Origin of the sequence: Stenotrophomonas sp. WZN-1 (assembly GCF_002192255.1) — a bacterium.
Classification (GTDB): Bacteria; Pseudomonadota; Gammaproteobacteria; order Xanthomonadales; family Xanthomonadaceae; genus Stenotrophomonas.
Window position 1 is genome coordinate 1,573,276 of record NZ_CP021768.1, and the last position, 219,460, is coordinate 1,792,735.

The 219,460-nt window shown below is 65.5% G+C and carries 237 protein-coding genes, 14 tRNA genes and 1 riboswitch (2 of these 252 running past the window's edge); of the genes, 172 read left to right on the top strand and 79 right to left on the bottom strand.

Going from position 1 to position 219,460, the window contains the following annotated elements; genetic code table 11:
- The 10 genes from CCR98_RS07280 to CCR98_RS07325 form a co-directional block, all read left to right on the top strand.
- Positions 1-215, top strand: partial view of an SDR family NAD(P)-dependent oxidoreductase gene (locus CCR98_RS07280; RefSeq protein WP_087922069.1) — the 3' end only. It extends 562 nt beyond the left edge of the window; only the last 215 of its 777 coding nucleotides appear in the window; its start codon lies off the left edge, out of view; its stop codon occupies positions 213-215.
- Positions 216-447: 232 nt separating this feature from the next.
- Positions 448-3,669 (top strand): carboxypeptidase regulatory-like domain-containing protein, encoded by a 3,222-nt coding sequence (locus CCR98_RS07285; RefSeq protein ID WP_087922070.1) that lies wholly within the window; start codon positions 448-450, stop codon positions 3,667-3,669.
- A 252-nt stretch (positions 3,670-3,921) separates the two neighbouring features.
- Complete coding sequence (gene ppnN / locus CCR98_RS07290; RefSeq protein WP_014036604.1) at positions 3,922-5,310, top strand: nucleotide 5'-monophosphate nucleosidase PpnN; 1,389 nt, start codon at positions 3,922-3,924, stop codon at positions 5,308-5,310.
- Between the two features lie 160 nt (positions 5,311-5,470).
- Positions 5,471-5,986, top strand: a complete 516-nt coding sequence (locus CCR98_RS07295) for a Tfp pilus assembly protein FimT/FimU (RefSeq protein ID WP_087922071.1) — start codon at positions 5,471-5,473, stop codon at positions 5,984-5,986.
- Positions 5,983-6,480 (top strand): type IV pilus modification protein PilV, encoded by a 498-nt coding sequence (gene pilV / locus CCR98_RS07300; protein ID WP_014646593.1) that lies wholly within the window; start codon positions 5,983-5,985, stop codon positions 6,478-6,480. The genes CCR98_RS07295 and pilV overlap by 4 nt, the downstream gene beginning before the upstream one ends.
- A gap of 8 nt (positions 6,481-6,488) precedes the next feature.
- Positions 6,489-7,646 (top strand): PilW family protein, encoded by a 1,158-nt coding sequence (locus CCR98_RS07305; RefSeq protein ID WP_087922072.1) that lies wholly within the window; start codon positions 6,489-6,491, stop codon positions 7,644-7,646.
- Between the two features lie 5 nt (positions 7,647-7,651).
- The gene (locus CCR98_RS07310) at positions 7,652-8,173 is read left to right on the top strand and encodes a PilX N-terminal domain-containing pilus assembly protein (protein ID WP_087922073.1); all 522 of its coding nucleotides are present in this window, start codon (positions 7,652-7,654) and stop codon (positions 8,171-8,173) included.
- A 13-nt stretch (positions 8,174-8,186) separates the two neighbouring features.
- Positions 8,187-11,954, top strand: coding sequence for a PilC/PilY family type IV pilus protein (locus tag CCR98_RS07315; RefSeq protein ID WP_087922074.1), 3,768 nt, complete (start codon positions 8,187-8,189; stop codon positions 11,952-11,954).
- Between the two features lie 24 nt (positions 11,955-11,978).
- A complete protein-coding gene (locus CCR98_RS07320) occupies positions 11,979-12,386 on the top strand; it encodes a type IV pilin protein (protein ID WP_087922075.1) in 408 nt (135 codons plus the stop codon).
- A 47-nt stretch (positions 12,387-12,433) separates the two neighbouring features.
- Positions 12,434-12,510: transfer RNA gene (locus tag CCR98_RS07325), tRNA-Asn, on the top strand.
- A gap of 52 nt (positions 12,511-12,562) precedes the next feature.
- Here CCR98_RS07325 and CCR98_RS07330 read toward each other — a convergent pair.
- Positions 12,563-13,108 carry a GspH/FimT family pseudopilin gene (locus tag CCR98_RS07330; RefSeq protein ID WP_087922076.1) on the bottom strand — a complete coding sequence of 182 codons (546 nt, stop codon included), beginning with the start codon at positions 13,106-13,108 and terminating at the stop codon, positions 12,563-12,565.
- 128 nt (positions 13,109-13,236) lie between these two features.
- Here CCR98_RS07330 and uvrB point away from each other — a divergent pair, with 128 nt between their 5' ends.
- The 3 genes from uvrB to CCR98_RS07345 all read left to right on the top strand — a co-directional run bounded on the left by uvrB (position 13,237) and on the right by CCR98_RS07345 (position 15,615).
- On the top strand, positions 13,237-15,261 hold the full coding sequence (uvrB, locus tag CCR98_RS07335; protein ID WP_087922077.1) for an excinuclease ABC subunit UvrB: 2,025 nt from the start codon (positions 13,237-13,239) through the stop codon (positions 15,259-15,261).
- Between the two features lie 106 nt (positions 15,262-15,367).
- Positions 15,368-15,442 (top strand) — tRNA-Val (locus CCR98_RS07340).
- A 98-nt stretch (positions 15,443-15,540) separates the two neighbouring features.
- A tRNA-Val gene (locus CCR98_RS07345) sits at positions 15,541-15,615 on the top strand.
- 131 nt (positions 15,616-15,746) lie between these two features.
- Here the strand turns inward: CCR98_RS07345 and CCR98_RS07350 are convergent.
- A complete protein-coding gene (locus CCR98_RS07350; protein ID WP_087922078.1) occupies positions 15,747-16,049 on the bottom strand; it encodes a hypothetical protein in 303 nt (100 codons plus the stop codon).
- A gap of 182 nt (positions 16,050-16,231) precedes the next feature.
- Between CCR98_RS07350 and CCR98_RS21185 the strand changes: the two genes are divergently transcribed.
- Positions 16,232-16,372, top strand: a complete 141-nt coding sequence (locus tag CCR98_RS21185) for a hypothetical protein (RefSeq protein WP_198361067.1) — start codon at positions 16,232-16,234, stop codon at positions 16,370-16,372.
- Between the two features lie 101 nt (positions 16,373-16,473).
- Here the strand turns inward: CCR98_RS21185 and CCR98_RS07355 are convergent, their stop codons facing one another.
- Together CCR98_RS07355 and CCR98_RS07360 are read right to left on the bottom strand one after the other, a co-directional pair.
- Positions 16,474-16,758: a hypothetical protein gene (locus CCR98_RS07355; RefSeq protein WP_087922079.1), complete on the bottom strand. Its 285-nt coding sequence runs from the start codon at positions 16,756-16,758 to the stop codon at positions 16,474-16,476.
- A 29-nt stretch (positions 16,759-16,787) separates the two neighbouring features.
- A complete protein-coding gene (locus CCR98_RS07360) occupies positions 16,788-17,555 on the bottom strand; it encodes a MipA/OmpV family protein (RefSeq protein WP_087922080.1) in 768 nt (255 codons plus the stop codon).
- Positions 17,556-17,700: 145 nt separating this feature from the next.
- On the opposite strand from CCR98_RS07360, the gene CCR98_RS07365 reads away from it, so the two are divergent.
- The 19 genes from CCR98_RS07365 (at position 17,701) to CCR98_RS07455 (ending at position 37,619) form a co-directional block, all read left to right on the top strand.
- Positions 17,701-18,372, top strand: a complete 672-nt coding sequence (locus tag CCR98_RS07365; protein WP_005415973.1) for a response regulator transcription factor — start codon at positions 17,701-17,703, stop codon at positions 18,370-18,372.
- A gap of 1 nt (position 18,373) precedes the next feature.
- Complete coding sequence (locus tag CCR98_RS07370) at positions 18,374-19,717, top strand: HAMP domain-containing sensor histidine kinase (RefSeq protein ID WP_087922081.1); 1,344 nt, start codon at positions 18,374-18,376, stop codon at positions 19,715-19,717.
- Between the two features lie 59 nt (positions 19,718-19,776).
- Positions 19,777-22,176, top strand: coding sequence for a DNA internalization-related competence protein ComEC/Rec2 (locus tag CCR98_RS07375; protein WP_087922082.1), 2,400 nt, complete (start codon positions 19,777-19,779; stop codon positions 22,174-22,176).
- A 3-nt stretch (positions 22,177-22,179) separates the two neighbouring features.
- Positions 22,180-22,842, top strand: a complete 663-nt coding sequence (locus CCR98_RS07380) for a MotA/TolQ/ExbB proton channel family protein (RefSeq protein WP_014036619.1) — start codon at positions 22,180-22,182, stop codon at positions 22,840-22,842.
- A 3-nt stretch (positions 22,843-22,845) separates the two neighbouring features.
- The gene (locus tag CCR98_RS07385) at positions 22,846-23,268 is read left to right on the top strand and encodes a biopolymer transporter ExbD (RefSeq protein WP_014036620.1); all 423 of its coding nucleotides are present in this window, start codon (positions 22,846-22,848) and stop codon (positions 23,266-23,268) included.
- Positions 23,265-25,013 (top strand): lipid A export permease/ATP-binding protein MsbA, encoded by a 1,749-nt coding sequence (gene msbA / locus CCR98_RS07390; protein WP_087922083.1) that lies wholly within the window; start codon positions 23,265-23,267, stop codon positions 25,011-25,013. Before CCR98_RS07385 ends, msbA begins: the two co-directional genes overlap by 4 nt.
- On the top strand, positions 25,013-26,032 hold the full coding sequence (lpxK, locus tag CCR98_RS07395; RefSeq protein ID WP_087922084.1) for a tetraacyldisaccharide 4'-kinase: 1,020 nt from the start codon (positions 25,013-25,015) through the stop codon (positions 26,030-26,032). Before msbA ends, lpxK begins: the two co-directional genes overlap by 1 nt.
- A gap of 75 nt (positions 26,033-26,107) precedes the next feature.
- Positions 26,108-26,881, top strand: a complete 774-nt coding sequence (gene kdsB, locus CCR98_RS07400) for a 3-deoxy-manno-octulosonate cytidylyltransferase (protein WP_087922085.1) — start codon at positions 26,108-26,110, stop codon at positions 26,879-26,881.
- Entirely contained in the window at positions 26,878-27,366 is a 489-nt protein-coding gene (locus CCR98_RS07405; protein WP_087922086.1) for a low molecular weight protein-tyrosine-phosphatase, read from the top strand. Before kdsB ends, CCR98_RS07405 begins: the two co-directional genes overlap by 4 nt.
- A complete protein-coding gene (locus tag CCR98_RS07410) occupies positions 27,363-28,775 on the top strand; it encodes a hypothetical protein (RefSeq protein WP_087922087.1) in 1,413 nt (470 codons plus the stop codon). Before CCR98_RS07405 ends, CCR98_RS07410 begins: the two co-directional genes overlap by 4 nt.
- Positions 28,772-30,616: an excinuclease ABC subunit UvrC gene (gene uvrC, locus CCR98_RS07415; protein WP_087922088.1), complete on the top strand. Its 1,845-nt coding sequence runs from the start codon at positions 28,772-28,774 to the stop codon at positions 30,614-30,616. The genes CCR98_RS07410 and uvrC overlap by 4 nt, the downstream gene beginning before the upstream one ends.
- Positions 30,617-30,634: 18 nt before the next feature.
- Complete coding sequence (gene pgsA, locus CCR98_RS07420) at positions 30,635-31,261, top strand: CDP-diacylglycerol--glycerol-3-phosphate 3-phosphatidyltransferase (RefSeq protein WP_087922089.1); 627 nt, start codon at positions 30,635-30,637, stop codon at positions 31,259-31,261.
- Positions 31,262-31,497: 236 nt separating this feature from the next.
- A tRNA-Gly gene (locus CCR98_RS07425) sits at positions 31,498-31,573 on the top strand.
- Positions 31,574-31,711: 138 nt separating this feature from the next.
- On the top strand, positions 31,712-32,818 hold the full coding sequence (locus CCR98_RS07430; protein ID WP_087922090.1) for an NAD(P)/FAD-dependent oxidoreductase: 1,107 nt from the start codon (positions 31,712-31,714) through the stop codon (positions 32,816-32,818).
- 116 nt (positions 32,819-32,934) lie between these two features.
- A tRNA-Gly gene (locus CCR98_RS07435) sits at positions 32,935-33,010 on the top strand.
- 359 nt (positions 33,011-33,369) lie between these two features.
- Complete coding sequence (locus CCR98_RS07440) at positions 33,370-34,833, top strand: efflux transporter outer membrane subunit (protein ID WP_087922091.1); 1,464 nt, start codon at positions 33,370-33,372, stop codon at positions 34,831-34,833.
- Complete coding sequence (locus tag CCR98_RS07445) at positions 34,830-35,969, top strand: ABC transporter permease (protein ID WP_087922092.1); 1,140 nt, start codon at positions 34,830-34,832, stop codon at positions 35,967-35,969. Before CCR98_RS07440 ends, CCR98_RS07445 begins: the two co-directional genes overlap by 4 nt.
- Positions 35,970-35,979: 10 nt before the next feature.
- The gene (locus tag CCR98_RS07450; RefSeq protein WP_087922093.1) at positions 35,980-36,708 is read left to right on the top strand and encodes an ABC transporter ATP-binding protein; all 729 of its coding nucleotides are present in this window, start codon (positions 35,980-35,982) and stop codon (positions 36,706-36,708) included.
- Complete coding sequence (locus tag CCR98_RS07455) at positions 36,705-37,619, top strand: HlyD family efflux transporter periplasmic adaptor subunit (protein WP_087922094.1); 915 nt, start codon at positions 36,705-36,707, stop codon at positions 37,617-37,619. Before CCR98_RS07450 ends, CCR98_RS07455 begins: the two co-directional genes overlap by 4 nt.
- Before the next feature lie 6 nt (positions 37,620-37,625).
- Here CCR98_RS07455 and CCR98_RS07460 read toward each other — a convergent pair whose 3' ends face one another.
- From CCR98_RS07460 to CCR98_RS07470, 3 genes are all read right to left on the bottom strand, one after another.
- A complete protein-coding gene (locus CCR98_RS07460) occupies positions 37,626-37,982 on the bottom strand; it encodes a hypothetical protein (RefSeq protein WP_157721505.1) in 357 nt (118 codons plus the stop codon).
- Between the two features lie 201 nt (positions 37,983-38,183).
- Positions 38,184-38,621 carry a hypothetical protein gene (locus CCR98_RS07465; protein ID WP_087922096.1) on the bottom strand — a complete coding sequence of 146 codons (438 nt, stop codon included), beginning with the start codon at positions 38,619-38,621 and terminating at the stop codon, positions 38,184-38,186.
- Positions 38,614-39,015 (bottom strand): hypothetical protein, encoded by a 402-nt coding sequence (locus CCR98_RS07470; protein WP_087922097.1) that lies wholly within the window; start codon positions 39,013-39,015, stop codon positions 38,614-38,616. The genes CCR98_RS07465 and CCR98_RS07470 overlap by 8 nt, the downstream gene beginning before the upstream one ends.
- A gap of 128 nt (positions 39,016-39,143) precedes the next feature.
- On the opposite strand from CCR98_RS07470, the gene CCR98_RS07475 reads away from it, so the two are divergent.
- The 5 genes from CCR98_RS07475 to CCR98_RS07495 all read left to right on the top strand — a co-directional run bounded on the left by CCR98_RS07475 (position 39,144) and on the right by CCR98_RS07495 (position 40,487).
- Positions 39,144-39,219: transfer RNA gene (locus tag CCR98_RS07475), tRNA-Gly, on the top strand.
- Between the two features lie 142 nt (positions 39,220-39,361).
- A tRNA-Gly gene (locus tag CCR98_RS07480) sits at positions 39,362-39,437 on the top strand.
- Between the two features lie 66 nt (positions 39,438-39,503).
- A tRNA-Cys gene (locus CCR98_RS07485) sits at positions 39,504-39,577 on the top strand.
- A gap of 1 nt (position 39,578) precedes the next feature.
- Complete coding sequence (locus CCR98_RS07490; protein WP_157721506.1) at positions 39,579-39,914, top strand: hypothetical protein; 336 nt, start codon at positions 39,579-39,581, stop codon at positions 39,912-39,914.
- Positions 39,915-39,965: 51 nt separating this feature from the next.
- The gene (locus CCR98_RS07495) at positions 39,966-40,487 is read left to right on the top strand and encodes a GNAT family N-acetyltransferase (RefSeq protein WP_087922099.1); all 522 of its coding nucleotides are present in this window, start codon (positions 39,966-39,968) and stop codon (positions 40,485-40,487) included.
- Positions 40,488-40,497: 10 nt separating this feature from the next.
- Here the strand turns inward: CCR98_RS07495 and CCR98_RS07500 are convergent, their stop codons facing one another.
- On the bottom strand, positions 40,498-41,139 hold the full coding sequence (locus tag CCR98_RS07500; protein ID WP_087922100.1) for a flavin reductase: 642 nt from the start codon (positions 41,137-41,139) through the stop codon (positions 40,498-40,500).
- A gap of 105 nt (positions 41,140-41,244) precedes the next feature.
- Between CCR98_RS07500 and CCR98_RS07505 the strand changes: the two genes are divergently transcribed.
- Positions 41,245-41,949, top strand: coding sequence for a winged helix-turn-helix domain-containing protein (locus CCR98_RS07505; RefSeq protein ID WP_087922101.1), 705 nt, complete (start codon positions 41,245-41,247; stop codon positions 41,947-41,949).
- A 123-nt stretch (positions 41,950-42,072) separates the two neighbouring features.
- Positions 42,073-42,342 carry a hypothetical protein gene (locus tag CCR98_RS07510; RefSeq protein WP_042358614.1) on the top strand — a complete coding sequence of 90 codons (270 nt, stop codon included), beginning with the start codon at positions 42,073-42,075 and terminating at the stop codon, positions 42,340-42,342.
- Positions 42,343-42,357: 15 nt separating this feature from the next.
- On the opposite strand, the gene CCR98_RS07515 is transcribed toward CCR98_RS07510, so the two are convergent.
- The 3 genes from CCR98_RS07515 to CCR98_RS07525 all read right to left on the bottom strand — a co-directional run bounded on the left by CCR98_RS07515 (position 42,358) and on the right by CCR98_RS07525 (position 44,611).
- Positions 42,358-43,122, bottom strand: a complete 765-nt coding sequence (locus CCR98_RS07515) for a thioesterase family protein (RefSeq protein ID WP_087922102.1) — start codon at positions 43,120-43,122, stop codon at positions 42,358-42,360.
- Positions 43,123-43,239: 117 nt separating this feature from the next.
- Positions 43,240-43,440, bottom strand: coding sequence for a hypothetical protein (locus tag CCR98_RS07520; protein ID WP_087922103.1), 201 nt, complete (start codon positions 43,438-43,440; stop codon positions 43,240-43,242).
- Between the two features lie 88 nt (positions 43,441-43,528).
- Positions 43,529-44,611, bottom strand: a complete 1,083-nt coding sequence (locus tag CCR98_RS07525) for a hypothetical protein (RefSeq protein WP_087922104.1) — start codon at positions 44,609-44,611, stop codon at positions 43,529-43,531.
- 261 nt (positions 44,612-44,872) lie between these two features.
- Here CCR98_RS07525 and CCR98_RS07535 point away from each other — a divergent pair, with 261 nt between their 5' ends.
- Entirely contained in the window at positions 44,873-45,385 is a 513-nt protein-coding gene (locus CCR98_RS07535) for an ATP-binding protein (protein WP_087922106.1), read from the top strand.
- A 96-nt stretch (positions 45,386-45,481) separates the two neighbouring features.
- Entirely contained in the window at positions 45,482-46,315 is an 834-nt protein-coding gene (locus CCR98_RS07540; protein WP_087922107.1) for an AraC family transcriptional regulator, read from the top strand.
- A 3-nt stretch (positions 46,316-46,318) separates the two neighbouring features.
- On the opposite strand, the gene crcB is transcribed toward CCR98_RS07540, so the two are convergent.
- Together crcB and CCR98_RS07550 are read right to left on the bottom strand one after the other, a co-directional pair.
- Positions 46,319-46,711: a fluoride efflux transporter CrcB gene (gene crcB, locus CCR98_RS07545; RefSeq protein ID WP_087922108.1), complete on the bottom strand. Its 393-nt coding sequence runs from the start codon at positions 46,709-46,711 to the stop codon at positions 46,319-46,321.
- Between the two features lie 81 nt (positions 46,712-46,792).
- Positions 46,793-46,856, bottom strand: a riboswitch (Fluoride riboswitch).
- A gap of 22 nt (positions 46,857-46,878) precedes the next feature.
- A complete protein-coding gene (locus CCR98_RS07550) occupies positions 46,879-47,280 on the bottom strand; it encodes a helix-turn-helix transcriptional regulator (protein ID WP_005415999.1) in 402 nt (133 codons plus the stop codon).
- A gap of 111 nt (positions 47,281-47,391) precedes the next feature.
- Here CCR98_RS07550 and CCR98_RS07555 point away from each other — a divergent pair, with 111 nt between their 5' ends.
- Together CCR98_RS07555 and CCR98_RS07560 are read left to right on the top strand one after the other, a co-directional pair.
- Positions 47,392-47,601 (top strand): hypothetical protein, encoded by a 210-nt coding sequence (locus tag CCR98_RS07555; protein WP_087922109.1) that lies wholly within the window; start codon positions 47,392-47,394, stop codon positions 47,599-47,601.
- Positions 47,602-47,954: 353 nt separating this feature from the next.
- Positions 47,955-48,191, top strand: coding sequence for a hypothetical protein (locus CCR98_RS07560; RefSeq protein ID WP_005416001.1), 237 nt, complete (start codon positions 47,955-47,957; stop codon positions 48,189-48,191).
- Positions 48,192-48,200: 9 nt separating this feature from the next.
- Here the strand turns inward: CCR98_RS07560 and CCR98_RS07565 are convergent, their stop codons facing one another.
- Together CCR98_RS07565 and CCR98_RS07570 are read right to left on the bottom strand one after the other, a co-directional pair.
- Positions 48,201-49,250 carry a 4Fe-4S dicluster domain-containing protein gene (locus CCR98_RS07565; protein WP_087922110.1) on the bottom strand — a complete coding sequence of 350 codons (1,050 nt, stop codon included), beginning with the start codon at positions 49,248-49,250 and terminating at the stop codon, positions 48,201-48,203.
- Positions 49,247-49,534: a hypothetical protein gene (locus CCR98_RS07570; RefSeq protein ID WP_087922111.1), complete on the bottom strand. Its 288-nt coding sequence runs from the start codon at positions 49,532-49,534 to the stop codon at positions 49,247-49,249. The genes CCR98_RS07565 and CCR98_RS07570 overlap by 4 nt, the downstream gene beginning before the upstream one ends.
- A 179-nt stretch (positions 49,535-49,713) precedes the next feature.
- On the opposite strand from CCR98_RS07570, the gene CCR98_RS07575 reads away from it, so the two are divergent.
- Both CCR98_RS07575 and hemN read left to right on the top strand, forming a co-directional pair.
- The gene (locus CCR98_RS07575) at positions 49,714-50,154 is read left to right on the top strand and encodes a group III truncated hemoglobin (protein WP_014036652.1); all 441 of its coding nucleotides are present in this window, start codon (positions 49,714-49,716) and stop codon (positions 50,152-50,154) included.
- Positions 50,155-50,198: 44 nt separating this feature from the next.
- The gene (gene hemN, locus CCR98_RS07580) at positions 50,199-51,608 is read left to right on the top strand and encodes an oxygen-independent coproporphyrinogen III oxidase (protein WP_087924158.1); all 1,410 of its coding nucleotides are present in this window, start codon (positions 50,199-50,201) and stop codon (positions 51,606-51,608) included.
- 169 nt (positions 51,609-51,777) lie between these two features.
- Here the strand turns inward: hemN and CCR98_RS07585 are convergent, their stop codons facing one another.
- The 19 genes from CCR98_RS07585 to CCR98_RS07680 all read right to left on the bottom strand — a co-directional run bounded on the left by CCR98_RS07585 (position 51,778) and on the right by CCR98_RS07680 (position 61,808).
- Entirely contained in the window at positions 51,778-52,707 is a 930-nt protein-coding gene (locus CCR98_RS07585; protein WP_087922112.1) for a site-specific integrase, read from the bottom strand.
- 187 nt (positions 52,708-52,894) lie between these two features.
- Positions 52,895-53,401 carry a hypothetical protein gene (locus CCR98_RS07590; protein WP_087922113.1) on the bottom strand — a complete coding sequence of 169 codons (507 nt, stop codon included), beginning with the start codon at positions 53,399-53,401 and terminating at the stop codon, positions 52,895-52,897.
- The gene (locus tag CCR98_RS07595; protein ID WP_087922114.1) at positions 53,394-53,834 is read right to left on the bottom strand and encodes a hypothetical protein; all 441 of its coding nucleotides are present in this window, start codon (positions 53,832-53,834) and stop codon (positions 53,394-53,396) included. Before CCR98_RS07595 ends, CCR98_RS07590 begins: the two co-directional genes overlap by 8 nt.
- A gap of 195 nt (positions 53,835-54,029) precedes the next feature.
- Positions 54,030-54,242 (bottom strand): hypothetical protein, encoded by a 213-nt coding sequence (locus CCR98_RS07605; protein WP_087922116.1) that lies wholly within the window; start codon positions 54,240-54,242, stop codon positions 54,030-54,032.
- Positions 54,235-54,606, bottom strand: coding sequence for a hypothetical protein (locus CCR98_RS07610; RefSeq protein WP_087922117.1), 372 nt, complete (start codon positions 54,604-54,606; stop codon positions 54,235-54,237). Before CCR98_RS07610 ends, CCR98_RS07605 begins: the two co-directional genes overlap by 8 nt.
- Positions 54,603-55,517, bottom strand: coding sequence for a hypothetical protein (locus CCR98_RS07615; protein WP_087922118.1), 915 nt, complete (start codon positions 55,515-55,517; stop codon positions 54,603-54,605). Before CCR98_RS07615 ends, CCR98_RS07610 begins: the two co-directional genes overlap by 4 nt.
- Positions 55,514-55,834: a hypothetical protein gene (locus tag CCR98_RS07620; protein WP_087922119.1), complete on the bottom strand. Its 321-nt coding sequence runs from the start codon at positions 55,832-55,834 to the stop codon at positions 55,514-55,516. The genes CCR98_RS07615 and CCR98_RS07620 overlap by 4 nt, the downstream gene beginning before the upstream one ends.
- Before the next feature lie 8 nt (positions 55,835-55,842).
- Positions 55,843-56,247 (bottom strand): single-stranded DNA-binding protein, encoded by a 405-nt coding sequence (locus tag CCR98_RS07625; protein WP_087922120.1) that lies wholly within the window; start codon positions 56,245-56,247, stop codon positions 55,843-55,845.
- Positions 56,247-56,948 (bottom strand): hypothetical protein, encoded by a 702-nt coding sequence (locus CCR98_RS07630; protein WP_157721507.1) that lies wholly within the window; start codon positions 56,946-56,948, stop codon positions 56,247-56,249. The genes CCR98_RS07625 and CCR98_RS07630 overlap by 1 nt, the downstream gene beginning before the upstream one ends.
- A gap of 236 nt (positions 56,949-57,184) precedes the next feature.
- A complete protein-coding gene (locus tag CCR98_RS07635) occupies positions 57,185-57,406 on the bottom strand; it encodes a hypothetical protein (RefSeq protein WP_087922122.1) in 222 nt (73 codons plus the stop codon).
- Positions 57,403-57,525 (bottom strand): hypothetical protein, encoded by a 123-nt coding sequence (locus CCR98_RS21380; RefSeq protein ID WP_269767704.1) that lies wholly within the window; start codon positions 57,523-57,525, stop codon positions 57,403-57,405. Before CCR98_RS21380 ends, CCR98_RS07635 begins: the two co-directional genes overlap by 4 nt.
- A gap of 536 nt (positions 57,526-58,061) precedes the next feature.
- Positions 58,062-58,274 (bottom strand): hypothetical protein, encoded by a 213-nt coding sequence (locus CCR98_RS07640; protein ID WP_087922123.1) that lies wholly within the window; start codon positions 58,272-58,274, stop codon positions 58,062-58,064.
- Complete coding sequence (locus CCR98_RS07645; protein WP_087922124.1) at positions 58,274-58,483, bottom strand: hypothetical protein; 210 nt, start codon at positions 58,481-58,483, stop codon at positions 58,274-58,276. The genes CCR98_RS07640 and CCR98_RS07645 overlap by 1 nt, the downstream gene beginning before the upstream one ends.
- The gene (locus CCR98_RS07650; protein WP_087922125.1) at positions 58,480-58,851 is read right to left on the bottom strand and encodes a hypothetical protein; all 372 of its coding nucleotides are present in this window, start codon (positions 58,849-58,851) and stop codon (positions 58,480-58,482) included. The genes CCR98_RS07645 and CCR98_RS07650 overlap by 4 nt, the downstream gene beginning before the upstream one ends.
- Complete coding sequence (locus CCR98_RS07655) at positions 58,848-59,153, bottom strand: hypothetical protein (RefSeq protein WP_087922126.1); 306 nt, start codon at positions 59,151-59,153, stop codon at positions 58,848-58,850. The genes CCR98_RS07650 and CCR98_RS07655 overlap by 4 nt, the downstream gene beginning before the upstream one ends.
- A complete protein-coding gene (locus tag CCR98_RS21190) occupies positions 59,150-59,950 on the bottom strand; it encodes a hypothetical protein (protein WP_198361068.1) in 801 nt (266 codons plus the stop codon). The genes CCR98_RS07655 and CCR98_RS21190 overlap by 4 nt, the downstream gene beginning before the upstream one ends.
- Positions 59,951-60,101: 151 nt before the next feature.
- A complete protein-coding gene (locus CCR98_RS07665; RefSeq protein WP_087922127.1) occupies positions 60,102-60,518 on the bottom strand; it encodes a hypothetical protein in 417 nt (138 codons plus the stop codon).
- Positions 60,515-60,961: a hypothetical protein gene (locus CCR98_RS07670; RefSeq protein WP_087922128.1), complete on the bottom strand. Its 447-nt coding sequence runs from the start codon at positions 60,959-60,961 to the stop codon at positions 60,515-60,517. The genes CCR98_RS07665 and CCR98_RS07670 overlap by 4 nt, the downstream gene beginning before the upstream one ends.
- Positions 60,962-61,256: 295 nt before the next feature.
- Positions 61,257-61,808, bottom strand: a complete 552-nt coding sequence (locus CCR98_RS07680) for a helix-turn-helix transcriptional regulator (protein WP_087922130.1) — start codon at positions 61,806-61,808, stop codon at positions 61,257-61,259.
- A 410-nt stretch (positions 61,809-62,218) separates the two neighbouring features.
- Between CCR98_RS07680 and CCR98_RS07690 the strand changes: the two genes are divergently transcribed.
- The 40 genes from CCR98_RS07690 (at position 62,219) to CCR98_RS21060 (ending at position 90,205) form a co-directional block, all read left to right on the top strand.
- Complete coding sequence (locus CCR98_RS07690; protein WP_155761113.1) at positions 62,219-62,533, top strand: helix-turn-helix transcriptional regulator; 315 nt, start codon at positions 62,219-62,221, stop codon at positions 62,531-62,533.
- A 217-nt stretch (positions 62,534-62,750) separates the two neighbouring features.
- Positions 62,751-62,933, top strand: a complete 183-nt coding sequence (locus CCR98_RS07700; protein WP_087922133.1) for a hypothetical protein — start codon at positions 62,751-62,753, stop codon at positions 62,931-62,933.
- Positions 62,933-63,610: a hypothetical protein gene (locus tag CCR98_RS07705; protein ID WP_087922134.1), complete on the top strand. Its 678-nt coding sequence runs from the start codon at positions 62,933-62,935 to the stop codon at positions 63,608-63,610. The genes CCR98_RS07700 and CCR98_RS07705 overlap by 1 nt, the downstream gene beginning before the upstream one ends.
- The gene (locus CCR98_RS07710; protein WP_087922135.1) at positions 63,607-64,875 is read left to right on the top strand and encodes a DnaB-like helicase C-terminal domain-containing protein; all 1,269 of its coding nucleotides are present in this window, start codon (positions 63,607-63,609) and stop codon (positions 64,873-64,875) included. The genes CCR98_RS07705 and CCR98_RS07710 overlap by 4 nt, the downstream gene beginning before the upstream one ends.
- A 267-nt stretch (positions 64,876-65,142) precedes the next feature.
- Positions 65,143-65,409 (top strand): hypothetical protein, encoded by a 267-nt coding sequence (locus tag CCR98_RS07720; RefSeq protein WP_087922137.1) that lies wholly within the window; start codon positions 65,143-65,145, stop codon positions 65,407-65,409.
- Positions 65,406-65,858: a hypothetical protein gene (locus CCR98_RS07725; protein WP_087922138.1), complete on the top strand. Its 453-nt coding sequence runs from the start codon at positions 65,406-65,408 to the stop codon at positions 65,856-65,858. Before CCR98_RS07720 ends, CCR98_RS07725 begins: the two co-directional genes overlap by 4 nt.
- Before the next feature lie 256 nt (positions 65,859-66,114).
- Positions 66,115-66,441: a hypothetical protein gene (locus CCR98_RS07730; RefSeq protein WP_087922139.1), complete on the top strand. Its 327-nt coding sequence runs from the start codon at positions 66,115-66,117 to the stop codon at positions 66,439-66,441.
- Complete coding sequence (locus tag CCR98_RS07735; protein ID WP_087922140.1) at positions 66,441-66,731, top strand: hypothetical protein; 291 nt, start codon at positions 66,441-66,443, stop codon at positions 66,729-66,731. Before CCR98_RS07730 ends, CCR98_RS07735 begins: the two co-directional genes overlap by 1 nt.
- Complete coding sequence (locus CCR98_RS21030; protein ID WP_157721508.1) at positions 66,731-66,904, top strand: hypothetical protein; 174 nt, start codon at positions 66,731-66,733, stop codon at positions 66,902-66,904. The genes CCR98_RS07735 and CCR98_RS21030 overlap by 1 nt, the downstream gene beginning before the upstream one ends.
- Positions 66,901-67,350, top strand: a complete 450-nt coding sequence (locus tag CCR98_RS07740) for a hypothetical protein (protein ID WP_087922141.1) — start codon at positions 66,901-66,903, stop codon at positions 67,348-67,350. Before CCR98_RS21030 ends, CCR98_RS07740 begins: the two co-directional genes overlap by 4 nt.
- A gap of 211 nt (positions 67,351-67,561) precedes the next feature.
- Complete coding sequence (locus tag CCR98_RS07745; RefSeq protein WP_087922142.1) at positions 67,562-67,999, top strand: hypothetical protein; 438 nt, start codon at positions 67,562-67,564, stop codon at positions 67,997-67,999.
- Positions 67,986-68,675, top strand: coding sequence for a zinc finger-like domain-containing protein (locus CCR98_RS07750; RefSeq protein WP_087922143.1), 690 nt, complete (start codon positions 67,986-67,988; stop codon positions 68,673-68,675). Before CCR98_RS07745 ends, CCR98_RS07750 begins: the two co-directional genes overlap by 14 nt.
- The gene (locus tag CCR98_RS07755; protein ID WP_087922144.1) at positions 68,675-69,202 is read left to right on the top strand and encodes a GIY-YIG nuclease family protein; all 528 of its coding nucleotides are present in this window, start codon (positions 68,675-68,677) and stop codon (positions 69,200-69,202) included. The genes CCR98_RS07750 and CCR98_RS07755 overlap by 1 nt, the downstream gene beginning before the upstream one ends.
- A 64-nt stretch (positions 69,203-69,266) precedes the next feature.
- Positions 69,267-69,659 carry a dATP/dGTP diphosphohydrolase domain-containing protein gene (locus CCR98_RS07760; protein ID WP_157721509.1) on the top strand — a complete coding sequence of 131 codons (393 nt, stop codon included), beginning with the start codon at positions 69,267-69,269 and terminating at the stop codon, positions 69,657-69,659.
- 263 nt (positions 69,660-69,922) lie between these two features.
- Positions 69,923-70,789, top strand: coding sequence for a winged helix-turn-helix domain-containing protein (locus tag CCR98_RS07765; protein ID WP_087922146.1), 867 nt, complete (start codon positions 69,923-69,925; stop codon positions 70,787-70,789).
- Positions 70,786-71,229, top strand: a complete 444-nt coding sequence (locus tag CCR98_RS07770; protein WP_087922147.1) for a hypothetical protein — start codon at positions 70,786-70,788, stop codon at positions 71,227-71,229. Before CCR98_RS07765 ends, CCR98_RS07770 begins: the two co-directional genes overlap by 4 nt.
- Positions 71,230-71,423: 194 nt before the next feature.
- Entirely contained in the window at positions 71,424-71,900 is a 477-nt protein-coding gene (locus tag CCR98_RS07775; RefSeq protein WP_087922148.1) for a hypothetical protein, read from the top strand.
- The gene (locus CCR98_RS07780; protein ID WP_087922149.1) at positions 71,900-72,193 is read left to right on the top strand and encodes a hypothetical protein; all 294 of its coding nucleotides are present in this window, start codon (positions 71,900-71,902) and stop codon (positions 72,191-72,193) included. The genes CCR98_RS07775 and CCR98_RS07780 overlap by 1 nt, the downstream gene beginning before the upstream one ends.
- 151 nt (positions 72,194-72,344) lie before the next feature.
- Positions 72,345-72,899, top strand: a complete 555-nt coding sequence (locus CCR98_RS07785) for a trypsin-like peptidase domain-containing protein (protein ID WP_157721510.1) — start codon at positions 72,345-72,347, stop codon at positions 72,897-72,899.
- Between the two features lie 305 nt (positions 72,900-73,204).
- Positions 73,205-73,570, top strand: a complete 366-nt coding sequence (locus CCR98_RS07790; protein WP_087922151.1) for a hypothetical protein — start codon at positions 73,205-73,207, stop codon at positions 73,568-73,570.
- Positions 73,571-73,690: 120 nt separating this feature from the next.
- Positions 73,691-74,023 (top strand): DUF3307 domain-containing protein, encoded by a 333-nt coding sequence (locus CCR98_RS07795; protein ID WP_087922152.1) that lies wholly within the window; start codon positions 73,691-73,693, stop codon positions 74,021-74,023.
- Positions 74,020-74,220, top strand: a complete 201-nt coding sequence (locus CCR98_RS07800) for a hypothetical protein (RefSeq protein ID WP_157721511.1) — start codon at positions 74,020-74,022, stop codon at positions 74,218-74,220. Before CCR98_RS07795 ends, CCR98_RS07800 begins: the two co-directional genes overlap by 4 nt.
- A gap of 9 nt (positions 74,221-74,229) precedes the next feature.
- Positions 74,230-74,880: a hypothetical protein gene (locus CCR98_RS21035; protein WP_157721512.1), complete on the top strand. Its 651-nt coding sequence runs from the start codon at positions 74,230-74,232 to the stop codon at positions 74,878-74,880.
- Between the two features lie 8 nt (positions 74,881-74,888).
- On the top strand, positions 74,889-75,053 hold the full coding sequence (locus CCR98_RS21040; RefSeq protein ID WP_157721513.1) for a hypothetical protein: 165 nt from the start codon (positions 74,889-74,891) through the stop codon (positions 75,051-75,053).
- A 70-nt stretch (positions 75,054-75,123) separates the two neighbouring features.
- Complete coding sequence (locus tag CCR98_RS07805) at positions 75,124-75,393, top strand: hypothetical protein (RefSeq protein ID WP_157721514.1); 270 nt, start codon at positions 75,124-75,126, stop codon at positions 75,391-75,393.
- Entirely contained in the window at positions 75,344-76,672 is a 1,329-nt protein-coding gene (locus tag CCR98_RS07810; protein ID WP_087922155.1) for a phage terminase large subunit, read from the top strand. The genes CCR98_RS07805 and CCR98_RS07810 overlap by 50 nt, the downstream gene beginning before the upstream one ends.
- Positions 76,672-78,894, top strand: a complete 2,223-nt coding sequence (locus CCR98_RS07815; RefSeq protein ID WP_087922156.1) for a hypothetical protein — start codon at positions 76,672-76,674, stop codon at positions 78,892-78,894. Before CCR98_RS07810 ends, CCR98_RS07815 begins: the two co-directional genes overlap by 1 nt.
- Positions 78,891-79,175: a hypothetical protein gene (locus tag CCR98_RS07820; protein ID WP_157721515.1), complete on the top strand. Its 285-nt coding sequence runs from the start codon at positions 78,891-78,893 to the stop codon at positions 79,173-79,175. Before CCR98_RS07815 ends, CCR98_RS07820 begins: the two co-directional genes overlap by 4 nt.
- Positions 79,176-79,347: 172 nt before the next feature.
- Positions 79,348-80,307, top strand: a complete 960-nt coding sequence (locus CCR98_RS07825) for a hypothetical protein (RefSeq protein WP_087922158.1) — start codon at positions 79,348-79,350, stop codon at positions 80,305-80,307.
- Between the two features lie 17 nt (positions 80,308-80,324).
- Entirely contained in the window at positions 80,325-81,308 is a 984-nt protein-coding gene (locus CCR98_RS07830) for a DUF5309 family protein (RefSeq protein WP_087922159.1), read from the top strand.
- 85 nt (positions 81,309-81,393) lie between these two features.
- Entirely contained in the window at positions 81,394-81,681 is a 288-nt protein-coding gene (locus tag CCR98_RS07835; RefSeq protein ID WP_087922160.1) for a hypothetical protein, read from the top strand.
- A 9-nt stretch (positions 81,682-81,690) separates the two neighbouring features.
- Entirely contained in the window at positions 81,691-82,311 is a 621-nt protein-coding gene (locus CCR98_RS07840; RefSeq protein WP_087922161.1) for a hypothetical protein, read from the top strand.
- Positions 82,311-83,777, top strand: a complete 1,467-nt coding sequence (locus CCR98_RS07845) for a hypothetical protein (protein ID WP_087922162.1) — start codon at positions 82,311-82,313, stop codon at positions 83,775-83,777. The genes CCR98_RS07840 and CCR98_RS07845 overlap by 1 nt, the downstream gene beginning before the upstream one ends.
- A complete protein-coding gene (locus tag CCR98_RS07850) occupies positions 83,774-84,094 on the top strand; it encodes a hypothetical protein (RefSeq protein WP_157721516.1) in 321 nt (106 codons plus the stop codon). Before CCR98_RS07845 ends, CCR98_RS07850 begins: the two co-directional genes overlap by 4 nt.
- Positions 84,094-84,507 (top strand): hypothetical protein, encoded by a 414-nt coding sequence (locus tag CCR98_RS07855; protein WP_087922164.1) that lies wholly within the window; start codon positions 84,094-84,096, stop codon positions 84,505-84,507. The genes CCR98_RS07850 and CCR98_RS07855 overlap by 1 nt, the downstream gene beginning before the upstream one ends.
- On the top strand, positions 84,504-85,400 hold the full coding sequence (locus CCR98_RS07860; RefSeq protein ID WP_157721517.1) for a hypothetical protein: 897 nt from the start codon (positions 84,504-84,506) through the stop codon (positions 85,398-85,400). The genes CCR98_RS07855 and CCR98_RS07860 overlap by 4 nt, the downstream gene beginning before the upstream one ends.
- Entirely contained in the window at positions 85,400-86,659 is a 1,260-nt protein-coding gene (locus CCR98_RS21045) for a hypothetical protein (RefSeq protein WP_157721518.1), read from the top strand. Before CCR98_RS07860 ends, CCR98_RS21045 begins: the two co-directional genes overlap by 1 nt.
- Positions 86,659-88,380, top strand: coding sequence for a hypothetical protein (locus CCR98_RS21050; protein WP_157721519.1), 1,722 nt, complete (start codon positions 86,659-86,661; stop codon positions 88,378-88,380). Before CCR98_RS21045 ends, CCR98_RS21050 begins: the two co-directional genes overlap by 1 nt.
- A gap of 221 nt (positions 88,381-88,601) precedes the next feature.
- On the top strand, positions 88,602-89,696 hold the full coding sequence (locus tag CCR98_RS21055; protein WP_157721520.1) for a tail fiber domain-containing protein: 1,095 nt from the start codon (positions 88,602-88,604) through the stop codon (positions 89,694-89,696).
- Positions 89,696-90,205: a hypothetical protein gene (locus CCR98_RS21060; RefSeq protein ID WP_157721521.1), complete on the top strand. Its 510-nt coding sequence runs from the start codon at positions 89,696-89,698 to the stop codon at positions 90,203-90,205. The genes CCR98_RS21055 and CCR98_RS21060 overlap by 1 nt, the downstream gene beginning before the upstream one ends.
- A gap of 471 nt (positions 90,206-90,676) precedes the next feature.
- On the opposite strand, the gene CCR98_RS07895 is transcribed toward CCR98_RS21060, so the two are convergent.
- Positions 90,677-90,763 (bottom strand) — tRNA-Leu (locus CCR98_RS07895).
- A gap of 131 nt (positions 90,764-90,894) precedes the next feature.
- Here CCR98_RS07895 and CCR98_RS07900 point away from each other — a divergent pair.
- The 4 genes from CCR98_RS07900 (at position 90,895) to CCR98_RS07915 (ending at position 94,921) form a co-directional block, all read left to right on the top strand.
- On the top strand, positions 90,895-91,329 hold the full coding sequence (locus tag CCR98_RS07900) for a BLUF domain-containing protein (protein ID WP_014036718.1): 435 nt from the start codon (positions 90,895-90,897) through the stop codon (positions 91,327-91,329).
- 143 nt (positions 91,330-91,472) lie between these two features.
- Positions 91,473-92,759, top strand: coding sequence for a nucleotide sugar dehydrogenase (locus CCR98_RS07905; RefSeq protein ID WP_087922172.1), 1,287 nt, complete (start codon positions 91,473-91,475; stop codon positions 92,757-92,759).
- Between the two features lie 55 nt (positions 92,760-92,814).
- Entirely contained in the window at positions 92,815-94,437 is a 1,623-nt protein-coding gene (locus tag CCR98_RS07910) for an FMN-binding glutamate synthase family protein (protein WP_087922173.1), read from the top strand.
- Positions 94,438-94,459: 22 nt separating this feature from the next.
- Positions 94,460-94,921, top strand: a complete 462-nt coding sequence (locus CCR98_RS07915) for a GNAT family N-acetyltransferase (protein ID WP_087922174.1) — start codon at positions 94,460-94,462, stop codon at positions 94,919-94,921.
- 121 nt (positions 94,922-95,042) lie between these two features.
- Here the strand turns inward: CCR98_RS07915 and CCR98_RS07920 are convergent, their stop codons facing one another.
- Both CCR98_RS07920 and CCR98_RS07925 read right to left on the bottom strand, forming a co-directional pair.
- Positions 95,043-96,290: a TIGR03862 family flavoprotein gene (locus CCR98_RS07920; protein ID WP_087922175.1), complete on the bottom strand. Its 1,248-nt coding sequence runs from the start codon at positions 96,288-96,290 to the stop codon at positions 95,043-95,045.
- Positions 96,277-96,711, bottom strand: coding sequence for an FKBP-type peptidyl-prolyl cis-trans isomerase (locus CCR98_RS07925; RefSeq protein WP_087922176.1), 435 nt, complete (start codon positions 96,709-96,711; stop codon positions 96,277-96,279). Before CCR98_RS07925 ends, CCR98_RS07920 begins: the two co-directional genes overlap by 14 nt.
- A 70-nt stretch (positions 96,712-96,781) precedes the next feature.
- Here CCR98_RS07925 and CCR98_RS07930 point away from each other — a divergent pair, with 70 nt between their 5' ends.
- The 4 genes from CCR98_RS07930 (at position 96,782) to CCR98_RS07945 (ending at position 99,977) form a co-directional block, all read left to right on the top strand.
- A complete protein-coding gene (locus CCR98_RS07930) occupies positions 96,782-97,147 on the top strand; it encodes a DUF6164 family protein (RefSeq protein ID WP_087922177.1) in 366 nt (121 codons plus the stop codon).
- A 269-nt stretch (positions 97,148-97,416) separates the two neighbouring features.
- Positions 97,417-98,184, top strand: coding sequence for a sulfurtransferase (locus CCR98_RS07935; protein WP_087922178.1), 768 nt, complete (start codon positions 97,417-97,419; stop codon positions 98,182-98,184).
- Positions 98,185-98,415: 231 nt separating this feature from the next.
- A complete protein-coding gene (locus tag CCR98_RS07940) occupies positions 98,416-99,411 on the top strand; it encodes an LLM class flavin-dependent oxidoreductase (protein WP_087922179.1) in 996 nt (331 codons plus the stop codon).
- Positions 99,412-99,479: 68 nt separating this feature from the next.
- Positions 99,480-99,977 (top strand): pyridoxamine 5'-phosphate oxidase family protein, encoded by a 498-nt coding sequence (locus tag CCR98_RS07945; protein ID WP_087922180.1) that lies wholly within the window; start codon positions 99,480-99,482, stop codon positions 99,975-99,977.
- An 87-nt stretch (positions 99,978-100,064) separates the two neighbouring features.
- Here CCR98_RS07945 and CCR98_RS07950 read toward each other — a convergent pair whose 3' ends face one another.
- Complete coding sequence (locus CCR98_RS07950) at positions 100,065-100,724, bottom strand: exopolysaccharide biosynthesis protein (protein WP_087922181.1); 660 nt, start codon at positions 100,722-100,724, stop codon at positions 100,065-100,067.
- Positions 100,708-102,012, bottom strand: coding sequence for a hemolysin family protein (locus CCR98_RS07955; RefSeq protein WP_049445691.1), 1,305 nt, complete (start codon positions 102,010-102,012; stop codon positions 100,708-100,710). Before CCR98_RS07955 ends, CCR98_RS07950 begins: the two co-directional genes overlap by 17 nt.
- Positions 102,013-102,304: 292 nt before the next feature.
- Between CCR98_RS07955 and CCR98_RS07960 the strand changes: the two genes are divergently transcribed.
- Together CCR98_RS07960 and CCR98_RS07965 are read left to right on the top strand one after the other, a co-directional pair.
- Positions 102,305-102,931, top strand: coding sequence for a DUF47 family protein (locus tag CCR98_RS07960; RefSeq protein WP_004152833.1), 627 nt, complete (start codon positions 102,305-102,307; stop codon positions 102,929-102,931).
- Between the two features lie 13 nt (positions 102,932-102,944).
- Positions 102,945-104,066 (top strand): inorganic phosphate transporter, encoded by a 1,122-nt coding sequence (locus tag CCR98_RS07965; protein WP_014036730.1) that lies wholly within the window; start codon positions 102,945-102,947, stop codon positions 104,064-104,066.
- A gap of 341 nt (positions 104,067-104,407) precedes the next feature.
- Here CCR98_RS07965 and CCR98_RS07970 read toward each other — a convergent pair whose 3' ends face one another.
- The 3 genes from CCR98_RS07970 to parE form a co-directional block, all read right to left on the bottom strand.
- The gene (locus tag CCR98_RS07970; protein WP_087922182.1) at positions 104,408-105,904 is read right to left on the bottom strand and encodes a S10 family peptidase; all 1,497 of its coding nucleotides are present in this window, start codon (positions 105,902-105,904) and stop codon (positions 104,408-104,410) included.
- A gap of 110 nt (positions 105,905-106,014) precedes the next feature.
- Positions 106,015-106,593, bottom strand: a complete 579-nt coding sequence (locus CCR98_RS07975; protein WP_087922183.1) for a GNAT family protein — start codon at positions 106,591-106,593, stop codon at positions 106,015-106,017.
- A gap of 148 nt (positions 106,594-106,741) precedes the next feature.
- The gene (parE, locus tag CCR98_RS07980) at positions 106,742-108,631 is read right to left on the bottom strand and encodes a DNA topoisomerase IV subunit B (protein ID WP_087922184.1); all 1,890 of its coding nucleotides are present in this window, start codon (positions 108,629-108,631) and stop codon (positions 106,742-106,744) included.
- Between the two features lie 172 nt (positions 108,632-108,803).
- On the opposite strand from parE, the gene CCR98_RS07985 reads away from it, so the two are divergent.
- The 10 genes from CCR98_RS07985 to truD all read left to right on the top strand — a co-directional run bounded on the left by CCR98_RS07985 (position 108,804) and on the right by truD (position 116,697).
- Positions 108,804-109,037, top strand: a complete 234-nt coding sequence (locus CCR98_RS07985) for a hypothetical protein (RefSeq protein ID WP_014036734.1) — start codon at positions 108,804-108,806, stop codon at positions 109,035-109,037.
- A 400-nt stretch (positions 109,038-109,437) separates the two neighbouring features.
- Positions 109,438-111,102: a CTP synthase gene (locus CCR98_RS07990; RefSeq protein WP_014036735.1), complete on the top strand. Its 1,665-nt coding sequence runs from the start codon at positions 109,438-109,440 to the stop codon at positions 111,100-111,102.
- Positions 111,103-111,191: 89 nt separating this feature from the next.
- Positions 111,192-112,022 carry a 3-deoxy-8-phosphooctulonate synthase gene (gene kdsA / locus CCR98_RS07995; RefSeq protein WP_014036736.1) on the top strand — a complete coding sequence of 277 codons (831 nt, stop codon included), beginning with the start codon at positions 111,192-111,194 and terminating at the stop codon, positions 112,020-112,022.
- Complete coding sequence (locus tag CCR98_RS08000) at positions 112,019-112,366, top strand: hypothetical protein (RefSeq protein ID WP_087922185.1); 348 nt, start codon at positions 112,019-112,021, stop codon at positions 112,364-112,366. Before kdsA ends, CCR98_RS08000 begins: the two co-directional genes overlap by 4 nt.
- Positions 112,366-112,695 (top strand): hypothetical protein, encoded by a 330-nt coding sequence (locus CCR98_RS08005; RefSeq protein ID WP_087922186.1) that lies wholly within the window; start codon positions 112,366-112,368, stop codon positions 112,693-112,695. Before CCR98_RS08000 ends, CCR98_RS08005 begins: the two co-directional genes overlap by 1 nt.
- Positions 112,696-112,791: 96 nt before the next feature.
- On the top strand, positions 112,792-114,084 hold the full coding sequence (eno, locus tag CCR98_RS08010; RefSeq protein ID WP_014036739.1) for a phosphopyruvate hydratase: 1,293 nt from the start codon (positions 112,792-112,794) through the stop codon (positions 114,082-114,084).
- Between the two features lie 4 nt (positions 114,085-114,088).
- A complete protein-coding gene (ftsB, locus tag CCR98_RS08015) occupies positions 114,089-114,442 on the top strand; it encodes a cell division protein FtsB (RefSeq protein ID WP_032130117.1) in 354 nt (117 codons plus the stop codon).
- Positions 114,439-115,137 (top strand): 2-C-methyl-D-erythritol 4-phosphate cytidylyltransferase, encoded by a 699-nt coding sequence (gene ispD, locus CCR98_RS08020; protein WP_087922187.1) that lies wholly within the window; start codon positions 114,439-114,441, stop codon positions 115,135-115,137. Before ftsB ends, ispD begins: the two co-directional genes overlap by 4 nt.
- 34 nt (positions 115,138-115,171) lie before the next feature.
- Complete coding sequence (ispF, locus tag CCR98_RS08025; RefSeq protein WP_005409005.1) at positions 115,172-115,669, top strand: 2-C-methyl-D-erythritol 2,4-cyclodiphosphate synthase; 498 nt, start codon at positions 115,172-115,174, stop codon at positions 115,667-115,669.
- Positions 115,666-116,697 (top strand): tRNA pseudouridine(13) synthase TruD, encoded by a 1,032-nt coding sequence (gene truD / locus CCR98_RS08030; protein ID WP_087922188.1) that lies wholly within the window; start codon positions 115,666-115,668, stop codon positions 116,695-116,697. The genes ispF and truD overlap by 4 nt, the downstream gene beginning before the upstream one ends.
- 68 nt (positions 116,698-116,765) lie before the next feature.
- Here truD and CCR98_RS08035 read toward each other — a convergent pair whose 3' ends face one another.
- Complete coding sequence (locus CCR98_RS08035; protein ID WP_087922189.1) at positions 116,766-117,305, bottom strand: Smr/MutS family protein; 540 nt, start codon at positions 117,303-117,305, stop codon at positions 116,766-116,768.
- A gap of 209 nt (positions 117,306-117,514) precedes the next feature.
- On the opposite strand from CCR98_RS08035, the gene surE reads away from it, so the two are divergent.
- From surE to CCR98_RS08060, 5 genes are all read left to right on the top strand, one after another.
- The gene (gene surE / locus CCR98_RS08040; RefSeq protein ID WP_087922190.1) at positions 117,515-118,294 is read left to right on the top strand and encodes a 5'/3'-nucleotidase SurE; all 780 of its coding nucleotides are present in this window, start codon (positions 117,515-117,517) and stop codon (positions 118,292-118,294) included.
- Positions 118,291-118,968, top strand: a complete 678-nt coding sequence (locus CCR98_RS08045) for a protein-L-isoaspartate(D-aspartate) O-methyltransferase (protein ID WP_087922191.1) — start codon at positions 118,291-118,293, stop codon at positions 118,966-118,968. Before surE ends, CCR98_RS08045 begins: the two co-directional genes overlap by 4 nt.
- Before the next feature lie 18 nt (positions 118,969-118,986).
- A complete protein-coding gene (locus CCR98_RS08050) occupies positions 118,987-119,601 on the top strand; it encodes a YqaA family protein (protein ID WP_014036746.1) in 615 nt (204 codons plus the stop codon).
- The gene (locus CCR98_RS08055; protein WP_087922192.1) at positions 119,598-120,383 is read left to right on the top strand and encodes a peptidoglycan DD-metalloendopeptidase family protein; all 786 of its coding nucleotides are present in this window, start codon (positions 119,598-119,600) and stop codon (positions 120,381-120,383) included. The genes CCR98_RS08050 and CCR98_RS08055 overlap by 4 nt, the downstream gene beginning before the upstream one ends.
- 182 nt (positions 120,384-120,565) lie before the next feature.
- Complete coding sequence (locus CCR98_RS08060; protein WP_087922193.1) at positions 120,566-121,054, top strand: hypothetical protein; 489 nt, start codon at positions 120,566-120,568, stop codon at positions 121,052-121,054.
- Between the two features lie 27 nt (positions 121,055-121,081).
- Here CCR98_RS08060 and CCR98_RS08065 read toward each other — a convergent pair whose 3' ends face one another.
- Positions 121,082-121,456: an Mth938-like domain-containing protein gene (locus tag CCR98_RS08065; RefSeq protein WP_087922194.1), complete on the bottom strand. Its 375-nt coding sequence runs from the start codon at positions 121,454-121,456 to the stop codon at positions 121,082-121,084.
- Between the two features lie 13 nt (positions 121,457-121,469).
- Complete coding sequence (yhbY, locus tag CCR98_RS08070) at positions 121,470-121,775, bottom strand: ribosome assembly RNA-binding protein YhbY (RefSeq protein WP_004152868.1); 306 nt, start codon at positions 121,773-121,775, stop codon at positions 121,470-121,472.
- 65 nt (positions 121,776-121,840) lie between these two features.
- On the opposite strand from yhbY, the gene rlmE reads away from it, so the two are divergent.
- The 15 genes from rlmE (at position 121,841) to CCR98_RS08145 (ending at position 137,240) form a co-directional block, all read left to right on the top strand.
- Entirely contained in the window at positions 121,841-122,473 is a 633-nt protein-coding gene (gene rlmE, locus CCR98_RS08075) for a 23S rRNA (uridine(2552)-2'-O)-methyltransferase RlmE (RefSeq protein WP_005409014.1), read from the top strand.
- 69 nt (positions 122,474-122,542) lie between these two features.
- Entirely contained in the window at positions 122,543-124,477 is a 1,935-nt protein-coding gene (gene ftsH, locus CCR98_RS08080) for an ATP-dependent zinc metalloprotease FtsH (RefSeq protein WP_198361070.1), read from the top strand.
- Between the two features lie 102 nt (positions 124,478-124,579).
- On the top strand, positions 124,580-124,765 hold the full coding sequence (locus CCR98_RS08085) for a hypothetical protein (RefSeq protein ID WP_087922196.1): 186 nt from the start codon (positions 124,580-124,582) through the stop codon (positions 124,763-124,765).
- Positions 124,766-125,412: 647 nt separating this feature from the next.
- A complete protein-coding gene (gene folP / locus CCR98_RS08090) occupies positions 125,413-126,309 on the top strand; it encodes a dihydropteroate synthase (RefSeq protein ID WP_087922197.1) in 897 nt (298 codons plus the stop codon).
- The gene (gene miaA / locus CCR98_RS08095; RefSeq protein WP_087922198.1) at positions 126,309-127,262 is read left to right on the top strand and encodes a tRNA (adenosine(37)-N6)-dimethylallyltransferase MiaA; all 954 of its coding nucleotides are present in this window, start codon (positions 126,309-126,311) and stop codon (positions 127,260-127,262) included. Before folP ends, miaA begins: the two co-directional genes overlap by 1 nt.
- Before the next feature lie 96 nt (positions 127,263-127,358).
- The gene (hfq, locus tag CCR98_RS08100; protein ID WP_087922199.1) at positions 127,359-127,634 is read left to right on the top strand and encodes an RNA chaperone Hfq; all 276 of its coding nucleotides are present in this window, start codon (positions 127,359-127,361) and stop codon (positions 127,632-127,634) included.
- 14 nt (positions 127,635-127,648) lie between these two features.
- The gene (gene hflX / locus CCR98_RS08105) at positions 127,649-128,959 is read left to right on the top strand and encodes a ribosome rescue GTPase HflX (RefSeq protein ID WP_049445660.1); all 1,311 of its coding nucleotides are present in this window, start codon (positions 127,649-127,651) and stop codon (positions 128,957-128,959) included.
- A gap of 103 nt (positions 128,960-129,062) precedes the next feature.
- Positions 129,063-129,557, top strand: a complete 495-nt coding sequence (locus tag CCR98_RS08110; protein ID WP_087922200.1) for a nicotinamide-nucleotide amidohydrolase family protein — start codon at positions 129,063-129,065, stop codon at positions 129,555-129,557.
- Positions 129,558-129,591: 34 nt separating this feature from the next.
- Positions 129,592-131,274, top strand: a complete 1,683-nt coding sequence (gene ubiB, locus CCR98_RS08115; RefSeq protein WP_087924159.1) for a 2-polyprenylphenol 6-hydroxylase — start codon at positions 129,592-129,594, stop codon at positions 131,272-131,274.
- A gap of 206 nt (positions 131,275-131,480) precedes the next feature.
- On the top strand, positions 131,481-132,116 hold the full coding sequence (lexA, locus tag CCR98_RS08120; protein WP_005412936.1) for a transcriptional repressor LexA: 636 nt from the start codon (positions 131,481-131,483) through the stop codon (positions 132,114-132,116).
- A gap of 204 nt (positions 132,117-132,320) precedes the next feature.
- Positions 132,321-133,358, top strand: coding sequence for a recombinase RecA (gene recA / locus CCR98_RS08125; RefSeq protein WP_087922201.1), 1,038 nt, complete (start codon positions 132,321-132,323; stop codon positions 133,356-133,358).
- A gap of 110 nt (positions 133,359-133,468) precedes the next feature.
- Positions 133,469-133,960, top strand: coding sequence for a recombination regulator RecX (gene recX / locus CCR98_RS08130; RefSeq protein WP_087922202.1), 492 nt, complete (start codon positions 133,469-133,471; stop codon positions 133,958-133,960).
- A gap of 109 nt (positions 133,961-134,069) precedes the next feature.
- Positions 134,070-136,718 (top strand): alanine--tRNA ligase, encoded by a 2,649-nt coding sequence (alaS, locus tag CCR98_RS08135; protein WP_087922203.1) that lies wholly within the window; start codon positions 134,070-134,072, stop codon positions 136,716-136,718.
- Positions 136,719-136,865: 147 nt separating this feature from the next.
- Complete coding sequence (csrA, locus tag CCR98_RS08140) at positions 136,866-137,069, top strand: carbon storage regulator CsrA (protein ID WP_004152909.1); 204 nt, start codon at positions 136,866-136,868, stop codon at positions 137,067-137,069.
- A gap of 78 nt (positions 137,070-137,147) precedes the next feature.
- A tRNA-Ser gene (locus CCR98_RS08145) sits at positions 137,148-137,240 on the top strand.
- Positions 137,241-137,360: 120 nt separating this feature from the next.
- Here CCR98_RS08145 and CCR98_RS08150 read toward each other — a convergent pair.
- The gene (locus CCR98_RS08150; protein ID WP_087922204.1) at positions 137,361-139,691 is read right to left on the bottom strand and encodes a TonB-dependent receptor; all 2,331 of its coding nucleotides are present in this window, start codon (positions 139,689-139,691) and stop codon (positions 137,361-137,363) included.
- 221 nt (positions 139,692-139,912) lie between these two features.
- On the opposite strand from CCR98_RS08150, the gene CCR98_RS08155 reads away from it, so the two are divergent.
- Positions 139,913-140,395, top strand: a complete 483-nt coding sequence (locus CCR98_RS08155) for a LuxR family transcriptional regulator (RefSeq protein WP_087922205.1) — start codon at positions 139,913-139,915, stop codon at positions 140,393-140,395.
- A 51-nt stretch (positions 140,396-140,446) separates the two neighbouring features.
- Here CCR98_RS08155 and aceE read toward each other — a convergent pair whose 3' ends face one another.
- Positions 140,447-143,119 (bottom strand): pyruvate dehydrogenase (acetyl-transferring), homodimeric type, encoded by a 2,673-nt coding sequence (aceE, locus tag CCR98_RS08160; RefSeq protein WP_087922206.1) that lies wholly within the window; start codon positions 143,117-143,119, stop codon positions 140,447-140,449.
- Between the two features lie 327 nt (positions 143,120-143,446).
- Here aceE and CCR98_RS08165 point away from each other — a divergent pair, with 327 nt between their 5' ends.
- The 4 genes from CCR98_RS08165 (at position 143,447) to CCR98_RS08180 (ending at position 149,662) form a co-directional block, all read left to right on the top strand.
- Positions 143,447-143,962 (top strand): sigma-70 family RNA polymerase sigma factor, encoded by a 516-nt coding sequence (locus CCR98_RS08165; protein ID WP_087922207.1) that lies wholly within the window; start codon positions 143,447-143,449, stop codon positions 143,960-143,962.
- Positions 143,959-144,981 (top strand): FecR domain-containing protein, encoded by a 1,023-nt coding sequence (locus CCR98_RS08170; RefSeq protein WP_087922208.1) that lies wholly within the window; start codon positions 143,959-143,961, stop codon positions 144,979-144,981. The genes CCR98_RS08165 and CCR98_RS08170 overlap by 4 nt, the downstream gene beginning before the upstream one ends.
- 141 nt (positions 144,982-145,122) lie before the next feature.
- Positions 145,123-148,056, top strand: a complete 2,934-nt coding sequence (locus CCR98_RS08175) for a TonB-dependent receptor (RefSeq protein WP_087922209.1) — start codon at positions 145,123-145,125, stop codon at positions 148,054-148,056.
- Positions 148,057-148,066: 10 nt separating this feature from the next.
- Complete coding sequence (locus CCR98_RS08180) at positions 148,067-149,662, top strand: alkaline phosphatase D family protein (protein WP_087922210.1); 1,596 nt, start codon at positions 148,067-148,069, stop codon at positions 149,660-149,662.
- Positions 149,663-149,717: 55 nt separating this feature from the next.
- Here CCR98_RS08180 and CCR98_RS08185 read toward each other — a convergent pair whose 3' ends face one another.
- From CCR98_RS08185 to CCR98_RS08200, 4 genes are all read right to left on the bottom strand, one after another.
- A complete protein-coding gene (locus tag CCR98_RS08185) occupies positions 149,718-151,826 on the bottom strand; it encodes a phospholipase C, phosphocholine-specific (protein WP_087922211.1) in 2,109 nt (702 codons plus the stop codon).
- A gap of 8 nt (positions 151,827-151,834) precedes the next feature.
- Positions 151,835-154,213 carry a TonB-dependent receptor gene (locus tag CCR98_RS08190; RefSeq protein WP_087922212.1) on the bottom strand — a complete coding sequence of 793 codons (2,379 nt, stop codon included), beginning with the start codon at positions 154,211-154,213 and terminating at the stop codon, positions 151,835-151,837.
- 115 nt (positions 154,214-154,328) lie between these two features.
- Positions 154,329-155,255, bottom strand: coding sequence for a c-type cytochrome (locus CCR98_RS08195; RefSeq protein ID WP_087922213.1), 927 nt, complete (start codon positions 155,253-155,255; stop codon positions 154,329-154,331).
- Positions 155,252-156,598 carry a cytochrome c gene (locus tag CCR98_RS08200; protein ID WP_087922214.1) on the bottom strand — a complete coding sequence of 449 codons (1,347 nt, stop codon included), beginning with the start codon at positions 156,596-156,598 and terminating at the stop codon, positions 155,252-155,254. The genes CCR98_RS08195 and CCR98_RS08200 overlap by 4 nt, the downstream gene beginning before the upstream one ends.
- A 185-nt stretch (positions 156,599-156,783) precedes the next feature.
- On the opposite strand from CCR98_RS08200, the gene CCR98_RS08205 reads away from it, so the two are divergent.
- Positions 156,784-157,902 (top strand): alpha/beta fold hydrolase, encoded by a 1,119-nt coding sequence (locus CCR98_RS08205; protein WP_087922215.1) that lies wholly within the window; start codon positions 156,784-156,786, stop codon positions 157,900-157,902.
- An 81-nt stretch (positions 157,903-157,983) separates the two neighbouring features.
- Here the strand turns inward: CCR98_RS08205 and CCR98_RS08210 are convergent, their stop codons facing one another.
- Together CCR98_RS08210 and CCR98_RS08215 are read right to left on the bottom strand one after the other, a co-directional pair.
- Positions 157,984-159,123 carry an MFS transporter gene (locus CCR98_RS08210; RefSeq protein WP_087924160.1) on the bottom strand — a complete coding sequence of 380 codons (1,140 nt, stop codon included), beginning with the start codon at positions 159,121-159,123 and terminating at the stop codon, positions 157,984-157,986.
- A 288-nt stretch (positions 159,124-159,411) separates the two neighbouring features.
- Complete coding sequence (locus tag CCR98_RS08215; RefSeq protein WP_049461316.1) at positions 159,412-160,113, bottom strand: pirin family protein; 702 nt, start codon at positions 160,111-160,113, stop codon at positions 159,412-159,414.
- Positions 160,114-160,254: 141 nt separating this feature from the next.
- Between CCR98_RS08215 and CCR98_RS08220 the strand changes: the two genes are divergently transcribed.
- Positions 160,255-161,175, top strand: a complete 921-nt coding sequence (locus CCR98_RS08220) for a LysR family transcriptional regulator (protein WP_087922216.1) — start codon at positions 160,255-160,257, stop codon at positions 161,173-161,175.
- A 603-nt stretch (positions 161,176-161,778) separates the two neighbouring features.
- On the opposite strand, the gene CCR98_RS08225 is transcribed toward CCR98_RS08220, so the two are convergent.
- The 10 genes from CCR98_RS08225 to CCR98_RS08270 form a co-directional block, all read right to left on the bottom strand.
- Positions 161,779-161,855: transfer RNA gene (locus tag CCR98_RS08225), tRNA-Arg, on the bottom strand.
- 32 nt (positions 161,856-161,887) lie between these two features.
- Positions 161,888-161,964: transfer RNA gene (locus CCR98_RS08230), tRNA-Arg, on the bottom strand.
- A gap of 69 nt (positions 161,965-162,033) precedes the next feature.
- A tRNA-Arg gene (locus CCR98_RS08235) sits at positions 162,034-162,110 on the bottom strand.
- Positions 162,101-163,027 carry an alpha/beta fold hydrolase gene (locus CCR98_RS08240; RefSeq protein WP_087922217.1) on the bottom strand — a complete coding sequence of 309 codons (927 nt, stop codon included), beginning with the start codon at positions 163,025-163,027 and terminating at the stop codon, positions 162,101-162,103. The genes CCR98_RS08235 and CCR98_RS08240 overlap by 10 nt, the downstream gene beginning before the upstream one ends.
- The gene (gene thiD / locus CCR98_RS08245) at positions 163,024-163,833 is read right to left on the bottom strand and encodes a bifunctional hydroxymethylpyrimidine kinase/phosphomethylpyrimidine kinase (RefSeq protein ID WP_087922218.1); all 810 of its coding nucleotides are present in this window, start codon (positions 163,831-163,833) and stop codon (positions 163,024-163,026) included. The genes CCR98_RS08240 and thiD overlap by 4 nt, the downstream gene beginning before the upstream one ends.
- 64 nt (positions 163,834-163,897) lie before the next feature.
- Positions 163,898-164,566 carry a YoaK family protein gene (locus CCR98_RS08250; RefSeq protein ID WP_049447181.1) on the bottom strand — a complete coding sequence of 223 codons (669 nt, stop codon included), beginning with the start codon at positions 164,564-164,566 and terminating at the stop codon, positions 163,898-163,900.
- An 11-nt stretch (positions 164,567-164,577) separates the two neighbouring features.
- Positions 164,578-165,084 (bottom strand): hypothetical protein, encoded by a 507-nt coding sequence (locus tag CCR98_RS08255; protein ID WP_087922219.1) that lies wholly within the window; start codon positions 165,082-165,084, stop codon positions 164,578-164,580.
- On the bottom strand, positions 165,081-166,481 hold the full coding sequence (locus tag CCR98_RS08260) for a PhoH family protein (protein ID WP_014036782.1): 1,401 nt from the start codon (positions 166,479-166,481) through the stop codon (positions 165,081-165,083). The genes CCR98_RS08255 and CCR98_RS08260 overlap by 4 nt, the downstream gene beginning before the upstream one ends.
- Before the next feature lie 84 nt (positions 166,482-166,565).
- A complete protein-coding gene (locus CCR98_RS08265) occupies positions 166,566-167,045 on the bottom strand; it encodes a peroxiredoxin (RefSeq protein ID WP_006432429.1) in 480 nt (159 codons plus the stop codon).
- Positions 167,046-167,124: 79 nt separating this feature from the next.
- Positions 167,125-167,685 (bottom strand): glycine cleavage system protein R, encoded by a 561-nt coding sequence (locus CCR98_RS08270; RefSeq protein ID WP_087922220.1) that lies wholly within the window; start codon positions 167,683-167,685, stop codon positions 167,125-167,127.
- Between the two features lie 163 nt (positions 167,686-167,848).
- On the opposite strand from CCR98_RS08270, the gene dapA reads away from it, so the two are divergent.
- Complete coding sequence (gene dapA / locus CCR98_RS08275) at positions 167,849-168,742, top strand: 4-hydroxy-tetrahydrodipicolinate synthase (protein WP_087922221.1); 894 nt, start codon at positions 167,849-167,851, stop codon at positions 168,740-168,742.
- A gap of 32 nt (positions 168,743-168,774) precedes the next feature.
- Positions 168,775-169,290 carry a hypothetical protein gene (locus CCR98_RS08280; protein WP_014036785.1) on the top strand — a complete coding sequence of 172 codons (516 nt, stop codon included), beginning with the start codon at positions 168,775-168,777 and terminating at the stop codon, positions 169,288-169,290.
- 166 nt (positions 169,291-169,456) lie between these two features.
- Here the strand turns inward: CCR98_RS08280 and fdxA are convergent, their stop codons facing one another.
- Positions 169,457-169,780, bottom strand: a complete 324-nt coding sequence (gene fdxA, locus CCR98_RS08285; RefSeq protein WP_005409054.1) for a ferredoxin FdxA — start codon at positions 169,778-169,780, stop codon at positions 169,457-169,459.
- A 180-nt stretch (positions 169,781-169,960) separates the two neighbouring features.
- Between fdxA and CCR98_RS08290 the strand changes: the two genes are divergently transcribed.
- Positions 169,961-171,385 carry a sugar porter family MFS transporter gene (locus CCR98_RS08290; protein ID WP_087922222.1) on the top strand — a complete coding sequence of 475 codons (1,425 nt, stop codon included), beginning with the start codon at positions 169,961-169,963 and terminating at the stop codon, positions 171,383-171,385.
- A 392-nt stretch (positions 171,386-171,777) separates the two neighbouring features.
- Here the strand turns inward: CCR98_RS08290 and CCR98_RS08295 are convergent.
- A tRNA-Glu gene (locus CCR98_RS08295) sits at positions 171,778-171,852 on the bottom strand.
- A 52-nt stretch (positions 171,853-171,904) separates the two neighbouring features.
- Here CCR98_RS08295 and pcnB point away from each other — a divergent pair.
- The 7 genes from pcnB to pgi all read left to right on the top strand — a co-directional run bounded on the left by pcnB (position 171,905) and on the right by pgi (position 178,002).
- Complete coding sequence (gene pcnB, locus CCR98_RS08300; protein WP_087922223.1) at positions 171,905-173,284, top strand: polynucleotide adenylyltransferase PcnB; 1,380 nt, start codon at positions 171,905-171,907, stop codon at positions 173,282-173,284.
- Positions 173,285-173,287: 3 nt separating this feature from the next.
- Positions 173,288-173,773, top strand: a complete 486-nt coding sequence (folK, locus tag CCR98_RS08305; protein WP_087922224.1) for a 2-amino-4-hydroxy-6-hydroxymethyldihydropteridine diphosphokinase — start codon at positions 173,288-173,290, stop codon at positions 173,771-173,773.
- 34 nt (positions 173,774-173,807) lie between these two features.
- Positions 173,808-174,623, top strand: a complete 816-nt coding sequence (gene panB, locus CCR98_RS08310) for a 3-methyl-2-oxobutanoate hydroxymethyltransferase (RefSeq protein WP_004153072.1) — start codon at positions 173,808-173,810, stop codon at positions 174,621-174,623.
- Positions 174,620-175,459 (top strand): pantoate--beta-alanine ligase, encoded by an 840-nt coding sequence (gene panC, locus CCR98_RS08315; RefSeq protein WP_087922225.1) that lies wholly within the window; start codon positions 174,620-174,622, stop codon positions 175,457-175,459. Before panB ends, panC begins: the two co-directional genes overlap by 4 nt.
- 66 nt (positions 175,460-175,525) lie before the next feature.
- Positions 175,526-176,023, top strand: a complete 498-nt coding sequence (locus CCR98_RS08320; protein ID WP_087922226.1) for a hypothetical protein — start codon at positions 175,526-175,528, stop codon at positions 176,021-176,023.
- A gap of 87 nt (positions 176,024-176,110) precedes the next feature.
- Positions 176,111-176,491, top strand: coding sequence for an aspartate 1-decarboxylase (panD, locus tag CCR98_RS08325; protein ID WP_006432456.1), 381 nt, complete (start codon positions 176,111-176,113; stop codon positions 176,489-176,491).
- Positions 176,488-178,002 carry a glucose-6-phosphate isomerase gene (gene pgi, locus CCR98_RS08330; RefSeq protein WP_087922227.1) on the top strand — a complete coding sequence of 505 codons (1,515 nt, stop codon included), beginning with the start codon at positions 176,488-176,490 and terminating at the stop codon, positions 178,000-178,002. The genes panD and pgi overlap by 4 nt, the downstream gene beginning before the upstream one ends.
- Positions 178,003-178,092: 90 nt before the next feature.
- Here pgi and CCR98_RS08335 read toward each other — a convergent pair whose 3' ends face one another.
- Both CCR98_RS08335 and CCR98_RS08340 read right to left on the bottom strand, forming a co-directional pair.
- A complete protein-coding gene (locus CCR98_RS08335; protein WP_087922228.1) occupies positions 178,093-178,662 on the bottom strand; it encodes a response regulator transcription factor in 570 nt (189 codons plus the stop codon).
- Complete coding sequence (locus tag CCR98_RS08340; RefSeq protein ID WP_049447253.1) at positions 178,659-179,885, bottom strand: ATP-binding protein; 1,227 nt, start codon at positions 179,883-179,885, stop codon at positions 178,659-178,661. The genes CCR98_RS08335 and CCR98_RS08340 overlap by 4 nt, the downstream gene beginning before the upstream one ends.
- 114 nt (positions 179,886-179,999) lie before the next feature.
- On the opposite strand from CCR98_RS08340, the gene ispG reads away from it, so the two are divergent.
- From ispG to CCR98_RS08355, 3 genes are all read left to right on the top strand, one after another.
- Positions 180,000-181,265, top strand: coding sequence for a flavodoxin-dependent (E)-4-hydroxy-3-methylbut-2-enyl-diphosphate synthase (gene ispG, locus CCR98_RS08345; RefSeq protein WP_087922229.1), 1,266 nt, complete (start codon positions 180,000-180,002; stop codon positions 181,263-181,265).
- Entirely contained in the window at positions 181,246-181,995 is a 750-nt protein-coding gene (locus CCR98_RS08350) for a phosphatase PAP2 family protein (protein ID WP_087922230.1), read from the top strand. Before ispG ends, CCR98_RS08350 begins: the two co-directional genes overlap by 20 nt.
- 201 nt (positions 181,996-182,196) lie before the next feature.
- Entirely contained in the window at positions 182,197-182,844 is a 648-nt protein-coding gene (locus CCR98_RS08355) for a response regulator (RefSeq protein ID WP_005416124.1), read from the top strand.
- A 329-nt stretch (positions 182,845-183,173) separates the two neighbouring features.
- On the opposite strand, the gene eda is transcribed toward CCR98_RS08355, so the two are convergent.
- From eda to zwf, 5 genes are all read right to left on the bottom strand, one after another.
- On the bottom strand, positions 183,174-183,833 hold the full coding sequence (gene eda, locus CCR98_RS08360; protein ID WP_087922231.1) for a bifunctional 4-hydroxy-2-oxoglutarate aldolase/2-dehydro-3-deoxy-phosphogluconate aldolase: 660 nt from the start codon (positions 183,831-183,833) through the stop codon (positions 183,174-183,176).
- Between the two features lie 231 nt (positions 183,834-184,064).
- Entirely contained in the window at positions 184,065-185,981 is a 1,917-nt protein-coding gene (edd, locus tag CCR98_RS08365) for a phosphogluconate dehydratase (protein WP_087922232.1), read from the bottom strand.
- 58 nt (positions 185,982-186,039) lie between these two features.
- Positions 186,040-186,765, bottom strand: a complete 726-nt coding sequence (pgl, locus tag CCR98_RS08370) for a 6-phosphogluconolactonase (protein WP_049445490.1) — start codon at positions 186,763-186,765, stop codon at positions 186,040-186,042.
- On the bottom strand, positions 186,762-187,769 hold the full coding sequence (gene glk / locus CCR98_RS08375; RefSeq protein WP_049447609.1) for a glucokinase: 1,008 nt from the start codon (positions 187,767-187,769) through the stop codon (positions 186,762-186,764). Before glk ends, pgl begins: the two co-directional genes overlap by 4 nt.
- On the bottom strand, positions 187,766-189,202 hold the full coding sequence (gene zwf / locus CCR98_RS08380) for a glucose-6-phosphate dehydrogenase (RefSeq protein WP_087922233.1): 1,437 nt from the start codon (positions 189,200-189,202) through the stop codon (positions 187,766-187,768). The genes glk and zwf overlap by 4 nt, the downstream gene beginning before the upstream one ends.
- 352 nt (positions 189,203-189,554) lie before the next feature.
- Here zwf and ugpC point away from each other — a divergent pair, with 352 nt between their 5' ends.
- Positions 189,555-190,637 (top strand): sn-glycerol-3-phosphate ABC transporter ATP-binding protein UgpC, encoded by a 1,083-nt coding sequence (gene ugpC, locus CCR98_RS08385; protein ID WP_087922234.1) that lies wholly within the window; start codon positions 189,555-189,557, stop codon positions 190,635-190,637.
- Positions 190,638-190,731: 94 nt separating this feature from the next.
- On the opposite strand, the gene CCR98_RS08390 is transcribed toward ugpC, so the two are convergent.
- A complete protein-coding gene (locus CCR98_RS08390; RefSeq protein WP_087922235.1) occupies positions 190,732-191,607 on the bottom strand; it encodes a folate-binding protein YgfZ in 876 nt (291 codons plus the stop codon).
- Positions 191,608-191,646: 39 nt separating this feature from the next.
- Between CCR98_RS08390 and CCR98_RS08395 the strand changes: the two genes are divergently transcribed.
- The 10 genes from CCR98_RS08395 to CCR98_RS08440 all read left to right on the top strand — a co-directional run bounded on the left by CCR98_RS08395 (position 191,647) and on the right by CCR98_RS08440 (position 198,573).
- The gene (locus tag CCR98_RS08395) at positions 191,647-191,817 is read left to right on the top strand and encodes a DUF1674 domain-containing protein (protein WP_005409075.1); all 171 of its coding nucleotides are present in this window, start codon (positions 191,647-191,649) and stop codon (positions 191,815-191,817) included.
- Between the two features lie 56 nt (positions 191,818-191,873).
- Positions 191,874-192,266 carry a succinate dehydrogenase, cytochrome b556 subunit gene (sdhC, locus tag CCR98_RS08400; protein WP_024958620.1) on the top strand — a complete coding sequence of 131 codons (393 nt, stop codon included), beginning with the start codon at positions 191,874-191,876 and terminating at the stop codon, positions 192,264-192,266.
- A complete protein-coding gene (gene sdhD / locus CCR98_RS08405) occupies positions 192,263-192,649 on the top strand; it encodes a succinate dehydrogenase, hydrophobic membrane anchor protein (protein WP_087922236.1) in 387 nt (128 codons plus the stop codon). The genes sdhC and sdhD overlap by 4 nt, the downstream gene beginning before the upstream one ends.
- Before the next feature lie 31 nt (positions 192,650-192,680).
- Complete coding sequence (gene sdhA / locus CCR98_RS08410; RefSeq protein WP_087922237.1) at positions 192,681-194,471, top strand: succinate dehydrogenase flavoprotein subunit; 1,791 nt, start codon at positions 192,681-192,683, stop codon at positions 194,469-194,471.
- A gap of 66 nt (positions 194,472-194,537) precedes the next feature.
- Positions 194,538-195,323: a succinate dehydrogenase iron-sulfur subunit gene (locus tag CCR98_RS08415; RefSeq protein WP_005409079.1), complete on the top strand. Its 786-nt coding sequence runs from the start codon at positions 194,538-194,540 to the stop codon at positions 195,321-195,323.
- Between the two features lie 73 nt (positions 195,324-195,396).
- Entirely contained in the window at positions 195,397-195,645 is a 249-nt protein-coding gene (locus CCR98_RS08420; RefSeq protein ID WP_005409080.1) for a succinate dehydrogenase assembly factor 2, read from the top strand.
- A complete protein-coding gene (locus tag CCR98_RS08425; RefSeq protein ID WP_087922238.1) occupies positions 195,596-196,045 on the top strand; it encodes a hypothetical protein in 450 nt (149 codons plus the stop codon). The genes CCR98_RS08420 and CCR98_RS08425 overlap by 50 nt, the downstream gene beginning before the upstream one ends.
- A 23-nt stretch (positions 196,046-196,068) precedes the next feature.
- Positions 196,069-197,310, top strand: coding sequence for a lipoprotein-releasing ABC transporter permease subunit (locus CCR98_RS08430; protein WP_087922239.1), 1,242 nt, complete (start codon positions 196,069-196,071; stop codon positions 197,308-197,310).
- Positions 197,303-198,016 carry a lipoprotein-releasing ABC transporter ATP-binding protein LolD gene (gene lolD / locus CCR98_RS08435; protein ID WP_005409083.1) on the top strand — a complete coding sequence of 238 codons (714 nt, stop codon included), beginning with the start codon at positions 197,303-197,305 and terminating at the stop codon, positions 198,014-198,016. The genes CCR98_RS08430 and lolD overlap by 8 nt, the downstream gene beginning before the upstream one ends.
- A gap of 107 nt (positions 198,017-198,123) precedes the next feature.
- Positions 198,124-198,573, top strand: a complete 450-nt coding sequence (locus tag CCR98_RS08440) for a DUF6491 family protein (protein ID WP_087922240.1) — start codon at positions 198,124-198,126, stop codon at positions 198,571-198,573.
- A gap of 67 nt (positions 198,574-198,640) precedes the next feature.
- Here the strand turns inward: CCR98_RS08440 and CCR98_RS08445 are convergent, their stop codons facing one another.
- The 3 genes from CCR98_RS08445 to ftsY all read right to left on the bottom strand — a co-directional run bounded on the left by CCR98_RS08445 (position 198,641) and on the right by ftsY (position 201,459).
- Positions 198,641-198,910 (bottom strand): oxidative damage protection protein, encoded by a 270-nt coding sequence (locus CCR98_RS08445; RefSeq protein WP_032958626.1) that lies wholly within the window; start codon positions 198,908-198,910, stop codon positions 198,641-198,643.
- 5 nt (positions 198,911-198,915) lie between these two features.
- Positions 198,916-200,040, bottom strand: coding sequence for an A/G-specific adenine glycosylase (gene mutY, locus CCR98_RS08450; protein WP_087922241.1), 1,125 nt, complete (start codon positions 200,038-200,040; stop codon positions 198,916-198,918).
- Between the two features lie 81 nt (positions 200,041-200,121).
- Positions 200,122-201,459 carry a signal recognition particle-docking protein FtsY gene (ftsY, locus tag CCR98_RS08455; RefSeq protein ID WP_087922242.1) on the bottom strand — a complete coding sequence of 446 codons (1,338 nt, stop codon included), beginning with the start codon at positions 201,457-201,459 and terminating at the stop codon, positions 200,122-200,124.
- Positions 201,460-201,588: 129 nt separating this feature from the next.
- Here ftsY and CCR98_RS08460 point away from each other — a divergent pair, with 129 nt between their 5' ends.
- Positions 201,589-201,888, top strand: a complete 300-nt coding sequence (locus CCR98_RS08460; protein ID WP_087922243.1) for a hypothetical protein — start codon at positions 201,589-201,591, stop codon at positions 201,886-201,888.
- Between the two features lie 145 nt (positions 201,889-202,033).
- On the opposite strand, the gene htpG is transcribed toward CCR98_RS08460, so the two are convergent.
- Positions 202,034-203,926 (bottom strand): molecular chaperone HtpG, encoded by a 1,893-nt coding sequence (htpG, locus tag CCR98_RS08465; RefSeq protein ID WP_087922244.1) that lies wholly within the window; start codon positions 203,924-203,926, stop codon positions 202,034-202,036.
- Between the two features lie 639 nt (positions 203,927-204,565).
- On the opposite strand from htpG, the gene rsmD reads away from it, so the two are divergent.
- From rsmD to CCR98_RS08495, 6 genes are all read left to right on the top strand, one after another.
- On the top strand, positions 204,566-205,144 hold the full coding sequence (rsmD, locus tag CCR98_RS08470; RefSeq protein WP_087922245.1) for a 16S rRNA (guanine(966)-N(2))-methyltransferase RsmD: 579 nt from the start codon (positions 204,566-204,568) through the stop codon (positions 205,142-205,144).
- 26 nt (positions 205,145-205,170) lie between these two features.
- A complete protein-coding gene (gene coaD, locus CCR98_RS08475) occupies positions 205,171-205,680 on the top strand; it encodes a pantetheine-phosphate adenylyltransferase (protein WP_014036814.1) in 510 nt (169 codons plus the stop codon).
- A 60-nt stretch (positions 205,681-205,740) separates the two neighbouring features.
- Positions 205,741-206,232 carry a hypothetical protein gene (locus tag CCR98_RS08480; RefSeq protein WP_004153167.1) on the top strand — a complete coding sequence of 164 codons (492 nt, stop codon included), beginning with the start codon at positions 205,741-205,743 and terminating at the stop codon, positions 206,230-206,232.
- Between the two features lie 132 nt (positions 206,233-206,364).
- Positions 206,365-206,646 carry a YfhL family 4Fe-4S dicluster ferredoxin gene (locus tag CCR98_RS08485; protein WP_004153175.1) on the top strand — a complete coding sequence of 94 codons (282 nt, stop codon included), beginning with the start codon at positions 206,365-206,367 and terminating at the stop codon, positions 206,644-206,646.
- On the top strand, positions 206,643-208,373 hold the full coding sequence (gene ggt, locus CCR98_RS08490; protein ID WP_087922246.1) for a gamma-glutamyltransferase: 1,731 nt from the start codon (positions 206,643-206,645) through the stop codon (positions 208,371-208,373). Before CCR98_RS08485 ends, ggt begins: the two co-directional genes overlap by 4 nt.
- A 120-nt stretch (positions 208,374-208,493) precedes the next feature.
- Positions 208,494-209,381, top strand: a complete 888-nt coding sequence (locus CCR98_RS08495) for an MBL fold metallo-hydrolase (protein ID WP_087922247.1) — start codon at positions 208,494-208,496, stop codon at positions 209,379-209,381.
- Between the two features lie 79 nt (positions 209,382-209,460).
- Here the strand turns inward: CCR98_RS08495 and CCR98_RS08500 are convergent, their stop codons facing one another.
- Positions 209,461-209,754 (bottom strand): PsiF family protein, encoded by a 294-nt coding sequence (locus CCR98_RS08500; protein WP_087922248.1) that lies wholly within the window; start codon positions 209,752-209,754, stop codon positions 209,461-209,463.
- Between the two features lie 57 nt (positions 209,755-209,811).
- Between CCR98_RS08500 and CCR98_RS08505 the strand changes: the two genes are divergently transcribed.
- Together CCR98_RS08505 and CCR98_RS08510 are read left to right on the top strand one after the other, a co-directional pair.
- Positions 209,812-210,237, top strand: a complete 426-nt coding sequence (locus CCR98_RS08505; RefSeq protein ID WP_232463100.1) for a metalloregulator ArsR/SmtB family transcription factor — start codon at positions 209,812-209,814, stop codon at positions 210,235-210,237.
- On the top strand, positions 210,218-210,697 hold the full coding sequence (locus CCR98_RS08510; RefSeq protein WP_087922249.1) for an SRPBCC family protein: 480 nt from the start codon (positions 210,218-210,220) through the stop codon (positions 210,695-210,697). The genes CCR98_RS08505 and CCR98_RS08510 overlap by 20 nt, the downstream gene beginning before the upstream one ends.
- 63 nt (positions 210,698-210,760) lie before the next feature.
- On the opposite strand, the gene upp is transcribed toward CCR98_RS08510, so the two are convergent.
- Positions 210,761-211,393: a uracil phosphoribosyltransferase gene (gene upp, locus CCR98_RS08515; RefSeq protein WP_005409099.1), complete on the bottom strand. Its 633-nt coding sequence runs from the start codon at positions 211,391-211,393 to the stop codon at positions 210,761-210,763.
- A gap of 169 nt (positions 211,394-211,562) precedes the next feature.
- Between upp and CCR98_RS08520 the strand changes: the two genes are divergently transcribed.
- From CCR98_RS08520 to CCR98_RS08545, 6 genes are all read left to right on the top strand, one after another.
- Positions 211,563-214,124 carry a TonB-dependent receptor gene (locus tag CCR98_RS08520; protein ID WP_087922250.1) on the top strand — a complete coding sequence of 854 codons (2,562 nt, stop codon included), beginning with the start codon at positions 211,563-211,565 and terminating at the stop codon, positions 214,122-214,124.
- A complete protein-coding gene (locus CCR98_RS08525; RefSeq protein ID WP_087922251.1) occupies positions 214,124-215,239 on the top strand; it encodes a phytase in 1,116 nt (371 codons plus the stop codon). The genes CCR98_RS08520 and CCR98_RS08525 overlap by 1 nt, the downstream gene beginning before the upstream one ends.
- A 14-nt stretch (positions 215,240-215,253) precedes the next feature.
- Positions 215,254-216,603: a metallophosphoesterase family protein gene (locus tag CCR98_RS08530; RefSeq protein WP_232463116.1), complete on the top strand. Its 1,350-nt coding sequence runs from the start codon at positions 215,254-215,256 to the stop codon at positions 216,601-216,603.
- 10 nt (positions 216,604-216,613) lie between these two features.
- Positions 216,614-217,228 carry an inorganic diphosphatase gene (locus tag CCR98_RS08535; protein ID WP_087922253.1) on the top strand — a complete coding sequence of 205 codons (615 nt, stop codon included), beginning with the start codon at positions 216,614-216,616 and terminating at the stop codon, positions 217,226-217,228.
- A gap of 88 nt (positions 217,229-217,316) precedes the next feature.
- Complete coding sequence (locus CCR98_RS08540) at positions 217,317-218,732, top strand: deoxyribodipyrimidine photo-lyase (RefSeq protein WP_087922254.1); 1,416 nt, start codon at positions 217,317-217,319, stop codon at positions 218,730-218,732.
- A 140-nt stretch (positions 218,733-218,872) separates the two neighbouring features.
- Positions 218,873-219,460: the 5' portion of an OmpA family protein gene (locus CCR98_RS08545; RefSeq protein WP_087922255.1), read on the top strand. The gene runs 108 nt beyond the window's last position; the window shows 588 of its 696 coding nt (coding positions 1-588); the start codon lies at positions 218,873-218,875; its stop codon lies beyond the right edge, outside the window.

The following is a 219,460-nucleotide window of genomic DNA, read 5'->3' on the forward strand; positions in this document are numbered from 1 at the left end:
ACGACGAACTTGGCCGCAGCCCGGTGCGCGTCAGTGGCCTGTACCCCGGCCCGCTGCGCACGGCGCTGCGCGCCCGTGCCTATTCCGTCGACCAGGACCCGGCCGCCCAAGGCCCGGAGGCCGCCGCCGCTGCGGCCGTGACCTTGCTGTCCAGCGCCGGGCATGCCTGGCGGGGCCGGATTCTCGACGCTGGTGAGGCGCCCCTGTCGGGATGAGGCCGGGGGAAAGGCGGAGTGAAGAACCCGTCACGATTGCGTTGCGATCCGGTGCCGTTTGTCGCACAACCGTCACATTGATGGCGTAGCGTGTTAATCTAGTGTTAACCGTTATGGCTGCCTTCAGCCAAGCGGTAGGGAACCCCAGATAACTCTCCGACCAGCCACCCGCAGGGCTGTTTGGATGCGCTTTTTTTCCGCCATCGCCAACTCGCATCGAGGCTACCGAAAAATGACCCACCCACTCCGGATGTCCAAGCTTACCCTTGGTCTCGTGGCTGCACTTGCTGCCGCTCCCGCCTTCGCCCAGAGCAGCACCTCCGCCGGTGTCGGCGGCCAGGTGATGTCCGCTGCAGGCCAGCCTGTTGCCGGCGCTGAAGTCACCATCACGCACACCGAGTCGGGCACTGTTTCGCGTGCCACCACCGATGCGTCGGGCCGCTACAACGCGCGCGGCCTGCGCGTGGGTGGTCCGTACACCATCACCATCACCAAGTCCGGTGAGGGCACCAAGACCGAGGAAGGTGTCTACCTGAACCTGAACCAGGTCAACACCGTCAATGCCAACCTGGGCGGTGACCTTGCTGCGACCAACCTGGATGCGGTGAACGTTGTCGCCACCGCCGGCGGCCTGGACCTGTTCAGCGCCAACAAGATGGGTACCGGTACCAACGTCACCCGCGAAACGATGGATGCGCTGCCGTCGGCCAGCCGCAACATCCAGGACTACGTCCGTCTCGACCCGCGCATCTCGCAGGTCAGCAAGGCGGACGGCGCGATCTCGGCGGGCGGCCAGAACACCCGTTACAACGCCATCCGCATCGACGGCATCAGCGCCTCCGATCCGTTCGGCCTGGGCTCCAACAACCTGCCGACCGAGCGTCAGCCGGTCTCGATGGACGCCATCCAGGAAATCAACATCGACCTGGCCAACTACGACACCACCATCGCAGGTGGCACCGGTGCGGTGATCAATGCCGTGACCAAGTCGGGTACCAATGAATTCCACGGCACCGTGTACGGCTCCTACCGCGACAAGGACATGGTCCGTTCGCGCCTGGAAGGTGACCGCCAGGACTTCAACGGCTTCGAGGACGAGAAGACCTATGGCATGACCTTCGGCGGCCCGATCGTCAAGGACAAGCTGTTCTTCTTCACCAACTATGAAAAGTACGAGCGCTCGGCTGCCGGCGTCGCCCTGAGCGACACGCCGATCGGCCGTGGCACGATCACCCAGGATCAGATCACCAGCGTCCAGAACTTCCTGGGCAATCTGGGCTACGACCCGGGCAGCCTGTCGGCGCCGAACAGCAAGACCGAGATCGAAGAGTACGCGGTCAAGCTGGACTGGAACATCAACGAGAACCACCGTGCGGCCCTGCGCTACAACAAGATGGAGCAGAACGTCGTTCGCTTCCCGCAGGTCAGCAGCAGCGCCATCTCGCTGAGCAACTTCTGGTACCAGCAGCCGACCCAGTACGAAACCTGGATGGGCGAACTGTTCAGTGACTGGTCCGAGAACTTCTCGACCGAGTTCAAGGTCTCGCACAAGGACTACTCGGCCAACCGCGTTCCGCTGGTCGACATGCCGCAGATCCGCATCAAGTCGGGCAACGATTCCCTGTACGTCGGTACCGAGCAGAACACCCACGTCAACATCGTCGAGTCGAAGGAACTGAGCGCCTTTGGTGCCGGTACCTGGTACATCGGTGACCACACCGTCAAGTTCGGCTTCGATTACTCGAAGAATGACCTGATGAACTTCTACGGCCGCAACCTCAACGGCGTGTACGAATTCAACAGCGTCAACGATTTCCTGGCGGGCAAGGCTTCGCGCTACCAGCTGCGTGCGCCGCGCGCCGATGGCAGCCGCAGCGACATCCCGGCTGACTTCACCCTGAAGAACACCGGCGTGTTCGTGCAGGACACCTGGGCGATCAACTACAACCTGAACCTGATGTTCGGCGTGCGTATCGACATGCCTGACTTCAGCACCCAGCGCCTGTACAACCCGCGCATCGAGCAGCTGTACGGCTTCAACAACACCAAGCTGGTCGACAAGAACCTGGTGCAGCCGCGCGTCGGCTTCAACTACACCTTCGACAGCGAGCGTCCGACCCAGCTGCGCGGTGGCGTGGGCCTGTTCGGCGGCGCCGCCCCGAACGTGTGGCTGGCAGGTGCCTACCAGAACACCGGCCTGAACTACATCGAGTACGACGAGCGCAGCATCCCGGCCGGTGCCTTCACGCCGGACGGCAACAACCCGTACATCCCGGCCGGTGGCCCGGCCTCGGCTCGCCAGAACGTCGACATCATCGCGCCGGGCACCCGCCTGCCGTCGGTGTGGAAGGCCAACCTGGCGTTCGACCATGAGCTGCCGTGGTACGGCATCGTGGCGTCGGCTGAAGTGCTGTTCACCAAGGTCAAGGACGGCATCTACTTCGACCGTCTGGACGTGTCGGCTCCGACCGCCTTTGGTCAGGACGGCCGCGCGATCTACTGGAACGCCGCTGGCCGCAACCAGGCCAATACCCGAATCGACAAGGGTGTCGACTACGGTATGTCGACCGGTACGAAGGGGGCAGTTGATCGTGCCAACCGTCCGTCCGATATGGGCGACGTGCTGGTCCTGCGCAACACCGACAAGGGCCGCGGTACCCAGGCCACCTTCTCGCTGGCCAAGCCGCTGACCGAGAACTGGGGCTGGTCGCTGGGTTACACCTACACCAAGTCGACCGAAGTCAGCCCGCTGTCCAGCTCGCAGAACACCTCGAACTGGAACAACACGCTGATCTTCAATGCCAACGAGAACGTGGCCTACAACTCGCGTTACGCGATGAAGGACCGCATCACCGGCACCCTGGAGTGGAAGCACAACTTCTTCGGTGACAACGCCACCCGCATCGGCCTGTTCTACGAAGGCCGTTCGGGTCGTCCGTACAGCTACATCTTCTACAACGATGCCAACGGCGACGGCGCCGCCACCAACGACCTGTTCTACGTGCCGAAGGGTCCGGGTGACGTGCTGTTCACCGGCGGTGCCGCGATGGAGAAGCAGTTCTTCGACTGGCTGGCGCAGAACCCGGAACTCGATGCCTACCGTGGCAGCGTGGTCCCGGCCAACCGCCACCGTGCTTCGTGGGTCAACAGCTTCGACGTCCGCGTCAGCCAGGAATTCCCGGGCTTCATGAAGGGTCACAAGGGTGAAGTCGCCCTGGACATCATGAATGTCGGCAACCTGCTGAACAAGAAGTGGGGCCTGATCGACGACTACGGCTTCTACTCGACCCGTCGCGTTGCCAACTACGCGGGTATCGACCCGGCCACCGGCAAGTACGTGTACTCGTTCACCGGTTCGACCGACAACCCGTCGGTGCAGGAGAACAACAACGACAAGGGCAACACCGCCGTGTCGCGCTGGTCGATGCAGCTGACCCTGAAGTACAAGTTCTGATCCGTCAGAGCCTGAAGCAGTAAGTGGAAACGGCCGGGGAAACCCGGCCGCTTTCCGTTCAGGCGAAAGTCCTTGCAGGGTGTCGGGCAAGGGCGTAGCATCCAGAAATGTGCGCGGTGCCAACGCCGCCGACGCGGTCCCGGAAAGGCGAACGCGGGCAGCACACATCCAACGGTCGGGCTTCCCGGCCGTTTTGCTTTTTAAGGGGGCGGCAGTACAGTCGGAAACCTTGAAGGAAGCGAAAATTTGGACATGACCACGAACGAAAAATCGGCCCGTGCACTGCCGGTGCAGGATGCGCGGATCTACCCGCGCGGTGGGCTGGATGTGCTGTCGCGGGCCGAGGTGGCACGCCTGCGCGATGCCTCCGCCGGCGGCATGCATGAGCTGCTGCGCCGCTGCGCGCTGGCCGTGCTGACCAGCGGCAGCGCCTCGGACGATCCGCGCGCCGCGCGCGATCTCTACCCTGATTTCGACATCCAGGTGGCGCAGCAGGACCGCGGCGTGCGCATCGACCTGGTCAACGCACCGGCGATGGCCTTCGTCGACGGCGAGATCATCCGCGGTGTCGCCGAACTGCTGTTCGCCGTTGTGCGTGACCTGGCCTACATGGCCATCGAGATGGGCCCGGCCTACGCGGCCGAGCTGGAATCGTCCGAGGGCATCACCAACGCGGTGTTCGGCCTGCTGCGCAACGCGCGCATCCTCAATCCGGGTGACCCGAACCTGGTGGTGTGCTGGGGCGGGCACTCGATCTCGCGCGACGAGTATCTGTACACCAAGCAGGTCGGCTACGAGCTGGGCCTGCGCGGCCTGGACATCTGCACCGGCTGCGGCCCGGGTGCGATGAAGGGCCCGATGAAGGGCGCCACCATCGCCCATGCCAAGCAGCGCCGTACCGTGACGCGTTACATCGGCCTCACCGAGCCGGGCATCATCGCTGCCGAGTCGCCGAACCCGATCGTCAACCACCTGGTGATCATGCCGGACATCGAGAAGCGCCTTGAGGCCTTCGTCCGCATTGGCCACGGCATCATCGTGTTCGCCGGTGGCGTCGGCACCGCCGAAGAGATCCTGTACCTGCTCGGCATCCTGCTGCGCGAGGAGAACAAGGACCTGCCGTTCCCGCTGATCCTGACCGGTCCGACCGTGGCCGCGCCGTACTTCGAGCAGATCGACCGCTTCATCCGCCTGACCCTGGGCGACGAGGCTGCCGAGCGCTACGAGATCATCATCGGTGACCCGGTCGCGGTGGCCAAGAAGATGGCCAACGGCATCAAGCGCGTGCGCGAGCACCGACTGGCGCAGAAGGACTCGTTCTTCTTCAACTGGTCGATCGAGATCCCGTGGGAGTACCAGCAGCCGTTCGTGCCGACCCACGAGGCGATGGCCGCGCTGGACCTGCACCACGGGCGCGCCCCGCACGCGCTGGCGGCCGACCTGCGCCGGGCGTTCTCGGGCATCGTGGCCGGCAACGTGAAGGAAGACGGCATGCGCCGCATCGAGCAGTTCGGGCCGTTCCAGATCCACGGTGACCCGGACATGATGCAGGCGCTGGATGCGCTGCTGCGCGCCTTCGTCGAGCAGCGCCGGATGAAGATCTCCGGTGAATACCAGCCCTGCTACCAGGTGCTGGCCTGAACCCGGGCCGGCGCGATGGGGATCGCGCCGGCGCCGTCAGGGGAGGCGGGTCGTCAAGCCTTTGACGCCCGTCACCTCGGATTGACCGTTCATCCTGCCGCCGCTTGCCGGTGGCGGGGCGATGGCCCATCGTGGCCACCAACACGCTGGGGAGCGTCCAATGTCTTTGCGCCGGCAAAACGGTTTCACGCTGGTTGAACTGATGGTCACGCTGGCCGTCTTCGTGATTCTTGCATCGATCGCCTATCCGAGCTTCCGCGGCATGATCCGCTCGAACCGGCTGGCGACCGCCAACAATGAAATGATCGCGCTGGCCAACCTGGCTCGCAGTGAAGGCATCCGCAACAGCAACGGTGGCGGTGTCTGCGGCAGCGCCGATGGCAAGGCCTGTGATGGCGACTGGTCCAAGGGCGTACTGGCCTGGTCGGACCTCGATGGCGACGGCCAGATGGGCAGTAATGACGTCGCGTTGCGGTTTTCGCAAGGCAACCCGCAGCTCAGCGTGGTGGGTCCGCCGGGCGCGGTCATCGCCTTCGACGGGCGCGGCCGGCGCCGGGCGGTTGCTGACCAGACGCTGGTGCTGTCGCCGGATGCGTGCAAGGCCGGTGAATCGAAAAGCACGCTGACGATCAACCAATCCGGCCAGGTCCGGGTGACCAAGGGAACCTGCTCATGAGCCGCCGCAACCTGGCCCGCCCGCGCTCTTCGCAGGGCGGCTTCAGCCTGATCGAAGTGATGGTGGCGGTGCTGATCCTGGCATTCGGGCTGCTGGGCTTTGCCCTGCTGCAGACCACAAACGTCCGCTTCGTGCAGAGCGCGAATTACCGCACCCAGGCCACCAACCTTGCCAACGACCTAATCGAGCTGATGCGCGCCCAGCGTACCGACACCCTGGCCGGTGGCGCCTATTCCTCGGCCTCGTTCTCGGCCGGCTCGGTGAAGCCCAGCGGCGCCTGCGCCTGGCCGACCGGCGCCGCCGTGACGCCGAAGACGAACGTGGCGCGCTGGCAGTGCGAGGTCGCACGCACGCTGGGCGAGAAGGCCAGCGCACAGGTGACCTTCGTGCAGAGTACCGGCCAGGTCACCGTGGCCATCAGCTGGGGTGACCAGCGCTGGGATCCGAAGGATCCCGACAGCCTTACCACCTTCGGCCTGACGACCTTCCTGTGAGCGCGCCCATGAGTCCAATTTCGCGAGCCCGAGGCCTGTCGCTGATCGAACTGATGATCGCCATGGTCATCGGCCTGGTCCTGATGCTGGGCGTCACCCAGATCTTCATCGCCTCGCGTGCGGCTTCGCGCCTGTCCGAAGGCGCGGCCCGCACCCAGGAGAACGCGCGCTTCGCGCTGGATTTCCTGCAGCGTGACCTGCGCATGGCCGGCCATTTCGGCTGCGTCAACGACCAGGCCCACGTGGTCAAGAACACCGGCGATGTCGGTTACCACCTGGGCATCAGCTCGGGCAGCGGCGACCCCCAGGATTTCTCGGTTCCGGTGCAGGGATACGAGGCTGCAGGTACGGCGCCGGGTGCCACGCTGACGCTGGGCCGTGCGTGGAGCGCGGCGCAGTCGGTTCCAAAGAGCATCGCCAACCTCAAGCCGGCACCGTTGCCGGGCAGCGATATCCTGGTGCTGCGCCTGATGAGCCCGGAAGGTGCCGTTGTCACCGGCATCTCCGTGGCTGCGGGCGCGACCACCCTGACCGTCTCCAGTGATGGCATGGCCCGACTGAAGGCCAACGCCGCAGGCACGCCGACGGTCTTCGGCGTGGCCGACTGCACCCGTGCTGATGTATTCCCCGCCACCATCACCGGTTCGACCGTGAAGGTCGACAAGGTCGACCTGAGCAACTATTCGATCAACAACGCGATGACCATGCTGTATCGCGCCGATGGCATGGCGTACTACATCGCGAGCAATCCCAATGGCGAGCCGGCACTTTACCGGGCACGCGCCAACGGCGCCGGCGGCTATGCCGATGGCGAGGAGCTGGTGGAAGGCATCGAGAACATGCAGTTCCTGTTCGGCCTGGACGCCACCCCGGATATCGCCCTGCCCACGCCGCCGACCGGTCGCATCGTCGACCAGCGCGTGGCCAGTGCGGTCAGCACCGGCACCGATGCCGCCGCCGCAGGGCAGTGGCGCCGCGTCGGCATGGTGCAGGTGGGCCTGCTGGCGCGCAGTCCGCAGCGTGCGTCGGCCGAAGCGCCGGGCAGTGCGGCCACCTATCCGGCCATCCTCGGGGTGGGTTTTGCCCCGGCCGATCCTTACGACCAGCGCCATCGTGGCGCCTATGAAGCGTCCGTTGCGCTGCGCAACCGCTTGTTCGGGAACTGACGACCATGCGTACTCATCCTTCCTCCAGGCGCCGTCCCTTCGTTGCCCAGGCACGGCAGCAGGGTGCCGTCCTCTATGTCGCGCTGATCATGCTGGTGCTGCTGGCCCTGCTGGGCGTGATCGGCATGCAGGTGGCCGGCATGCAGGAGCGCATGGCGGCTGGCTACCGGGCGACCAACATGGCATTCCAGAACGCCGAAGGCGCGGCACGCAGCGCCGAGAACGCGGTGGAGAACATCGCCAACCGGAAGGATGCCGGCGCCAATCCGGCCGTGGCCTCCGCCGACATCAACCAGCAGTGCGATGACGGCTTCGATCCGTCGGCCTGGGTCGCGAAAACCAAGCTGGGCAGCAAGCCGGCCATCTATGTCCGTGAGATCCAGGGCTGCATCCAGGGGGAGGGTGCGCTGGACATGGGCAAGTCGGTGGAGAAGCCAACGCCGGTCTACCAGATCACGACCTATGCCGGTGATACCACCAGTGATGCGACGTCGCGTGCGGCGATCGATACCGTATTCAAGCTGTGAGGGTGGGGAGCCCATGAACACTCGCAACCGCAGGATCCTGGCAGGCGTTGGCCTTGCCGTCTTGGCCGCTGGCGGCTATCTGGCGCATACCCTGTTTGCTGCACAGGCGCAGGGCGTGCTGGCACAGGAGCCGATGAACGTGCAGACGCGCGCGACACCGGCGTTCATCATGGCAGTGGACGATTCGGGTTCGATGAACTTCGAGCGCATGTTCCCTGGTGGTGACGGCCGCATGCGCTGGAACAGCAACACCAACAGCTTCTTCAACAACGATGGAAGTTTCTTCAGCGTGGGCTCGGCGTGCGCCAACAATTCGGTGGACTGCTACCTGTACCTGTACCCGCATGCGGAGTTCAACAAGGAGTATTCGCCGGGTCGCGCCATTCCGCCGCTGGACATTTACGGTTTCGCGCGTTCGCATGTCTACAACGCCAGTTACTTCAACCCGGCAGTGACCTATCGGCCGTGGACCAACGCCGATGGCACGCTGTGGCCGAACGCGTCGATCACCCAGACCCGCGCTGATCCACGGTCCGATCAGCGCGGCTACAAAGCCGTGTACAACATGACCGTCAACCGTGCCGAGACGTCGGAGAAGTTCCAGTTCGTCAACGGTATGCGGATTCCCGACCTTTCTGGTACCGGCAATGAATACTATGTCGACAGCTGGTGGGATGGTGGGTGGAAGACCGCCGCGATCAGCAACACCGGCAGTACCACGTATTCCATCAGCTATTTCCCGGCGACCTTCTACCTGCCGGCCGCAGCGCCTGCACCGGACGGATACAAGACCGACGACGCCAGTCGCCCGGTGATCACCGGTGCCTGTGGCCCGGGCTGCAACCTGCGCCGCTACCAGATCAAGTCGGGCAACTACTCGAGCCCGGCCGCGTACAACGCCGCGATCCAGAATTTCTCCAACTGGTTCCAGTATCACCGCAACCGCGTGCTGGCCATCGTCGGTTCCTCGACCGCTGCACTGGTGAGCGTGGATACGATGCGCGTGGGCTACTTCACCATCAACAAGCTCAGCAATGCGACCATGTATGACATGGTCACCAATCGTGCCGACCTCTACAAGCAGATCTATACGCTGACCGGTAATGGCGGCACGCCGAACCGGCGTGCGGTGGAGTACCTGGTCGACCAGTTCCGCCGTACCGATGCAGATGCCCCCGTGCAGCTGGCCTGCCAGCGTAATGGCGGCATGCTGTTCACGGACGGCTACACCAACTCCGGCAATGCACCGAGCGCCTCCTTCGGTGATGCCGACTCGGTGAACTCGACCCACCTGCCGTCCATTCCGTTCTCCGACGGCTACAGCAATACCATCGCCGACATCGCTGCGGCGGCTTATGCCGGCGCCCGTACCCCCCTGCGCACCGGCACCAGCTTCCCGGCGGGGCAGGTGCCGGTCAGTGATAAGTGCAGCTCGCTGGACAAGAGCAGCCCGGACTGGAAGCGCCTGGACTGCCAGACCGACCTGCACATGAACTTCTACGGCGTGACCCTGGGCGCGCAGGGCAAGATCTACGGTGTCAACCAGGCCGCAACCGCCGATCCGTACAAGACGCCGCCGAACTGGGCCGGCAATGGCAATCCGCTGGATGTCGATGACGGTACCGTCATCGATGAGCTGTGGCATGCGGCCGTGAACAGCCGTGGCGAATTCATCAACGCGCAGACCCCGGCGGACGTCACCGAGGCCATGCGTCGGGTGCTGTCCTCGATCAGTGGTGGTGCGTCGCCTTCAGGCACGATCGGTATCAGTGGTGCGCGCATCGGCACCGGCTCACTGGCGGTCACTCCGCGCTATGACATCACCAACAGTGGCACCGACTGGTCGAGCAAGCTGAGCGCGGCCAGCGTCAAGGTCAACGCCGACCAGGTCGCGGAGCTCACCGAGGTGTGGGAAGCCTCCAGCCGCCTGACGTCGTCCGGCCGCCGGATCGTGGCCAACAAGCTGGGTTCGCCGGTGGACTTCAACAGTGCCCGTATCAGCCTGCAGGATCTGTGCAGCAAGCCTGACGGCAAGTACGCGTCGATGCTGGTCTGCTCCACCGACAAGCTGACGACGATCAAGGCCGACCTGGCCAGTGCCATCAACTATCTCAGTGCCGACAGCTCGACCGAGGTCCGCAACGGCGGCAAGTACCGTGACCGGACCACGCCGCTGGGTGACATCGTCAATTCGGCGCCGGTGGTCAGCTCGCCGCTGGACGATTACGGTTACCGCCAGCTCGGTGGCACCTATGCCAAGAGCTATACCGACTACCTGGCCACCAAGGCCAAGTCGCAGCGGTACATGGTCTATGTCGGCGCCAATGACGGCATGCTGCACGCCTTCGATGGCGGCATGAAGGCGGATGCCAAGCAGGACGGTACCGGCGGCACCGAGAGCTTTGCCTACATCCCGGCCACTGCGCTGGGCCACATGGCCAACCTGCTGTTCCCCTACAAATCCGATACGGCCGATCAGACGTTCCGCCATCGTTACTATGTCGATGGTCCAGTTGCCGTGTCCGATACCTACAACGGTACCGCCTGGCAGACCAGCCTGGTGGGTACCACTGGTGCCGGTGGCCGTTCGGTGTTCGCGCTGGATGTCACTGCACCTGGCAGCTTCGGCACTGGCAACGTGCTGTGGGAAATCAGCGACATCAACTCGTCGCTGAGGGACGAGGTGCGCAACAACATCGGTTTCGTGCTCGGCAAGCCGGTGATCGTGCCGGTGAAGAGTGGTACCGGCGTGGCCTGGAAGGCGATCTTCGGCAATGGCTACGGCAGCGCCAACGGCAAGGCAGTGCTGTTCGTGGTCGACATGGCCAACGGCGACATCCGGATGATCGAAGCGGTCGAGGGCACTTCGGGTGCCGGTATCTCCGGGGATAATGGCTTGGGCAATGTGGTCGTCGTCGATCGCTGGACCGGCACCAACCAGGATGCGCGCGGCCGTGATGGGCTGGCCGACACCGTCTATGCCGCCGATCAGCGGGGTGCCGTGTGGAAGTTCGACCTGACCAGCAGTGCGAATACCACGCTGACCGTGCCGATGTTCACCAGCCAGGCGGCCCAGGACTCCTCCAACAAGACCTATCGCCAGCCGATCACCGGTGGCATGACCGCTGCCACCGGTCCTTCGGGCGGCGTGATGCTCTATTTCGGCACTGGCAGCTTCTCCTTCACCAGCGACAAGGATGACAAGGCGCAGCAGGCGCTGTACGCCGTGAACGATCTGTCCGGCAAGACGGTGACCTCGACGGTGACCGCTGCCAACCTCGTTCCGTACACGGCAGCAGCCGCCACTGCGGGCGTCGATGAACGCAAGATCACGGCGGGAACGGCCCCGGCCAACGCCCGCGGCTGGATGATCCGGCTGCCTGCCGGCAACGGCGAGCGCGCCGTTGGCAATCCGATCCTGGTCAGTGGCATCGTCTTCATGCCGACCTACGTGCCCAACATGCAGTCGGTGGGGTGCTCGACCAGCGGGTCGAACTGGTTGTTCGGGTTGTCGTCGATCAGCGGCCTGCCGATGCTGGAGAACGTGCGTTATGGCTCGCCCACCGGTAGCCGGCCCGGCTCCAGCACAGCGGCCATTGCGTTGAAGACTGGAGGAACCGCGCCGGTGCGTGACGTCTCGTTGTCGGTGCTGCCACGTCCGACGGACAACAAGGCGCCGCCCGGAGGCAGCACCTGCTGGATGGCCGTCGGCGCGGCGGGCAGCCAGGCGCTGTATCTGCCTTACCCGTGCGGTCGCCAGTCCTGGCGCCAGCTCCAGTAAACCCAAGTGCGAGGATTCACGCTCATGTTGCACACTCCCATGCCTCGCCGCGCGGCTGGCTTCACGCTGATCGAATTGATGATCGTGGTGATCGTCATCGGCATCCTGGCGGCGATCGCCATTCCGTCCTATCAGGAGTACGTGCGTCGATCGCATCGTGCCGTGGTGAAGGCGGACCTGGCCGAGTACGCACAGCGTGCCGAGCGCTACCACACCAGCAACAACTCCTACACCGGCTACGCATTGCCGACCAAGGTGTCGCCGCGCGATGGCGGTACCGCGCGCTACAACCTGGACTACAAGGGCGATGGCACGAGCTTCACCATCACCGCCACCCCGCAGGGCACGCAGGCCAAGGACAGCTGCGGCACGATGAGCGTGGACCAGGCCAACCGCAAGACGGCCGACGGTGGCGTCGCCAGCTGCTGGTGAAACAGGTGTTGATCTTCCTGTAATCGGCCAGTACAATGCGCCTCCCCGCCCGAATAGCTCAGCCGGTTAGAGCACTTGACTGTTAATCAGGGGGTCGTTGGTTCGAGTCCAACTTCGGGCGCCAGATACTGCAAAAGCCGCGAGAAATCGCGGCTTTTGCTTTTCTGCGCAAGCATTCAGCAGGGTGTGTCGTGGTCCACGCGCTCACTGCGGGCGCGGCCGCCATTGTTGACGATCAGCGCACCGTGCAGCCGGTTGCCCGCGCAGATGCGCAGGGTCAGGTTGGCCCCCGGGCTGCGTCCATCTGCCTGGAAGAACAGCTGCGGGCGCCCACTGCTGGCCTGGGCATGGATCGAGACGTCCGAGCGCCCGGTGTGATGGCTCAGGATCGCCTCCGGCGATGCCGGCTCCCTGCGCTGGTCGCCACTGCGGTAGATGATCCAGCCTGCGCTCCAGTCGTCGCTGCAGCGCAGGCCGTCGACACTGGCGCAGAGGCCGATCAGCTCGCGCCTGCGCACTGCCTCGCTGCGCGCGCCGGACAGGCTGGCGTGCAGGGTCAGCTGCAGCGCGTCGGCGCGGTGCCGCAGCAGCAGGGGCTGCATCGCCGGCCAGGTCGCGGCCAGCAGCACCGCCAGCACGGCGATGACCACCAGCAGTTCGGTCAGGTGCACGCCCCGCGCAGAGCGGGGGCCGAGGGGACAGGGGGCATGGGTCGGGTACATGCATCCAGCCTCCGCGCCGGGCTGGGCGACCGCCATCGGGAATCCCCGTGGCGGGCTGCCCGGCGACCCCTCAGCCGGCCGTCACCCCTCGCCCCGTATACTCATCCTTCCCGGGAACTGGCAACACCATGAGCGACAGTTTTGAACTTGTCTCGCCGTACTCGCCGGCGGGCGACCAGCCCGATGCCATCGCGAAGCTGACCAGCAACTTCGAGGCCGGCATCGCCAAGCAGACCCTGCTCGGCGTGACCGGCTCGGGCAAGACCTACACCATCGCCAACGTCATCCAGAACGTGCAGAAGCCGACGCTGATCATGGCGCCGAACAAGACGCTGGCGGCGCAGCTGTATGGCGAGTTCAAGGCGTTCTTCCCGCACAACGCGGTGGAGTATTTCGTCAGCTACTACGACTACTACCAGCCGGAAGCCTACGTGCCGTCGTCGGACACCTTCATCGAGAAGGACAGTTCGATCAACGAGCACATCGAGCAGATGCGCCTGGCCGCGACCAAGACCCTGCTGTCGCGCCCGGATGCGATCGTCGTGGCGACGGTGTCGGCGATCTATGGCCTGGGTGCACCGGAAGACTACCTGTCGCTGCGCCTGATCCTGTCCAGGGGCGAGCGCATCGACCAGCGCGACCTGATCAACCACCTGACCCAGCTTCAGTACACGCGCAACGAGTACGAACTGCAGCGCGGTACTTTCCGCGTGCGCGGCGAAGTGATCGACGTGTTCCCGGCCGAGTCGGACAGCGAGGCGCTGCGCCTTGAACTGTTTGATGGCGAGGTCGAGAAGATCACCCTGTTCGATCCGCTCACCGGCGAGACGCTGCGCAACATGCAACGCTTCACCGTGTATCCGAAGACCCACTATGCGACCACGCGCGAACGCGTGCTGGCGGCGATCGAGACGATCAAGGTGGAGCTGAAGGAGCGGCTGGAGCAGCTGTACGCGCAGAACAAGCTGGTGGAGGCGCAGCGCCTGGCGCAGCGCACCCAGTTCGACCTGGAGATGATGGCCGAGGTCGGCTACTGCAATGGCATCGAGAACTACTCACGGCACCTGACCGGCAAGAACGCCGGCGAGCCGCCGCCGACCCTGTTCGACTACCTGCCGGCCGATGCGCTGCTGGTGATCGACGAATCGCATGTGACCATTCCGCAGATCGGCGCCATGTTCAAGGGTGACCGGTCACGCAAGGAAACCCTGGTCGAGTTCGGCTTCCGCCTGCCGTCGGCGCTGGACAATCGTCCGCTGCGTTTCGAGGAATGGGAAGAGCGCTGCCCGCGCAGCATCTACGTGTCGGCCACGCCGGGCCCGTATGAGTACCGCGAGGCCGGTGACGAGATCACCGAGCTGGTGGTGCGCCCGACCGGCCTGATCGACCCGGTGGTGGAGATCCGCCCGGTGGGGACCCAGGTCGACGACCTGATGAGCGAGGCCAACGAGCGCATCAAGGCGGGTGATCGCGTGCTGGTCACCACGCTGACCAAGCGCATGGCCGAGAACCTCACCGAATACCTGACCGAGCATGGCATCCGCGTGCGCTACCTGCACTCGGACGTGGACACCGTCGAGCGCGTGGAGATCATCCGTGACCTGCGCCTGGGCAAGTTCGATGTGCTGGTCGGCATCAACCTGCTGCGCGAAGGCCTGGACATGCCCGAGGTGTCGCTGGTGGCGATCCTCGACGCCGACAAGGAGGGCTTCCTGCGTTCCACCGGCTCACTGATCCAGACCATCGGCCGCGCTGCCCGCAACGTGCGTGGCAAGGCGATCCTGTATGCCGACAGGATCACCCGTTCGATGCAGGCGGCGATCGATGAAACTGACCGTCGCCGCGCCAAGCAGGTCGAGTACAACGCGGAACATGGCATCGTGCCACGCTCGGTGGCGCGCCCGATCGTCGATGTCCTCGAGGGCGCGCGTTCGGATGCTGCGGAGAAGGAGGCGAAGAAGGGCAAGGGCAAGGGCCGGGCGGGCGTGGCCGAAGAGGCGGCCGACTATCGTTCGCTGTCGCCAGCGCAACTGGGCGTTCGTCTCAAGGCGCTGGAACAGCAGATGTACCAGCACGCCAAGGACCTGGAATTCGAGGATGCCGCGCGCGTGCGTGACCAGATCCGGCAGCTGAAGGAAGCCAGCCTGGGCTGAACGCGGCAGCGCAGCATCATCTTCACAAAAGTGTTGCGCTTCCCTGCCGGCATCCGTAATATACGCGGCCTGCACCGACGTAATCGCGGAAATGCAGAAGCAAAACGGGCGGTTAGCTCAGCGGTAGAGCACTACCTTGACATGGTAGGGGTCACAGGTTCGAACCCTGTACCGCCCACCACGAAGTCCTCGCAAAAGGGCTGTCGTGAACTGCAAAGCCCGGCCCTGGCGCCGGGTTTTTACGTAACAAGGCCAGCCTTCGGGCGGCAAGAACAAGATGGGCGGTTAGCTCAGCGGTAGAGCACTACCTTGACATGGTAGGGGTCACAGGTTCGAACCCTGTACCGCCCACCACCTGCTCCCGGCGTTGCCGGTGTAGCGGTGGACACGATGAAAGCCGGCCCCGTGGCCGGCTTTTTTCGTTCCGGGGACAGTGCCCCGGCATTCCCGCGAAGCCGCATCCCTACCGGTTCAGTGGCGTGAAATCAGCGGGTGATGGTGATCGAACGCTGGATCCGCCAATCGCCGTCGACGCGCTCCCAGAGCTGCGCCACGCGTACCCGGGGCAGCGCAGCGTGAGGGCTGCCGCCATGGTCGCCTGCCGGTTGCTGGCTGCCCAGGCGCAGTACGCGGTCCTGGCGCAGGTGATAGAGCTGCAGGGGCAGCGCTTCATGCGTGTCCTGCGGCCCCTCGGTGTGCAGGATCTGGCTGCGCAGCGCATCCTCGGTGGGCCCGCTGCCGTCGCCGAACAGGCTGGAGAACAGCAGGATCAGGGCAAGCATCGGCATGGCACGGTGCTCCAGCGGGAAAGTGCATGCAGGCTGGCATGGCCGGCCGGGCACCGCAGCCGGCCTGCGACGAAGGCGGGGATTGCGTCGCCAAAGGCGGGCAGGCGCCGATGAATCCGGGCCGCGCAGGCGTAGACTCGGGGCTACTGCGCAACTGCGCCATTACTGCAAGGAGCTGCCGCATGAGTGATCACGTCCCGGTGTCCAGGCCCAATCCGTTACTGGAGCGCCTGTTCGGCGGCAACATGCTGGAAGGCACGTTCAAGGCAGTGATCTGGGTGGCGGTCCTGTGCGCGCTGCTGGCGTGGACCACGCTGCGCTGAGCGACGCTGCCGCGCCGGACCTGCCTGGTCGCGGGCCCTGCTGACGCGATGAATCCCGCTGCCACCGCAAGGGCGCGGCAGCAGTGTCCGTGCGTGTGCCGTCAGGCGCTGAAGGCCTGGCGCAGGCTGCGCAGGGTTGCCTGGCGATGTTCCCGGGCCGTCGGCTCGCCCATCTCCAGTTCCTGCAGGCGCAGTCCAACCAGGGTCATCGACAACGCATAGCCGCGTGCCGCATCCGCAACGCGTGACAGGCCCACTGCACGGCGGGCCAGTGCGTTCACATGTTCAAGGTCGGGCATCAGTCCCAGATAGGCGCGCTCTGCGCTGTCCAGGTCCGGTGCACGCAGGATCGCGTGGGCTTCTGCGGTGGGGGAGGCGGAGGCCATGGGGGTCCTTGTCCGTAGAGGGCGCTCGCTCAGAACGAGCGCATCAGGGAAATGAAGGCCGACGTCTGCGTGCCACGTCGTGCCATTGGGCTGTCCTTCACTGCATTGCCGAACCACTGGTTGGCCACCACGCCGGTGGCGCGCCATTTCGTGCCCAGCGGCGTGCTGACCGCGATCTGCAGGCTTGGTGACGTGGTACTGCCCGGGCGGTAGGCGGCAAGGCCCGAGCGCAGTGCCTCTTCGTCACTTATGCCGTAGTAGTAATCGAGCAGCCGTGCACTGGAGTGCACCACACCCGCCCGCGGCACCCAGGTGAAGCGACCCGCCTGGATCGGATAGCTGTAATGCAGGCGCGACTCGAAGCCACCGCCATGGCCGGTCACTTCCCGCATCACGCTGGCCTCGACCATGCCCCAGTCGGCACTGTACTCACCGTTGATGCCCGCCATGGCTGACATCTGCCGGCTGTGCAGGCGGCGCAGCTGAGCATCGTTCACGTCGTCGGTCTTGAAGCGCAGCGTGTAGGGCGTGACCGCCGCCGACAGGCGCAACCCCTGGCCCTTGTAGAGGTACATGCCCAGCGAGCCGGGGCTGGCGAAGAAGCGGTCGCCCTGCCAGGCAATGGCCGGTACCACCAGCGGTTTGACGTCATAGTGCGCGTACGCACCGGAGGTCGCGCCAGCGCTGATGCCGGCCTGCACGCCCGGGTTGTTCTCGGCAGCGTGGGCGAGCAACGGCACGCCGAGGGTAGCGGTGAACAGCAGCGGGCGCAGCAGGGTCGGGGACAACGACGGCATCGATCAGCCACTTTGCGGGGGATGGCTGCGCATGGTGACGGGGCAACATTGTCAGAACATTGCGCCCGCGCGATCGGCACGCATGGACGCAAAACCATGGTGCCAGGCACTATGATCGGCAGCGTTTCCGGTAGACGAGTTCCTGATGCGCATCCTCCTGGTCGAAGACGATCCTGATCTGTCCCGCGCCCTGCAATCGGGCCTGGAGCGGCAGGGCGTGGTCGCCGACGTGGTCGGCAGTCTTGCCGAGGCCGCGCTCGCATTGCGCGAACCGGTGCACCAGCTGCTGCTGCTCGACCGTCAGCTGCCCGATGGCGATGGCGCCGGATTCGTCGCGACGGCGCGTGCGCTGCGGCCGAACCTGGCGGTGATCATGCTGACCGCCAAGGGCACGCTGTCGGACAAGGTCGAAGGCCTGGACGTCGGCGCCGATGACTATCTGGTCAAGCCGGTGGCGATCGAGGAACTGATGGCACGCATCCGCGCCGTATCGCGCAGGCCTTCGGCGATGGTGACGCCAAGCCTGCGGCTGGGGCGGCTCGAGTTCGATTTTGAATCGCTGCAGGCACAGGTGGAGGGCCAGCCACTGGCATTGCCACGGCGGCAGGTGCTGGTGCTGCAGGCGTTGGCGATGCGGCAGGGGCGCACGGTCACCCGCAGTGCGCTGGAGGCTGCGGTGTACGGGTTCGACGATGAGATCCAGTCCAATGCGCTCGACGCGCACATCTCCAAGCTGCGCAAGGCGCTGCAGCAGGCCGGGGCCGGCGTGGAGATCCACGTGATCCGGGGCGTCGGCTACCTGCTGGCGGAGGCCTGAGATGGCCCGTCCAATCCGTTCGATCACCCTTGGCCTGGCCTGGCGCCTGTTCCTGGCGCAGGCCTTTACCGTGCTGTTCGCGGTGGTTGCGCTGATCCTGACATGGGGGGACAAGGACTCCTGGGGCATGGACATGTTCGTTGCCGAGGCCGTGGCCAAGGCGGTGCACAGCGAAGGCGGCCGCCTGGTGCTGGACCAGGCGCGCTGGGACAAGCTCGATGCCAACGCCGGCGGCAATCTCTGGTTCGCCGCTGTGGACGACAAGGGCATGTGGCTGGAGCGCGGCACCATTCCGGCAATCCACGCGCCGCTGCTTGCGCGACTGCCGACTGTGGGCGCCACCGAACTGGGTTCGCTGGTACCGCCCTATCTGGACGTGGCACGGGTGATGATCCGCAACGAGGATGGGCGCCGCATCACGGTGATGGTCGGTGGTGCACCGAAGGGCGGGCTGCTGGATGGCGCGCTGATGGTGTTGCGCCTGATCGGCCTATGGTTCTTCCTGCCACTGATCGTCGTCACCCTGCTGGTGATGCCGACCGTGATCCACCGTGCGATGCGAGGCGTGCGCCGTTCCGCGCAGCAAGCCAAGGAACTGGACATCGGCCAGCCCGGTGCACGCCTGGATGCGCAGCTGGTCTCCACGGAAGTGGCACCGCTGGTGGAAGCGTTCAACGACGCCATCGACAAGGTGCAGCAGGGCTATGCTGCGCGCGACAAGTTCCTCGCCGACGCCGCGCACGAGCTGCGCGTGCCGATCGCCGTGGTGCAGGCGCGCCTGTCGCAGCTGCCGCAGGGCGAGCTGAAATCGCAGCTGCTGACCGACGTGGCGCGGCTGGGCAATGTTGCCGAGCACCTGCTCGACCTGCAGCGTCTCGACCGCAACGTGGGTGCATTGCAGCGGCTGGACCTGGCCCTGCTGGTGCGTGAAGCAGCAGCGGACCTGGCGCCGTTGGTGGTTGGCGCCGGTTATGGCTTCGAAGTGGATGCGCCGGAAGCGCCGGTGTGGATCCACGGTGACAGCCTGGCGCTGGGGCGGGTGATCGCCAACCTGGTACACAACGCGATCGTGCATGGCGGTGGCCGTGGCACCATCTGCGTGCGGTTGGATACGCGCGGGTTGCTGGAAGTCAGCGACCAGGGCGCTGGCATCCCGGTGGGCGACCGTGAGGCGATCTTCGAGCCGTTCCATCGCCTGCGCGCGGCGGGCAGTGGCAGTGGCCTCGGCCTGCACCTGGTGAAGGAAATCGTGCAGCACCACGGTGGCTCGGTCGGTGTCGGCGAGGCCTCGGGTGGTGGCGCGAGCTTCCGGGTCAACTTCCATCGCGGCAGCGTTCGACGCTGACGCAGCTGCGGGGCAAGTCCCGATAGGCAACCTGCTGCCGGCGGCGGCAGGCTGGCGGCATGGCCGATGAGCGCTCCCCGTCTCCCTTGCTGGGCAGTGGCGCCGCTGCAGCGCTGACGCTGGGAGCGCTGGCCTGCGTGCAGCTGCCGCTGCTGCCGCCGCTGTGGGCCTGCACGCTGATGATCGTGCTCGGCAGCGCAGGGTGGGGGCTGCGCTGGCGCGGGCGTCTGCCTGCGGTCGTGCTGTTCGGTGTTGGCTGGACGGCGGTGCACGGGCATTGGGGGCTACAGGAGCAGCTTCCACCGGGCCAGCCGCCACGGAATGTGGTGGTCAGTGGCCGGGTCATCGATCTGCCGGATCACGGCGCCGCGCACACCCGCTTCCTGCTGCAGGTCAATGAGAGCACCGACCTGCCATCACTGCGTGGCAAACGCCTGCAGGTCACCTGGAACGATGCTTGGCATGCCCGCGCTGCCACCGACTCCGGACCTGGGCGGCACCAGGTCCGGGCCGGTGCGCAGTGGCATCTGGCCCTGCGCGTGCGGGCACCCCGTTCGCGGATCAATCCCGGTGGTTTCGACGGTGAGCGCCATGCGTTGCTGCGGGGCGTGTCCGGCAGTGGGACAGTACGGGCGCCAGCCAGCGCGCGTGAGTTGCAGGCCGCACATGGCCTGCCCGCATGGCGTGAGCGCACCAGTGCCGCCATCGCCGCGCAGGTGGCCCATCCGGCCGCGCGCTTCGTGCAGGCGTTGGCATTGGGCGATACGCGTGGCCTGTCCGACAGTGACTGGGATCAGTTGCGGGCGCTGGGACTGACCCATCTGGTGGCCATTTCCGGGTTCCATGTCGGGGTGGTGGCGGGGCTGGGGGCGCTGCTGTGCCGGGGGCTGTGGTGGCTGTGCCCCCTGCTGGCCTGCCGTTGGCCACGTCCGCAGGCGGCGGCCTGCGCCGCGGCCCTGGCCGCAGCAGGCTATGCGGTGCTGGCCGGCGGCGAGTTGCCGACCGTGCGCACGGCGATGATGATCGGATTGATCGCACTGGCGCGCAGCGGGCGGCGCCCGCTCGGTGCCGTGCAGGGGCTTGCGTTGGCGGCACTGGCGCTGCTGTTGCCGGCTCCCCTGTCGGTGCTGTCAGCGGGTTTCTGGCTCAGCTTCGGTGGCGTGCTGTGGCTGGTGTGGTGCCTGCCGCAGGGGCGTCCGCGCGGCATCGTCGCCAGCCTGCGCGGGTTCCTGGCTGCACAGGGCGTAGCCAGCGTCGGCCTGTTGCCGCTGGGCATCGCGCTGTTTGGTGGCACCGCCTGGCTGGGGCCGCTGGTGAACCTGCCGGTCATTCCCTGGTGGACCCTGCTGGTGGTGCCACTGTCGCTGCTGGGCACGGCGCTGCAGGTGCTGCATGAGGGGGCTGGGCGCTGGGCGTGGTGTGCGGCGGCGTGGTTGTTCGAGATCAGCTGGCAGGCGCTGCAGCCGTTGGCGGCGCATCCTCGGGCGATGTGGTGGTTGGCCGAGGCGCCGGCCTGGGCCGTGCCGGCGGCGCTGCTGGGCGTGTTCTGGTGGCTGCTGCCGCGTGGTGCCGGGGGCGGGCTGGCCGGCCTGCTGCTGTGCCTGCCGCTGCTGTGGCCGCAACGTGAGCGACCGGCGGAGGGGGAGCTGGAGCTGCTGGTGCATGACGTCGGCCAGGGTACGGCGGTGTTGTTGCGTACCGCGCGGCATGCGCTCTGGTATGACGTGGGGCCGCCGAGCGGGGGCGAGGGCAGTGAGCGGATCCTGGTTCCGTCACTGCGGGCGTTGGGCCAGGCTCCGCCCGAGCGGGTGCTGCTAAGCCACGATGATCTCGATCATGCGGGCAACCTGCCGAGCCTGCGTCTTCAGTTGCCGGGGCTGCCGCTGCTGGCGCCGCCGGGCAGTACGATCGCCGGGGCCGGGCGTTGCCAGCGCGGCCTGCGCTGGCACTGGGACGGCGTCGATTTCCTGGTGCTACACCCCGATGCCGGCAGCCAGCGGGCCGAAAACGAGGACAGCTGCGTGTTGCGCGTGGCCAGCGCCCATGGCGTGGTCCTGCTGCCGGGGGACATCGGCCGTCCGGCCGAACAGGCGCTGTTGCGGGCGTCTCCGGCGGCGCTGAAGGCGGATGTGGTGCTGGTGCCGCACCATGGCAGCGGCGGCAGCTCCAGCGCGCTCTGGGTGGCGGCGGTGTCACCCCGGCTGGCCCTGGTCTCGGCCGGGCACCAGAACCGTTTCGGCCACCCGCGCCAGGAGGTGGTCCAGCGCTGGCAGGCGCAGGGGGCCGAGGTGGTGTCCACCGTGGAGTCTGGTGCGATCCGCGTATGGCTTGGCGCACAAGGGCTGCAGCTGCGTGAACAGCGTATCCATGCATCCCGGTGGTGGGATGCCGCTGGGCGGGCGCGGTCGGCTGCTATCCTATCGCCGATCGAACAAGCGGCCGTTGGGCCGGAGGGTTGAAACGTGTGGGAACTGGTCAAGGCCGGTGGCTGGCCGATGGTGCCGCTGCTGCTGTTGGGCGTACTGGCTTTGGCGATCATCCTGGAGCGTTTCTGGTCCCTCCGGCGAACGGAGGTGCTGCCGCCCGGCCTCGGCCAGGAAGTGCGGAACTGGGCCGCCCGCGGCAAGCTTGACCCGGCGCACCTGCAGACCCTGCGTGCCAACTCGCCATTGGGCGCGCTGCTGGCGGCCGCGCTGGAAGCCCGCAACCGCCCGCGCGACCAGATCCGCGAGCGCATCGAGGATACCGGCCGCCATCTGGTGCACCGCATGGAGCGTTTCCTCAACGCGCTGGGCACCATTGCATCGGCCGGCCCGCTGCTGGGCCTGCTGGGTACCGTGATCGGCATGATCCAGATGTTCCTGGGCATCCTCGACCATGGCGTGGGTGATGTGAACCAGCTGGCCGGCGGTATCGGCAAGGCCCTGGTGTGCACCGCCACCGGCATGATCGTGGCCATCCCGGCACTGATGTTCCACCGCTACTTCAAAGGCCGCATCCACGGCTACGTGGTGGAGATGGAGCAGGAAGCCAGCGCCCTGCTGGACACGCTCGACGGCCGCCCGGGGGTGATGAACCCGTCCCCGTCGGCTCGCCCGGCCAACGCCGCCACGGCGAAGGCCTGATCGATGCGTATCGGCAATGACCGATCCCAGGATGAGCCGCATATCGATCTGGTTCCGTTGATCGACGTCATCCTGGTGCTGATCATCTTTTTCGTGGTCACCACCACCTTCGATGCGCGCTCGACGCTGCAGGTACAGTTGCCTACCGCCAGCCAGCAGCCCAACAACGAGCCGCCGCGTTCGCTCAGCGTGCTGATCAACGCCGAAGGTCGCTATTTCATCAATGACCAGGAAGTGCTGCGCAGCGACGTCGAGTCGGTCAAGCAGACCATCGCCGCCGTCGCCGGCAGTGATCGCAGCCAGCCCGTGCTGCTGCGCGCCGACGCGCGTACTCCCTACCAGGCCGTGGTGACTGCGCAGGACGCGCTCGGTCAGCTCGGTTTCCGTCGTATCGCCATTGCAACTGCGCCAGAGGTGCGTCCATGAGTTCCCATCACGCGCCGGTGTGGCCGATCTACAAACGTCTGCTGGGCTACACCCGCACCTACTGGGTGTTCATGGTAGGCGCGGTCATCGCCATGGTGGTCGAGGCTCTGGCCGGCTACCACTTCACCAAGCTGATGGAGCCGCTGGTCAACGAAGGTTTCGTCGACCCGCAGCCGCGCGCGGCCGTGGTGCTGCCGCTGACCATCCTCGGCCTGTTCCTGATGCGCAGCGTGGCCACCTGGGTCAGCGACTACACGCTGGCCAAGACCGGCCGCAGCGTGGTCCGCGACCTGCGTGAGCAGGTGCTGCAGAAGTACCTGCACCTGCCGTCGTCGCACTTCGATACCGAAGCGACGCCGGTGATGGTCAGCCGCCTCAACTTCGATACGGAACAGGTCACCCAGGCCAGCGCCGACGCGCTGAAGACCGTGGTGGCCGATACCCTCACCATCATCGCGATGCTGGCGGTGATGCTGCAGATGAGTGTCAAGGTCACCCTGGCGATGCTGCTGGTGGTGCCGCTGATCGGTGGCATCGTGTCCTACGTGGGCAAGCGCTACCGGCGCATCAGCCGCGGCATCCAGGACGGCATGGGCACGATGGCGCAGACTGCCGAGCAGTCGCTGGCCGCGCAGCAGGAAGTGAAGGTGCACGGCACCCAGCAACATGAGATCTCGCGCTACTCGCGCCTGGCCAACCGCATGCTGGCGCTGAACATGAAGGTCGAGGTCACCCGCGCCGCCGCCTCCAGCGTGGTGCAGTTCCTGGCCGCACTGGCGCTGGCGGTGATCGTCTGGGTGTCGACCCGCGAAGCGCTGGCGGGCCGACTCAATGCCGGCCAGTTCATGGGCCTGATGACCTCGATGATGGCCATCATCCCCTCACTGCGTCGCCTGACCAGCGTACAGACCTCTATTTCGCGCGGTGTTTCCGCCGCCGAGCGCCTGTTCGGCATCCTGGACATGCCGGTGGAGCGTGATGAGGGCCAGCACCGCGTGCAGCGCGTGCGCGGCGAACTGGCGTTCGACCACGTCATGCTGCGCTACCGCGAAGACAGCGGCATTGCCCTGGACGACATCAGTTTCGTTGCCAGGCCGGGTACGGTGACGGCCATCGTCGGCCGCTCCGGCAGTGGCAAGACCAGCCTGATCCGGCTGGTGCCGCGCTTCTACGAGCCCAGCGGCGGTGTCATCACCCTCGATGGCGTGGCCCTGGACGACTACCCGCTGGCCGACCTGCGCCGGCAGGTGGCGATGGTCGGTCAGAAGGTGATGCTGTTCGACGACACCATCGCCGCCAACATCGCCTATGGCATGGAAGCAACCGACGAGCAGATCCGTGCGGCTGCCGAAGCCGCCAACGCCTGGGAGTTCATCGCGCGCATGCCGCAGCAGCTGCAGACCCCGGTGGGCGAGAACGGTGCGCTGCTGTCCGGTGGCCAGCGCCAGCGCCTGGCGATTGCCCGCGCGATCCTGCGCGACGCTCCGATCCTGATCCTCGACGAAGCCACTGCGGCGCTGGACAACGAATCCGAGCGCCTGGTGCAGGATGCGCTGCAGCGCCTGATGCCGGAACGCACCACGCTGGTCATCGCGCACCGCCTGTCGACCATCGAGCATGCCGACCAGGTGCTGGTGATGGACCATGGCCGCATCGTTGAACGCGGCACCCACAAGGAGCTGCTCGAGCTGGGCGGCCTGTACCAGCATCTGCATAGCATGCAGTTCCGCGAAAGGCAGGACTGATGGCCGGCAAGGGCACCCAGACCCCGCCGTACTGGTACGACGGCAGCCCGGTTCCGTGGGCGATGCGCCTGCTGGCGCCGCTGTACGCAGGTGTCACCGCGCTGCGCCGGCGCGCCTATCGGCGTGGCTGGCGCAAGCGCCATTCGCTGCCGGTGCCGGTCATCGTGGTCGGCAACATCACGGCCGGCGGTACCGGCAAGACGCCACTGACCATTGCCCTGGTCGAGCGCCTGCGCGCGGCCGGCTGGAAGCCGGGCGTGGCCAGCCGCGGCTATGGTCGCGAAGACGCCGACAAGCCGCTGTGGGTGCAGGCCGATACGCCAACCGCCAAGGGTGGTGACGAACCGGTGCTGATTGCCTGGAAGACCGGCGTACCAGTGCGCGTGGACCGCGACCGCGTTGCCGCCGGCAAGGCGCTGATCGAGGCCGGCTGCGATGTGATCGTCTGCGACGACGGCCTGCAGCACTACCGCCTGGCGCGGGACATCGAGATCGAAGTGGTCGATGCGCAGCGTCGCTACGGCAATGGCCGGATGATTCCGGCCGGGCCGTTGCGCGAGCCTGTCAGCCGCGCCAGCGAATGCGATTTCCGTGTGGTCAACCTTGGTCAGGCGGATGAGGAAACCGCGGCCCAGGCCTGTGGCTTCGGCCAGTGGCCGATGGCGCTGCACATCGACAGTGCGCAGCCGCTGGCCGGTGGCCGCTCGCGTCCGCTGGCGTATTTCAAGGGGCAGCGCGTGCATGCGGTGGCCGGCATTGCCCATCCTCAGCGCTTCTTCGACATGTTGCGCGCGCGCGGGATCGGCGTGGTGCCGCATGCGTTCGCCGACCATCAGGCCTACCAGCCGCAGGACCTGTCCTTCGGCAGCCAGCTGCCGGTGCTGATGACCGAAAAGGATGCGGTGAAATGCCGTGCGTTCGGCAACGACTGGCACTACGCGGTTCCGCTGCGCGCCGAGCTGCCCGCGGCGTTCTGGGTGGCGCTGACCGATCGCCTGGACAAGCTGCGACCGAACTGAGTGGCGCGGCGGCGCTTGCATTCACGCGCCGCTGGCCGCATTCCCGTTGTAACGAGCCTGCCGAGTACCGCCCGCATGACTGAATTCGTCGTCGCCATCCCGGCCCGCTATGCCGCCTCGCGGCTGCCGGGCAAGCCGTTGCGCCCGCTGGGCGGCGAGCCGCTGGTACTGCATGTGGCGCGCCGCGCGCTGCAGGCCGGTGCCCGTGAAGTATGGGTGGCGACCGACAATCAGCGCATTGCCGATGCGTTGTCCGGGTTGGCTGAAGTGAAGGTGGCGATGACCGCGACCACGCACGCCTCGGGCACCGATCGCCTGGCCGAGTGCGCACGCACTGCCGGCTGGGCCGATGACACGGTGGTGGTCAACCTGCAGGGCGACGAACCGTTCGCGCCGGCGGCCGGCATCCGCGCGGTAGCCGATGCGCTGGTCGCTGGCAATGCGCCGATGTCGACCCTCGCCACGACCGTCGAGGACGCGCACACCCTGTTCGACCCGAACGTGGTGAAGCTGGTGCGCAATGTGCGCAACGAGGCGATGTACTTCAGCCGCGCGCCGATCGCCTGGCACCGCGACGGCTTCGCACGCAGCCGCGACACGCTGCCGGACGGCCACCACTGGTTGCGCCATATCGGCATCTACGGCTATCGCGCCGGCTTCCTGCAGCAGTTCGCAGCGATGCCGCCGGGCCAGCTGGAGCAGGTCGAATCGCTGGAGCAGCTGCGCGTGCTGGAAGCGGGCTACCCGATCAGCGTGGCGATCTCGCCCGAGCCGTTCCCGCCGGGCATCGACACGCCCGAGGACCTGGAACGCGCCGAGGGGCTGCTGCAGGCGATGGCGGCGCGATGAGGCTGCTGGTCGTCTGCCTCGGCAACATCTGCCGTTCGCCGATGGCCGAAGGGGCGCTGCGCGCGCGCCTGGACGCCTCGCCGCTGGCCGGGCGGGTGCAGGTTGATTCGGCTGGCACCGGCGACTGGCATGTGGGCGAGCCGCCGGACCGCCGCGCGATCGCCTGCGCGGCCGGGCATGGCGTGGACATCGGCAGCCTGCGCGCACGCCAACTGCAGGGCGTGGATTTCGACCGTTTCGACTGGATACTGTGTGCCGACGAGGCCAACTTGCGTGATGCCGGGCGTCTGGCGTCCGCGGCCCAGCGTGAACGGCTGGCGTTGTACCTGCCCTGGTCGGGCGGGCAGGGGCGGGCAGCCATCCCTGATCCCTACACTGGCGGCAGCGACCATTTCGAACAGGTCTGGTCGCTGGTCGACGATGCTGCAAAACGTGCGGTGGCACGACTGTTGCATGACGCCGACTCCGGCATAATCGGGTCATGAACGTCCAGCCCGTCCCGGACCTGCCCGAGTTCGCCACTTGGCTCAATGCCACCCCTTGCACCCTGACCGAACTGCGCGGCCGGCCGGTCGCACTGCTGTTCGTCAATGCGGCCTCCGCCTGGAGTGCGCAACGCCTGGCCGAGTTCGGCCAATGGCTGTCGCGCCACCCCGGCAAGCTGCAGCCACTGGTGCTGCAGGTGCCGCGTTTCGATTTCGAGCGCGATGCCAATGCCGCACTGAAGCTGCTGCGCCGCCAGGGCCTGACCATGCCCGTGCTGCTCGATGCTGACTGGGATGGCTGGCGCCGCTTCGGCGTTACCGCCTGGCCGACCATGGTGCTGCTGGACGCGCAGGGCCGCGAGCAGCAGCGGCTGATCGGGCAGGGAGCGCCCGGTGAACTGGAGCGCGCCTTGAACGCGCTGTGCCAGGGCGCGCCTTCGGCGCCGCCGCGCGGCGGCAGCGAACTGCATCCGGAACCGCGCCAGGCGCTGCGCTTCCCGCTGGGGCTCGCGGTCAGCACCGAACGCCTGTACATCGCCGACAGTGGCCATCACCGCATTCTCGAATGCAGCCATGGTGGCCGCATCCTGCGCCAGTTCGGCCTCGGCACCGCCGATTTCATGGACGGCAACCTCGCCGAAGCAGCGTTCCACCGCCCACAGGCGCTGGTGCTGGAGCGCGATTCGCTGTACGTCGCCGACACCGGCAACCATGCGGTGCGCCGTATCAACCTGCTGACTGGCATCGTCGACACGCTGTGTGGCAACGGGCGCCCCGGTGCGCCGGTGGAAGGTCCGGTGGCGCAGGCGCGGCAAGTCTCGCTGGACCATCCGGTTGGCCTGGCCATCGCCGACAACCAGCTGCACATCGCGATGGCCGGCGACAACCGTATCTGGAGCTACCACCTGGGCCAGCGCAGCCTGCAATGGCGCGCCGGCAGTGGTTCCATCGACGAGCGTGATGGCAGCGGCCATCTGGCTGCCTTTGCCCAGCCGACTGCGCTGGCCGTGGTGCAGCAGGTGTTGTACGTCGCCGATGCGTTGGGCTCCTCGATCCGTGCACTGCAGCTGCGCGGCGACCTGGTGCAGACGCTGGTCGGGCAGGGGCCCTGGCGCTTCGGCAGTGAAGACGGCCCGCGTGCGCAGGCCAGCCTGCAGTATCCGCAGGCAATCGCATTGAGCGCGGACGCTCCGCTGTTGTGGATTGCCGACACCGGCAACGGCCGCCTGCGCACGCTGCGCCTGGGTGGTGGCGAACTGACCACCCAGCCGCTGCCGCGCCGCCTGCATGGCCCGGCCGGGCTGGCAGTGGGCGCCGGTGCGGTGTGGATTGCCGAGACCGACGCCCATGCCGTGCTGCGATTCGATCCCGACAGCGGCGTGCTCAGCGAAGTCCCGATCAGCGAATGACCGACGTTCCCGCCCCGGCCTTTGACGGCAAGGCCTTCGCGGCCCAGCTCAGTACCGCCCCTGGCGTGTACCGCATGTACGCCGCCGACGACACCCTGCTGTACGTGGGCAAGGCCCGCGCGCTGCGCAACCGCGTCGGCAGCTATTTCAACGGCAGCCCGAAGAACGCGCGGATCATGTCGATGATCTCGCAGATCACGCGCATGGACGTTACCGTGACGCGCTCGGAAGCCGAGGCGTTGCTGCTGGAAAACCAGCTGATCAAGTCGCTGTCGCCGCGCTACAACGTCTCGCTGCGCGACGACAAGACCTACCCGCATGTGCTGCTGACCCGCGAGGACTGGCCGCGCATCGCGCTGCATCGCGGCCCGCGCGCCATTCCCGGCCGCTACTTCGGGCCGTATCCCGGCGTCACTGCGGTGCGCGAAACGCTGAACCTGATGCATAAGCTGTTCAAGCTGCGCAGCTGCGAGGACAGCGTGTTCCGAAACCGCTCGCGGCCGTGCCTGCAGTACCAGATCGGCCGTTGCAGCGCGCCCTGCGTGGAGCTGGTGCCGGCGCCGGACTACGCCGAGTCGGTGCGCCGCGCTGCATTGTTCCTGGAAGGCAAGAGCGACGAGCTGACCCGCGAACTGGGCGAGCAGATGCAGGCCGCCAGCGAGGCACTGGAGTTCGAGCAGGCCGCGCGCCTGCGCGACCTGATCTCCTCGCTGCGCAGCATGCAGACCCGCCAGTACGTGGATGGCCGTGCCGCGGATCTGGACGTGCTGGCGGTGGCCATGCAGGGCTCGCAGGCCTGCGTGCTGCTGCTGGCCTTCCGCGATGGCCGCAACCTCGGCACCCGCCCGTTCTTCCCGCGCACCAATGGCGAGGAGAGCCCGGAGGAAGTGCTGGCCGCCTTCGTCTCGCAGTACTACATCGAATTCGAGCCGCCGCGCGAGATCCTGCTGGACCGCGAGATTCCCGATGCCGATCTGCTGGTTGCCGCGCTGTCGGCCTCGGCCGAGCGCAAGGTGCAGCTGAAGTGGAACGTGCGCGGCGAGCGCGCCGGCTATGTGGAACTGGCCAGCCGCAACGCGCAGCTGACCCTGGCCACTGAACTCAACAGCCGCAACGCACAGCACGCGCGTAGCGATGCCTTGCGCGACATGCTGGGCCTGGCCGAGCCGGTCAAGCGAGTGGAGTGCTTCGACATCAGCCACACCCTCGGCGAGGCGACCGTGGCCTCGTGCGTGGTGTTCGACGCCGCTGGCCCGGTGCGCGCGCAGTACCGCCGCTTCAACATCAGCGGCATCGAGCCGGGCGACGACTACGCTGCCATGCGCCAGGCCATCGATCGCCGCTTCCGCCGTGCAGTGGAAGAGCAGGGCGTGCTGCCGGACGTGCTGCTGATCGATGGTGGCGCCGGCCAGCTGGCGCAGGCGCAGGCTGCGCTGGCCGACCTGGGCGTGGAAGGCGTGCTGCTGGTGGGCGTGGCCAAGGGCGTGGAGCGCCGCGCCGGCCACGAAGCACTGGTGATGCCCGATGGCCGCGAGCTGCGCCCGGGCGCGGCCAATCCGGCGCTGCAGTTCATCCAGCAGGTGCGCGACGAGGCGCACCGCTTCGCCATCACCGGCCACCGCGGCCGCCGCCAGAAAGCACGGATGACCAGCAGGCTGGAGGACATTCCCGGTATCGGCCCGCGCCGCCGCGCCAGCCTACTCAAGCATTTCGGTGGTCTTGTAGGCCTGAAAGCCGCTGGTGAAGCGGAAATCGCCGAGGTGGAAGGCATCAATGACGCCCTCGCGGCACGTATCTACGCTAACCTGCACGGGTTGGCCACGCCTGATCCGGCCGAGTAGAGAGAGAAGCACGCAAGCATGAAGTTGACCCTGCCCACCTGGCTGACCTTGTTGCGGATCGTGATGATCCCGGTGCTGGTGCTGGTGTTCTACCTGCCCTTCACCTGGACCAACTTCGCTTCGGCGGCGATCTTCGGCCTGGCCGCGATCACCGACTGGCTCGATGGCTGGATCGCACGCCGTTACCAACTGGAGTCGGCCTTCGGTGCCTTCCTCGACCCGGTCGCGGACAAGCTGATGGTGGCGGTAGCACTGTTCCTGATCGTGCAGGGTCATCCGACGCCGTGGATGGCGTTCTGGGCAGCGGTCATCGTTGGTCGTGAGATCGCGGTGTCGGCGCTGCGCGAGTGGATGGCCGAGCTGGGCCAGCGCGCCAAGGTGCGCGTGGCGATGATCGGCAAGATCAAGACCACTGCGCAGATGGTCGCGCTCTTGTGCCTGCTGTATTCGGTGGCCCCGAACGTGCCGGTGCAGGACATCTGGATGGGCTGGCCTGTGTTCCACATCGGCGACTGGACCCTGGCGATCGCCGCGGTGCTGACCCTGTGGTCGGGCTTGCAGTACCTGCACGCCGCCTGGCCGAGCCTGCGCGACGACGAGCGCGCTGCGCGCGAGCGGGCGCGGCAGAAGAAGCTGGGCAACTGAGCCCCGGGGTCGGATCCTTTTCCGCAGGAAAGGGCTCTGACCCCATCGGTGCACCCATCCACGCATGGCGTGGATCTACTGGAAATGGTGCATCCGCGGATGATGCAGATCCATCGGTCTGCAGGGATGCTGTAGTAGATCCACGCCATGCGTGGATACGCGGCGCTGGGCGCCTAGCAGATCGGGAAAAAAGCGCTTGACGCCATCCTTGGAATAGGTAGAATTTCGCCTCCCAAGCGGGAATAGCTCAGTTGGTAGAGCGCAACCTTGCCAAGGTTGAGGTCGCGAGTTCGAGTCTCGTTTCCCGCTCCAGATTCAAGAAGAACGCTCCCGCAAGGGGGCGTTTTTCGTTTGCGTCCAGGGCACTTCATCCCTGCTTCACCGCCACCCCATCGCCTCACCACGCGCGCTCGCGAAGCTGCATCTTCGTTCCAGACCGGCGATGTCGCGATGCCTCATCAATCCTCCGCCTACGACCACGATGTGGTCATCGTTGGCGCCAGTTTCGCCGGTGCCGCCTGCGCATTGGCCGCGGCCCAATACGGCCTGCGGGTCTGCGTGCTTGAACGTAAGTCCGACCCCGGCGAGCGCCTGCACACCACCGGCATCGTGGTGAAGGAGGCGATGGAGCAGACCTGGTTGGCGCGCATGCCCGAACACCTGGTGCAACGCGTCGCGGATGTGCGCCTGTATGCACCGAACCTGCGCAGCGTGTTGCTGGCAGCACCGGGCTATTACTTCCTCACCACCGATACGCCGAACCTGATGCGCTGGCTGGCCAGCGAGCTGCGCGCGAATGGCGTAGACCTTCGCCTGCAGCAGTCCTTCACCGACGCCCACCGCAGTGGCGATGGCTGGCAGGTGGAAGGGGCGGGGCGCTGCGCCTACCTGGTTGGCGCCGATGGTGCACGTTCGCGTGTGGCCCGGCGCACCGGCCTCGGCCAGGTGCGTGACAACCTCTACGGCGTGGAACGTGAGTTCGCCGGCCTGCAACTACCGCGGGGCGACGCACTCCATTGCTTCGTCAGCAAGCGCTATGCGCCGGGCTACATCGGCTGGGTCGCGCAGAATCCAACCGGCCTGCAGGTCGGGGTGGCAGTGCGCCATGACCCGGACCGGGTGCGGCCGCCAGATATCGATGGCTTCCTTGAGCATGTGCGCGATGTGGTCGGCATTCCGCCCTCGGCGCGTCCTTCGGCCACCCGCGCCGGTCTGGTGCCGTGCGGCCGGCCGGACGGCCCGATCAGCGGCCCTCGCCTGATCCTGACCGGTGACGCCGCGGGCATCGTCTCGCCGCTCTCGGCCGGCGGCATCCATTCCTCGTGGCGGCACGGCTGGGCGGTCGGCGAGGCGATTGCCCGCCATCTGCGTGGCCAAGGGCCGGGCGCCGAACGGGTAGCGCAGCAGGTCGTCCCGGCTTTCCGTGGCAAGCGCCTGCTGCGCTGGGGGATGGACCACCTGCAGGCCGATTGGCCACTCAATGCTTTGCTGCACACGGCCGCCACGCGGCGCATCGCCGAGCAGATCTACTTCCATCGCCGCGGCCTGCGCACGTGAAGGGAGCGGGCAGCGGCGCCTGAACGCCGCCGCTGACGTCACGTGAAAATTCCTGTTGACGCCGTGCAGCAATATCGACACAATAGCGCTCCTTCGACGCAGGTCGAACGAAATCTGCGGGAATAGCTCAGTTGGTAGAGCGCAACCTTGCCAAGGTTGAGGTCGCGAGTTCGAGTCTCGTTTCCCGCTCCAGATTCAAGAAAAACGCTCCCGCAAGGGGGCGTTTTTCGTTTGTCATGAAGTTGGCCGGCAGGGCCGCTACAGTCGCGCCACGGCATCTTCATGGCGGGCGTGGCCCGGCGTGACGAATCCGACGTCAGTGTCGCAATCGGAATGGCGGGTCGTATCGGTCGTGGGGACGACCGGAGGCGCAGGGCTCGGCAAAGGCGGGAACAGGACGCAATGGCCTGGATGTTGCCTCAGCGTTCCGTGCGCAGCATGCAGTGAAAGGCTGGCGAAAGGCCAAGCCAGCGTTGCCTGAACCGCACGCGTGCTGTGACCATTTTCGGACCAATTCTCCATGTTTGCTCCACAATCGCACGGTAGCCTTCATGCTCCTTCTACACGTTGGCGGGCTGGTGGTCAGGCGAATCACTCCAGTGGCAGTGCCCAGGAACGGGCGCGGATTCTCCCTGCAAACAGTGCTGCGCCCCGGTGCGCTGCTGGCCAGCCTGGCCTTGGCGGGCTGCATGTCGGTGCCAATGCCGGACCTGCCTGACCGCACGCCCAGCACCTGGACCCAGGTGCCGCAGGGCCAGGGCGCGGCAGTGGACGCCAAACAGTGGTGGAAAGTGTTGTCCGACCCGGCGTTGGATGGACTGGTCGATCAGGCCATTGCCGGCAACCTCGACCTGCAGCAGGCCACGCTGCGCCTGCAGGCTGTGCGGATTGTCGCCGGCACCTCGGACTCGCGCTTCCTGCCGGAAATCTCGGCCAGCGCCAAGCAGGTGCAGGATGCGGCCGCGGTCGACACCTATTTCCACGCCGGTATCGAAGCGATCTGGGACCTGGGCCTGTTCGGCGCCGCAGAGAGCGCGCAGCTCAGCGCGCAGGCCTCAGCCGGCAATGCCGAGGCGCTGCGCAATGCCGCCCAAGTGGCGGTGATCGCCGACGTGGTGCGCAGCTATCTGGACCTGACGGTGGCGCAGGCCCAGCAGGACCTGCTGGCCCGCCAGCAGGCGGTGGACGATCGCGGCGAACAGTTGGCCTTGGTACGCCAGCGCCTGCGCCTTGATGAGCCCGGCGAACTTGATCGTCTGCGTGCACGCCAGGCGGCCACTCGCGCGGCCACGGCGCAGGCCCGCGAGAATGCGGACAACGCTGCCCGTGCGTTGGCCCTGCTGCTGGGACGCGATGGCCCGGACCCGGCCTGGCGCGCCTATCGCACGCCGCCGAAGCTGGGCGCGTTCTCGCTGCAGCAGGTGCCGGCCGATCTGCTGCGTCACCGTCCGCAGATTCTGCTGGCCGAATCAGAAGTGATGCAGGCTGCTGCCAGCAAGGGCTCGGCGCGCGCAGCGATGTATCCGCGTGTCAGCCTCGGTGGCTCCATCCTGTACGCGTACAACCTCACCCAGAACGCCCGTTCCAATTCCGACTCCAGTCCGTCGATCGGCCCATACATCGACATTCCGTTGTGGGACTGGGGCCAGCGCCGCGCGCGTTTCCATGCCGATGAAAAGCAGCTGGATGCCGCGCTGCTCGGCTACCGCAAGGCGGTGCTGGAAGGTGTGAGCGAAGTGGAAGGCGCACTGGGCAGCCTGGCGCGCCAGGACAGCAGCATCCAGTCACTGCGCGCAGCCGATGATGCCGCCGGCCGGCAGGTCAGGCGCCAGGCACGGCAGGTGCAGTTGGGCCTGTCCAGCGAATTCGATGGGCTCGACACGCAGCGTGCCGCACTGGCCTCGCAGGCCGATCTGATCAGTGCGCAGGGCGCGCGCGTGCTCGCGTTCGCCTCGCTGTACCGCGCCCTGGGCGGCGCACCGCTGCCGGTCGAGTCCGAGGGCGAGGCGCAATGATCGCACTGGCCCGCAAGACCCTGGCCTACGAGTGGCGCCGGTTCCTGCCGGTGGTGCTGGCGATGTGTTTTGCCGGCGTGCTGTTGATCGTGCAGGCCGCACTGGTGCTGGGCATCTTCGGTACGGCCGCGATCTACGTGAAGGCATCCTCCGCCGATATCTGGGCCGGTTTCCCCGGTACCCAGAGCGTCAACTACGGCCATGCAATCAGCGCGGACGTGGAAAGCCATCTGCGCATGGACCCGGACGTCACCCGTGTCGAACCCTACGAGTGGGTCGATGGCGAATGGCGGTCCAGCGCGCAGGGCACCGGCAATGTGTCGGTGTACCTGTCCGGCATCTCCACCCGGGACGACGCGATGATGTTCGCGCGCATTCTCCCTGCCGGCCTGCGCGCGCAGCTGCGTGAGCCGGGTGCGGTGATCGTCGACAGCGCCGATCTGGATACGCTTGGCGTGGACCTGCAGAACAACCGTGCGTGGATCAACGGCAAGGCGGTGCGCGTGGTCGCTGCACAACCCGGCCTGCGTGGCCTCGGTGGCGTCAACGTGCTGGCCTCGCTGGATACCGCGCGCGCCATCGCGGGTACCGACCCGCATGAGGGCAGTACCTATTTCGTGGCCGGCCTGCGCTCGCCGGACCTGGCCGATCGCGTGCGCGACCGCCTGGCCGCGTCGATGGGGCAGGCCACGCCAGTCGAGTTCTGGACCGCACCGGAGTTCGCCAGCCGTTCGCAGCAATACTGGCTGTTCGATACCGGCGCCGGCATCGCGGTGCTGTTCATGGCCGTCATCGTCTGCTTCGTCGGCGCGGTGATCACCAACCAGTCGTTTGCTTCCGTGGTGGCCGGCTCGGTGCGCGAGTACGCCACGCTCAACGCACTCGGTGCCGGCCGCTATGCGCTGGCGCGGGTGGTGTTCGAGCAGGCATTGCTGATCGGCGGCGTGGGCATGTTGCTGGCGGCGGCGTTCAGCACCGTCGTGCTGTTGATCGCACAGACCCAGCGCGTGCCGGTGCAGCTGACGCCGATGGTCATCATCGGCTGCGTGGCGCTGGTCGCGGTGATGGCCATGCTGTCGAGCATCATGGCGGTACGCAGTGTCGTCCGCTCCGATCCATCGTTGCTGCTGCGTTGAGGACCGGCCGATGACTTCCATACGCGCCGTCGCCCCGACCCTGCAGGCCGACGCACTTGAAAAGGGCTTCATGTCCGGCGATGTGCAGGTGCCGGTGCTGCGGGGCCTGTCGCTGGACATTTATCCCGGTGAACTGACCCTGGTATCGGGCCCTTCCGGCTGCGGCAAGAGCACGCTGCTGTCGCTGCTGTCCGGCCTGTCGTCGCCCGACGGCGGTCGCGTGCACGCGCTCGGCCAGGACGTGGGCCACATGAGCCGCAGTGAAGTGGAGCGCTTCCGCCTGCACCATGTCGGCTTCGTGTTCCAGGGTTTCAATCTGTTCCCGGCGCTGACCGCGCTGGAACAAGTGCAGCTGCCGCTGGGCTACCGCGGCATGAGCAATCGCGAAAGCGAACCGCTGGCCCGCAAGGCGCTGGAAGAGGTGGGCCTCAGCCACCGCAGCCACATGCGCCCGGCGCAGTTGTCCGGCGGTGAGAAGCAGCGTGTGGCCGTTGCCCGCGCCTTCGCCAAGTCGCCGACGCTGATCTTCGCCGACGAACCCACCAGCGCGCTGGACGCCGAGAACGGCCAGCGTGTGATCGACATCCTGCACCGCTACGCACGTGCGCATGGCGCCACCGTGCTGTGCGTGAGCCACGATCCGCGCCTGATCCGGCATGCCGATCGGGTGATCGCCATGGAAGACGGCATGGTCCGTGATGACCGCCGCCAGAACGAAACTGTAGAGTCCGCCCCATGACCAAGACGTCGTACCTGTTCCCCCTCAGCCTGGCCCTGTCCGTGGCACTGCTGCTCGGCGCCTGTTCCAAGGGCGCGCCTGCGCAGGCACCTGCAGGTAAAGCCAGCACTGCCACCGCCGGCAAGGTCGCGGTGGCGCGCGGCATCATCGACGTCGAGGGTGGCCTGATCGCGCTGGCGCCGCCGGTGGATGGTTCGATCACCGCCGCGCCGGTGAAGGAGGGCGCCACTGTGAAGAAGGGACAGTTGCTGCTGTCGCTGGATGGTGCCCTGCTGCAGCAGGAGGTGGCGATGGCCACCGCCGATCTCGCCCTGGCCAATGACCGCCTGAAGGGCAGCCAGGCGCAGCTGCGCGAACTGGAGCGCAACGCCACCCGCCTGTCCACCGGCGCCAGCGAAGGCGTGTCGTCCAACCAGCAGGCCGATGCGGCCAAGCAGCAGCTGGCCGCTGTGCGCGCCGATGTCGACGTGGCCGGTGCGCAGGTCGACATGGCCCAGCACAAGCTGGAACACGCCAGGCTGAAACTGCAGCAGATGTCGCTGAGTGCACCGGAAGCCGGCACCGTGGTCGGCCAGGTGCCGGGGCTCGGCGCCTTCGTGCAGGCCGGCAAGCCGGCCATCTCGCTTCTGCCAGCGCGTCCGCTGCAGGTGCGTGCAGAACTGAGTGCCGCCTACGCCGATGCCGTGCAGGTGGGTATGAAGGCCACCGTGGTGCCGGACAGCGATGGTGCCGAGAACACCAGCACGCTGCCGTCTGCACGCGTGGTGCGCATCAGCCCGGTGTTCGCGCAGGCACGCCTGCCTGAAGATGCCGGACGAGGCGTGGCCAAGGTGGTGGAGTGCGTGCTGGAGTTCGAAGGCGAGGCCAGGGCCCGCTTCGGCCAGCACGTGCGGGTGGAGTTCCTGAAGTAGATCCGGTCAACCGTCGAGCTGGCGGCCTGGGCGTCGCCAGTACTGAACGAGGGCGATGATGGCAAGTGCCAGCAGCATCCCTGCACTGAGCAGCTGCAGCCATTGGGAGTGCAGGCCACGCACGGGGGGGTGATGGATGGCGGATACGCTCCACAGCAATGTCCAGGCGAGCAGCGGTACCAGCACGATCATCAGCCGCAACCACAGGCGGGAGAAGGACCAGGGCCGAAGCATCGACGCGATGACGATGAGCTCGCCCAGGCAAAGCAACGAGAATCCGATGACTGCTTGCAGCGGATAGGTTGGAGTCGTGCTTCTTCCCAGGCGTATCTGCCAGTGATCGGGTTGGAAACCAGCGTGCACGAATCCGGCGACAAGCAGGAGCCAAAGCAGGATCAGACAGCAGCAGAACATACGCGGGGGGCGAGGGGGAGACATTGGACGCGGGCCCGTTCGAAGGGGGGCGATAAACATCCCGCCGCTACCGGGTTTGCGTACATGCAATTGATACGAAATCCTGTAGGTGAGAGCCTTCGGGGGGCGCGTAACGGCAGTGCTTCCTGTCTAGGTTCGCGTTCCGTGCCGCGCCCTGGCCACTGCCTTCGCTGCACTCACCGCCGATACCACGCACAGTGCCAGCAGCAGCCCCACGTCCAGTAGCAGCAACCACAGCAGATGCGTGCCGTGCACGGGTGGCTGGTGCATCGCGGACAGCATCCACGGCACCGACCACACCACCAGCAACGCGAACGCGATCAGCAGGCGCAGCCACAGGCGTCTCAGTTTCCAGGGCTGCACGATCAGGGCGGCCACCACCAGCTCGACGGTTCCCAGCAGCGCGAACATGATGACGCTGCTGGTCGGGTAGGGCAGCTCGGCGCCTTCCAGGTGGTGCAGCAGCCAGTAGTCCGGAGTGAAGCCGGCATTGACCAGCGCAGCGATCAGCGCAAGCCAGGTCAGCGCGACCAGCAGCCAGAACAGGCGGATGTAACGTCTAGGCATCGGCGGTGTCCGTGGTGGGGCGGGAGGTTCCGCGCGACGAATGGCGCAGGCATGCCACGATTGCGGCCAGTGCCAGCAGGCCGGGTCCAACGGTGAAGTACACCAAGCGCAACGGATGGTTGTGCATCAGCGTCCAGGTCGCGAACGCCAACGGGATCGCCAGCACCAGCAACTTGGCGAACAGTGGCCGCAGTACCGCGATCAACGGCTGGGCACCGAGGAACATCCAGAAAAGATGGAACTGGGCGATGCCCAAGCCGATGTCGCGATGCGAGGTGAAGCCGACATGGTCGCGATACCAGTTCATTCCCAGCGGAATCAGTGCCCAATACAGCAGCGCCACCACCAGGTGCAGCAGCAGGGCGATCAACAGGGGCGTGCCGCGAAGGAACATGGGCGCACGGGGCTGGGCGGGGCAGCGTATCCCAGTACGGACGCCAGTGGCCGCATGATGTGAAGACTGTTGACGGCGTGAAGGAATTTGGACACAATAGCGCTCCTTCGACGCAGGTCGAAGAATCTGCGGGAATAGCTCAGTTGGTAGAGCGCAACCTTGCCAAGGTTGAGGTCGCGAGTTCGAGTCTCGTTTCCCGCTCCAGATTCTACAGGGCCCCGGTAGGGGCCTTGTTTTTCTCCCGCCACGGCAAGGCGGGGCACGTTGGGCCACAAGGCTTTACGCGCAGTCAGAAAGGTGAAATCGCTGGTGTGTGTCCCGGATTTCCGGTATCATGTCGGCTTACGCGGGAATAGCTCAGTTGGTAGAGCGCAACCTTGCCAAGGTTGAGGTCGCGAGTTCGAGTCTCGTTTCCCGCTCCATGTTCCGACAGGCCCCATCATGGGGTTTTGTCTTGTCAGGGCCCTGTTCCTGGCGCGCAGTACGTTGGCCTCATGGCAGAGTGGCTATGCACCGGATTGCAAATCCGTTTACAGCGGTTCGATTCCGCTTGAGGCCTCCAATTGAAAAGCCCTGACTCCGGTCAGGGCTTTTTTGTTTTTCCGCACGGCAGCCGCGCTATGCAAAGTGTGGCTTGTGGGCGCCGATTCGCGTTGACCGCAGTGATCTCCGTGTTGTTCGGCGTCGCCAGGTTCAGCAATGGCGCCTTTGCGCCCCCGCGCATGGCCTGGCTGGCGCCGGCGACGTCGCTGGCAGGGATGGCCTACCTGTGGCTGATGATGTCCGGCTTCGATCCACCGGCGTACCGCGGTCTGGCCCGGCGCATCGCGCTGCTGCCGGCGTTCGGCTGGTACACCTTTGCCGTACTGGCGTTGCGTCGGATGCGTGAACGTCGCTGAGGCGGGACTGTTACGCTGGCTCCAGCACTGAAATGGCGGCAGGCACGCGACATGATCATCCGGCCACTGAGCGAAGGCGATGCGGACATGCTCTGGGACGCTCGCCTGCAGGCGCTGCGCGAGTCGCCCGCTGCATTCCTGTCCACGCTGGCCGAGGCGGCCGGCGATTCCTCGCAGGTGATGCGGGTGCAGCTGACCGATCCGCATACCCGTTACTTCGGTGCGTTTGACCAGGCACAACTGGCGGGCTTCCTGCGCTACGTGCGTCCGGTGCGGTTGGCGCGGCGGCACACGGCGGAGATCCACAGCGTCCATGTTGGCGCAGCCCATCGTGGACACGGCATCGCACGTAAACTGTTCCTCGCGGCATTCGCGGCGGCACGCACGGACGGCATCGAGTCGCTCACGCTTACGGTGCTGGCAGACAACGCTGCCGCGCAGGGACTGTACGAGTCGCTGGGATTCACCGAATCCGGCGTCGAGCCGCGCGCGGTGAAGCGCGACGGCCGCTATGTGGACATGGTGTCGTACTGGATTTCAGTGACCGGCCACCCATCATCGCCGGCACCTTGAATCACCAGCTCTACGCCGGATCGAGGGCCGGCGCCTGCGCGCGGAAGTTGCGTCCGACCGGTTCACCCACGCCCAGGTAGTGGCGGAACAGATAGATCAACGGTTTCCAGCGGGCGACATCGATGTGCTGGCTGCCTGCATGGGTGATCGCCTCATGCGCATGCACGCAGCGGATGCGGCCTTCGACGATCACGAAGTGCTGGCCATCGTCATCACTGGGCGCGTGCATGGCTGTCACTGTGACTTCCACCTGCAGCGGGCATTCGGCAATCGTAGCGGGTGCCACCTGTGCTGACGGTACGGCGTTGAAGCCGCCCAGCGCGAACTTGTCACGCACATGCACGTAGCCCATCGCCTGCTTGGTGTCGGGAACCGGATCGCGGCCGGTCGCACGCGCGATGGCCTCGACCTGGGCCGCCTGCGCAGAGGACGGAAAGTTCAGCACGCACTCGCTGCGCAACTGCAGGTTGCAATAGCCCTGGCCCTGCGTGCCGAGCCCCAGTACCACCCGGTTGCCCAGCGCCCAGAACGAAGAGAGCGGGCTGATGTTGCTGCTGCCGTCGGGATTGAGCGTGGTCATCAGCAGTACCGGCGTGCCCGGGTACAGGACCGAAGGCGTGATGCGCCGACGCTGGATCGAAGGGTTCGTCATTGCGGTTCTCGAAAGAGCGGGGCGGTGACTGTGCGCCGAGGCGGGCCGGCAATGCTTCGGCCTGCGTCGAACTGTCGGCCGGGGCCTGCATGCCACAATGCCGGCATGGTCCACACCTCCGGTTCCCTTGTCAGTGTCGGTGCCCTGGTCGGTGACCAGGCACGCGCCGCCATGTTGCTGCAGCTGATGGACGGCCGCGCGTACACCGCGATGGAACTGGCGCGGGTGGCGGGGGTGACGCCACAGACGGCGAGTACGCATCTGCGGCGCCTGATCGAAGGCGATCTGCTGGTGGTCATCCCGCAGGGGCGCCATCGCTACCATCGGCTGGCGTCGACCGAGGTCGCGGACATGCTGGAGGGCATCCTGCGTGTGGCCGACCGCACGCCCTCATGCACCGCCGCCGCGTCACGCAGCCTGCCGGCGTTGCGCGAGGCGCGCTCGTGCTACCGCCACCTGGCCGGCGTGCATGCGGTGGCCATCACCGATCGCCTGCTGCAGGCCGGGCACTTGCTGCCGGGCGACGGCTATTGGCAGGTGAGCGCAGAGGGGGCGGCGTTCCTGCGGGAGCTCGGCCAGCCGCTGGCCGAGGTGCTGCAGCAGCCGGTTACGACCAGGCCCGCGCGCTATTGCCGGGGATGCCTGGACTGCACCGAGAGGCGCCCGCATCTGGCCGGGCTGGTCGGCGAGGCGATGCTGGACAGCTTCGTGAACAACGATTGGCTGCGGCGTGTTGAAGGCCGTCGCGAGCTGCGGCTGACCCCGCCGGGGCGCGAGGCGTTGTGGAAGCGGTTCGGCCTGGCGACCTGAGCGCCCGGTCAGTCTCATTCACCCGCGACATGCGGAGGCGTTATGGTCAGGTTCCAAGTCTTAGGGAGCTGCAATGGCGAGCAAGGACATGATGGACCGCAGTACGCAGCCGGAATGCCGCCGATGAGCAAATCCGCTGCGGAAGTACGCTGGTTGACGTTCCGGCTGATGAACGGCCAATCGATCGGACCGGACCGGTTGAAGGATGGCTGGGTGGTCGCCTCGGAGACCCGCCACTGTGGCGTGCGGCGCGAGTCAATCGAAGGCGCCGGCGTGGTCTACGCGCTGTATGCACCGGCCAATCTGGCCTCACCGCGCCGTGCGGAAATGCGCATGCGCGAGTTCCTGATGAGTTCCGGCTACACCTTCACCATGGGCACGCTGGGCGGCTGACGCCGCCCGTTGCGTTTACGGGCGCACCGTCAGCGCCTGGCCGAGTGTTCCGATCGGGCCGCGCGCATCGTGCAGCACGGTGCTGGTCAGGCCGATGCCCTCGCGGCCGAACGATACCGATGTGTCGAAGCCCAGCCACTCGCCTTCGGGCATGCCGAACAGGTGAGCGGTGAGGTCCAGGTTCGGGAACGCGACCTCCTTCGGATCGGCGCGTACCGCCATGCCGTTGGACAGGTCGAACAGCGTGGCGGCACGGGCCAATGGGCTGACCGCCTCACCGTCCAGCAGCGGCTGCGTTGCGCGGGCCCAGTACGTTGCGCGGCCGGGTCCCCGGTCGTGGCGACGGATCTCGATGCTCTGGATGAAACCGCCGGGCCAGACCGTGCCCGGGTCCCACGCCGGCATCGATTCCGGCGGCGCAATGCCGCTGATCGGCGTGCCGGCGATGGCCCCGGTATCGTTCGGGCGCATCAGCCACGCGCGTACACGAACTGCCGGTCGATCGTCATGGCGCAGCGTGGCTTCGACCAGTTCGATGGTGCGTCCACCGCGCAGCACCTGCACATCGGCCTCCATCGCTTCGATCCGGATGGTGCCGAGGATGTCGTAGGACAGGCGCGCGATCAGGAAGCCATGACCGCGTGCCGCGGCGTCGCGTTCGAGATGGTGGGCCAGCAGTCCGATCGCCGGCGCGATGTGCTGTTCGCGGATGTTCCAGGCGCCGCCGGTATGCTCGGTCGGCAGGTAGCGGGTGTCGCTCAGTCGTTCGAAGAAGGCCATCGGATGCGTTGCTTCAACAGGGAGGGAGGCGGCAGGTGCTGCGCCGGTCCCTGCATCGTAAGCGCTTGGCAACGTGACAGGCTGAGCCGGCTCCCGCAGGAGCCGGCTGGATGCCGGTCAGGGCGACGGGCAGTCCGTTTCCCGGCACAGCTTGTACTCGGCCAGACACTGCTCGGAGGTCTTGCCCAGCGGTCCATGTGATGTACGCAGGCACTGCTCGTACTTCAGCGTGCAGAACTCGCAGGATCCTGCGGCGAAGGCCAGGCCGGTCACGGCCATGCCAAGGAGCATCACGGTCTTCAAGGTCGTCTTGATCATCACGTCAGTCCTTTGTGTGCCCGTCACTGGGCGCGGCCACCATAGCAGCTCTGCCGGCACGCACTTGATGCGCCGCGGCACGCTGGGCTCAACGCTGGATCGCCTTCAAGGCGTCGACAACCTGTGCTTCAGAGAAGCCACAATGCCCTTCGCCCACTGGCGGCAGCACGCGTGGCAGCGGGTGTGCGCCCGCACGTGCTGCCAGCTGCGGATACACCGTCCGCATATGCGCCACGATGGTGGGGTCGTTGTTGTTGAACTGGATCACCAGCGGACGCTTCAACGCGCCGCTCAATGCCAGCTTGGCGCGGACATCGGCCTGTGCCGCGGGCACGGCGTCGACACGCTGCACGCCGGCATTGAACGCCCTGTCGTCACCGAAGCCGCTATAGACCACACCCCTGTTGCCCACCGGCATGCCGCCACTGCGCGCGGCCAGTTCGTGCAGAACCAATGCATGCAGGCTGATCGTACCGGCCAGTGCATCCGGTGCGACCTGCAGCTTCCTGGCCAGCACGTCCGCGTGCTGGGGATTCCGCTGCAGCGCGCCGGCGATGCCTTGATAGAGCGCTGCTTGCGGCAGCACGGCTGCTTCATGCGAGGCCAGTCCGGTGGCGGGCAGGCCTTCCGTGTTGGGGAAGAAGTAATCGAAGGCGACCAGCGTGGTCAGCAGGTCGGTGGCGATCTGTTCGCCACTGAGGTTGGCGCCGCACAGCGAGACGCCACCGGCGTAGTGCTGCGGGTAGCGCTCGAGGCTTGCCAGCGTCACCGCGCCCCCCATCGAGAATCCGAGCAGCCAGGTGTGGCGCACGCGCTTGATTTCGCCCAGCGCGTGCTGGCGCAGGCGCTCCATGTCGGTGATCGCATCGGCCACGGCCCAGCCCTGGCTGGCATACGCGCTCTGCGCGACGGCGTATCCTGCGGCCAGCAGTGCTGCGGTGCTGTCATTGGCGGCCATCGGCGTAGTGCGTGACACGCCCACTGGTTCATAGCCATGCGCCAGCATCACCAGGTCGCCGTTCCAGCCAGCCGGTACGTCCAGGCGCCAGGGGGCGCCCTGCAGCTCACCGCTGAGCATGCGTGGTGCAGTGGGTGGCGCAGCCAGCAGCGATGCCGCAGGCAGCAGAAGGCCGAGGGCGAGGGCGAGGGCGCATCGAAGCATGGGGCGCATCGTGGTCATTCCATCCGGGAATGGCGCCGAGCATAGATGCCCGCGAATTGTTGCGCGCGCTGCACTGCCGCAGGGGATTGCCGGTCGGCCGTGCCGCGCTCTACGCTGGCGGCATGGCCCAGCACACTGCCGCGTCGATTATCCGCATTCCCCACGGGAAGGCGGGGTAGCGCGCGGTCGTCACGGCCATGCAACCCGCCCGGGAAGGCGGGTTGCATGCGGCGCTCTCCCGGGTACTGGAATCCACCGAGGAGAACGCAGATGCACCCTCTTTCATCAACCGGCAATGCCCCGACCCTGCACCTGGTGTGCGGCAAGATCGGCGCCGGAAAATCCACGCTGTCGCAGCAGTTGGTGGCGCAGCCGTGCCACGTGCTGATCAGCGAAGACACCTGGCTGGCCGCCCTGTATCCCGGCCAGATCCATTCCGTCGCCGACTACCTGCAGCGCGCGGCTGCGCTGCGCGGTGCGCTAACGCAGCATGTCCGCGCGATCCTGCAGGCCGGCGTCTCCGTCGTGCTCGACGTTCCGTTCAACACGCCCGCCGCCCGCGCCTGGGGCCGCGAACTGTTCGAGTCGGCCGGCGTTGCCCATCAGCTGCATTTTCTCGATGTTCCCGACGCCATCTGCAAGGCGCGTCTGCGTGCCCGCAACGCACGCGGTGAACACCCGTTCCAGGCCAGCGATGACGCCTTCGAGCAGATCACCCGCCACTTCGTGGCACCTGCGCAGGAAGAGGGCTTCATGGTGATCCGTCATTCACTGGAGGCTTGAGGGCGCAGAGAGTGCAGCGTTCAGTCGACCATTTCGGTGGCGATTCCGATACGATCTGACGCATTGAACCCTATTCGCTTGATCTGGAGTCCCGTCGTGGTCGACCGTCTCGCCATCCTGCTCGAACGCTTCGCGGTCACCGCCTCGGTGTTCCATGCCGGCGCGCTGTGCGGCATCAACACGCTGGAGGGCGAAGACGAGGCGGGTCAGCTGCACCTGGTGCGGCGGGGCCCGCTGCAGGTCAGTCATGGCAAGCAGACTGTGCAGGTCGAGGTGCCCAGCCTGCTGCTGTACCCACGGCCGATGCCGCACCGGTTCAGTACCGATCCGCAGCAGGGCGCCGACATGGCCTGCGCCAACCTGCATTTCGAGGGCGGCCGGCTGAACCCGATCAGCGCCGCGTTGCCCGATTTCATCTGCATGCCGCTGGCGGATCTCTATGGCGGTGACGCGGCGCTGGAGCTGCTGTTCGAAGAGGCCTTCGAGCAGCGCTGCGGGCGTGCGGCGATGGTCAACCGGCTGTTCGAGGTGGTGATGATCCAGGTGCTGCGCCAGCTGATGGAAGGCGGCGAGATGCGTGGCGGCCTGTTCGCCGGGCTCGGCCATCCGCGGCTGCGGCTGGCGTTGGTGGCGATGCATGAAGCGCCGGCGCAGGCGTGGACGCTGGAAGACCTGGCCGACGTCGCCGGCATGTCGCGCAGTGTGTTCGCCGCCAGTTTCCGTGAGGCGATGGGCACCACGCCGGGCCAGTATCTGCAGGGCTGGCGGGTGGGCCTGGCGCAGCAGGCGCTGCGGCAGGGCAGACCGCTCAAGCGGATTGCCGACGATGTGGGGTACGGCAGCGAAGCGGCGCTGTCGCGCGCGTTCAAGGCGCACACCGGGCAGTCGCCGCGGGAGTGGCGCGGACAGGCACGCGCGGGCGCGGTCTGAGCCTCAGCCCAGCACCAGCCGCGCCAGTTTCATGCCGCCGAACAGGCCGGCCAGGCCCAGTGCCACCGAACCGCCGGCGTACAGTGCCGCCAGGCCATGCTGGCCGCGCTGCAGCAGCAGGCCGATTTCCAGCGCATAGGTGGAGAACGTGGTGTATCCGCCGAGGACGCCGGTGGCCAGCAGCAGGCGCAGCTGCGGCGAGGCACCATTGCGCAGGGCGAAGGCTTCGACCAGCACGCCCATCAGCAGTGCACCGCTGATGTTGATCAGGAAGGTCGACCAGGGCCACGGACTACCGACCGCTGCGCGCGCACCGATCAGGTTGCAGGCGTGGCGCAGGCAGGCACCGAGTCCGCCGCCGATGAAGACCAGCAAATAGTTGTTCAATGCGTGCATCACGTGCCTCGGGCAGGGGTTCGCTGATTCGATGGCGAACGCCGAGGGCGGGCACGGCCTGCCGTCGACGAACACCGGTTCGTCCTGGCAGGAGCCATCAGCCCTTTCAGGCGGTTATCGGGGGAGCCCCATCCCCATCGACGACCATGCTACCAGCGGCAGTGCATTCACGTCATCGAGGTCGTCAGTACCCGGATGACCTTGCTGCGGCTGAAGCCGTCCATCAGCAGTTCGAAGGCCAGCAGGTCCAATGCCGCGTGGCGGCGATGATCGATCTCCAGCCCTTTCTCCTCCACCAGGTGGCTGACCAGTTCGTAGGCGTCCTGCCAGACGTCCAGGTGGGCCTGGCTGGGGATATAGGTATTGCCCCGTTCACCGACGCCAAGCCCGCTCACGCCGTACAGCAGTTCGCGCGCGTCCAGCTTGGCCGCATCGGCGATGCGGAACAGCTGTTCGGCCTTCACATGGGCGGGGCTGACATGGTCGTTGAGCCAGTTGCTGATGGTTGCCGTCGTCGAATCGGCGGCGCGGGCCAGATCGGCCGGGCGAGGGTGCCCGGCTTTCTTCATGGCAATGGCGAGTCGTTGGCCGAGAGTATTCATCTATGCAAGCCAGCTTAACGCGTGGATCGCAAAGATCCCTTGTTCCAAGAATAAGTCTGGTTAACAGAAGGACCGACCGTGACCGATTTCTGGAGCAAGGGGCAAGTGCGCGCCCGGCTGGGCTTCCGGACCGATGCCGAACTGGCGCGCTTCTTTGGCATAAGCCGATCTGCAGTGTCGCAATGGCCCAAGGACTTCCCGATTCCTGCGCTGCGCCAATACATCCTGCATCAGCGCTACCCCAATCTGTTCCCGGCGACAGAGGCCGCAGAGGCCCAAGAGGCCTGAACTGCGCCGCATTTTGTCGCATATAGCACTCTAAGCGTGGTTTGCTAAGTATGCTTAGCAATATAGGAAACTTCGATGGAACGGAGCTTGGCCATCGGTAGTGCCTACTGGAACAGGGGTTGGCGGCATCGGGTAGTGTGTCGGGTCCGCCCCATCCGGGGACCCTGTCATCCCGTATGTGGTTTCGTGAACGATTAATAATTTCGATCACGAAAGTCGCTGCATGTAATTGACCTGTCGTGAAATCTATGACTAATTGGCATCAACCGGGCGTGAAGTCCGGGAGTCTTTCAGTAGCTCGCAAGTGAGTCGGTAGACCGTCAACGATGCAGAACAAGTCCAACGGAGGTCGTATGGAATACGGCATGCATGGCTTGGCTGAACGGGTACGCCGCGAACTGGAAGCCAGTTATCACAAACACGGATGCGGTCCGGCGTTCTGGGATACCTACCAGCAGGTGCTGGATCGCCTGGTCCCGCAGGGGACCGAGCGTACCGAGGTCACCAATGAAATGGCGCTGATCATCGAGCAGCTCGGCATTGTCCGACGTGCGCAGCTGGTACCGCCGCACGCCAACGGGCCGCGTTGATCCGTTGATTCAAAGCAGGCGCCAGGCGCCACAGGCCAACAGCGCCAGCAGCATCGAAAGTAGTGCCAGGGTCCGCGGTCGCCACCATTGCCGCGGTTGCCCGGCCAAGGCCTGCGGACTGCAGTAGCGCACCAGCCCCGAGCCGAAACCGGCCTGGTGCTGCTGCCGCGAGCAGGCGTCCAGACAGGCGCCGCAGGCCAGGCAATCGGCCTGCGGTCCCTGGCGGATGTCCAGCTGCATCGGGCAGGCGCTGACACAGGCGGCGCAATCGGTGCAGTCGCCCAAGCGGTCGGCGCTGAAAGTGGGCATCGGTCCGGCCAGCAGCGGATGCGCCGCACGGAATACGTAGTCCTGCGCGGTGGTCGGGTCGAGCAGGCCGCGGCCGCGGCCAAGCACGCCACCCAGGCCCGACGGGCGCATGCCGCGCGGTTCGCCGCGGCGCGCGTCGTACAACATGCGGGGCGTGTACGGATCGGTCAGCAGTGGCTGCATGCGTGCGAATGGGCACAGCGAACGGCACACCTGTTCGCGCAGGAAGCCAGCATTACCCCAGGTAGCTGCGGCATAGAAGAACACCCAGAACGTTTCCCAGCCACTCCAGCCGGCGTGTGGTGCAGCGTCCACCAGTTCTCCGATCGGGCTGAACAGGCCGACGAAGGTGATGCCGGTCCACAGCGACAGCAACCCCCAGGCCACCTGGGTGGCAGGGCGCACGGCCGGTACGGGCAAGACCTTGGCCATGCCGTGCGCAATCCAGTCGAAGGCACGACGCCACAGCGTCTGCGGGCAGGCGTGGCCGCACCAGATGCGGCCGGCGAGGTGGGTGAGCAGCGCAAGGCCGACCGCCAGCACCGCCAGCAACCCGATCAGCACGTCGACATCGCCGGGCCACAGCGTCCAGCCAAACAGGTCGAAGCGCCGTGTATTGATGTCCAGCAGCAGGGCCTGGCGCCCATTCCAGCGCAGCCATGGCAGCGCATAGAACAGGGCCAGCAGGAGCACGCTGAGCGCGCCGCGCCAACGCCAAGGGCGTGGAATTCCAGTGCAGGGCATGCTCATCCCAGCGGCAGCTCGTCGTCGTCGTCGCTGGGCATCGGGCGCTGCAGGTACCAAGTGACCGCGCTGGACAGTGCCGTCACCGACCAGAACATGAAAAACCCTGCCGTATAGCCCAGTTCACGGCTGATCGGCGTGCCCGGGAAACTGATCGCCTGCAATCGCAACGGGTCGACGAAGGCGAAGAACACCACGCTGGCCAGGCCCGCGGCGATGAAGCTGGGCCAGAGGATGGCGCCCCAGTGCTGGATCAGCTGCTGGCGGCGGCTGGGAGAGGGTCTGTTCATGCTGTCCCGGATCGGAATGAGGGCGGCGCGTATACTCCGCCGAGGACGGCGCAGCATCCGCAGGGCATGCTTCCTGCAAGCGTGCCAGCCTAGGTGCAGCGGACTGCGCCGACATTGATCTGGATCAACGGCGGTGCGGCCCGGCTGGGGCACACTGCCGGCACGCTTTGGGTACCCCGATGAACGCAACACCACCGCCTGTTCTTCCCGTCGCCTCGCCCGAGTTGTGCACCGAGCAGGAAGTGACCCGCCTGGTGCACGACTTCTATGCGCGCGTGCGCGAGGAAGAGCGGTTGGGGCCGGTATTCGAGGCGCACGTCCACGACTGGCCGGAGCATCTGGCGCAGCTGGTCGATTTCTGGTCGGCGATGCTGCGCGGTACCCGCCGCTTCAAGGGCTCGCCGATGTCCAAGCACATGGCCATCGAGCTGGACAAGGATCTGTTCGATCGCTGGCTGGTGCTGTTCCGGATCACCACCGCCGAGTGCAACAACCCGCCGATGCAGGAGCTGGCCAACGACGTGGCCGCGCGCATCGGTGACACCTTCTGGAAGCGCTACCAGATGCTGCGCTGGCCGCAGGTGGGCCTGCCGGTGCTGGGCATCCCTGCCAAGGATTGATCTGGGTCAAGGCGGCGCAGGCCGCCCGGCGCGATGCTGGCGGCATGGACACGTTCTCTCCCGCCGCCGGTGGCCTAGCCTGGACCTTCGACCCCGACCTGCTGCGCCGGCACGACCGGCCGGGCCCGCGCTACACCTCGTACCCGACCGCGCCGCATTTCCATGATGGCTTCGACGCGCCGGCACTGCGCCAGGCGATCGCCGACAGCAACCAACTGGCCCGCGCGCTGTCGTTGTACGTGCACGTGCCGTTCTGTTCCAGTCCCTGTTTCTACTGCGGCTGCAACCGGGTGATCACCCGCGATCGCGGCCGTGGCCACAGCTACGTCTCGCGTGTGCTGGCCGAGGCCGACCTGCTGGCGCCACAGTTCGAGGACGGCCGCGAGGTCATCCAGCTGCATCTGGGTGGCGGCACGCCGAACTTCCTTGATGCCGAGGCGATGACCACGCTGGTGGAGGGGCTGCGCCGGCGCTTCGATTTCAGCGATTCGCCGCAGCGCGATTTCTCGATAGAGCTCGATCCGCGCTTCATCGATACCCGCGACGTGGCCATGCTGGCGCGGCTGGGCTTCAATCGGGCCAGCCTGGGCGTGCAGGATTTCGATCCGCACGTACAGGAATCGATCAACCGCATACAGGGCGTGCAGCAGACGCTGGACATCCTGCGCGCGTGCCGCGACAGCGGCATGCGCTCGGTCAACGTCGACCTGATCTATGGGTTGCCGGGGCAGAGCCTTGAAGGATTCGGCCGCACCCTGGAACGAGTGCTGGCATTGCGACCGGATCGCCTGGCGGTGTATGGCTACGCACACCTGCCGCATCTGTTCCGTGCGCAGAAGCAGATCGACGAGAGCCGGCTGCCTTCGCCGGAAGACAAGCTGGCGCTGCTGGGCCTGGCGGTGGAGAGGCTCTCGTCGGCCGGCTACCAGTACATCGGCATGGATCACTTTGCGTTGCCGGAAGAGGATCTGTCGCGTGCGCAGCGTGCCGGCCAGCTGCATCGCAATTTCATGGGCTATACCACCCACGCCGATACCGATCTGCTCGGCCTGGGCGTGAGTGCAATCAGCCACATCGGTGCGACCTACAGCCAGAATCCGCGCGACCTGCCGTCGTGGGAGGACGCGGTGGACCAGGGCCAGCTGCCGGTCTGGCGCGGAGTGGCGCTGAGCGCCGACGACCAGTTGCGCGCCGAACTCATCCAGCAGCTGATGTGCCAGGGCGAGGTGGACGGTGCCGTGCTGGGCCAACGCCATGGCGTCGATTTCGAACAGTACTTCGCCGAAGACCTGCGTTCGGTGCAGCGACTGCAGGACGACGGCTTGGCTGAATACCGCGACGGTGTGGTGCGCGCCAGCGAGCCGGGGCGGCCGCTGCTGCGGCTGCTGGCGATGTGCTTCGACCCGTACCTGCGTGCCGCCCACGAGCAGCCGCGTTACTCGCGTGCGATCTGAGGTTTCGTCGCAAAAGCCTTGGTGCCCGGAGCCGGAATCGAACCGGCATGGGGTTGCCCCCGGCGGATTTTAAGTCACACGATCCATCGTAAGATACTGATTCGCAAGCGACAGCTACTGAACAATTTCCATGATTCTGAGGTATAGGCTGCACAACAACTGCACAGTATCAGGCCATCTTTTTGATGGCGTCTGACAGGTGTTCCGGCGACAAGTGGGCGTAGCGCCTAGTCATCGCCATAGAGCTATGCCCAAGCACCTCAGATACCGTGTGCAGTGGAACTCCAGCCTGGACGAGCCATGAGGCGCACGTGTGCCTCAAATCATGCCAGCGGACGTGCTGCAGGCCACACGCCTCGCGCGCCTTGGCCCACGAATCCCGAACCTGATCGTCTGATGCGCCCAGCGGGAGCCGGGCCGCGATACCTGCAACCTTGGGATGCAGCGGGACCATCTGGAGCGTCCGAGTCTTGCTGGTGCGGTCCAGGTGGATGAACCCACCGCGCACGTCATGGGCTGTCAGGCGGAGTAGATGCCCGCGCCGGATGCCTGTGTATGCTGCCAGACGTACGTAGTCGCCCGCTGAAGCGTTGGGGCATGCCCTTGCCAGCGCCTCGACCTGATCGAGCGTCAGGAACGTTTCGCGGGGCTTCTCCGGCAGCAGGCCAATCGCAGCAGGCCGTTCCAGCCACCCCCATTCGCGCCACGCCATCCGGCTGATCTGCCGCAGGATGCGCCCCTTGTGGTTTACCGTGGCGGGGGCCTTCCCAATCTCCGCCGCCTTGATCTCAGCCCATACCTGGGCAATCTCCTTCATCTTTCGACCAGCCACGTATGGCATGAGTGCCCTGATATGGGCCTTGGTCTTGGCCTGTGAGCCAAGGCGGGGAACATGATCCGTTAGGAACTTCTCCACGCCCTCAGGGATCATCCGTTCCGGCTCTCGACCAGCCGCAACGTCCTTGATTGCGGCGAGGTACTTGCGTTCGTACTCTTTCGCGTCTTTGAACGACCAGTGTCGAGAAGTCTTGCGATGCGTTCTTCCGCCGTATCCGACGGTAACTTGATAGTGGCCATTGGCACGCTTGGTGACTGGCATTGGGTCTTTACCTTGCACTTGCCCAGCCATACGGCTAGGTCTACTGGATGGATGCGATCCGACTTCTTCCCCTGACCTAGCCGACACGCAGCCAGCTCGCCTATGTCGATGGCGCGCCGAAGTGTCCGAGGATGGCAGGCACAGTGCTCTGCAGCCTGCGCGAGGGTCATCAGCTTCTCAGCGGCGCTCACGGATATGCGCTCCATTTCTGCCCAGGCTCATTACTGCCCGAACATTCATTGCGGTGATCGTTGGCCTTGGGACAGCGCTTATTCCTGCATGTAGGGCAAAGGACCATACGAATTTCATTCAGATTGAGTGGACGCTTGTCTCTGCATGTATGGCACCAGCAATGATCGCGCTCAGCGTCATCCGCGCAACCGTCTACCTCAAGGGCCACGGTCGACTTGATCGCCCCAGTCGCAATGTTGAGGCGCCTACCCAGATCAAGCAACATGGTCAGTTGCTGGGCGTTTTCCGCAACAAGCTCATCCCGCTGGCACTCCAGGTCGCCGATGCGTGCGGCCATCTCATAGCCCACCTCCGTCAGCATCTCGATGCCGTTCCCTGCCGCTGCGTCGATGAACTTCTCGTAGAATGAGCGGCCTTCGCTGCGCCTCTGGAAGGACAGCTCTTCCTCCAGTGCCTCGATGCGCTGTTCAAGGTCGCCGTAAGCTGGTTTTGAGTTAGTCATTGTTTACCTCCGGCCTTGCAGCGAGCATGGCATCCCATGCGCGTGCGCCAAGAACCTTCAATGTGCCAGGGCCGCATCTCTTGGCTAGCTCGACGCGGATCATAGATGCCTCAATCATCGCCTCAGTAGGCTCTGCCGGAACCAGCACGTAGCCCTCGGGTGCCTCAAACTCTGCGATCACCGACAGAACTCGGCCCTCGTCGTCCTGGCGGGTGACTGCCACGGCTTGGCCTGCCTCGTTGCGGGTCACGACCACATGGCCCTCGGGCGGCGTGAGAGCGGCGATGATGGCGCGCATATCGGGGCTGTTGTCCATTCCGCCATTCTCGATAACTTCAACCATGTAGGTCGCGAAGCTATCGGGAGCGCCGAAATCGATCCTTTTTCTCCACTCCGCAGCCAGCATCTCCCGCGCCCTCTGTTCAACGTCCATCGTCGGTCTCCTTCGGCGGCTCGGGGAGGGGCATCCAGTGGGTGGGGCTATGCTCATACTCGCCGTCACCCCAATGCCCGTCCCAATATCTGGGCGTATCCGTCCAATAGCTGCTTACCTCGTACGATCCAGTCCTAGCGTCATAGATCAGAATCTCTGTCCCATCCCTCGGCGCGCTGCTGATCGGCTTCCAGGTCATGCGGTCCTCCGATACTCGCTGAGGGCGTGCCGAAGCATTTCCTGTGTCCCGATCAAATTGGAAACCGCTCCGTGGACATTGACCCCGTCCTGGCTAGCCGCGTCCATCAGCGACAGGGCGTCGAGATGGGCCTGAACTGCATTCGCGAGTGAATCTGATGCAGAAATCGTGCGGTCCTCCATTGCAGCGGTGAGCAGCTGGTCAGCCATGGGTCGGCTCCGGCTCGCTTTCTCCGTGGGCGTCAGCCTCACGCAAAAGGCGCAGAAGCTCATCCATATCCACCTTGTCGGGCTTCATACCAAGGTGGGCAGCAATCTGGCTACGCATTACCTCGGCCCTCTCCAGATGGGCTAGGCGAGCGCGTAGGTCCTTTAGCCGTTGTAGCCAACGCCGCATTTCATAGTGCCCATTTGTGCCGTTCTGTCGGTCACGCATGCCGTCTCTGAACTCGGTGACATGCTCAACAACATCTACCGGCAGAGAGTGCAGGTGCGTGCTAATAGCGACCTTCGCATCTGTGATCGCATCCTCCAGTGAGGCCTGACCTTTGGTCCACCGACTGAACCAGCTCATTTGCCCACCGCCTTGTCGATCAGGGCCTTCACGTCATCGAAGCGAACCCAATTGCCTTCGACAGCATCTTCCATCCCGCTATAAGGCCAAGGGTTCTCAAACAATTGATGGTCGAACCGCTGCAACTGCCCCAGGTCCACGGCCTGCGCGGGCGAGCGGAACAGCGGCACCGGCTGTTCGTCATCCTCGCAGTAGGCGGCAGCCTCAGCGGCGGTCGGGAACAGCATCGGCTCGTCGTGGTGGGTCATCCACGCAACCGGCTCCCCCACCGGCTGGCGGGCGTCTATGGCCTGCGCGGGCTTCTCGGCGAGCTGATAGCTAACCATCTGCAAGACAGTGGTCGCCCCGGTCTCGCCATCAGACTCATGTCCGAACACTTGGGTGTGTATACCTTCGGCAAGTTCTTCGATCTGGTTGACGTATGCAATGGCATCTGCGAAACCGCCGGGGAAGCGGTCGTCCACCAGCTGGCGGGCGGCGAGTGCGGCTTCCAGCGCGTCGCGTGCCTCATGTACCCAACGGCTGCCGTCGTCGTGGCCTGCCCACCTGGCGAGCACACTGGCAGCGGCATCGACCATGGCCGGGGTGATTGCATCCCCCTGACCACCCGGGGAGGGCTGGGCGGAGAGGGCGGCATTCTCCAGGTGCAGTCGTTCGGCCTCGGCCCAGCCCTCACGCGCCCACGTTTCCCACGTCACCGGCCACAGCGGGCCGCAGCCATTCGGGCACGGCTCCGTCTTGCTGTCGCCAGCAGTCACGGTGCCGCTGTGCATGTTGAGGTTCGACCGCGCAAGCTGGAACTGGCACTTCGCACAGCGCACGATGCCCGGAACCAGGTCGGAACGCTGATCCCCCAGCCTCACCCTCCCACCGGGCTGCACGTCCGCCAGGGTCTTGTTGTCGGTGGTCATGCGGATGCTCCCATTGCGGCGTCGATGGCCTTTCGGGCCTCGCGGATCATGCCGAAGGTGATCGGGCAATCTTCTTCCGGATAGCTAACCTTGGAGTTATCCGGCTCAGATGCCTCTGTCAATTCGCTGCAGAACTCTTCCTCCACGGCGCTGACCAAAACCTTCATTGCTGGCAACCAAGAGCGGATCCATTCCACCTCAGCGCGCAGGCGGGCTACCTCTGCCTCGTGCTCGGAGTGGAGGACGTAGTCGCCGTCAGAATCACGCTCCATCCCCCAATCGGTCACGTGGTTGAACCTAGTGATCTCGTTGCTCATGGCTCACCTCAGAATGGGATCGAGTCGTCGTCGAAGTCGCTGACCGGCGCCTGCTGCTGCGGCCGCTCGCTCTGCTCCTGACCGCCTCGGCGGGAGCTGGTGCCGCCTGACTGGCCTTCCTGCTTGCCGCCGAGTAGCGTCACGTCCTTCACGTCTAGCGTCACGTAGGTCTTGCCGTCGTGTTCGCGGGTGCCGATCTCGCCGACCACGCCCAGGCGATCACCCTTGCGGATGTGTTCGGCCAGCTTCTGACCACGATCACCCCACAAGGTGCAGTCCAGCCAGACGGTCTGCTTGTTGTCACCGAATCCACGATCCACGGCCAGAGCCCAGCCGGTGACGGCCTTGCCTGCCTGAGTGAAGCGGGTAACGGCATCACGGCCAATGCGGCCTACAGCGGAGAAGTTGTTCATCAGGCGGCTTCCTGTTCGGCAGTGGGGCGGTACTTGGTGAATTCGGCGGACTTCATGATTTCGCGCTGCTTGGTCGTGAACGGGCCGCCCTTGGAGGGAGCAACCCACAGGCCGCGCATGGTGTCCTGGTCAAGCTCGTACCAAGCTTCAGCAGCTTTCACGTAGTCGCCTGAGTCGAGTCCGTCGCGAATTGCCTCGATGCTTTCGGCATTCGCCTCGCACAGTTCCTCGCACTTAATGCGGCGGATTTCCTCGGCTGTCGGCTGGTCGTCTGCCTGTTCCGGCTCTGCCTGATACCCCGACTCCAGAGCCACCTTCGCCCACAGTTCGTAGGCAAGGCCGAAGGTCAGTGCGGCAGCGAGGCAGACGCCGCGACGGTGCGTGTCGGTGATATCGCGGGCAGTGATCTTCTGCATCGGGATCGCCGCGTTCCGGCTGTCCATCACTGCCTGCGGGACTTCCGGCGTCACCGTTCCATCCACATGGCGGAATCGGATCAGCAGGTATGCCCCGACGGGGGCCTCATGCAGGATGGCGCCACTATGGTTCGGCACCGATTCCGGCAACCAGCCCGGAGCATGCTCGCGCAGCAGGTTCAAGGTCCGGGACCAGTTGATGTAGGAAGCCTGGAACGAGCCGCCGACGATCTTCTCGACCAGTTCAGCGGTAGCCACGCCAGCAAGGTTAGGAATGTCTGCCATGTCGTTACCTGTCGTCAGTCTCGTAGTGGCCGTCCAGGGCTTCCTGTCGGGCGTATTCCTCGCCGTCCTCGTCAGTCATGGGCGGCATCGCTATCGGGGTTTTCTGCCACTCGTCCATCGGTGCCTCTATGTAGGTGCCAGCGCTTGTGAGCGACAGGGCAGGGGATTGGGTGGAGGGGCCGGATTCGAACCGGCTCCAGGTTGCGTGTGACCCACCACGCCGCCCTCCGTAGAACTCAGCCCCGCTCGGTGGTGAGCGGCGACTGCTTGAATCGGTCGTTTCGCTTCTTGCGGATGATGTGCAGCTCGTCGTAGATGAAGAACGCATCGATCAGGGCGACAAGTAGTGCGCAGGCCGTGATGTAATACGCCTCGTACTTGTAGGTGAACCACGCTGCCCAGCAGAGGAAGACGATCAGGCCGATGCACGAAGCCAGTACCATGTAGTGCGCCTTCATTCCTCATCCCCCTGTGCGCAAATACCGTGGTTCGTCTCGTCGGCGTCTACCTCGTCGCCCAGCGGATCGGGCTTCGGGATGGCGGGGAAGAGGCGGTCAAGTTCGGAGTTCGGCGTCATGCTCCCTCCGGATCTGCAGGAAGTGACTGCCAATGGGTCGGGCGGCTTCCGCGAAGTGCAAACGGGCCAAGCTTGTTATCAGTTACACACCACATCCCATTGAGGTCGGAATTTCCATCGTCCTCATCCCGCTCTTCGTCGGATGCGTCGTCCTGCAACCACGCAACGAACTGCTGCCCTCCTGCGTAGATGAGTACGGGGGTGTTCTTTGGCGCAGTAGAAATCGGATTCCAGGTAGTCACGACACAACTCCATTAACGATGAGTGCCAGCTTCGTCAGCACGTAGGCCGCGATCAGCGCCATTGCTGCCAGCGGGGCGTAGGGGGAGCGGAGGAAGCGGCTCATGGGCGCGGCTCCAAGCTTTGATGCGGGCGTATCTCAGCCGGCCCTGCTACATCGACAAACCCAAGAAGCGAATCCGTCCACATATTCTTGTGCCAGTACCATGTCGGCATGTTCTGGAACCAAGTCCACCGGCCGTCGCTATCAAGAACAAGCCATTGGGCCCACTCCGGTGCATCCTTCCAATCCGGCTTCATTTCAAATTCTCCAGCGCATCCAGCAGCGCGTCGGCTTGATCTGCTGCAAACCTGGCGACCTCTTGATTGCTCCAGCCGCAGATATCAGGATCAGAGTTGCCAAGAATTCCTTGCATCGCCATCGCCGCAAAAAGCTCGCGCTTGGTCAGGCCAATACCCCCGTTAATCGAGTATTTGCACGGATAAGCACTGCTATCTCCGCGTTTCATCACGCTGCCCCCTTCGGCCCGTGGCCCAGGTTCATGCGCTGGCGGCGGGCGCGTTCGTACAGTTCGCCCTGCTTCTCGTAGCTGCATCCGGCCTCCATGAACTCGCGCACCACAGCGCGCTCATCCATGTGGTTCGTGTTGGCAAGCCAGCGGATGTTGCCAAGGCGACGCAGCGCGTCACCGTCCTGCGGGAACGTCAAGGTACTCATGCCGCGCTCCTTACTTCGGATTGGCTTGCCTCGTTCTGCGCCACTTCCTCGCGGGCCTTGTCTTCGGCCCACTCGCGCAGGATCGGGTTGATGTAGGACTGCAGGTCGGACGCCAGCGCGTTGGCTGCGTCGGCGATGCCACGGTCGGTCTCGGTGTTGCGGTAGGCGCAGAGGAAGACCCAGGTAGCCCGGACGTGATCCTCACCGTCGCCGTAGGCCATGAACTCCTTCACCGCCTCAACGATCTTTTCGTCGTCGCGCTGGTACTCGGCCAGAAGCTCGGCGGCTCGCTCGGCGATATGCACCTCGCGCGGATCACGGAAATCCTCTTCCGAGTCGCGCCGGGAAATGTGCCAGTCGGCGTTCATGCGGCACCGCCTTTGACGCGGGCGAGGGCGTTCGGGGTGATCCGCCAGTGCAGCTCAGCATCAGCAGCTGCGCCGCACTCGCGCCAGGACGGCGCCACGGCTACTCGCTCAACTTCGCCGGCACGCTCCGCCTTTTTCAGTGCCGCACGGACCTGGGCTGTGGTTGCAGGGCGGAGGTGGGATCGGATGACGCTCGTAGAACGCGGGATGTTGAACTCCGCGACAACGCGCCGGGCCTCAAAGCCGCCGCCGAACGAGCACAGCGTCACCATGGCGGCCAGCACATCGACAGGGGCGCTCATACCTCACCCGCCTTACCAGCAGCGATCAGCTCACCTTCCAGCGGAAGACCGAAAGCGCCACGAACCATCTTGTTAAAGCGCTCGCGCTGGGCGTCCCATGCGGCGTCCCATGCGGCGTCCCGTGCGGCGGCCCATGCGGCGTCCCATGCGGCGTCCCGTGCGGCGGCCCATGCGGCGGCCCGTGCGGCGTCCCATGCGGCGTCCCATGCGGCGTCCCGTGCGGCGGCCCATGCGGCGGCCCGTGCGGCGTCCCATGCGGCGTCCCGTGCGGCGGCCCATGCGGCGGCCCATGCGGCGGCCCGTGCGGCGGCCCGTGCGGCGGCCCGTGCGGCGGCCCATGCGGCGGCCCGTGCGGCGGCCCGTGCGGCGGCCCGTGCGGCGGCCCATGCGGCGGCCCGTGCGGCGGCCCATGCGGCGGCCCGGAGCGACTCATCACCCGTGGTCAGATACTGCCGAACCACTTCTGGCGCATCCCACAACTCGATGGCCTGCAGAGCAGACCAGCGTGCGAACTCGCGCATCAGCGGCTCGGCGTCAATGCGCTTGATGATCCGGCGCTCGCTGGCAGCCACCTTGTCATCACCGCGAACGATGGCTCCGCTCAGCTCGACCAAGCACAGGGTGTTGCCCGGCGCGTACTGCAGGGCGTCGAATGCGTCGATGCTTGCATGCAGGCCCTGGGCGCACAGTTCAACGTCGCCGTCGTGTACCAGCAGCTCGCCGTCAGCCGGGACCGGCCGACCGTCGCGGAGGGTGTCGGCGACGAAGTGGAATGCGGTGAGGACTTCCTGGCTCATCTCGATCTCCAAGCCCCGGCCCGGGATGGGCTGTGGTGTGGCGTTGGGAGAACAATAGGCGCACCTATGGAGATGCGCAATAGGCCAGCCTATATTTCAGGGCATAAAATTCTGAACAGATAACTTTTTGTTCAGAATCAAAGAGCGGTGGTCACCACGTGTGGCATGTTGTCATGCCTTCGAAGCTATTGCAGGTCGTGGTCGTTGGGACCGGCCTGGTTTGGCGCTGTAGCTGCTGCTGCCGTTGAAGCTCGAGATATGCGTCAGCCGCTTGACCAATCCTCTGGCGCATCGATGGCTTAGGCTCCGGCGCAGGAGGTTGGGGTGTTGCTGCTTTCGCCTGCATAAAGCCGATGCGGGCCTCGGCAATCTTGATGTACATGTCTGCCGGAGCGCATGTCTCCGAGCGGCGCTCCAGCTCAGGCCTAACGCTATCCTTCACTTCCTGGCTACCAGTGATCATGCCGACAGCCATCGCGATGCAAAGTTCATCGCTAGGAACAGCCTGAATGCCATCTGCCGCATTTGCGCTAGCGGCAGAGAGCAGGGCCAGCGCGATCAGTTTCACTTTGTGTCCTCCGCCAGCCTAGCGAGGACTCCGTCAGTGTCCTCAACCTGGAAAGGACCTGAGCTAACAAGAGGCTGTGCATCAGACTCAAACGCAAGCGTTTTGCTGAGCGGAATCAGCTGCATGACCTGGTCGAAGTTGCTGATTGCAAAGAACGCGGGATCCTCGCCTTCTCTGGGGAAGCACTGGACCTTGGAGGGAATGGGGACTCCGTCCGTAATGATCTTGATATCAAACTGTCCCGCCGCGCGGCACTCCTTCTTGGTCTTGATGACCCACACGCAAGCGCCGCCAGATTCCTTACAGGTCACACCAAACTGGTTTCCATGCTTATCCATGGTCGAGGCCGCCCTGAATCCGGAAGCCGAGTCAGGCTTCCAGTTCCCGGCCTGCGCAGTTGCAGATGCAAGCACAGCAATGGCAAACAAGCTCAAGCGCATCATGACGCACACTCCCTGTTAGTCGAACGTTGATGAAATAAGACCGGCATCCTCAAACGAGATGCCCTCTCGAATGCAGTCCTCTGCCCGCTCCATGTTCCTGTGCAACGCAACTAGGTGGTCATCATCAAGTTGTTCAATACCCGCCAAGCCAAAGCATGCTTGATCGATGATGACTTGGGTGGCTCGGCCTCTCCTCCACCGGATGTGGCGGATCATCTTGCAATGCGACTCCCTCGTAATGGCATCAAGCCCCAGCGGGGGAGGGTGACACTCGACCAGTCGCAGTCCGGGGCGCCTACGCGACCCCAACCTTTCGGACAACTTGCTTTCCAGCAGATCCACGATCCTGCTTACCCGATCCTCGTCCATCGCCCCTCTCCAATCTCTTAGCTACCAGGTCAATGACCGTGGCCGTGAACGCCACGTTCGCCTCTTGGCTTGGATTGACAGGCATCTGATCGAGCAGGGCATAGACCTCGGCAAACACGTCCGCGTCTTCCACCGGGTCAAAAGCTACCCCGCGCCGCTCGAAGACAGTCCTTAGAATCTTCGCCGTCTCAGCAATCTTAGAGACGTCCATTCGCACAGGCTGAGAAGCTTCCGCGTCCCGGTTGAACCAGTCAGATCCGGTCATGATCCACTCGGGGGTAACGCCAAGGTAGCGGGCTGCTGCGATGAGGTTGTCCGCCATGATCATCTGGGTGGCGGGCTTGGACTCGTTGTCGTTGAACCATTGGGAAATGGACGGCTGCGCCTTCCCACAGGCCTTTGCGAGCCCAGTCTTTGTAAGGCCTCGCGCCCTCCCTTCACGGAGGACCGCCTCGATTCGTTCTGCCCAAGGTTCCATTAGGCAAGCCTACTGAAAAGAAAAATAGGCGAGCCTATTGACACGGCCATAGGTGAGCCTATACTCGCGTCATGGACAGCCAAAAGCTCATCGCCGCACTGGGTGGAACGGCAGCAGTTGCTCGCCTTTTCGATATCAAGCCGCCGTCTGTTAGCGAGTGGAAGCAGGAGGGCCGGGGAATTCCTAAGGCCCGCCTGCAAACGCTCCGCCTGCTGCGTCCTGACCTGTTCCAGTCCCTGGAAGGGGAGCAAGACCGTGCTGCGTAACTGATCCATCTCTCTCTCGGCTCGTTCCCTCGTGGGACGGGCCTTCTTTTTCGCCTTAGCCCTCGTGTTAACGGAAGTGAACGGATGAAAACGGACGTAATCCAGCGTGAAATCCCAGTGCTATCAAGCCTCCCGCAGCCTCGGATGGCTGACGAGAAGACGGTGCGTATGTGTGAGTCCGAGGAAGACGCCATCGCGGTTGGCATCGTCCTCAGCGGCCTGACGCAGGCCGAGATTGCCGCCCGCATGGGCATCAGCAAGGTCTACCTGACCCTGATGAAGCAGGGCCAGCGAACCATGACCGTGAAGATGCTCTCCCGCTTTTGCTCGGCTACTGGCTGGAACGTCGTTCGCCAGTACCGGGATCTCCAGATGGCGCTGCGCGTCGCTACCGGCACCCCGCGTGAGGTGGACCGGATTGCGCAGATCGCCTCCCACACCATGAGGAAAGTCGCGTGAGTGCTGATGAATTCGACCGCGCCAGCGAGCGCGAAACCGAGGAGCGTGAGCTGGCAATTCTGGCCCACGTTAACCGTCCTGTATCCGCGCCTCCGGTCTGCTCCGAGTGCGAGGAACACCCCTGCCACGTGGCAAGCAATGGCGTCGTGTTCCGGTTCTGCTCTGGCTGCAGCGAGGAGTACCTGTGCAACGAGGAGCATCAGCGGAGCCGTCACTAATGAAGCACATCGCCAGGGCCATGGACGGCCTGCCCATTCCTGACATTGAGGAACTGCTGGCTGCCCCTCCGCTCACCGAGGTGGAACTGGCGCAATTCAACTCTCTGCGTGCTGCCGAAATGGCGCGAGCAGAAAAGCGGCGCATGCCTTCGCCGCAGCTTGACCTTGGGGAGGTCGCGTAATGGCCCGCATTCGGACTATCAAGCCGGAATTTTTCACCAGCGAGGACATTTGCGCACTGTCCCCTATGGCTCGCCTGCTGTACGTCGCGCTGTGGTGCGAGGCGGACAGGGAGGGGCGCCTCACCTGGAAGCCGCGCACGTTCAAGCTGCGCTATTTCCCGGCTGATGACTGCGACATTGACGCGTTGGCACGCGAGCTTGTCGCGTCGGGACTCGTCATTCCTTACGGCGATGGCTTCGCATTCATCCCCAAGTTTGCCGCCCATCAGCACATCAATCCGCGTGAAACGGCATCTTCACTGCCAGAACCTGACGCGTCAGAACGCGTCAGTGACGCGTCTCTACGTGTCAGTGACACGCAGGGAGGAAGGGAAGGGAAAGGAAGGGAAGGGAAGGAACACGCGTCAGGTGACGCGACACGCAAGCGGGCACCCTCGAAAAGCGTTCTTCCCGCTGACTTCGGAATCTCGGCACGTGTCCGGTCATGGGCATCCGAGAAGGGGCACGACCGACTGGAGCAACACCTGGAATCCTTCCGGGCCAAAGCCACGGCGAAGGGGTACACCTACGCCGACTGGGACGCTGCGTTCATGGAGGCCATCCGGGAGAACTGGGCGAAGCTGCCGACCAAGGTCGTACAGCTGCACCAGGCTGGCGGCGGGAGGCGTGAGCTGTGAGCGACGTGACCCCCGCCTTCGCAGAAGAGGCAGTGCTGGGTGGCCTGCTGCTGGAGAACCTGCGATTCCACGACATTGCCCCGCTGATTGGCGCCGACCATTTCACCTCGCGGCAGCGGTCGGAGCTGTTCGGCCTGATTCGCGACCGTGTGCTGGCTGGCGAGGATGCGGACGCGGTGACCATCGGCGAGTTGTCGCCGGATCACTTCGACATGGCCCTAAGTCTGGCGGCGAACGTGCCCAGCGCGTCGTCGGTGGTCCTGTACGCCCGGATCGTCCGCGAGAACTGGCGCCGTCGTGAGGCGGTGCAGGCTGGCCTGCAGCTGGTGTCCAGCGCCAAGGCTGGCGAGGAGGACGCGGTGGACGTGGCGGTGGCGAAGCTGCTCTCGCTGAACGCGACCGTGGCCGACTGCGAGTTCACCGGCAAGCAGGCGATGCAGCAGGCGTGGAAGGAAGTTGTACGCACTCACGAGAACGGGGGGAACCTCCCGGGCATCACTACCGGCCTGAAGGCCCTGGATGAGATTCTTGGCGGCTGGCACGACTCCGACCTTACGGTGGTAGGGGGTCGTCCTGCGATGGGCAAGACGGCGTTCCTAGGCGGTTTGGTGGAGGCTGCCGCTTCGGTCGGAAAGCGACCCGGCGTTATCAGCGCAGAACAGCCCGCCGTGCAGTTGGCACTACGTCGCCTGTCGATGGTTTCCTCGGTGTCGGCAAGCAGTCTGCGCTCGGGCCAGTTCAACGACGAGGACTGGGGCCTGATGCAGGCGGGCATGGCAAAGGCTCTGCCGCGTGACATGTGGATCTATGACCGGTCCGCCGTGACGTTGGACGAACTGATTGGCGTTGCCCGGAAGTGGAAGCACGCCAATGACATTGGGATCTTGTTCATCGACTACGCCCAGCGCATCCGCGTTCCGCGAGCCGACCGCATCACCGAGGTGTCGCTGGTCGCGCAGGGCATGAAGGATCTGGCCCGCTCGCTGAACATTCCGGTGGTGTCTCTGGCCCAGGTCGTGAAGGGTGTCGAGACGCGCAACGACAAGCGCCCGAACGCTGGCGACCTTGCCAACAGTGACGAGCTGACCCGCGAGGCGGATCAGATCCTGATGCTGTACCGCGATGAAGTTTACAACCGCGACTCGCCGGACAAGGGCGTGGCTGAGGTTCTGATCGAAAAGAACCGCCACGGGCCGACCGGGTTCAAGAAGGTCGCTTTCCTGAGCGAAACGATGCGGTTCGCCGACCTTGGGAGGGACTTCTGATGCCCTCCGCAATCGAACTAGAGCGCGCCAGCCAGACCGGCCGGTGGATGCGCGACGCACACAAGGACCGCAACTCGGTCCCGCTCTACGCCATGGGCGAGGACGGACTGGAGCTTCGCCGGGCTTGGCTGTCTGGCTGGGACGAACGAGACGAGCAGATCAGGAGGAACAGGAAATGAGCAAGTTCTTTGCGTTCGTGAGGATTTCTGCGTCTACACCAGCTCCCGCAGTGAAATTCCACTCGGCGGCATGGATTGGGGGTGAGAAATGAGCAAGTTCTTCGTGGGGCAGAGGGTGCGCATCAAGTTGTCGGGCGAGTTCCCGCATCTGGCCGGCACTGAGGCAAGGATCATCGGCGATGGAATCGTGGGAAGTGACCCTGTTTGGGAAATCAGCGCTGCTGGCGAGGACGACTGGTACGTCGAGAAATACCAGGCTCCATTCGTGCTCGACCCCATCCTCCCCGAAGGGTCAGCCCCGAGCGAGTTCACCTTCCAGCAGCTGATGGACAATCTGCAGGAGGTGATGGCGTGAAGCTCATCATCAACTCCGAGACCGCCCTGCAGTCGGCAGTCGGTCAGCTCCGCGAGCAGTTCAAAGAGCGCAAGTACCTGACGGTGAGCATCACGCACGGGAAGGCGCGGAGCCTGGACCAGAATGCGATCAGCCATGCGTGGTACGAGCAGGTTGCCCGCGAGCTTCGCGAGGACACGCCCCTAGGCGTCAAGGCCTTCTGCAAGCTGACCATGGGCGTGCCGATCCTCCGCGCCGAGGACGACGAGTTCCGCGCCAAGTACGACAAGGCGGTGAAGCCGATGGCCTACGAGGACAAGTTGATCCTGATGGAGTGGTTCCCGGTTACGTCGCTGATGACCACTCCGCAGCTTTCGCAGTACCTGGAATCAGTCCAGCGCCATTACCAGAGGCTTGGCGTGTGGTTGGAGTTCCCCGAGCCGCAGAACAAGCAGAGGGTAGCAGCATGAGGATGTGGAATGTGGAGCTTACTTACGTAGCTGTTGTCTGCGCCGAGGACGAGGATATTGCTACCGATATTGCGAGTGATCTCGCCAGAGATATCGTTCGCGACTCGTCGGGCCCACTCCTTGGTGCGACACACGAAATCAAAGAGAAGTCCGATTTCAGGGATGGGTGGGATGGTCGATGCATTGCCTATGGCGGGGATGGAAATACCAGGATCGAACAGATGCGGCCTGAGTTAGGGTCAAGCGGAGACGCAGCATGAACCTCGAACAGATCGACACCAGCACTACGGCGGGGAAGGCCGAGGTTATGCGGCTTGCGGCTGAGGGGCGGAGGGTCGCGCTGCGTGGCATATGGAGCACTGAGCCCTTCTATGAGATGGGGGATGGTTACGAGATTTGCTGGAATTGGGAATCGACTATCTACGCCATCATCTCCGAGCCGGTTGGGCCAGAGGAGGTGTGGTTGGTGATCGATCACAGTATGGATGCCCTGACAGAAGCGTCTGCGAAGTCGTATGCCGAGGCGCATGGCTTGCAGGTAGTGCGTTACCGCCGCGCCGACCTCGCCGGGGAGAAGCAGTGATGACTGAGCCGAATGTAACAGGCCTTTCCTGGGCCGATTACTGGATGGGGCGCGGACAACCCGACGTTTCCCACGACTTCGACGCATTCGCTCGCGCCGAAGCTTGGGCGCTCCAGAGATTCACGCCGCCCGAGGGCTACGTGCTGGTGCCGGTGGAGCCGACTGAGGCGATGTTAAGAGCGGGTGGCTGGGTTGAGCCGCCAGACGCGAACGGGCAGCAGTGCATCGAGAAGCAAGGCGCCGCTCAGTGCTGGAAGCTGATGATGAACGCCCGCCCGGAGGTGCCGTAATGGACTTCTCCGACTACAAGACCAAGGCCGAGTACGCCTATCCGTTCAATCAGGGCTATTCGGCACGACTGTCTGGCAAGCCGATCTCCGACAATCCATTCATCGGCAAGCCTGGGATTGCGTGGACGGCTGGATGGGATCAGGCCAACGAGGACGACCGGAGGGTGTCATGAGGCGCGCTATCGGAAAGCCGAACAAGCTGGAACAGGCGTATCAGGATGCGGCCCGCTCGCTGGGCTGCGTGGTGTGCCGGTGGCGGATCAAGCATGGGATGCAGCGGGAGGGAGTGGGACAGTGCGGCCATACCCGTGTCCATCATCGTAACGTCGGGGACCTCCACGGCCAGCGGCAGATCGGACAGTGGGCGGTCGTGTCGCTGGGCGACTGGCACCACGACGGCATTCCGGTGATGTTCTGGGGCGACGACGAAATGCGGGAAGTGTTCGGCCCGTCGTTCAAGTTCGCAAAGGACTTCCGTTGCTGGACCGCCGATGTGCTGCCTGATGTTCCGTTCCGTGGGACCGAGGCATGGCAGGAGGTGCAGGACCAATACCTGCGGGAGGTTGGCTACGGCGAGCTGGTGGATGCAATCAGGGCCGAGTGCCGGGAGGCTGCGTGAAGATCGAAGGAACTACGATTGAGTGCACATGGCTCCCGGAGACAGAGTTTTGTGTCATGTGGGATGGCAAGCCAATCGATGACAAGGAGCGAGCGCAGAAGACTTGGTGGGTCCGTTTCAATGAGGACGGGAGTTGGGAGTCTATGCGAGGGTTCTGGAAGGATATGCCATATCAGACTAGAGGTAAGAGAACTTTGCGCTGGATGCATCCATGACTGGCGCCTACTCAAGATCAAAGGGCGCCCGAGCCGAGCGGGAGCTGTGCGCCCTCCTGCGCGAATACCTAGGCGTCGAGGCCACCCGCCAGTACAAGCAATACGCACAGGCACAGCACGGAGACATTGAGGAACTTATTGGCCCGTACCTGATCGAGTGCAAGAACCAGGCGCGGATCACGCTGGGTCCGTGGTGGGAGCAAGCGCGGGCGGCAGCACAGGCGCGCAGGGCAATCCCTTGCGTCGCCTACCGCCTCCCCAATCGCGGCCTGTACGACCGTTGGAGGTTTGTGGTCCCGCTGAACGAGGCATGGAGTGCCGGGCAAGACTGGAAAGATTCTTTCCGATACACGGCAGACGTTGGCCTTGAGGGCTTCGCGCTGCTGGTCCGTGAATTCCTATCTCAGGGGGTAAAGTGCGATGGACGTTCGTGAGAAGCTGGCAAGGTTGAACCCGACCACCGTCAAGTTCGATACGGGCCACGGTGGCGTTGCGGAGCTTACCAATCAGGACATTGCGGCGGCGCTGGCGTTTGTGCCGCAGGGATTGGGACGAGAGGTTCTTGAGGCTTGCTGGTGGCCCTGGGGCGCGGCGATCCGTGCCAACGGGCTGCGCAACTCTGTCATGGCAGTAGTAGGCCCGGAGCTTACTCGTCAGTCGCGCCGGGTGTCGCAGGCGAGCCTTGACCTCCAGCTGGCCGAGGCAGCCATTCTTTGGGGTGGTAACTCAGTGAGCGCAGAGGCGCGGGCAGAAGTTGACCGCTGCCGTTCCAGGCTGGCCGTCGTGCGTGGCGAGTGCTGGCCGAACAATACAGCTGAGCGCTTGCCGCTGATTGCCAAGGCCATCGTTAGTGAAATCCATGGGCACCGCTGCACCAACTGCAATGGAACCGGCAAGGATCGTGGAGAGAACTCGGTATGCAGGTCCTGTGAGGGCAGCGGCAATGCCAAGATCCTTGACGCATGGCGTGCCGCCGCGATCAAGGTGGATCCGTCCGACTTCCCTAAGCGCTGGAAGCGGGTCTATGAGTGGCTTTTCGTAAAGATGCGAGATGCCGAGGCCGAGGCCGGCAGAGCCCTTGAGGCGGCACTGAGGAGGGAGGCTGCCTAATGTTCATTTTCAGTGAGAGCCGCCTTGAACGGGTGGAGGCCGCAAGGATCATGCGGGAGCTTGATCCAAAAGAGTGCTGCCTCTATGTGATGTTTGCCAAGGATGGCGAAGGACCCATGTACATAAAGGTTGGAATCAGTGAGTGCCCAGGTAAGCGGGCGAGGCATGTCCAAACCGGTTGCCCCATCCCAATTCGCAGGGTGATTGCGTTCCGTTGCAGTAGTCGCCGGACCGCCAGGAGTGCCGAGATGGCAATGCATGAGGCAATGAAGGAGCACTCAGCCACCGGGGAATGGTTCCGGTTGGAGTGGGGGCAAGAGGCAAAGGACTCTCTGCACGCGTTGATCGAAAAGGTCATGGATGCAATTGGCGGAGTCGACCTAAAGGATGTGACCGACGAAGACACCCGTGTTGCTGTCAGGAAGAAGCAAGAGACCTGGGAGTCTGCGCAGAAGAAGGCAAAGGTGGCTGCCTACAACAAGTACCGTCTAACAGTGGAGTTGCGCGCTCCACTTCGAGTCGCATAATTTCATATCATCGCGCACGACCCACGCCCCGGCACCCGCTGGGGCGTTTTTGTTGGAGCAGACCGTGGCCTATCCCGACAACAACCCCAAGACGGCGGTTGGGGCGGCCAAGGTTCCGCTGCACCTCGTCCCGCCCAGCGCCAAGCACTATCTGGCCCTTGCGCTAGCTGATGGTGCCAAGAAGTACGGCCCCTACAACTGGCGGGATTCGGCTATCAGCGTTTCGGTCTACGTGGCAGCAGCCCAGCGGCACCTAGACGCGTTCTGGGATGGAGAGGACTGCGCCGACGACTCGGGTGTGCACCACCTGGCGCATGCCATGGCCTGCTTTGCGCTCCTGCTGGACGCCAAGGAGGTCGGGATGCTTCACGACGACAGGCCCAAACCTGGGGCAACCCATAAGTTGCAGATGAAATATGCAACTCTTAATTTGCCACGAACCGACACGGGTGACTAATGAAATGCCCTCGTTGCGGAGCAGATGGAGCTACGAAGAACGGCACAGGCCGGTGCTTCTGTAAGACCTGCGGGAAGTTCGGTGTTATTCGCCCGCAGGATCGGGAAGACCAGCTGCTTGCCGCCAAGGGTGGTTGGGCACCTGACTGCCAGCTAGTGCACCCAGCGGCGCCGGGGTTTGAGGTTCGTGGAACCTCGACCCTGTACCGAGACGATGGCACGGTTGCCGCCCAATGGGTCAAGACGCGGCAGGATGACGCTGCAATGGCTGCGGCGATGGAGTCAGCCATTGTTGCGCTGGCGGAGAAGATCCCGCGAGAGAAGGCGCGGCCAGCCCCGAAGCGGACGTTGGATGACCTGGCGAACGTCTACGTCCTGACCGACTACCACCTGGGCATGCTGGCCTGGGGCGAGGAGACCGGCGCAGATTGGGATATCAAGATTGCCGAGGATATGCTGGTTGACTGGTTCGCGGCGGCTATTGCTGCTGGACCGGCCGCCAAGGTCGGCGTTCTGGCTCAGCTTGGCGACCTGTTGCATTGGGACGGGCTGGAATCGGTGACCCCGACTTCCGGACATGTTCTGGACGCTGATAGCCGGTTCCAGAAGCTGATCCGCGTGGCGATTCGTGTCATCCGTCGCGTGATCGGAATGCTGCTGGATCGGCACGAAGTGGTTCACGTCGTGATGGCTGAGGGCAACCACGACCTGGCTGGTTCGGCGTGGATGCGCGAGTGGCTGTCGGCCATGTACGAGAACGAGCCGCGTGTATCGGTGGATACCTCGCCAGACCCGTACTACTGCTACGAGCATGGGCAGACTGCTCTGTTCTTCCACCACGGTCACAAGAAGCTCATGGCGCAGATCGACACCGTGTTTGCCGCGAAGTTCCGCGAGGTGTTTGGTCGAACGAAGCACGCCTACGCCCACATGGGGCACCTTCACCATATCGACGTGAAGGAAACGAACCTGATGGTGATCGAGCAGCACCGGACCCTTGCGGCACCGGATGCTCACGCCAGCCGGGGCGGATGGATGAGCGGGCGGGATGCCTGCGTTATCACGTACTCGAAGAAGCATGGCGAAGTTGGCCGGGTCCGGATCAACTCGCAGATGCTGGAGGCAGCATGACCACTATCGCCGTAAAGGATGGGGTCATGGCTGCGGATACGCAGCTTACGGGCGATTCCATCCATAGAGTGCCAAAAATCTTTGAACTGCCTGACGGCGGCCTCATCGGTGGATGTGGTGAGTCGTGGTCCCGAACCTATGCAGTAATCAATTGGTTCTTATCGGGACAAGAGGGTGATGCGCCAGAGTTTGAGGATGGTTGCATACTGATATTGCAGCCTGACGGACAGATCCTAATGGCTTATGACCGCCTTCCCGCATTTCCCATCATAGGCGCGACGGCAGCGATTGGCAGTGGCGGCCCTATCGCGATGAACCATATGAGCAGTGGCGCTAGTGCCGAGAAGGCGGTTAGGGCTGCATGCATGACTGAGCCGTACTCAAGCGAGCCGGTGCAAGTGTTCAAGCTGCCAAAGCGGCGGAAGAAGAATTCCTCTTAGCTCCGGCAGGGAGCGGAGGCTATTCCGGGGTAGCTACCCGGACGTAAGGGGGCGCTCTGGACTGTCATCCATCGCCACTGGATCCCAACCAGGCCGCCACGCAGTTGCGGCACCACTTTCCATGCCCAGCCCCGGACCATTGAGCCGTGGATGCCTGCCTTGCGCAGCGCTGGGCACCTATTTGAGGAGTCCGCATGGCGGATCTTGACCACATTCTTTCTCGCGTGGTCGGTCCCGGCCTTGCACTGCTTCCGTCAACGATGGATACCGCCAAGGCACGGGTGTTGCTTCTGGCGATTGGCCTGCAGGAATCTCGATTCGAGACGCGGCGCCAGATCGGTGGCCCGGCTCGGGGCTACTGGCAGTTCGAGAAGGGCGGTGGCGTGGTCGGCGTCCTGACTCACCCGTCCACCCGCAAGTATGCGGCTGATGTTTGCAGGGATCGAGGCATTGAGCCGACAGCTGCGGCGGTCTATCCGGCGTTGGAGCGAGATGACCTATTGGCCTGCGCCTTCGCACGGCTGCTGCTGTTTACCGATCCGAAGCCAATCCCTGATATCGGCTACCCAGCCGCATCGTGGGACTACTACGTCCGCAACTGGCGTCCTGGCAAGCCCCATCAAGGCACTTGGGACGCCCTCTACGCAAAGGCCGTGGAGGCGGTGCGCTGATGGATGACGTGACTGTTTGGGGTGTAGGTAGCGGCGTCGGCGTGCTGCTGTTGCTGGGCAAGCTGGCATGGGACCGTTTCCTTTCCCCCGAGGCGAAAGCCAATGACGCGCTGGTGCAGCAGCTGTCTGAGCGCATCACCGCCCAAGAGAACCGGCTTGTCCTGCTGGAATCTGGCTTGGACGAGGAACGGAAGGCTCGCCGTGCCGCAGAGACGAAGGTCTATGACCTGACGATGCGGATTATGCGGCTGGAGTTCGAGTTGAAGAAGCACAACATTGAGGTGCCGCAGTGAAGATCGAACAAAGAACGGTCATTCAAGACCTGTGGGTGGCCGTGTACCTGCATTATGTTCATGTAGGTTCACCCCATGAGGTGGCATCCAGAAATGCGGACGATGCGGTCGCGGCGTTCATTGCCACCTTCTCTAAGATCTAGGTATTGCCATGCGCATCCTAGCCGTCCTACTGCTGGCCTCACTGGCTGGTTGCGCTGGAGCGCGCCCGTCAGTTGAGCGGTACACCTACCGAATTGGCATGCAGGACGGCGGCCTATGTAGTGCTACGGCAGTGGGGCGTGAGGTCCTACTGACAGCAAAGCACTGCATCACTGAGAAAGACTCGGTCGTCTACTTCGGCGACAAGCGCGTGACCATCCGCCATATCGAGGTGGACGGCCATGACCATGCGCTGCTGTGGGTCGATCAGCGGTTTCCGGTATGGGCGCAGCGCGGTCCGACCACGCACAAGGGCGACGGGCTGTCGTTCGTCGGCAATGTTGATGGATTCGATCAGTTCTACCGGTCGGGCCAGATGGCGGGTTGGTACAGCTCGGCGATGCTGCTGGACATGACCTGCGGCAAGGGCGACTCGGACGCCGGAGTATTCAACGAGTCCGGCCAGCTGGTCGGCATGGTCAGTGCGGTGTACGTGGGGCCGATCGTTCGGTTCTGCGTGTCCTACCCGCTGGCGTTCAGCCCCAAGCAGTGGGCGCGAATCTGACAGGAGTTTGATATGGGCACCAACTTTTCTGATAGTTGTTCGCAGTCTGAGCCTGAATTTGAACGTAACAGTCTCCGAGACAGACTTCAGATTACTGATTCGCAAATCGAGCAGCTCATCCATCAAATCGAGCGACTTGAGGCACGACTAGAGCCGGTCCTTACTCCATGGCTTTGTGGTGAGGCGTACAAGTCCGATCCTGAGCCATCACGCAGCCCCGTGGCACAGATTGCTCACGATCAGGGCGTCCGCGTCTATCAGGCACATTTGCGGCTTGCGGAGCTACTCAACCGAGTGGCGATCTAATGTCATGGCTCCTGAACCGGCAACTGTGGCTATTTGTCGTCCTTGCGACCATTGCCGGGCTCTTGTTCTGGCGCGGTGGATCGCATGCCAGGGAGGAGGCGAGGGAACTGCGTCAGGAGGCCAAGCAGACGGCCAGGTCCAACGAGATCAGCCGTGGCACGCAGCAACGGATCGGGATTGAGGGCTATGAAGTCCAGAAGCGAGCCAAGGCCGATGATCGGGCGCTGCGCCAAGGTGCTTACCCTGCTGCTACTCCTGCCGATGATGGCGGGATGCGGGTTGCTGAGCAGGCACACAAAGCAGCCCTACGTGCCGCCTGCAGGGTGCGGGGAGAGAAGTCCTGCGATGGAACCACCGGCCCCTGAGAACACCACGGATTGGCGCATCTGGCGCGCCCTGTATGTGGGGTCGGTATGGGCATATGTGGACTCGGAGAACAAGCGAGCGGCTACCGCCGACTGCCTGGACAAGCACAGGGGAGCAAAATGAGCCTGATAGAAATGTTTGCTGCGCTGTGCGTAGGCCATGCGCTAGCCGATTACCCGTTACAGGGCGACTTTCTCGCCCGTGCTAAGAATCGATCCAATCCTTTGACGGGTACGCCATGGTTTCAGGCGCTCGGCGCTCATTCGCTGATTCATGCTGGATTTGTTGGTCTGATTACCGGGAGTCTATGGCTTGCGGCGGCGGAGTTCTTGGCGCACGCGGCAATCGATGACCTGAAGTGCACAGGAAAGATCGACTTCAACGCCGATCAAGTGCTGCACATCATCTGCAAGTTGGTCTGGACAGTCATTGCGCTCGCGGGCGTGCCATGAACGAGATGGACGCCAAGGGCGCCGAGTTCGTGGACGCCTGCCAAGACGCTGGAACGTATGGCGTGGCCCTGCGACTGCTGGACAGCGCAAACATCCGAATCATCAGCCTCAAGGTTCCGATGAAGGCATTGGCCGCATTGCTGAGGCAGGCGGCAGACATTTGCGAACAACAGGCCGACACAGACCGGCTGAACTGAGGGATTGAGATGGCTGATAAGCCGGGCGCGTTTCGAAACTTCTTTGGCAGGTTTGTCCAGGCTGCCTTGCCGGGAGATAACTACAACCGTCAGACCGGCCAGTTCAGCAACATCGGCACTGGCTTGGCGGGACTTGGTGCACGGCTGATTGCCACTTCACTTGCAGGCCCTGCCGCTGGTGCACTGGTTGGCCGCGCAGCCAACTATCTGATCGACCGCAACGGCAATCAGATCGGCCCTGTGCAGCGCGAAGGTGTTCCGGTAACGGGCGCCCCCGCATCAGTCCAGAACGCAATTACCGCACCCAGTCCGCTGGCAGTTAACAACCTGGGCCTAGGTGCCCAGCGTCCGGGCGGCAACTGGTACGGCTACACGGGCGGAGCTGGCTCTATGGGGAGCTTCGGCAACACCCAGTTCGGCAATGGGATGGCAAGCATCGGCCAGTGGAACCCACAGAGCGTATGGGGCCAGCAGGTAGCGGCTCCGACTGGGTCGAACCTTGGGCTGGGCAACAACGTGGGCGGCTTCATTGGGGGTGGCTCAGGCGGCGGTAGCGGCCAAGCAACTGGAGGCGGCATGCCAGGCATCGTGGGTGGCCGATTCGCAGGCAGTAACCCCGTGGACTACAAGCGCGGTTTCATCACAACGAAGAAAGCATAGGAGAGCAAATGCCGACTTGGCTGAGCAACAAAGAGATCGTGATCATCAAGACCTTCAACGGCTGGGCCGTGGGTTCGGACAAGGGTGCAGACGCTCGGGACTGTGTGGCCTTCGAGACATGGGATGCGCTGGTGTATTGGCTGAACGCCCATTGGGTTGCACCGGCCCCGTAACTGAATGAATTAAATCAAGGATTCATCTATGGCACGCGGAGGCAAGCGCCCCGGCGCCGGCCGACCACCGTTGGCCAAGAACAAGATCCCCATGGCGGCCAAGGCAATGATCGAACAGGTCGCCATGGGGCTGGGCGGTGCAGAACGGATGTTGACCTGGGTTCAAGAGGACCCGGCCAACGAGAAGGCGTTCTGGACCGCGATCTATCCGAAACTGCTTCCCTTGCAAGTGCAGGGGGACAAAGAGAGCCCGTTGAGGGTTGTGACTAGCATCAGGCTGGAGGCGATGCATGACGACAGCATCCGTCCTGCTGCCGAGGAAGCTGATCCCAGTATTTGACGGCCCGGCCGACGTTCGAGGCGCATACGGTGGTCGAGGCTCGGCCAAGACCCGTAGCTTTGCAAAGATGCTCGCTGTCCGTGGATACATCTACGGGATGGCGGGCATTCGCGGCCAGTTGGTTTGTGGCCGCCAGTTCATGAACTCCCTGGAGGACTCATCTCTAGAGGAGGTTAAGCGGGCCATCGAGGATGAGCCATGGTTGCTTGACTACTACGAGATCGGCGAGAAGTACATCAAGTCAAGAGACGGGAACATTTGGTTCACGTTCGTCGGCTTGGATCGCAATCTTGGCTCGATCAAGTCCAAGGGCCGAATCCTGATCTTCTGGATCGATGAGGCTGAGCCTGTAACTGAAGAAGCATTTACCGTTGTCGGCCCGACCCTGCGCGAAGAGGGCACCGGCTGGAACGCAGAGCTTTGGCTGACCTGGAATCCAAAGAGGGAAAAAGCGCCGGTTGAGCGCTACAGACACTCGAAAGACCCACTCATCAAGGTTGTAGAGCTCAACCACACCGATAACCCGAAGTTCCCTGCGAAGCTTGAGCGAGAGCGACGCAGAGACCTTGATGAGCGACCGGAGCTATACGGGCACATTTGGGGCGGCGAGTATCTGCGCGCCGTGGATGGGGCGATCTACCTGCAGGAAATGACCGCAGCCGAGCAAGAGGGACGCATCAGTGCTGTCCCATACGACCCTCGGCTCAAGGTGCATCTTGTCTTCGACCTTGGCCACAACGACGCCATGTGCGTGGTGCTAGTGCAGCGTCAGCATGGTCAGCTTAGGGTTATTCGTGGGCTTACTTGGCGTGGCAAGACGCTTGAGTACGTAAACGCCGAGCTACAACCCCTAAAGCTCAACTGGGGAAAGATGTTCCTGCCCCATGACGGCGAGAACGGGTCCTACCTGGTTGGTCAGAACGCCCGCCAGATCATGCAGGGCTACGGGTGGAACGTGTCGATCATTCCTAAGTACACGGGATGCGTGGAGATCGGCATCCGTAAGGCCAAGTCAATGTTCCCGAGAGTCGTTTTCGATAAGGACGGCTGCGCTGACGTAAAGACGGAGACGGGCAGCGAGCTTCCTGGCCTCCTCACTGCACTGGGCCAGTACAAGCGGCACATTCCGACGACAACTGGCGAGCCCGGAGCCCCAGTCCACGACAAGCACTCTCATTTCGCTGACACGTTCCGCTACGTGGCCGAAGCCGAGCCGCAAATGACTAACGACACCTGGGGAGAAGCCCCCGTGCATCGACCCAACATGAGGTACGTTTGATGGCAGACGACTACGAGTCGCTAGATGTCGCCGAGGTGGATAGCCCGGAGATGACAAACGATGAGCTTGCCGCGCTGATTGACCATGAGAATGCAGTCGCGATTGGCGTGAACGATCAGTTCGCGTCTGACCGCGAGGAGATGCGCTACTTCTACATGGGCGAGGCGCGGGGCAAGCTCCTGCCGCCAGAGGGCGACGGCCATTCGCAGGTGGTCGATAAGACCATGATGGACACGGTCGAGTGGCTGCTGCCGTCGCTGATGAAGATGTTCAGCCAAGACGGTGTTGTTATCTTCGAGCCTGACTCGCGTCAGGACGAGAAGGCAACCAGGGAAGCGTCGAACTACTGTAATTACCTCTTCTTCAAGGAGAACGAGGACGGCTTTACCACGCTGCACGACGCGATCAAGTCGTGCCTGATGTTCCGCATGGGCGTCACCAAGACGTGGTGCGAGAAGGCTTGGGAAGAGCGGCGGGAGGTCTATCGCGGCCTCTCACTGGCCGAGGTTGAGGCCATGTCCCAGGAGGAGAACGTCGAGATTGCCTCCATTGATGAGGCAGGGCAGCTAGACCCTACGCTGGTTCCAGAGGGTGCGCCTCCGGAAGCTGCGCTGCTCTATGACGTGGTTCTGAGCATCAAGGAACAGAAGAACCGGATTAAGGTGGCAGGTGTGCCCCCGGAAGAGATCCGGATTGCCCGCGACACGCGCACCATGAGCGACGTTCGCTACATCGCCCACGTGGTCGAGCGGACTCGGTCAGACCTCCTGTCCGAGGGCTGGCCCGAAAGCGAGGTGGACACTTACTGCGGGTCCAATGAGGCCGATGAGGGGCAGTGGGAGAAGGACGAGCGGCACGAGTACGACGGGTCTGAGGACTATGGAGACGCCCAGGGCGACGAGAGCCAGAAGAAGGGCATCGTCACTGAGTGCTACATCAAGGTGGACTTCGACGGCGATGGCATTGCCGAGTATCGTCGGATTGTGAAGCTGGGCCGGTACATCCACATCAACGAGATCACGGACGACCATCCGTTCTCGCTGGCGACGCCGATCTTGATGCCGCACAAGCTGATTGGCTTGGGCATGTGGGATCTGGTTGAGGATCTGCAGCGCATCCGCACCGCGCTAACCCGACAGATGCTGGACAACGCTTACCTGGTTAACAACCCGCAGACGACGATTGTCACCAACCAGGTCAATCTGGACGACCTGGCAAATCCGCGCCCGGGTGGCTGGCGCCGTGTGGAGAGTCTTGACGCCTTGCGCGTTGACGTGACGCCGTTCGTTGGCCCGCACGTGCTGACTCTGCTGGATCACTTCGGGCAGGTGCAGAACACTCGCACTGGCGTTACCGAGATGAACTCGGCTCTGAATGCGGACTCGCTCGCAAAGGGCAACATCGGCTCGGAGGGCATCTCTGAGCTGATCGGGCAGGGCGCCCAGCGCATTGAGCTGATTGCCCGAGTCATCGCCGAGACGTTCATGAAGCGTCAGTGGCGGCTTCTGCTGAAGATGGCAAAGCAGTACACCGACCGAGAGAAAGAGATCAAGGTCAACGGTGACTGGCTGGTCATCGATCCGCGCCAGTGGAAGAACCAGTATCGGATGACGGTATCGGTTGGTGTTGGCAATCAGGGCGAGGCGAAGAAGATGCTGGGCCTGCAGACGATTGCGGGCGTGCAGCAGCGTGCGTTTGAGCTGGGGATTGTCACTCCTGAGAACGCCATGAATCTTGCGCTGGATATTGCCCGTGCGTCAGGTGAGAAGCAGCCTGAACGGTACTTCAGTCCGCCTCCGCCGCCAAACCCAAACCCGGGACCGCCGCCCGAGGTTCAAGTGGAAATGGCAAAGGCCCAGACGCAGATGCAGCTGGCTCAGATGAAGGGACAAGTTGAGATTCAAGTGGAGCAGCTGCGGCAGGAAGCCCAGGCGCAGCAGAATGCACTGGAGACGCGCCTTGAGGCTGAGCGTAATGAGCTTGATCGGCAGAACCAGGCGCAGATTCAGCGGCTGAAGATCCAGCAGGAGGCCGAGTTGGCTGCTCTGAAGCTTCAGTACGAGGATGCCGACCGCCAGCGGGAGCGAGATTTCCAGCGGTGGAAGGCCGAGCTAGACGCGTCTGTAAAGATCGAGACGGCCAATATCAGCTCGAAGGCCAAGGTAAATAACCCGGCTACGCAAACGGCAACCGACGAGATCGCACGGGAGGTGCAGCCGTGACGCCTGAAGAAGAAGTGCAACGCGGTCTAGACGCAGAACGGCTCCTTAGGGAGCCGTTGCTCGTTGAGGCTTTTGAAAAGCTCGAGAAGGAGTACACGAGAGCATGGCAGACCAGCCCGGCAAGAGACGCGGAAGGCCGCGAAAAGTTGTTCCAGATGCAGAAGTGCCTGTCGAGCGTGCAACTGCACCTCAAGACAGTCATGCAGAACGGCCAGTTCGTGCAGAAGCGGACGGTCGCCGAGAAGGTCCGCGAGGCTGGGCGCAGGTTCTTGCCCGGTTGAGTGAGATTGAAGGGGTGGTGACCGGGATCGAGGTCCCGTTTGACGAGTTTCCCGCCCTGTTTGAGACGCCTCACTACGGCGCGCCAGTGCGTCGAGGCGAAACCTTCGTAGTCACCCTGGCCGATGGAACCCGAAAGGGTTAACCGGGCGCCGAACCCAAGGAAAACACGCTATGACGAGTCAACCCTCCGGGGAACTCGGCCAGACTGAGCCGAGCCTGATGGATATTGCCCTTGAAATGGATGCCCAGCCGGGCGAGGCCGTTGAGGAAGAGGATGTAGAGCCGACTGACGAGGCCGACGAGGTCGAGGAAGAGGCGGATATCGAGGATCCGGACGCAGATCCGGAAGAGGAAGAGGATACCCAGCCCGAGGACCCCGAATTTGAGGTTGAAGGCGCCAAAGTGAAGCTGTCCGAGCTTCGCGCCGGGTATATGAAGGACGCAGATTATCGACGCAAGACGACTGAGGTAGCCGAAACCAAGCGAGCTATTGAGGGAGAGCGTCAGGAGATCCAGCAGCAGCGGGAATACCTCGCCAAGCAGGCTGGTCCCTTGATGCACCTTCTGCGCGAGCAGTTGATCGGTAGCCAGGAGCGGCTTGCACAGCTGGCTCAGGACGATCCCGCAGCGTGGGTCGCTGAGAACCAGCAGTTCCAGCAGCGTGCGCAGATGTTCGACGCACTGCTTGCTGAGAGCGGGCGCTTCGATGCTCAGCGGAAGGCTGATCAGGAGCGCGCAGAGGCAGAGATGGTCGAGCGTGAGAAGGCGATCCTGCATGAAAAGCTGAAGGAGTGGAGCGATCCGAAGGTTGCTGCTCAGGAGCAGCAGCAAATCGCGCAGTACCTGATCGATCTGGGCTACTCGCAGGAAGAGCTGTCCATGCTGTCCGATCACCGTGCGCTGCTGGCAGTGCGCGATGCCGCCAAGTGGCGCGAACACCAGAAGAAGGTTTCCTCGGCCAAGGCGAAGCAGGGCCAGCCGAGCATTCCTGAGCGTGTTCAGAAGCCTGGCGTATCGAAGCCCCAGCCCACTCAGCAACAGAAACGCGTCGTTGAGGCCCGTAAGCGCCTTAACAGCAACCCCAATGATCTCCGCTCCCTGTCAGGCTTCCTGAAGGAAAGCGGCTTCTAACTCTCTAAGGAGCAGAAATGCCCGCAAATACTCTCATCACCAACAACGTCGTGCGCATTGCCGAGGACGTTGAAGACAAGGTCTATAACTTCCGTCCGTCGGACACCCCGTTGGTTTCGTCCATTAGCCGCGTGCCGGTTGAGAACCGCTTCCATGAGTGGACCGCCGACACCTACCGCTCCCCGAACCCGGCCAACGCCGCGATTGAAGGTGCGGACGCGACCTATGCGGCCATCACCCAGCCTGGTCAGTACAACAACCGCACCCAGATCATCCAGGACACTATGTCCATCTCGGGTACGACTGAGGCGGTACGCAAGTATGGCCGTAGCTCTGAAGTGTCCTACCAGGGCACCAAGAAGATGGTTGAGCTGAAGAAGGACGTTGAGGCGGCTGCAATTTCCAATGCAACCGCTGTAACTGGAACCTCGGGCGTGGCCGGGCAGATGCGCGGTATGTATGGCTTCATCGCCACCAATAACAGCCTTGGCGCTTCCGGTGTTGCCCCGAACCCGCAGACCAACACTGCACCGACCGCTGGCACTCTGCGTACCTTCACCGAGCCGTTCCTAAAGTCTGTGATCGCCTCGGTTTACACCAACGGCGGCAACTGCGATGCCCTGCTGGTTTCGCCGAGTCACAAGCAGGTTGTGTCGAGCTTCACGGGCAACGTGCAGCGTACCAACGAGGTAGCCGAGCAGTTCGGCAGCGTCAAGGGTCCGTCCCCGGCTGTTCTGCAGACTGCGTTCACCTTCTACGGCCACGACTTCGGCGTCACCAAGGTGATTCCGAATCGCGTCATGACCGGCTCGGGTGCTGGTCTGATCAACACCGCCTACGTGGTGGACTTCGACAAGATCAAGCTGGGCCAGCTGCGCCCGTTCCAGCGCAAGGAGCTGGCGCAGGTGGGTGACGCCACCAACTACCAGATCCTGACCGAAGTCACCCTGGTGGTCCCGCAGGAAAGCGTGCTGGGTGCGGTCCGCGACCTCATCCCGTAAGGCAGTTCCACGTGACAGCAAAGGGGCGTCCTTCGGGGCGCCCTTTTTGCTTGGAGGGCAAATGCAAGACGGGATTCGACGGGTAATGACCCGGGACGGCGACAACACCGTGGATCTGGTGTTCGCAAACATGGATGACCTCCGCGAGGTGGAGCGCCATTGCGAGCTAATCAGCAGGGACACGGACAAGGTGCGGGGCGACATTGTGACTCTCGCCGAGGTGCCCGGCGTGGTTCTTGAGAAGTACTGCAACGAGCGCGGGGTTCGCTGGGACGAGTTCATGAAGTCCACCGACCTCCAAACCGAATTCATTAACAGCGAGTACGCCAAGCCGTTCCGGATCTGGGGTCGTACTGGCAACAAGAAATTCTAAGGGGCTGCTATGGCTACCGTAGTTGACTACGCGACCCTAAAGGCAGCAGTGGCAGATGAACTTGCCCGCGCAGACCTGACTAACGCCATTCCGGGCTTTATCCAGATGGCAGAGGCTGACTTGAACCGTCAGCTGCGTGTCCGCCAGATGCAGGCTACCGCGACCGGCACCAGTGTTGGCAATACGATCACACTGCCAACCGACTACCGTGAAATGCAGGCTGTCTATGTGACGTTCGGCGGAATCAAGTTGAGTCTGAGCGCAATGAGTCCGGATGCTCTTGCTACCAACGCGAATTACTTTGGCGGCCCTCCTATCGGTTATGTAGAGCAGGGCGACGGCCTGATCCTTGTGAACGGTCCTGGCGATCTTGACTACGTAATCACCTATTTCGCATCGATCCCCGCATTGTCTGACTCGAACCAGCAGAACTGGTTGATCCTTCGAGAGCCGGGACTCTACCTCTACTCCTCGCTGGTGCATTCGGCACCGTTCATCAATGACGATGCGCGCATCCAGACGTGGGCGGGGATTGCCAAGGCGATCCGAAACGGAATGAAGGCCGAGGATGACGGGGCACGCTATGGCCCTGGGTCGATGATCCGGCCCGTTAACAGGATGCTTCCCTAATGCGCGCACAGTTGATCGGTTTTGCCCCGGACCTTGACCCGGAAACCCCGGGCATCCTGACCGACTGCAACGCGATCATCCCGACCACTACGGGGCTGGCTGCGGCGAACTCGCTTGTTAACACCAACTACCCGGCACTGGCTGCACCGGCTACAAGCGCCTTCATTGCGCAGCTGCTGGACGGCACCAAGCGCGTTCTTGTGGCAGACGGCCCTCGTATTGAGGAGGCATCGGGCGGCTCCTGGGTGGATCGCTCCCGTGCTGGCGGCTATAGCGGCACCAACCGCATGCGCTGGGCCGTGTTCGGCAACAACGTCCTGGCTGCAAACCGCACCGAGGTGATCGGCCAGTCGGTTCCGGGGTCTGGGTTCACGGACATTGCCGGTTCCCCCGCTGCGTCAATCATCGTCACGGCTGCGGGCTTCGTGATGGCCCTGAACGTCAATCAGGCCCAGTACGGTGATGCGCCCGACGGTTGGCACTGCTCGGGTATCCGCAATCAGGCCACGTGGACGGCCTCAGCAGCCACGCAGTGCGCATACGGACGCCTCCTTGACTCTCCTGGCGCGATCAAGGCTGGCGCAGCGCTGGGTAGCGATGTGGTGGCCTACAAGGACACGTCGATGTACCTGGGCCGATACGTTGGCCCTCCGCTAGTGTGGCAGTGGGATCGAGTGCCGGGCGACATTGGCTGCTCCGGCAATGAATCGGTCGTGGTAGTGGGTACGCAGCACTTCTTCATTGGCCCGTCCGATTTCTACGTCTACGACGGCACGGTGCCCCGGCCCATAGGTGGCGCCACGTTCAATAGCACGGCTACTCCGGTTCGGGAATGGTTCTTCGCCAACCTCAACCAGCAGTACAAGGAGCGGATCTTCGGCGTCGCCGATATTCCCCGTGACCTCGTGTATTGGTACTACCCCAGTACGGCCAGCAGCGGGGAGCTGGACAGCTGCCTGATCTACAACTTCCGCACGAACCAGTGGGGCAAGCAGGCGATCAGCGTTCAGGCAGCGCTGCTGTATTCCAGCGGTCAGATTACCTACGACGGTCTCGGCACGCTGTACGCGACCTACGACGACCTGCCGAACATCGCCTACGACTCCAGCTTCTGGCTGGCAGACACAATGGCACCGGCAGTGATCCAGGGCAACGTGTTGAAGACAATCACGGGCGAGCCGGGGCCGTCCTGGCTCATCACTGGAGATGTGGGCGATATGGATGATTACGTGTTCGCCGACCGGCTCAAGCCTCGGTTTAGGGTCAAGCCTGCTACCGCGCAGATGACCAACTTCTACCGCGAGGACTTGGGCGATCCAAGGATTCAGGACGCCACAGCACAGATGCAGAAAGCGAGGTTCGATTTCCGCCGCGCATCGCACTGGCACAGCTTCCGCATGGACTTCCCGGGTCGCATGGCGATCAACGGGTTCTCGCTGGCAATTAACGGAGGGTCGCCAGAATGAGGGTCAACCCTGAGCTTCGTTTGCCGGGATCGGACAACCAAGAAACGCCGATGGTGCGTCAGCTGACCACCGAGTGGCGAAAGATGACGACCCAGCTAAACCAGCTCTCTGAGGGGCAGGTCGTCGCAGTGACGAATGCTACGACGGCCGCCCCGACGGGCAGCGCGGTTAACTACAACCTCGGCGACTTCATCTTGAACAGCACCCCGTCCGAGCTTGGGACGGCGGGCAGCAAATACATCATCCATGGCTGGCGCTGCGTAGCTGCAGGCGCTCCAGGCACATGGGTGCAATGCCGTTTCCTCACGGGGGGCTGATGGAACTTGTAATTGTGAAACCGGCTGAGCTTCGCGCTCACTGGCCGGTGGTTTCGGCTGCCTTGGATTCGGTGATTGAGGCCACGTCGCCGGACTGGATCAAGGAAGACGTGTATCACCAGCTAGCGAACGCATCGGCTATCTGCCACCTGGTCTACGAGCTGGGCCAGTATCGATCCTTGTTCATCCTGACGCAGCCGGCCGAGGAATTCAGCGGCCAGCGCTGCCTGCATATCTGGATCGCTGAGAACGCTCTGTCGGGCACGGATGAGTCGTTCGATTTCGGCCTATCCGCCATCAAGCAGATCGCGCTCCAGCTGGGCGCCCCAAAGCTAACTCTTGAATCCCCCCGCAAAGGCTGGGGCAAGCGATTCAAGCTCGTTTCCGCCACCTACGAGGTGCCGCTGGCATGAGTTCCGGTAAGAAGAAGACCACCAACACTACTGTCAGCACGAACGACCCGCCCGCATGGTCGGTTCCGTACTTCCAGCAAGCACTAGGGCGCGCAAGCCAGCTTTCATCCCAGCCATACGTTGGCTACGGCGGCCCGACTGTCGCGGGGTTCACGCCTGATCAGGAAAACGCGTTCACGATGAACCGCGCCATGGCCGATCAGAACGCGCAGTGGCAGGCCAATGCAGGCGACTACGTTAACCGTGCCATCGGTGGCGAGTTTGCCAACCCGTACATCGATCAGAAGAATCAGTATGCGGGGGAGAACCCGTATCTGGGCAACATGATCGACGCGGCAAACCGCGACATTACCAAGCGCTACACAGACTCGACGCTGCCCACCCAGCTTGCGCAGTTCAACTCAGGTGGTGCCTATGGTGGCTCGGCCATGCAGCAGGCGCTGTCTCAGGGCCAGCAGAACCTTGCCCAGCAGCTGAGCGATACGAACTTCCAGTACCGAAACGCCGACTATGACCGTCAGTCGCAGCTGGCGGAGAGCGCACTTAACCGTAATTCGGCGCTGTACAACCAGGATCAGCAGTTCCGCCAGAATGCGCTCGGCTTCCTGCCACAGTTGCAGCAGATGGGCTACAACGATACCAACCAGATCCTCAAGCAGGGCACGCTGCAGCAGTTGTTGAACCAGCAGGCGATCAACGATGACCGCCAGCAGTTCAACGAGTGGCGGGATTGGGATGCCAACCGTCTCGGCTTGCTGACCAATGCGCTTGGCGCGATTCGTGGCGGAAGCAGCAGCAATACGACCACTGGCGACAATCCGAACTACACCAGCGCAGGCCAGAATGCTGCCGGTTACGCGGCAATACTGGCCTCTCTGTGGGGGAACAGCTGATGGCACTTAACTTTGGTGGATTGCTGGGGGGCTTCATCCCCGAATCAACCGGTCTTAGTGAAAAAGACAGGCAGGCACTCGGCCGGCAGGGACTCCTGTCTCTCGGTCTTGGCTTGCTCAAGCCATCTGGTGGCAGCTTTGGCGGTGCACTGGCGAATGGCATCCAGAGCGGCCTGCTTGCAGTTAACCAAGGGGCGGAGAACCTCGGCAACATGCGCTATAAGAACGCCATGCTTGCCAACCAGGCGGGTGGTGGGTCTGAGTTCAAGGCGCTAGACGCTAAGGCGCGTGCTGCTGGATATGAGCCCGGCACCGACGAGTACAAGCGGGCCGTACAAATCGACCTTGGCGTGCTGCCTCGAGCCGTGACTGGCGCCGCTAAGCCGCAGATGGTGACTGGGGCTGATGGCCGTCAGCGAATCGGGACCTTTGACCCCACCACGCGGCAGTGGAGCGTATTCGATGGTCAGAACTGGGTCATTGCGGGCCCGGGGCAGGCTCCCGCATCTGCGCCAACGCCTTCTGTCTACATTGATCCCTCGCTGCCGCCCGAAGTCCAGGCAGCCATTCGTGCAAATCCAGAAAACCCGCAGTTGGGGACGCCACAGGCTCCCATAATGGCTGCGGATCCTGCGCTGTTCATTGGCCGTCCAAAGGAGGCGGAGGCAGGTGCCGTGGCTTCTGCGCAAGCAGCATCGACGTTCCCATATACGCTTTCAGAAATTGACGCTCGCAAGAATGCTGCGATCCAGCAGGCCGATGTTTCTGGTCGCCTTGGAGTTCGTGACGCGCTGGAAGAGGCGCAGGGTAAGAGGCTCGTTGATGAGCAGGCAGAGGCCCAGAAGCGCCAGGTTGCCAATTCCAACTCCCTTGCACAGTACGAGGCTGCAATTGCGGGGCTCAAGCAGGGGCTTTCCGGTGCAGTCACGAACCCGTTTGTCGGCAGCCTCCCCGCAGTTACGGCAGATCAACAGATTGCCCAGGGCGGCGTAGCGGCGATTGCTCCGGTTTTGAAACAGCTGTTCCGTGCATCTGGTGAAGGCACGTTCACTGACGCAGATCAGAAGCTGTTGATGGATATGGTCCCGAATCGCATGGATCTTCCTGCGGCGCGGCAGGCTAAGTTGGCGAACATTGACGCAATCGTTCGGGCGAAGCTGGGCCAGCAAGGTTCTGTCGCACCTGCAAGGCAATCAAGTCGCCCCTCGTCTACTCCTCGTCGCCTTAAATACAACCCCGCAACCGGGAAGATCGAATAATGCCTATTGAGGTCGAACTGCCTGACGGGAATGTTGTTGAGTTCCCGGATGGCACTGACAACGCAACGATGGAGCGGGCTCTTTCTCAGTACCGTTCCGGGTCGCCACGTGCAGACTTCTCGGGCGTCTCTACCTCCGTAGATACGACGGCCCGCAATCCGCTGGCTTTGCTGAGCATGGGCGGCCCAGCGACCTCGGGAGTGACTGCAGAACAGCTGGCTCAGGAAAATGCCGCTAGGCGCGCCTCTTTCGATCCAGCCGCAGCCCGCGCTGCGGAGCTGTCAAACCGGCAACAGGCTTTCAGCCAGGCGCCGCTGATTGGTCAGTTTGCGTCCGGTGCTGGCTCGCGCGTTGCATCCGGGGCAATGGCTATTGGGCAGATCCTGGGGCTCACTGATGAGCAGGACGCTCAGCGCCAGGCCGATCAGATGGCCTTCATGGACGGCAATGGCGCGGCGTCTGTTGGCAAGGTGGCTGGAGATATCGGTCTCCTTGCAGCCCCAGGTGGCGCCATCGGCAGGATCCCATCCATTGGTGGCAGGATTGCGGGAAATGCTGCGCTCGGCGCGGGATACGGCGCCCTGGATCCGGTCACGGGTGATGAGAGTCGCCTTGAGAATGCCGCGATTGGCGGTGCGGCTGGTGGCATCGGTGGCGCCGCACAGTCTGCGCTGGGAGCGCTGGCTGGCCGCGCCCGAGCTGCGGTAGATCCGATCCGTCAGCGAGCCATCGAGGTGGCGCGGGAGCAGGGCATCCCTCTGCATATTTCCCAGCTTTCGCAGTCGATCCCGCTCAAGACAATGGCAAGCGTTGCAAAGTACCTCCCGTTCTCAGGGGCTGGAGAAGCCGCGTCTCGGCAGCAAGGTGCATTCAACCGGGCAGTGGGCCGCACATTCGGGGCTGATACGCCTCAATTCACGGATGATGTGATGACTGGCGCTCGTCGCAATCTGTCGAGCCAGTTTGAGGATATATACAACCGGAATGATGTACCTGTCGGGCGAGGTGCGCTTGAACGGCTTGCCGCAATCAACAATGCGGCAAGCAGGCGCCTCACCCAAGACGACGCACGGGTAGTTGCGAACCAGCTTGATGACATTGTCGGAGAGCTTAACGATGCGGGCGTGCTGACAGGTCAGAAATACCAAGCGCTTCGCACTCAGATTATGAAGGCTGAGGGTCCGGACAAGGTTGGTCAGGCGGTGTCTTCGCTCCGTAAGGAACTGGACAACATAGCAGCAGATGCAGTTGGTCCGGATGACGCTGTTGCCCTGCGCAAACTCCGGGGGCAATGGTCTAATTTTCGGACGACTGAGAACGTCCTGAAGCAGGTGGCGGGTGCAGGCGGTGATGTTCGTCCCGCAGCGCTCTGGCCCGCGATCCGCAATGGCAGTACCAAGGAGATGCGGGAGCTTGCTAGGACAGGGCAGGTTCTTCTGAAGGATCCAATTCCCGACAGTGGCACCTCCGGACGCTTGCTGGCCGGTGGCCTGCTTGGCGGTGGCGGCCTGGTGGGCGGTACGGAATCAATTTTGCCGCTCGCCGGGCTACTCGCAAGCGGAGCTACTGCCGGTCGGGTGCTTAACAGCGGCCTTCTGGCGGGTGCCGTCGCAAATCCAGGCCAGGGCGCCTTGGCGCTATCGAGAGCTGCTCCCGCTGGAACCATCCTCGTCGCACCGGCTGTCGTGCCCAAGACGAAGCGGCGCCGAGCTGACGACTGAGTAATGGTCGCCTCTCTCCCTCTCAATCCTGTCTCGCCTGCGGGCCAGATAGGCCTTCAGGGAGTCAAGGCCCCACAGAACGAAGGGCAGTAGGGCTACCGCGATAACTCGTTCCTTGTCCATTCCTAATGCCAGCTGGCTAGGGAAGCCCGATTTTACCACCCTCTAGGCCCCTTCACGGGGCCTTTTTTGTTGGAGGCGAAATGCCCGTACCTAACAGCATGGCCGACCTGGCCCAGCTGGCTAGTGCCAACTTCCCGACTGGCACCGAGTCTATCGGCAACAACCTGGACAACTACCTCCGGGCCATCCAGTCGATCCTGCGATCCACCAACGCGGTTGCGTCGGCAACCATTGCTGCAGCGTCTACCACCGATATTTCTCTGGCTGATGGCGAGTCTGTCCAAGTCACCGGCTCCGCAACCATCAACAGTTTCGGAACTGGATATGTGGGCTGCCGTAGAGAGCTGCGATTCAACGGTGCCTGCACCCTTGTTAACGGCTCCAACATCCAGCTTGGCGGTGCCAATCTTGTGACTGTGAGCGGTGACTGTCTCACCTTCCGTTGTACTGCATCTGGCGTGTGGACGATTGCCTCTGTTGGCGGATCTCTGCGCCGTACAGGTGATCGGATGTACGGCGCCCTACAGGTTGGCACGGCGGGAAATCCGTTCTTCTCTATCTCGAACTCCGGCGCCAATGACATCTACCTCACGGGCAATTCCTCTACCGGCGCGCTGCCAAACGCCAATCTTTACTATCGCGGCGGTAGCCATACTTGGACAGAGGGAGCGGGCGTAACTATCGGCCAAATGTCTGGAGCCGGTCGCCTCCAGCTCAACCATACCGGCAATGACTATCTTGTCAGCGTGCGTGGCTCTTATACCTTCTCTTGGTTCAACTTCGGCAACGGGCAGACTGGCCTATTCGACAATACCGCTGGTGCCAACGCGCTTCTGTACAACACTGCCGGGTCTGGTGCATGGGCGCTTCGCGGGGACGTAACCGCTTCGGGTAACGTAACTGGTGGGTCTGACGAGAGAGTAAAAGAGAACTGGCGTCCCCTGTCCAGCGATCTCGTTGAACAGCTTGCAGGTCTGGAAAAGGTGGGTACGTACGACCGCACCGATATTGGCACTACTCAGACCGGCGTTGGCGCTCAGTCCCTGCGCAAGGTCCTGCCGCACACGGTTCACGAGGACGGAGAGGGACTCTTGAGTGTGGCCTATGGAAACGCAGCCTTGGTTGGCGTGGTCGCAACGGCTCGCCGCCTTCTGGCCCTGGAGGCTCGCGTGGCCGAGCTTGGAGGTGGCTGATGCCGCTTCCCTCCAGTGGTCCCATCTCCCTAGCAATGATCCGGCAGTTCTACGGTGGCGCAGCTCCGGACTCCATCTTTGAGTATTATCGTGGCGGCGCTTATGTTCCGAATACCGCTGCAAATTCGGCCATCCCCACCTCTGGCGCCATTTCACTGTTCAATTTCTACGGGCAGGGAGGTTCGGGTGGCGGTGGCTCTCTTGCTGCCTCTTCCAGCTCCGCAAACAAGACCGATACTCTGCCAGAGCCGGCCCCTGCCTCAAGAACAGTGACTGCAACTGGCAGCGTATCCGCTTCTGGCGGCAGTGGTTCCTATACGTGCACCTGGGCGCATCTCTCTGGCTCAACGGCGATACCAACTCCGGGCGCCAATGTGTTCAGCCCGTCATTCTCTGCAACCGTCGCCAAAAACGACACATTGACAGCGGTCAAGAGGTGCACGGTGTCGGATGGCATAAGTTCCGTTACCACTGACATGTCGGTCAATCTGGCCTACTTCACCACTTGATGACTCGGGTATCGCAGGTCATGAGACGGGGAGGCGTATCCTCCCCGGCATGGAACCGTCTCAGATTCCCACCTATCGCCAAAGCGCCTCAGCCCTTCACGGCTGGGTGGCGCGCTATGGCCGGTGGGAGCTGTGGTGGGGCGACCGTTCGATTGCCCATGTCCAGCCAGATTCCCAGGGCGCGTCTGTCACCCTAGACTGCAGGAAGATGTGGCAGCTCAAGCGGGTGAGGGCGGCCAGTGCAGATCAGGGAATGAGGTATGCCGAGCGGTGGTGTGCCGCTCGGCTGTTCCCTGGCATGCCCCTGCGGGAAGCTGTGGCGAAGATCACGGCCAAGCCGAAACTGACCAAGGAGCAGCGACAGCAGGCGGCTAGGCTGGATGCGATTCCCAAGCTGCGCATCTAGCGACCTATGCACAAAAACTGCACAGCGGTGTTTTGATGTGGGTGACGGAATAGGCTCGAAAGCCTTGGTGCCCGGAGCCGGAATCGAACCGGCATGGGGTTGCCCCCGGCGGATTTTAAGTCCGATGCGTCTACCAGTTTCGCCATCCGGGCCTGCAGCGCGGCGCCGATTGTAGCCCACCCGGCGCACGGCGGCTGGATTGCATCGGTGCAGTGACGTGCTTAACTGTCGTTCCTATTCATGTCATAGTCCCAGCCATCGTTCCCAGGGGGGGAGCCACCTGATGTCGCTGCACGCGATTGCCTATGCCAGTGAGGCCCGCGCCGATCTGCAGACAACCGATCTTGACCGCCTGCTGGCCGATGCCACGGCATTCAACCGTGTAGCCGGCGTCACCGGTGTGCTGATGTTCGATGGCTCGCGCTTTCTGCAGTATCTGGAGGGTCCCGAAGATGGCATCGATTCGGTGTACCAGCGCATCGTCAATGCGCGCAGCCATGGCCAGCTGAAGGTGCTGTGCCGAGCGCCGGTGGCGCAGCGGGCGTTTCCGCGCTGGTCGATGGGAACCCGGCGCATCGATGCGGAGCTGCTGGCACAGATCGTCGAATCGGCGTGGCCGGGCTTCCTGCTTGGCAGCGGTGGCTTCGAGCGCCTGCTGCAGGCTTGGACCGGCGCCGATGGCGAGCTGGAACCGGCCGCGGTCGCGCTGGGCTCCTGATCCCACCTTGGCGGCCAGGCACCCGGGCCGTTAGGCTGTAGCCTTTCTGGCGTGGAGTTACCCGGAGTGGTGCAGCGAATGAGCAGGTCGGCCGAAGCCATGGCGGCACGCATGGGATTTCATCCATTGCGCAGGACATGCCAGTGAGCGCCACCCTTGCAGCAGCGGAGACCCCGCGTTTTGCGGTGATCGGCCTGGGCTACGTCGGCCTGCCGTTGGCGGTGGCCTTCGGCCGGCACTGGCCGACGCTGGGCTTCGACATCGATGCCGATCGCATTGCCGAGCTGCGCGAGGGTCAGGACCACACGCTGGAAATGGAGGCCGATGAGCTGGCCAGTGCACAGCAGCTGCAGTACGGCAGCGATCCGGCCCTGCTTGATGCCTGCAATGTCTACATCGTCACCGTGCCGACCCCGATCGATGCCTATGAGCAGCCCGATCTGGAGCCGTTGCGTTCGGCCACGCGGCTGATCGCCAGCCATCTTCGCGCGGGTGACCTGGTGATCTACGAATCCACGGTGTACCCGGGCACCACCGAAGAAGTCTGCGTGCCGCTGCTGGAAGAAGGCTCGGGCCTGCGCTTCAACGAAGACTTCTTCTGCGGCTACAGCCCGGAGCGTGTCAGTCCCGGTGACCGCCAGCGGCGCCTGGCCGACATCCGCAAGATCACCTCGGGGTCGACAGAGGAAGTGGCTGTGGTGATCGACGGCCTGTATCAGCGCATCATTGCCGCCGGTACCTTCCCGGCGCCGTCGATGCGCGTGGCCGAAGCGGCCAAGGTGGTCGAGAACATCCAGCGTGACGTCAACATCGCGCTGGTCAATGAGCTGGCGCTGATCTTCGACCGGCTCGGCATCGATACCCAGGATGTGCTCGACGCGGCCGGCAGCAAGTGGAACTTCCTGCCCTTCCGGCCGGGCCTGGTCGGCGGCCACTGCATCGGCGTGGACCCGTACTACCTGCTGCACAAGTCCGAGAGCGTGGGCTACCACCCGGACCTGATCCATACCGCGCGGCAGGTCAACAACCGCGTCGGAGAACATGTGGCGTTGCGGGTGCTGGCGATGCTGGCCGAACGCGGCCGCGAACCTGCGCAGTCGCGCATCCTGGTGCTCGGCGTGACCTTCAAGGAGGATTGCCCGGACCTGCGCAACAGCCGTGCGCTGGAGCTGGCGCAGCGCCTGCGTGATGCCGGTGCACAGGTCGAGGTCAGTGATCCCTGGGTCGGCCCGGCGGCATTGGCCGATGAGGGCGTGCAGTGGCTGGCCGAACCCGTGGCAGGGACCTATGACGCGGTGGTGCTTGCGGTAGCCCATGCCCGCTTCAAGGCGATGGACGAGGCCGGTATCCGGTCGCTGCTGGCACCGGGCGGTTTGGTCTACGACGTGAAATCGGCCTGGCCACGCAACGTGGTTGACGATCGCCTGTAAACCCGGGCGGCGGGCAGCGCGGTAGACTCGCAGGCAGTTGCAACCAAGGAACGCCATGCACCGGTATATCGTCTACCTGCTCGCCATCCTGATGTTCCCCATCTGCCTGTGGTTGGCCACGATCTGGCCGGCCTGGTACTGGGGCGTCGGCCTGACCGCCGCGATGGTGGCGCTGGGGACCTGGGACCTGCTGCAGAAGCGCAGCACGCTGCGCCGCAACTATCCGGTGATGGCGCACTTCCGCTACGGCCTGGAGTCGATCGGCCCGGAGATCCGCCAGTATTTCGTGCAGAGCGACCTGGAGGACGTGCCGTTCTCGCGCCAGCAGCGTGCGCTGATCTACCAGCGCGCCAAGAACGAGATGGACACGGTGCCGTTCGGCACCCTGCGTAGTACCTATGCGGTGGATTACGAGTGGATCAACCATTCGCTGGCGCCGACCGCCATCGCCAAGCATGACTTCCGCGTGCTGATCGGCGCCAACTGTGCCAAGCCGTACTCGGCGAGTGTGTTCAATATCTCGGCGATGAGCTTCGGTTCACTGTCGGCCAATGCGATCCGCGCGCTGAACGAAGGCGCGCGCCAGGGGGGCTTCTATCACGATACCGGCGAAGGTTCGATTTCACCCTACCACCGCGAGATGGGCGGCGATCTGGTCTGGGAGATCGGCTCGGGCTACTTCGGTTGCCGTGACGAGAAGGGCGGTTTCAGCGAGGAACGCTTCGTTGCCAATGCCAGCCATGATCAGGTCAAGATGATCGAGATCAAGCTGTCGCAGGGCGCCAAGCCCGGCCACGGTGGCGTGCTGCCGGCGCCGAAGGTGACCGCCGAGATCTCGGTGACGCGTGGCGTGCCGATGGGTGTGGACTGCGTGTCGCCGTCGCGTCACTCGGCGTTCTCGACGCCGGTCGAGCTGCTGCAGTTCGTTGCACGCCTGCGCGAGCTGTCCGGTGGCAAGCCGGTCGGTTTCAAGCTGGCCATCGGCCACCCGTGGGAGTGGTTCGGCATTGCCAAGGCGATGCAGGAAACCGGGCTGCTGCCAGACTTCATCGTGGTCGACGGCGCCGAGGGTGGCACGGGTGCGGCACCGGCGGAGTTCGTCGACCATGTCGGCGTGCCGATGCACGAAGCGCTGCTGTTGGTGCACAACACCCTGGTCGGCCTGGATCTGCGCGATCGCATCCGCATCGGTGCGGCCGGCAAGATCACCAGCGCGTTCGACATCGCGCGGACCATCGCGCTGGGGGCTGACTGGTGCAATGCCGGCCGAGGCTTCATGTTCGCGCTGGGCTGCATCCAATCACTGAGCTGCCATACCGACAAGTGCCCGACCGGCATCGCGACCCAGGACCCGGCACGCTGGAAGCATCTGGATGCACCGGACAAGGCCACCCGTGTGTACAGCTACCACGAGCACACGCTGCACGCCCTGAAGGAGCTGCTGTGTGCGGCGGGCCTGAACGATCCGGCCGAGCTGGGGCCGGAGCACATCCTGCGCCGCGTCTCACCGGTGGAAATCCGTTCGCTGGCCTCGCTGTACCGCTACCTGGAACCAGGCGAGCTGCTGCACAAGGTGCCCGACCATGCGGTGTTCCATGCGTTCTGGGCCGATGCACGCAGTGACTCGTTCCAGCCGCCGCCGAAGATCCAGGCGCTGCGCGCCAGCAAGTCGCGATAACCGTTGTTGTAGAGGGGAAGCCATGCAGTTCAGGACCGGCACCATCGACGACGTGGCCACGCTGTGGGCCCTGCGCACGCGCTGCGTGCGCGAGACCTGCAGCAGCCACTATCCGGCGGAGGTGATCGCACCGTGGTCGGCTTCGCCGCCACCGTCGCAGTACGCACGGCTGCTGGGGCAGGGCGGTTGCGTGGTGGCCGAGGACGATCAGGGGCACCTGCTCGGTTTCGGCGTGTTCGATGCCAGCGCCAATGAAGTCGATGCGCTGTTTGTCGATCCGGATCGTGGCGGCAAGGGAATCGGCCAGGCGCTGATGCAGCGGTTGCTGGCGATGGCCGATCGTGAGCGTGAGGTGGTGCTGTCGGCCTCGCTCAATGCGGTGCCGTTCTATCAACGGCAGGGCTTTGTCAGTGTGCGCGAGGAAGCCTATGCGCATCCCAGTGGTGTGGCATTGGCTTCGGTGAGCATGCGTAGGCCGTGGTGAGCGCCCGGCGATTGTAGAGTCGAGCCATGCTCGAACGTTCTTGTAGAGTCGAGCCATGCTCGACTGCTTTTGATTCAGGCGATAAAGCAGTCGAGCATGGCTCGACTCTACAATGCAGGCATCACCGCCCGGCCAGCCAGGCGATCACGCCCTCGGCAGCACGCAGGCCGCTGGCGTAGCACGCGGTCAGCAGGTAGCCGCCGGTAGGTGCCTCCCAGTCCAGCATCTCGCCGGCACAGAACACGCCGGGCACTGCCCGCAGCATCAGGCCATCATCCAGCGCATCCAGACGCACGCCGCCAGCCGTGCTGATCACCTCGGCCATCGGTCGTGGACGCAGAAGGCGCAACGGCAGGCGCTTGAGCGTAGCGGCCACGGCAGGCAGGTCGTGGCCCGCGTCCTTGCCAAGGATCTCGAACACCAGCGCGGCCTTCACCGCATCCAGGCCGGCCTGGCGGCGCAGATGCTCACCGAAACTGCGACCCTTGCGCGGGCGCGACAGATCGGCCAACAGGCGTGCTTCATCGCGTCCCGGCACCAGGTCCAGCCACAGCATGGCGTGGCCATCGTGGTTGATGGTCTCGCGCAGGTCTGCGGCCAACGCGTAGATCAGGCTGCCTTCGATGCCGTACTCGCTGGCCACGCATTCGCCCTGCAGCGACTGCGGTTGTCCAGCCAGGTCGAGCCAGTGTGCGACCACCGGCTTCAACGGCGCGCCTGCATTGCGTTGGGCGAAGAACGGCGTCCAGTCGATGTCGAAGCCGCAGTTGGCCGATTGCAGCGGCGCAATGTCCACGCCTCGTGCCTGCAAGGGGGCGACCCAGGCGCCATCACTGCCCAGCTGCGGCCAGCTGCCGCCACCCATCGCCAACACGCTGGCATCGGCGTGGACCTCGATCTCGCCGGCCTCGGTGGCGAAGCGCAGCGCGCCGTCGTCGCTCCAGCCGATCCAGCGGTGGTTGGCATGCAGGCGCACGCCCTGTTCCTTCAGCCGGCGCACCCAGCCGCGCAGCAGCGGCGCAGCCTTGCGGTCGACCGGGAACACGCGGCCGGAGCTGCCGACATAGGTCTCCACGCCAAAGCCGGCGGCCCAGTCGCGCAGCGCCTGCGCGTCGAAGCCGTCCAGCCAGCGGCCGACGGCAGCGGACTGCTCGCGGTAGCGGCTGTCGAACAGCGGGCGCGGATCGGAATGGGTGAGGTTGAGGCCACCCTTGCCGGCGATCAGGAACTTGCGGCCGGGTGAGCCCTTGGCCTCGTACAGGTCCACGTCCAGCCCAGCGGCGCGCAGGCGCTCTGCGGCGAACAGGCCGGCCGGGCCACCGCCGACGACGGCGACCCGATGGGGCGTTGCGGTATTACGGTTTGACATCGAGCAGCTCGACATCGAACACCAGCGACGAGCCAGCCGGGATCGGGCCGACCCGGCGGTCGCCGTAGCCGTAGTCCGGTGGGATCATCAGCGTGCGCTTGCCGCCGACCTTCATGCCGGCCACGCCTTCATCCCAGCCGCGGATGACCTGGCCGGCGCCGAGCGCGAAGGTGAACGGTTCGCTACGGCTGAGCGAGCTGTCGAAGGTCTTGCCGTGCTTGCTCTCGGTGCGGTTGTCGTAGATCCAGCCGGTGTAGTGCACGGTGACCTTGCTGCCGGAGACGGCTTCGGCGCCGGTGCCGGGCACGGTATCGATGCGTTCGAAGGTGGTGAGGGTGCCGCCCGGCGGCGGGCCGGAGGGCTCGCTCGAGCAGCCAACGGCGGCGAGGGACAGCAGCAGGGGGAGCAGCAGGCGGCGCATCGGGCGTCTCCGGTAGGGCGCAGGGCGAGGGCGGCAAGGGTAGCGCATCGGCGCCGGGTATCATGGGGACATGGCAAAACTCCTGCTCAATCTGCGCAATGTCGGCGACGACGAATATGCCGATGTCTGCACGCTGCTCGACCAGCACGGCATCGCCTGGTATCGCACCGAACCCAGCCCCTGGGGCATTTCCAATGGCGGCCTGTGGCTGCGCGAGGATGCTGATCATCCGCGTGCGAAGGCGCTGATGGCCGGGTACCAGGCCGAACGCGGGCCGCGCATCCGCGCCGAGCGCGAACAGGCGTTGCGCGACGGCACGGCGGAGACGTTCGGCAGCCTGTTCCGGCGGCGGCCGCTGTTCGTGGTGCTGGTACTGCTGGGAATGGCCGTTGCGGCGGCGCTGGTGCTGCTGCCGTTCATGCTATTGCGGGGGTAGGGGGCTTCTGGCCGGGTTGCACCCGGCACCCGCAGAGGCAACGGCAACGGCAAAAGCTGGTTTCCGTGGGATGGCGTGGCGGTGTGGGCAGGCGGGGGACGGCAAAAACTGCTCCTGCGTGCCTCGTAGAGCGCCATCCATGGCGCTCTGCGCCCCCGCCTGCCCACACCGCCACGCCTCGGACAGGTTCATGAGCTCTGTAGATGCACGCCATGCGTGGATGAACGTGAAAATCTGACCCTGGGGTGGTCTGGCGCTAAAATGGCGGGATGATCGCCAATACCGCTGCCTACCATTTCGCCGTCATTGACGCCCCCCAGGCCCTGTGCGACCAGTTGCTGGCGCGCGCCGAGGCGGCGGAGCTGCGCGGCACGATCCTGGTGGCGGGCGAGGGGCTGAACCTGTTCCTGGCCGGTGCGCCGGAGGCGGTCGAGGGCTTCTACGCTGCGCTGCATGCCGATGCGCGTTTTGCCGATATGCGGGTCAAGACCAGCCTGAGCGAGCACCAGCCGTTCGCGCGGCTGAAGGCCAAGGTGAAGGACGAGATCATCAGCTTCCGCCGCGATGACGGCCAGCCGCTGGACTATCCGCGCGCCCCGGCGGTCGATCCGGCTACCGTGCAGCGTTGGCTGCGGCAGGGGCATGACGACGCTGGCAAGCCGGTGGTGATGCTCGATACCCGCAACCTGCAGGAAGTGGAGTACGGCACCTTCAAGGATGCGCTGGTGCTGCCCATCCACAAGTTCACCGACCTGCCGGAGGCATTGGCGCCGCACCGCGAAGCGCTGAAGGACAGCACCGTGGTCAGTTTCTGCACCGGCGGCATCCGCTGCGAGAAGGCCGCACTGTGGATGGCCAACGATGGCATGGACAACGTGCTGCAGCTCGATGGCGGCATCCTCGGCTACTTCGAGGAGGTGGGCGGCGAAGGTTACGAAGGCCGCTGCTTCGTGTTCGACGAGCGCGTGGCGCTGGATGCCGAACTGAAGCCGATGGTCGACCAGCCACTGCCGGAGCCGCGCCCCAGCGCGTTCTGACCGGTTCCGCGGTCGCGCCGGGCCATGCCTGGCGGAAATGCCGATTCCCGGGTAGAGCCGGTCGCTGGCCGGCTGCCAGGGCACTTTGCCTGCCGGCCAGCGGCCGGCACTACCTGATCAAGCGCGGCCAGCCATGAACCGGCCCAACGGGAATCAGCATCCCGCCACCGTCACTGGCCGCCGCGCCTGGCCGACCCCATGCATGGGGGATCCTGAGACGGAAAACCGCTGATGATCCCGTTGTCGATTCTTGACCTGGCCCCGGTCTGCGAGGGCAGTGACACCACCGCTGCCTTCGCCAACATGCTGGAACTGGCCCAGCACGCCGATGCGCTGGGCTACCGCCGCTACTGGCTGGCCGAACACCACAACATGCCTGGTATCGCCAGCGCTGCCACGGCCGTGCTGATCGGGCATGTTGCCGGTGGTACCAAGCGCATCCGCGTCGGGGCCGGCGGCATCATGCTGCCCAACCATGCGCCGCTGCAGGTGGCCGAGCAGTTCGGCACGCTGGCCTCGCTGTACCCGGACCGCATCGACCTCGGCCTGGGCCGTGCCCCGGGCACCGATCAGCCGACCGCACGCGCACTGCGCCGCTACTTCGACAGCGCCGACCAGTTCCCGCAGGACGTGCGCGAGCTGCTGCACTATTTCGAGCCGGTGCAGCCTGGCCAGGCGGTGCAGGCCGTCCCAGGGGGCGGCCTGCGGGTGCCGACCTGGATCCTCGGTTCGAGCCTGTTCGGCGCGCGCATGGCCGCCTCGATGGGCCTGCCGTATGCGTTCGCCTCGCACTTCGCGCCCGACGTGATGGACGAAGCGCTGGCGGTCTATCGCCGCGAGTTCCGCCCCTCGGCCACGCTGAAGCAGCCGCACGCGATGCTGGCGCTGAACGTCGTGGCCAGCGACAGCGAAGCCGAATCGCGCCGCCTGTTCACCAGCCAGCAGCAGAGTTTCGTCAACCTGCGCCGTGGTCGACCGGGCAAGATCCCGGCACCGATCGACGATATCGAAACTTTCTGGGAACCGCATGAAAAGCTGGGTGTAGAGCGGGCACTGGCCTGCACCGTGCTGGGGGATCCGCAGCAGGTGGCCGACGGCATCGCCGCGTTTGTCGAGCGCCACACGCCCGACGAGTTGATGCTCACCGCCAACCTGTATGACCACCGCGCGCGACTGCGTTCGTTCGAACTGGCCATGCACGCCTGGCACGCCCGCCACGCGGGCTGAACAATTGCGTCACGGCCCATTGCGGCCAGACCGCGTCTGATGGGGGCTCACACCGATGGAGCCCCCACATGGCTGATACCCGCGCTGAACACATCGCCCAGCTGGCCGAACTGATCAAGGACGTCGAGGTGGCGATGTTCACCACGACCGGCGTCGATGGACGACTCTACAGCCGGCCGCTGGCCACCCAGCAGGTTACCTTCGACGGTGATCTGTGGTTCGTCATCACTGCCGACAGCCCGAAGGTCGCCGAGATTGCGCTCGACCCGCGCGTCAACGTGGCCTATGCCTCGCCATCGAAGAATACCTATGTGTCTGTAGCGGGGCGCGCGCGGGTTGTCGATGATCGCGCGAAGATCGAGGAGCTGTGGTCGCCGGCAATGAAGCTGTTCTTCCCGGGCGGCAAGGACGACCGGAACCTGCGCCTGATCCAGGTGCGCGCCGACTCGGCCGAGTACTGGGATGGCCCGGGCACGCTGCTGGGGACGGCGCTGAGTTTCGTGCTGTCGGCCGTGCAGGACGAACCGGCGGCGTTGGCCGACAACGGATTCATCGACCTGCGCTGAGCAATTCCGCCGGGCATGGCCCGGCGCTACCGGTCGGGGTGTGTGGGGTAGCGCCGGGCCATGCCCGGCGAGCGCAGTGGCCGGCACTCAGAACCAGCGCTGGAACAGCTCCACCGTATAGCCCACCAGTTGCCCCGAACTGAAGCCGAAGAAGGCGATCGCCGCCAATGCCGCGATCCAGTTGAACAGCATCAGCGCGCCGTCGCGTTCCAGCAGCGCCAGCGAGAACAGCAGCAGCTGGAAGCCGAACAGGAAGTTGGTGAAGGGAATCGGCAACGACAGCAGCAGTCCCAGCAACACCAGCAGCAGGCCGCTGAAGGCGTGGGCCGGCAACGGTGTCAGCAGCTGCGGCAAGCGCGGTTTCAGCATCCTGTCCAGCCGCCGCAGCGGGCGATCAATGCGGTCCAGGAAGCGGTGCATGGTGCCGCGCTTGGGGCCGCGGCGGGCAATGAAGCCAGGCAGCCACGGACGACGCAGGCAGAACAGCATCTGCAGGCCAATCAGGATCACCAGTGGGCCGCTGACCGCACCGCCCATGCCCGGAATCGGAATGAACGAGGGCAGGATCGCCACGAACAGGAACACGCCGAACGCGCTCTGCTGCAGGTTGCACAGGATCTGGCCAAGCGGCATGTGCTCGGCCGGGTCGCCGGAGGCGAACATCTCCAGCAGGGTGCGGATGCCCTCGTTGCGGTACGCCGGGCGCTCAGGACCCGGACCCTGGCCGGCCTCAGGCGGTGAGCTCATCGGCCTGCTCGTCGGAAAGCGTGCGCAGCAGCAGCTTGTCCACCCGCGCACCGTCCAGGTCGACCACCTCGAAGCGCCAGCCGGCCCAGTCGAAGTACTCGCCTGCGTGCGGGATGCGGCCGAAGTAATGGATGCACATGCCGGCCAGCGTGTAGTAATCGCCATCCTCGGCATCGGGCAGATCGTTGCTGCCGATCAGCTCGCGCAGGTCCTCGATCGGCAGCGAGCCGTCCACCAGCAGCGAACCGTCTTCGCGGGTCACCACCAGCGCATCTTCGTCGGCGTTCTCCACCGCCTGCAGGCGGCCGACCACGGCGCCCATCAGGTCGCTGATGGTCACCAGGCCCTGGATTTCGCCGTACTCGTCCACCACCAGCGCCATCGACTGCTGTTCCTCGCGGAAGATCTCCAGCAGCTTCATCGCGTGGGTTGATTCGGAGACGTAAAGCGGTTCGCGCAGGGTCTGGAACAGCGCGTTGTCACCGCGCGCCATGCGCGTGGCCAGCGATTTCAGTTCAAGCACGCCGACCACGTCCATGTCGTTGTCGCGGTATACCGGGTACCGCGAGAACTCGTGCTCGGCCATGATTTCCAGGTTGCGCTCCAGCCCGGCCTGGGTATCCAGCCAGGCGATGCGGTTGCGTGGGGTCATCAGGCTGTCGGCAGTGCGGTCGCCCAGGCGCATGACGCGGTTCATCATGTCGCGCTCGTGGGCGTCGATCACGCCGGCCTCGTGGCTCTCGGCCACCAGCATGCGGATCTCCTCTTCCGTCACCGAGGCGACTTCATCCTTGCCCAGGCCGAACAGGCGCAGCACCAGCTGGGTGGTCTTGGACAGCAGCCAGACGAAGGGCAGGGCCAGCTTGGCCAGCCAGCTCATCGGCATCGCGACCAGGCCGGCAATGGCCTCCGAGCGGGTCAGCGCCAGGCGCTTGGGCACCAGTTCGCCGAAGATCAGCGTGATGAAGGTGATCAGGCTGACCGCCAGCGCGGTACCGATGTTGCCGGCGTAGGCAAAGCCGGGCATCAGGCCCTGGATCCAGCCGGCGAAGGCTTCGCCCAGCGCTTCACCACCGAGGTAGCCGGTCAGCACGCCGATCACGGTGATGCCGATCTGCACGGTGGACAGGAAGCTCTCCGGCTTCTCCGACAGCTCCAGCGCCTTGGCGGCACGCTTGGAGGTGGCGGCCATCTGCTTCAGGCGGCTCTTGCGCGAGGTCATGACCGACATCTCGGACATGGCGAAGAAGCCGTTCAGCAGAACAAGTGCGAAGACAATCAGGATCATTTCAAACACGGGCGTCGTCCCCGGTTGGTGGCAGGGAGGGCGGGTGCTTGCGATGGCGGCAGGCGCTCAGGAGCAGGGTCCGGCGCGGCACAGGGGGATAAGGGTCGTCGTCCATAAGGTGCGCCCGGAGGCGCGCTGGCATCTTAGCAAAGGGGCGTGGCAGGGTGGTAACCGCCTGTTCAGGTTTGGGGTCCCAGAGCCCCGTAAGGGCGCGGGGATACCCGTGATGGTCATCTAGCCGTCATAATTCCGTCTGGTGCCGTCCTTCCCGCGACGGCTGACAGGTTTCTCAATGTTCTCTCTGCAGACCATTTTCGGTTCCGGCAAACAGTTCTACACCCTGCTCGATGAGGCTGCCGTCGCGGCTTCCGACGCCGCCAAGGCGCTGCATTCCATGCTGCGCGAGGCCGACCGCCAGCCCGCGCTGGACGCCTTCAAGCTGGCCCGCCTGCGCGAACGCGCGGCCTCGGACAAGATCAGCCAGGCGCTGGTGGACAGCTTCATGACCCCGATCGAGCGCGAAGACATCGAAGCGCTGGGCTCGGCGCTGTACAAGATTCCCAAGCAGATCGAGAAGTTCGCCGATCGCTATTCGCTGGCCACGACCCACCTGGAGCACATCGACTTCGCGCCGCGCGCGGCGATGCTGGAACAGGCTGCCGGCGTGGTGGTGGAGATGGTGGCCGACCTGCGCCACATGAACCTGGACCGGATGACCGCGCTCAACGAGAAGCTGCGCTCGCTGGAGAACGAGGCCGACCGCCTGATGCTCGAGCTGTACCGTGACATCTATTCTGGCCGCCTGGACAACCTGCAGATGTTCCTGCTGAAGGAATTCTTCGAGATCCTGGAAAAGGCCATCGACCGTTGCCGCGAGGCCGGCGTGGTGGCGTACCAGATCGTGTTGAAGAACAGCTGACGGACGCCGCCGCATGTTGACCCTTGTCCTGGTGGTGATCCTGGCCGCGCTCGTTTTCGAGTTCATCAACGGCTTCCACGACACCGCCAATTCCATTGCCACCGTGGTGGCGACCAAGGTGCTCTCGCCCGGCTGGGCGGTGATGCTGGCCGCCTTCATGAACCTCATCGGTGCACTGACCGGTACCGCGGTGGCGCTGACCATCGCCTCGGGCCTGCTCAACACCAACGTGGTCGACGTCACCCCGCAGGTGATCCTGTGCGCCTTGCTGGGCGGCATCATCTGGAACTTGATCACCTGGTGGAAGGGGCTGCCGTCCTCGTCCTCGCACGCGCTGATCGGTGGCCTCTGCGGCGCCGGCCTGGCCGCCGCCCACAACAACTGGGACGCGTTGATCTGGTCCGAGCGCCTGGGCAGCTGGGCGCAGAACAAGGGCCTGCTGTGGAAGGTGTTCGTGCCGATGATCACCTCGCCGATCGCCGGCTTCCTGCTCGGCATCGTGGTGATGGTGCTGCTGTGGGCGCTGATCGCCGGCCTGGCCAAGATCGGTGGAGCCATCGGTCGCCTGGCCCGCCCGCGCATCGTCAATGCCTTCTTCGGCAAGGCGCAGATCGCCTCGGCGGCCTACATGGGCTTTGCCCACGGCCACAACGACGCGCAGAAGACCATGGGCATCATCGCCATGACCCTGATCGGTGCCGAAGCCACCGGTGCATTGAACGACCTGCCGTCGTGGCTGGCCTTCATGCACCCGGACGCGCATGCCGGCGACGGCATCGCCATGTGGATCGTGCTGACCTGTGCGGTGGTGATGGCCGCCGGTACCGCTTCGGGCGGCTGGAAGATCATCAAGACCCTGGGCCACAAGATGGTCAAGCTGCACCCGATCCACGGCTTCGCTGCGGAGACCAGCTCGGCCACCATCCTGACCCTGGCCGCCCACTTCGGCATGCCGGTCTCGACCACGCACAGCATCTCCACCGCGATCATGGGCGTCGGCTTCGCCAAGAACCCGCGCTCGCTGAAGTTCGGCGTGATCGAGCGCATCGTCTGGGCGTGGATCCTGACCATCCCGGCCGCGGGTGGCTGCGCGTACCTGATCCTGAAGCTGTTCGAGCTGTTCGGCTGGACCTGAGTACGGCCTTCAACGCAGCAGACAAAAAGCCCGCCGGATTCCGGCGGGCTTTTTTCATGGGCAGATCGTTTTTCCATATCCATCGTGTCGACCAAGGTCGACACCTACCAAAGCGGACGCTCGCAACCCACCAGCCGCAGGAAACCGTCGAAGGCGGGGTGGGGTGGGTATGCAGGACCGTTGGCGCCATGGATGGCGCCATCGAGCCCCCATGGATGGGTTTACGGCGTGTCCTGCATACCCATCCCACCTCGCCAGCCCACGGAAACCCGGCTTTTGACGTTGCGGTTGCAGTTGCAGTTGATCCGGCGGGTGCCGGGCCGCAGGCCCGGGCGAACCCCTCAATTACGCTGGAACAACGCCTGCACATCCTTGCGGAACGCCGCCTGGCTGTCAGCCCGGCTGTAGAACATGTGCCCACCCGGATAGCTGCGTACCTGCACCCGGTCCGGATTGCTGCCCATCGTCGGCATCTGGTCCACCGTCAGGATCGATCCCATGAACGGGCACGACAGATCATTCCAGCCATGCACGATCAGCACCTGCAGATGCGGATCGATCGCCACCGCCTGGCGCAGCTGGGTCACCGCGCCCTGGCGCAGCTCGCCATTGCGGTCCCACAACCGGTTCACGTCGTAGTTCAGCGCCTGGTAGCGCGCATCCACCTTCCAGCCGACCACGCGCGTCACGAAGTCGACCATCGCCGTGGTGGTCGGCGCGATGATGCTGTCCAGCAGCGGATCGTTGGCGCGCTGCTCCGGATCGTTCGGGAACGGATCGAATGCGGTCACGTTGGAGTCGTAACGGCTGCCCAGCGTGCCCTTGTCGCGGAATACTTCACGCAGGTAGGCCTGGGTTTCCAGGCGCCCGCCAGCGCGGCGCACGAACTGCGGGTCCAGTCCGGTCAGCTCGGTCACCCGGCGCAGCATGGCTTCCGTAGCCTGCGGATCGCTGCGGCCCTTCATCAACGCGGTGGCGTAATCACCACGGGTGTATTCCACCACCTCGCGCATCGCCGCATCGGTCAGCTTGCCCTGGCGCTCAAGGTGCGCCGCGGCGATCGACGGCAGCGTCTGCATCCACGCCATCGGCGAGACGTCGGCGTTGTCTTCCAGGGTCGGGCTCAGGTAGGGCGAAACCAGTACCAGGCCGTTCATCGCCACGCCCAGCCGGGTCTGCAGGAAGTGGGTGATGCGCGGGCCACGGTAGCCACCGTAGCTCTCGCCGGCCAGGTACTTGCGCGAGGCCATGCGCTGGTTGCGCAGCAGCCAGTCGTAGATCGAGCGCGACAGGTATTCGACGTCGGCGCTGGGGTTGTAGAGCGCTTTCTTGGCCTCATCGTCGCCGATGCGCGCGCGGCTGAAGCCGGTACCCACCGGATCGATGAACACCAGGTCGGTGAAGTCCAGCCAGGTGCCCGGGTTGTCGTGCAGGGTGGCCGGCGCCGATGCGCTGTCACCTTCGGAGCCGAAGGCCACCACCTTGGGCCCGATCGCGCCCATGTTGAGGTACACCGACGAGGCACCCGGGCCGCCATTGAGCGCGAAGGTCACCGGCCGGTCCTTGCCCGGCATCGTGTAGGCGGTGAACACCACGTCGGCGATCACCTTGCCCTTGGCATCGCGTACCGGCAGGGTGCCGACAGTGGCGGTGTAGTCGAGGGTGCGGCCGGCCAGGCGCATGCTCTGGCGGGCGGAGGCGTCTGCGGGCAGCGCAGGTGCCTCCGTCTTGTCGTCTTTCGGATCGGGCTTGGCCTCGGCGTCGGGCGCGGCCAGCGCGCTGGCGGGGGCGATGAGCAGGCCGACGCAGAGCGCGGCAGTGTGCAGCAGGGACTTCATGGCACCGGATCGGCAGCGGAAGGGGGTTCCGATGCTAGGTCGGTTGCGGCCCATGCCGTATGTGTCCAAAGGCATGGCCGCGCGTCGAGGCTGCTACTGGCCAGATTGGGTCAAGTAGACAGGGTGGCTGCCACGTCGTCATCAGCCAGCAGGCCGTAGACGACCGAGTCGGCCAGTTGCCCCTGGATGCGCCAGCGTTGGCGCAGCACGCCCTCGCGGTGGAAGCCCAGGCGTTCGAGCACGTGCGCAGAGGGTGCATTGCGCGGGTCGATCTCGGCTTCCACGCGATGCAGGTGCAGGGTGCCGAACAGGTAGGCCAGTACCTGTTGCAGGGCCTCGTGCATGTAGCCCTGGCCCTGGTGATCGGGTGCCAGCAGGTAGCCGATCTCGGCGCGCGCCGCATCGCGGTCGAGCGCGAATACCACGCAGATGCCCAGCAGCGGACCTTCCAGCGATTCGCGCACCGCCAGCTTCAGCTGGGAGCCGATGGCATGGGCGGCGAGGTCATCGTCGATCTGTTCGCGTGCCTCGGCCTGCCGCGTCCAGGCTGGATGGTTCCACCAGCGCATCACGTCCGGGTCGGACTGCAGCGTGAACAGCGCGGCGGCGTCGTCACGGCGGATCGGGCTCAGGACCAGCCGCGCACTGTGCAGCGGCAGGCCGGGGAACAGCAGCGAGTGGCTGGCCAATACGGTGGTCCACGCGGATGGACGCGCATTATGCCGCCGCTGGGTTTGCCGATGGGGGCGAATGCCCCGAGGGGGCATGAACCGCTGTGCCGGGCAAAGGGGTCGGCGCCGTTTCCAGGCAGGAAACGGATCCGACCCCGCGCCGGGATCAGACCTCCAGCGAAGCCAGATCGCCCTTCGACTCCAGCCAGCCCTTGCGGTCGGACGCGCGCTTCTTGGCCAGCAGCATGTCCATCAGTGAACGGGTCTGCTCGCCATCGTCCACGGTCAGCTGCACCAGGCGGCGGGTGTCGGGGTGGATGGTCGATTCACGCAGCTGTGGCGGATTCATCTCGCCCAGGCCCTTGAAGCGGGTGACGTTGATCGCGCCCTTGATCTTCTCGCGCTCGATCTTGTCCAGCATCGAGCGCTTTTCTTCCTCGTCCAGGGCGTAGAACACCTGCTTGCCCACGTCGATGCGGAACAGCGGCGGCATTGCCACGAACACGTGGCCGGCATCGACCAGCGCCGGGAAGTGCTTCAGGAACAGTGCGGTCAGCAGGGTCGCGATGTGCAGGCCGTCGGAGTCCGCGTCGGCCAGGATGATGACCTTGCCGTAGCGCAGGCCGGTGATGTCGTCCTTGCCGGGATCGCAACCGATGGCGATGGCCAGGTTGTGCACTTCTTCCGAGGCCAGCACGCTGTTGGACGAGACTTCCCAGGTGTTCAGGATCTTGCCGCGCAACGGCATGATTGCCTGGAAATCCTTGTCCCGTGCCTGCTTGGCGCTGCCACCTGCCGAGTCACCTTCCACCAGGAACAGCTCAGTGCGTGACAGGTCCTGGCTGATGCAGTCGGCCAGCTTGCCGGGCAGGGCCGGGCCCTGCGTGACCTTCTTGCGGACGACCAGCTTCTCGGTCTTCAGGCGCGCACTGGCACGCTCGATGGCGATCTGCGCGATCTTCTCGCCCAGTTCCACGTTCTGGTTCAACAGCAGGCTGAAGGCATCGTGCGCGGCACCCTCGACAAAGCCGGCGGCCTGGCGCGAGGAGAGGCGCTCCTTGGTCTGGCCGCTGAACTGTGGGTCGGTCATCTTCAGCGACAGCACGAACGACACACGGTCCCACACGTCTTCCGGGGCCAGCTTGACGCCGCGCGGCAGCAGGTTGCGGAAATCGCAGAACTCGCGCAGCGCCTCGGTCAGGCCGGTACGCAGGCCGTTGACGTGGGTGCCATGCTGGGCGGTTGGAATCAGGTTGACATAGCTTTCCTGGACCAGCTCACCCTCCGGCAGCCAGGCCACGGCCCAGTCCACCACTTCAGTGTCCTTCTTCAGGTTGCCGACGAACAGGTCGGCCGGCAGCGATTCGCGCTCGCCCAGTTCCAGCTTCAGGTAATCGCGCAGGCCGTCTTCGTAGTACCAGGTATCGACTTCACCGGTGGCTTCGTCGGTCAGCTTGACGGTCAGGCCCGGGCACAGCACGGCCTTGGCGCGCAGCAGGTGCTTCAACGCGCGCACCGCGAACTTCGGCGTATCGAAGTACTTCGGGTCCGGCCAGAAGCGCACGCGGGTACCGGTGTTCTTCTTGCCGACGGTGCCGACCACTTCCAGTGGCGTGGCGCGGTCGCCATTGCGGAAGGTGATGCGGTGTTCGGCACCTTCGCGCTTGATGTGCACTTCCACCAGGGTCGACAGCGCGTTGACCACGCTGACGCCGACGCCGTGCAGGCCGCCGGAGAAGGTGTAGTTGTTGTTGCTGAACTTGCCGCCTGCATGCAGGCGGGTGAGGATCAGTTCGACGCCCGGGATCTTCTCTTCCGGATGGATGTCCACCGGCATGCCGCGGCCGTCATCGCTGACCTCCACGCTGCCGTCCTTGTACAGGGTGATCTCGATCGAGCGGGCGTGGCCGGCGAGGGCCTCGTCCACCGAGTTGTCGATCACTTCCTGCGCCAGGTGGTTCGGGCGCGCGGTGTCGGTATACATGCCGGGACGGCGCTTGACCGGGTCAAGGCCGGACAGGACTTCAATATCGGCGGCGTTATAGCGGGCGTTCATCTATCTTCTAAAGCGCGGAGCGACGCGCAAGTGTGCGGTCTGGACGGCGAATTTGCACGCCTGCGGTTCAGCCTCGGCGCCGGGGAGGGGGTAAAATGGCAGTCGCTGGAATCTGAACGCCGGCGACCCCCGTTGGATTGAAACGTCCAAGCCATACCGCGAGGAGGACTCCATGAAGAAGTTGCTGACCATTGCAATCCTGGCCGCTGCCGCCGTTGCAGTGCCGCTGGTGGTGGCGCAGAACGCCGGCCAGCCGGCCCCGCAGCAGGGTGACCAGGCCGACAAGGCGCAGGCCGAGGCCGATGCCAAGGCCAAGCGTCGTGCCCAGGCCAATGCCGAAATGAAGGCGCAGGGCCAGCCGGCCCCGCAGAAGGAAGAAGAGGAAGAGGCGCGGAAGAAGCGCTGATCCCGCAACCTGCCAAGCGCCCTTGCGACAAGGGTTGCGCACCGGAACGCCCCGCCCAGCGGGGCGTTTTTTGTTGGATCGGCCGCACAAGCCCCTTGGGTTGGCGGCCATCAATCTGTAAACTATGGCTTTCCGGGAGTAAGTGCGTGTCCACCATTTGCGAATGGGCTGGAGCGGCCAAGCGTGGCTTCCAGCATGGCGGGTCGCAGGTGACGGTCGATTTGACCGGCACGGCCGCCCCGACCTCGCACGATGGTCCCCGTCCGGCGCCTGCCGCCGCACGGATCGGCACCTCCCTCGCTGTCCCAGCGAACCGGAAAACCCCCTCCGAGCACCATGCCCGCCCTCCGGGTGCGCGTGGTGCTGCCGTTTTCCATTTCCAGACAGGATGCTTGCAGCCATGACTCCCTTGATTTTCGTAACCGGCGGCGTGGTGTCCTCGCTCGGCAAAGGCATTGCCGCCGCGTCGCTGGCCGCCATTCTCGAAGCCCGTGGCCTGAAGGTCACGATGATGAAGCTCGACCCGTACATCAACGTCGACCCGGGCACCATGAGCCCGTTCCAGCACGGTGAGGTCTATGTCACCGACGACGGCGCCGAGACCGACCTCGACCTTGGCCACTACGAGCGCTTCGTGCGCACCCGCCTGAGCCGCAAGAACTCGGTCACCACCGGCCGCATCTACGAGAACGTGATCCGCAAGGAGCGCCGCGGTGACTACCTGGGCGCGACCGTGCAGGTCATCCCGCACATCACCGACGAGATCCGCCGCTGCATCGACGAAGCCACCGAAGGCTACGACGTGGCACTGGTCGAGATCGGCGGTACCGTCGGCGATATCGAATCGCTGCCGTTCCTGGAAGCGATCCGCCAGGTGCGCACCGAGCGTGGCCCGGAGAAGGCGCTGTTCATGCACCTCACCCTGGTGCCGTACATCGGCGCCGCCGGTGAGCTGAAGACCAAGCCGACCCAGCACTCGGTGAAGGAACTGCGCTCGATCGGCATCCAGCCGGACGTGCTGCTGTGCCGTTCCGAGCAGGCGGTGCCGGATTCGGAGCGCCGCAAGATCGCCCAGTTCACCAACGTTTCCGAGCGCGCGGTGATCAGCGTGCCGGACGTGGACGTGCTGTACCGCATTCCGTCGGGCCTGCATGCGCAGGGCCTGGACGAGATCGTGGTCAATCAGCTGAAGCTGGCCGACAAGGCCGGCCCGGTCGATCTGTCGATGTGGGAGGACGCGGTCGATGCGACCCTGCACCCGCTGGACGAAGTGACCATCGCCGTGGTCGGCAAGTACGTCGATCACCAGGATGCCTACAAGTCGGTGGGCGAAGCGCTCAAGCACGGCGGCCTGCGCCAGCGCACCAAGGTCAACCTGAAGTGGCTGGAAGCACAGGACCTGGAAGGCACCGACATGGCCGCGCTGGCCGATGTCGACGGCATCCTGGTGCCGGGCGGCTTCGGTGACCGTGGTTTCGAAGGCAAGGTGCTGACCTCGAAGTTCGCCCGCGAGCAGCACGTGCCGTACTTCGGTATCTGCTATGGCATGCAGGCGGCCGTCGTCGATTACGCACGCAACGTGGTCGGCCTGGAAGGCGCCAACAGCACCGAGAACGATCGCCAGTCGCCGAACCCGGTGATCGGCCTGATCACCGAATGGCGCACCGCTACCGGCGACGTCGAAAAGCGTGACGACAAGAGCGACCTGGGTGGCACCATGCGCCTGGGCCTGCAGGAGCAGCGCCTGAAGCCGGGCACGCTGGCCCGTGAGCTGTACGGCAAGGACGTGGTGGCCGAGCGCCATCGCCACCGTTACGAGTTCAACAACCGCTACCGTACCCAACTGGAAGATGCGGGCCTGGTGATTGCCGGCAAGTCGATGGACGACACCCTGGTGGAAGTGGTCGAGCTGCCGCGCGATGCGCATCCGTGGTTCCTGGCCTGCCAGGCGCATCCGGAATTCCTGTCCACGCCGCGTGACGGCCACCCGCTGTTCATCGGTTTCATCCGTGCCGCGCGCGAGCGCAAGGCCGGTGGCAAGCTGCTGCAGGAAGCCCGCGCCTGACTTGTGATGGGGGCCGCCGGCCCCCATCTTGCACGCTTCAACCCCCAGCGCACCGGCCCGGCCGGTGCCGCGGACAACAAGGAAACGCCATGAAACTGTGTGGATTCGAGGTCGGGCTGGACCAGCCCCTGTTCCTGATCGCCGGCCCCTGCGTGATCGAGTCGATGCAGCTGCAGCTCGATACCGCCGGCAAGCTGAAGGAGGTCACCGACAAGCTCGGCGTCAACTTCATCTTCAAGTCCAGCTTCGACAAGGCCAACCGCACCTCCGGCACCGCGTTCCGCGGCCCGGGCATGGAAGAGGGCCTGAAGGTCCTGGCCGAGGTCAAGAAGCAGATCGGCGTGCCGGTGCTGACCGACGTCCACGAATACACCCCGATGGACGAAGTGGCCTCGGTGGTGGATGTGCTGCAGACCCCGGCGTTCCTGGTCCGCCAGACCGACTTCATCCGCAAGGTGTGCTCGGCCGGCAAGCCGGTCAACATCAAGAAGGGCCAGTTCCTGGCGCCGTGGGACATGAAGCCGGTCGTGGAGAAGGCCAAGGCCACCGGCAACGAGCAGATCATGGTCTGCGAGCGCGGTGCCAGTTTTGGCTACAACAACCTGGTCAGCGACATGCGTTCGCTGGCGGTGATGCGCGATACCGGTTGCCCGGTGGTGTTCGATGCCACCCATTCGGTGCAGCTGCCGGGCGGGCAGGGCACCAGTTCCGGTGGCCAGCGTGAGCACGTGCCGGTGCTGGCCCGTGCCGCGGTGGCGGTCGGCATCTCCGGCCTGTTTGCCGAGACCCATCCGGATCCGTCCAAGGCCCTGTCCGACGGCCCCAATGCGTGGCCGCTGGACCAGATGGAAGCACTGCTCGAGACCTTGATGGAGCTTGATGCGGTGACCAAGAAGCACGGCTTCTCGCGCTTCGCGTGAGTCGTGACCCGTGGGTGGCGCTGGAGGCCCAGCGTCATCGCCGGCACTGGAAACAGTGGCCGTGGGGCCTGATCGCACTGGGCCTGGCCGTGCTGTTCACTGTGGGCATGTTCGGCCTGGTCCTGATCGGCGCTGCGTCGGTGCGGCCCCCGGGTGATGGCAGCAGCGCACTCGATCTGCGGGCTTACTTCATTGCGCTGCTGGTGGCGGAGCTGGTCGGTGCTGCGGGATGCATCGCTGCCGCTGTGCTGGCCTGGCGGCTGAATCGCGGCAAGGTGGCGGCTGGCCTGGGGATCATCCTGCTCTCGCTGTGGCTGGGCGCCCTGTTCTACGGGATGATTTGATGAATACGAGCGCGGTGGCGCGCGGATGGCCCTGGGGCCTGATCGCGCTGGGGCTGTCCGTGTTGACCTGGATGGCCCTGGTGGTGGGCGTGCTGGCCTTCACTTCCGGTTTCCGGCCGCCGGGGGACGGGAACAACGGTGTGCAGGCCACGCAGTGGTGGTTGCTGGGTGCGCTGGTCACGATGGTGCTGTCCTTCCTGGGCAGCCCGGTAGCGATGGTGTTGGCCTGGCGGCGGCGCCGTGGCCCCATCCTGGCGGTGATTGCCGGTGCGTTGCTGGTGACGCTGGTATCGATGGTCCTGATCGTGATCGGGTCCAGCTGGGGCTGAGGCCGCCCACGCCATTTGGCAAGTGGCGGGCAGCCGGGGATAATCACGCGGCATTCGTTTTGTCGCCCCCTCTCCATACAGGTAACCGGCCCGACCATGAGTACGATCCGCAGCATCCACGCCCGTGAAATCCTCGACAGCCGTGGCAACCCCACGCTGGAAGCCGAAGTCATCCTGGAGGACGGTTCGTTCGGTCGTGCCGCGGTTCCCTCGGGTGCCTCGACCGGCACCAAGGAAGCGGTCGAGCTGCGTGACGGCGACAAGACCCGTTACCTGGGCAAGGGCGTGCGCAAGGCCGTCGACAACGTCAACACCACCATCGCCAATGCGCTGAAGGGCTTTGAAGCCACCGACCAGGCCGGCCTCGACCGCCGCCTGATCGATCTCGACGGCACCGAGAACAAGGGTCGCCTGGGCGCCAACGCGCTGCTGGGTGTTTCGATGGCCGCCGCGCACGCCGCCGCTGCATCGAACAAGCAGGCGCTGTGGCAGTACCTGGCTGCCAAGACCGGCGTGACCCCGTCGCTGCCGGTGCCGATGATGAACATCATCAATGGCGGCGCGCATGCCGACAACAACGTCGACTTCCAGGAGTTCATGGTGCTGCCGGTCGGCTTCACCTCGTTCTCCGAAGCGCTGCGTGCCGGTACCGAGATCTTCCATTCGCTGAAGTCGGTGCTGAAGGGCCACGGCCTGAGCACGGCGGTCGGCGACGAAGGTGGCTTCGCGCCGGACTTCCGCAGCAACGTCGAAGCACTCGACACCATCCTCGAAGCGATCGGCAAGGCCGGCTACACCGCGGGTGAAGACGTGCTGCTGGGCCTGGACGTGGCCTCCAGCGAATTCTTCGAGAACGGCAAGTACAACCTGGTCGGCGAGAACAAGCGCCTGACCTCCGAGCAGTTCGTCGACTTCCTCGCCGACTGGGCCGCGCAGTACCCGATCATCACGATTGAAGATGGCCTGGCCGAGAACGACTGGGCCGGCTGGAAGCTGCTGACCGACCGCATCGGCAAGAAGGTGCAGCTGGTCGGCGACGACCTGTTCGTGACCAACCCGAAGATCTTCCAGGAAGGCATCGACTCGGGCACTGCCAACGCGATCCTGATCAAGGTCAACCAGATCGGCACCCTCAGCGAAACCCTGGAAGCGATCGCCATGGCCGACCGCGCCGGCTACGCCGCCGTGGTCTCGCACCGTTCGGGCGAAACCGAAGACACCACCATCGCCGACATCGCGGTGGCCACCACCGCCACCCAGATCAAGACTGGCTCGCTGTGCCGCAGCGATCGCGTGGCCAAGTACAACCAGCTGCTGCGCATCGAGGAAGCCCTCGGCGCCGGCGCGCGTTACGCTGGTCGTGACGCGTTCGTTTCGCTGAAGCGCTGAGCCGATGCGCGACTGGCGCTGGATGCTGCTGGTGCTGGCCCTGTTGCTGGGCTGGCTGCAGTACCGCTTCTGGTTCGGTCCCGGCAATTCGGGCGAAGTGATGATGCTCGAAGCCCAGGTCGCCAACCAGGAGCGGGACAATGAGGGTCTGCAGCAGCGCAACGACGCGCTGGCTGCCGAAGTGAAGGACCTCAAGGAAGGCCAGTCCGCCATCGAGGAACGCGCGCGCAGCGAGCTGGGCATGATCAAGCCTGGCGAGAAGTTCTACCGCGTGGTCGAGGATGCGCCGGTCCACCCGGCGCAGCCTGCTGCCGGCGTCACTGCCCAGGCGGGCGAACACCCGGCAGACGTGCCATGAGCGCGGCGATCTGGGTGGTGGTTCCGGCCGCCGGCCGTGGCACCCGCTTCGGTGCGCCGCTGCCCAAGCAGTACCTGCAGGCGGGCGGGCAGATCCTGCTCGCCCACACGCTGGACGCGCTGCTGGCGCACCCCGCCGTGGCCGGAGCGATGGTGGTGATCGGCCAGGACGACGCCGACTGGCCGGGCTGGAATGAGTGGGCGGGCAAGCCGGTGCTGACCTGCATCGGCGGCGCGACCCGTGCCGCCTCGGTGCTGGCCGGGTTGCAGGCGCTGCCGGAGTCGGTGCGCGCCGACGAGTTCGTGCTGGTCCACGACGCTGCGCGGCCGAACCTGTCCCTGGTCGATCTTGGTCGCCTGCTTGAAGTCGGCCGTGCCGATCCGGTCGGCGCGATCCTGGCCGCACCGGTGCGCGACACCCTCAAGCGTGCCGGCGACGACGGCGGCATCGATGGCACCGAGCCGCGCGAGCGCCTGTGGCGTGCATTGACGCCGCAGCTGTTCCGCCGCCACCAGCTCAGCCGCGCGCTGTCCGAAGCCGCCGCCGCCGGTGTTGAAGTCACCGATGAGGCCATGGCCATGGAGCGCCAGGGCCAGCGCCCGCTGCTGGTCGAAGGCAGCGAGGACAACTTCAAGGTCACCACCCCGGCCGATCTGGACCGGTTCGAATTCGTACTTTCCCGCCGCGCCGGCTGATTGCCCGCGCGGCCCTGTAGCAAGGGTTGCATCCATGAGCACCGCACCGTTCCCGCCCGTCCGCATCGGCCAGGGCTACGACGTCCATGCCTTCGGTGAAGGCGACCACATCATGCTCGGCGGAGTGAATGTGCCGCACAGCTGCGGCGTGCTCGCACACAGCGATGGCGACGTGATCCTGCATGCCCTGTGCGATGCCATGCTCGGCGCGCTGGCGCTGGGTGACATCGGCCAGCACTTCCCGCCGAGTGACGATCGCTGGAAGGGTGCCGACAGCAGCGATTTCGTGCGCCACTGCGACAGCCTGCTGCGTGAGCGCGGCTGGCGCGTCGGCAACACCGACATCACCGTGATCTGCGAGCGGCCGAAGGTCGGCCCGCATGCGCTGGCGATGCGCGAGCGCATCGGTGGTCTGCTGCAGCTGCCGCTGGACGCGGTCAGCGTTAAGGCCACCACCTCCGAGAAGCTGGGCTTTACCGGCCGTGGTGAAGGCATTGCCGCACAGGCCGTTGTGCTGCTGGTGGCGGCATGATTCCGTTGCCGCTGGCGTTTGGTGCACCGTTGTTGACGGCGCGCATCCGCACCACGCCGGAAGATTTCCAGGTGGATGAGCTGCCGGCCTTCGAGGCCACCGGTGAAGGCGAGCACCTGCTGCTGCACATCCGCAAGCGCGGCGCCAACACCGTGCATGTGGCCAAGCTGCTGGCCACGTGGGCGGGCCTGCCGGAAATGGCGGTGAGCTACGCCGGCATGAAGGATCGCCACGCGGTCACCACCCAGCGTTTCAGCGTGCACCTGCCCAAGCGCGTGGCACCTGACCTGGCCACGCTGGCCAGTGATGAAATCGAAGTGCTCGAAGCAACCTGGCACAACCGCAAGCTGCAGCGTGGCGCACTGGCCGGCAACCGTTTCAAGCTGGTACTGCGCGAAGTACAGGGTGATGCCGCAGCGATCAGCGAACGCCTGCAGCAGATTGCCGCGCGCGGTCTGCCGAACTGGTTTGGTGAGCAGCGCTTTGGCCGCGACGGTGGCAACGTGCCGGCCGCGCTGGCGATGTTCGGGGGCCGCCGCATGCGCAAGGACCAGCGTTCGCTGCTGCTCTCTGCAGCCCGTTCGGCGCTGTTCAACCGCGTGCTGGCCGCGCGCGTGGAGCAGGGCAGCTGGGACCAGCCGCTGGATGGCGAAGTGTGGATGCTCGATGGCAGCCGCAGCGTGTTCGGTCCCGAGCCGTACACCGACGTGCTGGCCGAGCGCCTGGCGCGTTTCGACATCCATCCCAGTGCGCCGCTGTGGGGCGAGGGCGAACTGCGCAGCACCGGCGCGGCACGTGGGCTGGAACTGGCCACGCTGGACGACGACGAGTCGAAGGCCCTGCGGGCCGGCCTGGAAGACGCGCGCCTGAAGCAGGAGCGCCGCGCGTTGCGCCTGCGTCCGGCGCTGCTGCAGCACCAGTGGCTGGCCGGTGACGTGCTGGAACTGTCGTTCGCGCTGCCGCCAGGCTGCTACGCCACCGCCGTGCTGCACGAACTCGGCCCGGTCGAAGACGCCTCGCAGGCCTGACAAAAAAGGGGACGGAGGGAATCAAGTCGTTTGCGGCACAAACGACTTGATTCCCTCCGTCCCCTTTTTCAACGCCGCGCCAGCAGCACCAGTACCGCGCCGGTGCCACCTTGTCCGGCCGGTGCCGAATGGAATGCCAGTACGTCGTTGCGCAGCCGCAGCAGGCGATCGACCAGGTTCTTCAGCACCGGCGCACCGCCATCGGACTGCAGACCCTTGCCGTGGATGATGCGCACGCAGCCATACTCGTGTGCATGCGCTTCCAACAGGAACTGGCGCAGCAGGGCTTCGGCCTGCGCGGCGGTGGCGCCGTGCAGGTCCAGTTCGTCCTGCACCGAGTACTGGCCGCGCTTGAGGCGCTGGAACAGGCGTGGTGGCAGGTTGTCGCGGCGATAGCTGGCCACGTCGCCGGCTTCCAGGGGCGTGCTGTCACGCAGCAGCCGGGCAAACTCGCCGGCCGCTTCGGCCTCGTCACGTTCGGCCATGCGCGCGCGCGGCTTCGGCCGGGGCGCGGCCGGGGCCGGCTCGGCATCCTTGCGCAGCGGCGTCACTTCGCCGATGGCCGCGCGGAACAACGCGGCCGGATCTTCGTCTTCAGGGTGCGACATGCGCACAGGGTAAACCGCCGGCGCAGGTCTGCCTATGACGGTTCGATGTCGGCCGTGACCGCCGGCAGGGTAGGACCGGCGGCTCGCATGCGGCACAATAGACGATGCCCTTGCAGGGTCGACGGCTTCCGCAGGGGAGCGCGACGGTCCCGCCCACACTGCACGGTGATGGAATCGAATTCTTGGAAAATCAAGCGGTTAAATCGAAGATGCGAATCCTGGTCAGTAATGACGATGGTGTCGACGCTGCAGGCATCCGGATGCTTGCCTCGGTCCTGCGCGAGGCCGGACACGAAGTCACGGTGGTCGCACCCGACCGCGATCGCTCCGGCGCCAGCAATTCGCTGACCCTGGATCTGCCGATCCGGCTCAAGCGCATCGACCATTACACCGTCTCGGTGGCCGGCACACCGACCGACTGCGTGCACCTGGCGCTGACCGGCCTGCTTGAATTCGAGCCCGACATTGTCGTGTCCGGCATCAACAACGCCGCCAATCTCGGCGATGACGTGATCTACTCCGGCACCGTCTCGGCGGCGATGGAAGGTCGCTTCCTCGGCCTGCCAGCCGTGGCGGTCTCGCTGGTCAGCCGCAACCACGATCCGAAGCACTTCGAGACCGCTGCGCGTGCCGCGGTGGAGATCGTCGCCCGGCTCAAGGCCGATCCGCTGCCGGCCGACACCATCCTCAACGTCAACGTGCCGGACCTGCCGTGGGGCGAGGTCAAGGGCTTCGAGGTCACCCGCCTCGGCAACCGCCATCGTGCCGAAGGCTGCATCGCGCAGAAGGACCCGCGCGGCAACGAGGTGTACTGGATCGGCCCGGCCGGCCGTGAGCAGGACTCCGGCCCCGGCACCGACTTCCACGCGGTGCGCACCGGCCATATCTCGATCTCCCCGATCCAGGTCGACCTCACCCGCTACCAGGCGCTGGAGAAGGTCGCCAGCTGGGTGGGCGGCCTCAGCGCCGCGCTGGACCGGCCGGCATGAGCCCACGCCTGCGATTGCAGCCGGAAGCCGTCGGCATCGGCATGACCTCGCAGCGCGTGCGTGATCGTCTGGTCGACCGCCTGCGTGAAGTCGGCATCGTCGACGAGTCGACCTTGAACGCGATCCGGGTGGTGCCGCGCCATCTCTTCATCGATGAAGCGTTGGCCTCGCGTGCCTATGAAGACACCGCGCTGCCGATCGGCCACGGGCAGACCATCTCGCAGCCCTGGGTGGTTGCGCGGATGACCGAGGCGGTGCTCCAGGTCGCGCCGAAGCGGGTGCTGGAAGTCGGCACCGGCTCCGGCTACCAGGCCGCCATCCTCGGCGCGCTCGGCCTGGAGGTCTACACCGTGGAACGGATCGGCGACCTGCTGCGCCAGGCGCGCAAGCGCTTCCGTGCGTTGGGCATGAACATCCGCACCAAGCATGACGACGGCCGCGCTGGCTGGGCCGAGCACGGTCCGTTCGATGCCATCGTGGTCACTGCCGCAGCGCCGGCGCTGGTCGACGAACTGGTCGGGCAGCTGGCCGAAGGCGGGCGTCTGGTCGCACCGGTCGGTGGCCCAGGCGGGCAGTCACTGGTGCAGCTGGACCGCAAGCCCGACGGCAGCATCGAACAACACGTGCTGGCGCCGGTCACGTTCGTGCCGCTGCTGTCTGGCATGCTCGACTAATCCACGGAGCAGGGTTGCATGAAGATTTTCGGGCCGCTGTACGAGCGGGCGATGAAGTGGGCGGCGCACGAACGCGCGCCGACCTACCTGACGGTGTTGAGCTTCTTCGAGGCGATCATCTTCCCGGTGATGCCGGAGGTGATGCTGGCGCCGATGTGCGTGGCCCAGCCCAAGCGCGGTTGGTGGTTCGCCACCCTCAGCCTGGCCGGCTCGATGGTCGGCGCACTGGTTGGCTACGCGCTGGGTCATTACGCCTTCGAGGCGATCAAGCCGCTGTTCGAAGCGCTGGGCATGCTGCCGGCCATCGAGCAGGGCATCACCACCGTGCAGGCGAAGATGGCCGAGTCGCCGTGGGCAGTGTTCACCTTCCTGGTGCTGGGCGGATTCATGCCCATCCCGATGAAGGTCTTCACGTGGGCATCGGGTATCGTCGGTGTACCGATGCCGCAGTACCTGTTGAGCATGCTGATCGGTCGTGGCAAGCGCGTGTTCGTGCTGGCTGCGGTCATCCGTATCGGTGGTGCGCGTGCTGAAGCGGCACTGCGTCGCTGGATTGAACCGCTGGGCTGGATCGCCACCGCGCTGGTGGTGGTGCTGATCGCCTGGCTTGTATGGAGGTCGAAGTTCGCATGAGTCCTGATCGTCTGAGCAAGGGAGTGCGCATCGGCGCGCTGGCGTTGCTGGTTTCCACCCTGGCCGCCTGCGGCACCGCCACCGTGGTTCGTCCTGGCGGCGGCAGTGCCGGTGGTGGCGTCACCACGCCGAAGACTTCGGTGCCCAAGCCCGGGCAGACCGTGGTGGTGCGCAAGGGCGACACCATCTATGCGCTGGCCCGCATCCATGACATCACCCCGGCCGACCTGATTGCCTGGAACAGCCTGGACAACCCCTCGACGATCTATCCGGGGCAGGTGATCCGGCTGTATCCGGCCGGTGCCAGCGGCGGCCGCGCGCCCACCACGGTGGTCACCCCGCCGCGCTCGGGTGGCAGCAGCACCGGCAGCACCGCACCAGCCCCGGCGCCGGTCGGTCCGGTGAAGAGCAACATCGCCTGGCGCTGGCCGGCCGATGGCGCCATCGTTGGCCGCTACGTGGCTGGTGATGCGACCAAGCAGGGCGTCGACATCGCAGGCACCAGCGGCCAGGCAGTCAAGGCCACCGCCAATGGCGTGGTGGTGTATTCCGGCGCCGGCCTGGTCGGCTACGGCGAGCTGATCATCATCAAGCACAGCGACCAGTGGCTGTCGGCCTATGGCCACAACCGCAAGCGCCTGGTGAATGAAGGGCAGAGCGTGAAGGCCGGTGAGCAGATCGCCGAAATGGGTCGCACCGGTGCGAACCGCGACATGGTCCACTTCGAGATTCGCTACAACGGCAAGCCGGTCGACCCGCAGCAGTACCTGCCGGCGCGTTGACGCCGTTGGGGATCAGGCAGCGCCGGGCCATGCCCGGCGTTGCTGACCTGTAGCGTCGAGCCATGCTCGACTCGGGTTCCTTGGAGATGCGGTCAACTGCGATCTCGTCTGTCGCTGGCTCACCTTCACGATGGATGGAGTACCCGGCATTCTTGAGCGGATCCATCCGTCCCGGTGCCCCCATGTTCCGCCTTGCTTCCGCTCTCGCGCTACTCATCGTCGCGCCGCTGGCCATCGCAGCCAGCGATCCGCGTGGCGTGGTTACCCGCTTCTACGACGCAATCCAGGCGCCAGCGCCGAAGGAAACGGCCATTCCGTCGCTGCTGGGCGATGCCCTGCGCTCAGCTGTCGCTGCGCAGCGCGCTTACGAGCGCGCCTGCGCCGCGCTGGCTGCGCACGACGAGAAGCCGCACATGCTCGACCAGAGTCCATATCTGCAGGCGCCGGACCGGCCGGAGACGATAACGGTGGGAACGCCCGGATCGAGCGGTGACGCCACCTGGATCCGCGTCGACATGGCGGTGGGCGACTACCGCTGGACCGACCGGATCCTGCTGCAGCGGCAGGGCCCGGACTGGAAGATCATGGATATCCGCTGGGGGCAGGGCGGCAGCCTGATCGGACGGCTGCAGCAGTTTTCGGCCTTCCGCTGCACACCTTCGGGCGGCTAGCGCCGGGACGCGTCCGGCGATCCGAACTCAGCCTTCCAGGATGAAGGCGGCCGCGACCTTGCGGCCTTCGCCGGCCAGGATGTTGAAGGTGCGTGCGGCGGCTGGGTTGTTCATCACTTCCAGGCCGATCCCGCGTGACAGGCAGGCGGCCATCACCACCGCCGGCGGGAACACCTGGCGGTCACCGGTGCCGAGCACGACCAGCGCCGGATTCAGCGCCAGGATCGGCTCCAGGTCCGACAACTGCAGCGCAGTGGCACTCGCCACCGGCCAGTGCGTGACCAGCTGGTCCGGGGTCAGGAAAAAGCTGCTGCCCAGCACCTGGTCGTTGACCTTGGCCGAGCGGCCATCGGCGGCGCGTAGGCTGTAGGCGTAGTCAGGCGGTTCGTGGTTCAGCTGCATGGGGTCAGGGCGCTCAGCCGCGCGGCAGCACGATCTGGCGCTGTTCCTTGCTCGGGCGGTACAGCACGGCAACGTGGCCGATGCGCTGCACCAGCGCGCTTTCGGTGGCTTCGACGATCTCGCCGATCATCACGTCACGGGCGTCGCGATCCTCGGCAGCGACCTTCACCTTGACCAGTTCGTGGCGCTCCAGCACTTCGTTCAGCTCAGCGATGAAGGCCGGGGTCACGCCCTTGCCGCCGGTCTGCAGCAGGGCCTTCAGGTCGTGGGCTTGGCCGCGCAGGAAACGGGTCTGGGAGGCGGTCAGGGCGATGGACATGCAGGAAAACACGGTTGAATGGGGCGATCAGGGTATCATGAGGACCCCATCAGCCCCTATTTTCAATGGCTACCCGCAGCAAAAGCAGCCAGCGCTGGCTCAAGGAACACTTCTCCGACCCCTTCGTGAAGAAGGCGCAGGCCGAAGGCATGCGCTCGCGCGCCGCCTACAAGCTCGAGGAGCTGCTCGAACGTGACCGGTTGCTGAAGCCGCACATGGTGGTGGTCGACCTCGGCGCGGCGCCGGGTGGTTGGTCTCAGCAGGTTCGGAGACAGATTGGCGACACCGGCCGCGTGCTGGCCCTGGACATCCTGGACATGCCGCCCCTGGCCGGCGTGGAGTTCCTTCATGGTGACTTCAGGGAAGAAGCCGTCCTATCGCAGTTTGAAGCCATGCTCGGGGATCAGCCGGTAGACCTTGTGCTGTCGGACATGGCCCCCAATAAGAGTGGTGTGGGCGCGGTCGACCAGCCGCGGATGATGCACCTGGCGGAGCTGGCCCTGGATTTTGCCGACAACCACCTGAAGACCGGTGGGGCGTTCCTGATCAAGCTGTTCCAGGGCGAAGGCTTTGACGACTACGTGCGCGACATGCGCCGCCGGTACGACAAGGTCTCCATCCGCAAGCCGGAAGCCTCGCGCAAGCGCTCTCCCGAGGTGTATGCCTTGGGTCAGGGAAAACGCGCCCACATGAAGTAAGCTCGCAATGTACGCAAGTTCGACCCCAACGCAACGCCAGCACTGAGAGGAACACCGGAGCCAATGAGGATGAACGACTTGACCAAGAACCTCCTGCTATGGGTGGTCGTCGCCGTCGTGCTGATGGTGGTCTTCCAGAGCTTCTCGCCCAAGACCTCCGGGGCCGGGGTGCAGGGTGCGTCGTACTCGCAGTTCCTGGACCAGGTGGACAGCGGCAACGTGCAGAAGGTCGCCTTCGGCGGCGACATGCGCGGCGGCACCAGCCAGCTAACCTACACCACCCGGGGTGGGCAGTCGTCCACCATCACCGCACCGTTCGATCGTGACCTGATCAACGTGCTGCGCACCAAGAACGTGGAGATCGTGCAGGAGGAGCCGTCCAGCGGCATCTCCCTGGGCGCGATCCTGATGAATTTCCTGCCGGTCATCCTGATCATCGGCTTCTGGTTGTTCATCATGCGCCAGATGCAGGGCGGTGGCGGCGGCGCCAAGGGCGCGATGTCCTTCGGCAAGTCGCGCGCCAAGTTGCAGGGCGAAGACCAGATCAAGGTCACCTTCGCCGACGTCGCCGGCTGCGACGAGGCCAAGGAAGAAGTGGGCGAGCTGGTCGATTTCCTGCGCGACCCGTCCAAGTTCACCAAGCTGGGCGGCAAGATTCCGCGCGGCGTGCTGATGGTGGGCCCGCCGGGTACCGGCAAGACGCTGCTGGCCAAGGCCATCGCTGGCGAAGCCAAGGTGCCGTTCTTCTCGATCTCCGGTTCGGACTTCGTGGAAATGTTCGTCGGCGTCGGCGCCAGCCGCGTGCGCGACATGTTCGAGCAGGCCAAGAAGCACGCGCCGTGCATCATCTTCATCGACGAAATCGACGCCGTCGGCCGTCACCGTGGCGCTGGCTTGGGCGGCGGTCATGACGAGCGCGAGCAGACCCTGAACCAGCTGCTGGTCGAGATGGACGGTTTCGAGGGTGGCGAAGGCGTGATCGTGATCGCCGCGACCAACCGTCCGGACGTGCTGGATCCGGCACTGCTGCGTCCGGGCCGTTTCGATCGCCAGGTCGTGGTCGGCCTGCCGGACGTGAAGGGCCGCGAGCACATCCTGAAGGTGCACATGCGCAAGCTGCCGCTGGCCGACGACGTCGAGCCGATGGTGATCGCGCGCGGTACGCCGGGCTTCTCCGGTGCGGATCTGGCCAACCTCTGCAACGAGGCCGCCCTGTTCGCCGCGCGTGGCAACGAGAAGGAGGTCCGCATGGACCACTTCGACCGTGCCCGCGACAAGATCCTGATGGGTGCCGAGCGCCGCTCGATGGCCATGAGCGAGGACGAGAAGACCCTGACCGCTTACCACGAAGCCGGCCACGCCATCGTCGGTCGCCTGGTGCCCGAGCATGACCCGGTCTACAAGGTCACCATCATTCCGCGCGGCCGTGCGCTGGGCGTGACCATGTACCTGCCGGAGGGCGACAAGTACTCGATGAACCGCGTGGCGATCCAGTCGCAGCTGTGCTCGCTGTACGGTGGCCGCGTCGCTGAAGAGCTGATCTTCGGCGAGGACAAGGTCACCACCGGTGCCTCCAACGACATCGAGCGTGCCACCAAGATGGCCCGCAACATGGTCACCAAGTGGGGCCTGTCCGAGCAGCTCGGCCCGATTGCCTATGGCGAAGAGGATGACGAAGTGTTCCTGGGTCGCTCCGTCACCCAGCACAAGAGTGTGTCCAACGACACGGCGCGCCGCATCGACGAGGAAGTACGCAACATCCTCGACAAGGCCTACGCCCGCACCACGCAGCTGCTGACTGACAACATCGACAAGCTGCATGCGATGTCGCAGCTGCTGCTGCAGTACGAGACCATCGACGCGCCGCAGATCGACGCCATCATGGAAGGCCGCGATCCGCCGCCGCCGGCCGGCTGGAACAAGTCGAACAAGGATGGTGGCAACGACAAGGGCGGCGATGCCCGTCCGCTGCCGCCGATCGCAGGCCCGGCCGAGTCGCACTGACGGCCCGCTGCACGCGACACCAGACGAGGCCGGGGCGACCCGGCTTCGTCGTTTCCGGGCCACTGGCCCATTCCGAAAAACCGAACTGACGCTGGAGCCCGCATGTCCGCCCCGAAGCCCGAACCGATTTCCCACAAGGCCGAAATGGTCATCGCCACCGTGGTCGGCGTGGGTGTGGGCCTGGGAGCCGACAACCTGCTGCTGGGCTGCGTGGTGGGTATCGGTGTCGGCATCGTGCTGAGCATTGCCAAGACCCTGTACGTGGACCACAAGCGCCGCCGCCGTTGAGGGGTATCGGCAGGGCTGCGCCCTGCTCCGAGCCAGAGCAACAGCAACAGCAACAGCGGGTTTCTGGGGATGGCGGGGCGGTGTGGGTTGGCAGGACACGCCGTAAACCCGTCCATGGGGGCTCGATGGCGCCATCCATGGCGCCAACGGTCCTGCCAACCCACACCGCCCCACCCCTGACAATTTCCTGCTGCTGTTGGTAGGTGTCGACCTTGGTCGACACGATAGATCCACGTCATGCGTGGATGAATCTTCATCGAAATTGATTATCTCGATATCTGTGAGATCTGAGCCGAGCATGGCTCGGCTCTACAGAAATGCCGACAGATCGCAGAAATCTGTCGAAGGCGGGGTGGGTCCGGTTGCGGGAGTGTCCGCGGCATGGGCCCGAGGCATGCCTCGGGCGGGTTGGGCAGGACGCCAAACCCCGGTCTTGCCGTGTGCGCAGGACAGCGCACACGAGCAAGCCGCGGCCAAGCCCCCATGGATGGGTTCACGGCGTCTCCCGCAACCGGACCCACCCCGGCTACCCTCAGGAAACCAGCTTCTGCTGTTGCTTGGGCTCTTGCTGTGGCCGTTGCCTCTGCGGGTGCAGGGCGCCGCCCTGCCGAACTAAACTACCCGCCGTTGTCCCTGCAGGATTGCCCATGTTCGATACCTCGCCCCAGCTCGATTGCGCCGGCCGCATCCTGCGCCTCGACCGCGCCCGGGTCATGGGCATCGTGAACGTCACCCCGGACTCGTTCTCCGACGGCGGCGCGCACGACACCACCGAGTCGGCGGTCGCCCATGGCCTGAAGCTGGTCGAGGAGGGGGCGGACCTGCTCGATGTTGGCGGCGAATCGACCCGCCCGGGCGCCGCACCGGTATCGGTCGAGGAAGAGCTGCGCCGGGTGATTCCGGTGATCAAGCAACTGGCCGCCCGTACCCAGGTTCCGATCAGCATCGACACCTTCAAGCCGGAAGTGATGCGTGCGGCCGTGGCCGCCGGCGCGGGCATGATCAATGACATCCATGGCCTGCGCCAGGAGGGCGCGCTGGACGCCGCCGCTGAAGCCGGCGTGCCGGTGGTGCTGATGCACATGCAGGGCGAACCCGGTCACATGCAGGCCGATCCGCACTACGACGACGTGGTTGCGGAGGTACACGGTTTCCTGGTGCAGCGCCTGTTCGCTGCGGAAATGGCCGGTATCGCCAAGAAGAACCTGCTGGTCGATCTCGGTTTCGGCTTCGGCAAGACCACTGCCCACAACATGACCCTGCTGGCGCGCTCGGAACGCTTCCTGGAACTGGGCGTGCCGATGCTGGCCGGCCTCTCGCGCAAGCGCAGCCTCGGTGAACTGACTGGACGCGACCTGCCGTCCGAACGGGTAGCGGCCTCGGTGGCCGCGCATCTGATCGCGGTACAGCGCGGCGCCCGCATCGTTCGCGTGCATGACGTGGCGGCCACCGTCGATGCGTTGAAGGTCTGGCAGGCGGTCGACGCGGTGCCCGTGCCGCGCGCCGACGCCACGCCGACGATCCGTTGGCCGGGCGAAGACTGATGGGCATCGACCGGCGGCCGCTGGCGATCGCCGTGATGGGGCCGACCGCCAGTGGCAAGACCGCGACCGCGATTGCCCTGGCACAGCAGCTGGACGGCGAAATCGTCAGCGTCGATTCGGCGCTGGTGTACCGCCACCTGGATATCGGCTCGGCCAAGCCCGATGCGGCCGAGCGCGCGCAGGCACGGCACCATCTGCTGGATCTGCGCGATCCCTGGCAGACCTACTCGGCGGCCGAATTCGCCGCTGATGCCGGCCGGGTCGTGGCCGACATCGTGGCGCGCGGCAGGACACCGATCCTGGCCGGTGGCACCGGCCTGTACTTCCGCGCACTGCTGCAGGGCCTGTCGCCGATGCCGGAGGCCGACCCGGGGATGCGTGCGACGTTGGCCGCCGAAGCCGCCGAACGCGGCTGGGCGGCACTGCATGCCGAACTGGCCAGGGTCGATCCGGCGGCGGCCGCACGCATCCATGCCACCGACCCGCAGCGCATCCAGCGGGCACTGGAGGTCTATCGCCTGACCGGTACCCCCATCACTGAATGGCAGCGCCGGCCGGGTGTGGCGCCATTGCCGGTGCGCACGCTGAAGCTGATCCTGGCCCCGCGTGACCGCGCGCTACTGCACCAGCGCATCGAGGCGCGCTTCGACGCCATGCTGGCGCAGGGCTTTCTGGACGAGGTACGGGCGCTGAGGGCGATGCCCGAAATGGCCGCCGTGGAGGCGCCGTTGGACCTGCCAGCGGTGCGGGCGGTCGGCTATCGCCAGGCCTGGGAGCACCTGGACGGGGAGGGCGATGCCGCCCGTTTCCGTGACAAGGCGATCTTCGCCACCCGCCAGCTGGCCAAGCGTCAGCTGACCTGGCTGCGCGGCGAGCTTGATGCGCGCTGGTTCGACCCCCATATCGACCAGGAGCGCTTGGCCGGCGCGGTGTCGGCCTTCGTCGCACGCTGAACCCCCGCCAGCCGTGTAACATCATCGGTCGGCGGGCGGCTCGGGGGCCGTGGCAACCGTCGGCAACCCAATAAGAACAATAATCAGGAGTGTGCAATGTCCAAGGGGCAATCGCTGCAGGATCCTTTCTTGAACGCACTGCGGCGCGAACGCGTGCCGGTTTCGGTGTACCTGGTGAACGGCATCAAGCTGCAGGGCACGATCGAGTCGTTCGACCAGTTCGTGGTCCTGCTGCGCAACACGGTCAGTCAGATGGTCTACAAGCACGCCATTTCCACGGTGGTTCCGGCACGCAATGTGAAGGTCGGTCCGGGCGGTGGTTATGTGCAGTCGGGTGAAGGTGGTCAGGCAGGTGATGAAACAGACGAGTAATACCGGAGCGGTGAATGTTTGACCGCTCGAAAAAGGGCGAACACGCCCTGCTGATCCAGCCCCATTTCGGCAAGCTGGAAGACGATGTGCTTGAAGAGTTCGGTGATCTGGCCCGCTCGGCCGGGGCCAGCATCGCCGCGACGATCACCGCGCGGCTGGATCGTCCGAATCCGTCGACCCTGATCGGCAGCGGCAAGCTGGACGAGATCAAGGCCGCGGCCGATGCCAGCGGTGCCGACCTGATCCTGGTCAACCATGCGTTGAGCCCGGGCCAGGAGCGCAACCTGGAACGCTTCCTCGAGCGCCGGGTGATCGACCGTACCGGCCTGATCCTGGACATCTTCGCCCAGCGTGCGCACAGCCATGAAGGCAAGCTGCAGGTCGAGCTGGCGCAGCTGCGTCACCTGGCCACGCGGCTGGTGCGTGGCTGGACCCACCTGGAGCGCCAGCGCGGCGGTTCGATCGGGCTGCGCGGCCCGGGTGAAACCCAGCTGGAAACCGACCGCCGCCTGCTGCAGAAGCGGGTCGAGCAGCTGCAGAAGCGCCTGGAAAAGGTGGAAGTGCAGCGCACCCAGATGCGCCGTGCGCGCGTGCGCAGCGAACTGCCGCGTGTCGCCCTGGTGGGCTATACCAATGCCGGCAAATCGACCCTGTTCAACGCCATGACCGGCGCTGAGGCCTACGCCGCCGACCAGCTGTTCGCAACGCTGGATCCAACCGTGCGCCGCATCGCGGTGCCGGGCGGCAACGTGGTGCTGGCCGACACCGTCGGCTTCGTCCGTGATCTGCCGCATGATCTGGTCGCCGCGTTCCGCTCGACCCTGTCCGAGGCGCGCGAGGCCGATTTCCTGCTGCACGTGGTCGATGCTGCCGATCCGCACCGCGAGGAGCGCATCGCCCAGGTGGACGAGGTGCTGACCGCAGTCGGTGCCGGTGACCTGCCGCAGCTGCTGGTGTTCAACAAGATCGACCGCATCGACGGTGCCGACGTCCGCCACGATGGCCAGGATGGCGTGCCCGACGAGTCGCGTCGTGAGCGCGTCTGGATTTCCGCGCGTGACGGGCAGGGCCTTGAGCTTCTGCAGGCAGTGCTGGGCAAGCGCCTGGGCCTGCAGCACGTGACCGGTGAACTGCGCCTGCCGCCGGATGCCGGCCGCCTGCGTGCGCGCCTGCACCAGCTGGAAGTGATCCGCAGCGAACAGGCCGATGAAGAGGGCTGGCTGCTGCAGGTGGACCTGCCGATCGCCGAAGCCGAGAAGCTGGCCGCCAGTGCCGATGGCGCGCCGATCCGGGCGCTGCTGCCGGAGAAACTGCCGGAGTGGTGAGGTAGCGCCGGGCCACGCCCGGCCGCTGCCATCGCGGCGGCCCGCGACATCAACCAGTCATCTGCGGTACAACGGGCAGATTCTTCACCCCACCATCATGCCGATGTCCATTCCCACCGACGCCGATCTCAATGCCCAGTCCACGGTGCTCGGGCTGCGCCTGCAACAGGCCTCGCTGCAGCTGGTCACCGCCGAAAGCTGCAGTGGCGGCTGGATCGCCAAGTGCATGACCGACATCGCCGGTTCCTCGGCGTTCTTCGACTGCGGCATGGTGGTCTACAGCTACGAGGCCAAGCAGCGCCTGCTGGGCGTACGTGCGCAGACCCTGGAGCAGTTCGGTGCGGTCAGCCGCGAAACCGTGCTGGAGATGGTGTCCGGTGCACTGGTCAATTCCGGTGCCGGCATCGCCGTTGCAGTGACTGGCATCGCCGGTCCCGGCGGAGGCAGCCCGGACAAGCCGGTCGGCAGCGTCTGGATTGGCTGGAAGCGCCGGGGCGGCTATGCGCGCGCCGAGCTGTTCCGGTTCGAAGGCGACCGCGAAGCCGTCCGCCGGCAAACCGTGGCGGCGGCATTGCGCGGTATCGACGCCCAGCTGTGACATGCTGCTCCGGTAATCGTCCGGAGCACGCATGATGTGGGAAACGCTGGGCACGGTCCGTGACCTGGGCCGACTGCAGGAAATCGCCGTCGTCCTGATCCGCTATGGCTTCGGCGATGTGGTGCGGCGCATCGGCCTGGCCAGCACGCTGGAGCGGGCAGGGCGCCTGCTGCACTGGAACGAGGAGCGGCAGGAACTGCTGCGGATGACTGCGCCGGTGCGTGTGCGCAGCGCGATGCAGGATCTCGGTCCGACCTTCGTCAAGCTCGGCCAGGTACTGGCGACGCGCGTCGACCTGCTGCCGCCGGAATGGATCGCCGAGCTCTCCGAGCTGCAGAACGCGGTGCCGGCGCTGCCGTATGCGGATATCCGTGAGCAGCTCGAAGCCGACATTGGCGCATCGCCTGCAGAGGTGTTCGCCTTCCTCGATGAAACCCCGATGGCTGCCGCCTCTCTGGCGCAGGCCCATCGTGCGCGCCTGCATGATGGTCGCGAGGTGGTACTGAAGGTGCGGCGCCCCGGCATCCGCGATGTGGTCGAGGCCGACCTGCGGCTACTGGCCCGTCTGGCCGAGATCGTCGAGGCGCGCTTGCCGGACCTGCGCCGCTATCGCCCGGCCGAGGTCGTGCAGCAGTTCACCGTATCGCTGCGCCGTGAACTGGATTTCGCCGCCGAATGCCGCAATGCCGAGCGCATCGCGCGCAACTTCAAGGGCCGCGACGACATCCTGATTCCCGACGTGCATTGGCAGTGGACCTGCGAAAGCCTGAACGTGCAGGCTTTCGTCGACGGCATTCCGGCGCGCGATCTTGCCGGCGTCGACGCGGCAGGCCTGGACCGGCGCGAGCTGGCACGGCGTGGTGCCGACATCGTGCTGAAGATGGTGCTGGAGGACGGCAGCTTCCATGCCGACCCGCACCCCGGCAACATCATCTACCTGCGTGACGGCCGCATCGGCGTGATCGATTTCGGCATGGTCGGCGCGCTGTCTGAAGTGCGCCGCTTCCAGGTCGCGCAGCTTCTGCACGGGCTGGTCGAACAGGATCCGCAGGGCGTGGCCGACGTGCTGCTGGACTGGGCCGGCGGTGTGGAAGTGGACGAGAACCGGCTTCAGCACGACATCAGCCAGTTCGTCGACCAGTACCGTGGCGTGCCGCTGAAGGACCTGCGCATCGGCCTGATGCTGGGCGACATCACCCAGTTGCTGCGCAGTTACAGCCTGACCCTGCCGGCCGACCTGGCGTTGATGATCAAGGCGTTCCTGACCCTGGAGGGCATGGGCCGCCAGTTGGACCCGGATTTCGACATGGCCAGTGCTGCGCGCCCGTTCCTGGAGCGGGTAGTGCTGCAGCGCTATGCGCCCAAGGCGCTGCTCAAGCGCGGCCGGCGCAGCCTGCTGGGCCTGGTCGACTTCGCCGGTGAGTTGCCCCGCGACCTGCGCAAGCTGGTCCAGGCGGCGCGCCGGGGACGCCTGCAGTTGAAGGTGGAAACCAGTGCATTGGAGGGCTTCGGCGAGCAGGTCAACCGCGCCGCGAACCGGCTGGTGATGGGCATCGTCACCGCCGCATTGATCATCGGCTCGTCGATCGTGATGCACAGCGTTGGTGGGGTTTCCAGCCGCTGGTTGCTGGCGCTGGGCGTGTGCGGTTTCATCGGCGCCGGCTTCTGCGGCGTGTGGATCCTGTTTTCGATATGGAGAAGCGGTAAGCACACGTAGGCAGGTGCACGAAGTGCGCCTGTCGCGGTTCCACAGGAACCGCAGAATCGCGCAGCGATTCCTGTAGAGCCGAGCCATGCTCGGCTGCTCTTGCCCAGGTCAGCCCAGCCGTTCGCGCGATTGCCTAGCACGGCTCGGCACGACAGATGTCGCCGTGTCGCTCCCAGCACTTGCACACCGGTCAGTTAGTAGTAATACTACTAACCATGGACCTGACCGACACCCAGCAGGCGATCCTGCAGTTGATCGCCGAGCGTATCGAGAGCGAAGGCGCGCCGCCGTCGCAGACTGAAATCGCACGTGCGTTCGGCTTCAAGGGCGTACGCGCGGCCCAGTACCACCTGGAAGCCCTGGAGCAGGCCGGTGCGATCCGTCGCATCCCAGGCCAGGCCCGCGGCATCCGCCTGGTGCAGGCACCGCCGGTCGAAAAGCTGGCCGAGCCGGGCCTGCCCGACAGCGTCCTGCGCCTGCCGGTGCTGGGCCGGGTCGCGGCCGGCCTGCCGATCGGCGCCGACATCGGCTCGGACGATTTCGTGGTGCTGGACCGGGTGTTCTTCTCACCGGCGCCGGATTACCTGCTGAAGGTGCAGGGCGATTCGATGATCGACGAGGGCATCTTCGACGGTGACCTGATCGGTGTGCACCGCACCCGCGATGCTCATTCCGGACAGATCGTGGTGGCCCGCATCGATGATGAGATCACCGTCAAGCTGCTGAAGATCGCCAAGGACCGCATCCGCCTGCTGCCGCGCAACCCCGACTACAAGCCGATCGAGGTGCTGCCCGATCAGGACTTCGCGATCGAAGGCCTCTATTGCGGCCTGCTGCGGCCCAACCGTTGACCCGTTCCATAGCGCATTACCCCGCGGTCTTTTGTGGCGATTCTCTGGTTCCACTGAGGTTGGTACGGATGTCCGATAATTCTTTTCAGAGCGCCGGGCAGAATCTCAGCCTGTGCGATACGTCCGACTTAAAGTGAACCCATGGCAAAGAAGACCCCCAAAGACAGCACCTCCAACGACACGACCTCTGCAAGGACCAATCCGATGGACGAGAACAAGAAGCGCGCCCTCGCTGCAGCTCTGGGCCAGATCGAAAAGCAGTTCGGCAAGGGCTCGGTGATGCGCATGGGCGACCGCGTGGTCGAACCCGTCGAAGCCATCCCGACCGGTTCGCTGATGCTCGACATCGCGCTGGGCATTGGCGGTCTGCCGAAGGGCCGTGTCGTTGAAATCTACGGGCCGGAATCCTCGGGCAAGACCACCCTGACCCTGCAGGCCATCGCCGAATGCCAGAAGTTGGGCGGCACCGCGGCCTTCATCGACGCCGAGCACGCGCTGGACCCGATCTACGCCGCCAAGCTGGGCGTGAACGTGGACGACCTGCTGCTGTCGCAGCCGGATACCGGTGAGCAGGCGCTGGAAATCGCCGACATGCTGGTCCGTTCGGGTTCGGTGGACATCCTGGTGATCGACTCGGTCGCCGCGCTGACCCCGAAGGCCGAAATCGAAGGCGAGATGGGTGACCAGCTGCCAGGCCTGCAGGCCCGCCTGATGAGCCAGGCGCTGCGCAAGCTGACCGGCAACATCAAGCGCTCCAACACCCTGGTGATCTTCATCAATCAGCTGCGCATGAAGATCGGTGTGATGATGCCGGGCCAGAGCCCGGAAACCACCACCGGCGGCAACGCGCTGAAGTTCTACGCCTCGGTCCGCCTGGACATCCGCCGCATCGGCGCGATCAAGAAGGGCGACGAGATCATCGGCAACCAGACCAAGATCAAGGTCGTCAAGAACAAGCTGGCGCCTCCGTTCAAGCAGGTCATCACCGAGATCCTGTACGGCGAGGGCATCAGCCGCGAAGGCGAACTGATCGATATGGGCGTGGATGCGAAGCTGGTCGAAAAGGCCGGTGCCTGGTACAGCTACGGCGAAGAACGCATCGGCCAGGGCAAGGACAATGCCCGAGGCTATCTGCGCGACAACCCGACGGTCGCCGCCAAGCTCGAAGCCGAGCTGCGCGAGAAGTTCCAGCCGACCGAAGCCAGCCGTGAGGAAGGCGACGACGAAGGCGACGACGAATAAGGCTTGCTGTGGGGCAGGGCGGCGCCGTCAGTGACGTCGCCCTGTCCCGCAGGTTCGAATGGCCCAGGGATGGGCAGGGCGCCAGGGATGGCGCCACCCTTGGAGCACCGATGTCCGACGCTGACGACATTCCCACCGGCCGCAAACGCCGGCCGCGCGAGCAGACGCCCGTGCAACGGGCACTGGGCCTGCTGGTCCGCCGTGAGCATTCGCGCAAGGAACTCACCCGTAAGCTGACCGCCCGTGGCATCGAAGACGAAGCCGCGCAGGCCGCTGTCGCCAAGCTGACCGAAGCCGGCTGGCAGGACGACACCCGATTTGCCGAGAACCTGGTGCGGATGCGCGCCAACACCGGCTATGGCCCGATCCATGTCCGTGCCGAGCTGGGTACCCATGGCCTGGACAGTGCAGCGATTGCGGCGGCGATGGACGGCTATGAGGGCGACTGGCAGGAAAATGCCCGTGACCTGGTCCGCCGACGCTTCGGCGAGGCGGGTCCGCAGGACCTGGCGCAGCGCCGCAAGGCCGCCGATCTGCTGGCACGGCGGGGCTTCGACGGCGACAGTATCCGCCGTGCGACCCGCTACGACCCGGATGACTGAGACTGGCGGCGCCGGGCCTGATACCCTTTAGGTTTTCGGCGATCCCTCGTGACCCTGGCCAACGCGGCCGGTGGTCCGGGTCCGCCGGCCCGCAGACTGCCAGCCCCCAATGAACGCATCCGCCAAATTCACGACTTCCCAGATCCGCAGCGACTTCCTTGAATTCTTCAAGGGCAAAGGCCACACCATCGTGCCGTCGGCGCCGCTGGTGCCGGGCAATGATCCGACCCTGCTGTTCACCAACTCCGGCATGGTGCAGTTCAAGGACGTGTTCCTTGGCGCGGAGAAGCGCAGCTACGTGCGCGCGGCCGACGTGCAGCGCTGCCTGCGCGCGGGCGGCAAGCACAATGACCTCGACCAGGTCGGCTACACCGCACGCCACCACACCTTCTTCGAAATGCTGGGCAACTGGTCGTTCGGTGATTACTTCAAGAAGGATGCGATCGCCTGGGCCTGGGAGCTGCTGACCCAGGTCTGGAAGCTGCCGGCCGAGCGCCTGCTGGTCACCGTCTACCAGACTGACGACGAGGCCTACGCGCTGTGGCGCGACATGGTCGGCGTGCCGGAAGAGCGCATCGTGCGCATCGGCGACAACAAGGGCGCGCCGTTCGCCTCGGACAACTTCTGGCAGATGGCCGACACCGGTCCGTGCGGCCCGTGCACCGAGATCTTCTACGACCACGGCGACCATATCGCCGGCGGCCCCCCGGGCTCCCCGGATGAAGACGGCGACCGCTTCATCGAGATATGGAACCTGGTGTTCATGCAGTTTGACCGCCAGCCCGACGGCACCCTGGTGCCGCTGCCGGCGCCGTGCGTGGATACCGGCATGGGCCTGGAGCGCCTGGCGGCGATCCTGCAGCACGTGCACACCAACTACGAGATCGACCTGTTCCAGGCCCTGATCCGCAAGGCGTCCGAGCTGACCGGCACCGCCGACCTGGAAAACAAGTCGCTGCGCGTGATCGCTGATCACATCCGCGCCTGTTCGTTCCTGATCGTCGACGGCGTGCTGCCGTCCAACGAAGGCCGCGGCTACGTGCTGCGCCGTATCATCCGCCGCGCCCTGCGCCATGGCTGGATGCTGGGCGTGCGCCAGCCGTTCTTCAGCAAGCTGGTGCCGACCCTGGTCGAGCAGATGGGCGAGGCTTACCCGGAGCTGCCGGCGGCGGCGGATACCGTCACCCGTGCGCTGCAGGCCGAGGAAGAGCGCTTTGCTGAAACCCTTGACGCCGGCATGAAGATCTTCGAGGACGTGGCCGGCAAGGCCAGCAATGGCGTGATCCCGGGCGTTGACGCCTTCCGCCTGTACGACACCTATGGCTTCCCGCTCGACCTGACCCAGGACATCGCCCGCGAGCGCGACCTGACGGTCGACATCGCCGGCTTCGATGCCGCGATGGAACAGCAGCGCGAGACCGCACGCGCCGCCGGCAAGTTCGGCGGCGGCGTGACCCTGCCGGCGGAGCTGGTGGCCACCCTCAGCCCGACCGTGTTCCTGGGCTATGACCGCCTGCAGGCCGACGGCCTGAGCGTGCTGGCCCTGCTCAAGGGCGGTCGTCCGGTGCAGTCGGCCGATGCGGGTGATTCGGTCATCGTCATCACCAACCAGACCCCGTTCTACGCCGAATCCGGCGGCCAGGTCGGCGACACCGGCGTGCTGGCCGGCAACGGCGTGCGCCTGGCGGTGGAGGACACCCAGAAGTTCGCCGGCCAGTTCCATGGCCACGTCGGCACCCTGTCCGAAGGCGGCCTGAAGGTCGGCGATGTGCTGTCCGGCGAGGTCGATGGCGAGCGCCGTGGCGCCACCATCCTCAACCACTCGGCCACCCACCTGCTGCACGCCGCCTTGCGCGAAGTGCTGGGCACCCATGTGCAGCAGAAGGGCTCGCTGGTCGCTCCGGACCGCCTGCGTTTCGACTTCTCGCACTTCCAGCCGATCAGCGCGGAAGAGCTGGCGGTGATCGAGCGCAAGGTCAACCAGCAGGTGCGTGCCAACAACGCTGCCGAAGTGCACACCATGGCCATGCAGGAAGCGCTGGACTTCGGCGCCATGGCCCTGTTCGGCGAGAAGTACGGTGAGCACGTGCGCGTGCTGAAGATGGGTGACTACTCCACCGAGCTGTGCGGGGGTACCCACGTCAACCGTACCGGCGACATCGGCTTGTTCAAGATCACCTCCGAGGGCGGTGTTTCCGCCGGCGTGCGCCGCATCGAGGCGGTCACCGGCCAGGGCGCCCTGGATTACGTGGACGCCGAAGAGGCCCGCCTGGCCGAGGCCGCTGACCTGCTCGGCGGCAGCGCTGCCGACGTGGTCGAGAAGATCCGTGCGCTCGGCCAGCGCCAGAAGCAGCTGGAACGCGAACTGGAAGCCGTGAAGGCCAAGGTCGCCGCCGGTGCCACGGCCGACCTGTCCGGCCAGGCCGTTGAGGTTGCCGGCGTGAAGGTGCTGGCCGCCCGCCTGGAGGGCTTCGACGCCAAGGCCCTGCGTGATGCCATGGACCGCCTGAAGCAGCAGCTCGGCGACGCGGTGATCGTGCTGGCCGGCACCCAGGACGGCAAGGCGGCCCTGGTCGCGGGTGTGAACGGCAGCGCAATGGGCAAGGTCAAGGCCGGGGAACTGTTGTCCCATATCGCCAGTCAGATCGGGGGCAAGGGCGGCGGACGCCCGGACCTCGCCCAGGGTGGTGGCGAGGACGGGCCCGCCCTTGCCACCGCGCTGGCTGCAGTCGTCGAATGGGTCAGCCCCCGCCTGTGATGAACCCTGCCGTCCCCCTCCTTGTAGGAGCGGGACGGCTGACGGTACCATTGCGAATCTTTTCCCTTTGTCGTGGTAGCGCTTCTTGACGGAGCGTCAAGCCGGTGGGGGATACCCTTCCACACGGTTCCATGGAGACTTACAAAAATGTTGATCCTGACTCGCCGCGTCGGCGAAACCCTGATGATCGGAGACTCGGTGAGCGTCACCGTGCTTGGCGTCAAGGGTAACCAGGTGCGTATCGGCATCACTGCGCCGAAGGACGTCGCTGTGCATCGCGAAGAGATCTACCAGCGCATCCAGCGTGGTGATGAAGCCGGCGGCACCGGTAGCGAAAATTCTGCCGAATAACGCTTTACCTTCGCACTCGATTAACGTTATGATTCACGCCCCGCTGAGGTGCAACGCACCAGACGCGGTGAAAACCCCGGAGTGATGCCCGAGCGGCTGAAGGGGCTCCCCTGCTAAGGGAGTATAGGGTCAAAAGCTCTATCGAGGGTTCGAATCCCTCTCACTCCGCCAGATACAAAGAAGCGCCTGCAGATCCTCGATCTGCAGGCGTTTTTCTTTGCTCCGGTACTCATCTCTGAATCACCATCCACCGATCATCGATCCGTGGATGGCGGCGGATCCACTGTCCGCTCAGAGCTTCACCGTCACACCCACCTGGAAACCACGCCCCGGCAGCGGCGCGATGTATTTCAGCGGGGAGTTGTGCGGTCGCGCTTCCTCATTGAGCAGGTTGCTGCCGTTGACGAAGATTTCCATGCTGGCGATGTAGCTGTTGCGCACCGGCAGTTCGCGGCTGACCTGCAGGTCGACCAGGTTGAATGCATCCAGCGGCACTTCCTCGCTGACGTTGCGACCAAGGTACTTCTGGGTGTCGTAGTAGGTGCTGGACAGTTGTGCCTTCCAGCCTTCGCGCTGCCACTGCAGGTTGGCGCCGTAGCGGTTGGTCGGCATGTTCGGCAGGTACTCGCCGTCGTTGTGGGCGCGCAGCGAATCCGGGTGGTCGGCCTTGTTCTTCACCAGGTCGGCGAAGGCGGAGACGTTCAACGTGCCATAGCGGCCCAGGTCCAGTGCCTGCGACGCGTCGATCTCGAAGCCCTTCACCGTGGTGTCGGTCTGCTTCCAGTACTTCAGTGGCAGGCGGTTGGCGGTCTGCAGGCCGGAGTAGCCGAGGTAGAGGTAGTTCTCGTACCGCATCCGGTACGCGGTGGCGGACAGCTCGAAACCACCGAGGTGGAACAGGCCGGTCAGTTCCAGGGTCTTCGCGCGTTCCGGTTCCAGGTTCTGGTTGCCTTCTTCCTGTGTCATTACCGAATAGTGTGCGTTGCTGGCATACAGCTCGTTGATCTCCGGGGCGCGCTGTGAGGATGAGTAACGGACCTTGGCCGCGAACAAGGGGCCGAGCTCGACGTACGAGCCGAGGCTGTAGCTGTTGAGCCGGTAGTCGCGGTCCTGCAGTTTCGTGTTGGCAGCATTACGCGCGGTCTTGAAGCGGCTGGGCTGCAGCTCGTGATCCACGCGTTCGTGGCGCGCGCCGGCATCGAAGGTGGCCCAGCCGAAGTCCAGCGTATCCTTCAGGAATACCGCATTGCTGAGGGTGTCCACGTCCGGCAGGTAGCGCTGCGGGCCGCTGCCGGTGACATCACGCGACTGATGGCTGAAACCGAGCAGGCCGCTGAGCGGGCCGACCCGCTGGTGGCTCAGCAGCAGCTCGGCCTGGGTGCTCTCGAAGTCGTAGTCGTTGGCTTTCTTTGCGCCCAGCCGCTCACCGGAGGTGTTGTCCAGCTTCGAGACCCGCAGCTCAGCGCGTTCAACGTAGGGCAGTGGATCGCGCAGCAGGGCTTCCAGCGCGTAGCGCTGCTGCTTGATCACCACGCCCACCGGCAGGCCGTCGGCGTAGTTCGAACCGAACGACAGGTTCTGCATCGAAAAGCCCGGTACGCCGTACTCGCTGTCCTTGGCATCGATGCTGACACCGACGTAGCCGCGATCGAAGAACAGGGTCGAGCCGAAGGCCACCTGCGAGTTGCGCGCATGGCTGTTGCCCAGACGGTGATGGTAGTCGGGCGTGACATCGCTGTTGATCTGCTTCTGCACGTACGACGGCGTGCCGGGCACGTAGGCTGGGTTGACCGGATTGATGTAGGTGCTGCGCTGCCAGATCGAGGTCGGGCTGTTGGTGTAGAACGAGAAATCGCCGTCGGCCCAGTCCGGGTTCTCGGTCATGAACTGGTCGATGTACGGCTGCGAGGCCTTGTTGTAGATCTGCTGGACGCGTGCTTCCTTCTGGCAGCTGTCGGCCAGCGCCGAATTGACGCCGCCGCCGACCGGGAACAGCCCGGTGTTGCAGACACTGGCCTTGCTGTTGCCGGGGATGTCGTAGTGCGAGATGCGCTGGCGCGAGACCTGCAGGTTGGTGGAGAGATTGCGCTGGTTGTTGAAGTTCATGCGGAAGCCCTGCGCGTCGGCGGCGTTGAAGCCCTTGCGCAGGACCAGCTCCATCGACTGGTCCTTGTCTTCCATGCTGTGCGAGATCAGGCCCGAATCGATCTCTACGCTGCCACCGATCGCATTGCCGCCGTAGCGCACGGTGTCCGAGGACTTGTTGACGGTGACGCTGCGCACGAACAGGGGATCGAACGGAATGTTGATGTCGCCGCTGATCGCGTTCATGCCCAGAATCGACTGGCCGTCCTGCAGGATCTGCACGCGGTTGCCGCTGAGGCTGCGAATGACCGGGGCGCCCGCGTTCGGCCCGAAGGCGGTGCTCTGCACACCGGAGACGTGTTCGAGCAGGCCGCCAAGGGTGCGGTTCTGCGCCTGTGGGTTGTCGACGGTGACCCGGCTGTCGATGCGCGAGGGCTGGGAGGCCTGGACCTGGAGGGTGGGGAGGGTGGGTTCGTCTGCGGCCTCGGCGGTGTGGACGGCGAACAGAATGGCTGCAGCAAGGAGATGGCGGCGCATGACACGATCCGTGAAGTTGAAGTGAAATGTTATAACGTAACTATTTGTATCGACAAGGGTGGATTGGGCCTTGCCGGCGGGCCAGAAACGCGGAAGGCGCAGATGCGGTTGCCTTGCGTTCAGTGCACTGCTTGTGCGGGTCGCCGATGCTGTGCACGATCCGAGGCGCTGCCCCCCACCGCGCCACACGCAGCGCCTTCTTCACTGGAACGGAGCAACCCATGAAGCTGTTGTCCGCTGTGTTGTTGTCTGCGCTTTCACTTCCCGCCGTTCCGGCGCTGGCAGTGGAGGCTTCATCCTCGCCGTTGCTGGGACGCTGGTCGCTGGATATCACCACATCAGCGCTGCCCGAGGCGCAACGCCCGAAGCAGGTGGTGCTGGAGTTCAAGGACGCCGGTGCCGGGCGCTGGAGTTCACACGTGGACATCGTCCTGCACGACGGCAAGACCATGAAATCCGATGGCACGCTGGCCCTGGATGGCACGCCGGGCGCCCTGTCCGGCACCTATGGCGCGGACAAGGCCAACCTGAAACTGCCTGCACCGAACACGCTGGTGATGCAGCTGGTGGACCACGGCACGCCGGCCTCCACCCGCATCTACACGGTGGCGGATGACCAGGCGACGATGACCGAGACCAAGGCGTTCTACGGTCACGACGGTACACCGATCCTGCAGACCAACCTGTTCAAGCGCATGCCGTAGCGATGCTGTGTTCACCGCGCCCGCCGAACGGGCGTGGTGAACGCAGCGGCCTTATACGGCGGCCGGATCGCGCTTGCCGGTGTCGATGCCGTACATGTCGATGGCGTGCTGCATCCGCGAGCGCTCGATGCGACCTTCATCGGCCAGCGACTTCAGGGCGGCCAGCACGATGAAGTGGCGATCCACCTCGAAGAAGGTCCGCAGCGATTCACGCGTGTCGGAGCGGCCGAAGCCATCGGTGCCCAACGCGGTGAAGCGGCGGTCGTTGATGAAGGGGCGGATCTGGTCGCCGACGATCTTCATGTAGTCGGTGGCCACCACCACTGGGCCTTCATGGCCCTGCAGGCACTGCTGCACGTAGGGCACGCGCGGTTCCCCGGCCGGATGCAGCAGGTTCCAGCGCTCAGCAGCCAGCCCATCGCGGCGCAGTTCGGTCAGGCTGGTCGCGCTCCACACATCGCTGGCGACGCCGAAGTCCTGCTGCAGCAGGTCTGCCGCGGCTTCCACTTCGCGCAGGATCGAACCGCTGCCCATCAGCTGCACGCGTGGCTGCGAGGTGCTGTCGGAGGCTGCAGGGCGCAGCAGGTACAGGCCCTTCAGGATGCCGGCCTCGGCGCCTTCGGGCAGTGCCGGCTGCGGATAGTTCTCGTTGAGTACGGTGATGTAGTAGTAGATGTCTTCCTGCTCGACGTACATGCGGCGCAGGCCGTCGTGGATGATCACCGCCAGCTCGTAGTTGTAGGTCGGGTCGTAGGAGACGCAGCTTGGAATCACCGACGACAGCACGTGGCTGTGGCCGTCATCGTGCTGCAGGCCTTCGCCCATCAGCGTGGTGCGGCCCGACGTGGCACCGAGCAGGAAGCCGCGGGTGCGCGCGTCGGCAGCGGCCCAGGCAAGGTCACCCACGCGCTGCAGGCCGAACATCGAGTAGAAGATATAAAACGGAATCGTCGCCAGGCCGTGGTTGCTGTAGGCGGTGCCGGCGGCGATCCACGAACAGATCGCTCCGGATTCGTTGATGCCTTCCTGCAGGATCTGGCCGTCCTTGGCTTCCTTGTAGTAGCTCAGCTGGCCGGCATCCTGCGGGGTGTACAGCTGGCCCAGGTGCGAATGGATGCCGATCTGGCGGAACAGGCCTTCCATGCCGAAGGTGCGCGATTCATCGGGCACGATCGGAATGACCAGCCCGCCCAGTTCCGGGTCCTTCAGCAGGCGGGTGAGGATACGCACGAAGCCCATGGTGGTGGACTGGCCGCGATCGCCGCTGCCCTGCAGCTGTGTGTTGAAAATCGACAGCGGCGGCAGCGGCAGCGGATCCACCTTCGCCAGCCGCGCCGGCAGCTGGCCGCCCTGGATGCGGCGGCGCTCGGTGAAGTAGGTCGCCTCGGCGCTGCCCGGCTCCGGACGCAGGTACGGCATTTCCTCCAGCTGCCCATCGCTGACCGGCAGGTCGAAGCGGTCGCGGAAGGCGCGTACCGCATCGGCGCTCATCTTCTTCAGCTGGTGGTTGATGTTCTGGCCCTCGCCGGCCTCACCCATGCCGAAACCCTTGACCGTCTTGGCCAGGATCACCGTCGGCCGGCCGCTGGTGTTCACTGCCTGCTGGTAGGCGGCGAAGACCTTCTGCGGATCATGGCCACCACGCGCCAGCGCCCAGATGTCGTCGTCGCTCATGTGCGCGACCAGCTCCAGCAGCTCGGGGTAGCGGCCGAAGAAGTGCTCGCGCACGTAGGCGCCATTCTGCGACTTGAAGGTCTGGTAGTCGCCGTCCACGCATTCCATCATGCGCTGGCGCAGCAGCCCGCTGTGATCGCGGGCCAGCAGGTCGTCCCAGCCGCTGCCCCAGATCAGCTTGATCACGTTCCAGCCGGCCGCGCGGAAGGTACCTTCCAGTTCCTGGATGACCTTGGCGTTGCCGCGTACTGGTCCGTCCAGGCGCTGCAGGTTGCAGTTGACCACGAACACGATGTTGTCCAGCCGCTCGCGGCCGGCCAGCGAGATCGCCGCCAGCGATTCGGGCTGGTCCATCTCGCCGTCGCCGAGGAAGGCCCAGACCTTGCGGCCCTGGTGTTCCTTCAGGCCGCGGTACTCCAGGTAGCGCATGTAGCGGGCCTGGTAGGCGGCGGTCAGCGGGCCCAGCCCCATCGACACGGTGGGGAACTGCCAGAACTCCGGCATCAATCGCGGGTGCGGATACGAGGACAGGCCTTCGCGGCCCGCTTCGCGGCGGAAGTTGTCCATCCGGGCCGGATCGATGCGGCCTTCCACGTACGCGCGACCGTAGATGCCTGGCGCGGAGTGGCCCTGGATGTAGACCATGTCGCCGTCGAAGGTATCGGTGCGGCCGCGGAAGAAGTGGTCGAAGCCCACGTCGTACAGCACCGCCGCCGACTGGTAGGTGGCGATGTGACCACCGACGTTGGAGTGCTTGCCCGCGCGCAGCACCATCACCATCGCATTCCAGCGGATCATCGCGTTCAGGCGGCGCTCGATGGCCAGGTCACCCGGATAGGCCGGCTGGCGCTCGGGCGGGATGGTGTTGACGTAGGCGGTCCATGCGCGCGCATGCAGGTCGCCGTGCTGCTGCGCATCCAGCTCGCTGAGCTGGTCGATCAGGTAGTGCGCGCGTGGCCGTCCACCGGCCTGCATCACCGCCTCCAGAGATTCACGCCACTCCTGCGTTTCCAGTGGGTCGGTATCGAAGGGGATGAGGGCTTGGTTCATGACTGTCTCCAGAGGGCCGCGGTCGGACTCCTGCCTGGGCGACAACACCGGCAGGGCGCACAGCACTGGAGCGGAGTCGCAACGGCGGGGCCGTGACGCGAAGGGCGACCATCGCGGTCACCGGGGAGGCAAGCGTAGGCCTGGCCCCGTGCCTTCGATAGGCGGGCCCGGCTTGGGTCTCTGGCAAGCAAGGGTTGGCGCGGTGCGCCGTATCATGGGCGGATGTGCTGGGCGTGGAGTGCCTGGCATGGCCGCCTGCTGCAACGCCACTGTCATCGATGGCCGTCACCCTGCTGGCCTTTCCAGCCTCGGGGTGGTTGGCCGGCCGTGAACAGCGTGAGGATATGGGAGAAGAGCTACGCGCTGCGCAGACGGCTGCTGCGTGGCTTCTTCCTGCGCCGCGGTTCTGCCAGCGAAGACGCCGAGGACCTGGCGCAGGAGGTGTACCTGCGGCTGCTGCGGACCACCGGCGAGAATGCCGCAGCGATCGAGAATCCGGAGGCCTACCTGTTCACGGTCGCGGCCAACCTCGCGCGCGAGCATGCGCGCTCGCGTTCGTCGCTGCCGCCGCTGGAAGACGTTGGTCTGCTGGCGGAAGTGCTGAAAAGCGAAGAAGACATCGAAGGCGAGTTCGAGCGCGCGCAGCGCTGGAACGATATCCGCACCACCATCGCACGGCTGCCGGCGACCACGCGGCGGGTGATGGAGCTGCATTACCGCGACGGGCTGGACTGCCCGGCAGTCAGCCAGCAGCTGCAGGTGTCGGTGCACATGGTGCGCAAGCACATCGGCAAGGGGCTGGAAGCCTGCAGGAAGGCGCTGGGCGCCCGGGAGCACACATGAACCGGAACGCATCGCCTGTGGCCGACGCCACGATCGCCTGCGAGGCCATGGACTGGTTCCTGCGCAATCGCGAGGGCGTGCTGGGCGAGGCCGAGCAGGATGCGTTCCTGCACTGGATGAAGCGCTCGCCCGAACATGTGCGCGCCTATATGCACGCCCTCGCGCTGCACCGGCAGGTTGGTGAGGCACTGCAATCGCCGTTGCCTGAAGAGGCGCCGGCGCCGTCACGGCAGGCGGCCGCCAAGGTGGTGCCGCTGTTCGGTGGCGCACCCGCCGCGCCGCCCGCTGCACCGCGTCGCAGCCGCGCGCGCCGGTGGGCGCTGGCTGCCGCAGCCTGTATCGCCCTGCTCGGCGTGGGCCTGGTTCCGCAGCTGATGCCCGCCGAACAGGTGTACAGCGCTGGCCACGGTGAACTGCGTGACCTGGTGCTGCCCGACCGGACACAGGTACGGCTCAATGCGGACAGCCGACTGCGGGTACGCATGGGCTGGTTCAGCCGCAAGGCGGAACTGTTGCAGGGCGAGGCGACGTTCGACATCGCACGCGATCGGCGACCATTTGAAGTGCAGGTGAACGGCCTGGAGATCCGAGACATCGGCACCGTGTTCGATGTATCACGGCGGCTGCAGAGCACGCGCATCGGCGTGGTCTCCGGCGAGGTCGAGGTCTGGAGCCACGGTGCGGACGCCCGGCGTCTTGCGCAACTGGGCGAAGGCCGGGTGGTGCAGGTCGACGCGCGCAGCCATGCGGTGGAGTTGTTGGATGTGCCGCTGTCGATGCTGTTGGACTGGCAGCAACGCAAGGTCTCTTTCCTGGACGAGCGACTGGATGAGGTGGCCGCTGCCTTCAATCGCCACAACCAGGTGCAGGTTAGGGTGCTGGATGAAAGTGCGGCGTCGGCGCGGTTGTCCGGCAGCCTGGATGCGCATCGCATCGGTGCGCTGCAGGCCTTCCTCGAACGCGACCCGCGCTTCGTGGTGAGGCGCGAAGGCGACACCGTGCGGGTTGGCAGTCGCTGAGGTCGACGTGGCCGTGGGCTGTCAGAAAAAATTCATCGAATCCGCGTTCTCCACTTCGGTGGTTACGGGCTCTTACTTGGGAGAAGCCGCTGCCGAGTCACGCAGCGGCGCCTGCTGCCTTCTCTCTCTCAAGGACCCGTGATGCGCAACACGCTCTACCTGTCGATCATCCTCGCCCTGTCCCCCTGCAGCATGCCGCTGGCCTTCGCCGCCGGTGCCGATGGCCTTGAGGCGCGTGTGTCCACGCCGATCGCGGCGCAGCCGCTGGCGCGCGCGCTGGAGCAGCTGTCGCGCAGTTCTGGGGTGCAGTTCCTGTACTCGGCCGATGGCAATGCCCGCATGGCCGGTGCGGTGCCGCGCGGTGCCACCGTCAAGCAGGCGCTGGATGCACTGCTGGCAGGGACCGGCCTGGGCTACACCGTGGTCGATGGCAACGTGATCGCCATCGATCCGGCGCCCGCACGCAACGAACCGAAGCCGGTCGCGCCGAAGCCGCGCGAGGCCGAGGCGGTGGTGGCACCGACCCTGGACACGGTGAAGGTGATTGCCGCGCATGAGGTGATCGACCAGAAGAAGACCTCGCCGGTGATCAAGGATTCGGTGGTCTACGACGAGATGGACAGCTACGGCGACGAAACCCTGGCCGAGAGCCTGATGGCCGCGCCGGGGCTGAGCGCGGTGGAAGACGCTGGCGAACCGCGTTATGTCACGGTACGTGGCGTGCAGGCCAACCTCAACTACACCACCATCGATGGCATCGCGATTGCCAGTGTGGGTGGAAGTGGCTCGGGTGAGCGCATGAACAACCTGCAGCTGATTCCCAGCGATATCGGCACCCGCACCGACATCTACAAGAGCTTCAGTGCCGAACAGGCGCCGGATGCGATCGGCGGCGTGATCGACATCATCAGCCGCAGCGCCTTCGACCGTTCCGGAAAGTACGTGTTCGCCGATGTGGCCGGTATCTATTCCACGGCCGAGACCAATGTCGAGCGCAGCGCCGGTGGCAACCACGAGACCCTGGGCCACTTCGGCAAGAGCGCCAAGATGGTGTTCTCCAACCAGTTCGGTGCCGACCAGGAATTCGGCATCGTCGCGGTGGCGCGCTATGAGCAGCGTTCGCGCAACAGCGTCAAGCGCTGGGTGGAGTCGAACTACTACTACAACGACGCCGGCAAGTACCTCACCGACGGCACTACCGGGCCGGACCAGGCCAAGGGCTGGAACGGGCTGCGTGCGCCCGGCAATTTCAGCACCGGTACCTACACCAACTTCATCACCAACTTCGGTGGCTCGGCCAAGCTGGAATGGAAGCCGTCGGACGATCCGTTCTACGCGTCGCTGCTGCTGTACTCGTACCGGTTCTACGAGAACTCGACGATGAACAAGACCGATCTGTACGGCAATGCCAAGTTTCCGATCCGCAACCAGACCGAAGACAGCGGCACCACCCAGATCAACAGCATCTACATCAAGAACCGCCACGACCGCTGGGACCGCAGCAACCGCGGCGCCATCGCCAGCTTCAACTGGGATATCGGTGATCGCTCGCGGCTGACCCTGCGTGGTGGCCACACCGAAGAGACCTTCCACAACAGCCAGGTCTACTGGGGGGTACGCGCCTACCCGAGCAACCTGTTCGTCGACTACGAGAACGACAGCCATGGCTTTCCCAATGCGGTGGCGGTATCCGATACCAGCCTGCTGACCAGCTCGGCGTTCAAGCTCAACCCGGCACAGGCCTATGTCTCGCCGCGGGATGCCAAGGAGAGCATCGACAACCTGCGTGCCGACTTCGGCTACAACATCGACGCCGATGCCCGTGGCTTTGGCCTGGCCGCCGGTGCCGAGTACCGCCACCTGAAGATCTGGCAGGACATCGACTTCGACTACTACAAGAGCAGTGCCACGCTGAACGATTACCTGTACCCGGGTTCGACGCTGCTGGGCAGCGTGCCGGGCTTCCCGTTGATCGACAACCGCAAGTGGAACGAGGAGCTGGCGCCGACGCTGGGCAGCAACAACGCGGCCTATCCGAATGCCAACTTCACCAGTGACTACAAGTACGTGGAGGACATCACCAACGCCTACGTGTCCGCACACTACGCCTGGGACCGGCTGCTGCTGATCGGCGGCCTGCGCTACGACCACACCCGCTTCGATGCCTACAGCCCATCCAGCGATGATGGCGGCGCTACGTATACCTCCGCCTTCCGCAACACGAGCGGTGGCTACAACAACCTGCTGCCCTCATTGAATGCGACGTTCAAACTGAGCGAGGACCAGCGCCTGCGCTTCTCCGCCAGCCGCACGCTGGGCCGGCCGACGCCGAGCAACATCGCCCAGGCCAGCAGCACCAGCTGTGGCGATGACGAGGAGGGCAGGGGCTTCTGCACCATCAAGCAGGGCAATGCCAACCTGCAGCCGCGGCGCTCCACCAACATCGACTTGGCGTGGGACCTGTACTTCAACGGCAACAACGGCCTGGTCTCGATCGCGCTGTTCGACAAGGTGATCAAGGACGACATCTACACCCTGACCACCTTCGAGAACGTGGGCGACACCCGCTACCGGGTCACCCAGCCGATGAACACCGACGAGTCCAGGCTGCGCGGCGTCGAGTTCGCGGTGGCCAACCGTAACCTGCAGTGGGGCCGCCAGCGCTTCGACATGTACTTCAACGCCACGCGGCTGGACGGCCAGACCAACTACCGCATCAGCGATGGCACCGAGCGCCGCCTGGATCGCCTGCTGTACCAGCCGGACTGGTCGCTCAATGGTTCGGTGATCTGGCGCATGCCGTGGAAGAGCGCGCAGCTGCGCCTGTCCGGAACCTACCGCAGCCGGATGCTGGTCGACTTCGGCGATACCCAGTGGCTGGATTCGTACTACGACCCGTACATGACCTTCAACATGGCCTTCAGCCACAAGGTCAGCAGGCACGTGACGCTGAAGTACGAGGCCAAGAACCTGTTCAACACCCAGCCGACCTACAGCACCGGTCCGAACGGGCGCTTCCGTACCGAGATCGACGACTACGGCCGCTTCTTCTACTTCCACATCATCTACAACTGAGGGCGCAGCCGTGGATACGATCAATCGCAGGCGATTCCTGGCCCTGGCCGGCCTGTCCGCCGCCGGCGCCTGGATGGGCACGGCGCACGCGCTGGACGCACAGACCGATGCCACCGCGCTGAACCCGCGCAACCTGCTGGCCTCGCCGCGGTTCGCCAGCACGCCGTTCGCCCTGGGCGTGGCCTCGGGTGATCCTTCGGCCGATGGCATGGTGTTGTGGACGCGCTTGGCGACCGAGCCACTGGAGTTCGGCGGTGGCATGCCGACACGGCCGATGGTGGTCGAGTGGCAGCTGGCCGCGGACGAGGGCATGCGCAGGGTGGTACGCCAGGGCTCGGCAATGGCGCATCCCGAACTCGGCCACGCCGTGCACGTGGAGCTGGAAGGATTGGCACCGGGCCGGCCCTACTGGTACCGCTTCACCATAGGCGGTCACGCCAGTGCGGTCGGTTGCACCCGCACGCTGCCCGCAGCCACTGCCGCAGTGGATCGCGTGCGCTTTGCGGTGGCCGGTTGCCAGCACTACGAAGAAGGCCACTACACCGCGTGGCGGCGCATCGCCGAGGAACCGCTGGATTTCGTCTTCCACTACGGCGATTACATCTACGAAGGCGAAAGCCAGCCGGGCCTGCGGAAGATGAACGGCCAGCCGTTCACCAACCTGCGCAATCATGTCGGGCCGCAGACCTACACGCTGGACGACTACCGCCGCCGCTACGCCCAGTACAGGAGCGATGCCGACCTGCAGGCCGCACATGCGTCTGCACCGTGGTTCGTCACTTTCGATGACCATGAAGTGGACAACAACTGGGCAGGTGCCGAAGACCAGGACGATACCCCCGGCGAGGTGTTCCTGCTGCGCCGCGCACAGGCCTTCCAGGCCTACTACGAGAACATGCCGCTGCGTCGCTCGGCATTTCCGCGGGATGGCCACATGCAGCTGTACCGGCGCGCACGCTACGGCGCGCTGATGGACCTGCACCTGCTCGACACACGCCAGTACCGCAGCAAGCAGGTGAACATGGCGCTGCGTGAGGAGGTGGAATCACCGGAGCGCAGCATTGTGGGTGCGAAGCAGGAGCGCTGGCTGTTCGACGGCCTGGCCGATGCCGCGCCGCGTTGGCACACCATTGCCCACCAGGTGGCACTGGGCAACTACATGCGCGAGAAGGGCGGGGTAGTGCAGTCGTCCGACGACCAGTGGTCGGGCTATCTGGACAGCCGTCGGCGCCTGCTCGACCACATCCAGAAAGTCGGCTTCGGCAACGTGGTGACGGCGTGTGGCGACGCGCACCGGCATTACGCCAGCGACCTGGTGCAGGATCATCGCGATTCGGGCGTGGTCTCCAGCGAGTTCCTTGCCACTTCGATCACTTCGGGAGCCGATGGCCAGGGCGTGGACGTGTATGCGCAGAATCAGCTGCGGCACAGCCCGCACCTGAAGGCGACCATCGACAAGCGCGGCTATGTGCTGTGCGATGTCACACGTGATGCATGGATCGGCGACATGAAGACGCTGGATACCGTGATGCAGCCGAGTGGCGCGCTGCAGAGCTGGAAGCGCTACGCGGTGGAGCACGGCCGGCCGGGGTTGCAGGAGGCCTGATCGGGCCACCGGCTTGTAGAGTCGAGCACGGCTCGACTCTACAACGGCGGAGGGCTCAATCGTGCTCGAACCGCAGTGGTTCGCTGCCCATCGCAGGGTCACTGGTGCCGGCGCGACCATCCTCGGCGCGCCCCGCCAGGCGCAGCACACTCTCACCTGCGCTGACGCGCAGGTCATACCAGCCGGCGGTAGGCGTTGCATCCCACGCCAACGAAGTCTCTGCATGTGCGGGCAGTGCCAGCGTCTGCTCGGGCATGTGCCCGGCATAGGCACCGGCATGCACGCGCAATTGCTGCGTGATGTCACCCATATTGCGCAGGTGCAGCCGCAGCTGACCGTCGGCAGGCTCGATCGCCGCCTGTACGGCGGGCGCCTTTGCCGCCCCCTGGAAATGGCGGTGGAAGCCGTTCGGGCCCAGCAGCCACAGGTCGTAACGACCGTGTGCATCCAGCCGCCAGCGCTCCCGCAGTGGCATGCCCGGCACCAGCGTATAGCGGCGTGGCACCGCATCCAGCCTCAGCCGGTCGTAGATATGCAGCACCGCCGCCGCACCTTCGCAGGACAGCGCCAGATCCACGCCCGAGCCGTCGACCGCAGCAATCGATGCCTGCGGCCGGTAGGGCAGGGCACGCGCCGGGCGTACGCCGCTTTCCTGTTTCGCCGGCTTCAGTCCGTCAGGCAACGCCGGCACCGTGCGTCCCGGCAGGGCGGCGGCACGTGCGGCCACCGCGCTCACGTCGGGCAGGCCGCGTACGAACGGACGGGTATCGCGCTGGGCGAAGTCGAAGGCATTGCTCAGGTCTCCGCAGACCGCGCGGCGCCAGGGCGAGATGTCCGGTGCAGCCACGCCAAAGCGGCGTTCGATCAGCCGTATGACCGAGGTGTGGTCGTACACCTGCGAATCGACCCAGCCACCGCGGCTCCAGGGCGAAATCACGTACAGCGGCACGCGTGGGCCCAGCCCATACGGGCGGCCGCGCAGGTCGGCCGCGTCGTACTTTTCGTCACCCGTTGCCGGATGGCGGTGGTACTCGCCCTCGGTACTGACCGAAGACGCACCCGCCCAGCCGCCGTCCACCGGCGAAGGCGGTGCCGGTGGCGGCATGTGGTCGAAGAAGCCGTCGTTCTCGTCGAACATCAGCAGCAGGGCGGTGCGGCTCCACACCTCTGGATCGGCAGTCAGCGCATCCAGCACGCGCGCGGTATAGGCCGCGCCCTGGGCCGGGCTGGAGGGGCCGGGATGCTCGCTCCCGGCTGCGTCGGCGATGATGAAGCTGACCTGTGGCAGACGCCCATCGATCACGTCCTGGCGCAGCTGCGCCAGTCCACGAGTGCTGACGCCGCGTGCACGCAGCTGCGGGTCATGCCCTGGCGCAGTGCGGTAAGCCTGGCGGAACGCCTCGAAACCGGCCAGCGGGTTGTCGGTGAAGTTGTCGGCCATGTCCTGGTAGATCTGCCAGGAAACGCCTGCCTTCTGCAGGCGTTCGACATAGCTGGTCCAGCGATACGACGCCGGATGCCCGCCGTGCTCGGGGAAGTTATCGTGCGAGTTGGCGATCACCGGGCCGCCAGCACGCGCGTGTGCATCATTGTGACCGGTCCACAGGAAGACCCGGTTCGGGTTGGTTCCGGCCTGCATCGCGCAGTGGTAGGCGTCGCAGATGGTGAAGGCATCGGCCAGGGCGAACTGGAACGGCAGGTCGCTGCGCTGGAAGTAGCCCATCGAGTGGTTCTGCTTGGCCGTCGGCCATTGCCCCATGCGTCCGTGGTCCCAGGCCCGTTGTGCATCCGGCCAGGTGTGCGGTGTGCCCTCCACCCGCATGTAGCCGAAGTGCGCGGCGGTATCCAGCGGGAATGGCGCGATCGCGCGCTGGCCGCTGGCATCGGGTTGCAGCCACAGGCTGCGCGCGCGGCCGCCGGCCTGCAGTGCCGGCGCCGGAGCGACGAAGCGATCGCCGAAACCACGCACGCCCGGCAGCGTGCCGAAGTAGTGGTCGAACGAGCGGTTCTCCTGCATGAACACCACGATGTGCTGCAGGTCTTCGAGGCTGCGCGTCTGCGCGGCGGGAGCGATCGCTGCAGCCCGGGCGATGCTGGGCAGCAGCGGGGAAAGGCCGGCGGCAACGCCGGCCTGCAACAACCGGCGTCGGCCGATATCGGTCACGGGCTCACTCACAGGTCCACACGGAAGGAGATGCCGACGGTGCGCGGTGCGCCGATGAAGGCGTTGTCGCGGCCGTCCACCCCTGCAAGATACCGCTTGTCTGTCAGATTGCTCACCACCAGGTTGGCGCCCATGCCCTTCAGGCGCGGCGACAGGCCCTGCAGGTCGAAGCCGATGTTGGCGTTGAACACGGTGGCCGAAGGCAGCTTGTTGACGTTGGCGGCATCGAGGTAGCGCGTGCCCAGGTAGCGACCGGACAGGCCGAAGTTCCAGTTCTCACCCTGCCAGTCCGCCGACAGCACCAGGGTCTGTTCGGGCTGGCCGATCACCTTGGCGCCGTCGACGATGCCCAACTGGGTATCACGTGCGGCATCGCCACTGCCCAGGTACTTGGAGCGGTTGTAGGTATAGGCGGCGTTGAGGCGCCAGCCATTGTCCCAGCCATAGCCGAACGCCGCCTCCAGGCCGTTGCTTTCCACGCCGCCGAAGTTCTCGTAGACGCCGTCGGTCTCGCCGAGATAGTCGATGCCGCTGACGAAACCGGCCGGCAGGTAGACGATGCGGTTGTCGAACTTGATGTTGTACAGGGTGACCGAGGCGGTCAGCGGCCAGCGGCTGATGCGCATGCCCACTTCGATGTTGTCGGCGGTCTCCGGCTCGACGTTGCGGAAGCGCTGCGGGTCGGTCTCGCCGAGCACGCCGGAGGGGATGGCGGCGAAGTTCTGCGAGAAGCCAGCGAACAGCTCCATGCCTTCCACGCCGGGCGCCCAGGTGAAGCCGGTGGACAGCAGCGGATCGGACTTGGAATCGGATGTGACGTGCTCGCTGGCACCGATCACGCGGCGGCGCGACTGGTCCACGAAGAACTGCTTCACGCCCAGGCGTGCACTGAACGGGCCGAAGCGGGCCACGTCCTCGACGTAGTACATCTGCTCGTCGACCTTGTACTTGTCCTCGAACTGCACCCAGTAGGGCTGGTGGTCGAAGGCGATGTCCTGGCCGACGTTGAGCAGGCGGTGCCAGTCGCGGCGCGCCGAGCGGTCCAGCTTCTCCACCCACAGGCCGCCGCGGATCGTGTTGTCGACCGCACCGAAGGTCTGGCGCCACTCGACGTCGGCGGTCACGCCCATGCGGTCATTGTCGTAGTGGGTGTGGCGATACGACTGCGCGCCCAGCACGTTGCCGGCATAGCAGTTCGGATCGTATTCGGCAGTGAAGCCCAGCCGCGGCGTGCAGCTGGCCAGGCGCTGCGCGGCGCTGCCATCGGGATTGACGAAGAAGATCTGGCCGCGGTTGCTGCCGCCATACACGGTCTTTCCACCGATGTACTCCGACTCGGGGCGGCCGGCACCCTCATCGCTGACCTGTGCCAGGTACGGTGGCAGCCAGTCGCCACGACCTTGCATGCGGTGCCCGTAGGCCGCCACCGAGGCCTTGAAGCCGTTGCCGCCGTCGAAGGCCGCGCGCAGGTAGCCGAAGGTGTTCTCGCGCAGCGCACGCGAACCGGAACGGTAGTTCTGGTCCAGGTAGGGGATGCCGGTGAGAGTGCCGACCAGGTTGTCGCGGTCCGGATTGGTGGCGAAGCCCTTCGGCGAGACGCTGGTGTACTCGGGCTCGTCGGCATCGTTGTAGGACAGGTAGCCGGTCAGCGTCCAACGGTCCAGCTCGGTGATGAACTTGCCGGCGATGTGGTCGTTGCTGGTCTTGCCGCTGCCATCGATCCAGTCATGCATGCGCGCCGACGAGGCACTCACCCAGGCGCGGGTATGGCCGCCGAGCAGGCCGGTGTCGTAGCGCACGTAGTACTTGCGTGCTTCGTTGTCACCGGCACCCACCACGAAGCGCAGGCGGCTGTCCTGCAGCGGATCGCTGGTGAGGAAGTTGAGCGTGCCACCCAGCGCTTCGTTCGAGCGCGAGGAGATGTCGGCGGTGCCCTGGCTGACTTCCACCGTTTCCAGATCGAGGGTGTCGATGTAGCGGTTGGCCAGCGAACCACCGCCGTAGCCGGAGCCTCCGTTGGGCAGGCCGTCGATGGTGGTGCCGATCTGCTGGGTATCACGGTTGGTGACGAAGCCACGCATGCTGATCTGCGTGCCCCACACCGACGAGCCGGTGGCGTCGGCTTCGCTGACCACCACGCCGGGCACTTCGTTGAGCGCGTCGTTGACGCTGCTCATCACGGTCTGCCGGTTCAGCGTTTCCGCACGCACCGAGGTCTTGGCGTAGCTGGTAGCCTGGCCGATCACCTGCACCTGGTCGAGGGTTCGCGCATCGCTGCTGCGCGCTTCGGCCGCGTCGCCCTGCGGTGCTTCGGCCAGGGCGTCCAGTGCGGGGGCGATCAGCAGGGCAAGCAGCGGGACACGGGGAAAGCGCGCAGACGTTCGCATCGAGACCGGACCTTCAGAGGAGGGAAGCCCCGGAGTGTCGGCAACGCCAATGACATCGGCATGACGTGACGATGCAGGAATCGTGTTGTGCGACGGCCGGCACCCGCCGCTTGCTTCAGTACCGTGCGTCCTTGGGTTTCGGATCGCGCGGCCAGTCCTTGCTCTTGTTGGCGAAGTCCGGCCGCGGCTGGTTGATGAAATAGCCGGCGATGTCCACTGCATCCTGGTCGGGCATCACCTGCTGCCCCAGCGGCGGTTCGCGGGTCACCGCCGGCGGCATGTTGTGCTTGATGAAGCCGGCCGCCTTGTACAGGCGCGCCATGCCAGCGCCGATGTTGAAGCTGTGGTCGCCCCACAGCGGCGGGAAGGCGATGTCACCGCTGGCGTCGCGCCGGCCTTCGCCGTTGTCGCCATGACAGGCGGCGCACTGCACGGCGTACAGCGCCTGGCCGCGGATCGGGTCCGGGGTCAGCGTGCTGTCGATCGGCCCCTCGCTGGGGGCGGCCACCTTTGCACCGCCTGGCACGGGACTGCTCAGCCACGCCATGTAATCGAGCATCGCGCGCATCTGCGGCGCGTCCTTCGGCAGCGGCTTGCCGTTCATCGAACGCTGCAGGCAACCATTGATACGCTCGGTCAGCCCGATCACCTTGCCTGGGCGCGGCATGTAGCGCGGATAGGCGCCGCCACCCGTGTTGAAGTAGTGGTTGCCGAACGGCCGCTTGCCCTCGGCCATGTGGCACGAATTGCAGTTCAGATCGTTGCCGACGTTGTCCGGCAGCAGGCGCGCGGTCTCGTTGAGGATGCGCCGGCCGAGCATCACCGATTCGGCATTGCCCAGCCCGGCGATCTCTTCGGCGCTGGGTGCGTGGTAGTGGCCGACCACTTTGCCCTGCGCATCGAGGATATCGATCGTGCTGGCTACGGCGGCATCCAGGTCCGGGTACAGATGGCGATAGGCGAGGGTGCCGGCGCCGGCCAGCAGCACGAGGGTGACCACGCTGCCGACCAGCAGGCGGGAGCGTCTGCGCGAACGTTTCATGGTGCGGCCTCCTGCGGAACGTAGTGCACCGGCTTGTCACGCACCACCCGGCGCATGCGCGCCACGTCGACCTCGCTCACTGCGCTGGCCTGGTTGCCCCAGCTGCTGCGGATGAAGGTCAGGATCTGTGCCAGCTGCGCATTCGGCAGCTGCTCGAAGCCAGGCATGGTGAACGCCATGCGGTCGTGCGGGGTATGCGGCGTGCGTCCGCCGATCAGGGTCACCTGTACCAGCGAACTGGGATCATCGGCGAACACGATCGAGTTGCCGGCCAGGGCCGGATAGACGCGGGGCATGCCACGGCCATCAGCACGGTGGCAGGCCTGGCAGTGCTCTGCATAGGCCAGCGAGCCGGCCACGCGGTAGTCGCCGCTGCGCAGTGCGGCGGTGGTGGTGTCGGTACCGGGTGACCACTGTGCGCTGCGGCCCTCACGCGCCGGCAGCTGCTTCAGATAGCGCGCCATCGCCAGCAGGTCAGCGTCGGACAGGTACTGCGTGCTGTGCTCGACTACGTCGGCCATGCCGCCGAAGGCTGCCGAGCGATCGGTGCGTCCGGTGCGCAGGAAGTCGACGATCTCGCCCTCGCTCCAGCTGGCCAGGCCGGTCGACTCGTTGCGCAGGTTCTTCGCGTACCAGCCTTCGAGCACCGAGCCGGACAGGAACTGGCGGCTGCCATCATCGGCCATCGCCTTTTCCTGGAATGCCAGGCCACGTGGCGTGTGGCAGGCACCGCAGTGGGCCAGGCCCTCCACCAGTTCGGCGCCACGCTGCTGGCCGGCATCCAGCGACGGATCGGGGCTGAAGCTGCGTGGTCGTGCGAACAGCAGCTGCCACCAGGCCAAAGGCCAGCGCATGTTGGCCGGCCACGGAATCGTGCTGTCGGCGTTGTCCTGCTTCACCGGCTGCACCGAACCCATGAAATAGGCATACAGCGCCTTGATCTCGGCATCGCTGGCGATCACGTACGAGGCATACGGCATCGCCGGATACAGCGGCTGGCCATCGTGGCGGAAGCCGCGGCGCACCGCGCGCTCGAAGTCGGCGTAGTCGTAGGCACCAATGCCGGTGTCCGGATCCGGCGTGATGTTGGTCGAGTAGATCGTGCCCATCGGCGTCTGCATGCCCAGGCCACCGGCGAACGGCTTGCCGCCCGGCGCGGTGTGGCAGGCCGCGCAGTCGGCGGCGCGCGACAGGTACTGCCCCCGCGCGATCAGTGCCGCGTCGTGGATGTCGACCTTCGCCACCTGTCGTGGGGCAAACCAGTAGGGCGTGGTGCGGGCGATGCCATAGGCGACGGCCACCGTGGCGGCCAGGGCAATGGCGAGCTTGAACGAGGTGCGCATGACGGCACTGTGGGCACTCCCGCGCGCGGGTTCATTGATCCGGATCAATGACTGAACGGATACAGCTTGTACACCAAACTGAATCGTTCCCGCCTTGTCATCAAGCCGTCATCCAGGCGCGATAGATGGCCGGTCTATTGGGGCGTTAACGTCTCGATCTGTCTGATTCGCCCCTATGACGTGATATGAAGCGCCTGCTGCTGTTGTTGCTGGCGTGCGCCGGCCTGTGGCTGGCTGCATGCTCCTCCTCGATCAATGCCGCATCCACCTCGCTCGCTGATCGGCTGATTGCGCCAGGTGGCGTGTCGACCCTGCTCGATCGCCCGCGCATTGCTGCAGCCATCGCCGAGCTGCCCAACCGCCATGGCTTCGCGCCGGGCCGCGATGGCGTGCCTATCTTCTGGCGTGTGTTCGATCCCGGCGATTACGGCGCGCGTTACCACTACCTGCCGCAGCACCACGAGAACGGTCTGCCGCTGGATACCGGCCTGAGCCTGGCAGTACCACAACCGTTCCGTGCGCAGGCACCGCGCGGCACCGTGGTGGTGCTGCACGGCTGGATGATGAACGGTGATTCGATGCTGCCGTGGTCGCTGCAGCTGGCCGAATCCGGTTATCGCGTGATCACCCTCGACCTGCGCAACCATGGCCAGTCCGGCGCCGGTCCGTCCGGATATGGCACCTATGAATCCGATGACGTGGTCGATGTGATCGGTGAGCTGCGTGCACGTGGCGAAGTGACCGGGCCGCTGTACCTGTTCGGTGTGTCCTACGGCGCGGCCACGGCGGTGTTCACCGCCGACAAGCTGGGCGACCAGGTGGAAGGCGTGGTGGCGATGGAATCGTTCGCCAATGCCGGCGTGGCAATCCGCACCATGATCCCGCACCTGATGGGGCTGCAGCCGGAAGGCCTGAAGGCGCAGGCGGTGGCCTCGTTTGCACGCTGGCGCTATGGCGGCCAGGACATCAACCAGGTGATCGCCGCCGCCAGCCGCCGCATCGACGTCGATCTGGACCGCGTGGACGTGGCGCGCGCGCTGGCCGATACCCGCGCCTGCGTACTGCTGCTGCACGGGCAGGGCGACCAGCACATTCCGGTCAGCCAGGGTCGCGAACTGGCGTTGGCCAACCCGCGCGCGCACTACATCGAAATGCGCGGCGAGGATCACATCACCCTGCCGTTGCGGCTTGACCTGCTGGCCGGGGTGGTCGATGACTGGATGGCGCGCGACGAGCACCATCCGCAGAGCGCTTGCCCGGCACCGCAGCTGCCGGCGCAGGCCGAGTGGCTGACGCGCAGCTGAGAAAAGGGGACGGAGGGGATTAAGTCGTTTCCAGCCCAGGTGTGCGGGAAACGACTTAATCCCCTCCGTCCCCTTTTTCTGTCAGGGCAGGCGGCGTGCCAGTGATCGCGCGGATGCGGCGACGCCGAGCAGCAACGCGGCCACGCACAGGAAGGCGAAGCCGAGGCTGGTGGCGTGTGCCAGTGCGCCGATCGCTGCCGGGCCGGCGAGGATGCCGGCGTAGCCCAGCGTGGTGACCGCAGTGATGGCGATGCTCTCCGGCATCACCCGCTGCTGGCCCGCCATCGAGAACAGCGCCGGCACGATGTTGGCGCAGCCCAGCCCGACCAATACATAGCCGGCCAACGCCACCGGGAACGAGGGCACCAGCGTGGCCAAGGTGAAGCCAGCTGCCGCGGTGATGCCGCCGATGACCAGGGTGCGGGTCCGGCCGAGGCGCTCGACGATGCCGTCGCCGAACAGGCGCATCGCGGTCATCGCCAGGGTGAACAACGCAAAGCCGGCGCCGGCCTGGTCGCGCGGCACCTGGCGTACGTCGGCCAGGAACACCGCGCTCCAGTCCAGCATCGAGCCCTCGGCGAGGAACACTACGAAGGCCAGCACGCCGATGAACAGCACCACGCCATGCGGCAGCGCCAGCAGTGGCCCTTCATGCAGGATCCGTTGCGGGCGCCAGTGCGGTGCCGACAGCACCGCGACCAGCAGCAGTGCCGCCACCGACACCAGCGCGGCCAGCCAGAGTGGTGTGCCGAGGATCAGCAGGCCGGTCATGCAACCGGCACCGACGAAACCACCGATGCTGTAGAAAGCGTGGAACCCGGACATCATCGCGCGCCCGGCATCACGCTCGATCGCTACGGCCTGCATGTTCATCGCGCAGTCCAGCGCGCCGACGCCTGCACCGAATATGAAAAGCGCCGCACCCAGTGCCACGGGTGAGGGCGCCAGCACCAGCAAGGGCAGGGCACACAGCACCATCGCGCAGGTGATCACCATCACCCGGCGGCAGCCCAGCCGGCCGGTCAGCGCGCCGGCCAAAGGCATCGCCAGCAACGAACCCAGCCCAAGGCACAGCAGCACCGCGCCAAGGCTGGCATCGGTCAGCCCGGCCTTGGCCTTGGCATAGGGCACCATCGGCGCCCACGCGGCAGTGGCGAATCCGGGAATGAAGAAGGCGGCACGGGTGGCGTGCTGCTGGGCACGTGGGGATGAAGGCGTCATGCGCGATGCGAAGCTCCAAGGAACACCCATGAAAACGATTTCAGGCTGGGTCGGCAAGTGCCTTGCGTGACATTGGGTGACGCATACGATTGCAGTGACCCGATTGCGTCACCAGCGATTAACGCCACGCACGGACAGTGGGTGCACGGTCGGCATTCCGCCGGCCGCTGTCGCAGGCCTGTACATGAGCACGACTGTGGTGATCTGGAAGGCGCCGCTAGCCAGTACCTCCGGTGATGTTCTGTACAGAATCGCCCGCGGTGCGTCATGGCATCGCGGGCGCTACGGTTACAGCGGCAGGTCGAACACCAGCACTTCGGCGTCGTTGCCGTTTTCCAGGGTCAGCTGCGCCTCGTCGCTGACCTGCAGCGCATCACCGGCTTCCAGGGTGATGCCATTGACCTGCAGCTGGCCGCGGGCCACCTGCACATAGGCGCCACGGCCATTGCCGAGCGCGTGGTGCAGCTTCTGGCCACCATCGAGGATGGTGGCGAAGATGCGGGCATCCTGGTGGATGCGCAGCGAACCGTCGGCACCGTCCGGCGAGGCGATCAGGCGCAGCTGGCCGCGCTTGGTTTCCGGAGCAAAGTGGGTCTCCTCGTAGGACGGCGTGATGTTCTCGGTGTCCGGGAAGATCCAGATCTGCAGGAAGTGCACGGTTTCGTCGGCCGAGTGGTTGAACTCGCTGTGGCTGACACCGCTGCCGGCGCTCATGCGCTGCACGTCGCCGTAGCGCAGCACCGAGCCGGTGCCCATCGAGTCCTTGTGCTCCAGCGCGCCGCCCAGCACATAGGAAACGATCTCCATGTTGCTGTGGCTGTGGGTGCCGAAGCCCTGGCCGCCGATCACCTTGTCCTCGTTGATCACCCGCAGCGGGCCGAAGCTGACGTAGCGGGGGTCGTAGTAGTTGGCGAAGGAGAAGGTATGGCGCGAGGACAGCCAGCCATGCTCGGCCAGGCCACGGGTAGCGCTCTTGCGGATCTGCAGCATGATGGAATCTCCTTGTTCGATGGTTTCGATGGGGCGGGGTGGGGCGGTAGTAGCCATGTTTCCCCCGTTGGAGAGAAGTATCCGCTTGCGCCGGGGATTTGAAAAACGGATAGTTTTGACAGCCATCATCGAAAAATTCGAATGCTCAAGCTCAGCCTCGATGCCCTGCAGATCCTGGACGCCATCGACCGCCGCGGCTCGTTCGCCGGCGCCGGCAAGGCCCTGCACAAGGTGCCCTCGACCATTTCCTACACCGTGGCCAAGCTGGAGGAGGACCTCGGCGTCCAGCTGTTCGACCGGGTCGGCCCGCGTGCCGAACCGACCGAGGCCGGCCGCGCCCTGCTGGACGAGGGGCGGCATCTGCTGCGCGCGGCGCGCGAGCTGGAGCTGCGGGTGCGCCGGGTGGCGTCGGGCTGGGAGACCGAGCTGACGCTGGCGGTGGACTCGGTATTTCCGACCTGGCTGCTGGGTCCGGACATCGCCGCGTTTCGTGAGGCGGAGGCGCCGACCCGGCTGCGGCTGATCGGCGAGGCCCTGTCCGGCACCTGGGAGGCCCTGCTGGACCGCCGCGCCGACCTGCTGGTCGGTGCACCGGGCGAGGGGCCCAGTGGCGGTGGTTACGTGGTCGAACCGCTGGGCACGGTGGAGTTCGTGTTCGCGGTCGCGCCGGATCATCCGTTGGCCAGCGTGCCGGGCGTGCTCGGTCGCGAGCAGCTGGTCGAGCACTGCGCGATCGCCGTTTCCGATTCGGCGCGGCGGCTGCTGCCGCGCACGGTGGGCCTGTTGATGGGGCAGGAGATGCTGACCGTGCCGGACATGGCCAGCAAGCTGAAGCTGCAATGCGAAGGCGTGGGCTTCGGTTTCCTGCCCGAGCCGTGCGCGCGCGCGGCGGTGGCGCGTGGCCAGCTGGTGATCCGCGAGGTGGAGGAACACAAGCCGGAAGAGACCTTCTGGCTGGCTTGGCGCACCGGTGAGGATGGTGCCGCACTGCGCTGGTGGCGCGAGCGCCTGCGCAGGCCGGAGCTGCTGTCGCAGTGGTGGCAGGCAATGGCCAGGGGGTAGGGGTACGGCAGGGCTGCGCCCTGCGCCCGCTACGAGCTGGAGCAACAGCAACAGCAACAGCAACAGCAACAGCAGAAGCTGGTTTCCTGAGGGATGGCGGGGTGGGTCCGGTTGCGGGGGACGCTGCAAGTACGTCCATGTAAGCTCGGTCGCCGCATCCATGCGGCTCACGCCCCCGCAACCGGACCCACCCCGCCTTCGACAGATTTCCGCGATCTGTCGGAACGGCATGGACCGCTGTTGGTAGGTGTCGACCTTGGTCGACACAGTAGATTCACGCCATGCGTGGATGCTTTTCGATCTCGATTCGAAATATTCGATTCCGATGAAGATTCATCCACGCATGGCGTGGATCCATCAGATCGCGGAAATCTGTCAGAGGTGGGGCGGTGTCGGAGTGCGGGGTGTCCGCGGCATGGATGCCGCGGCCAAGCCCCCATGGACGGGTTCACGGCGTCCCCGCACTCCGACACCGCCCCGCCACCCCACGGAATGCGTGCTGTTGCTATTGCTCCGGCCGTTGCTTCGGCGGGTGCAGGGCGCAGCCCTGCCGAAAAACACACATAAAAAAACAGCAGGCCGGGGCCTGCTGTTTCGGTGTAATGGTGCGCCCGGAGAGATTCGAACTCCCGACCGCCTGGTTCGTAGCCAGGTACTCTATCCAACTGAGCTACGGGCGCCAATTACATAAACTTGTTGTGCTGACTGTGTATGGTGCGCCCGGAGAGATTCGAACTCCCGACCGCCTGGTTCGTAGCCAGGTACTCTATCCAACTGAGCTACGGGCGCGCGGTACACAATCAACTTACTACTTAATTTTACTGCATTTCCAGCGGCGGATGCTGGAAACCTGTCGAGTGGTGCGCCCGGAGAGATTCGAACTCCCGACCGCCTGGTTCGTAGCCAGGTACTCTATCCAACTGAGCTACGGGCGCCCTGCGACAGGAGCGGAATTATGCGGATGTCGGCGCGCACCGTCAACAGTTTTGTGAAAATTTTCATCCAACTGAATGAAAAAGCTGTCAGCCACGGCGTCCGGGGCCTTCAGCCAGGCGAAATGATCGGCGCGCGTGCCCAGTTCCTGCGCGGACAGCACGCGCAGCTGCGCGTCCACATTCGGCAGCTTCGCCAGCAACGTCTGCATCGATCCGGTCGGTGCCAACCAGTCGTGCTCCATCAGCACCGCCTGCGCGCTGCCATGCACGCGCGCCATCTGCGCATCAAGATCTTCGTCCATGCCGGCCGCGGCATAGTGGTTGTTCAGGCCGACGCGTGCCCAGTCGGCGATCAGTCCGTGCGCTTCGGTGCCACCGAAGCCGAGGCGCCGACCATGCAGCACGCCCTGGCGGTGCGCGATCCACGGCAGGAAGCGGTAGACCAGCGGCAGCAGCCAGCCGCGCGGTGGCGGGAAGCCGCGCCAGAACGGTGAGCCGCTGGCCGCCAACCACAAGCGATTGAAGCGCTGCGGATTGCGGCCGGCATGCACGCAGGCCAGCTGGCCGCCGAGGCTGTGGCCACCGATGATCCAGGGCAGGGCGCCGGCCTCATCATCCGCCGCGACAAGCACCGCCTGGCTGGTAGGTAGATCCTGCTCCAGTACTTCGCGATAGCCCCAGTCCTGCGTGCGCGACGGGCGCAGCGAGCTGCTGCCGTTGCCGCGCCACTCATGCAGGTACACCGCCACGCCCTTCGCCGCCAGCGCCTGCGCAAGCGGCAGGTAGTGGCGCGCGGCCACGCCCAGCGCCGGCAACCACAGCAGGCGCGCGATGGGCCTTGCGGGCACGCAGGCAATCACTTCATAGCGATGGCCATCAGTGCACTGCACGGCAATGACATCCGGTGCGAGGCTCATGCGTGCGGTGCCGCGCCGAAGTGATCCAGCACCAGCACCTCGCTGCGGCCGGGGGCATAGCCCTGCTGCAGGCCGCGTGCAACGTAGTCGATGCCGGCTTCGCAGGCGTTGGCCAGGCTCAGGCCGTTGCACAGCTGCGCGGCGATGGCCGAGGCCAGCGTGCAGCCGGTGCCATGTGCATCCAGTGGCAGGCGGGCGTGGATGAATTCTTCGCTGCTGACGCCGTCGAAGTAGCGGTCGATCACGCGGTTGCCTTCCTGCAGATGGCCACCTTTCAGCAGCACCGCACCGGCGCCCAGGTCGAGCAGGGCGGAAGCGGCGCGCTCCGCGTCATCGCCGTTGCCGATCTTTCGTCCGACCAGCAGCTCTGCTTCCGGCGTGTTCGGGGTGATCAGCGTGGCCAGCGGGATCAGGCGCTCGCGCATCGCCTGCAGGGCGCTGTCTTCCAGCAGGCGTGCGCCGCTGGTGGCGACCATCACCGGGTCCAGCACCACGTGCGGCGGGCGATGGCGCTCCAGTGCGTCGGCGACGGTGTTGATCACCTCGGCGTTGGCCAGCATGCCGAGCTTCACCGCGTGGATGTCGAAGTCGTCGAAGCAGGCGTCCAGTTGTGCGCGCAGGAAATCGATCGGCGGCACATGCACGGCGATGACGCCTCGGGTGTTCTGTGCGGTCAGCGCGGCGATCGCGGAGAGACCGTGCACGCGATGCGCTGCAAAGGCCTTCAGGTCGGCCTGGATGCCTGCGCCGCCGCCGGAGTCGGAGCCGGCGATGGTGAGGGCGGATACGGGAGTGGTCGGGCTCATCCAGCGATTGTGCCGTGGTCCCGCTGGGGAAGGTAGATCCACGCCATGCGTGGATGTCCTTGATTCAATGCCTCCAACGCGCCCATTGCTGGTACAGCACATAGCCCAGCCCGGTCAGGCCGGTCAGCAGGGCCGGGGCGAGCAGGGCGTCGTACTGCCAGCGCATGAACAGCCAGGCGCCGATCATGCCGCCGGCGAGGAAGCCGCTGATGATCAGTCCGCTGAGGGTCAGCCGCCGTACCTGCAGCGGCAGTCCGCGCAGCAGGTGGCCCAGGCCGATGCCGAGATCGGTGAACATGCCGCTGAGGTGGGTGGTGCGCACCACCGCGCCGCTGAAGGTGGTGGCCATTGCATTCTGCAGGCCGCAGGCCATGGCGGCGGCCAGTGCGCCCCAGATCTGGTGCCGCTCGAACAGCGGAATGGCCACCAGCAACAATGCCGATTCCAGCGCCAGCGCCACGCCGTAGCGGCGGCCCAGCTGCAGGGTGCTGTCCTGGATCAGCAGGCCGCTGAGCATCGCGCCCAGCGAGAAGGCGATCAGCAGGCCCCACAGGTGGCCAACCGCGCGCCAGTCACCCTGGGCCAGTGCCATGCCGAGCTGGCTGGTACTGCCGGTCATGTGGCTGACCGCCTGGTGTTCGAAACCCAGGAAGCCGACCACATTGACCATGCCGGCCACGCACGACAGCGCGACCGCGCCGATCCAGACCCAGGTGGGCAGGCGTATTCCCATCGGCGGGCCCCTCAGGGCCCGCCTAAGCCGCCGTTGAACTGCAGCTCGCTGAAGGTGTTGCTGGCCGGGTCGAACACCGCGCCCCAGAACTGCGCGCCGCCATCGCAGACGCGGATCGCTTCGCGGGCTGGATTGATGCCGCTGTCGTCGGGCAGGTGGAAGGCGTTGATGTAGATCAGCCGTTGGCCTGCGCTTTCGATGCCGACGTACTGACGGTCAAAGTCGAGCACCTTCGGCACCTGGGCTTCCAGCGAAGACAGTTTCGCTTCCAGCTGGTCGACCTGCTGCCGGCTGGGCGCCCAGTAGCCGCTGACCCGCCCGGCCTCGCGGCCGGGGCTGGGCCGCGAGCAAGTGTCGAGCACCTGCGCGGCAATGATCGGGCGGGTGACCACCCAGGATTGGCCGGTACGCTCGGCGGTCGGCACGCTGGCCGGGCCGCGCGTGGTGGTGCAGGCACCCAGAACGGCTGCGAGCGCGATCGCAGCCGTGGGCAGCAGCAGGCGGGTGCAGCGGTTCACAACACCTCCGAAGCGTAATCGGCCAGGCGCGAGCGTTCGCCACGGCGCAGGGTGATGTGCGCACTATGCGGCCAGTTCTTGAAGCGATCCACCGCGTAGGTCAGGCCCGAGGTGGTCTCGGTCAGGTAAGGCGTGTCGATCTGCTCGACGTTGCCCAGGCAGACGATCTTGGTGCCGGGGCCGGCACGGGTGATCAGCGTCTTCATCTGCTTCGGGGTGAGGTTCTGTGCCTCGTCCAGGATCAGGTAGCGCGACAGGAACGTGCGGCCGCGCATGAAGTTCATCGAGCGGATCTTGATGCGGCTGGCGAGCAGGTCGTTGGTGGCCTGGCGCCCCCACGTGCCGCCTTCCTGGTTGTGCGTGAGCACCTCCAGGTTGTCGGTCAGTGCGCCCATCCACGGCGTCATCTTCTCTTCTTCGGTGCCGGGCAGGAAACCGATGTCCTCGCCGACGCTGACCGTGGCGCGGGTCATGATGATCTCGCGGTAGCGCTGCTGGTCCATGGTCTGCGCCAGGCCGGCGGCCAGTGCCAGCAGGGTCTTGCCGGTGCCGGCGGTACCCAGCAGCGTGACGAAGTCGATCTCCGGGTCCATCAGTGCGTTGAGGGCGAAGTTCTGCTCGCGGTTGCGTGCGCTGATGCCCCACACGGCGTGGCTGCCGTGACGGAAATCATCGACCAGCGACAGCACCACCTTGCCATCGCCGACCACGCGGCTGACGCGCAGCTCGACTTCATCTTCGCCGGGCAGGTAGACGTACTGGTTCGGGTACCACTCCTCGCCATCCTGCGCCAGGATTTCGTAATGCGTGCGGCCCTTGTCGCTCCAGCTGCGCAGGTCGTCGCCGTGGCGCTTCCAGAAGTCTTCCGGCAGTTCGGTGGCGCCGGTGTAGAGCAGGCTGAAATCGTCCAGCGCGCGGTCGTTCTCGTAGTCCTCGGACACGATGCCGGCGATGGCGGCCTTGATCCGCAGGTTGATGTCCTTGGAAACGAACACCACCGGCAGGTCCGGGGTTTCTTCCTTCAGGGCCAGGATCGCGCCGAGGATGGCGTTGTCCGGGATCACCTTGCCGAAGCTCTTGCCGGCGTCGAAATGGCTGGTCTGGAAGCGCAGCTTGCCGGCGCTCTGCTTGCCGCGCAGCTGCAGCCCATTGGGGCGCTGCAGCGGAATGCCGTCGGCCAGGTTGTCCAGGCCGGAGGCCTGCACCAGCTCATTGAGGAAGCGGCTCACCTGGCGGGCGTTGCGGCTCGCCTCGGAAGTGCCCTTCTTGCCGTTGTCCAGCTCCTCGATCACCTGCATGGGCAGGTAGACGTCGTGCTCCTCGAATTTGAACAGCGCGGTGGGATCGTGCATCAGCACGTTGGTATCCAGCACGTAGATGCGCTTGCCTCGGGTCATCGTCGATTCCTGGTTACGGACAGGGAAAAACCACCACGGCCTGCTGCAGGGCAGGGTGATGGCAGGCACAGTAGGCAGTGGGACTCACTTGGACTGGGAGGCCTTCAGTTCGGCGAGAACGGCATCGGCATGGCCGGCAACCTTTACCTTGCGCCAGGACTGCACGATGCGGCTGTCGGGGGAAATCAGGAAGGTGCTGCGCTCGATGCCACGTACCTGCTTGCCGTACATGTTCTTCATCTTGATCACGTCGAAGGCGCTGCACAGCGCTTCATCGCCATCGCTGACCAGCGGGAAGCTGAAGCCCTGCTTGGCACAGAAATTGTCGTGCGACTTCACCGAATCGCGCGAGACGCCCAGCACGACCGCGCCGGCCTTCCTGAACTTCGGCAGCAGCGCGTTGAAGTCGATGCCTTCGGTGGTGCAGCCGGGGGTGCTGTCCTTGGGGTAGAAGTACAGCACCAGCCAGTGGCCGGCATAGTCGCCGAGGGTGGCCTGGTCGCCACCGGACAGCGCCAGTGGCAGGGAGAGGGTGGTGCTGTCCAGGGTATCGCCGTTGTTCATGAGGTCCTTCTGTCGAGCCTGGGTTCTTTCCAAGACAATTGCATGAAACGCCACGCGCCCGTGAGAGGCGCGCGAAAAATCAGAATTTCATCGGGTCCATGATCGCGTCCAGGTTCAGGTGGTCGCAGAACTCAAGGAAATCGTCGCGCAGCGCGGCGATGTGCATGTTGGCCGGCACGCCGATGGTGACCTGTGCACTGAACATTTCCGCACCGGTCTGCATGGCGCGGTAGCGCGTGCTCTGCAGGTTCTCGATGGTGATGCCCTGGCGGTCGAAGAAGTCGGCCAGCTGGAACAGGATGCCCGGCTTGTCGGCGGCGATCACTTCGACGATGTACGGCAGCAGGTTGGACTGCGCCTGCTTGGCAGCGGTGCGGTACCAGACCAGCTTCAGGCCCTCTTCGCGCTCCAGCCGGGTCAGCATCGCCTCGAGCTTGGCCACCGAGTCCCAGGAGCCGGTGGCCAGCGCGGTGACCGAGACATCGCGGCCGACCGTGGCCAGGCGTGCGTCCACCAGGTTGCAACCGCTGTCGGCGATGCGGCGGGTGACGGACAGCAGGGGGGACTCCGGATGCGTCGTATAGGCGTTGATCAGGAGGTGGTTTTCGCTCGGCGCGGGGCGCGTGGTGGTGTCGGTCAAGGCGATTCCGGGTAATGCATGCGTTAGTCTGAATGCCCGCCAGAGGCGGGGATCCACCGGTGTCCAGCATACTTGCCCGTGCTTTCGCGCCGCAAGTAACATTCAGGTCGCCCCCAGCCTTTCGTGGCGGGCGTTTCCCTTCCCAGCCAAGAGCAGCACGTCCTTGTCCCTTTCCGGCCTCATCACCGCGCTGGCGACCCCGTTCCGGGCCGACGGCGCCCTCGATCCCGACGGTTGGCAGCGCCTGCTGCACCTGCAACTGGAAGGTGGCGTCCATGGCGTTGTCGTAGCCGGCTCGACCGGTGAAGCGGCGACCCTCACCGATGCCGAGTACGACCTGCTGCTGGCCAGCGCGGTCGAGCGCATCGGCGGCCGCATCCCGGTCATGGCCGGTACCGGCCTTTCGGGCACCGCCAAGACCATCGAACAGACCCGCCGTGCCGCCGCGCTCGGCGCCAGCCATGCGCTGGTGGTCACCCCGCCTTACGTGCGGCCGACCCAGGCCGGCCTGATCGCGCACTACCGTGCAGTTGCCGACCAGGGCGGGCTGCCGGTCGTGCTGTACAACGTGCCCGGCCGCACCGGTTGCGATATGCAGCCGGAGACCGTCGCCGAGCTGGCCAGCCACCCCAACATCGTCGGCATCAAGGAGGCGGTGGGCGACACCGGCCGGGTGCAGGCGTTGCTGGCCCTGCGCAGCCCGCAGTTCGCCGTGCTCAGCGGCGACGACGGTACGGCGGCGCGTTCGATCCAGGCCGGTATCGATGGCCTGATCTCGGTGGGTTCCAACGTTCTGCCGGGCGCCTACCGCCGGATGTGCGAACTGGCAGCCGCGCACGATCACGAAGCCACCGGGTCGTGGGATGCGCGCCTGCATCCGTTCCATGATTTCTGTGGCGTCGAACCCAACCCGATCCCGGTCAAGGCGCTGCTGCGCCGCATCGGCATCGGTCATGACCTGCGCCTGCCGCTGCTGCCGCTGTCGGCATCGCACCATGCGGCGGCCGACCATCTCGCCGGCGACATCGCCGCCCTCGAAGCCCTTTCCAGCCACTGACCTTCCGTCTTGGTCTGATCCAGGAGATTCACATGCGTCAATCCGTTTCCACCGTCCGCGTGCTGTCCTATGCCCTGCTTGCAGTGGCCGTCGCCGCCGGCACCACCGGCTGCTTCAAGCGTGGCGTCAAGGGCGACTACGCCCTGGCCCCGGAAATGCGTCCGCTGGAAGTGCCGCCGGACCTGAACCTGCCCAACGCCACCACCGACACCAAGGTGCCGACACTGGCCTCGGCCACCAAGCCGGCCGCGCCGGTCGCCGCAGCGCCGGCGGTGGGCAACACAGGTTTCACCATTGCCGGTGGCAAGGATGAAGCCTTCGCCAAGGTCGGTACCGCACTGGAAGGCGTGGAAGGCGTGACCATCGCCAGCCGCGCACAGCTGCTGGGCTCGTACGACGTGGCCTACGAAGGCAGCAACTTCCTGGTCCGCGTGGTGGCGGTCGATGCCGGCGCCTACATCTCCGCGGTCGACCCGCGTGGCCTGCCGGCCACCGCCGAAGCGCCGGTGAAGCTGATCGCCGCACTGAAGGCGAAGCTGGCCCAGTAAGGGCCGGTAGGGTGGGTGTGGGCCTTGGTCCGCACCCTCTGGTAGCGCCGGGCCATGCCCGGCGAGCATATAGCGCGATCACGGTTCCGCCGGGCATGGCCCGGCGCTACCGGAAACGAAAAAGGGCGCCATGGGCGCCCTTTTTCGTTGCCGCAGCGGGCGCTTCTCAGCGCTCCAGCAGCTTCAGCTTGTCCGGCTTGCCGTCCCATTCGCCGGCGTCGGCGGGTGGGTCCTTGCGCACGGTCAGCACCGGCCACTCCTTCGCCAGCTCGGCGTTGAGGGCAACGAAGCCCTCCTGGCCCGCAGGAACGTCGTCCTCCGGGAAGATCGCATTGACCGGGCACTCCGGCTCGCAGAGGGTGCAGTCGATGCACTCATCCGGGTCGATCACCAGGAAGTTCGGGCCTTCGTGGAAGCAATCCACGGGGCACACTTCCACGCAATCGGTGTGTTTGCACTTGATGCAGTTTTCGGTGACGACAAAGGGCATGGGCTTGGGGGTGGATCGATTCCTGAACCCGCCAATTCTAGAACAGGTTGGCCCCCGGTGTCGGCGCGGGACGGAAAACGGGCGTCTGGCAGGCGCGGCCATTGGCGGCACGGCAGGCCTGTGCGACGCTGCGCGGCACCCGGTCCTGGTGGCCGGGCTCCCTTCCCAGCAGGATCATCCATGTCCCAAGCCCAGTCCGGCACCGCCTCCCACGGTGGTGAAAACACAGCGTTCATCGTCCTGATCAGTTGCGTGGCCACGCTTGGTGGGTTCCTGTTCGGCTTCGACAGTGGTGTCATCAACGGCACGGTTGATGGCCTGCGCCAGGCCTTCAACTCCAGCGAGGCGGCGCTGGGCTTCGAAGTCGCCTCGATGCTGCTGGGCTGCGCGATCGGTGCATTCCTGGCCGGTTGGTTGGGCGACCGCCTGGGGCGCCGTGGTGTCCTGATCGTGTCCGCGCTGATGTTCCTGGTTTCGGCGCTGGGCGCCGGTGCCGCCCATGCTTCCTGGCTGTTCATCGCGGCCCGCGTGCTGGGCGGCTTCGCGGTGGGGGCGGCCAGCGTGATGTCGCCGGCCTACATCGCCGAAGTCGCCTCGGCGCGCTATCGCGGCCGACTGGCCACGGTGCAGCAGATGGCGATCATCTGCGGCCTGTTCGCGGCCTTCCTCAGCAATTACCTGCTGGCCCGCGCCGCCGGCGCCTCGACCGAGCCCTTGTGGCTGGGCCATGAGGCCTGGCGCTGGATGTTCTGGATGCAGGCGCTGCCGTCGGGGGTGTTCCTGCTGCTGTTGCTGCTGATCCCGGAAAGCCCGCGTTTCCTGGTGCTGAAGGGCCGCCAGGCGCAGGCGAGGGCGGTGCTGACGCGGCTGTACGGTGAGGTCGCCGCCACGGCCAAGCAGGCTGAGATCGAGGCCAGCCTGGCCCAGGACCAGCACAAGCCGCGTTTCGGCGACCTGCGCGACAAGGTCACCGGCAAGCTGCGCCCGATCCTCTGGGTGGGCATCGGCCTGGCCATGTTCCAGCAGCTGGTCGGCATCAATGTGGTGTTCTACTACGGTGCGGTGCTCTGGCAGGCAGTGGGCTTCTCGGAAAGCGATGCGCTGCTGATCAATGTGTTGTCCGGTGCACTGAGCATCGGTGCCTGCCTGCTGACGGTACTGCTGATCGACCGCATCGGGCGCAAGCCGCTGCTGTGGGTCGGCTCGGTCGGCATGTCGGTGGCGCTGGTGCTGATGGTGGTGGCGTTTGCCAGTGGCAGCCTGGTCGACGGGCGCCTGCAGCTGTCCGATGGCATGGGGCGGCTGGCGCTGGTCGCGGCCAACGTCTACGTGGTGTTCTTCAACATGTCCTGGGGCCCGGTGATGTGGGTGATGCTGGGCGAGATGTTCCCCAACCAGATCCGCGGCCCGGCGCTGGCCGTGGCGGGGGCCGCGCAATGGACCTCGAACTTCGCGATCACCGTGACCTTCCCGATGCTGCTGGCCGGCATCGGCCTGGCTGGCGCCTATGGCATCTATGCGGTCGCGGCGATCCTCTCGATCTTCTTCGTGGTCCGCTACGTGCGCGAGACCAAGGGCAAGGAGCTGGAGCAGATGGAAGGCTGACGTCGTCTGGCTTCGGTTGCATTCCGTTGGCGCCTCGGCGTCATCGAGGGCGAAGGCGGGCAGCCCAAGCCGGGGCACGCCGTGAACCCATCCATGGGGGCTCGATGGCGCCATCCATGGCGCCAACGGTCCCGGCTTGAGCTGCCCCGCCTTCGCGTCAGGCATTGCGGTTCTGGCGGACGCAGGTCTGCGCGTCGGGATTGAATTGGCTGCGGAGGAGCGAGGCTGTTCGTGCCGCCGTCGCGGCAAATCGTCTGGAGGGGGTGGCCCGCCCCCTCCCACGCAGGAACAGGGGGGCGCTACTGCGACCAGGCCGACCGATGCCAATGCAAACCCCGGAAAACAGAAAAGCCCGCACAATGGCGGGCTCTTTCGGTTCCTGCTGCGGCGACTGGCGCTCCCTAGGGGACTCGAACCCCTGTTTTAGCCTTGAGAGGGCCACGTCCTAACCACTAGACGAAGGGAGCGTAACTGTGTCGCTGCCGAGGCAGGAGCGCTAGTATATGCACCTCGATGCCATTGGGCAATCCCGAAACTTCAACCGGAAGCGCCAACATCATTTCCTCTGCTACATCACCGTTCAGCCTGCGCGTCATCCCGCGCGACCAGCACACGATCTCCCGCAAGGACATCAGCCCGAACGCCCTGCGCGTGCTTTATCGCCTGCGCGATGCCGGCTTCGGCGCCTACCTTGTCGGCGGCGCGGTGCGCGATCTGCTGGTCAATGGCCAACCCAAGGATTTCGACGTGGCCACCGACGCCACGCCCGAGCAGGTCAAGCAGTTGTTCCGCAACTGCCGCCTGATCGGCCGCCGGTTCCGCCTCGCCCATGTGGTGTTCGGCCGCGAGATCATCGAAGTCGCCACCTTCCGTGCCAACAGCGATGACGGCAGCGGCGACCGCGAGATGGAAAACGGCATGCTCGTGCGCGACAACGTGTACGGCACCATCGAAGACGACGCCATCCGCCGCGACTTCACCTGCAACGCCCTGTACTACGCCATTGAGGACTTCTCGGTGCGCGACTACACCGGGGGCTTCGAGGACGTGCAGGCGCGCCTGATGAAGCTGATCGGCGACCCGGAGCAGCGTTACCGCGAAGATCCGGTGCGCATGCTGCGTGCGGTGCGCCTGGCGGCCAAGCTCGGCTTCCAGATCGAAGAGGGCACTGCCACGCCGATCCCGCACCTGGCCGGCCTGCTCAACGAAGCCGCGCCGGCGCGCCTGTTCGAGGAAGTGCTCAAGCTGTTCCTGTCCGGGCATGGCGTGGCCAGCTTCGAAGGCCTTGAGCGGTACGGCCTGCTCGACGTGCTGTTCCCGGAAAGCGCCAAGGCGCTGAAGGCCAACCGCACCGGCGCGCTGCGCCGCATGCTGGTCGAGGGCCTGGCCAACACCGATGCGCGCGTGGCCAACGACGAACCGGTGTCGCCGGCGTTCCTGTTCGCGCTGCTGCTGTGGCCGGCGTTCTGCCGTGCACAGGCGACCCTGCTCAAGCAGGGCGTCGCACCTGAAGAGGCGCAGCGCCGCGCCGCCGACCGCGTCACCGTGCAGCAGCTCAGCACCATCGCGCTGCCGCGCCGCTTCTCGCTGCCGATGCAGGAAATCTGGCTGCTGCAGTCGCGCTTCAGCTCGCGCCAGCGCAAGCGCGTGTTCCGTACCCTGACCCATCCGCGCTTCCGCGCCGCGTTCGATTTCCTCAGCCTGCGCCAGGTGGCTTCGTCCGAGCACGCTGCCGATGTCGAATTCTGGCGCGAAGCGCAGGCGCAATCCGGTCGTGAACTGGAGTCGTCGCTGGATGCGATGCACAGCGAAGACGGCGATGATGAAAGCGGGGCACCGCGCAAGCGCCGCCGTCGCCGCCGCCGTCCGGGCGCCCCGGCCGGTGCAACGGGCGAGTAAGCAATGACCCTTGCCTGGATCGGCCTCGGCGCCAACCTCGGCGACGCGGCCGCCACCGTCGACGCGGCGATCGCCGCGCTCGACGGCCTGCCTGCGACCCGGCTGCGCCAGGCCTCGCGCCTGTATGCCACGCCGGCCTGGGGCAATGAAGACCAGCCACCGTTCGTCAATGCGGTGGCTGCGGTCGAAACCACATTGCCGGCCGATGAGTTGTTGCAGGCGATGCTGGCGCTGGAGCAGCGCTTCGGTCGCGTGCGCGATCCGGCAGTGCACTGGGGCCCGCGCGCGCTGGACCTGGACCTGCTGCTGTACGGCGCGCAGGAGTTCGATCAGCCCGGGCTGAAGGTACCGCACCCATGTATGCACGAGCGTGCCTTCGTGTTGGTGCCGCTGGCCGAAATCGCGCCGGATCTGGCCATTCCCGGCCACGGTCGCGTGCAGGATGCAGTGGTGCGGGTCGATACCTGCGGGATCGCGCCGATAGGGTGATAATGACCGGGTTATCTCCCCCGGTTATCAGCACATGAGCACCCACGCAGACAGCAAGCCCTGGACCGTTCCCGCCCTGGCCGAGGCCAAGCGCAATGGCCAGAAGCTGGTCATGTTGACCGCCTACGACGCCGGCTTTGCCCGCACTTTCGACGCCAACGGCGTTGACCTGATCCTGATCGGCGACTCGCTGGGCATGGTCGTGCAGGGCCATGATTCGACCCTGCCGGTGACCGTGGCCGACATGGTCTACCACACCCGCGCCGTAGCCCGCGTGCTGCAGCGTGCGCTGCTGGTGGCCGACCTGCCGTTCGGCGCCGACGCTACGCCCGAACGCGCGCTGGATGCCTCGCTGCAGCTGCTGCAGGCCGGTGCCGAGATGGTCAAGATCGAAGGTGCAGGCTTCAAGGTCGACATCATCCGCTACCTGGTGGAGCGCGAGATCCCGGTCTGCGCGCATCTGGGCCTGACCCCGCAGTCGGTGCTGCGACTGGGCGGCTTCAAGATCCAGGGCCGTGGCGATGCCGCGCGCCAGCTGGTGGAAGATGCCAGGGCCGTGGCCGCTGCCGGCGCCAGCATCATGGTGCTCGAATGCGTGCCGACTCCGGTCGCCGCCGAAGTGACCGCTGCAGTGGATGTGCCGACCATCGGCATTGGCGCGGGCCCGCAGTGCGATGGCCAGGTGCTGGTGCTGCACGATTTCCTCGGCCTGGACAGTGGCCATCGCCGTCCCAAGTTCGTCAAGGATTTCCTTGCCGAAGGCGGTTCGGTGGCCGGTGCCACCCGCGCCTATGCCGACGCCGTGCGCGACGGCAGCTTCCCCGACGAACAGCACGCCTACGCCCAATGATCCAGACCTTCAACGAGCTCGGCGCACTGCGCGAGCAGATCGCCCAGTGGAAGCGCGAGGGGCTGCGCGTGGCGCTGGTGCCGACCATGGGCAACCTGCATGGGGGCCACCATTCGCTGGTGACCCTGGCCCGCCAGTACGCCGACAAGGTGGTGGCGAGCATCTTCGTCAACCCCACCCAGTTTGGCCCCAACGAGGACTTCAGCCGTTACCCGCGCACACCCGAGGCCGACGTGGCCGGGCTGGAGCAGGTCGGCTGCGATGCCGTGTGGCTGCCCAGCGTGGAGGCGATGTATCCGCTGGGCGTGGACAGGACCACGCGCATGCACGCGCCGGGTGTCAGTGAAGTGCTGGAAGGCGCCAGCCGTCCGGGTCACTTCGATGGCGTGTGCACGGTGGTGGCGCGGCTGTTCCTGCAGGTGCAGCCGGACGTGGCCGTGTTCGGCCGCAAGGACTACCAGCAGCTTGCCGTGATCAAGCAGATGGTGGCCGAGCTGTCGTTCCCGATCCAGATCGTCGGTGCGGAGATCGTGCGGGACGAGGATGGCCTGGCCAAGAGTTCGCGCAACCAGTACCTGAGCGCCGAACAGCGCCCGGTCGCGACCACCATCCACCGCACCCTGCTGGGCATGCGCGAGGGCTACGTCGCCGGGCAGGCACGCGAGCGCATCGAGGCCGATGCCACCGCTGCGCTGCAGGCCGCCGGTTTCCAGGTGGACTACGCCGTGCTGCGCACTCCGGAACTGGCCGAGCCGACCTTCGACGGCGGTGGCCGCGTGGCGCTGATTGCCGCGCGGCTGGGCACCACCCGCCTGATCGACAACCTGGAGTTCTGAGCCGCATGCGGCTCCGGGGCGCCCGCATCGGGCGCCTCTGACCATCCCAAGGACGGGAGACTGGACATGACACCCCGCACCAACGACGCCGGCCGCCTTGCCCAGGCCTCGATCCTCGCTGTGCTGGCTGCCGGAATGCTGCCGGCGCAGCTGTTCGGCGGCCTGCTGTTTGCATTGGACCTCGGGCGTACGCCGGTGCCGGCCCTGATCGGTGGCGGGCTGATGTTCGTACTGGCGGTCTGCAATGCCATTGCCGTGCTGTTGCCGATGGCGCTGATCCTGCAGTCTCAGCAGCGCCTGCGCCGGGTCGGTTTCGTCCTTGTGGGGTTCGGCCTGGGCGCGCTGGCCATGGCCACCTGTGCCTGGCCGGGCGATGACAGTGGCCCGCTGCTGCAGCGCCTGCGCTACGTCGACACCTTCGATGTGATCCGCTATGGCCTGTCAGTGCTGGCTGCCGGGGGCTTCGGTGCGGTGGCGGGCTGGGCGTTCCATGCGGTATTCCGCCTGTCGCTGGCAGGTAGCGTTGGCCCCATGCCGCCAGCGCTGCCGGGCGAGCGCGCCTGAACGGCCTTCAGCGTCCTGCTGCAGCCCCCTGATGACGGCCAAGCGGGTGCTAGAATCCGCTCTTTCCTTTGCCGTTGCAGCGCCCCCATGCACCTGTCCCTGCTCAAGACCAAGATCCACCGCGCCACCGTCACCCATTCCGAGCTGAACTACGAAGGCTCGATCGCCATCGATGACAACCTGCTGGCTGCCACCGGCATCCGCGAGTTCGAGCAGGTGCACATCTGGGACGTGACCAACGGTGCGCGTTTCTCGACCTACGCCATCCGCGCCGAAGCCGGCAGCGGCGTTGTCTCGCTCAACGGTGGCGCCGCGCGCCACGTGCAGGTCGGTGACATCATCATCATCGCCGCGTTCGCCAGCATGACCGAGCAGGAAGCTGACAGCTTCAAGCCGAAGCTGGTGTACGTTGATGGCAACAACCAGATCACCCACACCAACGACACGATCCCGACCCAGGCCGCATGACAACGAACAACGGATTCGACTCGCTGCATTCCCACGCCCAGCGCCTGAAGGGCGCAAGCATTCCCAGCCTGCTCGCCGCCGAACCCGGTCGTGTACAGGAGCTGGCGCTGCGGGTCGGTCCGTTGTATGTCAATTTCGCCCGGCAGAAATACGATGCCGCGGCGTTGCAGGCGCTGTTGGCGCTGGCTGCCGAGCGTGATGTCGGCGGCGCGATCGCGCGCCTGTTCCGCGGCGAGCAGGTCAACCTGACCGAAGGCCGCGCCGCGCTGCACACCGCGCTGCGTGGCGATGTGGTCGATGCGCCGGTGGCGGCCGAGGCCTATGCCACCGCGCGCGCGATCCGCCAGCGCATGGGCGTGCTGGTGCGTGCGCTGGAAGACAGTGGCGTGACCGATGTGGTCAGTGTCGGCATCGGTGGTTCCGACCTTGGCCCGCGCCTGGTCGCCGACGCGCTGCGCCCGGTCTCCGGTGCACGCCTGCGCGTGCATTTCGTGTCGAACGTGGACGGCGCCGCCATGCAGCGCACGCTGGCCATGCTGGATCCGGCGAAGACCGCCGGCATCCTCATCTCCAAGACCTTCGGTACGCAGGAAACGCTGCTCAACGGCCAGATCCTGCACGATTGGCTGGGCGGCAGCGAGCGCCTGTACGCGGTCAGCGCCAATCCGGAACGTGCCGCCAAGGCCTTCGCGATCGCCGCCGATCGCGTACTGCCGATGTGGGACTGGGTCGGTGGCCGTTATTCGCTGTGGTCGGCGGTCGGTTTCCCGATCGCGCTGGCGATCGGCTTCGAGCGCTTCGAGCAGCTGCTGGAAGGCGCGGCGCAGATGGATGCGCATGCGCTGGATGCACCGCTGGAGCGCAACCTGCCGGTGCTGCACGGCCTGACCGACATCTGGAACCGCAACGTGCTGGGCCATGCCACGCATGCGGTGATGACCTACGACCAGCGCCTGGCGCTGCTGCCGGCCTACCTGCAGCAGCTGGTGATGGAAAGCCTGGGCAAGCGCGTGCAGCGTGATGGTGCGCCGGTCACCACCGACACCGTGCCGGTGTGGTGGGGTGGGGCAGGCACCGATGTGCAGCACAGCTTCTTCCAGGCGCTGCACCAGGGCACCAGCATCGTTCCGGCCGATTTCATCGGCTGTGTGCACAACGATGATCCCTACACGATCAATCACCAGGCCCTGCTGGCCAACCTGCTCGCACAGACCGAGGCGCTGGCCAACGGCCAGAGCAGCGATGATCCGCACCGTGACTACCCGGGCGGTCGCCCGAGCACGCTGATCCTGCTCGACGCGCTGACCCCGCAGGCGCTGGGTGCGCTGATCGCCATGTACGAACACGCCGTGTACGTGCAGTCGGTGATCTGGAACATCAACGCGTTCGACCAGTTCGGTGTCGAGCTCGGCAAGCAGCTGGCCAGTGGCCTGCTGCCGGCGCTGCAGGGCGAGGATGTGGCGATTGCCGATCCGATGACCCGCGAGATCCTGGCGCAGCTGAAGGGCTGATCCGGGTTGGGAATGCCGCCGGGCATGGCCCGGCGCTACCCTTCGTTGCGCTGGTAGCGCCGGGCCATGCCCGGCGGACACGACGCCGCGTCACCGGCTCGGGTCGCGCTCCGGGCTCGGCCGCTTGGCCAGCTTGCGCTGCAGCGAGCGCCGGTGCATGCCGAGCAGGCGTGCCGCCGCTGACACGTTGCCGCCGGTCTCGTGCATCGCCTGCTGGATGTGTTCCCACTGCAGGCGGCTGATCGGCGTCATCGCATCGGGCACTTCCATTTCGCCATCGTCGGCCGGGCCGTCGTCTTCCTCGCCGAGGGCGCGCAGGATCATCGGCACCGTGGCCGGCTTCGGCAGGTAGTCATCCGCACCCAGCTTGATCGCCTCCACCGCGGTGGCGATGCTGGCGTAGCCGGTCACCAGCAGGATCCGCATGTCCGCGCGCAGCGCGCGCAGCGGCTGGATCAGTGCCAGGCCGGAATCGCTGCCCAGCTTCAGGTCGATCAGCGCGAACGCCGGTGGATGCTGGCGGGCCAGCGCCAGCGCACTGGCGGCATCCTGTGCGGTCTGCGTTTCAAGTCCCTTGCGGGCCAGGCTGCGTTGCAGGGTGCGCAGGTACAGCTCGTCGTCGTCGACCAGCAGGCCCAGGGGGGAATGGTGAAGGCTCATGGGGTGTCCTCGCGTGGGGCCAGCGGCAGGCGGAAGCCGACGCGGCTGCCGGCCCCCTGGGCCGGGCGCATCCACATCTCGCCGTCGAGGCGTTCGATGGTGGCATGGGACAGGGCAAGGCCGACGCCCATGCCCTCGCTCTTGCTGCTGCCGAACAGCTTGCCCGGCAGCACGGCGGCACGGGCGTCGAAGCCATGGCCGTAGTCGCGGACTTCGCCGATCAGGTCGTCGCCTTCGATGCGCAGGTCCAGGTCCACGCGCGGCCGGCCGGCCTTTTCGCCGGCATCGGCGGCATTGTTGAGCAGGACCATCAGCAGATGGCCCACGCCCGGATCGAGTGGCAGCCGTAGCGGCGCATCGTCGTTGCGGTGCAGGTCGATGGTCGGCCGCACCAGGCGCCATTGTTCCAGCACCTGCTGGGCGCTGGAGTGGCTGCGGCCCGGTGCGTCGGCCGAGGCCGGCGCAGCCAGTGCCAGCACGCGCTCCCGGCACTGCACCAGCAGCTCGCGCAGCGTTTCCATGTCCTCGCGCACTTCCGGCTCTTCGCTGCGCTCGGCCACGTCGTCGGCGAGCAGGGTCATGGTCGCCAGCGGCGTGTTCAGTTCATGCGCCACCGAGGCGGCATGGGTGGCCAGCGCGACGATGCCCTCGTTGCGGGCGAAGCGCTCGCGCAGTGCCGACAGTTCCAGTTCGCGCTCCCGCAGGGCCAGCGCCAGCCGGGTGGAGAAGGCCAGTACCACCGCGGCGGAAATCAGGAAGTTGGCGACCACGCCCCAGCGATTGAGGTCCTGCGCGCGGAAATAACCATCCGGCAATGGCTGGCCGAAGATGCCGCTGGCGGCGTAGCCGAGCAGGCAGGCCAGCGCCACCGCCAGTGCCCAGCGCAGGGGCAGGGCGAACGCGGCCAGCGCGATCAGGATCAGGAACAGCGAGCTGAACGGGTTGGCCATGCCGCCGCTCCAGCCGACCATCCAGGTCAGGATGATCACGTCCACCAGGATGTGGCCGAACGCGGTCAGCGGTGCGGTGTCGGCCGCTTCCGGACGCAACTGGGTATAGATGTTGAACAGGGCCAGCACCGCCACGCCGGCCCATAGCGGCAGCTGCGGCAACGGCAGGCCCAGCACCCAGGTGGCAACCAGGATGGTGGCGGCCTGGCCGCCTACGGCAAGCCAGCGCAGGCTGCACAGGGTACGGAGAAACGGGGCGTCGGGACCGGTCATTCACGCTCATCGTATGCGTTCACGGGCGACCGTGCCTGCGACAATAGGCCGCAGCCGTGCCACCGGCTGAATGCGAGTCACCCGGAATGCGGGGGCGGGCGGTAGAATGCGCCCATGCACGACGCCGTCACCCGCCCGACTCCTCCCTCCGATGCCACCTCCTGGCCCCGCCGCCAGACCCATGCCGTGCAGATCGGCGGGGTCACCGTAGGCGGAGGCAAGCCGGTCGTGGTGCAGTCGATGACCAACACCGACACGTCCGACGTGGCCTCCAGCGTGAAGCAGGTGGCCGAGCTGTGGCGGGCCGGTTCGGAAATGGTGCGTTTGACCGTCAATACCGTGGAAGCCGCTGCGGCGATCCCGCGCATCGTCGACAAGCTGGCGATGATGGGCATCGACGTGCCGCTGATCGGCGACTTCCATTACAACGGCCACCAGCTGCTGACCGCCGAGCCGGCGTGTGCCGAAGCGCTGGCCAAGTACCGTATCAACCCGGGCAACGTCGGTTTCGGCAAGAAGAAGGACCTGCAGTTCGCCCAGTTGATCGAGTTCGCGATCCGCTACAACAAGCCGGTGCGCATCGGTGCCAACTGGGGCTCGCTGGACCAGGCCCTGGCGGCGAAGCTGATGGACGAGAACAACCTGCGCGAGCAGCCTTGGGACGCCGGTCGCGTGCTGCGCGAGGCGCTGATCCGCTCGGCGCTGGATTCGGCCGAGCAGGCGGTGGAGCTCGGCCTGCCGCGCGACCGCATCGTGCTGTCGGCCAAGGTCAGTGGCGTGCAGGAGCTGATCGCGGTGTACCGCGACCTGGCCCAGCGCTCCGACTTTGCCCTGCACCTGGGCCTGACCGAGGCCGGTATCGGCAGCAAGGGCATCGTCGCCTCGTCGGCGGCGCTGAGCGTGCTGCTGCAGGAAGGCATCGGTGACACCATCCGCATCTCGCTGACCCCGGAGCCGGGCCAGTCGCGCACGCAGGAAGTGATCGTCGCCCAGGAACTGTTGCAGACCACCGGCCAGCGTGCCTTCACGCCGCTGGTCACGGCCTGCCCGGGTTGCGGCCGCACCACCTCCGAGTTCTTCCAGGAACTGGCCAAGGTGGTGCAGAACCACGTGCGTGAGAAGATGCCGCTGTGGAAGATCCACCATCCGGGTGCGGAGAACATGACCCTGGCGGTGATGGGCTGCATCGTCAATGGGCCGGGTGAATCGCGGCACGCCAACATCGGTATTTCGTTGCCGGGCACCGGTGAAACCCCCGCTGCGCCCGTGTTCGTCGATGGCGAGAAGAAGGTGACCCTGCGTGGCGAGAACATCGCCCAGGAGTTCGTCGCCCTGATCGACGATTACGTCGAACACAAATATGTCCGAAGCGCCGGATAAGCCTGCGATCCTCGCTGCGCCGGAGTCCGCCTCCGGTTTCCGCCACTGGATGGCGCGCAATGCCTGGCGCCTGGTGCTGCTGTTCGGTGGCGTGCTGCTGCCGTTGGCCGGTTTCGTCGCCCTGGCTGACGAAGTGCACGAGTTTGAATCGTTCCATTTCGATGCGCCGCTGCTGTGGCAGATGCATGGCCTGCATTCACCGCTGCTGGACCGCTTCTTCGTGCTCATTTCCAGGCTGGGCTACGAATGGTTCCTGATTCCGGCCGACGTGCTGATCATCGGCGTGCTGCTGGGCTGCCGGCGTTGGCGCGAGGCCACGTTCGTGGGGGTCAGCTTCGTCGGCTCGGCGCTGCTGAACATGGGCAGCAAGCATTTCTTCCAGCGCCAGCGCCCCAGCCTGTGGGAATCGATCGCGCCGGAATCGACGTTCAGCTTTCCCAGCGGACACGCAATGGGCTCGATGACCCTGGCCGTGACGCTGGTGCTGCTGGCCTGGAACACCCGCTGGCGCTGGCCGGTGCTGCTGCTGGCGCCCTCGTTCAGCCTGCTGGTCAGCGTCTCCCGGGTCTATCTGGGCGTGCATTACCCCTCCGACATCCTGGCCGGATGGTGTGCCGCGCTGGTTTGGGTGGTAGGGTGCTATCTGGTCATGTTCAGTCGCCGGCATCCTTGGCGACGTCAGGATTCGCCGCCAGCGACGGCCAGCGAAGCATCATCACAGGGGGATTGACGTGGATGGCCCCTCCGGGGCGTCTACGTAATAGATCAGTTGTTTCGTTGCAGCAGGTTCTGCAAGACAGGGGGCAAGCACAACGCGCGGTACTGTGATGCGCAAGGCAGAATGCCTGGGTCGCATCTCGAACGCGCTTGCAGGGGTATCGGCGCCCTGCCTAGCTTGACCTGCAATGGCCGCATTCGAAGAGGTACGTGAATGACGATTCGAGTCTACCTGGTGGATGACCACGCGCTGGTCCGCACCGGGATGAAGATGATCCTGTCGGGGGAGACCGACATCGAGGTGGTGGGCGAAGCCGAGACCGGTGAAGACGCGCTGCGCGATGTTCGCCAGCTGCTGCCGGACGTGGTGCTGTGCGACCTGCACCTGCCCGGCGTGAGTGGCATGGAAGTGACCGAGCGCATCGTCCGCAGTCACCGCAACACCCGCGTGGTGATCGTGTCGGTGCTGGAAGACGGGCCGCTGCCGAAGCGGTTGCTGGAAGCGGGGGCTGCGGGCTACATCGGCAAGGGCTGCGATGCGCAGGAGCTGTTGCGTGCGGTGCGCGACGTGGCCATGGGCCGGCGCTACCTGGGCACCAGCATCGCGCAGAACCTGGCCTTGTCGACCGTGGAAGGCAACGGTTCGCCGTTCGACAGCCTGTCGCCGCGCGAGCTGGAAGTGGCGTTGCTGCTGACCCAGGGCCTGCGCCAGGAAGACATCGCGCGGCGCCTGAGCCTGAGCGCGAAGACGGTGAACACGCACAAGGCGCGGCTGTTCGAGAAGATGGGGATCCACGACAACATCGCGCTGGCACGCATGGCCAGCCAGTACGGACTGGTGGATCCGGCGCGGCCGCTGTAAGGGTTTCGGCCAACGGCTGAGCCCCTCGCGGTGTGCGGCAGGATTCGTGGGGTTGGCCCTGCGCAGGGATTGCGCAGGGGACGCCGTGAATCCATCCCTGGAGGCTCGGGCGCGCCATCCATGGCGCTTACGCCCCTGTGCAATCCCTCCGCAGGGCCACGGACAGGTTCCGTGCGCATCCACCGCGGAATGAAGAAGGAAGAGCAGGAGCGGGTCGCGCGCTGTGCGCGCTCATCGCCCGGGATCGGATCCCTTTCCCTGCTGCTGGAAAGGGCTCTGACCCCGTGTCGCGGAGCCGAGCATGGGCTCGGCTCTACACCTGCATCGGCTCAGTGGCCGCGCACGCGCTTGATGATCTTGGCGGCGTCGGCGGCGCTGGCGCGCACCTTGTTCCATTCGCCGTTGGCGATCCAGTTGCCCGGCACCATCCACGAACCGCCGATGCAGACCACGTTCTTCTGCTCAAGGTACTCGGCGGCGGTGTTTTCGGTGATGCCGCCGGTCGGGCACAGCTTGAGGTCGGCGATCGGGCCGGCCACACCCTTGATCATCGCCAACCCGCCCACGGCCGTGGCCGGGAACAGCTTGCACACGCGGAAGCCGCGCGCGTACAGCGACAGCAGCTCGGTCGGCGTGGCCGCGCCCGGCACTACCGGCAGCGGCGCGGCGGCCAGTGCATCGGCCAGCGCCGGCGGCGTACCCGGGGTTACCAGGAAGTCCGCACCCGCATCGATGGACTGCTGCATCTGCTCCACGGTCAGCACCGTACCGGCACCCACCACCACGTCCGGCAGATCGCGCTTGAGCATTGCCAGCGCTTCCATGGCCACCGGCGTGCGCAGCGTCAGCTCGATCGCCGGCAAACCACCTTCCAGCAGCGCCGCACTGACCGCACGCGCCTGGTCCAGCGTATGAATCGTCACCACCGGCAGGATGCCCGCCGCATGCAACAGCTCCGCCGCCTTCACCTGATGTTGTTCGATACCCATAGCTCTGCTTCTGCCTTTGCTTTCGAATTTGATTTTCAATGATCACTTCGCGGCGCGAGGGCGCCGGGCCCCTGTCCTGAGGCGGTGGGTAGCCCCCACCAGGACCGTGAGCGGCATGGATGCCGCGACCGAGCTCCCATGGATGGGTTTACGGCGTGTCCTGGTGGGGGCTACCCGCCGCCTCAACCAGGACACTCACCGCCAACGCATACCCGCAACGCTCTTCAACCCTCAGGCGTCCTTCGCCTCATGCGGCGCGGCCGCCGCCGCGGCATCGTGCCCCAGCTCGTATTCCGCGTCGTACTCCCACGGCCCGCCATCGGCCGCCGCCGGCCCGCACGAAATCGAAATCGCACCCTGGTCGGCCGGGCCCACCACGCGGCGGTTGATTGCGAACAGGTTGCGGCCCAGGTCATGCGCGGCAGGCGCGGTGTTCGGTGCGAGCGCACGCGCCGCCCATTCGGCCGCGTCCACCAGCACTTCCAGCGTGCCGGCCTCGCCATCGAGGCGGATCATGTCGCCCTCGCGTACCTTGGCCAGCGGGCCACCGCGCGCCGCTTCCGGCGTCACGTGGATCGCCGCCGGGATCTTGCCCGAGGCGCCGGACAGGCGGCCGTCGGTGACCAGCGCCACGCGCCGGCCCTGGTTCTGCAGCAGGCCCAGCAGCGGCGCCAGCGAATGCAGTTCCGGCATGCCGTTCGCACGCGGGCCCTGGTAACGCACCACCGCCACGAAATGCTCGGGCAGCAGGCCACCGGCGTGCAGCTTGTTCAGCACCTGCGGTGCATCGACGACCACCGCCGGTGCCTCGATCGTGCGGTACTGCGGCTTCACCGCCGACAGCTTGATCAGCGACTTGCCGAGGTTGCCGCGCAGCAGGCGCAGGCCGCCCTGGTGCTCGAACGGATTGTCGACGCCACGCACCACTTCGTCATCGGCGCTGTGTTCCAGGCCCGGCAGGTAGACCAGCCGGCCGTCGCGCAGCTGCGGCTCGCGCGCGTAGTCGGCCATGCCGCCGCGCGCCACGCTGACCAGGTCGCCGTGCATCAAGCCCGCCTTGATCAGCTCGCCGAACACGAACGCCGGGCCGCCGGCGGCTGCGAAGCGGTTCACGTCGGCGTCGCCGTTCGGATAGACGCGGGCCAGCAGCGGAATCAGCTGCGACAGTTCGTCGAAGTCGTCCCAGGTCAGCACGATGCCGGCTGCGCGCGCCACCGCGATCCAGTGGATGGTGTGGTTGGTCGAACCGCCGGTGGCCATCAGCGCGATGACGGCGTTGATGATCGCGCGCTCGTCGATGATCCGGCCGAGCGGACGGAAGTCGTCGCCCAGTGCGGTGATGTCGAGCGCGCGCTCGGTGGCTTCCCGCGTCAGCGCGTCGCGCAGCGGCGTGCCCGGATTGACGAACGACGCGCCCGGCAGCTGCACGCCCATTGCTTCCAGCAGCACCTGGTTGGAATTGGCGGTGCCGTAGAAAGTGCAGGTGCCGGCGCCGTGGTACGACGCGGACTCCGCTTCCAGCAGTTCTTCGCGGGTGGCTTCGCCGGCAGCGTAGCGCTCGCGCACTTCGGCCTTCTGCTTGTTCGGGATGCCCGGGGTCATCGGGCCGGCCGGCACGAACACGGCCGGCAGATGGCCGAAGGCCAGCGCACCGATCAGCAGGCCCGGCACGATCTTGTCGCACACACCGAGGTAGACGGTGGTGTCGAACATGTCGTGGCTGAGCCCGATCGCGGTGGCCTGGGCGATCACATCGCGCGAGAACAACGACAGTTCCATGCCGCCACGGCCTTGGGTGACGCCGTCGCACATCGCCGGCACGCCGCCGGCCACCTGGGCGGTGGCGCCCAGCTCGCGGGCAATCTCGCGGATCTGCTCGGGATAGGTCTCGAATGGCTGGTGCGCAGACAACATGTCGTTGTAGGCGGTGATGATGCCGAGGTTCGGCGTCACGCCGCCGCGCAGGCGGCTCTTGTCGGTACCGCCACAGGCGGCGAACCCGTGGGCGAGGTTGCCGCAGCTCAGGCGGCTGCGGAACGGGCCCTCACGCAGGGAGGCGTCGATCGCGGCCAGGTAAGCGGCGCGCGAGGCGGCGCTGCGGCGGATGACGCGCTCAGTGATGGCTTGCAGTTGCGGATGGAGGCTCATTGGCTACCGGCGTTCGAGGTGGCGAGAGGCAAGCGGCGGCACGGCGCCGCCGCCGACATCAATCAGCCCAGTGGACGCGCAGGCGCGCGCCTTCCAGGTTGATCGCATTGAGGATCGGGTACTGCTGGGCGTCGTTGCTGTCCAGCGCCTGGCGCAGTACCTGCAGCTTCTGCTTGCCACGCAGCAGCAGCAGGCGCTGGCGGCACTGGCGTAGGCCATGCGGGGTCAGGGTGATGCGCAGCGGCCACTGGTTCGCGCCCGGGCAGCCGGTGGCATCCAGCGCCGCGTAGGGCAGGGTGCTTTCCAGTGCGCGGGCCAGGTCCTTCGAGCCCGGGAACAGCGAGGCAGTGTGGCCGTCGTTGCCCATGCCCAGTGCCACCAGGCTCGGCGGCTGGCTGTGCTGCGCCTGCAGGTTGGCGGTGTACACGCATTCCGGCAGTGGCTTGCCGATCCGCACCAGCGGATCGAAATGGGCCCCCTCGGCGCGCTTGAGCAGGTGTTCGCGCACCAGCCAGGCATTGCTGTCGCGATCCTGCGGCGACAGCCAGCGCTCGTCGGCCAGGCTCACTTCCACCCGGTCCCAGTGCACGTCCAGTTCGGCCAGGGCCTGGTAGACCGGTGCCGGCGTGGTGCCACCGGACAGCAGGATGCGGGCACGGCCCACTTCGTTGATGTCGTGGTTGAGGGTCTGCGCCATCTCGGCGGCTACCGCTTCGATCCAGCCATCGGCATCGCCATGGTTGATGAACTCGATGCGGTCGTCGTGGAAGGTGGTGGGACTCATGCGGCAACTCCAGGTGCGTCACGTTCAGCATCGGCGGCATAGGCGGCGGCGCCCAGCAATCCGGCGTGGGGATGCATCACCGCCAACGAGGGCACGCGTGCCATGATCGAGGAGAAGCGGCCCTTGTGTTCGAAGCGCTGGCGGAAACCGGAGTGCTGCAGCGAATCGAGCATCTTCGGGGTCAGCCCGCCGGTCAGGAACACGCCGTCCCACGCGCCCTGGGTCAGCACCAGGTCACCGGCGATGGCGCCGAACACGGCGCAGAACACATCGACGGTACGCATCGCCTGCGGATCACCGTGCAGGGCGCGGGCAGTCACGTCCACCGGCTGCAGCTGGCCCGGATCGATGCCGGCCATCTCGCATACGGCGCGATGGATGTTGACCAGCCCGGGGCCACAGATCAGGCGCTCGTTGGAGACGCGGCCGAACTGCTCGGACAGGATCTCCAGGATGCGGATCTCCTCCGGCGTTCCCGGCGGGAAGCTGACATGGCCGCCTTCGGTTTCCAGCGGGTAGCAGCGGCCATGGCGCAGGATCAGGCCACCGACACCCAGGCCGGTCCCCGGTCCGATCACCGCGTAGTTGCGTGGCTGGCCCGGCTTGCCCGGGACCCAGGCGGCGCCGCCGACCTGGACCACGTCATCGGGCTGCAGCAGTGAAATCGCCATCGCCTGTGCGGCGAAGTCGTTGATCAGGTGCAGCTCGTCGAACCCGAGCATGGCGGCGGTGCGGCTGCGCGAGATCACCCACGGATGGTTGGTGATGCGTGCTTCGTCACCATCCACGCGACCGGCCACGGCGAACACGCCGCGGCTTGCCGTGGCGCCGATCTGTTCCAGATGGTGGCGCGCGGCATCACCGAGCGACGGGAACTCCGCCACCGCGTACTCGCGGATGCTGTCCTTCTGCAGCGGTGCGTCCAGCGAGGTGTCGGCCAGGGCGAAGCGGGCGTTGGTGCCGCCGATGTCGGCGACCAGCACCGGCTGCGAGCTGGCACTCATGCCGACGCTCCGCTGTCCGGCGCATCCACGCCCTGCGGCAGGAACTCGCCCGCGTTGGCCGGGCCCCACTGGCCGGCCGGGTAGGGTTCCAGCGGCAGTTTGGCGTCCTTCCATGCATCGGCCACGCTGTCGATCCAGGCCCAGGCAGCACGCACTTCGTCGTCGCGCACGAACAGCGTGTGGTTGCCGTTGAACGCATCGAGGAACAGGCGTTCGTAGGCGATGCGGCGGTGCAGGCCGGTTGGTACCGACAGTTCCAGTTCCAGCGGATGCAGTTCCAGCGCACCCCATTCCGGGCCGGCCAGGCTGCTCATCAGGCCCAGTTCGATGTTTTCCTGCGGCTGCAGCTGGAATACCAGGCGGTTCGGTGCCGCCTGCGCGCGCTGCGGGCGCTCGAACAACCAGTGGGTGACCGGCTTCAGCGTGACCACCACGCGGGTGGTGCGTTCGGGCAGGCGCTTGCCGGTGACCAGGTGGAACGGCACGCCGCTCCAGCGCCAGTTGTCGATATGCGCGGTGACGCCGGCGAAGGTTTCCACGTCGCTGCCTTCCGGCGGCTGGTAGGCCTGCGCCGGCTGGCCGTTGATGGTGCCGGCGGTGTAGCGGCCACGGACGCTGTCACGCGCGGCGTGCCTGGCATCGAGCGGGCGCAGGGCGCGCAGCACCTTGACCTTCTCGTCGCGGATGCGGTCGGCTTCCAGCGACGCAGGCGGTTCCATCGCCACCATGCACAGCAGCTGCAGGATGTGGCTCTGCACCATGTCGCGCAGCGCGCCGGAGCGGGCGTAATAGGCATCGCGGCCATCCACGCCTTCGCTCTCGGCCACCAGGATGTGCACCGATTCGATGTAGTTGCGGTTCCACACCGCTTCCAGCAGCGTGTTGCCGAAGCGCAGTGCGATCAGGTTCTGCACCGCCGCCTTGCCCAGGTAATGGTCGAGGCGGAACACGCGGTCCTCGTCGATCCACTGGCCGATGGTGCTGATGATTTCCTCGGCGCTCTCGCTGTCGCTGCCGATCGGCTTCTCCAGCATCAGGCGTGCCGGTGCGGCGAGGGCGCCGCCCTTGGCCAGGCCTTCGCAGGTGGAGATGTACAGGCCCGGCGGGATGGCCAGGTAGCTGACGCACTTGCGGTGAACCAGGTCGGCGACCGCGGCGGCGACCGAGTCGACGTCGCGCAGGTCCACCGAGCGGTAGTCGATGCGGCGCAGCAGGGCGCTGATGTCGTCCTGCGTGGCCATCGGCATGGCCTGCTGCAGGCGCGGCCGCAGGATGTCATGGAAGGCTTCGGTGTCATGCCCGGACAGGGCCAGTGCACGGATGCGGAAGTCCTCCGGCAGCAGGCCGTCGCCAAGCAGGCGAAGCAGCGAAGGGAACAGGTAGCGCTGGGCCAGATCACCTGTGGCACCGAACAGGAAGAGGGTGTCGTGCATCGCTCGAGTTTCAGATCCGGGTGACATCGTTGTCAATCGCTTCATGGCTGGGTTCGGGGGACATCCGCGCAACTGCCTGTCCGAGGCTCGTCAGGGGCGTTCTCCGGGGTACCGGAAGACCGTTCCATTCGAAACCACTACCTCGGCGGAACCTTCGTTCAACCGCCGACGCAGATCGGTGCGCACCGATCATCGGATAGTGCCACGTGAAAACGTTTACATGGCAGAATGGGCAACTGTATTCGATTGCAGTGCTCGCCGTCATGCGGCAGGCGCGCAATCATCACTGCCATCGGGAGGGCCGAGGCAGTCCCAAAAGACAGCCCGGCTTCGGGCGGACCGGATAGGTGATATGGCAAAAGTGCAGTTGCAGGGTGTGCGCAAGGTCTATGACAACGGCCAGGTCGCGGTGAAGGACGCCAGCTTCGAGGTCGCCGATGGCGAGCTGATGGTGCTGGTCGGCCCATCCGGCTGTGGCAAGTCGACCCTGCTGCGGATGGTGGCCGGCCTGGAAGAGATCAGCGGCGGCACGTTGACCATCGGTGATCGCGTGGTCAACGACGTGGCGCCGAAGGACCGCGACATCGCGATGGTGTTCCAGAGCTATGCGCTGTACCCGCACATGACCGTGGCCGAGAACCTGGCCTTCGGGCTGAAGCTGCGCGGTCATGACAAGGCGACCATCGACAAGCGCATCGCCGAGGCGGCGCAGACGCTGGGCCTGACCGAGATGATGGACAAGCTACCCAAGGCGATGTCCGGTGGCCAGCGCCAGCGTGTTGCGCTGGGGCGCGCACTGGTGCGCGAGCCGGCGGTGTTCCTGCTGGACGAGCCGCTGTCCAACCTCGACGCCAAGCTGCGTCACAGCGTGCGAACCGAAATCGCGCAGCTGCACCGCAAGCTGGGCACCACCATGATCTACGTGACGCACGACCAGGTCGAAGCGATGACCCTTGGCCAGCGCATCGTGGTGCTGAAGGACGGCATCATCCAGCAGATCGATACGCCGATGGCGCTGTATGACCGCCCGGCCAACCTGTTCGTGGCCGGTTTCCTCGGCAGCCCGGCGATGAACGTGCTGCGTGGCACGCTGCAGGGTGATGCCGGCGGCGTAACCGTGGTCGACGGCGAATGGCGTGCACCGCTGGGCCAGGCCACGATCGATCCGGCATGGTTGCAGAAGCCGATCGCGGTGGGCGTGCGCCCGGAGCACCTGCAGCCGGCGGCTGCCGATGATGCGCATGCGTTCGTCGCACGCATTGAAGGCATCGAACCGGTCGGTAACGAGATCTTCGTCAACCTGAGCAGCGGCCAGCACGCGCTGACCATGCGCGTGGCACCGCAGTCGCTGCCGGCGGTGGGCGAGCAGATCCGCGTGGCGATCCACCCGCAGGGCCTGCATTTCTTCAACCCGGAAACCGGCGAGCGCCTGTAACGGGTAGTGCCGGCCAGCGGCCGGCACTACCATTCCTTCACCCAAGGCGTGCGGACCAAGGTCCGCACCCGCCAGATGCGGTTTCCCGCCGGATTCAGCGTGCCAGTCCGTCCAGCAACGGCACGCGCTGCGCGTTGGCATCGCCCACCTGCAGATCAGCATCGCTGGCCTCCAGCGGCAGCACCGCCAGCGCCAGGTCGCCGGCCACGCAGGCGATCGTGCCCAGCGCCGCGCCATCCTGCTGCACGCCATCGCCGGCCTGTGCCGGTGCTGCGGTATGCAGCAACTGCACCGCACGCTTGGCCTTGCCGAGGAAGTGGGTGCGGGCGACGATTTCCTGGCCGGGATAGCAGCCCTTCTTGACGCTGTAGCCGTTCAGGCGGTCCAGGCCCAGCTGCTGCGGGGTCCACACTTCGCGCTGGCTTTCGTCCAGCCGCGGCAGGCCGTAGCGCAGGTCGGCCTGGCGCCAGGCCAGGGTGAAGGCGGCCTCATCGGCTTCGCTGCCGACGGCGAAGGCAGCGGCGCTGCCGATACGCAGGGTGCGCGGCAGGGCATCGCTGCCCAGGTCCAGTTCCCAACCGTCACCTGCGGTCTGCGCAATCGCGGCGCCGCTGGCGGCCTCGGGTGCGGTGAACGCGCCGGCCACCGCCAGGTCGCCGCGCACCTGCACCTTCACCTTGCGGCGGAACACGAAGCGCTGCAGTTGCGACGCAATCGCATCGGCATCGCCGTCGGCCAGCACCAGCATCACATGGTCTTCCGCCAGCCGAAGCAGCTGGAACACCACCAGAGTGCGGCCCTTGGCGCTCAGCCAGGCACTCCACTGCCAGTGCTGCAGGGGCAGGGCGGTGACATCGCTGCTGAACTGGGCGTGGGCAAAGGCAGCCGCATCCGGGCCTTGCAGGCTCAGCAGCTGGTGGCCGGGCAGGCGCGGATATCCGACGAAAGCAGGGGGCAGGTTGTCAGGCACGTGAACGAGGTCTAAAATTTGTGCGTTGCGAGACCGAACATGATAGGCCAAACAACCCCCACTCCCGACGACGAATCTGAAGCCCCGCTGGTCCCCGCGGCACCCGTGCCCGTGGAACAGGAAAAAGCAGAGGAATTCGGCGGCCGCGGCGGACTTGATCCGGTGCGGTATGGCGATTGGGAGAAAAACGGACGCTGCATCGATTTCTGATCAGCATTGAGCCAACGCGGCCGCGTGCCGCCCAGCCGAGACAACGAGCCCAGCGAATGGCGACCAGACAACGCCCACTTTCCCCGCACCTTCAGGTGTATCGCTGGCAGATTCAGATGGCCACCTCGATCCTGCATCGAGCCACTGGCGTCTTTCTGTCTGTTGGTGCCCTCATCATCGCCGCCGGCCTGCTGGCCCTGATGATGGGGCCCGAATCCTGGAACTGCTTCACCGGCCATGCCGGGGCCTGGTATGGCCGCGTGTTCCTGTTCGCGTGGACATGGTCGTTCGCCTATCACCTGTGCAATGGCATCCGCCACGTCGTGCAGGACTTCGCTATTGGTTTCAGCATCCCCGCCTTCATCCGCAGCAGCTGGCTGTCGGTCATCGGCAGCCTGGTGATCACCCTGCTGGTGTGGGCCTATGTGATGTTCGGAGGTGCCGCGTGAGCAAGTTCCGTACCCCGTTGAAGAACGTGCGCGGCCTTGGCTCGGCCAAGACCGGCACCGAGCACTTCGTGCACCAGCGCCTGACCGCCGCCGCCCTGGTGGCACTGGGCATCTGGTTCCTGGTCTTCGTGCTGGGCCTGCTGGGCTCGGACTACGCGACCGCCGCCGCCACCGTGGCCAAGCCGTGGAACGCCGTGCCGCTGATCGGCCTGCTGATCGCCATGTTCTGGCACGCGCAGCTCGGCATGCAGGTCGTGCTGGAAGACTACATCCACGAATCGCTGCTGGCCCTGGTGCTGCAGACCGCGGTGAAGTTCGTCGCCGTGCTCGGCATGATCGTCAGTGTGTTTGCGGTGGGCCGCATCGCCCTCGGCGTTGCCTGAGCCCAGGCACCAACACAGGAATCCAGATTAGATGTCCGCTTACAAGATCACCGAACACAAGTACGACATGGTCGTGGTCGGCGCCGGCGGTGCCGGCCTGCGCGCCACGTTCGGCCTGGCCGCCAAGGGCCTGCAGACCGTGTGCCTGACCAAGGTCTTCCCGACCCGTTCGCACACCGTTGCCGCCCAGGGCGGTATCTCGGCCGCACTCGCCAACATGGGCGAGGACGACTGGCGCTACCACTTCTTCGACACCATCAAGGGGTCGGACTGGCTGGGCGACCAGGACGCCATCGAATACATGTGCCGTGAGGCCATCCCGGCCATCATCGAGCTCGAGCACTACGGCGTGCCGTTCTCGCGCACCGCCGAAGGCAAGATCTACCAGCGTCCGTTCGGTGGCATGACCACCAAGTACGGCGAAGGCCCGGCGGCGCAGCGTACCTGCGCGGCGGCCGACCGTACCGGCCACGCGATGCTGCACACCCTGTACCAGCAGTCGCTGAAGCACGATGCGCGCTTCATGATCGAGTACTTCGCACTCGACCTGATCTTCGATGAAGAAGGCGCCTGCCGCGGTGTGCTGGCCCTGGACATGTCCGACGGCACCCTTCACCTGTTCCGTGCCCAGGGCGTGGTGCTGGCCACCGGCGGCTACGGCCGTGCCTACTTCAGCGCCACCTCGGCGCACACCTGCACCGGCGACGGTGGCGGCCTGGCCATGCGTGCCGGCATCGCCATGCAGGACATGGAGTTCGTGCAGTTCCACCCGACCGGCATCTACGGCGCCGGCTGCCTGATCACCGAGGGTGTCCGCGGTGAAGGCGGCATCCTGCGCAACAGCAGTGGCGAGCGCTTCATGGAGCGTTACGCACCGCACTACAAGGACCTGGCCTCGCGCGACGTGGTCAGCCGTTCGATGACCATCGAGATCCGCGAAGGCCGCGGCGTCGGCGAGCACAAGGACCACATCCTGCTCGACCTGACCCACCTCGGCCCGGGCGTGATCGACGAGAAGCTGCCGGGTATCGCTGAAAGCGCCCGCATCTTCGCCGGCGTCGACGTGCACAAGCAGCCGATTCCGGTCATCCCGACCGTGCACTACAACATGGGCGGCATTCCGACCAACTACCACGGCGAAGTGGTGCAGAAGGTCGGTGACAACGACAATGCCGTGGTGCCGGGCCTGTACGCCATCGGTGAAGCGGCCTGCGTGTCCGTGCACGGCGCCAACCGCCTGGGCTCGAACTCGCTGCTGGACCTGGTGGTGTTCGGTCGTGCGGTGGCTAACCGCTGCGCCGAGACCATCAAGCCGGGCGCGTCGCACAAGCCGCTGCCGGCCGATGCCTGCGACAAGGCGCTGGGCCTGCTGGACAAGCTGCGCCACGCCAACGGCGATACCCCGACCTCGGTCATCCGCGATCGCATGCAGCGCACCATGCAGGCCGACGCGGCGGTCTTCCGCACCAGCCAGACGCTGAAGGAAGGCTGCGAGAAGATGGACAAGATCTTCGACTCGTTCCAGGACGTGAAGGTCTCCGACCGTTCGCTGGTCTGGAACTCGGACCTGATCGAGACCTACGAGCTGAACAACCTGCTGCTCAACGCGGTGGCGACGATCAACTCGGCCGAACAGCGCAAGGAAAGCCGCGGCGCGCATGCGCACGAGGATTTCCCGGACCGCGACGACGTCAACTGGCAGAAGCACACCCTGGTCAGCGTCGACGAGAAGGGCAAGTGCAGCTTCGACTACCGTCCGGTGCACATGTACACGTTGACCGACGACGTGTCCGTGGTGCCGCCGAAGCCGCGCGTGTACTGATCCGACCCCGCCTACCATGCAATCCGCGCCCACGGGCGCGGGCCGCCTGAGCCAACGAGAGCAGCCATGGCCGAGTTTTCACTCCCCAAGAATTCCAAGATCACGAAGGGCAAGCACTTCCCCGTCAAGAACGGCGGCAAGAACGTGCGCACCTTCAAGATCTACCGCTGGAGTCCGGACGACGACAGCAACCCGCGCACCGACACCTATGAAGTCGATCTGGACGCCTGTGGCCCGATGGTCCTGGACGCCCTGATCAAGATCAAGAACGAGATCGACCCGACCCTGACCTTCCGCCGCTCGTGCCGCGAAGGTATCTGTGGTTCGTGCGCGATGAACATCGACGGCACCAACACCCTGGCCTGCACCCGGGCCATCTCGGACTGCGGCAAGAAGGAAGTGCCGATCTACCCGCTGCCGCACATGAACGTGGTCAAGGATCTGGTTCCGGACCTGACCCACTTCTACGCGCAGTACGCGTCGATCAAGCCGTGGATCCGCACCCAGACCCCGGCCCCGCCGGACCGTGAGCGCCTGCAGTCGCCGGAAGACCGCAAGAAGCTGGACGGCCTGTACGAGTGCATCCTGTGCGCCTGCTGCTCGACCAGCTGCCCGAGCTACTGGTGGAACGGCGAGCGTTACCTGGGCCCGGCGATCCTGCTGCAGGCCTACCGCTGGATCATCGACTCGCGCGATGAGGACACCGGTGCGCGCCTGGACGATCTGGAAGATCCGTTCAAGCTGTACCGCTGCCACACCATCATGAACTGCGCCCGGACCTGCCCGAAGGGCCTGAACCCGGCGCTGGCGATCGCCGAGATCAAGAAGCTGATGATGGAACGCCGCGCCTGATACGGTGCCGGGTAGTTGCATGACCCCAGCAGAGCCACGCCATGCGTGGCTTTGCTGTATCTGGAGAAACACGATGGAAGAAGATGTTCTGCTGAAGAAGCTGCGCTGGCGCTGCCGCCGCGGCATGCGTGAGCTGGACCAGCTGTTCGGCCGTTACCTGGACCACGAATGGAGCACTGCGCCGACCGAAGAGCGCGAGGTTTTCCTGTTTCTGCTCGACTGCGAGGACGATAAGTTGTGGCGCTGGTTCATGGGCTACGAGGCCTGCCCGCATGCGCACGCGATCCCCCTCATGCAGAAGATCCTCGCCCTCAAGCCTTGAGTGGCGCCCCTCGCGGCTGCAGGCCGCCGCCCAGTTGGCGGTGCTGCTGGCCGCGCCGTGGCTGCTGCGCGCATCGGACCTGCCTTCACGGCTGCTGATGCCCGCAGTGGTGCTGGCCTGGGTCATCGGGTTGGCCGAACTGGCCTGGCGCCAGCACAGGCCACGCGTGCAGGTGCTTCTGCCGGTACCGCCCGAGCCGCTGCAGGTGGCCGGGCAGGACGCCGATGCACCACAACTGGTCGTGCGTGGCCCATGGCTGTTGTTGCTCTGGCGTGCGGATCGGCGCCGCCGGCGCCTGTTGTTCTGGCCGGATGTGCTCGATTCCGGGCAGCGACGTGAACTGCGACTGGCCGTGGCCGCACGCGGCGTTTCCCGTCGGCCCCGGTCGATGGCACCATAAGCTGAATTGACCGGCGTGCCTGCATGTTCAAACCCATTCCCGTGGCCATTGGCCTGCGCTACCTGCGCGCCAAGCGCCGCAACGGCTTCATCTCCTTCATCTCGATGGCATCGATCCTGGGCATCGCGCTCGGCGTTACGGTGCTGATCACCACCCTGGCGGTGATGAGCGGTTTCCAGAAGGAAATCCGCAGCCGCCTGCTGCAGATGACCGCGCACACTACCATCAGCCGCGACGGCGAGCCGATGCCGGACTGGATGCGCGTGGTCGACATCGCCGGCAAGGACCCGCGCGTGGCCGGTGCCGCGCCGTACATCGAGATCCAGTCGATGATCAGCGGCCCGCGCGTGCAGGGCGCGATCATCCAGGGCATCGATCCGGCGCTGGAACCGAAAGTCTCGGTGATCGACAAGAAGGTCACCAAGGGCAGCTATGACAGCCTCAAGCCAGGCAGCTTCAACCTGCTGCTGGGCAAGGAGCTGGCGATCTGGCTCGGCGTGGACGTGGGAGACCAGGTACTGGTCACGTTCGCCGAAGTGCAGGGCACGCCTGCCGGCGCGGTGCCACGAATGAAACGCTTCACCGTCAGCGGCATCTTCGAGGCCGGCTACAACGAGGTCGACCGCGGCGTCGGCTTTGCCAACATGCAGGACCTGGAGCGCGTGCTGCGCAGCGATGGTGCCACCGGCGTGCGGCTGAAACTGCACGACATGGACCGCTCGCTGGAAGTTGGCGTGGACCTGGCGCAGAGCCTTGGCGGCGCGTACCGCGTGAGTGACTGGACCCAGCAGAACGCCAACCTCTACCACTCGCTGCGCATGGAGAAGGTGGTGATGGGCATCCTGCTGTCGCTGATCATCGCCATGGGCGCCTTCAACCTGGTGTCGTCGCAGGTGATGCTGGTGACCGACAAGCAGGCCGACATCGCCATCCTGCGCACGCTGGGCCTGACCCCGGGCGGGGTGATGCAGGTGTTCATGGTGCAGGGCTCGCTGATCGGCATCTTCGGCACACTGGCCGGCCTGATCGGCGGCATCACCCTGACCCTCAACCTGGAACGCATCCTCGGCGCGATCGAGAGCGTGTTCAACGTCAAGCTGCTGCCGGAGGACGTCTACTACATCACCGGCCTGCCGACCGACATGCAGACCGGCGACGTGGTGGCGATCACCGTGGTCGCGCTGCTGATGAGCTTCCTGGCCACCCTGTATCCCGCCTGGCGGGCAGCACGCACCCAGCCGGCGGAGGCCCTGCGTTATGAATAAGGTCTTCAACCGCGGCGATGAAGTGATCCGCGCCGAAGCACTGGGCAAGACCTACGCCGAAGGGCGCATGCAGACCCCGGTGTTCGATGGCCTGGACCTGACCGTGACCGCCGGCGAAACGGTGGCGATCATTGGTGCTTCCGGTGCCGGCAAGAGCACGCTGCTGCACCTGCTGGGCGGGCTGGATATTCCGACCGCGGGCGAGGTCTACGTGACCGGCCAGCGCATGTCGGCGCTGTCGGACACCGCGCGTGGCCTGCTGCGCAATCAGGCGCTGGGTTTCGTCTACCAGTTCCACCACCTGCTGCCTGAGTTCACCGCACTGGAAAACGTGATGATGCCGGTGCTGCTGGCTGGCACCGCGGTGGCCGAAGCGAGCAGCCGGGCCACGACGCTGCTGGAAGCGGTCGGCCTCGGCCATCGCCTGGACCACAAGCCGGGCGAGCTGTCCGGCGGCGAGCGCCAGCGTGCTGCGGTGGCACGAGCACTGGTCAATCATCCGGCCTGCGTGCTCGGCGACGAGCCGACCGGCAACCTGGATGACCGCACGGCTGCCACGGTGTTCGAGCTGATGCTGGAACTGAACCGCGCGCGACATACCAGCCTGGTGCTGGTCACCCACGACCGCAGCCTGGCGCGCCGCCTCGATCGCGTGCTGGAACTGCGCGAAGGTCGCCTGCACGCACTGGCCCACGCCGACGTCTGAGCGGCCGGCAACGGCCGCCTCCCGGCGCCTGAACGGGTTTACCTGCCATCGCGCCGGCCGCACGTCGGTCGGCGCATGATCGCAGCAGGTTCCCCGAGGAGATCGCCATGAAGACCCCGCTCCTGATCGCCGGACTGTGCCTGGCGCTGGCCGCCTGCGCGACCACCGGCCGGCTCAGCAGTACCGAGAAACTGGATCTGTACCGTGCCCACGCCGGCGCGCCGCAGAACGACATGCAGTTCTTCGGCCGCCTCAATGGCTGGACCGAGCTGGGTGACAGCGCACTGGCGGTCTGGACGCGCCCAAGCGAGGCTTACCTGCTTGAGTTGAACGGCCCCTGCCAGGACCTGCCATATGCCACCGCCATCGGCCTGACCAGCAGCATGGGCCGGGTGTCGTCGCGCTTTGACAAGGTGCTGGTGCGCGATCCGACCGGTGGCCCGCGCATGCCGTGCTTCATCAACAGCATCCGCAAGCTGGACGTGAAGGCGTTGCGCACTTCCGAGCAGGAGCTGCGCCAGGCGCAGGTGCAGGAGCGCGAGGAATCCGGGAAATAAACTGGTAGCGCCGGGCCATGCCCGGCGGATGCCTGGACGCCGGGCATGGCCCGGCGCTACCGGCAGGTCAGGTTTCCGGAGTGAAACCCGCCGGCTTTTCCGCATCCTTCTCGAACAGGAACTTGACCAGTTCGCCTTCAAGGAACGCGCGATGTTCAGGGGTGCGCGGCGACAGGCGGTTTTCGTTGATCAGCATGGTCTGGTGCGCGAGCCACGCGGCCCAGGCCTGCTTGCCGATGTTGCTGAAGATGCGCTGGCCCAGTTCGCCGGGGTAGGGCACGAAGTCCAGGCCCTCGGCATCGCGTTGTTCGTACTGGCAGAAGACGGTTCGGGACATGGCACTCACTCGTGGTTGCGGGGTTTCTTGGAATTTCGTTTCGGCGCCTTGATCGTGGCGCCGTCGAGCAGCTTGCGGATGGGGGCTGGCAGGCCCAGCACGGGCAACTCGTCGGTGGCGACCCAGCGCAGCGTGGGTTCTTCCACGCGCAGGCCGTGTACCTGCCGCGACAGTACCTGCAGGTGCAGTTTGTAGTGGCTGAAGGTGTGCTGCAGCACCGGCAGCGCTTCGGCGTCTTCCAGAGAGCCTTCAACGTGCGCGTCGAACCAGTCCTGCAGCTCGCTGCCGGCGTCGGCCTGCGGCAGCGTCCACAACTGTGCCCAGATGCCGGTGTCCGGCCGCTTCTGCAGCAGCACGCGCTGCTGGGCGTCGCGCAGCAGCAGGGCAACGGCCTCGCGCTCGGGCAGGGTCTTGCTGGGCTTGGGTGTCGGCAGTTCGGCAGTGCGGCCTTCGCGGCGCGCCACGCAGTCATCCTGCAGCGGGCAGATGACGCAGGTGGGTTTGGCGCGGCTGCACACCGTTGCGCCCAGGTCCATCTGCGCCTGCGTGTAGTCGGCCATGCGCCCGGCCGGCACCCGCGCCACGTGCGCCTCGGCGATCACCCACAATTGCTTCTCGACGACCGGCAGGCCGGGGAAGCCATCGATGCCGTGGTAACGGCTGAGCACGCGCTTGACGTTGCCATCGAGGATCGCGAACGGGTCGTTCCAGGCCTGGCTGAGGATCGCGCCGGCGGTGCTGCGGCCGATGCCGGGCAGCGCATGCAATGCATCGAAATCGCGCGGCAGATCGCCGTCGTGCAGTTCCACGCAGCGCTTTGCAGCGGCATGCAGGTTGCGTGCGCGGGCGTAGTAGCCGAGCCCGGCCCACTGTGCCATCACCGCGTCATTGCTGGCGGCGGCGAGGTCGGACAGGGTCGGGAAGTGTTGCAGGAACCGCTGGAAGTACGGGATGACCGTGGTCACCTGGGTCTGCTGCAGCATGATTTCCGACAGCCAGACCCGGTAGGGGCTGCGCGGGTGCTGCCAGGGCAGGTCGTGGCGGCCGTGGTCGTCGAACCAGTGCAGCAGGCGGTCGACGAAACCGTCTTCCCGGGCAGTCTTGGCGCTGGCGTGCGGCTGGCGGGGCATCGGGGTTCCAGAGAGGCAGCCACCCGTGGGGTGGCTCTACCGGTTTCAGTAGAGCCACGCCATGCGTGGCTGCACGGTGTATCAGGCGCCCAGCGCTTCGGGCAGCAGGGCGTCGACGAAGGCTTCCGGATCGAACACGCGCAGGTCTTCCGGGCGCTCGCCGATGCCTGCGAAACGGATCGGAATGCCGAACTCGCGGGCCAGCGCGAACACCACGCCGCCCTTGGCAGTGCCGTCCAGCTTGGTCACTACCAGGCCGGTCACGTTCACCGCAGCATTGAACTGGCGCAGCTGCGACAGCGCGTTCTGGCCGGTGGTGCCGTCGATCACCATCAGCACCTCATGCGGGGCGGTGGGATCGATCTTGCCGAGCACGCGGCGGATCTTGCCCAGCTCGTTCATCAGGCCGGACTGGGTGTGCAGGCGACCGGCGGTATCGGCGATCAGCACCGAGGTGCCGCGGGCCTTGCCGGCCTGCAGCGCGTCGAATGCCACCGACGCGGCATCGGCGTTCTGCCCCTGCGCGACCACGGCCACGCCGTTGCGCTCGCCCCAGGCCTGCAGCTGGGCCACGGCGGCGGCGCGGAAGGTATCGCCAGCGGCCAGCATCAGGCTGTGGCCGTCATCCTTGAAGCGCTTGGCCAGCTTGCCGATGGTGGTGGTCTTGCCGACGCCGTTGACGCCGACGGTGAGCACCACGAAGGGCTTGGCGTTGCGATCGATCACCAGCGGCTTGGCGACCGGCTGCAGGATCGCGATCAGCTCGGCGCGCAGCGCGGCCAGCAGCGCATTGGCGTCGGCGAACTCGCGCGACTTCATGCGCTTGCGCAGGCCCTCGACCAGATCGGTGGTGGCGCCTACGCCGACATCGGCGGTGATCAGCGCGGTTTCCAGCTCGTCCAGCAGATCGTCGTCGAGCTTGGGGTTGCGCGAGAACAGGCCGCCGAAGCTGCGTGCGATGACGCTGTTTCGCAGGCGTTCGCGCCAGCCGGGTTTGCCGGCAGGCGCCGGAACGGCGTCGACCGAGGCGGCGGCAGGCAGGTCGTCGGAGACCGCTGCTGGGGTCGGCGCAGGCGCAGGTTCCGGCAGTGGCGCAGGCACCGGCTCGATGGCTGGGGCAGCGACAGGGGCGACGTCGATCTGCGCGATCGGGGCCGGGGCAATGGGTGCCGGGACGGCCGGGACCACCGGAGCGGGAGCCGCCGGGGTGGGCTCGACCGTTACCGGGGCGACCGCTGCCGGGGGCGGCTCAACGGGGGCAGGTGCGGCCGGCGCAGCTACCGGCGCGGGTTCCTTGTCCTCGACCGGCGCGGCCGACGGGAATGCCGCCGCCAGCTCTTCAGCCGAGTAGTGCTGGGTCTTGGGTGCCTCCGCTGCGGGGGCATCCTGGGGCTTCTTGCGGCGGAAAAAACTGAGCATTGGCAAAAGGCGCTGAAATCAGGGGGATATGCTACCACTCGGGCCTGTCCGGCCGATGTGGACTCAAGGTCGCGGCCCGCCGGCCGTTAACCGGTCCGGAGGGCTGCGTCGTGCGGCCCGGAGACCGCCATGGACAACGTGATGGGAATTGCCCTCAGCGGGATGCGTGCGGCCCAGCAGGGCGTGCAGGTGGCCGCGCACAACGTGGCCAACCTGGCGACCCCAGATGCCCAGCGCCTGCAGTTGCAGCGCAATACCACCGAGCAGGGTGGGGTGCAGGCTTCGGTGACGTCCACCGGCGCCGATGCCGCCGCGCCGCTGGGTGATCTGCTGGCCGCGAAAGCCGAGGTGGTGGCCTTCGCTGCCAATGCTGCGGTGATCCGCCGCCAGGACCAGATGCTGGGCTCGCTGCTGGATCGGAAAGCCTGAGCAACACCGCTTTGGCAGGTGCCAACCTTGGTTGGCACGCTTTTGGGGCGCCAACCAAGGTTCGCCTCTACCAGGGCAGCAGTGCCAACCAAGGTTGGCACCTACCAGAGCCTCGCCAAGCGCTGCCCAGCACCCGATCTGTCGATCAGGCCGACAGTTCCAGCAGCAGCTTGTTCAGGCGCGCCACGTAGGCACCCGGGTCCTTCAGGCTGTCACCTGCGGCCAGTGCGGCCTGGTCGAACAGCACCCGGCCCAGATCGTCAAAGCGTGCGCCATCGGCTTCGGCATCGAGCTTGGCAATCAGCGGGTGGCCCGGGTTGATCTCCAGCACCGGCTTGCTGTCCGGCACCTTCTGCCCGCTGGCTTCCAGGATCTGGCGCATCTGCAGGCCCAGGTCCTGTTCGCCGATGGCCAGCACCGCCGGTGAATCGGTCAGGCGGTGCGACACGCGCACTTCGGCCACGTCATCGCCCAGCACCGTCTTCAGGCGCTCGACCAGGCCCTGCTTGTCCTTGGCCGCGGCTTCCTGTTCCTGCTTGTCCGCTTCGGTTTCCAAGGCACCCAGGTCGAGGTCGCCACGAGCGATGTCGACGAAGCCCTTGCCGTCGAAATCGGTCAGGTAGCCCATCAGCCACTCGTCGATGCGGTCGGTCAGCAGCAGCACTTCCACGCCCTTCTTGCGGAACACTTCCAGGTGCGGGCTGTTGCGGACCTGGCTGTAGCTCTCGCCGGTCAGGTAATAGATCTTGTCCTGGCCTTCGGTCATGCGGCCGAGGTAGTCGGCCAGCGACACGCTCTGCGCATCGCCGTCACCACGGGTGGAGGCGAAGCGCAGCAGGCCGGCCACCTTCTCGCGGTTGTTGTAGTCCTCGGCCGGGCCTTCCTTCAGCACCTGGCCGAATTCCTTCCAGAACGTGGCGTACTGCTCCGGCTTGTCGGCGGCCAGCTTCTCCAGCATGTCCAGCGAGCGCTTGGTCAGCGCGGCCTTCATCGAATCGATGACCGGGCCGGACTGCAGGATCTCGCGCGAGACATTCAGCGACAGGTCGTTGGAATCGACCACACCCTTGATGAAGCGCAGGTACAGCGGCAGGAACTGCTCGGCCTGGTCCATCACGAACACGCGCTGCACGTACAGCTTCAGGCCCTTGGGCGCATCGCGGTGGTACAGGTCGAACGGCGCACGGCCGGGCACGTACAGCAGCGAGGTGTACTCCAGCTTGCCCTCGACCTTGTTGTGGCTCCACGCCAGCGGGTCGCTGTGGTCGTGCGCCACGTGCTTGTAGAACTCGGTGTATTCGGCATCGCTGATTTCGGTGCGCGGGCGGGTCCACAGTGCGCTGGCGCGGTTGACAGTTTCCCACTCGACCGCTGCGCCTTCTTCACCGCCCTCCTTGGGCATCTGGATCGGCAGGCCGATGTGGTCCGAGTACTTCTTGAGGATGCTGCGCAGGCGCCAGCCGTCGGCGAAATCGTGTTCGCCATCCTTCAAGTGCAGCACGATGCGGGTGCCGCGCTCGGCCTTGTCGACAGTGGCCACTTCGAAATCGCCTTCGCCGCGCGAGGTCCAGCGCACGCCGTCGCCTGCAGCCAGGCCGGCGCGGCGCGAGGTCACTTCCACTTCGTCAGCGACGATGAAGGCGCTGTAGAAGCCGACGCCGAACTGGCCGATCAGCTGCGAATCCTTCTTCTGGTCGCCGGACAGCTGGCGCAGGAAGTCGCCTGTGCCGGACTTTGCAATCGTGCCGAGGTGGGCGATGGCTTCGGCGCGGCTCATGCCGATGCCGTTGTCTTCGATGGTGATGGTGTGGGCGGCGGGGTCGAAGCTGACGCGCACGCGCAGCTCGCTGTCGCCCTCCAGCAGAGCGGGCTGGGTCAGGGCCTCGAAGCGCAGCTTGTCGGCGGCGTCGGCGGCGTTGGAGACCAGCTCGCGCAGGAAGATCTCCTTGTTGGAGTACAGCGAGTGGATCATCAGCTGCAGCAGCTGCTTGACTTCGGTCTGGAAGCCAAGGGTTTCGGTCTGGGTGGTCTCGGTCATCGATAAGGCTCCGTGTGCAATGCCGCGCCAGCGCGTGCGGCCTCGCCAAGGGGTATGGCTGATTGTCCCGAAATCAAGGGGTTGGTCGGGCAGGGTTGCACCCTGCACCCGCAGAGGCCGAAGCAACAGCAACAGCGGGCATTCCGTGAGATGGCGGGGCGGTGTGGGTTGGCAGGACACGCCGTAAACCCGTCCCTGGGGGCTCGATGGCGCCATCCATGGCGCCAACGGTCCTGCCAACCCACACCGCCCCGCCTCTGACAGGTTCACTCGGCTGTTGGTAGGTGTCGACCTTGGTCGACACCTCTGTCAGAAATCGATACATCAAATGGAGTCAGATCCGTTTTCCGCAGGAAAACGGATCTGACTCCAAGAGAGTTCCGACAGATCGCAGCAAACTGTCGAAGGCGGGGTGGGTCCGGTTGAGGGGGCGTGAGCCGCATGGATGCGGCGACCGAGCTTACATGGACGTACTTGCAGCGTCCCCCTCGACCGGACCCACCCCGCCATCCCAAGGAATGCCCGCTGTTGCTGTTGCTTCGGCCGTTGCTGTGGCTTCTGCGGGTGCCGGGCAAAGCCCGGCCGAACTACAATCCCGCTCATGCTGAATTTCTCGAACAACTCCCGCCGGGGGCGCCGGTGAGCGGCCGTGGGGGCAATGACGGCCAGGTCCGCATCATCGGTGGACGCTGGCGCAATACCCGCCTGCCGGTGCCGACGCTGCCGGGCCTGCGGCCCAGCAGCGACCGTGTGCGCGAAACCCTGTTCAACTGGCTGATGCCCAAGCTCGGCGGGGCCCGCGTGCTGGACCTGTTCGCCGGCAGCGGCGCGCTGGGCCTGGAGGCGGTCTCACGCGGTGCCGCCCATGCCACCCTGGTCGAGCGCGATGCGCAGTTGGGGCGCAACCTGACCGCCGCCGTAGCCAAGCTGCAGGCCAGCGACCAGATCAGCGTCGTGCAGGCCGATGCCCTGCGCTGGCTGCAGGGCGCACCCGCGCAGCAGGCCGACCTGGTCTTCATCGACCCGCCGTTTGCCGATGGCCTGTGGCAGGACGTGCTGGCCCAGCTGCCGCGCCACCTGGCTGCCGATGCCTGGCTGTACCTGGAATCGCCGGCCGGCCACGTGCCGGTGCTGCCGCCGGACTGGCTGCTGCACCGCGAGGGCGGCACCCGAGAGGTGCGCTTTGCCCTGTACCGCCGTGCCACTGCTACACTTTGACCTCATCTGAACATCTGCATCCGCCCATGACCGTGGCCAACCGCCGCATCGCCGTCTATCCCGGCACGTTCGACCCGATCACCAACGGTCACATCGACCTGGTGAGCCGCGCCGCGCCGTTGTTTGAAAAGGTCGTGGTCGGCGTGGCGCAGAGCCCGTCCAAGGGCCCGGCGCTGCCGCTGGAGCAGCGCGTGCAGCTGGCGCGTGGCGCGCTGGCCCACCACGGCAATGTCGAAGTCATCGGCTTCGATACCCTGCTGGCCCATTTCGTACGCTCGGTCCAGGGCGGGGTGCTGCTGCGCGGCCTGCGCGCGGTGTCCGATTTCGAGTACGAGTTCCAGATGGCCAGCATGAACCGTCACCTGATCCCCGAGGTCGAGACCCTGTTCCTGACCCCGGCCGAGCAGCACAGTTTCATTTCGTCCTCGCTGGTCCGCGAGATCGCACGCCTGGGCGGCGACGTGTCCGGTTTCGTGCCGGCCGCGGTGCTTGAAGCCCTGCGCAAGGTCCGTGAAGCGAAGTCGGCACAGTCGTAAGCCCCGCTGTACCCGCACCCCATTACGTACAACACCACGCACCATTCCGGGAGGAAACCCATGAACACCACCATGCGCGCGATGCTGATCGCTTCGTTGGCCCTGGCCTTCACCGCCTGCAAGAAGGAAGAGGCCGCTCCGGTCGACGAGGCCAAGCAGGCCCTGGTCGCTCCGTCCAAGGACGACGATGCAGGCTGGAAGAAGTACCTGCAGGAAGTGGCGATCCAGAACATGGGCAACATCACCAACAGCCCGTTCCTGTACTACCTCTCGCCGGAATCGGACCCGGACTTCCAGGCCAAGTACGAGCGCCAGACCGAGAGCGCGACCCAGGCCGTGGCCCGTGGCGTGCAGCCGGGCAACATGCTGGCCTTCGGTTCGTCGGCCTCGGGCAAGATGGCTGACATGATCCAGGCCGTGTTCAAGGACGTGTCGCCGGATTCGATGAAGGGCGTGCGCGTCGTCTTCATCGGCCAGTCGGCCGACAACGCCCGCGTGCAGGCTGCGATCCAGCCGACCGGTGCCGAGTACATTTTCGTCGAAGCCAAGTAATACCGAGCCATGGCGGCCATGCTCCGGCATGGCCCGGGCGGCGCCCTGCAAGGACGCCGCTGATGACCTGACCGGCCCGCGCGCCCGCGCTGGCCGGTCCTTTGTCCCAGGGCGCGGGCGAGGAGTATCGCCGTGTCGCTGAAAATCAACGAGCTCTGCGTCAACTGCGACGTATGCGAGCCGGCCTGCCCGAACCAGGCCATTGCGATGGGTGAAACCATCTACGTGATCGACCCTGCGCGCTGCACCGAATGCGTGGGTCATTTCGACGAGCCACAGTGCGTGGTCGTCTGCCCGGTCGAGTGCATCGACCCGGACCCGGAGATCGTGGAAACGGAAGACCAGCTGCTGGCCAAGCTGCGCCAGCTGCAGCACGATCACCCTGAACTCTATGCGGAGCCCCCATCCGAATGAAGACGCTGATCGTCCGTCCGCTGTTGCTGCTCGGCCTGTTGCTGAGCCCGATCGCCTGGGCCGACAGCCCGGCCCGTGCCGAACGCCCCGACGGCGCGGCCATTGCCAGCGGCCACGCGCTGGCCACCCAGGCCGGCATCGATATCCTGGCGCAGGGCGGCAACGCCTTCGACGCTGCAGTGGCGGTATCGTCCACGCTGGCGGTGGTCGAGCCGATCAGTTCCGGGTTGGGCGGCGGCGGATTCTTCCTGCTGCACGACGCTGCCACCGGCAAGGACCTGATGCTGGATGCGCGCGAGACCGCACCGGCCGCAGCGACCCCGCAGGCCTTCCTCGACAAGCAGGGCAACCTCGACCGTGATCGTTCGGTCAATGGTGCCTGGTCGGCGGGTATTCCCGGCCTGCCCGCAGCGCTGGTCGAGCTGTCGGCCAAGCATGGCAAGCTGCCGTTGTCGGCTTCGCTGCAGCCGGCGATCCGCATCGCCCGCGAAGGCTTCCCGGTGTACGACCGCATGGCCAAGGGCTATGCCTCGCGCCGCGAAGTGATGGAGCGTTACCCCGGCACGCGCGAGGTCTACCTGCGCAATGGCAAGCCGATCGCCACCGGTGACCTGTTCAAGCAGCCGGAGCTGGCACAGACGCTGGAGCGCCTGGCCGCCGGTGGCTTCGATGGCTTCTACAAGGGCCAGACCGGAAAGCTGCTGCTGGCCGGCGTGAAGCAGGCCGGCGGCAAGTGGACCGCCGAAGAGCTGGCCGGATACCGCGTGAAGCAGCGCGAGCCGATCGTATTCAACTACAACGGCTGGAAGATCACCACCGCGCCGCCGCCGTCGTCCGGTGGCATTGCGCTGGCCAGCATGCTGCAGATCCTGGAAGGCTGGGATATCAGGAAGATGGACCCGGCACACCGCACCCACCTGGTGGTGGAGTCGATGCGCCGCGCCTACCGCGACCGCACCTTCTTCCTTGGTGATCCGGACTTCGTGCAGATCCCGCAGAAAGTGCTGACCAGCAAGGACTACGCGCAGGGCCTGCGGGCGACCATCCATCCGGAGAAGGCCACGCCCAGCGACCTGCTGTCGGGCAACCCGACGCCGCTGGAAGACGACGAGACCACGCACTTCTCGATCATCGACCGCGACGGCAACCGCGTCGGCGCCACCCAGACCGTCAACCTGCTGTATGGCTCGGGGCTGATTCCCAAGGGCACCGGCGTGCTGCTGAACAACGAGATGGACGACTTCGCGCTGAAGCCGGGCACGCCCAACGCGTTCGGCGTGATGGGCTACGAAGCCAATGCGCCGAAGGCGGGCAAGCGCATGCTCAGCTCGATGACGCCGACCTTCATGGAGAACGGCGACAAGGTGGTGGTGCTGGGCACCCCGGGTGGCAGCCGCATCATCACCATGGTGCTGCTGGGCATCCTCGGCTACGACGACGGCCTTGACGCGCAGCAGGTCGCAGCGCTGCCGCGCTACCACCACCAGTGGCTGCCGGACCTGATCGAAGCCGAGGACGATGCGTTCGACGCGGCGACGGTGAAGCAGCTGCAGGCAATGGGCCACAAGATCGACCTGCCGGGTGACGTCGCCGCCGGTGGCCGCGGTTCCAGCCACGTGTGGGGCAACCTGCAGACCGTGGAATGGGACCGCAAGGCGAACAAACTGTTCGGCGGCAGCGACCCGCGCAACCCGGTGGGCAGTGCCCAGGTCGTGCCGGCACGCTGATCCTGTAATGCCGGCCGCTGGCCGGCAATCTGGATCAATACCGAAACCCCGCCTTTGCCGGCGGGGTTTTCAGTTTCCTTTCTAGCGATTATTTAACGCGTTGGCGCCGATAATTGACGCATGAAACTCTGGTCTATTCGTGGAAACTCGCAGCGCCTCGATGGCGGCGCGATGTTTGGTAACGCACCGCGTGCGTTGTGGGAAAAATGGGCGGCACCGGACGAGCTCAATCGCATCGAGCTGGCCTGCCGTGCGCTGCTTGCCAGCCCGCTGGAAGGCAAGACGGTGTTGTTTGAAACCGGTATCGGCGCGTTCTTCGATCCGCGCATGCGTGAGCGTTACGGCGTGCAGGAAAGCCAGCACGTGCTGATCGATTCGCTGCGCGAAGCCGGCTTCGAGCACGAAGATATCGATGTCGTGGTGCTCAGCCACCTGCACTTCGATCATGCCGGCGGACTGCTGGCGGCATGGAGCGAAGGGCGTGAGCCCGAGTTGCTGTTCCCCAACGCGACCTACGTGGTCGGCGCGCAGCATTGGCAGCGCGCCGTGCAACCGCACCCGCGTGACCGGGCCAGCTTCATTCCGGAACTGCCCGGCCTGCTGCAGGCCAGTGGTCGCCTGGAAGTGGTGGACGGGGAGTACTCGCAGGTACTCGGCCGCAGCGTGCGCTTCAGCTACAGCGACGGGCATACGCCGGGGCTGATGCTGGCCGAGATCGTCGGTCACGCGCATGCAGGCGAGGGTGCGCACGGTGGCGTGGTGTTCTGTGCCGACCTGATCCCGGGGCGCTCATGGGTGCACGTGCCGATCACCATGGGCTACGACCGCAACGCCGAGCTCCTGATCGACGAAAAGCGGCAGTTCCTTGAAGACAAGCTGGCGCGCAACGTTCGGCTGTTCTTCACCCATGACCCGCAGGTGGCGCTGGCGCAGCTGGGGCGCGATGACAAGGGGCGTTTCGTGACGCTGCATGAGCAGGGCGAGCTGAAGGCGCGCGCGCTCGGTTAAAAGGCCGGGCGATGCCCGGCCTTCCAGTCACGCAGTAGATCCACGCCATGCGTGGATGGCACCCTGCCAGATATAGGCGTCAAGACGCCTTCAGGCAGCTGCTCATGAAGGTCTTGCGCGCATCACCGGCCAGCTTCCTGGCGCCCGCGTCAGCGTTGCACTTGCGCATGCGTTCCTGCTGCGCATTGGCCGGCTTGGAGTCGGCGGCGTGGCCACTGAGGCAGGAACTCTGCGCGGTCTTGTAGGCATCGCCCTTCAAGCCCTTGTTCTTGGCCGAGCATTCGGCCATGCGCTGCTGCTGCGGGGTGGTAGCGTTGGCAGCCAGGGGCAGGCCGACCAGCAGGACGGCGGCCAGCAGGAAAGAAGCTTTCATCGGGAGCTCCAAGGGTGGCGGGTGCGCGGAGCATTCGCTTCCAGCCGGCAAGGACACGTGAAGAGTCACGCCATTGCCGCGCCTGCTTGCGGCGACGTTCAGATCGGCGTATTACTTAGCCATATGGGTAAGTATGATCCCGCCATTCAAGAGGTCTTCCAGGCACTGGCCGACCCGACCCGGTGCGCGATCGTGGCCGCGCTGGGGCAGGGGCCGCGCACGGTGTCGGTGCTGGCCGAGCCTTTCCAGATGGCCTTGCCCTCGCTGATGAAACATCTGGCCGTGCTGGAACGCAGCGGCGTGGTGCGCAGCCACAAGCAGGGGCGCATACGTACCTGCGAACTGGTGCCGGCGCGGCTGGGCCAGGCCGAGCAGTGGCTCGCAGAACAGCGTGCCGCATGGGAAGCGCGTGCCGACCGCATGGTCGATTTCGTCGAAACCCTTCATCGACAGGAGCAGGCCCATGGCCGTAGACGCAGATAACAACCCCGACACCGATCTGGTCATCAGCCGTGTGCTGAACGCCCCGCGCGCGGCCTTGTGGCGGGCGTGGACCGACCCGGAACTGCTGCGCCAGTGGTGGTGCCCGAAGCCGTGGACCACCGAGGTGCGCGCATTCGACCTGCGTCCCGGCGGGGCCTTCCACACCTTCATGCAGGGCCCGGATGGCGGTAGCAGTGACAATCCGGGCAGCTTCCTGGAGATCGTGCCGCAGCAGCGCCTGGTGTTCACCTCGATGCTGGGCGAAGGCTGGCGACCGCAGTCCCCCTGGCTGGGCTTCACCGCCATCATCACCATGGAAGACGAGGGGCAGGGTTGCCGCTACACCGCGCGGGTTATGCACCCGGACAAGGCCATGCGCGACCAGCATGAGCAGCTGGGCTTCTTCGACGGCTGGAACACCGTCATCGGACAGCTGGAAATCTTCGCGGCCGGGCTGTAGGCCGGAATACGGGGTGGGGTCAGATCCCTTTCGCAGAAAGGGCTCTGACCCCGGTTCGCCGGTTCAGCCGACGCGGGTACCGAAGATGCGGTCACCGGCGTCGCCCAGGCCCGGCAGGATGTAACCCTTGTCGTTGAGCTGGGCGTCGATGGCCGCGGTGTAGATCTCCACGTCCGGGTGCACGGCCTTGACCGCTTCGATGCCTTCCGGCGCGGCGACCAGGAAGATGCCCTTGATGCGGCGGGCGCCGGCACGCTTGAGCATGTCGATGGTGGCGATCAGGGTGCCGCCGGTGGCCAGCATCGGGTCCAGGATCAGCGCGTCGCGCTCTTCCAGGCGGCCGGTCAGGCGCTCGAAGTAGGGCACCGGCTGCAGGGTTTCCTCATCGCGCTGCAGGCCGACCACGCTGACGCGGGCCGCCGGGATCAGCGACAGCACGCCGCTGAGCATGCCCAGGCCGGCACGCAGGATCGGCACCACGGTGATCTTGGCGCCGGCAATGCGCTGCACCGTGACCGGGCCGGCCCAGCCGGGCAGGGTGTGCGGCTCGGTGTCCAGGTCGGCGGTGGCCTCGTAGGCCAGCAGCGTACCCAGTTCGTTGGCCAGTTCGCGGAAATCCTTGGTGCTGAGCGCGGCATTGCGCATCAGGCCGATCTTGTGCTGCACCAGCGGGTGGCGCACTTCGACGATCTTCATGGTCGGGAAGGGGGAAAAGGAGAGAGGACGCCATTTTGCCGGATTGGCGTGTCGAACCCCAAACCGGGCCCCGACCCGCCGTACATGAAATGTGCAGATGCATGTCACGGCCATGCAACCTTGCGGACATACCGTGCAGACCCATTCTTAACAGGAATGGGGATTCCCAGTGCACATCAAGACTCCGTTGGCCGTTGCCATCACCCTGACCCTGGCGATGGGGGCCGCAGCTCCGCTGCAGGCAGCCGGGCAACAGGCGGTAGCCGCCACCGGCGCCGTCGCGGCCGAAGCGGTCGACCTGGATCGCATTGAAGTGCGCGCCCAGCTCGAATCGCAGATCCGTGCAGTCGACCTCAAGCGCAGCAGCGATGCCATCGAGGATGCGGTGTCCTCCGATGCCCTGGGCCAGTACCCGGACAAGAACGTGGCCGAATCACTGCAGCGCCTGCCGGGCGTCAGCGTCACCCGCGACCAGGGCGAGGGCCGCTTCGTGGTCATTCGCGGCCTGGATGCCAATCTCAACAGCGTCAGCGTGGACGGCATTGCGGTCGGTACGCCGGAAGATTCCAGCCGTGCCGCGCCGCTGGACGTGATTCCCTCCGATTCCACCGAGCGCCTGCGCGTGGTCAAGTCGCCGACCCCGGACATGCCGGGTGATGCCATCGGTGGCGCCGTGCTGGTGGAGTCGGCGTCGGCCTTCGACCGTGACGGTCGCAGCCTGCGCGGCAAGATCGAGGGCAGCCACCAGCAGCTGTCCGGCGAGACCAGTCCCAAGGCCGCCTTCAACTACAGCGAGGTGTTCAACGATACCTTCGGCGTGGCGCTGGGCGTGAATTACCAGAAGCGGAAGTTCGAGTCGGACAACACCGAAGTGGAGTACGACGGCGAAGACGATGCCGCCCCCGGTGACGTGACTGCGATCAACCTGCAGCACCGCAAGTATGAGATCGAACGCAAGCGCATCGGTGCCAACCTCAACCTCGACTGGCGCCCCAACGAAGACAGCAAGTACTACCTGCGCACGCTGTACAGCCAGTTCGATGATGCGGAGACCCGCCAGCGCGTGATCTTCAACTTCGACGATGCGAAGATGGTCAAGACCGGCACCGACCAGTACCGCCTGGACGGCATGCCGAAGGATTCGATCGACAAGCGCATGCGCTACCGCACCAAGAAGGAGAACACCTTCGCGGCCAGCCTCGGTGGCGAGAACAAGCTGACCAGTGCCGTGGTCGATTACCGGATCGGCTACACGCGTACCGAGGAGCGCGTGAACGACGAGATGGAGGCGCGCTTCAAGCTCAACGGCAAGGCCTTCAATGGCACCCTGGACCAAAGCAGCCGCCTGCCCAGCTACAGCTTCGACAACCCGCAGTGGCTGGACAACGGCAATTACGCGTTCGACCGCTTCGTGCTCTCACCCAAGCAGGTGAACGACAAGGAACACAGCGCACAGGTCAACGTGCGCTTCGACGGCGACAGCAGCAGCATCAAGTTCGGTCTGCTCGGCCGCTGGCGCGACCGCGACGTGAATGTGGATGAGCGCGAACTGCGTGTCGGCCCGAAGGTGGCGCTGTCGAGCTGGACCACTTCCTCGCCTGAGCATCGCCACGGCAACCTGGGCGATGGCATGGACTCGGCCGCGATGCGCGCGTTCTGGGCCGCCAGCGGCAGCCAGTACAGTGCCCGCCCGCAGGACGTCGGCGGCAATGCGATGACGTCGCTGGAAGAGGATTACGTGGCCAGCGAGGACATCTTCGCCAGTTATGCGATGGGTACCTGGGACGTGGGCGCGCTGCGCATCATCGGCGGCGTGCGCGTGGAGAACACCCGCTTCAAGGCGGTCGGCAACCAGGTGGACGTGGCCGCCAACGGCCGCAGCTTCACCGTCACCCCGCGCGTGGCCAACAGCAGCTACACCAACGTGCTGCCGGGCCTGCACCTGCGCTACGACGCGGCCGATGACTGGGTGCTGCGCGCTTCGGCCAACAAGACCGTATCGCGCCCGTCCTTCGGCGACGTCTCGCCGCGCGTGGGTTACAGCCGGGGTGACGAGGAAGTGCGCCTGGGCAATCCGGAACTCGATCCGTACGAGTCGAAGAACATCGACCTGTCGGTGGAGAAGTACATCGGCAGCAGCGGTATCGTTTCGCTGGGCCTGTTCCACAAGTCGATCGATAGCTACATCGTGGAAACCGTGCGTACCAATGATCCGGCCTACGGTGGTTTCGACGTGACCCAGCCGATCAATGGCCGCAAGGCCACCGTGCGTGGTGCGGAATTCAACTGGCAGCAGCAGCTGGCCTTCCTGCCGGACGGTCTGGATGGCCTGCTGGTCGGTGCCAGCGGTACCTGGCTGGATACCACGTTCGACGCCGGTATCAAGGACCGTGCGGGCGAGGACTTCACGCTGCCGCGCGCCTCCAAGCATGTCTACAGCGCACACATCGGCTATGAAAAGTACGGTGTAAGCACGCGTCTGGCGGCGGTGTACCGCAGCGAGTACCTGGACAGCATCGGCAAGGGACGCGCCTTCGACATCTACGTGGCACCCAACACCCAGCTCGATTTCTCGCTGGACTACAAGTTCACCCCGCACGTGAGCGTGTACTTTGAAGCGCAGAACCTGCTGGACAAGCCATTGGAGCTGTACCAGGGCACCCGTTCGCGCACCCTGCAGATGGAAGAGTACGGCCGCACCTATGCGCTGGGCCTGAAGGTGGCGCTGTGATGGGGCGTGGCGTCACTGTCCTGGCCGCCGCACTGGCGGCTACGCTGGTTGCCGGCTGCACGCCGGCCACCGGCACCGATCCGGTTGCGGGAGCGGTCGCGCCGGCCGCCGGTGGCGAGCGCGTGGTGACCACCATCGCCGAAGCCTTCCTGTCACCGATGACCCCGGCCGACAACATCGACTCGCCGGCGGCCTGGCGCGCGCCGGACGGCGCGCTGTGGCTGATCGCCACCGCCAAGGCCACCGACAAGCTGGTGGTCTACGACGGCAGCACCGGCCAGCACCTGCGTGACGTCGGCAGCAGCGGCACCGCACCGGGGCAGTTCGACCGCCCAAACGGCATCGCGGTGACCGACGACCTGCTGTGGATCGTGGAGCGCGACAATCACCGCGTGCAGGTACTGAGCCTGCCGGACTTCGCGCCGCTGGCGACGTTCGCTGCGGACGACCTGCGCAAGCCGTACGGGCTGTGGGTCGACCGCCGTGCCGATGGCTACAGCGTCTACGTCACCGACTCCTGGGACAACGGCGAGGATGCGCAGGGGCGAGACATCCTGCCGCCGCTGGCCGAGCTGGACAAGCGCGTGCGCCAGTACCACGTGACCCGCGATGGCGCCAAGGTCGAGGCGAAGCTGGTGGCCAGCATCGGCGATACCACCGAAGCCGGTGCGCTGCGCGTGGTCGAGTCGATCTGGGGCGACCCCGAGAACGACCGGCTGCTGATTGCCGAAGAGGACGAGAGCTACGCCAGCGAGTTCAAGGTCTACACCTTGGCGGGCCGTTTCACCGGCACCACCTTCGGCCGCGATGTGTTCAAGGCGCAGGCCGAAGGCGTGACCCTGCGCACCTGCGGCAAGGATGGCTGGTGGATCACCACCGAGCAGGGCAAGCAACGCAGCGTGTTCCACCTGTTCGACCGGAACACGCTGAAGCCGGTCGGCGCGTTCCAGGGCAACGCCGTGGCCAACACCGATGGCATCTGGATGATGCAGCAGCCCAGCGCGCGCTTCCCGCACGGTGCGTTGTATGCGGTGCATGACGACCAGGGCGTGGTGGCCTTCGACTGGGAGAGCATCGCCAAGCAGCTCGCGCTGCCGCTGGAGTGTGGCGCATGAGCGGGCAGCGTGTGATGCGTACGTTGGCGCTGGGCCTGCTGCTGGCGCTGCCGTCGCTGTCGTTCGCGGCGGCCGAACCGAATACCCAGGTGCCGGCGGGCAGCCGCCACTATGCAGCGACATCGGTGCCGGACCGTATCGTTGCCTCGCCCTCGGCCGATCCCAGCCACGGTTTCGCCGTGGCCTGGCGTACCGATGGCAGCGTGCAGGCGCCACTGCTGGAGATCGCGCTGGCCGCAGATTCGCCGGCCATCGAGGGCATCCGCCAGGTGCGTGCGACGACGCGCGCACTGCAGACCGAGAACGGGCTGTCGCACCATCATCGTGCCAACATCGATGGCCTGCAGCCGGACACCCAGTACGTCTATCGCGTGCAGGGCAATGGCAGCTGGAGCGCCTGGAACCAGCTGCGCACGCTGGCCGGCGCCGACCAGCCGCTGACCCTGCTGTACTTCGGTGATACCCAGAACAAGAACGTCAGCCATGTCAGCCGCGTGGTGCGTGCCGCGCAGAAGGCTGCGCCGCAGGCGCGCATGAGCCTGTTCGCCGGTGATCTGGTCAGCGGCGGCGACAACATGGACGACAGCGAATGGGGCGAGTGGTTTGCCGCCACCGGCTGGTTGGCGCAGGAAACGCTGGTGGCCCCGGCGATCGGCAACCATGAGTACTTCGAGGAATTCGAGGACACCCCGCAGGAGCGTCGCGTGCTGGGCCGGCACTGGCCGGTGACCTTCGCGCTGCCGGGCAATGGCGCCACCGCCGCGCAGCAGACCAGCTACTGGTTCGATGCGCAGGGCGTGCGCGTGGCCGTGGTCGATGGCACCTCGGCACTCGACCTCGGCACGGCCAAGGCGCAGGCACAGTGGCTGGACACGATCCTGACCGGCAACCCGCAGCCGTGGACCATCGTGCTGCTGCACCAGCCGTTCTACTCGCCGCGCGAAGGGCGTGAGAACGCTGCGCTGCGTGACATGCTGCTGCCGGTGGTGCGCCGCCACAACGTCGATCTGGTGCTGCAGGGCCACGATCACACCTACGGCCGCCGTGGCGAAGGGCAGGCTGCGACGCCGCAGTACGTGGTGACCGTGGCCGGACCGAAGCAGTACCGCCTTTCCGACGAAGCGCGCAGGACGATGGACCCGGTGGCCGAGGACACCCAGCTGTTCCAGGTGCTGAACATCGATCCGCAGCACCTGCGCTACGAAGCGCGCACCGTGACCGGGCGTCTGTACGACGCCTTCGAACTGCGCCGCGATGCCAAGGGCGCAAAGCAACGCACGGAGCTGACCGAAGGCCGCATCGCACCGCGCGACTGTCCGCGTGCGCAGACCGCCAAGGGTCGCGCCGACCGCTGCTGGGAATGACGAGATGCCGATGACCACGCCCCGACGCATCCTTCCTCTCGCTGCCATCGGCGCCGCGCTGCTTCTGCTGGCCAGCGCGGTAACGGCCGCCGATACCGTGCTGCATCCGTTCCTGGTGGCCCAGCCGAAGCAGGCCCCGCAGGAGGTGAATCTGGCGGTGGAGATTCCGGCCGGCAGCTTCACCAAGTACGAGATCAAGGAAGACGGCCTGGTCCACGTGGATCGCTTCCAGTCGATGCCGGTGGCCTATCCGGCCAACTACGGCTCGATGCCGCGCACCCTGGCCGGTGACAACGATCCGCTGGATGCGCTGGTGCTGACCCGCGAGCCGCTGCGTCCCGGCGTGATCGTGCGCTTCCGGCCGATCGGTTACCTGAAGATGATCGATGGCGGCGAGCACGACGAGAAGATCATCGGCGTGCCAACCGACAAGGTCGACCCGACCTACGCCAGCATCCGTGACCTGGCGGATCTGCCGGAGGTCGAGCGCCAGCGCATCGAGGCGTTCTTCCGGGTCTACAAGGATCTGCCGGCCGGTCGCAACCCGGTGCAGCTCAACGGCTGGGGCAACGCAGCCGAGGCACGCGCGCTGATCAGTGAAGCGATGGAGCGGTTCAAGCAGTAGATCCACGCCATGGTGGATGGCCGCCTGCGCGCATCTCCTTCACCGCCGCTGGCTATGATGTGCGCCTTCCACAACGAAGGCGGTGCATGTGTCGGTAGCGTTGGTATGGTTCCGCCGTGATCTGCGGCTGCAGGACAATCCGGCCCTGCAGGCCGCCCTGGATGCGGGCCACGACGTGGTGCCGGTCTACATCCATGCGCCGCACGAGGAAGGCGAGTGGGTGCCCGGTGCGGCCTCCGATGCGTGGCGCCACCGTTCACTGGGCGCACTGGACACCGACCTGCGCGCGCGCGGCTCTTCGCTGGTGCTGCGCAGCGGTGACAGCCTGCCGTCGCTGCAGCTGCTGATCGAGCAGACCGGCGCCGAAGCGGTGTACTGGAACCGCAAGTACGAACCGGCCACCCAACCACGCGACGCCACCATCAAGCGCACGCTGCGCGAGCAGGGCATCGACGCGCAGAGCTGCAATGGCAGCCTGCTGTTCGAGCCCTGGGACATCGCGACCCAGCAAGGGCAGCCGTACAAGGTATTCACCCCGTACTGGCGCAATGTACTCAGTCATTGGTGCCTGCCGGCGCTTACGGCCGCACCGAAGGCACTGACGCCGCACACGGTTGACAGCCTCACATTGGACGAACTGCGGCTAGCGCCCACGCTGGCTTGGGACACCGGCTTCTGGGAGCACTGGCAGCCGGGCGAAGCTGGTGCACTGGAAGCACTGTCCGTGTTCGAGGACGGCGCATTGCGCGGTTACCGCGAACAGCGCGACCTGCCGGATCGCGTGGGGACCTCGCGGCTGTCGCCGCACCTGCATTTCGGCGAGATCGCGCCGTGGCGCATCGCGCATGCGCTGGAAGGGCTGCGCAGTGCGGGCACCGACGCCGACATCGACGGTTACCTGCGCCAGCTCGGCTGGCGTGATTTCGCGTACCACCTGCTGCATCATTTCCCGAAGACGCCGACCGACAACCTCAACCCGCGCTTTGACCGCTTCCCGTGGGCCACGCCGAGTGCCGCGCAGCTGCACGATTGGCAGCGTGGCAACACCGGCGTGCCGATCGTCGATGCCGGCCTGCGCGAGCTGTGGTGCACCGGCTACATGCACAACCGGGTGCGGATGATCGTGGCCAGCTACCTGTGCAAGCACCTGCGCGCGCACTGGCTGCATGGCGCGCGCTGGTTCTGGGACACTCTGGTCGATGCCGACCTGGCCAACAACACGATGGGCTGGCAGTGGGTGGCCGGGACCGGTGCCGATGCCGCGCCGTACTTCCGCGTGTTCAACCCGGTCACCCAGGCCGAGAAGTTCGATCCGCAGGCCCGTTACATCAGCCGCTGGGTGCCCGAACTGGCGGCGCTGCCGGTGAAGGCGCGCTTCGCGCCGTGGCAGCATCCACTGCTGCTGGCCGCGCATGCCCCTGGCTATCCACGCACCCCGTTGGTGGACCTGGCGGTCGGTCGGGATGCCGCGCTGGCCGCTTACCGGCAGACGGGGGCAGGGTAAAGCGCGGGCTGAGCGTTCCAGTCAGTTAGCTGAACGCGGCCCTGTCGCCGCGTCGCATCATCATCCCGACATCGCATTGGGCTGTTTATTCTCTTTGCGCCCGCAAGCCGCCGGCCCGACCGGAAACCAAGGAGAACCACATGATCCGCAACACCACCCGCAACGTCGCACTGGCCCTGATGAGTGCGGCCGTCCTGTCGGCCTGCGCCACTGGCGGCTCCTACGTGCAGAGTGACCAGTACGGCAACCCGACCGAGCAGCAGAACCGCACCGGCCGCAATGCGCTGATCGGTACCGCGATTGGTGTGGCCGCCGGCCTGCTGACCGGCGACAGCGCCACCGAGCGTCGCCAGCACGCGCTGATCGGTGCCGGTATCGGCGCGCTCAGTGGCGCCGCCGTCGGCCAGTACCAGGATCGCCAGGAACGCGCACTGCGCGAGCGCACCGCCAACACCGGCATCGATGTGCAGCGCCAGGGCGACAACATCATGCTGAACCTGCCGGACGGCATCACCTTCGATTTCGGCAAGTCGACCCTGAAGCCGCAGTTCTACGGCTCGCTCAACGGCGTGGCAGGCCCCCTGCGTGACTACAACCAGACCATGATCGAAGTGGTCGGCCACACCGACAGCATCGGCAGCGACGCGGTCAACAACCGCCTGTCGAAGGAACGCGCCGACTCGGTCGCGCAGTACCTGATCGGCCAGGGCGTGCAGAGCGTGCGCATC

What these genes read in the sequence shown, in the direction of transcription:
- CCR98_RS07285 (WP_087922070.1), top strand. Translation starts at nt 448, where the DNA reads ATGACCCACCCACTCCGGATGTCCAAGCTTACCCTTGGTCTCGTGGCT.
- ppnN (WP_014036604.1), top strand. Translation starts at nt 3,922, where the DNA reads ATGACCACGAACGAAAAATCGGCCCGTGCACTGCCGGTGCAGGATGCG.
- CCR98_RS07295 (WP_087922071.1), top strand. Translation starts at nt 5,471, where the DNA reads ATGTCTTTGCGCCGGCAAAACGGTTTCACGCTGGTTGAACTGATGGTC.
- pilV (WP_014646593.1), top strand. Translation starts at nt 5,983, where the DNA reads ATGAGCCGCCGCAACCTGGCCCGCCCGCGCTCTTCGCAGGGCGGCTTC.
- CCR98_RS07305 (WP_087922072.1), top strand. Translation starts at nt 6,489, where the DNA reads ATGAGTCCAATTTCGCGAGCCCGAGGCCTGTCGCTGATCGAACTGATG.
- CCR98_RS07310 (WP_087922073.1), top strand. Translation starts at nt 7,652, where the DNA reads ATGCGTACTCATCCTTCCTCCAGGCGCCGTCCCTTCGTTGCCCAGGCA.
- CCR98_RS07315 (WP_087922074.1), top strand. Translation starts at nt 8,187, where the DNA reads ATGAACACTCGCAACCGCAGGATCCTGGCAGGCGTTGGCCTTGCCGTC.
- CCR98_RS07320 (WP_087922075.1), top strand. Translation starts at nt 11,979, where the DNA reads ATGTTGCACACTCCCATGCCTCGCCGCGCGGCTGGCTTCACGCTGATC.
- CCR98_RS07330 (WP_087922076.1), bottom strand. Translation starts at nt 13,108, where the DNA reads ATGTACCCGACCCATGCCCCCTGTCCCCTCGGCCCCCGCTCTGCGCGG.
- uvrB (WP_087922077.1), top strand. Translation starts at nt 13,237, where the DNA reads ATGAGCGACAGTTTTGAACTTGTCTCGCCGTACTCGCCGGCGGGCGAC.
- CCR98_RS07350 (WP_087922078.1), bottom strand. Translation starts at nt 16,049, where the DNA reads ATGCCGATGCTTGCCCTGATCCTGCTGTTCTCCAGCCTGTTCGGCGAC.
- CCR98_RS21185 (WP_198361067.1), top strand. Translation starts at nt 16,232, where the DNA reads ATGAGTGATCACGTCCCGGTGTCCAGGCCCAATCCGTTACTGGAGCGC.
- CCR98_RS07355 (WP_087922079.1), bottom strand. Translation starts at nt 16,758, where the DNA reads ATGGCCTCCGCCTCCCCCACCGCAGAAGCCCACGCGATCCTGCGTGCA.
- CCR98_RS07360 (WP_087922080.1), bottom strand. Translation starts at nt 17,555, where the DNA reads ATGCCGTCGTTGTCCCCGACCCTGCTGCGCCCGCTGCTGTTCACCGCT.
- CCR98_RS07365 (WP_005415973.1), top strand. Translation starts at nt 17,701, where the DNA reads ATGCGCATCCTCCTGGTCGAAGACGATCCTGATCTGTCCCGCGCCCTG.
- CCR98_RS07370 (WP_087922081.1), top strand. Translation starts at nt 18,374, where the DNA reads ATGGCCCGTCCAATCCGTTCGATCACCCTTGGCCTGGCCTGGCGCCTG.
- CCR98_RS07375 (WP_087922082.1), top strand. Translation starts at nt 19,777, where the DNA reads ATGGCCGATGAGCGCTCCCCGTCTCCCTTGCTGGGCAGTGGCGCCGCT.
- CCR98_RS07385 (WP_014036620.1), top strand. Translation starts at nt 22,846, where the DNA reads ATGCGTATCGGCAATGACCGATCCCAGGATGAGCCGCATATCGATCTG.
- msbA (WP_087922083.1), top strand. Translation starts at nt 23,265, where the DNA reads ATGAGTTCCCATCACGCGCCGGTGTGGCCGATCTACAAACGTCTGCTG.
- lpxK (WP_087922084.1), top strand. Translation starts at nt 25,013, where the DNA reads ATGGCCGGCAAGGGCACCCAGACCCCGCCGTACTGGTACGACGGCAGC.
- kdsB (WP_087922085.1), top strand. Translation starts at nt 26,108, where the DNA reads ATGACTGAATTCGTCGTCGCCATCCCGGCCCGCTATGCCGCCTCGCGG.
- CCR98_RS07405 (WP_087922086.1), top strand. Translation starts at nt 26,878, where the DNA reads ATGAGGCTGCTGGTCGTCTGCCTCGGCAACATCTGCCGTTCGCCGATG.
- CCR98_RS07410 (WP_087922087.1), top strand. Translation starts at nt 27,363, where the DNA reads ATGAACGTCCAGCCCGTCCCGGACCTGCCCGAGTTCGCCACTTGGCTC.
- uvrC (WP_087922088.1), top strand. Translation starts at nt 28,772, where the DNA reads ATGACCGACGTTCCCGCCCCGGCCTTTGACGGCAAGGCCTTCGCGGCC.
- pgsA (WP_087922089.1), top strand. Translation starts at nt 30,635, where the DNA reads ATGAAGTTGACCCTGCCCACCTGGCTGACCTTGTTGCGGATCGTGATG.
- CCR98_RS07430 (WP_087922090.1), top strand. Translation starts at nt 31,712, where the DNA reads ATGCCTCATCAATCCTCCGCCTACGACCACGATGTGGTCATCGTTGGC.
- CCR98_RS07440 (WP_087922091.1), top strand. Translation starts at nt 33,370, where the DNA reads ATGCTCCTTCTACACGTTGGCGGGCTGGTGGTCAGGCGAATCACTCCA.
- CCR98_RS07445 (WP_087922092.1), top strand. Translation starts at nt 34,830, where the DNA reads ATGATCGCACTGGCCCGCAAGACCCTGGCCTACGAGTGGCGCCGGTTC.
- CCR98_RS07450 (WP_087922093.1), top strand. Translation starts at nt 35,980, where the DNA reads ATGACTTCCATACGCGCCGTCGCCCCGACCCTGCAGGCCGACGCACTT.
- CCR98_RS07455 (WP_087922094.1), top strand. Translation starts at nt 36,705, where the DNA reads ATGACCAAGACGTCGTACCTGTTCCCCCTCAGCCTGGCCCTGTCCGTG.
- CCR98_RS07465 (WP_087922096.1), bottom strand. Translation starts at nt 38,621, where the DNA reads ATGCCTAGACGTTACATCCGCCTGTTCTGGCTGCTGGTCGCGCTGACC.
- CCR98_RS07470 (WP_087922097.1), bottom strand. Translation starts at nt 39,015, where the DNA reads ATGTTCCTTCGCGGCACGCCCCTGTTGATCGCCCTGCTGCTGCACCTG.
- CCR98_RS07495 (WP_087922099.1), top strand. Translation starts at nt 39,966, where the DNA reads ATGATCATCCGGCCACTGAGCGAAGGCGATGCGGACATGCTCTGGGAC.
- CCR98_RS07500 (WP_087922100.1), bottom strand. Translation starts at nt 41,139, where the DNA reads ATGACGAACCCTTCGATCCAGCGTCGGCGCATCACGCCTTCGGTCCTG.
- CCR98_RS07505 (WP_087922101.1), top strand. Translation starts at nt 41,245, where the DNA reads ATGGTCCACACCTCCGGTTCCCTTGTCAGTGTCGGTGCCCTGGTCGGT.
- CCR98_RS07510 (WP_042358614.1), top strand. Translation starts at nt 42,073, where the DNA reads ATGAGCAAATCCGCTGCGGAAGTACGCTGGTTGACGTTCCGGCTGATG.
- CCR98_RS07515 (WP_087922102.1), bottom strand. Translation starts at nt 43,122, where the DNA reads ATGGCCTTCTTCGAACGACTGAGCGACACCCGCTACCTGCCGACCGAG.
- CCR98_RS07520 (WP_087922103.1), bottom strand. Translation starts at nt 43,440, where the DNA reads ATGATCAAGACGACCTTGAAGACCGTGATGCTCCTTGGCATGGCCGTG.
- CCR98_RS07525 (WP_087922104.1), bottom strand. Translation starts at nt 44,611, where the DNA reads ATGCGCCCCATGCTTCGATGCGCCCTCGCCCTCGCCCTCGGCCTTCTG.
- CCR98_RS07535 (WP_087922106.1), top strand. Translation starts at nt 44,873, where the DNA reads ATGCACCCTCTTTCATCAACCGGCAATGCCCCGACCCTGCACCTGGTG.
- crcB (WP_087922108.1), bottom strand. Translation starts at nt 46,711, where the DNA reads ATGCACGCATTGAACAACTATTTGCTGGTCTTCATCGGCGGCGGACTC.
- CCR98_RS07550 (WP_005415999.1), bottom strand. Translation starts at nt 47,280, where the DNA reads ATGAAGAAAGCCGGGCACCCTCGCCCGGCCGATCTGGCCCGCGCCGCC.
- CCR98_RS07560 (WP_005416001.1), top strand. Translation starts at nt 47,955, where the DNA reads ATGGAATACGGCATGCATGGCTTGGCTGAACGGGTACGCCGCGAACTG.
- CCR98_RS07565 (WP_087922110.1), bottom strand. Translation starts at nt 49,250, where the DNA reads ATGAGCATGCCCTGCACTGGAATTCCACGCCCTTGGCGTTGGCGCGGC.
- CCR98_RS07570 (WP_087922111.1), bottom strand. Translation starts at nt 49,534, where the DNA reads ATGAACAGACCCTCTCCCAGCCGCCGCCAGCAGCTGATCCAGCACTGG.
- CCR98_RS07575 (WP_014036652.1), top strand. Translation starts at nt 49,714, where the DNA reads ATGAACGCAACACCACCGCCTGTTCTTCCCGTCGCCTCGCCCGAGTTG.
- hemN (WP_087924158.1), top strand. Translation starts at nt 50,199, where the DNA reads ATGGACACGTTCTCTCCCGCCGCCGGTGGCCTAGCCTGGACCTTCGAC.
- CCR98_RS07585 (WP_087922112.1), bottom strand. Translation starts at nt 52,707, where the DNA reads ATGCCAGTCACCAAGCGTGCCAATGGCCACTATCAAGTTACCGTCGGA.
- CCR98_RS07590 (WP_087922113.1), bottom strand. Translation starts at nt 53,401, where the DNA reads ATGACTAACTCAAAACCAGCTTACGGCGACCTTGAACAGCGCATCGAG.
- CCR98_RS07595 (WP_087922114.1), bottom strand. Translation starts at nt 53,834, where the DNA reads ATGGACGTTGAACAGAGGGCGCGGGAGATGCTGGCTGCGGAGTGGAGA.
- CCR98_RS07605 (WP_087922116.1), bottom strand. Translation starts at nt 54,242, where the DNA reads ATGGCTGACCAGCTGCTCACCGCTGCAATGGAGGACCGCACGATTTCT.
- CCR98_RS07610 (WP_087922117.1), bottom strand. Translation starts at nt 54,606, where the DNA reads ATGAGCTGGTTCAGTCGGTGGACCAAAGGTCAGGCCTCACTGGAGGAT.
- CCR98_RS07615 (WP_087922118.1), bottom strand. Translation starts at nt 55,517, where the DNA reads ATGACCACCGACAACAAGACCCTGGCGGACGTGCAGCCCGGTGGGAGG.
- CCR98_RS07620 (WP_087922119.1), bottom strand. Translation starts at nt 55,834, where the DNA reads ATGAGCAACGAGATCACTAGGTTCAACCACGTGACCGATTGGGGGATG.
- CCR98_RS07625 (WP_087922120.1), bottom strand. Translation starts at nt 56,247, where the DNA reads ATGAACAACTTCTCCGCTGTAGGCCGCATTGGCCGTGATGCCGTTACC.
- CCR98_RS07630 (WP_157721507.1), bottom strand. Translation starts at nt 56,948, where the DNA reads ATGGCAGACATTCCTAACCTTGCTGGCGTGGCTACCGCTGAACTGGTC.
- CCR98_RS07635 (WP_087922122.1), bottom strand. Translation starts at nt 57,406, where the DNA reads ATGAAGGCGCACTACATGGTACTGGCTTCGTGCATCGGCCTGATCGTC.
- CCR98_RS21380 (WP_269767704.1), bottom strand. Translation starts at nt 57,525, where the DNA reads ATGACGCCGAACTCCGAACTTGACCGCCTCTTCCCCGCCATCCCGAAG.
- CCR98_RS07640 (WP_087922123.1), bottom strand. Translation starts at nt 58,274, where the DNA reads ATGAAACGCGGAGATAGCAGTGCTTATCCGTGCAAATACTCGATTAAC.
- CCR98_RS07645 (WP_087922124.1), bottom strand. Translation starts at nt 58,483, where the DNA reads ATGAGTACCTTGACGTTCCCGCAGGACGGTGACGCGCTGCGTCGCCTT.
- CCR98_RS07650 (WP_087922125.1), bottom strand. Translation starts at nt 58,851, where the DNA reads ATGAACGCCGACTGGCACATTTCCCGGCGCGACTCGGAAGAGGATTTC.
- CCR98_RS07655 (WP_087922126.1), bottom strand. Translation starts at nt 59,153, where the DNA reads ATGAGCGCCCCTGTCGATGTGCTGGCCGCCATGGTGACGCTGTGCTCG.
- CCR98_RS21190 (WP_198361068.1), bottom strand. Translation starts at nt 59,950, where the DNA reads ATGAGCCAGGAAGTCCTCACCGCATTCCACTTCGTCGCCGACACCCTC.
- CCR98_RS07670 (WP_087922128.1), bottom strand. Translation starts at nt 60,961, where the DNA reads ATGATGCGCTTGAGCTTGTTTGCCATTGCTGTGCTTGCATCTGCAACT.
- CCR98_RS07680 (WP_087922130.1), bottom strand. Translation starts at nt 61,808, where the DNA reads ATGGAACCTTGGGCAGAACGAATCGAGGCGGTCCTCCGTGAAGGGAGG.
- CCR98_RS07690 (WP_155761113.1), top strand. Translation starts at nt 62,219, where the DNA reads ATGGCTGACGAGAAGACGGTGCGTATGTGTGAGTCCGAGGAAGACGCC.
- CCR98_RS07700 (WP_087922133.1), top strand. Translation starts at nt 62,751, where the DNA reads ATGAAGCACATCGCCAGGGCCATGGACGGCCTGCCCATTCCTGACATT.
- CCR98_RS07705 (WP_087922134.1), top strand. Translation starts at nt 62,933, where the DNA reads ATGGCCCGCATTCGGACTATCAAGCCGGAATTTTTCACCAGCGAGGAC.
- CCR98_RS07720 (WP_087922137.1), top strand. Translation starts at nt 65,143, where the DNA reads ATGAGCAAGTTCTTCGTGGGGCAGAGGGTGCGCATCAAGTTGTCGGGC.
- CCR98_RS07730 (WP_087922139.1), top strand. Translation starts at nt 66,115, where the DNA reads ATGAACCTCGAACAGATCGACACCAGCACTACGGCGGGGAAGGCCGAG.
- CCR98_RS07735 (WP_087922140.1), top strand. Translation starts at nt 66,441, where the DNA reads ATGACTGAGCCGAATGTAACAGGCCTTTCCTGGGCCGATTACTGGATG.
- CCR98_RS21030 (WP_157721508.1), top strand. Translation starts at nt 66,731, where the DNA reads ATGGACTTCTCCGACTACAAGACCAAGGCCGAGTACGCCTATCCGTTC.
- CCR98_RS07740 (WP_087922141.1), top strand. Translation starts at nt 66,901, where the DNA reads ATGAGGCGCGCTATCGGAAAGCCGAACAAGCTGGAACAGGCGTATCAG.
- CCR98_RS07745 (WP_087922142.1), top strand. Translation starts at nt 67,562, where the DNA reads ATGACTGGCGCCTACTCAAGATCAAAGGGCGCCCGAGCCGAGCGGGAG.
- CCR98_RS07750 (WP_087922143.1), top strand. Translation starts at nt 67,986, where the DNA reads ATGGACGTTCGTGAGAAGCTGGCAAGGTTGAACCCGACCACCGTCAAG.
- CCR98_RS07755 (WP_087922144.1), top strand. Translation starts at nt 68,675, where the DNA reads ATGTTCATTTTCAGTGAGAGCCGCCTTGAACGGGTGGAGGCCGCAAGG.
- CCR98_RS07765 (WP_087922146.1), top strand. Translation starts at nt 69,923, where the DNA reads ATGGCTGCGGCGATGGAGTCAGCCATTGTTGCGCTGGCGGAGAAGATC.
- CCR98_RS07770 (WP_087922147.1), top strand. Translation starts at nt 70,786, where the DNA reads ATGACCACTATCGCCGTAAAGGATGGGGTCATGGCTGCGGATACGCAG.
- CCR98_RS07775 (WP_087922148.1), top strand. Translation starts at nt 71,424, where the DNA reads ATGGCGGATCTTGACCACATTCTTTCTCGCGTGGTCGGTCCCGGCCTT.
- CCR98_RS07780 (WP_087922149.1), top strand. Translation starts at nt 71,900, where the DNA reads ATGGATGACGTGACTGTTTGGGGTGTAGGTAGCGGCGTCGGCGTGCTG.
- CCR98_RS07785 (WP_157721510.1), top strand. Translation starts at nt 72,345, where the DNA reads ATGCGCATCCTAGCCGTCCTACTGCTGGCCTCACTGGCTGGTTGCGCT.
- CCR98_RS07790 (WP_087922151.1), top strand. Translation starts at nt 73,205, where the DNA reads ATGTCATGGCTCCTGAACCGGCAACTGTGGCTATTTGTCGTCCTTGCG.
- CCR98_RS07795 (WP_087922152.1), top strand. Translation starts at nt 73,691, where the DNA reads ATGAGCCTGATAGAAATGTTTGCTGCGCTGTGCGTAGGCCATGCGCTA.
- CCR98_RS07800 (WP_157721511.1), top strand. Translation starts at nt 74,020, where the DNA reads ATGAACGAGATGGACGCCAAGGGCGCCGAGTTCGTGGACGCCTGCCAA.
- CCR98_RS21035 (WP_157721512.1), top strand. Translation starts at nt 74,230, where the DNA reads ATGGCTGATAAGCCGGGCGCGTTTCGAAACTTCTTTGGCAGGTTTGTC.
- CCR98_RS21040 (WP_157721513.1), top strand. Translation starts at nt 74,889, where the DNA reads ATGCCGACTTGGCTGAGCAACAAAGAGATCGTGATCATCAAGACCTTC.
- CCR98_RS07810 (WP_087922155.1), top strand. Translation starts at nt 75,344, where the DNA reads ATGACGACAGCATCCGTCCTGCTGCCGAGGAAGCTGATCCCAGTATTT.
- CCR98_RS07815 (WP_087922156.1), top strand. Translation starts at nt 76,672, where the DNA reads ATGGCAGACGACTACGAGTCGCTAGATGTCGCCGAGGTGGATAGCCCG.
- CCR98_RS07825 (WP_087922158.1), top strand. Translation starts at nt 79,348, where the DNA reads ATGACGAGTCAACCCTCCGGGGAACTCGGCCAGACTGAGCCGAGCCTG.
- CCR98_RS07830 (WP_087922159.1), top strand. Translation starts at nt 80,325, where the DNA reads ATGCCCGCAAATACTCTCATCACCAACAACGTCGTGCGCATTGCCGAG.
- CCR98_RS07835 (WP_087922160.1), top strand. Translation starts at nt 81,394, where the DNA reads ATGACCCGGGACGGCGACAACACCGTGGATCTGGTGTTCGCAAACATG.
- CCR98_RS07840 (WP_087922161.1), top strand. Translation starts at nt 81,691, where the DNA reads ATGGCTACCGTAGTTGACTACGCGACCCTAAAGGCAGCAGTGGCAGAT.
- CCR98_RS07845 (WP_087922162.1), top strand. Translation starts at nt 82,311, where the DNA reads ATGCGCGCACAGTTGATCGGTTTTGCCCCGGACCTTGACCCGGAAACC.
- CCR98_RS07850 (WP_157721516.1), top strand. Translation starts at nt 83,774, where the DNA reads ATGAGGGTCAACCCTGAGCTTCGTTTGCCGGGATCGGACAACCAAGAA.
- CCR98_RS07855 (WP_087922164.1), top strand. Translation starts at nt 84,094, where the DNA reads ATGGAACTTGTAATTGTGAAACCGGCTGAGCTTCGCGCTCACTGGCCG.
- CCR98_RS07860 (WP_157721517.1), top strand. Translation starts at nt 84,504, where the DNA reads ATGAGTTCCGGTAAGAAGAAGACCACCAACACTACTGTCAGCACGAAC.
- CCR98_RS21045 (WP_157721518.1), top strand. Translation starts at nt 85,400, where the DNA reads ATGGCACTTAACTTTGGTGGATTGCTGGGGGGCTTCATCCCCGAATCA.
- CCR98_RS21050 (WP_157721519.1), top strand. Translation starts at nt 86,659, where the DNA reads ATGCCTATTGAGGTCGAACTGCCTGACGGGAATGTTGTTGAGTTCCCG.
- CCR98_RS21055 (WP_157721520.1), top strand. Translation starts at nt 88,602, where the DNA reads ATGGCCGACCTGGCCCAGCTGGCTAGTGCCAACTTCCCGACTGGCACC.
- CCR98_RS21060 (WP_157721521.1), top strand. Translation starts at nt 89,696, where the DNA reads ATGCCGCTTCCCTCCAGTGGTCCCATCTCCCTAGCAATGATCCGGCAG.
- CCR98_RS07900 (WP_014036718.1), top strand. Translation starts at nt 90,895, where the DNA reads ATGTCGCTGCACGCGATTGCCTATGCCAGTGAGGCCCGCGCCGATCTG.
- CCR98_RS07910 (WP_087922173.1), top strand. Translation starts at nt 92,815, where the DNA reads ATGCACCGGTATATCGTCTACCTGCTCGCCATCCTGATGTTCCCCATC.
- CCR98_RS07915 (WP_087922174.1), top strand. Translation starts at nt 94,460, where the DNA reads ATGCAGTTCAGGACCGGCACCATCGACGACGTGGCCACGCTGTGGGCC.
- CCR98_RS07920 (WP_087922175.1), bottom strand. Translation starts at nt 96,290, where the DNA reads ATGTCAAACCGTAATACCGCAACGCCCCATCGGGTCGCCGTCGTCGGC.
- CCR98_RS07925 (WP_087922176.1), bottom strand. Translation starts at nt 96,711, where the DNA reads ATGCGCCGCCTGCTGCTCCCCCTGCTGCTGTCCCTCGCCGCCGTTGGC.
- CCR98_RS07930 (WP_087922177.1), top strand. Translation starts at nt 96,782, where the DNA reads ATGGCAAAACTCCTGCTCAATCTGCGCAATGTCGGCGACGACGAATAT.
- CCR98_RS07935 (WP_087922178.1), top strand. Translation starts at nt 97,417, where the DNA reads ATGATCGCCAATACCGCTGCCTACCATTTCGCCGTCATTGACGCCCCC.
- CCR98_RS07940 (WP_087922179.1), top strand. Translation starts at nt 98,416, where the DNA reads ATGATCCCGTTGTCGATTCTTGACCTGGCCCCGGTCTGCGAGGGCAGT.
- CCR98_RS07945 (WP_087922180.1), top strand. Translation starts at nt 99,480, where the DNA reads ATGGCTGATACCCGCGCTGAACACATCGCCCAGCTGGCCGAACTGATC.
- CCR98_RS07950 (WP_087922181.1), bottom strand. Translation starts at nt 100,724, where the DNA reads ATGAGCTCACCGCCTGAGGCCGGCCAGGGTCCGGGTCCTGAGCGCCCG.
- CCR98_RS07955 (WP_049445691.1), bottom strand. Translation starts at nt 102,012, where the DNA reads ATGATCCTGATTGTCTTCGCACTTGTTCTGCTGAACGGCTTCTTCGCC.
- CCR98_RS07960 (WP_004152833.1), top strand. Translation starts at nt 102,305, where the DNA reads ATGTTCTCTCTGCAGACCATTTTCGGTTCCGGCAAACAGTTCTACACC.
- CCR98_RS07965 (WP_014036730.1), top strand. Translation starts at nt 102,945, where the DNA reads ATGTTGACCCTTGTCCTGGTGGTGATCCTGGCCGCGCTCGTTTTCGAG.
- CCR98_RS07970 (WP_087922182.1), bottom strand. Translation starts at nt 105,904, where the DNA reads ATGAAGTCCCTGCTGCACACTGCCGCGCTCTGCGTCGGCCTGCTCATC.
- parE (WP_087922184.1), bottom strand. Translation starts at nt 108,631, where the DNA reads ATGAACGCCCGCTATAACGCCGCCGATATTGAAGTCCTGTCCGGCCTT.
- CCR98_RS07985 (WP_014036734.1), top strand. Translation starts at nt 108,804, where the DNA reads ATGAAGAAGTTGCTGACCATTGCAATCCTGGCCGCTGCCGCCGTTGCA.
- CCR98_RS07990 (WP_014036735.1), top strand. Translation starts at nt 109,438, where the DNA reads ATGACTCCCTTGATTTTCGTAACCGGCGGCGTGGTGTCCTCGCTCGGC.
- kdsA (WP_014036736.1), top strand. Translation starts at nt 111,192, where the DNA reads ATGAAACTGTGTGGATTCGAGGTCGGGCTGGACCAGCCCCTGTTCCTG.
- CCR98_RS08005 (WP_087922186.1), top strand. Translation starts at nt 112,366, where the DNA reads ATGAATACGAGCGCGGTGGCGCGCGGATGGCCCTGGGGCCTGATCGCG.
- eno (WP_014036739.1), top strand. Translation starts at nt 112,792, where the DNA reads ATGAGTACGATCCGCAGCATCCACGCCCGTGAAATCCTCGACAGCCGT.
- ftsB (WP_032130117.1), top strand. Translation starts at nt 114,089, where the DNA reads ATGCGCGACTGGCGCTGGATGCTGCTGGTGCTGGCCCTGTTGCTGGGC.
- ispD (WP_087922187.1), top strand. Translation starts at nt 114,439, where the DNA reads ATGAGCGCGGCGATCTGGGTGGTGGTTCCGGCCGCCGGCCGTGGCACC.
- ispF (WP_005409005.1), top strand. Translation starts at nt 115,172, where the DNA reads ATGAGCACCGCACCGTTCCCGCCCGTCCGCATCGGCCAGGGCTACGAC.
- truD (WP_087922188.1), top strand. Translation starts at nt 115,666, where the DNA reads ATGATTCCGTTGCCGCTGGCGTTTGGTGCACCGTTGTTGACGGCGCGC.
- CCR98_RS08035 (WP_087922189.1), bottom strand. Translation starts at nt 117,305, where the DNA reads ATGTCGCACCCTGAAGACGAAGATCCGGCCGCGTTGTTCCGCGCGGCC.
- surE (WP_087922190.1), top strand. Translation starts at nt 117,515, where the DNA reads ATGCGAATCCTGGTCAGTAATGACGATGGTGTCGACGCTGCAGGCATC.
- CCR98_RS08045 (WP_087922191.1), top strand. Translation starts at nt 118,291, where the DNA reads ATGAGCCCACGCCTGCGATTGCAGCCGGAAGCCGTCGGCATCGGCATG.
- CCR98_RS08050 (WP_014036746.1), top strand. Translation starts at nt 118,987, where the DNA reads ATGAAGATTTTCGGGCCGCTGTACGAGCGGGCGATGAAGTGGGCGGCG.
- CCR98_RS08055 (WP_087922192.1), top strand. Translation starts at nt 119,598, where the DNA reads ATGAGTCCTGATCGTCTGAGCAAGGGAGTGCGCATCGGCGCGCTGGCG.
- CCR98_RS08060 (WP_087922193.1), top strand. Translation starts at nt 120,566, where the DNA reads ATGTTCCGCCTTGCTTCCGCTCTCGCGCTACTCATCGTCGCGCCGCTG.
- CCR98_RS08065 (WP_087922194.1), bottom strand. Translation starts at nt 121,456, where the DNA reads ATGCAGCTGAACCACGAACCGCCTGACTACGCCTACAGCCTACGCGCC.
- yhbY (WP_004152868.1), bottom strand. Translation starts at nt 121,775, where the DNA reads ATGTCCATCGCCCTGACCGCCTCCCAGACCCGTTTCCTGCGCGGCCAA.
- rlmE (WP_005409014.1), top strand. Translation starts at nt 121,841, where the DNA reads ATGGCTACCCGCAGCAAAAGCAGCCAGCGCTGGCTCAAGGAACACTTC.
- ftsH (WP_198361070.1), top strand. Translation starts at nt 122,543, where the DNA reads ATGAACGACTTGACCAAGAACCTCCTGCTATGGGTGGTCGTCGCCGTC.
- CCR98_RS08085 (WP_087922196.1), top strand. Translation starts at nt 124,580, where the DNA reads ATGTCCGCCCCGAAGCCCGAACCGATTTCCCACAAGGCCGAAATGGTC.
- folP (WP_087922197.1), top strand. Translation starts at nt 125,413, where the DNA reads ATGTTCGATACCTCGCCCCAGCTCGATTGCGCCGGCCGCATCCTGCGC.
- miaA (WP_087922198.1), top strand. Translation starts at nt 126,309, where the DNA reads ATGGGCATCGACCGGCGGCCGCTGGCGATCGCCGTGATGGGGCCGACC.
- hfq (WP_087922199.1), top strand. Translation starts at nt 127,359, where the DNA reads ATGTCCAAGGGGCAATCGCTGCAGGATCCTTTCTTGAACGCACTGCGG.
- hflX (WP_049445660.1), top strand. Translation starts at nt 127,649, where the DNA reads ATGTTTGACCGCTCGAAAAAGGGCGAACACGCCCTGCTGATCCAGCCC.
- CCR98_RS08110 (WP_087922200.1), top strand. Translation starts at nt 129,063, where the DNA reads ATGTCCATTCCCACCGACGCCGATCTCAATGCCCAGTCCACGGTGCTC.
- ubiB (WP_087924159.1), top strand. Translation starts at nt 129,592, where the DNA reads ATGTGGGAAACGCTGGGCACGGTCCGTGACCTGGGCCGACTGCAGGAA.
- lexA (WP_005412936.1), top strand. Translation starts at nt 131,481, where the DNA reads ATGGACCTGACCGACACCCAGCAGGCGATCCTGCAGTTGATCGCCGAG.
- recA (WP_087922201.1), top strand. Translation starts at nt 132,321, where the DNA reads ATGGACGAGAACAAGAAGCGCGCCCTCGCTGCAGCTCTGGGCCAGATC.
- recX (WP_087922202.1), top strand. Translation starts at nt 133,469, where the DNA reads ATGTCCGACGCTGACGACATTCCCACCGGCCGCAAACGCCGGCCGCGC.
- alaS (WP_087922203.1), top strand. Translation starts at nt 134,070, where the DNA reads ATGAACGCATCCGCCAAATTCACGACTTCCCAGATCCGCAGCGACTTC.
- csrA (WP_004152909.1), top strand. Translation starts at nt 136,866, where the DNA reads ATGTTGATCCTGACTCGCCGCGTCGGCGAAACCCTGATGATCGGAGAC.
- CCR98_RS08150 (WP_087922204.1), bottom strand. Translation starts at nt 139,691, where the DNA reads ATGCGCCGCCATCTCCTTGCTGCAGCCATTCTGTTCGCCGTCCACACC.
- CCR98_RS08155 (WP_087922205.1), top strand. Translation starts at nt 139,913, where the DNA reads ATGAAGCTGTTGTCCGCTGTGTTGTTGTCTGCGCTTTCACTTCCCGCC.
- aceE (WP_087922206.1), bottom strand. Translation starts at nt 143,119, where the DNA reads ATGAACCAAGCCCTCATCCCCTTCGATACCGACCCACTGGAAACGCAG.
- CCR98_RS08170 (WP_087922208.1), top strand. Translation starts at nt 143,959, where the DNA reads ATGAACCGGAACGCATCGCCTGTGGCCGACGCCACGATCGCCTGCGAG.
- CCR98_RS08175 (WP_087922209.1), top strand. Translation starts at nt 145,123, where the DNA reads ATGCGCAACACGCTCTACCTGTCGATCATCCTCGCCCTGTCCCCCTGC.
- CCR98_RS08190 (WP_087922212.1), bottom strand. Translation starts at nt 154,213, where the DNA reads ATGCGAACGTCTGCGCGCTTTCCCCGTGTCCCGCTGCTTGCCCTGCTG.
- CCR98_RS08195 (WP_087922213.1), bottom strand. Translation starts at nt 155,255, where the DNA reads ATGAAACGTTCGCGCAGACGCTCCCGCCTGCTGGTCGGCAGCGTGGTC.
- CCR98_RS08200 (WP_087922214.1), bottom strand. Translation starts at nt 156,598, where the DNA reads ATGCGCACCTCGTTCAAGCTCGCCATTGCCCTGGCCGCCACGGTGGCC.
- CCR98_RS08205 (WP_087922215.1), top strand. Translation starts at nt 156,784, where the DNA reads ATGAAGCGCCTGCTGCTGTTGTTGCTGGCGTGCGCCGGCCTGTGGCTG.
- CCR98_RS08210 (WP_087924160.1), bottom strand. Translation starts at nt 159,123, where the DNA reads ATGACGCCTTCATCCCCACGTGCCCAGCAGCACGCCACCCGTGCCGCC.
- CCR98_RS08215 (WP_049461316.1), bottom strand. Translation starts at nt 160,113, where the DNA reads ATGCTGCAGATCCGCAAGAGCGCTACCCGTGGCCTGGCCGAGCATGGC.
- CCR98_RS08220 (WP_087922216.1), top strand. Translation starts at nt 160,255, where the DNA reads ATGCTCAAGCTCAGCCTCGATGCCCTGCAGATCCTGGACGCCATCGAC.
- CCR98_RS08240 (WP_087922217.1), bottom strand. Translation starts at nt 163,027, where the DNA reads ATGAGCCTCGCACCGGATGTCATTGCCGTGCAGTGCACTGATGGCCAT.
- thiD (WP_087922218.1), bottom strand. Translation starts at nt 163,833, where the DNA reads ATGAGCCCGACCACTCCCGTATCCGCCCTCACCATCGCCGGCTCCGAC.
- CCR98_RS08250 (WP_049447181.1), bottom strand. Translation starts at nt 164,566, where the DNA reads ATGGGAATACGCCTGCCCACCTGGGTCTGGATCGGCGCGGTCGCGCTG.
- CCR98_RS08260 (WP_014036782.1), bottom strand. Translation starts at nt 166,481, where the DNA reads ATGACCCGAGGCAAGCGCATCTACGTGCTGGATACCAACGTGCTGATG.
- CCR98_RS08265 (WP_006432429.1), bottom strand. Translation starts at nt 167,045, where the DNA reads ATGAACAACGGCGATACCCTGGACAGCACCACCCTCTCCCTGCCACTG.
- CCR98_RS08280 (WP_014036785.1), top strand. Translation starts at nt 168,775, where the DNA reads ATGCGTCAATCCGTTTCCACCGTCCGCGTGCTGTCCTATGCCCTGCTT.
- fdxA (WP_005409054.1), bottom strand. Translation starts at nt 169,780, where the DNA reads ATGCCCTTTGTCGTCACCGAAAACTGCATCAAGTGCAAACACACCGAT.
- CCR98_RS08290 (WP_087922222.1), top strand. Translation starts at nt 169,961, where the DNA reads ATGTCCCAAGCCCAGTCCGGCACCGCCTCCCACGGTGGTGAAAACACA.
- folK (WP_087922224.1), top strand. Translation starts at nt 173,288, where the DNA reads ATGACCCTTGCCTGGATCGGCCTCGGCGCCAACCTCGGCGACGCGGCC.
- panB (WP_004153072.1), top strand. Translation starts at nt 173,808, where the DNA reads ATGAGCACCCACGCAGACAGCAAGCCCTGGACCGTTCCCGCCCTGGCC.
- panC (WP_087922225.1), top strand. Translation starts at nt 174,620, where the DNA reads ATGATCCAGACCTTCAACGAGCTCGGCGCACTGCGCGAGCAGATCGCC.
- CCR98_RS08320 (WP_087922226.1), top strand. Translation starts at nt 175,526, where the DNA reads ATGACACCCCGCACCAACGACGCCGGCCGCCTTGCCCAGGCCTCGATC.
- panD (WP_006432456.1), top strand. Translation starts at nt 176,111, where the DNA reads ATGCACCTGTCCCTGCTCAAGACCAAGATCCACCGCGCCACCGTCACC.
- pgi (WP_087922227.1), top strand. Translation starts at nt 176,488, where the DNA reads ATGACAACGAACAACGGATTCGACTCGCTGCATTCCCACGCCCAGCGC.
- CCR98_RS08335 (WP_087922228.1), bottom strand. Translation starts at nt 178,662, where the DNA reads ATGAGCCTTCACCATTCCCCCCTGGGCCTGCTGGTCGACGACGACGAG.
- CCR98_RS08340 (WP_049447253.1), bottom strand. Translation starts at nt 179,885, where the DNA reads ATGACCGGTCCCGACGCCCCGTTTCTCCGTACCCTGTGCAGCCTGCGC.
- ispG (WP_087922229.1), top strand. Translation starts at nt 180,000, where the DNA reads ATGCACGACGCCGTCACCCGCCCGACTCCTCCCTCCGATGCCACCTCC.
- CCR98_RS08350 (WP_087922230.1), top strand. Translation starts at nt 181,246, where the DNA reads ATGTCCGAAGCGCCGGATAAGCCTGCGATCCTCGCTGCGCCGGAGTCC.
- CCR98_RS08355 (WP_005416124.1), top strand. Translation starts at nt 182,197, where the DNA reads ATGACGATTCGAGTCTACCTGGTGGATGACCACGCGCTGGTCCGCACC.
- eda (WP_087922231.1), bottom strand. Translation starts at nt 183,833, where the DNA reads ATGGGTATCGAACAACATCAGGTGAAGGCGGCGGAGCTGTTGCATGCG.
- edd (WP_087922232.1), bottom strand. Translation starts at nt 185,981, where the DNA reads ATGAGCCTCCATCCGCAACTGCAAGCCATCACTGAGCGCGTCATCCGC.
- pgl (WP_049445490.1), bottom strand. Translation starts at nt 186,765, where the DNA reads ATGAGTCCCACCACCTTCCACGACGACCGCATCGAGTTCATCAACCAT.
- glk (WP_049447609.1), bottom strand. Translation starts at nt 187,769, where the DNA reads ATGAGTGCCAGCTCGCAGCCGGTGCTGGTCGCCGACATCGGCGGCACC.
- zwf (WP_087922233.1), bottom strand. Translation starts at nt 189,202, where the DNA reads ATGCACGACACCCTCTTCCTGTTCGGTGCCACAGGTGATCTGGCCCAG.
- ugpC (WP_087922234.1), top strand. Translation starts at nt 189,555, where the DNA reads ATGGCAAAAGTGCAGTTGCAGGGTGTGCGCAAGGTCTATGACAACGGC.
- CCR98_RS08395 (WP_005409075.1), top strand. Translation starts at nt 191,647, where the DNA reads ATGATAGGCCAAACAACCCCCACTCCCGACGACGAATCTGAAGCCCCG.
- sdhC (WP_024958620.1), top strand. Translation starts at nt 191,874, where the DNA reads ATGGCGACCAGACAACGCCCACTTTCCCCGCACCTTCAGGTGTATCGC.
- sdhA (WP_087922237.1), top strand. Translation starts at nt 192,681, where the DNA reads ATGTCCGCTTACAAGATCACCGAACACAAGTACGACATGGTCGTGGTC.
- CCR98_RS08415 (WP_005409079.1), top strand. Translation starts at nt 194,538, where the DNA reads ATGGCCGAGTTTTCACTCCCCAAGAATTCCAAGATCACGAAGGGCAAG.
- CCR98_RS08420 (WP_005409080.1), top strand. Translation starts at nt 195,397, where the DNA reads ATGGAAGAAGATGTTCTGCTGAAGAAGCTGCGCTGGCGCTGCCGCCGC.
- CCR98_RS08425 (WP_087922238.1), top strand. Translation starts at nt 195,596, where the DNA reads ATGCGCACGCGATCCCCCTCATGCAGAAGATCCTCGCCCTCAAGCCTT.
- CCR98_RS08430 (WP_087922239.1), top strand. Translation starts at nt 196,069, where the DNA reads ATGTTCAAACCCATTCCCGTGGCCATTGGCCTGCGCTACCTGCGCGCC.
- lolD (WP_005409083.1), top strand. Translation starts at nt 197,303, where the DNA reads ATGAATAAGGTCTTCAACCGCGGCGATGAAGTGATCCGCGCCGAAGCA.
- CCR98_RS08440 (WP_087922240.1), top strand. Translation starts at nt 198,124, where the DNA reads ATGAAGACCCCGCTCCTGATCGCCGGACTGTGCCTGGCGCTGGCCGCC.
- CCR98_RS08445 (WP_032958626.1), bottom strand. Translation starts at nt 198,910, where the DNA reads ATGTCCCGAACCGTCTTCTGCCAGTACGAACAACGCGATGCCGAGGGC.
- mutY (WP_087922241.1), bottom strand. Translation starts at nt 200,040, where the DNA reads ATGCCCCGCCAGCCGCACGCCAGCGCCAAGACTGCCCGGGAAGACGGT.
- ftsY (WP_087922242.1), bottom strand. Translation starts at nt 201,459, where the DNA reads ATGCTCAGTTTTTTCCGCCGCAAGAAGCCCCAGGATGCCCCCGCAGCG.
- CCR98_RS08460 (WP_087922243.1), top strand. Translation starts at nt 201,589, where the DNA reads ATGGACAACGTGATGGGAATTGCCCTCAGCGGGATGCGTGCGGCCCAG.
- htpG (WP_087922244.1), bottom strand. Translation starts at nt 203,926, where the DNA reads ATGACCGAGACCACCCAGACCGAAACCCTTGGCTTCCAGACCGAAGTC.
- coaD (WP_014036814.1), top strand. Translation starts at nt 205,171, where the DNA reads ATGACCGTGGCCAACCGCCGCATCGCCGTCTATCCCGGCACGTTCGAC.
- CCR98_RS08480 (WP_004153167.1), top strand. Translation starts at nt 205,741, where the DNA reads ATGAACACCACCATGCGCGCGATGCTGATCGCTTCGTTGGCCCTGGCC.
- ggt (WP_087922246.1), top strand. Translation starts at nt 206,643, where the DNA reads ATGAAGACGCTGATCGTCCGTCCGCTGTTGCTGCTCGGCCTGTTGCTG.
- CCR98_RS08495 (WP_087922247.1), top strand. Translation starts at nt 208,494, where the DNA reads ATGAAACTCTGGTCTATTCGTGGAAACTCGCAGCGCCTCGATGGCGGC.
- CCR98_RS08500 (WP_087922248.1), bottom strand. Translation starts at nt 209,754, where the DNA reads ATGAAAGCTTCTTTCCTGCTGGCCGCCGTCCTGCTGGTCGGCCTGCCC.
- CCR98_RS08510 (WP_087922249.1), top strand. Translation starts at nt 210,218, where the DNA reads ATGGCCGTAGACGCAGATAACAACCCCGACACCGATCTGGTCATCAGC.
- upp (WP_005409099.1), bottom strand. Translation starts at nt 211,393, where the DNA reads ATGAAGATCGTCGAAGTGCGCCACCCGCTGGTGCAGCACAAGATCGGC.
- CCR98_RS08525 (WP_087922251.1), top strand. Translation starts at nt 214,124, where the DNA reads ATGGGGCGTGGCGTCACTGTCCTGGCCGCCGCACTGGCGGCTACGCTG.
- CCR98_RS08530 (WP_232463116.1), top strand. Translation starts at nt 215,254, where the DNA reads ATGCGTACGTTGGCGCTGGGCCTGCTGCTGGCGCTGCCGTCGCTGTCG.
- CCR98_RS08535 (WP_087922253.1), top strand. Translation starts at nt 216,614, where the DNA reads ATGACCACGCCCCGACGCATCCTTCCTCTCGCTGCCATCGGCGCCGCG.